Consider the following 179,302-nt stretch of genomic DNA (forward strand, 5'->3'; position numbering starts at 1 on the left):
GGCGTATGTGACGCTGAGCCTGGCGGCGGAGTCGGAGACGGAGGGGCGTACGCCGGCACCATCGCCCTCGGCGTCCTCCACTCCCCCTGCCGGCTCAAGTCCTCCGGCGAGTACCGGGCCCACGCCTTCCCGTCAGCCCCCGTCGACGGCGCCGCCCAGCTCCGTGCCGCCTTCGTCGAGCGCCGCGCCCAGGAGCAGTGCACCGCCAACGGCGACCAGCTCACCGCCGCAGGTCACCAACCCCCCTCCCCGGGCCACCAGCTCGCCCTCCACCGGCGAACCGGTCACGAGCAGCGCGGCGCCGCCCGTGAGCAGCCCGCCCGCGTCCAGCGCCCCCGCGACGACCACCCCCGTGTCCACCCCTGCGACAACCACCCCCGTGTCCACCACTCCGGCGACCACCCCACCCACCACACCCACCCCGAGCGCCACCGTCTAGCACCGCACCGCCGCGAACCCGGGAGTCACGGATGTCCCCAGGATCACCGACGTCGGGAGTGGGCCGGGTCGTCGCCGGCCGTTACCTGCTGCTGCGCCGGCTCGGCGGCGGCGGCATGGGGCACGTCTGGCTCGCCCACGACCAGAGACTCGCCTGCGAGGTCGCGCTGAAGGAGATCGTGTTCCGCGACCCGGCCGAGGCCGGGAACGAGCGGGAGGCGCGGGTCGCGCGGGCCCGTGCGGAGGCCCGGCACGCGGCCGGGCTGCGCGGGCACCCGCATGTGGTGACGGTGCACGACGTGCTGGAGCACGAGGGGCTGCCGTGGATCGTCATGGAGTACGTGACCGGGGCCGTGGACCTGCGGGAGCTGGTGGCCCGGCGCGGGCCGCTCGCCCCGGCCGAGTGCGCCCGCGTCGGTCTCGCCGTACTGGACGCGTTGACCGCTGGGCACGAGCGGGGCGTGATGCACCGGGACGTGAAGCCGGCCAACATCCTGCTCGCGCCGGACCGCGCGGGCTCGCCGTACGGTCGGGTCCTGCTCACCGACTACGGCATCTCCGTGCAGCCGGACGCCGGTGAGACGCGGTACACGATGGCGTCCGTGCTGGTCGGCACGGCGGGGTATCTGGCGCCGGAGCGGGCGTCCGGCGGCGCGCCGACGCCGGCCGCCGACCTGTTCTCGCTGGGCTGCACCCTGTACTTCGGCGTCGAGGGCCGCGGCCCCTTCGAGCGGGAGTCGCATCTGGCGACGCTCACCGCCGTGGTCATGGAGGAGCCGCTGCCGCCGGTACGGGCCGGGGCTCTGGAGCCCGTGCTGAGCGGGCTGCTCGCCAAGGATCCGGAGCTGCGGATGACCGCGCAGGAGGTGGAGGCCGGGCTGTCGGGGCTCGTCACGCCCCAGTCGGACGCGTACGAGCGGACCCGGACCGACCCCGGCTCGCCGTCCCCGTGGGAGACCCCGTCCGTGCCGCAGGCCGGGCCGGACGGTTTTGGACCCGTCGTCGCCGCGTCCGGGGCACGGCGACGGCAGCGCTCCCCCGCGCTCCGGGCCGTCGCCGCCTGCGGTCTCGGGCTGGTCCTCGCACTGGGCGGCGTCTGGTACGCGCTGGCCGACCGGGCGGGCGGTGGGACGGCGGCGCCCTACGGAGAGGCCGTCGGGCTGGGGAAGCCACTCGCGGACGGGGACTGTGTGCTCGCGGACTGGCCGGGCGGGACCCGGTTCGCCGGCACGCCCCGGCTCTCGCTGGACCCGACCTGCCGGGACAAGGCGCCCGACGGGCAGGTGGTGGCGTTCGTCGAGGCGGCCTCGGCGGACGAGGCACGGACACTGGGGCCGGCCCGGTGCGAGGAGCGGACCCGGGAGCTGCGGGACCGGCTCGCCGATGTCCGCAGCCACGCCGTCGTGCCGACCGGCACCGGGTTCGAGGCGGCGGGGCGGCGCACCGCCTGTCTGGTGCTGGGCGCGCACGGGCCGTTGTACGGGCCGCTCGGGGAGCGACGTAGGTTCGGTACGGCATTCGCCGACACCGCGACCATGCAGAAGCGTGACTGCTTGGACGTCCGTTCGAGCCGGGAGGCGCGGCTGGTGCCGTGCGGCGGACGGTACGACCAGCAGGTGCTCGGGTTCACCCGGCTGGGCGGCGGCGTGACGCTCGCCGAGGCGCGGACCTCGTCGGACACGGCATGCGCCCGGAACCTGGCGCCGCGCGACTACGGCTTCGACCCGTCCGTCTACGAAGCCGCTTCGTGGACCAGCGACGGACCCTGGAAAACCGGTACTCATGTCGTCGTCTGCACCGTCAGGAGGCAGAACGGGGGCACCATGGAGGGGACAGAACCATGAGGAGGGTGTTGCGATGCCCGGTTCCACGAACGGTTCGAACGCGACGAAGACCATGGGAGTCGTCACCGTCGGCGGCCTCGTCCTGGTGACGGCCTACACGGTGGCGCTCGGCAGCAACGGCTGGCTGTGGTTCGGCTGGGTCGTCCTGGGCCTGATCACCCTCGGGATGGTGGTCACCACGAAGAGCACCTGAGAGCTCACTCCGGGATCAGCCGTCCGGCCGAATGCACGCCCGGCTGGTACTTGGGGAGCCGGACGGTGATCTTCATACCCGCGCCGGTGGCGGTCTCGATGACGAGGCCGTGGTCGTCGCCGTAGACCTGGCGGAGCCGGTCGTCGACGTTGGAGAGCCCTATGCCGCCGGAGGGGCTGACCTCGCGGGCGAGGATACGGCGGAGCAGGCCGGGGTCCATGCCCGCGCCGTCGTCCTCGATGACGACCAGGGCCTCGGCGCCCGCGTCCTGGGCGGTGATCTGGATGTGGCACTTGTCGGCCTTGCCCTCCAGGCCGTGCTTGACAGCGTTCTCGACGAGCGGCTGGAGGCACAGGAAGGGCAGGGCGACGGGCAGCACCTCCGGGGCGATCTGGAGGGTGACGGAGAGGCGGTCGCCGAAGCGTGCCCGCACGAGTGCCAGGTAGTGGTCGATGGCGTGGAGTTCGTCGGCGAGGGTGGTGAAGTCGCCGTGCCGACGGAACGAGTAGCGGGTGAAGTCGGCGAATTCCAGGAGCAGTTCGCGGGCGCGCTCGGGGTCGGTGCGGACGAACGAGGCGATCACCGCGAGCGAGTTGAAGATGAAGTGCGGGGATATCTGGGCCCGCAACGCCTTGATCTCGGCCTCGATGAGTCGGGTGCGGGACTGGTCCAGGTCCGCCAGCTCCAGCTGTACGGACACCCAGCGGGCCACTTCTCCGGCCGCCCGGACGAGGACCGCGGACTCGCGAGGCGCGCAGGCGACGAGGGCGCCGTGCACGCGGTCGTCGACGGTGAGCGGGGCGACGACCGCCCAGCGCACGGGGCAGTCGAGGAGGTCGCAGGTCAGCTGGAAGGCCTCGCCGCGGCCGGTGTCCAGAGGGCCGGCGAGGCGTTCCATGATCTCGGTGCGGTGGTGGGCGCCGTCGCCGTCCCAGACCAGGACCTGTTTGCGGTCGGTCAGGCAGAGGGCGTCCGTGCCGAGCAGGGAGCGCAGTTTGCGGGCGGACCTGCGGGCGGTCTCCTCCGTCAGCCCGGCCCGTAGCGGGGGCGCGGCGAGGGAGGCGGTGTGCAGGGTTTCGAAGGTGGCGTGTTCGACGGGGGTGCCCAGGCCGCCGAGGCTCTGGGGGCGTGCCGTGCGTCGGCCGAGCCAGACCCCCACGGCCAGCACCGGGAGCACGGCCACGCACAGGCCGGCCAGGAATCCGCTCATGCGGTCACCTCCGTGCGCAGTTCCTCGGGCAGATGGAACCGGGCCAGGACCGCGGCCGTGCCCGGCGGCACCCGGCCGGGGGTGGCCAGGGACACCAGGATCATGGTGAGGAAGCCCAGCGGCACCGACCAGAGCGCGGGCCAGGCGAGCAGGGCGTGCAGCGCGCCCTTGCCCGGGTAGCCCGCCATGGTCGCGGCGACGGCGAGCAGGGCCGAGCCGCCGCCGACCAGCATGCCGGCGGCCGCGCCGGGCGGGGTGAGCCGCCGCCACCAGATGCCGAGGACGAGCAGCGGGCAGAACGAGGACGCGGACACGGCGAAGGCGAGCCCCACCGCGTCGGCGACCGGGAGCCCGCCGACCAGGACGCTCGCCGTGAGGGGCATGGCCATGGCGAGGACGGTCCCGAGCCGGAAGTGCCGTACGCCCCGCGCGGGCAGGACGTCCTGGGTGAGCACGCCCGCGACGGCCATGGTGAGCCCCGAGGCCGTGGACAGGAACGCGGCGAAGGCACCGCCCGCCACCAGCGCGCCCAGCAGGTCGCCGCCCACTCCCCCGATGATGCGGTCCGGCAGGAGCAGGACGGCGGCGTCCGTGTCGCCGGTGAGGGTGAGTTCGGGGGCGTAGAGGCGGCCGAGGGCGCCGTAGACGGGCGGCAGGAGGTAGAAGGCCCCGATCAGGCCGAGGACCGCGACGGTGGTGCGGCGCGCGGCGACACCGTGCGGGCTGGTGTAGAAGCGGACCACGACGTGCGGCAGGCCCATGGTGCCGAAGAACGTGGCGAGGATCAGCCCGTACGTGGCGTACAGCGGGCGTTCCTCACGGCTCTCGGCCTGTGCGGGCGACAGATCGCCGCCGCTGCGCTGCGCCTCGGGGACGGCCGCTCCCTCGGCGAAGGTGAGCCGGGCGCCGCGTTCGACGCGGTGGGTGCCGACGGGGAGTTCGAGGCGGGTGCCGGTGTGCGTACGGCCGTCCACGGTGCCGGTCACCGTGACGGTGAGGGGCCGGTCCAGTTTCAGGTCGATGCTGTCGCCGACGCGGACGACACGCTGCTCGCGGAAGGTGGCCGGTTCGTCGAAGGCGTGGTGGGGGGCTCCGTCGCTCTGCCAGGCGAGGACCAGGAACAGGGCGGGGACGAGCAGGGCGGTGAGTTTCAGCCAGTACTGGAAGGCCTGGACGAAGGTGATGCTGCGCATGCCGCCGGCGGCGACGGTGGCGGTCACGACGACGGCGACGATCACTCCGCCGAGCCAGTCGGGCGCCCCGGTCAGCACCGTCAGGGTCAGTCCCGCGCCCTGGAGCTGGGGCAGCAGGTACAGCCAGCCGACGCCGACGACGAAGGCACCGGCCAGCCGTCGTACGGCCTGCGAGGCGAGGCGGGCCTCGGCGAAGTCGGGGAGCGTGTAGGCGCCGGAGCGGCGCAGCGGGGCGGCGACGAAGAGGAGCAGGACCAGGTAGCCGGCGGTGTAGCCGACCGGGTACCAGAGCATGTCGGGGCCCTGGACCAGGACCAGGCCCGCTATGCCCAGGAAGGAGGCGGCGGAGAGGTACTCGCCGCTGATGGCGGCGGCGTTGAGGCGGGGGCCGACGGTGCGGGAGGCGACGTAGAAGTCGGAGGTGGTGCGGGAGATGCGCAGGCCGAAGGCGCCCACGAGGACCGTCGCGACGACGACGAGGGCGACGGCGGGGACGGCGTAGCTGGAGTTCATCGGCGTGGATCAGCGGTCTTCGACGAGGCGTACGAAGTCGCGCTCGTTGCGCTCGGCGCGGCGGACGTACCAGCGGGCGAGCAGGACCAGCGGGGCGTAGAGGCCGAAGCCGAGGAAGGCCCACTCCAGGCGGCGGGCGTCGGGCATCGCCGCGAACAGCAGCGGCAGCGGTCCGACGAGCAGGCCGAGGACCGCGAAGACGGTGAGGGCGGCGCGCAGCTGGGTGCGCATCAGGGAGCGGACGTAGGTGTGGCCGAGGGTGGTCTGTTCGTCGATCTCGGTGCGCGGGCGGTAGTAGCCGGAGGCGTGGGGGTACCGCCCGCGCGAGCGAAGCCGAGCGTGGGGGAGGGTGCGGCGGGGCGGGCCGGTGACGACGACGCGGCGTTCGGTGTGGTCCTGGGGCATCGTCACGGCCTCCTCATGAGCAGGTCGCGCAGTTCGCGCGTGTGGCGTCGGCTGACCTGGAGTTCCTCTGCGCCGACGAGGACGCTGACGGTGCCCGCGTCGAGGCGGAGTTCGCCGATGTGGCGCAGGGCGACGAGGTGGCGGCGGTGGATGCGGACGAAGCCGCGGGTGCGCCAGCGCTCCTCCAGGGTGGACAGCGGGATGCGCACCAGGTGGCTGCCCTTGTCGGTGTGCAGGCGGGCGTAGTCGCCCTGGGCCTCGACGTGGGTGATGTCGTCGACGGCGACGAAGCGGGTCACGCCGCCGAGCTCGACGGGTATGTGGTCGGGGTCGGGCTCGCTCACGGGTATGCGGGGCGCCGCACCGCGCAGCTCGGCGGCCCGGCGGACGGCCTCGGCGAGGCGCTCCTTGCGCACGGGTTTGAGGACGTAGTCGACGGCCTTGAGGTCGAAGGCCTGCACGGCGAAGTCCTCGTGGGCGGTGACGAACACGACGAGCGGCGGCCGGGCGAACCCGGTGAGCAGCCGGGCCAGGTCCAGCCCGTCGAGGCCGGGCATCTGGATGTCGAGAAAGACGACGTCGATCGCCTCGGGCCCGCCCGGACCGGACTCCAGGGCGCGGTTGATGCGGCGCAGTGCCTCGGTCGCGTCGCCGGCGCCCTCCGCACTGCCGACGCGGGGGTCCGCTTGCAGCAGGTAGAGCAGTTCCTCCAGCGAGGGGCGTTCGTCGTCGACAGCCAGGGCGCGCAGCATGAACCCGGAGTGTAGGGGCGATCCGTACGTCTGGACATGTGCCGGGGGTGGACGTTCGCGCTGGACGAGGCGTCCGCGCCGGGCCGGGCGCGGGCTGGGGTGCCGTGGATACAGTGCCCGCATGAACAGCAGGTCCACGCCGTTCGACGAACTCGACCGGAAGATCATCACCGCGTTGATGGCGAACGCCCGGACGTCGTTCGCCGAGATCGGCACGGCGATCGGACTGTCCGCCACGGCGGTCAAACGCCGGGTCGACCGGCTGCGGGAGACGGGCGTGATCACCGGGTTCACGGCCACGGTGAAGCCCTCGGCGCTGGGCTGGCGCACCGAGGCCTATGTCGAGGTGTACTGCGAGGGTGCGGCCCCGCCGCGGCGGCTGGCGGAGGTCGTGCGCGACTACCCGGAGATCACCGCCGCGATGACCGTGACGGGCGGTGCGGACGCGCTGCTGCACGTGCGGGCGCGGGACGTGGAGCACTTCGAGGAGGTGCTGGAGCGGATCCGCCAGGAGCCGTTCATCCGGAAGACGATCAGCGTGATGGTGCTGTCCCATCTGCTTCCGGAGAGTCCGGAGGCGGGTGCCAGCCATCCGGCGCCGGAGGAGGTCCCGGGCGGCGCAGCGGACGTGCGCTGACCGGCCTCAAGACGCAGCGTTCCTGCGTGAACGCGCAACCTTTGTTTCTTGTCGGCCACCACCGCCAGTTCCTACCGTTGTGTCAATACCTAGTCACACACCGTGAGGAAGCGGAGGGACCCCTCTGTGCCCGACTCCCGTGTGCCGCGCCGGCGGCGCTACCTCGTCTGCGAACCCAGACACTTCGCCGTGCAGTACGCGATCAACCCGTGGATGCATCCCGACGAACCCGTCGACGTCATCCGCGCCCTGGACCAGTGGCAGGCGCTGGTGGACACCTATCGTGCCCACGGCCATACCGTGGACACTGTGAAACCCGTTCCCGGTCTGCCCGACATGGTCTTCGCCGCGAACGCGGCGGTCGTCGTCGACGGCCGCGTCTTCGGCTCGCTCTTCCACGCGCCCGAGCGCCGTCCCGAGTCCGTGCCGTACGAGGCGTGGTTCAAGTCGGAGGGCTACGAGGTCTATCACCCCGAGTCGGTGTGCGAGGGCGAGGGCGACCTGGTGCCGGCCGGCCGCTGGATCCTGGCCGGGACGGGCTTCCGCACGACCCGGGAGGCGCACAGCGAGGTGCAGGAGCACTTCGGGGTGCCGGTGATCAGCCTGACGCTGGTGGATCCGTACTTCTACCACCTGGACACGGCGCTGTTCGTCCTGGACGAGGAGAACATCGCCTACTACCCCGAGGCGTTCTCGCCGGGCAGCCGCGAGGTGCTGGCCCGCCTCTACCCGGACGCGGTGCTCGCCACCCGCGAGGACGCGCTGGCGTTCGGGCTCAACTCCGTCTCCGACGGGCGGCATGTGTTCATCTCACCGGAAGCGACGGCCCTGGCCGGCCGGCTCGCCGGCCGTGGCTACGTCCCCGTCTCCGTCGACCTGTCCGAGTTCCGCAAGGCCGGTGGCGGCATCAAGTGCTGCACCCAGGAGATCCGGGAGATCCGCTCATGACCGCACCCGTCCGTACCCGTGGCTCGGAGGAGCTCATCCGCGCGGAGGAGCCGGTCCTCGCGCACAACTACCATCCGCTGCCCGTGGTCGTCGCCCGTGCCGAGGGCACCTGGGTGGAGGACGTGGAGGGGCGGCGCTATCTCGACATGCTGGCCGGCTACTCGGCGCTCAACTTCGGGCACCGGCATCCGGCGCTGATCGAGGCGGCCCATCGCCAGCTCGACCGGCTGACTCTCACCTCGCGTGCCTTCCACAACGACCGGCTCGCCGAGTTCGCGGAGCGGCTGGCGGCGCTGACCGGTATGGACATGGTGCTGCCCATGAACACCGGCGCGGAGGCGGTGGAGAGCGGGGTGAAGGTGGCCCGCAAGTGGGCGTACGACGTCAAGGGCGTCCCGGCCGACCGGGCGACGATCGTGGTCGCGGCGGACAACTTCCACGGCCGTACGACGACGATCGTCAGCTTCTCCACGGACGAGACGGCGCGGCAGGGGTTCGGCCCCTTCACGCCGGGCTTCCGGGTCGTGCCGTACAACGACCTGGCCGCGCTGGAGGCGGCGGTCGACGAGACGACGGCGGCCGTGCTGATCGAGCCGATCCAGGGCGAGGCCGGGGTGATCATTCCGGACGACGGCTATCTGGCCGGCGTGCGCGAGCTGACCCGCCGCAAGGGGTGTCTGTTCGTCGCGGACGAGATCCAGTCCGGGCTTGGCCGTACGGGCGGCACGCTGGCGATCGAGCACGAGTCGGTCGTGCCGGACGTGGTGCTGCTGGGCAAGGCGCTGGGCGGCGGCATCGTGCCGGTGTCCGCGGTGGTCGCCCGCCGGGAGGTACTCGGGGTGCTGCACCCCGGGGAGCACGGGTCGACGTTCGGCGGCAACCCGCTGGCGGCCGCGGTCGGCACGGCGGTGGTCGAGCTGCTGGAGACGGGTGAGTTCCAGCGCCGCGCGACCGAGCTGGGGGCGGTCCTGCGGGACGGTCTGACCGAGCTGGTCGGCAAGGGCGTCGTCGGCTTCCGCTCTCGGGGCCTGTGGGCGGGCGTCGACATCGACCCCGCGCTCGGCACCGGCCGCGAGATCAGCGAACGCCTCATGCGGGAGGGAGTCCTGGCCAAGGACACCCACGGCTCCACGATCCGCCTGGCCCCACCGCTCACCATCACGGGCGAGGAGCTGGAGGGGGCGCTCAGTTCACTGGAGAAGGTGCTGCGATAAGAGACGGAGGGGCTGCGGCGGGGGCCACCCTGGCAAAGGGCTGAGGGCTTGTGGCGGAGGCCGCCTGCCGAGCGGCGATGCCGGAGGCCCCCTGGCAGCCGGCAGGGCGAAGGGGCGCCGGCGAAGCCGCCCGGCACACCGTCGACGTCGCAGACCGCCGGGCGGCCGGTTGGTGGCGAGGGCCACCCCTCGGGCGCTTGATGACGGAGGCCGCCGTGATGGAGCGCCGATGCCGGAGTCGGCCCCGGCAGAAGGCTGAGGGCGGAGGCCGTCCCGGCAGCGGGGTGGCCTCCGCCGGGCCGAGCGCCGTCACGAGCCGCCCGGCCGACGCGCCACGAGCCGTCCCGAGCCGGCACGCTGGCGCCGCCCCGGCCCAGCACACCACAAGGCGCCCCGACCGGCCCCGCACAAACCACCCCCACATGCTGAAAGGGTGAAGATTGAGGCAATAGGTGGTAGACCACTCTCAGCGACAGAGAGGTCGGCCGTGGGCGCACACGAGGAGTACGGCGTTGCCCGGCAGCGGTTCGACGTGGCCGACGCCGCGCCCCTGTTGCTCGATCCGCAGGGCGTGGTGACGGGCTGGACCAGCGAGGCCCGGCGGCTGCTGGCGTTTCCGGCTGCCGAGGCGGTCGGCAGGAAGCTGGCGGACCTGCTGACGGCCGAGGACGCACAGCGCGTGCCGGACCTGGTCGAGCGGTGCCGCAGGGACGGCGGCTGGACGGGGCTGCTGACGGCCCGCCGCAGGGACGGACAGCCGGTGCGGGTCGCGGCCCGGATCACCTCGGCCGATGAGGCACACGGCACCTCGCGCTGGCTGGTGCTGCTGTCGGAGCTGGCCGACGCGCCCGGCTGGGCCATGAGCCGTACGGTGCTGGAACGGATGGTGGCCGACGCCCCGGTCGGTATCGCGATCGTGGACACGGACCTGCGTTTCGTGTGGTCGAACGCCGCCCTGGAGCAGTTCGGCGGCGGACCACCACCCCGGCGGCTCGGCCTGCGCTTCGCGGACGTCCAGCCGGGCCTGGACGCCCAGGCGGTCGAGGCGCAGATGCGCCACGTACTGGAGACCGGCGAGGCCGTGGTCGGGTACGAGCACGTGGGCCATGTGCTGTCGGCGCCGCTGCGCGAGACGGCGCACATGCTGTCGTTCACCCGGCTCGACGACGACCGGGGCCGCCCGATGGGTGTGTACTACACGGTCGTCGACATGACCGAGCGGCACCGCGCCCGGCAGCGGCTTGCCCTCCTCGACCGCGCCAACGAGAGCATCGGCCGCAGCCTGGACCTCACGCGCACCGCGCAGGAACTGGCCGACGTGGCCGTGCCGGGACTGGCCGACCTCGTCACCGTGGACCTGCTGGAGACGGTGCTGCGGGGCGCCGAGCTGACACCCGGGCCGCTCGCGGACACCGATCCGGTGGCACTGCGCCGGGCTGGCCATCGGGCCACGGAGGAGGGCGTCCCGGAGGCCGTCGTCGGGATCGGCGAGGTCGCGACGTACCCGGCCGGGTCGCCCCCGATCCGCTGCCTGGCCACGGGACGGCCCTGGCACGCGGAGCGGCTCGATCCCCTGGCCCGGGTGTGGGTGACGGACGTCCCGGGCGGCCGGCGGTCCACGTTTTCGGAGCTGGGCCTGCACAGCGTGATGGTCGTGCCGGTCCGGGCGCGCGGCACCACCCTGGGCATCACCACCTTCTTCCGGCTCCACGGTCGGGAACCCTTCGACGAGGAGGACCTGCGTCTGGCCGAGGACCTCGTCTCCCGCGCGGCCGTCTGCGTGGACAACGCCCGGCGCTACACGCGCGAGCGCGACGCCGCGCTCGTCCTCCAGCGCAGTCTGCTCCCCCACCGGCTTCCCGAGCAGGACGCGGTCGAGGCGGCCGCGTGCTACCGGCCGGCCGACGAGCTGACCGGCCTGGGCGGCGACTGGTACGACCTCATCCCGCTGTCCGGGGCGCGCGTCGCACTCGTCGTGGGCGAGGTGCCCGGGCACGGCATCGACGCAGCCGCGGCCATGGGGCAGTTGCGGACCGCCGTACGGACCCTGGCCGCCCAGGATCTGCCGCCCGAGGAAGTGCTGGCGCACCTCGACGACCTGGTGGCGCGGTCGGCCCGGGAAGACGGTGCCGAACCGGGCACGGCGGGCTCCGCGGGCACGCGGTGCGTGGGCTCCGGGTGTGTGTACGTCGTCTACGACCCGGTCGACGGCAGGTGCGCGATGGCCGCCGCGGGCCACCCCGTGCCGGCCGTGGTCCTGCCCGACGGCTCGGTCACGTTCGTCGATCTCCCGCAGGGTCCGCCGCTCGGCGTGGGCGGTCCGCCCTTCGAGGCGGTCGAGATGTCCCTCGTGGAGGGCAGCACCCTCGCCCTGCACACGGACGGGCTGCTGGCCCGGGCCGAGACCTGGGCCGTCGACGCCGGCCGGGAGCGGCTGCGCGGGGCGCTGGAAGGGGCGGGCCCGCTGGAGGCGCACTGCCGGAACGTCGTCGACGCGCTGGTCCCGGCGCGCCCGTACGACGACGTGGCCCTGCTGATGGCCCGGACGAAACGCCTCGGCACGGAGCAGGTCGCGGCCTGGGATCTGGAACCCGACCCGGCCCTCGTCGCCGACGCCCGCCGCAGGGCCACCCGGCAGCTGGCCCGCTGGGGGCTGGAGGAGCTGGCGTTCACCACGGAACTGGTGGTGAGCGAGCTGGTCACCAACGCCATCCGGCACGCCCCCGGGCCCATCCGGCTCCGTCTGATCCGGGAGCGCGCCCTGGTCTGCGAGGTCTTCGACAGCGGCGCCACGGCGCCCCATCTGCGCCATCCCCGTACGACGGACGAGGGCGGGCGCGGTCTGCTGCTGGTCTCCCAGCTGACCCAGCGGTGGGGCACGCGGTTCGTCCCCGACGGGAAGATCATCTGGGCGGAGCAGTCCCTGACGGAGCTCGCCGAGCTGCCCGTGGCGGCGCTCCTGGAGTGAAGCCGGGGCCGGGCCCCCCATACCGTGGGAAACTGGTCTGATCCCGACAGTGGTGAGGCGGCAGCCATGACGGATTCGGCGATCGACTACACGGCGGTGTTCCATGCCTTGCCCGGCATGGTGGCGCTGCTGACGCCCGAGCTGGTGTACGCGGACGTCAACGAGGAGTTCGTCCGGGTGTCCGGCCGCTCCCGCGAGCAGCTGGTCGGGTGCTACCTGTTCGACGTCTTCCCCGACAACCCCAACGACCCCGCCTCGACGGGCATGCGCAACCTGGAAGCCTCGCTCTACCGGGTCCTGGCGACCGGGGAGCGTGACGCCATGGCCCTCCAGCGCTACGACGTCGAGGATCCCGAGCGGCCCGGGGAGTGGCAGGAGCGATACTGGAGTCCGGTGAACGCGCCGCTGCTCGGCCCCGACGGCAAGGTGGCGCTGATCCTGCACCGCGTCGAGGAGGTCACGGAGCTGATCCGGGCCCGGGGCCGCCCGGGGGGAGGCCGGGGCGGCCGGTCCCGGGTCCTGGAGGCCGAGCTGTACACCCGCGCCCGTGAGCTCCAGGAGCTCAACGAGCGGCTGCGTCAGGCGCATTCCCGGGAGCGGGAGGTGGCGATGGCCCTCCAGGAGGCGATGCTGCCCGACCGTCGTCAGGTCAGCCACCACCACCGGGCCGCCGTCCGGTACCGGCCCGCCGTGGGCGCGCTCAACGTGTGCGGGGACTGGTACGACCTGGTCGACCTGGTCGGCGGCCACCGGGTCGGCGTGTCCGTGGGTGACGTGGTCGGGCACGGACTGGAGGCCGCCGGTGTCATGGGCCAGCTGCGCAGCGCGCTCAGCGCGGCCTCCCGGGTCGCCGAGGGCCCGGCCCAGGCCCTGGACGTGCTGGGGCGCTACGCCCACGTGGTCGACGGTGCCGAGTCGGCGACCGCGGTGACGACCTTCATCGACTTCGACCGGCACACCATCACCTACAGCAGTGCCGGCCATCTTCCGCCCGTGCTGGTCCACCCCGACGGCCGCGCGGAGTTCCTCGACGGTGCCACCGACACGCCGCTCGACGCCCGCCCCGACCCGATCCCGAGACCCCAGGCCGAGACGGCCTTCACGCCGGGCGCCACTCTCGTGCTCTACACCGACGGCCTGGTGGAGCGGCGTGCCGAGGACATCGACACCGGCCTGGCCCGACTCGCCGACGCGCTGTACCGGAACCGGAACCAGGATCCCGAGCGCCTCGCCGACACCGTCCTGCTCGAACTGCTGCCGCCCGGCGGCGCCACCGACGACACCGCACTGATCATCGTGCGGCTGTGAGACAGGCCCCAGGGTGTCCGCCCCTAGCGGCGGGTGTTGCCGTGGTCGAGCAGTCTGACGCGGTCCACGTTCTGCCGGTCCTCGGCGTCCGCGCTGGGCTCGCCGGCGAACCATGCGTCGAGGATCTCCTTCAGCAGCGGCTCGGACGTGAGCCGCAGGCTGAGCGCGAGGACGTTGGCGTCGTTCCAGCGGCGCGCGCCGTCGGCCGTGTAGGCGTCCGTGCACAGGGCGGCCCGGACGCCCGGCACCTTATTCGCGGCGATCGAGGCGCCCGTGCCGGTCCAGCAGCACACCACGGCCTGGTCGGCCGTACCGTCGGCGACCTCACGGGCCGCGGCCTCCGAGCACACCGCCCACTGGGGGTCGTCCCCGGGACGCAGCGCGCCGTGCGGGCGCACCTCGTGCCCTCGGTCGCGCAGCGCGGCCACGAGGGAGCGGGCGACGGGCTCGTCCATGTCCGAGGAAACAGAGATCCGCATACTTCGCAGACTACTCGGCGGGGCCGCAAGCACCAGCGGTTGGCCAGGCACCCCTCCTGTTCCGCCACGCCACCCGTTCGGCTTGCCGGTCACCCGCGTGGACCAGCACCTCCCTGACTGACCATCAGTCAATCGGCAAGGATCGGCACCGTCCGGTCGCACGAGGTGCCCGGTGGCCACGCCTGCACCTACACTGGCACCCCACGACATGCCGGTTGACCTGCTGGAACGCGGCGGTTGAGGCCACCGCGAGAGTCGAGGAGCGCCCGCTTTGTTCTACTATCTGCTGAAATACGTGCTGATCGGACCGCTGCTGAGAGTGGTCTTCCGGCCTCGGATAGAAGGCCTGGAGCACGTTCCGTCGGAGGGCGCCGCCATCATCGCCGGCAACCACCTGTCGTTCTCGGACCACTTCCTGCTGCCCGCGGTCCTCAAGCGGCGTATCACCTTCCTCGCGAAGGCCGAGTACTTCACGGGTCCGGGCCTCAAGGGCCGGCTGACGGCGTCGTTCTTCCGCAGCGCCGGGCAGATCCCCGTCGACCGCTCGGGCAAGAACGCCGGGCAGGCCGCGATCCGCGAGGGCCTCGGCGTGCTGAGCGAGGACGAGTTGCTCGGCATCTACCCGGAGGGCACGCGCTCGCACGACGGCCGGCTCTACAAGGGCAAGGTGGGCGTCGCGGTCATGGCCCTCAAGGCCGGTGTCCCGGTCATCCCCTGCGCGATGATCGGCACCTTCGAGGCCCAGCCGCCCGGCAAGGTCATCCCCAACATCCACCCCGTCGTGATCCGCTTCGGGAAGCCCCTCGACTTCTCGCGGTACGAGGGCATGGAGAACGAGAAGGCCATCCTGCGCGCCGTCACCGACGAGATCATGTACGCGATCCTCTCGCTGTCCGAGCAGGAGTACGTCGACCAGTACGCGGCCGTCGTGAAGGCCGAGGAGGCCGCCGCCGCGAAGGAGCGGAAGTTCCCGCGCATGCCACTCAGTTGAGGGGTCTTCTGTCGGCAGAAGCCGTATCCCCGCCGGCCTCGGCGATCTACGGTCGCGGCATGAGACGTGACGTGGGGCGGGGGCCTGGACGAGAGCCGGCCCGGCGCGGTACGGACGCGGCGGACGGACCGCGAGGACGACACGGCGCTGGGCGCGCTGATCGGTGACCGCTGTGGCCTCGTGGTCGACATCGTCGGCTACGGGGCCCGGCCCGCACGGCAGTGGACCGGGCTGGCCGACCGCATCGGCTCGGCCGTGGTCGTGTCGACGGTGACGGTGCACGTGGACGGCACGGGCCGCGGCTTCGACACGATGAGCGAGCCGGGCGGTCTCCCGTAGTACCCCGTGCCCGTACGGCGAGATCGGGGCGGCGGTGGACGTGGTGATGGGAGTGGAGACGGAGACCGTTCTGGCGGACGGGGTGGCAGCCTCGCCGTCCGTGGGCAGCTCCCCCTGGTCGGTGGAGCTGCCGGTGGTCTTCGACATGACCGCGGCGGAACGGGAGCTGGGCTACCGGCCGGACGCGGCGGAGTGCGCCTCGTTCGAGGCCTGAGCGGACGTCTACGTCTCCATGAGAGACGCCAGCGCCTCGTCCAGCAGCCGTCGCAGCCGCAGCGCGTCCGGCGCCACGGCGGTCACCAGGGCGGCGGGACCGGCGAGCGGGACGATCGAGGCCCCTTCCCCGAGTGCCCGGGCCGGCACCGGCTCGGTGGCGAACTCCGGCCGTACGACGATCAGTTGCCCGACCGCCCGATGCCCCGCAAGCACCGCGGGGCCGTCCCAGCCGCCCGGCGCGCCGGGCCCGCAGGCCAGTTCCTGGTCGAGCACGACCTGCCCGGCGATCCGCACGGTCAGCCGGCTCGTCAGCCGCCCGGGTTCCTCTCCGGCCCGCCCGAGCACCTGCTCCTCGCGCAGCACGAGCCGGGCCGTGGCGGCGAGTTCGACGCGGGTCGTGACGTACAGGTCGCTGCCCTGGGCGGAGATCAACTGCTCGGGCAGCCAGTGCAGTTCGGCCCGTTCGGCGGCGTCGAGCCGGACATCGTAACGGGCCTCTCCCTTGGCCTGCCCCGGCAGGGCGATGGTGGCTGCGGCCGACCCGACGGACAGCCGCCCACCCTCCTCCACCCGGGCCTGCACGGTGAAGTGGTCGCCGCCGAGCGGCCCGCTCATCGCTCCGACCAGCATGACCCGCGCCTCGGCGCCGCTTCCCCGGGTGCGCCGCAGTGCCAGCGGTCCGTCGCTCTCCAGCACGGGCAGGGCGGTCCCGCCCCGGCCGTCGTCCCGGGCGACGATCCTCGCGACGGACCGCACGCCGGAGCTGTTCACGCTCGTGCCGCCCACGCGGCAAGCTGCCCGCGCACCCACGCGGCGACATCCGTCACTCCGGGTTCGCTCCGCAGAGACTGGAAGACGACCGGCAGTTCGGCCCGCTGCGCCTTGGCGTCGGCCGCCATCCGCGCGAGGTCGGAGCCGACGTACGGTGCGAGGTCGGTCTTGTTGACGACGAGCAGGTCGGCGGTGGTCACGCCCGGCCCGCCCTTGCGCGGAATGTCGTCGCCGCCGGCCACGTCGATCACGAAGATCTGCGCGTCGACGAGCCCCCTGGAGAAGGTCGCGGTGAGGTTGTCCCCACCGGACTCCACGAGGACCAGGTCCAGCGGCCCGACGGCGTCCTCCAGGTCCTCCACCGCTTCCAGGTTGGCGGAGATGTCGTCCCGGATCGCGGTGTGCGGGCAGGCTCCCGTCTCCACCGCGGTGATCCGCTCGGGCGGCAGCACAGCCTCCCGCAGCAGGAACTCGGCGTCCTCGCGGGTGTAGATGTCGTTGGTGACGACCGCGAGGGACAACTCGTCCCGCAACGCGCGGCACAGCGCGGCGACGGTGGCGGTCTTCCCGGACCCTACGGGCCCGCCGAGCCCGATACGCAGGGCACGGCGGCTGCCGTCGGGCCTGAGGGCGTCGGCGCTCACGGCGCCGGGGCCGTCGTGGGTGTGGTCGTGGTCGAGGTGCATGGAGCGGCTCCTGCGTTCTTGTCCGACTGATTCGAGTGGTGGGGGGGTGATCGACTGCCTGATCGACTGTCTATGAGGCGAACAGCCGCACGGGCCAGCCCGCGTGTACCTCCGCCCCGATCTCCAGCAACGGCGCCGACCCCGCCGGCAACGCGTCGACCCCCTCGTCGACCACCCTTCGCGCCGCCTCCACCGCCCGGTCCACGACGCGGTCCACTTCCGGTGCCAGCCGAGCCAGCGCCCCCGTCGCGTCGAAGGGATCCAGACTCAGCAACCGCACCGTCGCCGTGGCCGGCCCGCTCACGCTCTCGTACGCCGCGCAGTACGCCGCGTCGACCGGCCCCAGCCCGGCCGCCCGCGCCGCCAGCCCGAGCACCACCGGCTGATGGGCCCCCCTGGGGAACTCCCGGGCCAGCGCGTCCAGTTCGGCGGACGGCCAGGTCGCCCGGGCGGCCCGCATCAGCTGCCGTCCCAGCTTGCGCGCGGCGACCCGCAGCGCGGGCGAGGGCGTACGGGCGTCCGCGGCACGGTCCAGCGTGACGGGGTCGATCCCCAGCGCGGCAGCCGCCGAAAGGGCCGCTGCCACCGACCCGGCCGTGTGCAGCCGCCCCCGGCAGAAGTCCGCCAGGCTCGCCGCTCCCCTGATCCGCCCGGCCTTGACCGCCGCCTCCGCCCCGCCGGAGTGAGCGTGGCCGCCGGCGGGAAAGCGGCCGTCGGCCAGGACGAGAAGTGCCGCACGTGACATCAGGACGTCCTCAGAACAGGAAGTACCGCTGGGCCATGGGCAGTTCGGCCGCCGGCGCCGCCTCGACCAGCTCTCCGTCGATGTGCACGGCGAAGCTGTCGGGATCGACCCGTACCTCGGGCCGGGCGTCGTTCTCCCGCATGTCGGCCTTGGTGACCCCGCGCGTCGACTCGATCGCCACGAACCGCTTCCCGAGGCCCAGCCGCTCCGGCAGCCCGTCCTCGACGGCCAGGGGGGCGACGAAGTTCAGGGAGTTGGCGGCGGGTGCCCGCCCGATCGCCCCGAACATCGGGCGCGGCAGGACCGGCTGCGGCGTGGGGATCGAGGCGTTGGCGTCGCCCATCTGCGCGTAGGCGATCTGCCCGCCCTTGAGGACGAGCTGCGGCTTGACGCCGAAGAACGCCGGCTCCCACAGCACCAGGTCGGCCAGCTTGCCGCTCTCGACGGAGCCGATCTCCCGGGCCAGGCCCTGGGCGAGTGCCGGGTTGATCGTGTACTTGGCGACGTACCGGCGCGCCCGGCGGTTGTCGGCGCGGCCGTCCCCGGGCAGCGCACCCCGGCGCCGCTTCATCGCGTGGGCGGTCTGCCAGGTCCGCATGATGACCTCGCCCACGCGCCCCATGGCCTGCGAGTCGGAGGAGATGATCGAGATCGCGCCCAGGTCGTGCAGCACGTCCTCGGCGCCGATCGTGGAGGGCCGGATCCGGGACTCGGCGAAGGCCAGGTCCTCCGGCACGGCCGGGTTGAGGTGGTGGCACACCATCAGCATGTCGAGGTGTTCCTCGGCGGTGTTGACGGTGAACGGCCGGGTCGGATTCGTGGAGCTCGGCAGCACGTGCGGCTCGGAGACCACGGTCATGATGTCCGGCGCGTGCCCGCCGCCCGCGCCCTCGGTGTGGTACGCGTGGATGCCCCGCCCGGCGATCGCGGCGAGCGTGTCGCCGACGAACCCGGCCTCGTTGAGCGTGTCCGTGTGGATGGCGACCTGGATGCCGGTCTGTCCGGCCACGGTCAGCGAGGCGTCGATGACGGCCGGGGTCGACCCCCAGTCCTCGTGCAGCTTCAGTCCGAGTGCGCCGCCCCGGATCTGCGACAGCATCGCCTCGTGGGAGACGGTGTTGCCCTTGCCGAGCAGGCCGATGTTGAGCGGGTAGGCCTCCATGGCCTCCAGCATCCGCGCGAGGTGCCAGGGCCCGGGGGTCACGGTGGTGGCCTTGGAACCCTCGGCGGGGCCCGTGCCGCCGCCGACCAGGGTCGTGATGCCCGAGGACAGCGCCTCGTCGGCGATCTGCGGGCAGATGAAGTGCACGTGGGCGTCGATCGCGCCCGCCGTGAGGATCCGTCCGTTGCCGGCGATGACCTCGGTCTCGGGGCCGATGACCAGGTCCGGGTGGACGCCGTCCATCGTGTCGGGGTTGCCGGCCTTGCCGATCCCGGTGATCCGCCCGTCGCGGATGCCGACGTCGGCCTTGACGATGCCCCAGTGGTCGATGATCACCGCGCCGGTGATGACGGTGTCCGGCGTGCCTTCCGCACGGGTGGCACGCGCCTGGCCCATGGACTCGCGGATGACCTTGCCACCGCCGAACACGGCCTCGTCACCGGCGAGCCCGGGCCCGCCGGAACGATCCTCCTCGATCTCGACCAGCAGATCGGTGTCGGCGAGCCGGATCCGGTCGCCAGTCGTCGGGCCGAACAGGTCGGCGTACGCGGCACGCGAGATCTCAGGCATCGAGGGCACCTCCGGTCTCCCCGCGCAGACCGGGCACGACACGGGCGCCGGTCAGCGGAACGAGTGCGACGTCGACGGGGATCCCGGGTTCGAAGCGCACGGCCGTACCGGCGGCGACGTTCAGCCGCTTGCCGCGCGCGGCGTCGCGGTCGAACTCCAGACCGGGGTTGGCCTCGGCGAAGTGGTAGTGGGAGCCGACCTGGACGGGCCGGTCGGCGGCGTTGAGGACGGTGAGCCGGGTGACCTCGCGGCCCTCGTTGTAGGCAATCGGGTCGTCGGCGAAGAGGATCTCTCCGGGAATCATCGAGACCTCTCTCAGACGATGGGCTCGTGGACGGTGACGAGCTTGGTGCCGTCCGGGAAGGTGGCCTCGACCTGGACGTCGTGGATCATCTCCGGGACGCCTTCCATGACGTCGTCCCGGGTGAGCAGTTGACGTCCGGAGGACATGAGTTCGGCGACGGTACGGCCGTCACGGGCACCTTCGAGGATGTGCGACGTGATGAGGGCGACCGCCTCGGGGTGGTTGAGCCTCAGCCCACGGGCCCGGCGCTTCTCGGCCACGTCGGCCGCCACGTGTATCAGCAGTCTCTCTTGCTCGTGCGGGGTCAGTTGCACGTCCCACCTCACAGTCCTCGCTCCGGACCGTGCGGGGCCCGGTTGCCGCAGCCCCGGGGAGAAAAGCCCTGGTGGCGTGGCGGCAGGCTAGTGGGATCGGGTTTCAGGCACGTTAACCGAGCTGTGATCCTTCAGGCCGGTGAGCCGGGGCCCCGCATGCTCACCATCGCCCGCAGTCCGTTTCTCTGATCTCCGGTGCACCACTCAGGGCCTGACTTCCGTCAGGGTCGCGAGGAGCCTGGGGATCATCTCGTCGGACAGCCGCAGCCCGGGACGCCGGCACCGTCGCCCAGTACCTCCAGGGACGCCGCCACGCTCGGGCTGTAGGCGCTGGCCGTCAGCGGTGCCGCCGCCGGGCTCGGCGCCCTGGTCACAGAGAAAGCGACCGTTCAGAAGAAGCCGGCGCACGGAACGACCTGCAGAAAACGACCGTGCACCCCCGCCGCAGCGGACGGGGGCGCACGGTTTCCGTCTGCCCGGACTCCGGACTCCGGGCTACGCCGGGTCGGCCCCCCGGTGCTCCGCCGCGATCCCGAACCGCTGCCGTTCGCGAGGAGCGGACGCGACCTCGCGGACCGTGGAGACCGCACTGATCACCTGCTCCTCCGCGGGCTCCGCGAGCTCCTGCGTCTCGTCGAGTCGCCGCAGGTCATCGGCTGAGACGAGGGCGACGAGGGGCTTGCCGTGCCGGGTGACGACGACGCGTTCACCGCCGTACACCACGCGGTTGATCAGGTCGGCGAGCTCAGCCCTGGCTTGCGTCACCGGAATCTCGTAGGCCATGCCCCCATCATAACGTCACGTACATCCTGTACATTTTTTACAGAGACAGCTGTCACCGGAGACGGCTCTGCCCGCGAGGAGGGGTTCACCATGACCCGACCGTCCGCCCGTTACGTGCTGCCCGAGTTCACCGAACGCACCGCGTCCGGGCAACGGACGATGGATCCGTACTCGAAGCTGCTGGAGGGGCGGATCGTCTTCCTCGGGGCGCCGGTGGACGAGACCTCGGCGAACGACGTGATGGCCCAGTTCATGTACCTCGAACACCAGGCCCCCGAGCGCGACATCTCGCTCTACATCAACTCCCCCGGCGGCACCTTCCACGCCTTGACGGCCATCTACGACACGATGCGGTACGTCTCCTGTGACGTGGAGACGATCTGCCTGGGCCAGGCCGGCGCGGCGGCCTCGGTGCTGCTGGCGGCGGGCACGCCCGGTAAGCGATCCGCGCTGCCGGACGCGCGTCTGGTGATCCATCAGCCCGCGCTGCCCGAGCCGGTCCGGGGACAGGCCAGCGATCTGGCGATCCAGGCCGACGAGTTGACGCGCATCCGGACCCGCATGGAGGAGATGCTCGCGCGGCACACCGGCCGCACCCGGGAGCAGGTCAGCGAGGACATCGAGCGCGACAAGGTCCTCACCGCCCAGGAGGCGGTGGAATACGGCCTAGTGGACCGGATCGTCCCCAACCGCAAGGCCACCCTGGCCCCGCCGACCGGAGAGTGAGCGCCGGTGCTGCCGCCCGAACTGCCGCCGCTGCCCGCACTGACCCACGCCGAGGCGGAGTTGCTCGATCGCTACCTCGAGGTCGTCGACCTGCTCGGCCGGATCAACCCGGCGCTGCCCGGCGACACCTATCGCGGACTGCGCGCCGCCCAGGCCCTGGTCGGCAAGGCGACCGCGCTGCGAGACGCGTTGACCCTGATGCACCAGCGGGGCGAGACGGAACTGCACGCCGGCACACTCGGCCGGGCGCTGCGGGTGTTGGACGGCGAGCGGCGCACGGCCCGGGTCACCCTGCCCCCGGAGTCCGTCAGTTGACGTAGATCCGTCATTCCGGACACCCGCCCTGTCAACGGAGCGTCCGGGCCTGAGTCGAAACGGACCAAACGACGTACCCCTGTTCGGAGTAGACGGTGAGTCCTTTTTTTGGGCCCTCACAGTTGCGCAACGCGCGTAGCCGAGGGGCGGAATGGGACATTCCATCGCTGGTCCGGCGGCCTATGGCACCGTGAAGGGTGGCTCGAACACAGACGTGTCCACCCGAACGGGTGAGTGGTGAGTAACAACACAAATCCCCGGTTCCGTTGGGATTTCCGGACAAGCATGAGCCAAGATCCCTGTCTGACGACAAGCCCCCGCCACAGCGGCGGGGCGGTCCGGGCGGACGCCGAGTCCTGCCGCCGCCCGGATGACCGGTCGACAGGAAGTGGATCGGCAGGAGTGGAGGACCCAAGCACGACGGGTCGCCGGGACGGTCACGCCACGACCGGACCCGAGCAGCCCTTGGGGTGAAGCCGCGTCAGCGGCCGGGCAACTTCGCCAGCCCGAATCCGACAGGTCATCCTTCACAGGCGGCTGACGAAGGGTTGCGCATGACTGCGCTCAATCGTGTCCCGTCGCTCATGGTCCGGGCCGGTACGGCCTCGGCCCTCACCATCGCCGCGGTGGGCGGCTCGATCGTGGCCCCCGGCGCCTCCTCCGAGGCGGCGGCAGCCACACCAGCGACCAAGGCACTCCAGATCGCGGCCTCGAAGAAGGGTTCGCCCTACAGGTACGGGGCCACCGGCCCGCGCCGGTTCGACTGCTCCGGCCTCACGCTGTACTCGTTCAAGAAGGCGGGCAAGAAGCTCCCCCGCACGGCCGCCCAGCAGTACAACAAGACACGCCACATCTCCTCAAAGAACCGCAAGGCGGGAGACCTGGTGTTCTTCCACTCGGGCAGCAACGTGTACCACGTCGGTATCTACGCGGGTAAAAACAAGCTCTGGCACGCCCCGAAGAGCGGGGACGTGGTGCGGTTGCAGAAGCTCTGGACCAAGAGCGTCTGGTACGGGCGCGTGAAGTGATCCGCCCGGCGTGCGGCGGCGTCCCTGATGCGCCGCCGCACGCCGGAGCGTGACACGATCCAAAGTGGTTACCCGTCACCCCATGGCCGAGCACCGCCCCTGCACCGCACGCGGCGAGACCCCGCTGCAACGCGCCGACCGGAACTTCGTCGAGCTGCTCCAGGAGCTCCGGGTCACCCAGACGGGCGTACAGATCCTGTTCGCGTTCCTGTTGTCGCTCGCGTTCACCTCGCGCTTCACGTCTCTCGACACGGCCCAGCGCGTCACCTACGTCATCACGCTGCTGCTGGCAGTCCTGGCCGCGGCACTGTTCACCGCGCCTGCCGCACTGCACCGCTCGCTCTTCCAGCAGGGCGCCAAGCCGCGCATCGTGCAGGTCTCCTCACGACTGGCCACCACCGGCCTGATCGTGCTGGTCTTCGCGTTCAGCGGTTCCGTGCTGCTGGTGGTGGATGTGACGACCAGTCGGACCGGCGGCATCGCCGCGGGCGCGGCGACGTTCCTGGTCTGCGTCGGCCTGTGGGGGCTGCTCCCCCGGCTGGTGCGGCGGGCGGGGCTGCGCGACGAGACGCACGGCAGCTCCGGGCGACCGGAAGCCACCGTAGAGGAGCCGGCTCCCCAGGACACCGTCCGGATCCCCGCACCCCCGCGCGGCACCATCAGGCAGCCCTCAGGGGTTCGAGAAGGAGCAGCACGCCGAGAAGCGTCAGCGCGGCGCCGGTGACCCCCTCGACGGCCCGCGCGGCACGTGGCTCCCGCAGCCACCGGCCGAGCCGGTCCACCAGCAGCGCCACGGCCGGGAACCACAGCAGGGCGAGGACCACAACGATCAGCGCCAGCAGCAGCGTCCGGGGCAGCGCGGGACTGCCCGCGGGCACGAACTGCGGCAGCAGGCTGAGGAAGGTGATCGGCGCTTTCGGGTTCAGGGCGTTCGTGACGAAGCCCTGCCGCAAGGGACGCGCGGCGGACGAGACGGTCCCGGTGGCTTCGGCCGCCACGGCACGGGGCCGGCGCGACGACCACAGCGTCCGCACTCCCAGGTACAGGAGATAGCCGCCGCCCAGCAACTGGAGCGCGCGGAACAGCGCGGGCACGGCGGCCAGGACCGCGGCGACCCCCGCCACGGCCAGCACGGTGTGCAGAAGCAGCCCGCCCGCGATGCCGAGCGCGCAGGCGATGCCGGCCCTGCGGGAGACCAGGGCGTTGCGCACGACGACGGTGAAGTCGGCGCCCGGCATGGCGACCATGCCCGCCGCCACCCCGGTGAAGGCCATGAGTTGTGCGTCCATACGGCCACCCTGCCGGGCGGGAGCCTTCAGCAGGTATGTCGAATATCCTGGGTAGCCCTTAAGCATCGCTTTGGTCTGCGGAGGTCAGCGGCATGTACGACCCGACCCGGCTCGCGGCGCTGGTCGCCGTCGCGGAGGCCGGGTCCATCACCCGGGCCGCCGAGCGCCTCGGCTACACCCCGCCCGCGCTCTCCCAGCAACTGGCCAAGTTGGAGCGGGAGGCGGGCTCGGCGCTGCTGGTCCGGCATCACCGCGGGGCGAGGCTGACGGGCGCGGGCGAACTGCTGGTGGCACGGGCTCGGCGCGTGCTCGACGAGTTGGAGCTGGCCCGCCACGAACTGGCCCGGCTGGCCGGTCTGTCGGGGGGTGTCCTGCGGCTCGGGACGTTCCAGACGGCGGGTATCCATCTGCTGCCGCCGGTGCTCAGCGCGTTCCGCCGGGCTCACCCGGATGTGGAGCTGTCCGTCGCCGACCACGAACCGCCGACCGGTGTCACGGCCGTGGCCGCCGGTGAGATCGACCTGGCCCTGACGCACACGTACGAGCCCGCCGACACCCCGGCGCTCCCCGCCTCCGTCCGCGTGGAGCCGGTCCTGGTCGAGGAACTGGTGCTGGTGACCGCCCCGGGGCATGCCCTCGCCGACGGCACGTCCAGGCTCTCCTTGACGGAACTGGCGGGTCAGCCCCTGATCAGCATGGCGCCGGACCATCCGTCCCGGCAGGGGGTGGAGGCGGCACTGGCCGGGGCCGGGGCCAGCCCGTCGGTCCTGGTGGCGACGCCCGGGTATGCGCTGGTGTGCGCGCTGGTCAGCGCGGGACTCGGGGTGGGAGTCGTACCGGAGATGGTGGCGCGGACCTCGGTCACGCCGGTCGGGGTGCGCCCGCTCGGGGCGGGCGAGCTGCGCCGTACGATCTCGGTCGCCTACCGGGGCGACGAGGCGGCGCCGGCCGTGGAGGCCTTCAGGGCCTTGCTGCGCGGGGCGTTCGGCCGCGCGCGGCACACGTCAGAGACGCGGTGAGCTCACGGCTCCTGCTTTCCCGCCGTCGGCACGGGCTGGGCCGGGACGGTCCACGGGAGTTCGATCGAGATGGTCTTGCCGCCCTCACGAGTGGGGCGGATCCTGAGCCTGCCGCCGCATTCCGCGGTCAGCCAGCGGATGATGACGAGGCCGCGGCCGTTGTCCTGCTGGACGGCGGCAGGGAGGCGTCTGGGGAAGCGTGGGTGGCTGTCCGTGACGCCGATGCGCAGTCGTTCGTCGCGGTCGAGTGCGACGTCCACCGTGAACGTGGGTGACTGCCCGAAGGTGTGTTGGACGGCGTTGGTGGCGAGTTCGGAGATGATGAGCCGGATGGTGTCGGACACTTCCGTGTCCGCCGGCAGGCCCCACTCCGCCAGCGTGCCCACCACGTAGGAGCGCGCTGCGGAGACCGAGGCGGGATCGCTCGGCAGAGTGACGGATGCTTCCAAATGGTCTGCCATGGCGAGGTCGTCCCTTTCCCGCGGGACCGCAGTCCGACACGGAGCGGAAGGTTCGAGTACGGTCCCGGACTGGTGCTTCGTCGCCAGAGTGCCACCAGAACACCCCTGAAGGGCGGCGATCCACCAAGATATGCATATATCTGTCGCTCAAAGCGGTGAACTCTACGACGCGAGACCGTATTTGGGTGGCTCGGAAGGAGTAAGGAGTAGCCCATGCAGCACGGTCCCGCGGTGCGCCGCCGGAAACTGGGCGCCGAACTTCGCGCGCTGCGCACCTCGGCGGGGCTCACCAGTGGTGAGGCGGCCCGGCTGGTGGGCTGGCACCAGTCGAAGGTCAGCCGTATCGAGACGGGCACGAGCGGGGTGAAACCGGCCGATGTTCGGTTACTTCTCGACGCGTACGCCGTGGCGGAAACGCAACTGCGCGAACTGCTCATGGTGTTGGCGGGGTCCGACGACAGCGGCGGCCGGCACCACTGGTGGCACGCCTACCGCGGGGTGCTGCCGCCGACCTACCGGGACTTCATCAGCCTGGAGTCCCAGGCCGGCGCGATGCGCACGCTGGAGACCACCGTCGTCCCGGGGCTGCTCCAGACGCCCGAGTACGCCCGCGCGGTGACGAAGGCCGCGGTGGAGGGCCTGCCGGAGGACCGGCTCGACACGCTGGTCGAGGTGCGCCTGGCCCGGCAGGACGTGCTGCGCGCGGATCCGCCGCTGGAGCTGAGCGCCGTCCTGGACGAGGCGGTGCTGCGGCGGGAGGTGGGCGGGCCCGGAGTCATGGCCCGGCAGCTGGAACGCCTGGTCGAGGCGGCGCGGCTGCCCCATGTGCGGCTCCAAGTGCTGCCGTTCGCCGCCGGGGCGCACATCGGCGTCACCGGCCCTTTCGTTATCTTCTCATTTTCGAGCACATCTGATCTGGATGTGGTTGTTCTCGACCACTTGACGAGTAGCCTCTACCTCGAACGGAAAGAAGACCTCCAGGCCTACACGGAGGCCTTCAACGCCCTTCAGATCCACGCCCTTTCGCCCGAGGACTCGTTGGATTTCATCGCCGGGACAGCCGCCGGCGCGTAAGGAGGCACCATGCGTGCACTGCCTCGTCACGTCACCTCAAGCATCGAACTGCACGGTGTGCGGTGGTTGCGCAGCAGCTACAGCACCGGCGCGAACAACTGCGTCGAGACCGCGTGCCCGGACGCCCCGCCCTGGGCGGGGCTGCTCGCCGTGCGCGACTCCAAGGACCCGGCCGGGCCCGCGCTGCTCTTCTCTCCGAGGAGCTGGGCGGAGTTCACTGCCTCCGTCGACCGCATCTGAGCCGAATCCGAACCACTCCCGATCAGTCCGTGATCGAGCGGCGCACGACCGTGTCACGCCGACTCATGGCCGCGTCTCGCCGATCAGTCGTACAGCGCGTTCGATCTGTTCCCCGGTCAGGTCCGCGCGGGCGGTCAGCCTGAGCCGTGAGATGCCGTCGGGCACGGAAGGAGGACGGAAGCAGCCCACGGCCAGGCCCGCCGCGCGGCACTCGGCCGCCCAGCGCACGGCGTCCTCCGGGGAAGGCGCCCGCACCGAGACCACCGCGGCGTCCGGACGTACCGCTTCCAGGCCCAGGGCGGTCAGGCGTGCGTACAACTCGCCCGCCACCGCACGGGCCCGCGCCGCGCGCTCCGGCTCGCGGCGCAGCAGCCGCAGTGCCGACAGGGCCGCCCCCGCCGCCGCGGGGGCGAGACCCGTGTCGAAGATGAACGTCCGTGCCGCGTTGACCAGGTGGTCGATCACCCGGGCGGGACCGAGGACGGCTCCGCCCTGGCTGCCGAGCGATTTGGACAGCGTGACCGTCACGACCACGTCGTCGGCGCCCGCGAGCCCGGCCGCGTGCGGGGCGCCGCGGCCACCGTCGCCGAGGACGCCCAGGCCGTGGGCGTCGTCGAGCACCAGTCCTGCGCCGTGCTCCCGGCACGCCGCGGCGAGCGCGGCGAGCGGGGCCGCGTCGCCGTCGACCGAGAAGACCGTGTCGGACACGGTGATCGCCGTGCCCTCGTGCGTGTGCAGCGCCTTGCGCACGGCCTCCGGCTCGGCGTGTGCCACCACCTGTGTCGTGCCGCGGGCCAGCCGGCAGCCGTCGATGAGCGAGGCGTGGTTGCCCGCGTCGGAGACGATGAGGGAGCCGTGCGGGGCCAGCGCGGTGACCGCCGCGAGGTTGGCCGCGTAGCCGGAGGAGAAGACGAGGGCCGCCTCGGAACCGCAGAAATCGGCTAGTTCCTGTTCCAGTTCGGCGTGCAGTTCGGTGCTGCCGGTGACGAGCCGGGAGCCGGTCGAGCCACCGCCCCAGGCGCGCGCGGCACAGGCCGCGCCCTCGGTGACCTCGGGGTGGTGGGCCAGTCCCAGGTAGTCGTTGCTCGCCAGGTCGAGGAGAGGTGAAACGGCCGGACGGGGGCGCAGAGTCCGTACGAGTCCGGCACGGCGGCGCAGCCGCGCCTGCTCGTCGATCCAGCCGAACGCCATGGGTGGTCCTCCGGGGAAATTTGTAGGCAGCGCACAGACACTAGCGGGACCTCCAGCAGGTCAGTGTGTGGCAATACCCACACCTCGAAGCGACTCTGTTGTACGAACTCTCCTTGGCCGCGGGCGGCTCCGTACGACAGGATCGGCTCCCATGGACCTGCTGAACACGCTGGTGGACAAGGGGCTTCGGCGCGAGCTGCCGACCCGAGACGAGGCACTGGCCGTCCTCGCGACGTCCGACGACGACCTGCTCGATGTGGTGGCTGCGGCCGGGAAGGTGCGCCGGCACTGGTTCGGCCGACGGGTGAAACTCAACTATCTCGTCAACCTCAAGTCCGGCCTGTGTCCCGAGGACTGCTCCTACTGTTCGCAGCGGCTCGGTTCCCAGGCCGGGATCCTGAAGTACACGTGGCTCAAACCGGACCAGGCCTCCGACGCGGCGGCGGCCGGTGTGGCCGGGGGCGCCAAGCGGGTGTGCCTGGTGGCCAGCGGGCGCGGTCCGACCGACCGGGACGTGGACCGGGTCTCCGAGACGATCAGGACGATCAAGGAGAAGAACGAGGGCGTCGAGGTGTGCGCCTGCCTCGGGCTGCTCTCCGACGGACAGGCCGAGCGGCTGCGCGACGCGGGCGCCGACGCCTACAACCACAACCTCAACACGTCCGAGGCGACGTACGGGGAGATCACGACCACGCACACGTACGCCGACCGCGTGGACACCGTCGAGAAGGCCCACGCGGCAGGGCTGTCCGCCTGCTCCGGGCTGATCGCCGGTATGGGCGAGTCCGACGAGGACCTAGTCGACGTCGTCTTCTCGCTGCGTGACCTGGACCCGGACTCGGTTCCGGTCAACTTCCTGATCCCGGTCGAGGGCACCCCGCTCGCCAAGGAATGGAACCTCACCCCGCAGCGCTGCCTGAGGATCCTGGCCATGGTGCGCTTCGTGTGCCCGGACGTCGAGGTGCGCCTCGCGGGCGGGCGCGAGGTCCATCTGCGCACGATGCAGCCGCTCGCCCTGCACCTGGCCAACTCGATCTTCCTCGGCGACTACCTCACCACCGAGGGCCAGGCGGGCAAGGCCGACCTGGAGATGATCGCGGACGCCGGGTTCGAGGTGGAGGGCACCGACCAGGTGACGCTGCCGGAGCACCGCGCGACCGGAGGCTGTCACGACGGCGGCGGAGTGTGCGGTTCCGCTGTCGCTCCGGAGGCCGCCGAGCCTCGTACAGCCCCCGACCCCCGTGCCGCCGAGGAGCCCCGTACCGACCTGGTCGCCGTCCGCCGCCGGGGCGCCGGAACGGACCTCGCGCCCAATGCCTGAGCTGACGGTGGCCGAGCTGCTGGAATTCGACCGGCGGCATGTGTGGCATCCGTACGGCCCGATGCCCGGCCGGCAGGAACCGCTCGTCGTGGAGTCGGCGAGCGGGGTGCGGCTGCGGCTCGCCGACGGCTCGGGAGAGCTGGTCGACGGCATGGCGTCCTGGTGGTCGGCGATCCACGGCTACAACCATCCGGTGCTCAACGAGGCGGCGCGCGGGCAACTGGAGCGGATGAGCCACGTGATGTTCGGCGGGCTCACCCACGAGCCCGCCGTACGGCTGGCGAAGCTCCTTGTCGACATGTCGCCCGACGGGCTGGAGCATGTGTTCCTCGCCGACTCCGGCTCCGTGTCGGTCGAGGTCGCGGTCAAGATGTGCCTCCAGTACTGGCGCTCGCTGGGCCGCCCCCGCAAGCAGCGGCTGCTGACCTGGCGCGGCGGCTACCACGGCGACACCTGGCAGCCGATGTCGGTGTGCGATCCCGAGGGCGGGATGCACGAGCTGTGGACCGGGGTGCTGCCGCGTCAGGTGTTCGTCGATCCGCCCCCGGCCGAGTACGAGGAGTCGTACGCCGAGCAGTTGCGCGCGTCGATCGAGCGGCATGCCGACGAGCTGGCCGCGGTGGTCGTGGAGCCGGTGGTGCAGGGCGCGGGCGGGATGCGGTTCCACTCCCCCGCCTATCTGCGGGTGCTGCGCGAGGCGTGCGACGCGCACGACGTGCTGCTGGTGTTCGACGAGATCGCGACCGGCTTCGGCCGTACGGGCGCGCTGTTCGCGGCGGAGCACGCGGCCGTGACGCCGGACGTGATGTGCGTGGGCAAGGCGCTGACCGGCGGTTACCTGACCATGGCGGCGACGCTGTGCACCCCGCGGGTGGCCGACGGCATCTCGCGGGGCGAGGTGCCGGTGCTCGCGCACGGCCCGACCTTCATGGGCAATCCGCTGGCGGCGGCGGTGGCCTGTGCCTCGATCGAGCTGCTGCTCGGCCAGGAGTGGCGCACGGAGGTCAAGCGGATCGAGACGGGGCTGCGGGACGGGCTCGCGGCGGCCTCGGAGCTTCCGGGCGTCGAGGACGTGCGGGTGCTCGGCGCCATCGGGGTCGTGCAGCTGGATCACGCGGTGGACATGAAGGCTGCCACGGAGGCGGCCGTACGCGAGGGCGTGTGGCTGCGGCCGTTCCGCGATCTGATCTACACCATGCCGCCGTACGTGACCGGCGACGCGGATGTGGCGCGCATCGCGCGGGCGGTGTGCGCGGCGGCGCGGGAGGGATGACATGTCGGTACTGGTGATCACGGGCACGGGCACGGAGGTCGGCAAGACGGTCGTGACCGCCGCGGTGGCGGCGACGGCGCTGGCGGCCGGCCGTTCGGTGGCCGTGCTGAAGGCCGCGCAGACGGGCGTACGGCCGGACGAGCCGGGGGACGCCGCGGATGTGGCGCGGCTCGCGGGTGCCGTGACGACGGCGGAACTCGCCCGTTTTCCCGAGCCGTTGGCGCCCGCCACGGCCGCCCGCCGGGCCGGTCGCGCCCCCGTGCACCCGCACGAGGTCGCGGAGGCCGCCGCCAAGCTGGCCACCGAGCACGACCTGGTGCTGGTCGAGGGCGCGGGCGGACTGCTCGTACGGTTCGACCCGGCCGGCGGCACCCTGGCGGACGCGGCCCGGCTGCTGTCGGCGCCGGTGCTGGTCGTGGCGTCGGCGGGGCTCGGCACCCTGAACACGACGGAACTGACGGCGCGTGAGCTGCGTTCCCGGCAGCTGGACCTGGCGGGGATCGTGATCGGGAGCTGGCCCGCCGCGCCGGACCTCGCCTCGCGCTGCAATCTCGCGGACCTGCCGGACGTGGCCGGAGCGCCGCTGCTGGGCTCCGTTCCCGCCGGGTCGGGGGCCCTGTCCCCCGCCGCCTTCCGGGCGGCCGCGCCGCACTGGCTGGCGCCGTGCCTGGACGGTATGTGGGACGCGGATGCCTTCCAGGTGCGGGAGGCGCCCCCGGCGTTCTGAGAGTTTCGGCGGGCGCGCGGTGAAACCGGCCCGGACGTGATCGCGTGTTGGACTACGTACGTGATCACGTCCGAAGGGAACATCGTGCACGCCACACACCCACGCCCGTCCCGCCGCACGGCCCTCGCGCTGGGCGCCGCCGCCGCTCTCTCGCTGGGCGGCGGCACGGCCCACGCCTTACCCGGTACAGGCGGCGTCACCGCACGGCTGAGGGAACTGGAGCGGGAGCACACCGCCCGGCTGGGCGTGTACGCCCGCAATCTGCGCACGGGCCGGACGGTGGCGTACCGGGCCGACGAACGCTTCCCGATGGCCTCGGTGTTCAAGACGCTCGCCGCCGCGGCCGTCCTGCGCGATCTCGACCGCGATGGCGAGTTCCTGGCCCGGCGCATCCGCTACACCCAGGACTACGTCACGAAGTCGGGGTACTCCCCCGTCACCCAGGAGAACCTCACGACCGGCATGACCGTCGGCGAACTGTGCGACGCGACCATCCGCTTCAGCGACAACGCCGCGGGCAACCTGCTGCTGAAGGAGTTGGGCGGACCGACCGCCGTCACGCGCTTCGCCCGCTCGATCGGTGACGGTGTCACCCGGCTCGACCGGTGGGAGCCGGAGCTCAACAGCGCGGAGCCGTGGCGCGTGACCGACACGACGTCTCCCCGCGCGATCGGCCTGTCCTACGCCCGTCTGGTGCTCGGCGACGCGCTGGCGCCCCGGGACCGGGCACGGCTCACGGACTGGCTGCTGCGCAACACCACCAGTACCGAGAAGTTCCGCAAGGGCCTTCCGCCGGAATGGCTTCTCGCCGACAAGACCGGCCAGCCGGAGTACGGCGGCGCCCACGACGTGGGCATCACCTGGCCGCCGGACGGCATGCCGATCGTGCTGTCCGTTCTGACGACCCAGCCCGAGCAGGACGCCCCGGCCGACAACGCGCTGGTGGCCAAGACGGCCGCGCTGCTGGCCGCGAAGCTCGCCTAGCGTGGTCGTCAACGGCAGGCCGTCGTGGGACGCCTGGCTCGTCGGGGGCGGCCTCGGTGCCGCCGGTCTGTCGGCCCTGTACTCCGCCGTGCCCAACGGTGTCGGGCGTCTCGGGAGCCTCCTGGAGACGTTCCTGCCGTGGCTGGGCGTGGCCGTGCCTCTCCTCGGCTGCCTCGCCGCGCTCAGGCGGTCGGTGGCGGGGCTGCTCGCCTGCCTGGTGCCCGCGGCGGTCTGGCTCTGGATGTTCGGCGGGCTGTGGCTCTCCTCGCGGCCGGAGTCGTACGACCTGACCGTCGTCCAGCACAACGTGGCCGACGACAACGCCGACCCGGCGGGCACCGCGCGGGCGCTGCTCGCCACCCGCGCGAGTCTGGTGGCCGTGCAGGAGCTGACGCCCGCGCGGCGGCCCGTGTTCGCGGATGTCCTGGGCACTTCCCATCCGCACCGGGCTGTCCACGGCACGATCGGGCTCTGGTCGGCCTGGCCCCTGTCGGACGTGCGGCCCGTGGACATCCGGCCCGAGGGCTTCCCGGAGAGCTGGCGGCGGGCTCTGCGGGCCACGGTGGCCGCGCCCGGCGGGGAGGTCGCGGTGTACGTGGTCCACCTGCCGTCCGTCCGGCTGGGTCCGACGGGGTTCGCCTCGGCGGCCCGTGACGAGAGCGCGGCTCTGCTGGGGGCCCGGATCGCCGACGACCCGGCCGGCCGGCTCCTGGTCGTGGGCGACCTCAACGGCACCGTGCAGGACCGCGGGCTCGGTCCGCTCACCTCCCGGCTCGACGCTCCGGCCTCGGGGTTCGCGTTCAGCTGGCCGGCCGCCCTGCCGGTGGCGAGGATCGACCAGGTGCTGGGGCGGGGCGTCGAAGTGACCGAGGTGTCGGCACTGGACGCGACGGGGAGTGACCATCGGCCGGTACTGGGCCGCGTACTCCTGCGGTAGGCGGCAGGGGTGCGCCGGGCTCGTCCGAGGGACAATCGCGGTAAGGCCCGCCTCGTCAGGGAGGTCTCCATGCCGCTCCGGTCCGCCCGCTCCGGCAAGGTGCCACGGGATGCCGTGCACCATCCCCTGTTCGCCCGTTGCTACGCCCGGATCAGTGTCACCGCCGAAACCCGGATGGGCATGGGCAGAGTCCGCGAGAGGCTGCTCGGCGGGCTGTCCGGGCGGGTGATCGAGATCGGCGCGGGCAACGGACTGAACTTCGCGCACTACCCGGGCACCGTCTCGGAGGTCGTGGCCATCGAGCCGGAGCGTCGCCTGCGGCAGCTGGCCGTGGAGGCCGCCCTGCGCGCGGAGGTACCCGTGGACGTGGTGCCGGGCGCGGCCGAGGCGCTGCCGGTCAAGAGCGAGGGCTTCGACGCGGCCGTGGTGTCGCTGGTGCTCTGCAGTGTGCGGGACGTGCCCCGGGCGCTCGGGGAGCTGCGGCGGGTGCTGCGGCCGGGCGGTGAGGTGCGGTTCTTCGAGCACGGCCGGGGCGGCGGCCGGGTGATGACCTTCAGCCAGCGCGCGCTGGACCGGACGGTGTGGCCGGTGGTGAGCGGGGGCTGCCACCTGGCGCGAGAGCCGGTGCGGGCGCTGCGGGACGCCGGGTTCGAACTCGGCCCGTACCGGCAGGTGCTGATGCCGGAGGAGGGGCCGACGCTGCCCACCTCGTACTGCGTGCTGGGCACCGCGTGGCGTCCGGTCAGTACGTAGTCACCGGGTCACAGGCTCCACTGGCGCAGCTCCTGCTCGATGTCCCGCACGGACGCCTCGCCGCTCTTGACCAGCCGGGCGAGGTCGCGTACCTGCTCGGGTGAGGTGACGACCTTGGCGCCGCTGGCGACGAGGTACGCGTAGGCGACGGCTGAGGCGAACAGGGCGTTGGAGCGCTCCAGCGCGGGGACGTGGATCAGAAGCTGGAGCAGCGCGGCGGCGCGGGCGTGCGGGCTGTCGTAGACGGGGACGTCGAATATGGCGGCCTGGTGGCGGGCGACGGCGGCGACGAGGGCTCCCCAGTCGGTGACCTGGGGGTCTCCGGGGGTCTTCTGCTCGGCGAGCATCAGCAGCCAGGCGAGGTCGATCTCGAGGTTGTTCAAGGGTTCAGTGGCGACCTTCGCGCGTGCCCTCACGGTCTGCGCCGAACTCCTCGGCGAAGACGGACTCGTACTGCTTCATGAAGTCGGCGGCGGCCTCCACGAACGTGTGGCCCGCCTCGCCGGTGTCCTGTCTGACCAGCTCCTCGATGTAGCGGTTGACGCTCATGCCGCGGGCCAGGGCCCGTTCGCGGGCGGCTCGGGCGGTGCCCTCGTCGACTCGCACGTTCAGCTGGGTCTTCGCCATACCATGAAGCTAGCGCGGAGGTGCTAGCACCGGCAAGGGCGGACTCCGACCCGAGGAGGATATCGAGTGTGGGCCGCGTCACATTACCCTCGGCAAGGTGACGAAATCCGACGTCCACCCCGAGGAGGCGGCCTTGTCCACACCTGCTGCGGAGCGCGCCCCCGGCCTCGCGTCGGCCGACGGGACCGTGGCCCGGGCCCGCGGTCTGACCAAGGCGTACGGATCGGGCGAGACGACCGTGCTCGCGCTCGACTCGGTGGACGTCGACATCGTCCGCGGCCGGTTCACCGCGGTGATGGGGCCGTCGGGATCCGGGAAGTCCACGCTGATGCACTGCCTGGCGGGGCTCGACACCGTCTCGGCCGGCCAGGTGTGGCTCGGCGAGACGGAGATCACGGGCCTTAAGGAGCGCGAGCTGACGCGGCTGCGCCGCGACCGGATCGGGTTCATGTTCCAGTCGTTCAACCTCATCCCGACCCTGAACGCGCTGGAGAACATCACCCTGCCCATGGACATCGCCGGCAAGAAGCCCGACGAGAAGTGGCTGGACCAGGTGATCGACACCCTCGGGCTGCGGGACCGGCTCCGGCACCGGCCGTCGCAGCTTTCCGGCGGCCAGCAGCAGCGGGTGGCCTGTGCGCGGGCGCTGGCCTCCCGGCCCGAGCTGATCTTCGCGGACGAGCCGACCGGCAATCTCGACTCGCGTGCCGGCCTGGAGGTGCTCGGCTTCCTGCGCGAGGCGGTGGACCAGCTCGGGCAGACCGTCGTCATGGTCACCCACGACCCGGGCGCCGCCGCCCACTCCGACCTGGTGCTCTTCCTCGGGGACGGCCGGATCGTCGACGAGATGCGGCGTCCGACGGCGGAGACCGTGCTGGAGCGCATGAAGCGTTTCGACGTGATCCGGACCCGTTTCGACGACGCCCCGGCGGCGTCCGAGGAGAACTGATCCCGTGCTCAAGGCGACCCTGAGGAGCTTCCTGGCGCACAAGGGGCGGCTGCTGCTCTCGGCGCTCGCCGTCCTGCTGTCCGTCGCGTTCGTCACGGGCAGCCTGATCTTCTCGGACACCGTCAGCCGTACGTTCGACCGGCTGTTCGCCTCCACCGCGGCCGATGTCACCGTCAGCCCGAAGGAGGACCTCGACGAGGCCGTGCCCTCCGGCCGGACGGCCACCCTGCCGGCCGCGCTCGCCGAACGCGTGCGGCGGGTCGACGGGGTCGCGGCGGCCCGCGCCGAGGTGGACGTGGACGGCCTCACCGTCGTCGACGAGGAGAACGAGCCGGTCGGCCCGACCACCGGGGCTCCCACCCTCGGCACCGCCTGGAACCCGACCGAGCGCAGCCCCGTGGAACTGACCTCCGGACACGCCCCACGCGGCGACGGGCAGGCGCTGCTCGACTCGGAGACCGCCGACCGCAAGGACGTGCGCATCGGCGACACCCTCACCGTGGTCGCGCCGCCCGGGTCGTTCGAGGTCCGGGTCGTCGGCATCGCCACGTTCACCACCACCAACCCGGGCGCCGCACTGGTCTTCCTCGACACCCCCACCGCGCAGACGAAGCTGCTCGGCAGCCCGCGGGCCGCCACCAGCATCTCGGTCGCCGCCGCCGACGGCGTCAGCGACGAGCAGCTCAAGCAGCGCGTGGCCGCCGCGCTCGACGCGCACACCTACGACTTCAGAACCGCCGACGAACAGGCCGAGTCGGACGTCGAGCAGCTGGGCGGATTCCTCGACGTCATCAAGTACGTCATGGTCGGCTTCGCCGGGATCGCCGTGCTGGTGGGCGTGTTCCTGATCGTCAACACCTTCTCCATGCTCATCGCCCAGCGCACCCGCGAGCTGGGGCTGCTGCGCGCGCTCGGCGCCGACCGCCGCCAGGTCCGCCGCTCGGTGCTCACCGAGGCCCTCCTGCTCGGTCTGGTCGGCTCCACCCTGGGACTCGCCGCCGGCGTCGGGCTCGCGGCCGGGCTCATCGAGCTGATGGGCCTGCTCGGCATGAACATCGCCGTCGGCGAGATGGTCATCGGCTGGGTGACGCCCGTGACGGCGTACGTCGTCGGTCTCGGCGTCACCTTCGTCGCCGCGTACCTCCCGGCGCGGCGGGCCGCCGGTGTCTCGCCGATGGCCGCGCTCTCGGACGCCGAGGTCGCCGGGGTGGGCCGGCCGCTGCGGGTGCGTGCGGTGGCGGGCGCGGTCGTCGGGGCGGCCGGTGCGGCGGCGCTCGTGGGGTGCGTGGTGTCGGAGCGGACGTCGTCGGCGGCGTCCCTGCTGGGGCTCGGTGTCGTGCTCACCCTGATCGCGACCGTGATCGCCGGGCCGCTGCTGGTGCGCCCGGTGATCCGCGTGCTCGGTGCGGCCTTCCCCGCGCTGTTCGGGTCGATCGGCCGGATGAGCCAGCGCAACGCCCTGCGCAATCCCCGCCGTACCGGAGCCACCGCGGCCGCCCTCATGGTGGGCCTCGCCCTGGTCGGCGGGATGTCGGTGGCGAGCGCCTCCATGACCCGGTCGTTCGACCAGCAGATCGACAAGACGCTGGGCGCCGACTTCGTGATCCAGAACACCAACTTCCTGCCGTTCCCGAAGGAGGTCACCGACGAGGTGCGCGGCACCGAGGGCGCGGGCCTCGTCGTGCGCGGGCGGTTCACGCCCGTCGCGGTGCGGCTCCCGGACGGCGACCGCGTGGAGACGACCGCCGCGGGCTACGATCCGCGGCTCGACGAGGTCGCCAACATCACGTACGTGCAAGGGGACTCGGCGGCCGCCCTCGCCGACGGGCGCCTCGCCATGGACCGGGACTTCGCGCGCGACCACGACGTACGGGTGGGCAGCACGGTCCCGGTGGAGTTCCCGGGCGGGCGCAGGGCCGGGCTGACGGTCGGCGCCCTCACCGACCAGGACTCCGCCGAGGGGTTCGGCACGCAGGGCGGGCTCTACTTCGGTCTCGCCACCCTGGAGCGGTACGCGCCGGGCGGGCAGGACTCCGCGCTGTACGTCAACGCCGCCACCGGCACGAGCGACGACGACCTGCGCGCGCACCTGGAGCGGACCCTGGACCCCTATCCCCAGGTGCAGGTTCGGGACCTGGCCGACTACAAGCAACTGGTGCACGACCAGATCGCCGTCCTGCTGTACCTCGTGTACGCGCTGCTGGGGCTGGCGATCATCATCGCGGTGCTCGGCGTGGTCAACACCCTCGCGTTGTCGGTCGTCGAGCGCACCAGGGAGATCGGGCTGCTGCGGGCGATCGGGCTGGCGCGGCGGCAGCTGCGGCGGATGATCCGGCTGGAGTCGGTGGTGATCGCGGTGTTCGGGGCCGTCCTGGGGCTTGCGCTGGGGCTGGTGTGGGGCGTGTGCACCCACGAGGTGCTGGCCCTCCAGGGCATGACGGCCCTCGCGATCCCGTGGTTCACGATCGTCGCGGTGGTGATCGGCTCGGCGGTGGTGGGGGTCGTGGCGGCGCTGCTTCCGGCGTTGCGTGCATCCCGCATGAACGTACTGGCGGCCATCGCGCACGAGTGATGGAATCGCGGCGGGTAATCAAGTCGCTCCCGTGTGAGGAGAGTTCATGTCGCGTCCGTTCCGCTTCGGGGTCAACCTGCTCGAACCCGCGTCCGCCGAGGAGTGGCGCGCCAAGTGCCGCCGGGCCGAGGAACTCGGGTACGACGTGATCCTCGTTCCCGACCATCTGGGCATGCCGGCGCCCTTCCCTGCGCGGTGGCGGCGGCCGAGGCCACCGAGCGCCCGAGGCTCGGCACGTTCACGCTCAACGCGGGCTTCTGGAACCCGACACTGCTCGCCCGCGAGGTGGCCACGACGGACGCGCTGACGGGCGGCCGTCTGGAGCTCGGGCTCGGCACCGGCTACGTACGGGCGGAGCACGAGACGGCCAGGCTGCCGTTCGGCTCGCCGGGTGAGCGGGTGGACCATCTGCGGCGCACGGTCGAGGAGTTGAAGCGGCTGCTGGGCTCGGACGAGCACCAGCCGCAGACGGCGCAGCGGCCCCGGGTGCCGCTGCTGATCGGCGGAAACGGCGACCGGATGCTGCGGCTGAGCGCCGAGCACGCCGACATCGCGGCGTTCACCGGGGCGCGTACGGTGCCGGGCAGCACCACCGGTCAGCTGTCGCCGATCACCGCGGACGAGCTCGATGAACGCGTGGCGCGGTATCTGAAGTTCACGGAGGACCACCGCGAGGAGCCGCCCGAGCTGAACCTGCTCCTCCAGATGGTGATCGGCACCGAGGACCGCGAGGCCGCGGTTCAGCCGTTCCTCGAATACTTCCCCGACTTGACGGTGGACCAGGTCCTGGAGCTCCCCGTCTCTCTGGTGGGCACCCTGGACGAGCTCACGGAGCAGGTGCTGGCCCGGCGCGAGCGCTACGGCTTCACGTATCTGACCGTCCTGGAGCCCTACATGGAGGCGTTCGCGCCGGTCATGGAGCGGGTGCGCGGGGCCTGACGTCCGCATGCTGAAATCATGCGCTGGGCGGGACCGTGCGTGATGTGATCACCGCATGAACGAGCTGCGTATCCGGGCCGCGACGCCCGAGGACCTCGACACCGTGCTGGCCTTCTGGAAGGTGGCCGCCGAGGGCACGAGCATCAGCGACGACCGCGGTGGCGTGGAGCGGCTGGTCGCGCGTGACCCCGAGGCCTTGATCCTGGCGGAGCGGGACGGCGAGCTGGCCGGCACGGTGATCGCGGGGTTCGACGGCTGGCGCTGCCACCTCTACCGGCTGGCCGTGCATCCGGACCAACGCCGCCAGGGCATCGGCTCCGCGCTGCTCGCCGCGGCCGAGGAGCGGTTCGTACGGCTCGGCGGGCGGCGCGCGGACGCGATGGTGCTCACGCGCAACGAGACCGCGCACCACGCGTGGGGAGCCGCCGGGTACGCCCCCGAGGAGCAGTGGCGACGCTGGGTGAAGCCCCTCATCGACTGAGGACCCCTGCCACGAGCCGGTGGGCGTAGGCGGCGTCGAGTCCGTCCGGGCGGAACAGGATGCGGTACATCATGGGCGCGACGACCTGGTCGACGACCGTCTCGAGACCGGGTGCCGGCTCCCCCCGCTCGGACGCACGGCGGAGGATGACGTCGATCTGCTCGGCGGCGTAGGCGGAGCACTGGCCGGCGTTGCCGCCGTCCGGGTCGCCGAGGAGGGCGTCGCGGATGTAGGCGCGGGCGGCGGGCGAGGACATCTCGTCGAGGAACTGCTCGGCCCAGGCCGTCAGGTCGGACGCCAGGGTGCCGAGGTCATCGGGTTCGGTCTCGGGCCGCAGCCGCTCGACCGCCACGTCCGACAGCAGCACCTGCAGGTCTCCCCAGCGGCGGTAGATCGTGGACGGCGTCACACCCGCGCGCTGGGCGACCATCGGCACGGTCAGGGCGTCCCGGCCGAACTCCGAAGCGAGTTCGCGCACGGCCGTGTGCACCGCCGCCTGGACCCGCGCACTGCGCCCGCCGGGGCGCACCATCTGCCTGCTCACGGAATCCACCTTAAAGCGAACCCATTGCTTCTAGCACAGCGCTGCTCGGGTAGCGGGCCCGGGATCGTGTGCGGGCCGGGTCTGTTCGCTGGCGTGCCCGACCCACAGCAGCAGGCTCTCCCCGAGCGGCGGCCCGAGGAGTTGCATGCCGATCGGCAGGCCCGCCGTGTCGTGGCCGACCGGGACGGAAAGGGAGGGCAGGCCGGTGATGTTGGCAGGGGCCGAGAGCCGCACATAGGCGTCGGAGACGGCCTCGACGGTGCCGTCGGCCCAGGTGACCGTCTCCTGACCGGCCGGGACGGCGGTCATCGGCACGCTGGGGGCGGCGATCAGGTCGACCTCCCGCAGCAGCTGCGTCCATTCCTGCCGCATGAGGGTGCGCGAGCGCTGGGCACGCAGGTAGTCCCCGGCGGACATCAGTTCACCGGCTTCCAGGAGGATCCGGACGTCGGCCTGGTAGAGCTCGGGGACCGCGCGCAGGCTGTTCTCGTGGTAGGCGGTGGCCTCGGGCACCATCAGGCCCCACTGGGTGGCCTGGATGTAGCCGGGTCATGGGGATCTCGACGTCGACGAGGCGGGCACCGAGCGCCTGGAGCCGGCCGATCGCGCTGCGAACGGCGGCTTCCACCTCCGGGTCGACGTGGTCGAAGTAGTAGGTGCGCGGCACACCGATCCGCAGTCCGGTCAGATCCGTGTCCGGGCCCGGCCGGTAGTGAGCCGGGGGTGCGGTCAGGGACGCGGGGTCGCGGGGGTCGTGGCCGGCCAGGGCCGCGAGGACCAGGGCCGCGTCCTCGGCGGTGCGGGTGATGGGGCCGACGTGGTCCAGCGACCAGGACAGGGACGTGACGCCGTGGCGCGGGACGAGGCCGTAGGTCGGCTTGAGGCCGACGACCCCGTTCAGCGCGGCGGGCACCCGGATGGATCCGCCGGTGTCGGTGCCCAGGGCGAACGTGGCGGTGCCGGCGGCGACGGCGACGGCCGATCCACCGCTGGAGCCGCCCGCGACCCGGCCGGAGTCCCAGGCGTTGTGGGTCTGCGGGGTGGTCAGCCCGTAGGCGAACTCGTGCGTGTGGGTCTTGCCGACCAGGACCGCTCCGGCCGCCGACAGGCGTGCGGCGACGGTGCTGTCGGTCTGCGCGCGGTGGTCGGACCGCACGCGGGAACTGGCCGACGTGGTCGTACCGGCGACATCGATCAGGTCCTTCAGGCCCATCGGGATGCCGTGCAGCGGACCGCGGTGGCGGCCGGCCGCGATGTCGTTGTCGGCTCGGCGCGCGGCCCGGCGCGCACCCTCGGCATCGACGGTGACGTAGGCCCGGAGGTGCGGCTCCACCTGCTCGATGCGCTCCAGTACGGAGTCGGCCAGCTCGACGGGGGACAGCCGACGTGCCCCGATCGCGTCGGCGGCGGCAGCGAGCGTCAGTTCATGCGGCTGCATCGTGCGTCTCCCTCACGGCCGCGACGCGGTAGGCCGGGGCGGGCGGGGTGTCCCCGAAGTCCAGCTCCCTCAGGACCGCCACGACGGAGTGGATGTGGTCTGCGGTGGCCGCGACCGCCGCGTGACGGTCGGCGGGCAGCACGAGCCCGGCGCGGTGGGCCCAGCGGGCGGCTTCGGGTGGCATGAGTGCGAGGTGGGACATGAGGGCTCCTATAAAAGCTAATCATTTGCGTTAGTGGAGTCTAGGACCTATCGTCTCCTTAACGCAAACGGATTGCGTTAAGCGAACGAGGAGGACCCATGACCACACCCGCTTCCTGGGCCGTGGGCGGCATCACCGTCCACCGCATCGACGAAGTCCCCCTGCCACCCGCCATCGGAGCGTGGCTCCTGCCCGACGCCACCCCTGACGTCGTCGCCGCGCAGGAGTGGCTGCGCCCCCACTTCGCCGACGACGTGGGTGTCCTGCGCGCCGACAGCCACAGCTTCGCGTTCACCGTCGGCGGACTGCGCGTCCTGGTGGACACCGGCATCGGCAACGGCAAGAAGCGGGCCGATCCCGCCTGGCACAACCTCGACACCGACTACCTTCAGCACCTCACCACCGCCGGATTCCCCCCGGACTCCGTCGACCTGGTGATCCTCACCCACCTGCACGCCGACCACGTCGGCTGGAACACCCGGGAGGCGAACGGCGCGTGGGTCCCCACCTTCCCGAACGCCCGCTACCTGACCTCCCGCACCGAGCGGGAGTTCTGGGCCGGGTACGACATGGACGAGGCGCGCCGGCAGATGTTCCGCGACTCAGTGATCCCGGTGGAGGAGGCGGGGCTGCTCGACCTCCTCGACGTCCCCGCCGAGGGTCTCGAAGTCGTCCCGGGACTGCGCCTGATCCCGACCCCCGGGCACACCCCCGGCCATGTCGCCGTCGAACTGACCAGCCGCGGACGGACGGCACTGATCACCGGCGACTGCGTCCACCACCCCGTCCAGCTCGCCCACCCCGGTATCGGCGCCTGCGTCGACATCGACCCCGGACGGTCGGAGGCCTCGCGCCGCGAGCTGCTCGGCGCGCTCGTCGGCACGGACACTCTCCTCCTGGGCACCCACTTCGCACCGCCCACCGCCGGACGCGTCATCGCACACGAGGGCGCGTACCGGCTGGCCCCCGTGTCCGCCGACTCCCCCTGAGCACCCCCCACCGCAGGACTTTGCCCATCCTTTACCCTTGGATGGCCACTCGGTTCTGCATGAAAGGTTGTGAGCGTCCGCCCATGGGCGAGCCTCCCAGTACGCGACACCGCGCGTTCCGCCCCGTCCTGGAGAACCATGGAACGGGGGTGAACCGATGACCGAAGTGCTCCTCCTTCTGGCGGCGATCCTGCTCTCGCTCGCCTGCGGCGCCTTCGTGGCGGCCGAGTTCTCCCTCACCACGGTCGAGCGCGCCGAGCTGGAACAGGCGGTGGCGCGCGGCGAGCGGGGCGCGCAGGGCGCGCTGAAGGCTGTACGGAACCTGACGTTCCAGCTCTCCGGGGCGCAACTCGGCATCACCGTCACGAACCTGGTCGTCGGCATGCTCGCCGAGCCGTCGATCGCCGCGCTGATCGCCGGACCGCTGGAGGACGTCGGTGTCTCCCGGTCGGCCTCGCACAGCCTGGCGCTGGTGCTGGGCACGGCTCTGTCGACGGTGTTCCTGATGGTCGTCGGCGAGCTGGTGCCCAAGAACTGGGCGATCTCGTCGCCGCTGGCGGTCGCCAAGACCGTGGGCAACGCCCAGCGCTGGTTCAGCGCCGCGTTCCGGCCCTTCATCAGGCACCTCAACAACACGGCGAACCGTGTCGTGCGCCGGATCGGTGTGGAGCCCGCCGAGGAGCTGGCGTCGGCGCGCGGGCCTCAGGAGCTGGCGGCGCTCGCCCGGCACTCCGCCAAGGAAGGCGTCCTGGAGGCCGACACCGCCGAGCTGTTCGTACGGACGCTGAACCTCGCCGACCTGACCGCGGAGAACGTGATGACACCCCGGGTGCAGGTCGTCGCCCTGGATGTGCAGGCGACCCTGGAGGACGTGGCGAACGCGACCCGGGCGACCGGCCTGTCCCGGTTCCCCGTCTACCGCGGCACCCTCGACTCGGTCGTCGGGACGGCTCACGTCAAGGACGTACTGGCGGTACCGGCGGAGCGCCGGACCCGGATCTTCGTCTCCGAGCTGATGCGCGAGCCCCTGCTGGTCCCGGAGACGCTCACCGTCGACCGGCTCCTGGACCGGCTCTCCGGCAAGCGCACGATGGCCGTCGTGATCGACGAGTACGGCGGCACGGCGGGCGTGGCCACCCTGGAGGACATCGTCGAGGAGGTCGTCGGCGAGGTGCGCGACGAGCACGACCCGCACGAGCTGCCCGACCTCGCGCCGGCCGGCACGGACGAGGCCGGCCGCCCCCTGTACTCGGCCGACGGCTCCGCGCGCGTGGACCACCTCGAACGCGTCGGGCTGCGCGCCCCGGAGGGACCGTACGAGACGCTCGCCGGGCTGGTGGCCACGGTGCTCGGCCGGATACCGGCCGTGGGTGACACCCTCGAGGTCGCCGGCTGGCGGATGGAGGTCCTTGACGCCGCGGGACGCCGGGCCGCCCGCGTCCGGCTGCGAGCGCCCCTCGACGACGAGAAGCCCGACGAGAAGGGAGTGGAGCTGTGACCGCCGTCCAGCTGCTGATCGGTCTGGCGACGCTCGTCGTCAACGCCTTCTTCGTCGGCGCCGAGTTCGCGCTGATCTCGGTGCGCCGCAGCCAGATCGAGCCCTACGTCGACCGGGGCGACCGGCGCGCCAAGAGCGTGCTGTGGGGACTGGAGCACGTGTCCGCGCTGATGGCGGCCGCGCAGCTCGGCATCACGCTGTGCACGCTGGTGCTGGGTGTGGTGGCCGAGCCGGCGATCGCGCACCTGCTGGAGCCGGTGTTCCACGCCATGGGCGTGCCCGAGGGCGCGGGGCACGCGGTGTCCTTCGTGATCGCGCTGGCCCTGGCCACGTATCTGCACATGCTGCTCGGCGAGATGGTGCCGAAGAACATCGCCCTCGCCGAACCGGTGCGCAGCGCGTTGACGCTCGGCCCGCCCCTGGTGACGCTGTCCCGGGCGCTGCGCCCGGTGATCTTCACGGTGAACACCTTCGCCAACACCCTGCTGAAGCTGCTGCGCGTGGAGGCGCGGGAGGAGGTCGCCGCCTCCTACTCGGACGCCGAGATCGCGCAGATCGTGAAGGACTCCAGCGAGGCCGGCCTCATCGACGACCGCGCCCAGGAGCGGCTGCACGACGCGCTGGAACTGGGCCGCCGTCCGGTGCGCGACGTGGTGCTGCCGCTGGAACGCGTGGTGTACGCGCGCGTGGGCGTCACTCCGGACGAGCTGGAGCGGCTGTCGGCGGAGTCCGGGTTCTCCCGCTTCCCGGTGGTGGACGAGGGGCGGCGGATCGTCGGCTATCTGCATGTGAAGGACGCACTGGACGCCGCCGGACGTGACGTGCCGTTCCGGCTGCGGGACATGCGGCCCATCGCGCGCGTGCGGGAGCACACGCCGCTGGACGACGTCCTCACGGCGATGCGGGGCAGCCGTACGCACCTCGCGGCCGCCCTCGGGGCGGACGGCCGGCTGGCCGGACTCGTGACCATGGAGGACGTGCTGCGGGAGCTGTTCGGCCAGCGGGCATGAGGGACCGGTTGCCGATGCTCCCGGGTGGGTGACCGACTGCTGGGTATGTGCACGGGATACTATTTCCGCCGCCATGGACACGAATCCCACCTACAGCAGCCTCGTCGCGGTCGGCGACTCCTTCACCGAGGGCATGTCGGACCTGTTGCCCGACGGCACCTACCGGGGCTGGGCCGACCTCCTCGCCGCGCGGATGGCGGCCCGCACGCCCGACTTCCGCTACGCCAACCTCGCGGTCCGCGGCAAGCTGATCCGGCAGATCGTCGACGAGCAGGTGGACGTGGCGGCGGCCATGGAGGCCGACGTCGTCACCCTGGTGGGCGGGCTCAACGACACGCTGCGGCCGAAGTGCGACATGGGCCGGGTGCGCGGACTCCTGGAGGAGGCCGTGGAGCGGCTGGCCCCGTCGTGCAAGCAGCTCGTGCTGATGCGCAGCCCGGGCCGCCGTGGTCCTGTCCTGGAGCGGTTCCGGCCGCGCATGGAGGAGCTGTTCGCCTGCGTCGACGAGCTCGCCGCACGGCACGGCGCGATCGTCGTCGACCTGTACGGCGCCCCCTCGCTCGCCGACCCGCGGATGTGGGACGTGGACCGCCTGCACCTGACGGGCGAGGGCCACCGCCGGGTCGCGGAGGCGGTGTGGCAGGCGCTCGGCCACGAGCCCGAGGACACCGAGTGGCGCACCCCGATGCCGACGACGCTGCCGCCCGGCTGGGTCATGCGCCGCGCGGCGGACCTGCGGTTCGCCCGGCAGCACCTGCTGCCCTGGATCGGCCGCCGCCTGACGGGCCGCTCCTCGGGTGACGGCCTGCCGCCGAAGCGGCCCGAGCTGATGCCGTACGAGGATCTGGCGTAGGCGGTTCCCCCGGCGGCGGGGTGACCCGAGGGCTCGTGGCAGGGGCGCCGAAACGCTCTTGTAGGTTCCCACGAACGCACCCGTTGCGCTGGCCTGCACGAATCGCCAGTAGAATCCGTCCACGTGACTTCCGCTCCCGCCAAGCCCCGCATCCCGAACGTCCTCGCCGGACGGTACGCCTCCGCCGAGCTCGCCACGCTCTGGTCGCCCGAGCAGAAGGTGAAGCTGGAGCGGCAGCTCTGGCTCGCCGTGCTGCGGGCCCAGAAGGACCTCGGGATCGAGGTGCCGGACGCGGCGCTCGCCGACTACGAACGTGTGCTCGACACCGTCGACCTGGCCTCCATCGCCGAGCGTGAGAAGGTCACGCGGCACGACGTGAAGGCGCGGATCGAGGAGTTCAACGACCTTGCCGGGCACGAGCACGTGCACAAGGGCATGACCTCCCGCGACCTCACCGAGAACGTCGAGCAGCTCCAGATCCGCCTCTCGTTGGAACTGGTGCGCGACCGCACGGTGGCCGTCCTGGCCCGTCTGGGCAAGCTGGCCGGCGAGTACGGAGAGCTGGTCGTGGCCGGCCGCTCGCACAACGTCGCCGCGCAGGCCACCACCCTCGGCAAGCGCTTCGCGACCGCCACCGACGAGCTGCTCGTCGCCTACGGCCGGATCGAGGAGCTGCTGGGCCGCTACCCGCTGCGCGGCATCAAGGGCCCGGTCGGCACCGCGCAGGACATGCTGGACCTGCTGGGCGGGGACGCCGCGAAGCTCGCGGACCTGGAGCAGCGGATCGCCACGCACCTGGGCTTCTCGCAGGCGTTCACGTCGGTCGGCCAGGTCTACCCGCGCTCGCTCGACTACGAGGTCGTGACGGCGCTGGTGCAGCTGGCGGCCGCGCCGTCGTCGCTGGCCAAGACGATCCGGCTGATGGCCGGGCACGAGCTGGTCACCGAGGGCTTCAAGCCGGGCCAGGTCGGCTCCTCGGCGATGCCGCACAAGATGAACACCCGCTCCTGCGAGCGCGTCAACGGCCTGATGGTGATCCTGCGCGGCTACGCCTCGATGACCGGCGAGCTGGCGGGCGACCAGTGGAACGAGGGCGACGTGTCCTGCTCGGTGGTGCGCCGGGTCGCGCTGCCGGACGCGTTCTTCGCGCTGGACGGTCTGCTGGAGACGTTCATGACGGTGCTCGACGAGTTCGGCGCGTTCCCGGCGGTCGTGGCGCGTGAGCTGGACCGCTACCTGCCGTTCCTCGCGACCACCAAGGTGCTGATGGGTGCCGTGCGCGCGGGCGTGGGCCGGGAGCTCGCGCACGAGGCGATCAAGGAGAACGCCGTCGCCTCCGCGCTCGCCATGCGCGAGCAGGGCGCCGAGCGCAACGAACTGCTCGACAAGCTGGCCGCCGATACGCGCATTCCGCTCGACCGCGACGAGCTGGACGCGCTGATGGCCGACAAGCTGTCCTTCACGGGTGCCGCCGGCGACCAGGTCGCCGCCGTCGTCGCCCGGGTCGAGGAGATCGTGAAGCAGCACCCCCAGGCCGCGGGCTACACGCCCGGCGCGATCCTCTGACGCGCCGCACACGGTGCCCCGTTTCACGCCCGAGGAGCTGGAGGCCGCCCGCGACCGCATCGTGCCGGACGTGGTCGCGGACGGTCTGCGGGTGCTGTTCTGCGGCATAAATCCCGGTCTGATGACAGCCGCCACGGGCCATCACTTCGCCCGCCCGGGCAACCGCTTCTGGCCGGTGCTGCACCGCTCCGGGTTCACGCCGCGGCTGCTGAAGCCGTCCGAGCAGCAGGAGTTGCTGTCGTACGGACTCGGCATCACCAATGTCGCGGCGCGGCCGACCGCTCGCGCCGACGAGCTGAGCGCCGAGGAGTACCGGGAGGGCGGGCGGCTGCTCGCGCGGAAAGTGGCGCGGCTGCGGCCGCGCTGGCTGGCCGTGGTCGGAGTGACCGCCTACCGCGCCGCGTTCGACGACCGGAAGGCCCGGGTCGGGCCGCAGTCGCGGATGATCGGGGACACGCGCGTGTGGGTGCTGCCCAATCCGAGCGGGCTGAACGCGCACTGGACGGCCGAGACGATGGCGGAGGAGTTCGCGCGGCTGCGGGAAGCCGCCGAGAGCTGATCTCCTACGGCGGGTCCGTCTCCGTGACCAGGGCCAGCAGTTGGACCTCCTGCGACGTGTCGCGGTCGGTCACCGCCACGGCGACCCAGCGGCCCGTGCCGTCCACCTCCCACACGTACGCGACGCTCGCGCGCTCGCTCAACTCGGCCCACGGACGGGGTATCTCCTCCTGCTCGGTGCGCAGCAGGACGGTCTGCAGGTTGTACGGGGGCGTGTCGCCCCAGCGTGAGGCGAGAAGTTCGTAGACGGCGTCCCGGCCCTTCTCGTACTGGTCGATCGTCACCGCGCGGAGTGCCGGGTCGTCGTCGCCCGCGGCGTCTAACACCGCAGTGTGATGACCGGGTCCGGAAACGCCGACGTCCGACGGGCCGTGCTCCGCCGGAAAGGGGCGGTAGCACAGCTCGTCGATGAGGGCGATGTGCTGTGCGATGTTCATGGGTCCAGTAAACCCGCCGCCACTGACACTTGGCGGGGCGTCAAGCCTGTTCCGGCCGTTCTCCGCTCAGGCGTCCCGGCGGCGCAGGCTCCACGCTCCCGCCGGCAGGGCGGCCGCCGCCCAGAGCGCGGTCACCGCGAGCCCCGACCACGGCCCGAGGGTGCCGTCGTACGTCTCCCTCAGGACCAGCTGTCCCGCCTTGTCGGGCAGGAAGTCCGCGACGGTGCCCGTCGCGTCGCCGATCACGAACGACACGACGAGGATGAACGGGATCAGCAGGGACAGCGTGGCCACGCCGCTGCGCAGCAGGGCGGCGAGTCCGGCGGCGAACAGGGCCATCAGCATGAGGTGGACGCCGCAGCCCACGACGCCGCGCACCTGCTCACCGGTGCCGAGCCCGTCGGCCGCCGGGCCGAGCCCCGCCCGTGCCACGGGGAGGGCGGCGAGGGCGGTCACCAGTCCCACCAGCAGGGCCGGTACGGCGATGACGGCCGCCTTGGCCGCGAACCACCGGCCGCGCCGCGGAACCGCGGCCAGCGAGAGCCGGAGCGCGCCCGACCGGAACTCCGACGACACGGCCATGGCCCCGAAGGAGACGGCCACGATCTGCCCCGGCACGACACCGGACAAGGCCGTGAACAGGGGGTCGAAGCCGGGGTCCGACGTTTTGGAGACACCGGCGATCGCGGAGAAGGCCGTGGTCGTGGCGAACAGGGCCAGGAGCGCTCCCGGGAGCGAGCGGAGCGTACGGATCTTCAGCCACTCGGAGCGGAGGACGGGGTGAGTTCCATGGTCAGGCCTCCTGGGGCTGTGCGGTGAACTCGGCTTCGGCCGACGTGAGGTCGAAATAGGCCTGCTCCAACGTGCCTTCCTCGGCGGCGAGCTCGAGGACCGGCACACCCGCGACGGAGGCGATGCGGCCGATGTCGTCCACGCGTGCGTGGTGCACGGTCCAGTGACCGTCCACGTGTTCCACGGCGTCGTGACCGTGCCGGGCGAGAGCGCTGAGGAGGGCGGCGGGGTCGGATGTGCGGATGCGTACGCTGGGCTGCACGCGCGCGTCGATGAAGTCCCGCATCGGGGTGTCGGCCAGCAGCCCGCCCCGGCCGAGGACGACGAGGTGGTCCGCGAAGGACGCGGTCTCGTTCATCAGATGGCTGGAGACCAGGACCGTGCGGCCCTCCCCCGCGAGCCGGCGCAGCAACTGCCGGATCCACACGATGCCTTCGGGGTCGAGACCGTTGGACGGCTCGTCCAGCATGACCACCTCGAGATCGCCCAGCAGGGCGGCGGCGATACCCAGGCGCTGGCGCATGCCGAGGGAGTACGTCCGCACGCGGCGCCGGGCCACCGACGCCAGGCCGGTTTCCTCCAGCACCTCGTCGACCCACCGGTCGGGGATGCGGTTGCTGCTCGCCAGGACTCGGAGATGGTCGCGGGCGGTGCGGGAGCCGTGCGCGGCCTGCGCGTCGAGCAGGGCGCCCACCTGGCGCAGGGGTTCGCGCAGCGTCGGGGTAGGCGCGGCCGCCGAGTGTGGCGGAGCCGGCGTTCGGCCGGTCGAGGCCGAGCACCAGCCGCATGGTGGTGGACTTCCCGGCGCCGTTGGGGCCGAGGAAGCCGGTGACGCGGCCGGGCAGGACGCGGAAGGTGAGGCCGTCCACGGCTCGTTTGGTGCCGTACTCCTTGGTGAGGTCATGGACTTCGATGCTGGTCATGGCTGCAGCGTGGCCGATCGTCCGGGGTGCGGGCCTCCCCCGGCGGTGGAGATCGTCTCCCCCGTGCGGGGGAGGCTCTCTGTCAGTGGCGGCTGGCACGATGGCGCAATGGTCCGCATGCTGCGCCCGTTGACGCGGGCGGTGACGTACAAGCGGTGGCTGCACATCGTGGTGGCCATCGTGTGGCCGTCGCTGTGGATTTCATCCAGGAGGCGTGGTGGACTCAGGTCACGGCCGCCGTGCTGCTCGGACTCGCGGGACTCCTGCCCATCACACGGGTCGTGGAGGGGTTTCAGGCCAGGCTGTTGCTGATCGACCGTCGGCAGGACGGTGAGACCGAGGAGATCGTGACCACTCCGTCCGTCACGTGGCGGGACCGCGGGCGGACGGTGGTGTGGCTGGAGGCGCGGCTGTGCCTCGGCTGGACCGTGGCTCACCTCTCTCTCCAGTTGCCCTTCCTCGCGATCGACTTGCTGACGACGGGGCTCGGTCTTGGGCCCTTGGCTGATGGATTTGTGTCCGTCGAGGAGAACCGCTGGTGGCACGCCGTGCTCGCACCCGTGCCGTTGATTCTGTGCCCCGTGGTCGTGGTGTGGTCGGGGCACCTCGTCACCGCCTTGGCCAAGCGGCTCCTCGGACCGTCGCCCACCGAGCGGATGGCGGCGCTGGAGGAGCGCACCGAACAACTGCTGGAACGCACGCGTATCGCCCGCGAGTTGCACGACTCCATCGGGCTGCGGCTGATGGCACGGGGCCTGTCGAACGCGGAGATCGCCGTCCGGCTGGTCGTGGGCACCGAGACGGTGAAGTCGCTTGTGAGCGCCGTACTGGCGAAGCTGGGAGCGAGGGACCGCACGCAGGCGGTGATCGCGGCGTACGTGTCGGGGTTCGTCGCGCCGGGGTGATCGGCGGGGGCCTGAGCCTGCCCCTCGCCGGGGTCCGCCGCGCCGAGTACGATCCGGCCAACACGCGCACGAGCTGGAAGGACGGACGGTGGGGCGGCTGACCGGCGGGGATCCCTCGCTGCTGCGAAGGATCAACTCCGCGGTGGTGCTGCACGCGCTGCGTGCCACGGACTGCGCGACGCTGACCGAGATCACCCGGGTGACGGCGTTGTCCCGGCCGACCGTCGAGGGCGTCGTCGAAGGGCTCATCGAGGCCGGTCTCGTCGTCGAGAAGGCGGCTGAGGAGGGTGCCGCCCGGCGGCAGGGGCGGCCGGCGCGGCGGTTCCGGTTCCGGGCGGAGGCGGGGCATCTGCTGGGGCTTGAGATCGGCGCGCACCGGGTGGCCGCGCTGCTGGCCGACCTGGACGGCCGGGTGATCGGCTCCCAGGCCAAGGACGTACCCGAGACGGCGGGGGCCGACGAGCGGCTGGAGCGGCTGCGGGGGGCCGTCGCCGAGTTGCTGCGCCGGGCCGGTGTCGCACGCGGCTCGCTGCGGGCCGTGGGCGTGGCGACGCCCGGGATCGTCGAGGCGGACGGCAGGGTACGGCTGGGCACCGCGCTGCCCGGGTGGACGGGGCTGCGGCTGGGCGAGCGGCTGGGCCGGTCGTTCAAGTGCCCGGTCCTGGTCGAGAACGACGCCAACGCGGCGGCCGTCGCCGAGCACTGGAAAGGCGCGGCCACCGAGTCGGACGACGTGGTGTTCGTGCTGGCGGGGCTGAGCCCGGGCGCCGGTTCGCTGATCGGGGGACGGCTGCACCGGGGCTACGGCGGGGCGGCCGGTGAGATCGGCGCGCTGCATCTCCTCGGCCGGGAGGTGACGCCGGAGACGCTGCTGTCCACCACGGACGAACCGCTGCACCCGCTCGACGAACAGGCCGTCGCCGAGGTCTTCGCACGGGCCCGCGAGGGCGACCAGCGGGCTCGCGCGGCCGTCGACCGTTTCCTCCAGCGTCTGGTCCACGACGTGGCGGCCCTGGTCCTCGCTCTCGACCCGGAACTGGTCGTGATCGGCGGCTGGGCGGCAGGCCTGGACGGCGTCCTGGACCCCCTCCGCCAGGAACTGGCCCGCTACTGCCTGCGCCCCCCGCAGGTGACCTTGTCCCGCCTGGGAGACGCGGCAGTGGCGACGGGCGCCCTGCGCCTGGCCCTGGACCACGTGGAGGAACAGCTGTTCACGGTGGAGCGCCGCTGAACGACGACGCCCTTCCCGGGGGCGCGGGGCCGTATCGATGTGCGGCTCCGCCGCGTGGGCGCGACCAGCCACGACCCACCCGCAGCCCGTCGCTCACCGCACCCCCCGAAACGCGACGGTCAGGAAGCCTGCCGCTGCGGCCCGGCGTGGATCTCCACACCCCCCGCGTCACCGAAGGTCAACCGACACGTGTCAGCGCGGTACGTCGCGACCGAGAGCGCACCCGTACGGCCCGCGGCCACGAACCGCGTCGTCACCACCAGGACGGGCGCCCCGGGCAGCCGGTCCAGTTCCTTCGCGTCGTCGGCCCCGGCGGAGCCGAGCTCCACCGCGTTCTCCTGCCGCTCCAGCTCCAGCCGCTGGAGCTCCCGCAGCACCGCACGCGCGCGTGCCGATCCGGACGGTGCGTCGATGCCGGAGAGGTCGGGCACCGAGGACTGCGGGATGTACAGCAGCTCGGCGGCCACTGGCCGGCCGTGCGAGACGCGGGAGCGGCGCACGATGTGCACGGGCTCGTCGCGGCCCGTCTCCAGCGCGTCGGCGACGGCCGGGGGCGGCACGGCCGCCGTGCAGTCGACGGGCTGCCAGGCGTCCTCGGGACCGCCCGGCCAGGTGTGCGGGCCGGAGCCGAGGGAGACGCCCATGCGGGGCGGCGCGACGGTCGTGCCGACACCGCGGCGGCGCTGGAGCCTGCCCTCCAGTTCGAGCTGCTCCAGGGCCTGGCGGAGCGTGGCGCGAGCGACGCCGAAGCGGGCTGCGAGGTCGCGCTCGTTGGGCAGGATCTCCCCCACGGAGAACTCCGAGTCGAGCGCTTCACTGAGCACGGTCTTGAGATGCCAGTACTTCGGTTCCGGCACCGATTCCAGCTGCGTGGTCCCCACCCTGTCCTCCGCAATCGCCGTGGTCGGCTGCTTTTCAGCGCCCTTGTTTTTTAAAGGTTGTTTCACTTCTCTGCGACCATAGGGCGGCCCTGATCCTTGGTCAAGACCAATGGCCGGGAACGTTCACGGGGCGTTCGTGCGAGGCCGCGGCGGGGCGTGAGCGGCGCCGTCTAGACGGCGGCCAGCGAGCGCAGCTTGTCGGGGTTGCGGACGATGTAGACCGCTTGGACGCGGCCGTCGGCGACGTCGAGCTGGAAGACGGAGTCGGGCTTGTCGCCGGACAGGAACAGCACGGCCGGGCCGCCGTTGAGCTCCAGGAAACGCAGGGAGAAGTCGGGGACGCTCTTCTGCGCGGCGCCGACGAGGAAGCGGCCCACCTTGTCCGCGGACTGCAGGACCCGCAGCGGCGCCCGCGCCTTGCCGCCGCTGTCGCCGACGAGCCGGACGTCCGGGGCGAGCAGGGCCATCAGCCCTTCGAGGTCGCCGTCCGCCGCGGCGGCGAGGAACCGCTCGGTGAGCTCGCGCCGCTGGGCGGGGTCGACCTCGTAGCGCGGCCGCCGCTCCTCGACGTGCTTGCGCGCCCGTCCGGCCAGCTGACGGACCGCCGGTTCGCCGCGGTCGAGCATGGCGGCGATGTCGGCGTACGGGAAGCCGAAGGCCTCACGCAGCACGAACACCGCCCGCTCCAGCGGCGACAGCGACTCCAGCACGACGAGGACGGCGAGCGAGACGGAGTCGGCGAGCACGGCCCGCTCGGCGGTGTCCGGCACGGTGTCGCCGAAGTCGGTGACGTACGGCTCTGGCAGCCACGGACCTACGTACGTCTCCCCACGGGCCTTGATCTGGCGCAGCCGGTCGATGGCGAGGCGGGTGGTGATCCGCACGAGGTAGCCGCGCGGTTCGCGCACGTCGCCGCGGTCGCTGCCCGACCAGCGCAGCCAGGCCTCCTGGACCACGTCCTCCGCGTCGGCGACGCGGCCCAGCATGCGGTAGGCGACGCCCAGCAGGACGGGGCGGTGTGCTTCGAAGACGTCGGTCGCGGTCTCGGTGGTCACGGGCTCCATCCCAGCCCACCGGTGCGGCCCTGTCCAGGCGGAATCGCCCCGTCCCGGACAGCCGCGGCCGTGGAGGTGGCGGCACCTCGGGGCTACCCGCCGGTAGTAATTGCTGACAAGCTGTCTACGGCGTCCGTCAGCGAGTACATCCGAGGAGCACCGCATGTCCGTCACCGTCTCCTTCAAAGTCGCCTCCGCACAGGGCGAGCAGAACGTGACCCTGGCCTACACGCGTCAGGGCAGCGGCGAACCGTTGCTCCTGCTGCACGGCATCGGTCACCACCGGCAGGTGTGGGACCCGGTGATACCCGCGCTGGCGGCCGAGCGGGACGTGATCGCCGTGGACCTGCCCGGGTGCGGCGAGTCGCCGGCGCTCCCGGACGGCATGGCGCACGACCTGCCGACCATGAACGCCGTCCTCGCGGCGCTGTGCGAGGCGCTGGAGATCGAACGGCCGCACGTGGCGGGCAACTCGCTGGGCGGCCTGCTGGCCCTGGACCTGGCCCGGGCGCAGCTCGTCCGCTCCGTCACCGCCCTGTCCCCGGCGGGGTTCTGGAACGCGGTCGAGCGCCGCTACGCCTTCACGGTGCTCATGACGATGCGGCAGATAGCCCAGCGGATGCCGCTGCCCGTCGTCGAACGGCTGGCCCGCCCGGCCATCGGCCGCACGCTGCTGACGAGCACCATCTACGCCCGCCCGGGCCGTCGTTCGCCCGAGGCCGTGATCGCCGAGACGCTCGCGCTGGCCCGGGCGCAGGGGTTCTCCGAGACCCTCCGCTCCGGCAGGTCCGTGCAGTTCACCGACGACATCGTGGGCACGCCGGTCACCGTGGCGTGGGGCAACCGGGACCGGCTGCTGATCCCCCGCCAGGGCGTGCGGGCCAAGAGCGTCATCCCCGCCGCACGGCTGGTGCGGCTGCCCGGCTGCGGCCACGTCCCGATGAACGACGACCCGGCGCTGGTCGCCCGGGTCGTCCTCGACGGCAGCCGCTGAGGGGATCTGCCGGAACGCCGCATCGCGCAGGGGGCCGCTCTCCCGGCACGTGGTGACTCACCTCGTACCGCACCGGACCATGACCGCCCGACACGCCGACGGCCAATGGCCCGTCGAAACGCACGGGCAACTCACGGTCGTGGACGTTCAGCACAGTGATCACGGCGGCGGCCGCCCTGTCCTCGGGCACGGCAGTCCCCGGTCGGGGAACCGCACGGCACGCCGGGTCGCGTCCGTGGCCGACCGCACACCGGCGCGCGCCCGGGCGCCGGTGGCCGATAACCGCTGTCCGATGCGGGGCGGTTGGCGAAAGGACCGCCCACGGATCCGGCAGACTGACCGCATGGACCGCAACGATCCCGCGTCGCCCGCCTGGGAGCTGCTGCTCCCGGCCGCTTCGGCACCGGCACGCACGCGTGGTCGTTCCCTTCAGGCGGCGCTGCGCGAGGCGGTCCGCTCGGGCCGGCTCGCGCCGGGTACGCGGCTGCCGTCGAGCCGGGATCTCGCGGCGGATCTGGGGGTGTCGCGCGGGCTGATCACGGAGGCGTACGAGCAGCTGACGGCGGAGGGCTATCTGCGCAGCGGCCGGGGCGCCGGGACGTGGGTGGGCTCGGCCGTACGGGCCGCCCGGCCTCGGGCGCACGACCTCGCTCCGCGCTCCCCCGGGGCCGGGGCCGACTTCGTGCCCGGGACGCCGGATCTGTCGCTGTTCCCGCGCTCGGCGTGGGCCGCCGCGCAGCGCGGTGTGCTGGCGGAGCTGCCGCACCAGGAGCTGGGGTACCCCGATCCGCGCGGGCTGCCCCGGCTGCGTACCGCGCTGGCCGAACTGCTCGCCCGGCGGCGGGGTGTGGTGGCCGACCCGGAGCGGCTCGTGGTGGTCTCCGGGGTGGCTCAGGCGACGACGCTGCTGGGTTTCGCGCTGCACGCGCGCGGGGTGCGCACGGTGGGTGTGGAGGACCCGGGCAGTCCCCAGCACGACGCGCTGTACGCCTCGGCCGGGGTCACCGCCGTACCGGTGCCCGTGGACGGCGAGGGCGTCGCCCTGGAGCCGCTGCGGGCGTCGGGCGTACGGGCCGTGGTGACGACGCCTGCCCACCAGTTCCCCACCGGCATCGCCTACTCGGCCCGCCGCCGCGCCGAGCTGCTGGACTGGGCGCGGTCCGTGGACGGCATCGTCCTGGAGGACGACTACGACGGCGACTTCCGCTACGACCGCGCCCCCGTCGGCGCGCTCCAGGGACTCGACCCGGACCACGTCGCCTACGCGGGCTCGGTCAGCAAGTCACTCGCCCCCGGGCTGCGGCTGGGCTGGCTGCTGGTGCCGGAGTCCTGGGCGGAGGAGATCGTCGAACGCAAGCGCACCATGGACCTGGGTCACCCGGCCCTCGACCAGGCACTCTTCGCCCGCTTCCTGGAGCGCGGCGACTACGACCGCCAGTTGCGCCGCTGCCAGCGCGCCTACCGCGAGCGCCGTGACGCCCTGACCGCCGCCCTCGACGAACACTTCCCCGGCTCCAGGGTCTCCGGCATCGCCGCCGGCCTGCACGTGATCGCCACGCTGCCGGAGCGCTACGGCCCCGAGGAGCGTTTCCTCACCCGCGTGACGGCGGCCGGGGTGGCGGTACGCCCCCTGTCGGCCTACACACACCCGCGTCCCGCGCAGGAGGAGACCGACGGGCCGAAGCGGACACAGCTCGTCCTCGGCTACGCGCACGTACCGGCCGCCCGGATCCACGAGGGCATACGCCTGATGGCGGAGGCGGCCACGCGGTGACTCCGGCGGAGCTCGCGGGTTCCCGCCGGTTCCCCTCCTGTCGCGGTCAGTTGTTCACTTGGGGTTCGTGTGTGCGCTGCGGCGTGCCAGTAGTTGTGGCTGTGCACACTGGCCGGATCCCGTCCCTGGAGGCGCATCCATGTCACACCGTCCGTTCCCCGCGCGCCGTAGCGTCCTGCGTGGCTCCCTCGCCGCGTCGGCGGCCCTCACCCTGCCCACCGCTCTCGGCGCGGCGCCGGCCTTCGCGCGGTCGGGGCGTCCGAAGGCGGGGTGGGGTGTGCAGGCGGGAGACGTGACCCGCGACTCCGGGCTGGTGTGGGTGCGGTCCGACCGGCCGGCCCGGATGATCGTCGAGACGTCGGCGACCGAGTCGTTCCGCAACCCGCGCAGATGGCACGGCCCGCTGCTGGGCCCGGGTACCGACTTCACCGGCACGACCCGGCTGCGCGGCCTGCCGTCCGGCGAGCGGATCCACTACCGGGTGCTGCTCGCCGACCCGGACGACCCGCGCCGCACCGGCGAGCCGGTCACCGGCAGCTTCCGCACGGCGTCCGACAAGCGGCGTGACGGCGTGCGGTTCGTCTGGTCCGGCGACCTGGCCGGTCAGGGCTGGGGCATCAACCCGGAGCTCGGTGGCTACCGTATCTACGAGGCGATGGCCGCCCTCGACCCGGACTTCTTCATCTGCAGCGGCGACAACATCTACGCCGACGGCCCCCTCACCGAGACCGTGGCCCTGCCCGACGGGCGCACCTGGCGGAACATCACCACCGAGGAGAAGGCGAAGGTCGCCGAGACCCTGGCGGAGTTCCGCGGCAACTTCCGCTACAACCTGCTGGACGAGAACCTGCGTGCCTTCAACGCCCAGGTCCCGTCCATCGTCCAGTGGGACGACCACGAGGTCACCAACAACTGGTACCCGGGCGAGATCCTCGGCGACGCCCGGTACACCGAGAAGAACGTCGACGTGCTCGCCGCCCGCGCCCGCCGCGCGTTCTCGGAGTACTTCCCGATCTCCACGCTGCGCCGCCCCGACGGCCGCGTCTACCGGGTGCAGCACCACGGCCCGCTGCTGGACGTCTTCGTGCTGGACATGCGCACCTACCGCAACGCCAACTCGCCGGACGACCAGCCCACCGACCCGCAGGGCATCCTCGGCCGCGAGCAACTGGAATGGCTCAAGCGCGAGCTGTCACGCTCCCGCGCGGTGTGGAAGGTGATCGCCTCCGACATGCCGATCGGCCTGGTCGTCCCGGACACCGGCGACGGCAGGCCGAACATCGAGGCCGTCGCCCAGGGGGACCCCGGCGCCCCGCTGGGCCGTGAGCTCCAGATCGCCGAGCTGCTTCGGTTCATCAAGCACCGCCGGATCACGGGCACGGTGTGGCTCACGGCCGACGTCCACTACACCTCGGCGCAGCACTACCAGCCGTCGCGGGCCGCGTTCACCGACTTCGAGCCGTTCTGGGAGTTCGTGTCGGGCCCGCTCAACGCCGGTGCGTTCCCGGCGAACACGCTCGACGGCACCTTCGGTCCCGACCGGGTGTTCCTGAAGGCACCGACGACCGCCAACGTCTCCCCCGCCGGCGGCTACCAGTTCTTCGGCGAGGTCGACATCGACGGCGGCAGCGGCGAGCTGACGGTGCGTCTGCGCGAGCAGGACGGCACCGTGCTGTTCACCAAGGTGCTTCAGGCGGGCCTGGTCGGCCAGTGAGGTACGGCGCAAGGTACGGTGCTCAACGTTTGAAGGGTCGATAAAGAGGGCAAGCCATCTCTTTTACCCGCCAGTCACAATGCGTTCGTGATCACGCAACACCGTTCGGTCACAGTGGGTGCATGACGCGAAAAGTGACTGATGTGACGCAACTGAACGACTGCCGCCCCGCCAACCCGTGGCAGCGGGTCACGGCGGCGCTCCACACCTGGCGAACACGACGCCACGAAAACGCGCCGCCGGCGGACGATACCGAGTCCCCGGCACCGGAGCCGGTGCCGGGGGCGAACACGCTGTGGCGGATGCGGACCACGGTGCAGGACGAACCGGGATCGCTGGCAGCCCTGTGCACGGCCCTGGCCGCGCACCGGGTCGACATCCTCAGCCTCCAGACGCACCCCTTGGCCGAGGGCACGGTGGACGAGTTCCTGCTGCGCGCCCCGGGCGAGCTGCCGGCCTCCGGGATCGCCACGGCGGTCCGGACGGCCGGCGGCACCGACACCTGGATCGAGCGGGCCGACGCCCACGACCTGGTGGACGCGCCGACCCGGATCCTGGGACTCGCGGCCCGCACCGCCCTGGACGCCGCGGAACTCCCCCTGGCGTTGCGCCAGTTGCTGGGCCGGTGCACGATCCGTTCCCAGCCCGCCCCGGCCGGCGGCGGCCGGGCGTCCGACGGAGTCCCCGTGGAGGGAGCCCTCGACGACACGGTGATGCGCCTGCGCGCCCCCGAAGGCGGAGTGATCACCGTGGAGCGGCCGTACCTGCCCTTCACACCGACGGAGTTCGCCCGGGCCAGGGCCCTGGTGGAACTGGACGCCCGGCTCGGGCCGCGCGTCCCGCACGGCCGGGACGAGCTCACGCTGGCCGAGGGCAGCGACATCACCGTGCGCCGGGCCGACACCCGTGATCTGGAGGCGGCCAGGGCGATGCACGAGCGGTGCTCGGACCGCACGCTCAAGCTGCGCTACCACGGGCCGGTCGGTGACGCCGACCGCTATCTCAACCACCTGCTCAGTCCGCGCTTCGGCCGTACCCTCGCCGTGCAGACGGCCTCCGGGCGGCTGGTCGGGCTCGGGCATCTGTTGTGGGACGGGGACGAGACGGAGGTCGCGCTGATCGTCGAGGACGCGTGGCAGCGGCGGGGCATCGGCGGAGAGCTGCTGGGGCGGCTGGTCGCGATGGCCGCGGAGGGGGGTTGCAGGAGTGTGTACGCCGTGACGCAGGCGTCCAACACGGGGATGGTTGCCGCGATGCGGGGGCTGGGGCTTCCTCTTGACTATCAGGTCGAGGAGGGGACCCTGGTCATCACTGCGCGGCTGGGTGAGCCCGTTTCGACAGGAGCGGGCGAGCTGGGGAGCACCTCAGCGTCGTAGGGGCAGTTGTGAGTCGGTGGGTGCGGGTGCGCTGTGGTTGTTCGCGCAGTTCCCCGCGCCCCTGATCCTCAGCGCCTGGTCGAGATCGGACCACAGGTCCTCCACGTCCTCCAAGCCCACCGACATGCGCAGCAGGCGATCGCTCACCCCGGCACTCCTGCGATCGTCCGCGTCCACGATGCGGTGGCTGATGGAGGCCGGGTGCTGGATCAGGGTGTCCACACTGCCGAGGCTCACCGCCGGGGTGATGAGGCGGACGCCGGCGATGACCTCGTGGGGGTCGCCGGGTATCTCGAAGGAGACCATCGCGCCGCCGATGCGCGGGTAGTGCACGTGGGCTACGCGCGGGTCGGCGGCGAGGCGGTGGGCGAGTTCGGCGGCGTTGGCGGAGGCGGCCCGTACCCGGACGGGGAGCGTGGACAGGCCGCGCAGCAGCAGATAGCCGGCCAGCGGGTGAAGGACACCGCCCGTGGCGAAGCGGACCTGCCGCAGCCGGCCCGCGAACTCCTCGTCGCAGGCGACGACGCCCGCCAGCACGTCGCCGTGTCCGCCGAGGTACTTGGTGGCACTGTGCAGGACCAGTCGTGCGCCCTGTTCGGCAGGTCGCTGGAGCACCGGCGTGGCGAACGTGTTGTCCACGAGCAGCGGCACCGAGCCGCAGGCGTGTGCGACGGCCCGGAGGTCGACCTCGGCGAGCGTGGGGTTGGCCGGGGACTCCACCATCACCAGGCCGGTGTCCGGACGCAGGGCCTCCGCGATTCCGGCCGGGTCGGTCCAGGTCACCTCCGAGCCCAGCAGCCCGGCGGTCAGCAGATGGTCGCTGCACCCGTAGAGGGGACGTACGGCCACCACGTGCCGCAGCCCCATGGAGGCGCGTACGAGCAGGACGGCGCTCAGGGCGGCCATACCGCTGGCGAACGCGACCGCCGCCTCGGTGCCCTCCAGACGGGCCAGCGCGGTCTCGAACCGGGCGACGGTCGGGTTGCCCAGCCGCCCGTACACGGGCGGGCCGTCCGGGTCCGCGCCGGTGGCGGCGAACGCGTCGATCCGGGCCGCCTCGCCGCGGCTGTCGTACGACGGGTAGGTGGTGGACAGGTCGATCGGCGGGGCGTGCAACCCCTGCCGGGCGAGGTCGTCCCGCCCGGCGTGGACGGCCTCGGTGGCGAGTGCTCTCGGTGCGGTGCGTACCTCGTCGTGGGCGCCCATGCTCGCTGTGCGCATGTCCGTGTCCGTGTCCGTGTCCATGGGGGAAGGGTGAACACCGGACGGTTCTTCGCGGGGCGAACCCGTGTTACGTTCGGCCGATGGCCGAATCCGTCGTACTGGACCCGGTGGATCTCCACCTGCTGCGGCTGTTGCAGAACGACGCCCGGACGACGTACCGGGATCTCGCCGCCCAGGTCGGGGTGGCGCCGTCGACCTGTCTGGACCGGGTGGCCCGGCTGCGCCGCTCGGGCGTGATTCTCGGGCACCGACTGGAGCTGGATCCGGCCAAGCTGGGGCGCGGGCTGGAGGCCTTGCTGTCGGTACAGGTCAGGCCGCATCGGCGGGAGCTGGTGGGGCCGTTCGTGGAGCGGATCCGCGCCCTGCCGGAGTCGCGGACGGTCTTCCACCTGACCGGACCGGACGACTACCTCGTCCATGTCGCGGTCGCCGACATGGCGGACCTTCAGCGGCTCGTGCTGGACGAGTTCACCTCACGGCGGGAGGTGGCGCGCGTGGAGACCCGGCTGATCTTCCAGCAGTGGGAATGCGGGCCGCTGCTGCCGCCTTCGCCCTCGGCTCAATCCGGATGACGTGCGCTGTTCCGCGTACCAGGATGGTCCGCATGTCTGAGATCAAGAGCCCGCTGCCCCGCGAGGTCGCCGACGCGTACGTCGACGAACTCATCGCCCTCGACCCGATCACCGGCACGTTCCTCGGCGTGCGGGAGAGTTCGAGCAGGCTGCCCGACACCTCGCCCGCGGGCCAGGAGGAGCTCGCCGAGCTGGCGCGCCGGACGCTGGCCCGGCTGGACGAGGCGGAGCGGCTGCCCGGCGCGGACAGCGACGTCGAGCGCCGCTGCGGGCGACTGCTGCGCGAGCGGCTCATCGCGGACCTCGCCGTGCACGAGGCCGAGGAGAGTCTGCGGTCCGTCAGCAATCTGAGCTCCCTGCCGCATGCGGTGCGGCAGGTGTTCACCGTGACGCCGGCGCAGTCGGAGGAGGACTGGACGGCGATCGCCGAGCGGCTGCGCGCGGTCCCCGCCGCGCTGGAGGGGTACCGGGAGTCCCTGGCGCTCGGCCTGGAGCGGAAGCTGTACGGCGGGCCGCGTGCCACGGCCACGTTCGTGGAGCAGCTCGGCGAGTGGGCGGCCGACGGCGAGGGCCGCGGCTGGTTCGAGACCTTCGCGGCCGCCGGCCCCGAGACGCTGCGGTCCGAGCTGGACACGGCGGCCCGCTCGGCCACCGAGGCGGTCGTACGGCTGCGCGACTGGATGCGGGACGTGTACGCACCGGCGATCGAGGGCGCGCCGGACGTCGTGGGCCGGGAGCGGTACGCGCGCTGGGTGCGCTACTACAACGGCACGGACCTCGACCTGGACGAGGCCTACGCGTACGGCTGGTCCGAGTACCACCGCCTCCTCGGCGAGATGAAGGCGGAGGCCGAGAAGATCCTGCCGGGTGCCGCCACGCCGTGGGTGGCGCTGGCGCACCTGGACGAGCACGGCACGCACATCGAGGGCGTCGACGAGGTGCGGCAGTGGCTCCAGTCCCTGATGGACGACGCGATCGACGCGCTCGACGGCACCCACTTCGACCTGGCCGAGCGGGTGCGCCGGGTGGAGTCGCGCATCGCCCCTCCGGGCAGCGCCGCGGCGCCGTACTACACGGAGCCGTCGGACGACTTCTCGCGCCCGGGCTGCACCTGGCTGCCGACCATGGGCAAGACGCGCTTCCCGGTCTACGACCTGGTGTCGACCTGGTACCACGAGGGCGTGCCCGGCCACCACCTCCAGCTGGCCCAGTGGAAGCACGTGGCGGAGAACCTCTCCCGCTACCAGGCGAGTGTCGGCATGGTGAGCGCCAACGCCGAGGGCTGGGCCCTGTACGCCGAGCGGCTGATGGACGAACTGGGCTTCCTGACGGACCCGGAGCGCCGGCTCGGTTACCTGGACGCGCAGATGATGCGTGCCGTGCGCGTCATCATCGACATCGGCATGCACCTGGAGCTGACGATCCCGGACGACTCCCCCTTCCACCCGGGCGAGCGCTGGACGCCCGAGCTGGCACAGGAGTTCTTCGGCTCGCACAGCAGCCGGCCCGCGGACTTCGTGGAGAGCGAGCTGACCCGCTACCTGTCCATGCCGGGCCAGGCCATCGGCTACAAGCTCGGCGAGCGGGCCTGGCTGCTGGGCCGCGAGAAGGCCCGCGCCCGGCGCGGTGACGCCTTCGACCCCAAGGCATGGCACATGGCGGCCCTCTCTCAGGGCTCGCTGGGCCTGGACGACCTGGTGGACGAACTGTCCCAGCTTTAGGGGAGGTCAGCGGCGAAAGCCGCCCTCGGAGTCGATGACCTGCCCGGTGACCCATGCCGCCTCGTCCGTGGCGAGCCACGCGATGAGGCGGGCCGGGTCGTCGGGCACGCCCCACCGCCCGGCCGGGAAGCGCTCCGCGATGGCCTCGTAGTCCTCGCCGGTCATGTAGTCCGTGTCGACGGGCCCGGGGTTGACGGTGTTCACGGTCACCGCGTGGTCGGCGAGCGCCGTCGCAAGGGAGCGGGTGACGGAGGCGAGGGCGCCCTTCTGGAGGGCGTAGGCGAGTTCCCAGGGCATGCCGCCCCCGATGTCCTGGCCGGAGGTCATCATCATCACGCGTCCGCCCGGGCTGCGCGGCGGCAGTGCGGAACGCAGCCGCGCATAGGCCTGGACGAGCAGGATCACGGAGCGGGCGTCCACCGCCCAGTGCCTGTCGAGCATCGCCGTGTCGATCTCGTCCAGGGAGCCGTCGAACCCGCTCTGCGCGTGGTTGGCGACGAGGATGTCGAGACGCCCGCCGAGCGCCTCGGCGGCCCTGCCGACGAGTTCACCGGGCACGTCCGGATCGGCCAGATCACCGGGCCCGGCGACGACCCGGGCTTCGGGATCCCCGAGCGCCCCACGCACGGACGCGACAACGTCCTCGGGACGGTCCGCGCCCCACGGCTTCTCGGCATCGTGCGGCACATGGTGATGCAGACAGACACTCGCCCCGTAGGCGGCAAGACGGCGGGCGACGGCGTGCCCGATGCCACCACGGCGGCTGGCCCCGGTCACGAGGGCGGTGCGCCCCCGCAGGGGCAGGGGGTCGCGGCGCAGTTCTTCCGGAGTGGGGTGAGGAAGTCGAGGCATACGATCATCGTGGCCGGGCCGTACGAGCGCCGCACGCGAATTTCACCCCCTCAGGGGCGCGGGGCTGTGCCGATATGCGGCTCCCGCGCGTGGGCGCGATCAACCACAGGGGACCCGCACACGCCGGACAACCAACACCCCGGTCATCTGGGCGCAACCAACCGCAACTGGACCAAACTCAGCCACGTTTCGGGCCCCGGCTGAACCCGAGCCGCCCGAACCGCGTAGCGCCCGGGCTCCAGAACCACCCGAACACCCTCGCTCCCCGAAGGATCCACCCCAGGCCACGCCGCGTCGAAGAGAAGCACGGCCCCGGGCACCTCCCAGTGAACCTCCGGCTCCCACTCCGCCGTATCGACAGCCAACGGCACGCTCGCCAGCAACTCGTCCTCGGAATTACCCGCGCACCACCGGACGAACGTCCCGTGGTCGGGCAGATAGGCCGTCGAGGCGGGCTCGTCGCCCAGAACCAGAGCCGTGCAGTCGCCGACCGGCAGGAGCCCGACGTGCCCGTCCACCTCACAGGCCCGGTCATAATCCGAGGCCGTCTCCTCGCCGTCGGCACCCGCCCAGAACGGCAGAACCGTCTCGGGCACCGCTATCAGCGGCCCGCCGCCCGACTCCACCCATTCCACGACGCCCGGCTCCGCGTATCGCACCATGGCGCAAGAACCTACATGGTCAACTCCCTTCGAAGTTTCGGGGGTCAGCAGCCGCAGTCGCCGGTGCCCGCGGGAGCCGTCAGGGGATCCGGGACACGGCGTTCGCGGCCCTGCGAGGTCTCGAACCAGAAGCCCTCGCGCACCCGGTGCTCGAAGCCGCCGAGCATCTCCGGTGCGAGGCACACGCACCGGCCGCACCGAAGCCCACGAGTCCTGTATCCCTGAGATACGGACACCGCGCCCGGCGTGCTGCGGCTCTCGCGCTCCGCCTGCCGCTTTCGCTGCCCGTACGGAGTGACGCCCCGCGGCTTGTACACCGCGAGGATCATGGCCAGCAGCACGACCAGTGCGAGCACGGAGTGCAGCACGGGAGAGACGTTGCACACCGAGGACAGCTCGGCCTCCGGGTCGGCGGCCGTGTGCGCCATGGACCTGAACGTCCCCATGTAGATCAGCAGCACCCCGGTGGCGACCACGTTGATCAGGAGTTTGAACAGCACCCAGTAGTGCCGCAAGAGACCCCAGGGCATACCCAGGGACTGGACGATGCCGGTGAGCAGCGCGGCGAAGGCTGACGGTCGCCGTCGACTGCGGAACACGCATGCGGCCACACCTGTTTGCCGCACTCGACGTGCAGCGGGCCCCCACGCTCCGAGACTCGCAGCGGAAAACCTCGTACCGATGACCCTGAACGTCCCGCGCTCAGAAAAGGACTCCAGTGCCCCCCGAGGAACCAGCTGCGGCTGCCGACCCCACGATTCTTGGAAACTACTTGGCAGAGTTGCCTCAGCATCCGCACCACCACGGACCCCTGACCAGCATCCGCGAAGACGAAATCCAGGGCCACCGCGTCGTCATCCAGACGACCTACGAGATCACCGTGGACGGTACGCCCATCACCGCTCCCCTCATCGTGTCGAACGACGGTCAAGTCCACAGCCACGCCCTGCCCACCTACGAGTTCACCTACGACATCGTCCCCTGAGGCCGTGTATCCGCAGGCCGACGAGCCGCTGCTCAGCGGCGGCCAGGGCGGTCAGGGCGCGAGCGGACCGCCCAGCACGTCGAGGGCGGCCCCGCCGAGCAGCCCGAGGACGACGGATCCGGTGGCCGCCCCGTAGGCGATCACGGAGGCCGTCCGTGATGTCGTACGGGAGTCACCCACGGGTCCGCGGGCGAGGAAAGCCGGGGCGATCCAGCGCAGGTAGTAGAAGAGGGAGGCCACGGTGTTGACGGCTGCGACGACAGCCAGCCACGCGTAGCCGCCGTCGAAGGCCGCGCTGAAGGCCTCCAGTTTGCCGAGGAAGACTGCGGTCGGGGGCGTCCCCACCAGGCCCAGGAGGCAGACGACGAGCGAGGCCAGCAGGGCCGGGTGCGCCCGTGCCAGGCCCCGGTAGTCGTCGATGGCGTGGGCTCCGGGGAGTGCACAGACGACAGCGAAGGCGCCGAGGTTGGTGAGCGCGTACCCGGCCAGGTAGTACAGCAGCGCCTCCTGGTCGAGGCCGGTGCGTCCGGCGACGGCCACCGGGAGCAGGAGGTAGCCGACCTGGCTGATGGTGGAGTACGCGAGCAGCCGTTTGACGTTCTGCTGGAAGAAGGCCGCCAGGTTGCCCAGGGTCATCGAGGCGACCGAGAGCACCGCCACCAGGTCGGCCCAGGGCAGGTCGGCGTCCGCGAGCGGCACGGCTGCGAGCCGGTAGAGGGCCGCAATGGCACCGACCTTGGGGATGGTGGTGAGGAAGGCGGCGACCGGAGCCGGGCTGCCCTGGACGGCGTCCGGCACCCAGAAGTGGCCGGGCACGCCTCCGGCCTTGAACAGGACACCGGCGAGCAGGGCGAGCGTGCCGACCGCCACCAGTCCGGCTGGTGCCTCGGCGAGTTCGGAGCGCAGCATGGGGTACGCGGTCGCCCGGCCGGCGGCGAGCAGGACGGTGATGCCGGTGAGCATCAGGACGCCGAGAAGCGCGCCGACGACGTAGAACTTCAAGGCCGCCTCGGTGCCGGGGCCGTCCTTGCGGAATCCGGCGAGCGCGTAGGCGGGCACGCTGGCCAGCAGGTAGCCGGCGGCGAGGAGCAGCAGGTCCTGGGCCCCGGCCAGTACGAGGGCACCCGTGGCGGCGAGCTGGAGCAGGACGTAGAACTCGGTCTCGCGCGGGTCGGCGTACAGGCGCGGCATGGCGAGCGCGAGGACGAGCAGGGTGCCGCCCAGGATGACGATCCTGCTGGTGGCCGTGAGCGGATCGATGGCGAAGGAATCACCGAAGGCCGTCTCCACCGGCCCGGCCGCGGCGATCGCGGCAGCCACGATTCCCCCGGTGCAGGCTGCTCCCGCCAGGGCCCCGGTCAGCCACTGACGGCGGCGCGGAAGCCACGCTCCGAGCAGCAGCCCGAGCACGGCCGAGGCGGCCAGGAGCACCTCGGGCAGGAGGTCGAGGGGATTCTCGTTCATCCCGGTCATCTCGTTCATCGCGCGAGCAGCTCCAGCACGGCTCGGGAGGCCGGTTCGATGACGTCGAGGACGAACCGGGGTGCGAGGCCGAGGACGACTCCCAGGGCCAGGAGGGGGACGATCGCGAGTCCTTCGTGGAGGCGGATGTCGGCGAATGGCCGGTCGGCACCGGGCGCGACGGCGGGCAGCCGCAGCGGTCCGAGGAAGACCTGTTGCAGGGCGCGCAGGAACAGCCCCGCGGTGAGCAGGATCCCGAGGACGGCCAGGCCGGTGGCGACCGGCTCGGGCCCGAGGCTCCCGGTGAGGATCTGGAACTCGGCGATGAAGCCGGAGAAGCCCGGCAGCCCGAGCGAGGCGAAGGCGGCGACGCCGGTCAGCGCGGCGAAGACGGGCGCCCGTTCGGCGACGCCCGAGTACGCGGACATCTCGTACGTACGCCCGCGCTCGTACAGGACGCCGGACAGCAGGAACAGCGCGCCGGTCAGCAGGCCGTGGCTGACCATCTGGAAGACCGAGCCGGTGACGGCAAGGCGGCGGGCCTCCTCCTGGCCGGCGCCGACGGCCCCTGCCGCGCCGATCGCCAGGACGATGTAGCCCATGTGGTTCACGGATGTGTAGGCCACCATCCGCTTGAAGTCGGTCTGGTCGAGGGCGACCAGCGCTCCGTACAACACGGAGACCACGCCGACGACGACGAAGACGAGCGCGTGGTCGCGCCAGGCGTCGGGCAGCACGGGCATGGCGATGCGCAGGAAACCGTACGTGCCCATTTTCAGCAGCACGCCGGCGAGGATCGCCGACCCGGCGGCGGGGGCGTCGGTGTGGGCGGGCGGCAGCCAGGTGTGGAAGGGCACGGTCGGGGTCTTCACCGCCAGCCCGACGGCGATGGCGAGGAGGACCAGGGCGCCGTAAGTGGCGCGTCCGGCCAGGGGGTTGGCACGGGTCAGGTCGACGATGTCGAAGGTGTGCGGGTCGGCGGCCAGGTAGAGGCCGATGAAGCCGAGCAGCAGGGCGAGGGAGCCGATGAAGGTGTAGAGGAAGAACTTCAGCGCGGCGCGCGCGGCGCCCTCGTGTCCCCACCCGGCGATGATGAAGTACATCGCCACGATGGACAGGTCGAAGAAGACGAAGAACAGGATCAGGTCGAGTGCCACGAACAAGCCGAGGCACGTCGTCTGCAGAAAGAGGAACAGCGCCGCGAACTCCCTGACCCGCCGCGTCTCGCGCCACGCGTACAGCGCACAGGCGAGGAACAGTACGCAGGTAAGGGCCACCAGGGGCAGGGACAGGCCGTCGACGCCGACGTGGTAGCTGATGCCGGCGCTGGGGATCCAGCGGGCCCGGGTCTCGTACTGCATCCCGCCGTCGGCCCGGTAGCCCGCCCAGACGATCACGGTCAGGACCAGCTCGGCGGCTGCGGTCGCCGCCCACACCGAGAGGAACAGGACGCGGGGCGCGGTGCGCGGCACGCACAGCAGGAGGGCCGCGATGGCGGTCGGGAGCAGGACGATGGCCGTGAGCACGGCGGTCACCTCACGAGGACGAGGACGACGGCGAGGACGGTGAAGGCGGCGACCGCCTGGGCGAGGTACTGGTGCACCTGCCCGGTCTGCGGCCTGCGCGCCCAGCGGCCGAAAGTCCGGGCGCCGCCCGCCACGCCTTCCACAGTGCCGTCGACGAGCCGCTCCGCCTGGGCGTTGGTCCATCGGGCCAGCCGGACCGAGCCGCGGGCGGAGCCCTCGACGGCGCGGTCCAGCACGCGGTCGTCGAAGTCCGCGAGCACGTTGGCAAGGCGCAGGACCGGGCGCACGAGGAAGGTTCGTGCCGCGTTCTCCAGGCGGAGCCAGTCCAGTGCCCAGGCGGTGATCCAGCCGGGCAGGGTGAGGAGTTGGGGGCCGCGCATCCACATCACGGCCGAGACGGCGACCGCGAGCGCACCGGACAGCACAAACTCCCACAGGTGCGGGGTTGGTTCCGTCTCACCGCCGACCACCCGCTCGACGGCGTCCCCTACAGGCGGGAAGGACATGACGGTCAGAGCCGCGCAGGCGACGGCCAGAGTCACCAGCGGCAGTCGCGTCGCATTCGGCAGCAGCTCCTGCGTACGGTCCTCCGTCGTGGAAGCCGGCTGCCAGACGAACCACAGCGCCTTGGCGCTGTAGACCGCGGAGATGACGGCAGCGGCCACACCGGTGACGTACAGCGCCGGGTTGTCTTCCAGAGCGCCGGCGAGGAGTACGTCCTTGGCCGCCCACAGAGCCAGTGGCGGGACTCCGGCGAGGGTCAGCGCCGCGACGCTGAAGGTGATCCCGGCCGTGCGGTGCCGCCGGGCCGCGCCGCGCAGGGCGGCAAGCGCCTTGGTGCCGAGGGTCGTCAGCCAAGCGCCCGCGACGAGGAACGCCAGGCTCTTGGCGGCGGCGTGCGCGATGAGCTGGAGAGTTCCGCCGGTGACCCCGCCAGTCCCGGCGGCGAGCACCATGAAGCCGATCTGCGCGCAGGTGGAGGCGGCCAGCAGCTGCTTGAGGTCGGTCTGCGCCACGGCGACCAGGCCGAGCGCGACCGCTGTCACCGCACCTGTCCATGCGACGACGGGCCCGCCCCACCCGGACGCGGACAGCAACGGCTCCAGACGAAGCACGAGATACGCCCCGGCCACGACCATGGTCGCCGAGTGCAGCAGGGCGGAGACCGGGCTCGGGCCCTGCATGGCCCTGGACAGCCAGAAGCTGAAGGGCAGTTGGGCCGACTTGCCGAACGCTGCCGCGATGACGCCGGCGGTGATGAGGGTGGACCACGCGCCGGTCGTGTCCGGGAGTTCGTCGAGGGCGAGGGAACCGGCCTGTCCGCTCGCCAGCGCCGCACCGGCGGCCAGATAGAGGCCGAGGTCGGCGGCGCGGGTGGTGAGGAAGGCCGTGTTGGCGTCATCGCCGCGCTCGGGGTCACGCCACCAGTAGCCGATGAGCGCCCAGGAGGTGGCCCCCATGACCTCCCACGCCATCAGCAGGACCGGGAGCGTGGTCGCGGTGACCGTGGTCAGCATCGCACCGCTGAACAGCAGCATCAGGCCGAAGAAACGGGCACGGGCCTGGCCCGGTCCGATGTCCGCGACGCTGAAGAGGAGGACGGCAGTGGTCACCGCTGTGACGGTGACGACCATGAGACCCGACAGCCCGTCGACGGCGAGCCCGGCGGGGAGCCCTTCGAGCAGCGGAGCTTCGGCCCGCGGGTGCTCGAACGCCACCGAGACGGCGAGGCCGAACGCGGCGACCGCCGTGCCGACGGCGATACCGGGGGCGTATCGGTCCGCGGTGCGGCCGGCGACCGCCAGCAGCGTCCCCACCGTCAGCGGCAGCGCGAGCAGCGCCCACAGCAGCGCGCTCACTCCTTCAACTCCGCCGCCATGTCGGTCATGTCGACCTCACGAGCCCGGAAGAGCGCGGTGACCACGGCGAACCCGATGGCCATCTCCACCGCCATGACGGTGACCGCGAGGACGACCAGCACCTGTCCGTCGGCGGCGGCAGGGGCGACGAAGTGCCATACGGCCGCCGCACCGACGATGACGCCGCCCAGCATCAGCTCCAGGCCCATCATCAGCATCACGATCGACTGCTGGGTGAGCGCGCCGAACAGCCCGATGCTGAACAGAGCCGCGGCGAGCAGCAGGAAGAGTTCGAAGCTCACCGGCCCAGCCCTCCCCGCACGGGGTCATCGGCGGTACGTGCCTTCAGGTCGTCGCCGAACCGGTCGTAGCGGCCTCGGCGGGTGGCCAGGACGACGGTGGCGACGATGGTGGCGAAGAGGGCGAGGCCCAGGGTCATCATGGTGAGCATCTGCGGCCCCATCAGCGACAGGCCCAGATCCATGGTGGGATCGGCCGACGGCCCGCCGCGCCGGGACGGCCACGGGGCGAGCAGGATCCCGGCGGCGAGTAGGGCGAAGACCGCCGCGCAGATGACGGCCGCGCCCTTCTTGTTGTGGACCATGGTCATCGGCATGAGCCCGGCCGGGTTCATCATGTACATCACCATGAACACGGCCATGATGGCCATCTCGATGGTCATCATCAGCACGATCACGACACCGAGGTAGTCCAGTCCGAGCAGCAGCACTTCACCGCCCACGCACAGCAGCGAAGTCAGCAGGGCGTACGTCGCCCGTGCCATGGAGTCGAACCGGAACACCATGACGCCGCCGGCCACCGCCGGCAGGGCCAGCACCCAGAAGATCACGTCGTCGAGCACGGCCGGCACCTCCTCATCGGTTCAGGACGACGACGGCCACGACCAGCGCCTGCAGCAGCGTCAGCGGCACCATCACCATCCACGCCGGCTCCATGTACCGCTCCATGCGCAAGGTGGGCAGCAACCGGCGCCCGGCCACCAGCAGCACCAGTACCGCCGCGGTCTTCAGCAACGTCCATGCCCAGCCCGGCAACAGCGGTCCGTGCCCTCCGCCGAGGAACAGCGGAACGCTGAACCCGGCGGTCACCACGAGCAGCAGCCACCGCCCGCCCAGGAACACCAGCCGGTCCACGCCCGCCAGTTCCGCGGTGGCGCCACCAGCCGTGTCCCGCGACAGCGGATGCTCGAACGGCCCCCAGAACGCCATCGCGAGCGCGCTCAGCAGATAGACGGCGAACGCCACAGGCATCCACACCGCGAACCACAGCCCGTCCTGAGCCGCGACCACGTCCCCGACCCGCAGGGACTCGGCGCCGAGAGCGGCGGTGGTGATCGCGAGCATGTGCGGAAGTTCGTACGCCAGTCCCTGCGCGAGGAACCGGTAGCCGCCGATCAGCGACAGCGCCGAGTTCGGCCCCCAGCCCGCCAGCCACACCGCGGCCCAGGCCAGCGCCTCCATGGCGTTGAACCACACGACACCGACCGACGGATCGCTCACGGAACGGAAGCCCCACGGCAGTACGGCACCCGCGAGCACCGCGGCCACCGGAACCAGCACCACGCCCATCCTTCCGAGCAGCCGGTCCGCGGCCGTCGTACGGCGCGGCTGCTGGACGAGCAGCCGCAGGGCTTCCCGCAACGGGGCCGCGGCACGCAGCCCGGCTTCCCGGACACTCCTTGCGGGACCGCGCTCGGCGGACCCGGACAACACCGCGTCGAACCCGGCCGTGACCACGGCGGCCACCGCCAGGGCGACGGGAAGGACGATGGCCGCCCACAAGGGCGCGGCATCAGACATGGGCCACCCCGGACACGGGTGTGAGCGCGAGTTCCTCGATGTCGGGGTCCAGGCTGGCGACGATGATCCGCGCGCAGGCGAACTCGGCGCCGGTCAGCAGCTCCGGAAGGATGTCGAGCAGGGCCTGTGACGGCGGCCTTTCCCCGGCGAGCCGTCCGCGTGGGCCGGTGAGTTCGTCCGGAGTCAACGGCCGTTCGTCGTCGAGTCCCTCGAGGCCGCGGCCGATCTCGCCCAGCCACATCAGCAGGCGGTCGTGCGCGTCCCCGTCCGCAGCGAGCGCCGGCCCGGTCACACCTGCCGCCCGCGCTCTGGACGACGGCAACTCCCCCAGTCCGGCGATGGACCAGCGCAGGGTGCGCGACCGCTCCACGCTGCGCAGTGCCCCGCGCAGGTCCGCGCTGATCCCCTCACGAGTCGTCCCCGACAGCAGCTCGTCCCGCAGCCGACGGCACCGCGCTGCGGCCTCGTCCCAGCCGACGACAGCCAGGAGCCGTCCCACACTGTCCAGATGCGAGGCACAGCGCCTGCGCGCCGCACTCCCCCTGTTGACCTCCTCACCCTGTGCGGCCCGCAGCCACGGCTCGTCCCAGAAGGGCAGTCGAAGGCCGGACGGAAGGGGGAGAGAGTCCACCTCGACGCCCCGCACGACGTCTCCTTGCAGGGTGAGGCGGAGAATGAGCCCCGTTGGCCAGTCGGGCAGGCCGGGGCCGATCGGCACGTGCAGCTGGTCGAGCCTCAACCCGTCGCGGTCATCGCCCCGTTCGGCCATCGGCAGGCCTGCGACCTCGTCCATGGCGTGCATGTCGTGACCCATGTGACCCATGTGACCCATAGGGCCTGAATGGCCTTCGTGATCCATGTGGTCCATGTGGGCCGCATGGTCGTCGGGCTGGTGATTCTCATGATGGCCGGGGTGAGCCGCGTGTTCGCCGTGGCCGTGGCCAACGGAGTGGTGGTGACGGCCTTGACCGTCGGGCCCTTGGGGCGGCGGGCTGCCGTGGTGCGCACCGTGATCGTTACCGGTCTCACCCGGAATGACCGCCCTGTCCGTCACATCGCTTCGCGCCATGTCGAGCGCGTGCGCGACCTGCCCGGTCTCCTGCACCGCGATCCGCACGGCCGGCTCCGGCATCGACCGCTGGATGCCGTCCAGCCACTCCGCGTTCTCCGACTCAGGGGTGCCACAGACGACCAAGAGGTCGGCGGCGGCAGGAGCGTCCGCCATCGGCCACCCCCGCCGACGCACCTCCGCCTCCACAACCATCCGGACGTCCGTCGCTCCGGGCAGCGCGACCACCAGCACCGCCGGGCGCCGCATCGCGGCACGCCGCAGGAGGCCCCTCAGGTCCACCTCAGGGCCCCCTCACGCCAGGCGTAGGCAACCGCCGCGAAAAGGATCCCCAGGAAGAGGAACATCTCCACGACGGCCGTGGTGCCCACCTCCGAGACGACCCTCACCCACGGGTACATGAACAGCATCTCCATGTCGAAGGCCAGAAAGATCATGGTGACCGCGTACCAGCGCACATGGAACCGGGACACGGCGTGCTCGCCCGGCTCGAGTCCCCCGGCGAAAGGGCCCGCTTCGAGGGGAGTCCGCGCAGCCGCCAGCCAAATCCCCAGTCCGTACAGAGCAGCCAGACCGGCCCCGACCACGCCAAGCAGGACCAGCATCGGCTGCCACGCGTTCATCCCGCCCCGGCCTCCGTTCTCGGCGTCGTACCGCTTATGTTGCGCGATCGGCCAGCTCGGGCCCTGCAGGCGCGGCCCATGGCACGGAAACACTCCCGACCCATCGACACGTTACCCCCCCGGGGGTATGCCGTGTCAGCTGCCGAACCCCACGGACGCCCCGGAGTCGAGGACGTCCAGGGTGGATCCGCCCGCCCCGCGAGGATTCAGGCCGCCGACACGGCGCGCAGGCCGTGTTCCTCCTCACCGTCGACTGCGCCCCGTGGCCGGGAGCTGCCGGCCGGTGGCGCCTCCGTGACAGCCGGCACCCCGGAGACCGCTCGGGGCCGGCTGCTCCTACACACCCTCGCCGAGCAAGGCCGACTCGAGATCCCCGACCTGCAAGTGGCGATCGTCCAGTTCTACGGGCTTCTGGTCTTCCCCCACATGGTCTTCAGCTCCTACGGCACGCACATCGAGGAAGACCTGACAGGCCGCCTCGTCACCAGCGGCGTCGACATGTTCCTGGACCACTACGGCCCGCAGGGCACGTAGCGGCACATCCGCGCCGAGGACACTTGGGCGGCGCTACGACATGCCCAGCACGCGGGTGGACTCCCGCACCGCGCCGGGCAGGTCGGGTACGGACCAGGCGTGGCGGAGCAGCAGGTGGTCGCTGACGGCAGCGGGGAGCACCGGGGCGGGGCACCGTGCGGTGCCCCGCCCCGGGCCTGAGGACCGGTGGGTCAGACGGTCGCGGCGAGCGGCTCGGAAGCGGGCCGCGCCGCCAATCGGCCGGTGCGATACAGCCCGTACAGGGCGGCCGCGCACGCCAGGCCTAGCGCGATCAGCGTGATCCACGGCAGCGCGGGCATCCCGGCCGCACGGGCGGCGTCGAGCGCGGCGCCCGTGCCCAGGTTCCCGACGGTGATACCGATGCCGCAGATCGTGTTGTACAGCCCGTAGTGGGTGGCGACGAGGCGGTCACCGGAGAGGCGGACGATGGTGTCCATCTCGAACGGGTAGGCGATCATGGTGCCGATGGCCAGCAGCAGCGCGGCGAGCGTCGGCGGCACGGCCGCGAGCAGCCACAGGCCGATCCCGGACTTCGGTACGGGCACGGCGGTGGCCGACAGCAGGGGAACGAAGGCGAGTCCCATCGCCGCCAGCCCACGCACGAGCGCCTGCCCGGGCTCGTACCGCGCCCTGCACCATGCCGTCACCCGCGTCTGGCAGAGGATCGTGCTCAGCCCGGAGACGGCGAAAAGCACCGCCACCGCCGCCGTGCCGGACTCCCCGTCACCGCCGAGCCGTCGCACCTCCAGGGGCAGCGCCAGGTAGACCTGGAAGGACAGGACGTACGAACCGATCATGGCGACGGAGAAGAGCAGGAACGGCCGGTTGGCGAGGATGCCGCGCCACTGGGCGAGCACCCCCTGACCGCCGCCGTCCTGCCGCTCGGTGTCCTCGGCCCGCCGGGCGGGCAGCGCGCGGATCTGTACGACGCTCAGCAGCGCGAAGATTCCAGCCGCCACCAGGCAGGTGATGCGGAAGTCCACTCCGGTCAGCACCATGCCCACCAGCGGGCCCAGCAGGATGCCGGCCTGGTAGAACACGTTGAACAGCGCGAACGCCTCGATCCTGCGCTCCCCCGCGTCGGCCGCGAGGTACGCCCGTACGGCGGGGTTGAACAGCGCCCCGGCCAGCCCGGTGGCCGCGGAGGCGGCGATCAGCGCGGCCAGTGAGTCCACCAGCCCGAGCGTCGCGAAGCCGAGGGTGCGCAGCACACACCCGGCGACGATCATCGGCTTGTAGCCGAGCCGGTCGGCGAGCGTGCCACCGACCAGGAACATGCCCTGCTGGCTGAAGTTCCGTACGCCGAGGACGAGTCCGACGATCCAGCCGGCCAGCCCGAGCGTCCCGGACAGGTGGGCGGCCAGATAGGGCATCAGCATGTAGAAGCCGAGGTTGATGGTGAACTGGTTCACCATCAACAGCTGGACGCTGCGTTCGTACGACCGTACCTGGGTGAGCAGCCCCTTCACCGGTCCGCCTCCGCAGAGTCGGACTCGACGGCGGGAACGTCCTCGGCGACGCCCTGCTCCCTGCCTTGCAGGGTGAGGGGATCGACCACGGTGGTGCACCGGGTCCAGCGGGTGACCTCCTTCTCGTCCAGGCGGCCGATCAGCTCCGGTTCGGGCGCCGGTGGGGAGTCCAGAAGGCCGTGGGCGGCGCAGTAGTCGTCGTCGTAGACCGTTCCCAGGTAACGCTGCGGGCCATCAGGGAAGATCGCGACGATCCGTGCGTCCGCGGGCATCGTCCGGGCCAGCCAGCCTGCCACCAACGCGACCGCGCCGACACTCCACCCGCCGGTGGCGTAGTGGGAGGCGGCCAGCTGGCGGCACGTCCACACCGACTCGTGCGGGGCGACCCAGTGCACCTCGGAGAAGTTCTCGTAGGCGACGTTGCGGGGGTAGATGCTGGAGCCGAGTCCGCGCATCAGCCGGGGCCGCGCGGGCTGGCCGAAGATCGTCGAACCGGTCGTGTCCACGCCGACGACGGTCAGCTCCGGGTAGAGCTGGCGCAGGACCCGTGAGACGCCGGCCGAGTGGCCGCCGGTGCCGACGCTGCACACCAGTACGTCGATGTGGCCCATCGCGGAGGCGAGTTCGAGAGCCAGTGGGGTGTAGGCGGCGACGTTGTCGGGGTTGTTGTACTGGTCCGGGCACCAGGAGCCGGGGTGCTGCTCCAGCAGCCGTTGGACACGCTCGCGGCGGGCCTGCTGCCAGCCGCCCGTCGGATGCGGCTCGGAGACGACGTTGACCTGGGCGCCGTACGCGGTCAGCAGCCGGGTCATGGACAGCTCAAGACCCGGGTCGGTGACCAGGGTGACCGGGTGGCCGTACACCATTCCGGCCAGAGCCAGCCCCAGGCCCAGGGTGCCGCTCGTGGACTCGATGATCCGTCCGCCGGGCCGCAGGTCGCCACGGGCCCGGGCCCGCTCCACCATGTGCAGGCCCGGACGGTCCTTGATACCTCCGGGGTTGAAGCCCTCGAGCTTCCCCCAGAAGCCACGCCCGGCCGGTGCCAGCGGCTCCGACACCCGTAGCAGCGGGGTGTTGCCCACCAGCCCGGTCAGGGCCGGCTGGCCCGGGTTGACCGCGGCCTTGGTCAATGACTGCATGTCTGTGTTTTCACTCTCGCTCGATGAATGCACGGTGAGGGTTCATCTCGCGCGCCACGTCGACAGGACGGACCGTGGGTCCGCGCTCATGGCATGGGCGCGCGGCAGCCGACGGGGCCGGTCGGCTGCGAGCGAGTGGTCTAGATCCGCCACCGCGACGTACGGACGAGCGCCGCGCGGCCGGTGCGTGCGCCGCGACGTCTGCGAGATTCATGCCGTACGAGAGGGCTCGCCATCACCACGGACACGGTGATGAGTACGACCGCGACCATCGCGCCGAGGGGAAGGTCGTCCACCGGCTGGGCCCGGGTACGGACGATCACGTCTGCCGCACAGTCCTCGGCCCGGTGAGGAGCGTGGGGCTCATGAGGCTCCCCGCCTGCGGCCGTCGCCGACGAGACGGCGGGCACGGACACCTGCCCGTGCGTCTCCTCGTTCAGGCCGTGGATGACGGCGCACAGCATGAGCGCCATCAGCAGGGTGCCGCGGATCGCTGAGACGATTCGGCGCCACCTTGATGAGCCGCGTGGGGCCCATGGGGCATGCGTAGGCATACGGGAATGTGTCGGCACAGGTCCTCCGTGCTGCTGCCACGTCTCCGGCGAGTCCGGAGCAAGGCGCAGGCATGGGTGGGGCAGGACGGCATCGACGGACGTGACGACCCATCATGAGCACGGGACACGACGCTCGTCGCGCGGTATCAGCCGAACCGGTGACTACCGGCAGGCCGGTTGGAGGACTCCGTGCTCCTAGACCTGCCGCACCACGGAGGCTGCTCTGAGCGCCGCGGGTGAGGCACCGTCCATGGGCCCACCGGGGACAGGCGCTCGCACGACAGAGTCGTCGTGGGCACTGGTTGATTCGCGAACCGACGCTGCACCGCAGGGCGCTGCCGGGCCGGAGCTCTGCTGAGGCTGCCCGGATGCGCACTGTTCGCCAGGATGAGACGGCTCGTGACCGCCGTGGTGATCGTCCGGTTCCGCGGCGAACAGCGGCGTGGGCCCGACGGCTGGACGGCGAACGTCATCGCCCGAGAAAGCCGCAGGTGCCATTGCACTGGCGGAGAGGTGTCCTTGGACACTCTCGACATGCACGCCGTGTGTCACGAGGACCCCGAACAGAAGCACGGCCAAGGCCAGCACGCGCGGCAGCGGACCCGCACCGCAGCGGGCCCTCACCGTGCGCCAAGGCGACCAAGCCGTAACCATGCCGTGATCCTAGCGGCTCCTCGGCAGTGCTCGACCACCACTCCTGAGACACCGGGTCAACTCGTCAGGCGAATGGCTGGTTCGCTGCGGCGAGTTGTGCGGGCCATCCCCTCGGCCGCTGACCTCAGCCCACGCCACGCTGCCGCAGCACCGACCCGGACCTGCCCTTGACGACCTCCAGTTGCGCGTGGATCCGCCGCCGCAGGTCGGGCACGTGGCTGACGATGCCGACGCTGCGGTCGCGTTCGCGCAGGGAGTCGAGGACGTCGAGGACCTCGTCGAGGGTCTGGTCGTCGAGGCTGCCGAAGCCCTCGTCGATGAAGAGGGTGTCCAGCCGCACCCCACCCGCCTCGTCCGTGACGACGTCCGCGAGCCCGAGGGCGAGGGCGAGCGAGGCGAAGAACGTCTCGCCGCCAGACAGCGTCGCCGTGTCCCGCTCGCGGCCGGTCCAGGCGTCGACGACGTGCAGTCCGAGTCCGCTGCGGCCGCGTCCGGTGCGGTCGTCGGAGTGGACGAGGGTGTAGCGGCCGGACGACATGCGCCGCAGCCGTACGGTCGCGGCTGCGGCGACCTGTTCCAGGCGGGCCGCCAGCACGTACGACTCCAGGCGCATCCGGCGTTCGTTGTCCGCCGAGGTGCCTGCGGTGAGGCCGGCCATGCGGGCGACCCGGTCGTACTCCTCGCGCAGCGGCGCCAGCCGGCGGACGGAGGCGGTCGCCCGGACGGAGAGCCGGTCGAGTTCGGCGCAGCGCCGGGCGGCGGCGTCGTGTGCGGAGGCGGCGTCGCGCAACCGGCGGGCCGCGGCGTCGGCGGCGAGTTGCGCCGCCGTGAGGTCGGCGGGCGGCTGCCGGGCGGCGGCCGCGGTGTCGGCCTCGGCGAGGACGGCCCGTACGGCGGCTTCCTCGGTCTGCCAGGCGTCCAGCCGCCGTTGCAGCTCCTGGTGGGCGTCGTCGTCGAGGAGGGCGGCGGCCGCGTCCCGCGGGGTGTCGAAGCCGGCGCGGAAGGCGGCGTCGGCGAGCCGGGCGTCGGCGTCCTTGAGCCGCTGGGCGGTGTCCTCGGCGGCGCGGGCGGCGTCGGCGGCGTCCGTGAGCAGCGCGGTCCGGCGCTCCAGTTGCTCGGCCCGGGCGGCGACGCTGTCCAGGGCGCCCCTCGCCCGGTCCAGCTCCTCCTCCAGGGCGGCGCGTTCGCGGTCGAGCCGCTCCCGGTGGCCGACCCGGGCGGCGCTGCGCACGGCGACCTCCTGCCGGGTGGCGACGCGCCGCTGGTGCTCGTGCCCGGCCTGCCGCAGCCGCTCCTGTGCGGAGTGCAGCTCGGCGGCGGCCCGGCGGGCCTGCGCGTACTGCTCCTCCAACTCCTCGAACTCGCGGGTGAGTTGCTCGGTGGATGGGGCACCGGCCTCGGCAGTGGCGGCGGCCAGCGCCTCCCGGACGACGCCGAGGTTCCGCTCGTTCTCGGCGCGCTGTTCGTCGGCGCGCTGGTAGGCGGCCAGGGCATGTTCCTCGGCCTCGCGGTCGACGTGCCCGGCGACCTTGCGGGCCGGGGCGGGGTGTTCGGTGGCACCGCAGACGGCGCAGGGCTCGCCGTCGGCGAGGTTCGCGGCCAGTTCGGCGGCGATGCCGGTCAGGCGCTGTTCCTTGAGGTCGAGCCAGTGCTGCTTGGCGCGCAGCGCCTCCTCCTGTGCGGTGCGGACCTGCTCGACGGCCTGGTTCGTGTCCTCGGCGAGCCGGTCGCACAGCCGGGCCGCCTTCAGCCGCTGCCGCGCGGGCTCGCGCCGTACGGCGAGCTGTTCGGCGAGGGAGGCGGCCTGCTGCGCGGAGTCGACGCGGGACTGGAGAGCGGTGTGCGTCTCCTCCCAGCCGTCGAGCCAGGTCTCCGCCTCCTGAAGGACGTCGGCGTCGGCGCGTTCCTGGCGGTCCAGGCCGGCGCGTTCGTCGAGGAGTTCGGCCAGCCGCCGCTCGGCGCGGCGGGCCGCGTCCAGTCCGCCCAGCTCCTCGGCGGCGCGGCGGGCGGCGGCCGCGAGTCCGGCCGCGCCCGCGTCGGCGAAGGTCTCGGGCAGCAGGACACGCGCGCGTGTCTCGGCGGCGGCCGCCCGCCGGTGCTCGGCGTCGGCGGTCTCCCGCAGGTCCAGGGCGGGGGCGACCGCCTCGGCCTTGCGGGCGCGTTCCATGCGCGTCTGCGCCTGCCGGTACGCCTCGGCCCGCTCCTCCAGGAGCGCCGCCCGTTCCCGTGCCTCCGCGAACCGCCGCTGGAGCCGGGCGACTTCGCGTACGTCGTCGAGGGCGCGGCCGGCGGCGGCCTGCGCGGACTCGGCGGCGGCGAGGGTGCACTCGGCGACGGTGAGCTGTTCGCGGGCGGTGCTGCGGGCGACGGCTGCGGCGCCCAGCACGGCCTCGGCGAGTCCTGGTTCGCCGGGGGCCAGGTCCGGCAGTCGCATGGCGTCGCCCGCGGCCTGCTGCATGCGGTGGGCGTCGGCCAGCAGCGCGGCGTCTCCGTCCCGCACCTGGGCCTCGGTGGCGCGACGGCGCTCGGCGAGGCGCTTCTCGACGTCGGCGAAACGGCGGGTGTCGAACAGGCGGCCCAGCAGCTTGCCGCGGGCCTCGGCGTCGGCGCGCAGGAACCGTGCGAAGTCGCCCTGCGGCAACAGCACGACCTGGCAGAACTGCTCCCGGCTCATGCCGAGCAGCTGGGTGATCTCCTCGCCGATCTCCTGGTGGGAGCGGCTGAGGTCCTTCCAGGACCCGGCCGTGGTGTCGTACTCGCGGAGCCAGGTCTGGGCCTTGTCCAGTGTCGTGCCGGTGCCGCGTTTCTTGGGGCGTTCCCAGGGCGGCTGCCGGGTGATCTCCAAGCGGCGTCCGGCCACGGTGAGTTCGAGGGTGACCTCCGTGCGGGTCGCCGGCGCGGCGTGGTCGCTGCGCAGGGCCGTGCCCTGTCCGCTGCCCTGCCGGGCGCCCGGCACCGAGCCGTACAGGGCGTAGCACACGGCGTCGAGGACGGACGTCTTGCCCGCGCCGGTGGGTCCGTGCAGCAGGAACAGCCCGGCCGCCGACAGCTCGTCGAAGTCGACGGTCTGGGTGCCTCCGAAGGGTCCGAAGGCGGTGACCGTCAGCCGGTGGAGCCTCACCGGGCCACCTCCCGTACGGTCTCGTCGGCCCGCACCGCGTCGAACGCCTCCCGCAGCACGCCCTGTTCGTGGGCATCGGGACCGGCGCCGCGCACATGGGCGACGAAGTCCTCCGCGATCTGCTGGTCGCTGCGGCCGGCGAGGCGCCGGGCGTACGACACCTCGGGGTCGTCCTCGGACCGGTCGGGGTCGAAGACGAGGCTGAGGGTGTGCGGGAAGCGCTCGGTGAGCCGGGCCATCGGGTCGGCCGGGCGGACCGGGTCGGTGAGCGTCGCCTCGACCCATGCCTCCTCGTGCCGCGCCAGCTCCTGGTCGGCGAGCAGGTCCTCCAGCGTGCCCCGGATGCGGGCCAGGGCGCGCGGCACCGGGCAGTCGACGCGCTCGGCGTCGAGGGAGCCGTCGGCGGCCAGGTCGACGAGCCACATGCTCTTGCGGTGCCCGGCCTCCGAGAAGGAGTAGGGCAGCGGGGAGCCGGAGTAGCGGACGCGGTCGATGAGGGTCTGGCAGCCGTGCAGATGCCCGAGCGCCACGTAGTCGACGCCGTCGAAGACGCCGGCGGGCACCGCGGCCACGCCGCCGACGGTGATGTCCCGTTCGCTGTCGCTGGGTTCGCCGCCGGTGACGAAGGCGTGCGCGAGGACGACGGAGCGGGTGCCGGGCGCTCGCGTGGCGAGGTCGGCGCGGACCCGGTCCATGGCGGCGGCGAGCACGGCCTCGTGCCCGGCCTTCTCCACGCCGAACTCGTCCTTGACCAGGGCCGGTTCGAGGTAGGGCAGCCCGTAGAAGGCGACGTCCCCGTGGGCGTCGGCCAGTACCACCGGGGTACCGGCCGCCGACGGCTCGGTCCGCAGATGGATGCCGGCCCGCCCGATGAGGCCCGCGCCGACGCCCAGACGGCGGGCCGAGTCGTGGTTCCCGGAGATCATCACCGTCGGCACGCCGAGGTCGGCGAGGCGGTGCAGGGCGTCGTCGAACAGCTCGACCGCGGCGAGTGGCGGCACGGCCCGGTCGTACACGTCCCCGGACACGACCACCGCGTCCACGGCCCGCTCCCGCACGGTCGTGACGAGGTGGCCGATGAACTCGGCCTGGGCGCCGAGCATGTTCACTCGGTGGAACGACCGGCCGAGGTGCCAGTCGGACGTGTGCAGCAGTCTCACGACGCCGCTCCGACCCGCATGTCTCCCCCTGCTACCGCTCCACGACCCGCACGAGCCGGCACGGCTCGCTGTCAGCACCCACCACGCTAACCCGTGCGGTCACCTGATCCATCACGAACCTCGGGATGCCCCACCCATCGGGCGTCAATTCGGTTGAAATGTCCGTACACATGCCGTGGAACAGGTCACGTTGCGGTGCGGCCGCGGGTGAGAGTGGCCCTGCGGGAGGTCGAGCACGCGGACGCGTACTCGACCGGCCGGTGGCCGCAGAAGGGCACGCGGACCTCCGGCCAGGCAGCCGTGCCGACGACGGTCCGGCTCAGCCCTGCCCCGTGGGGTCGAGATCCCCGTGCCCGACATGGGAAACACCCCGCACGTTCAGCTCGTCCTGCACGTCGTCGAGCAGCTCGCGCAGCAACTCGGCGAGCGCTTCGCGCCGCTCCGGGCCCAGGCGTTCCAGCAGCTGTGCCTCGCGGGCGAGTACCCGGTCCACCGTGCGCTCCACCAACTCGTGCCCGGCCGGGGTCAGTTCGACCAGAACCGCGCGACTGCGGCCGGGGGCGGGGCGACGTGTGACCAGGTTGTCGCGCTCGGCGCGTGCGACCCGCTGGGAGATGGCGCCCGCGGTCACCAGGGAGTGCGCGGCGAGGTCCCGGGTGCTCAGGGTGTAGGGCGGCCCGCTGCGGCGCAGCACGCTGAGCAGGTCCAGGGTGGCCGGGTCGATCCCCGCCTCGGCGAGGACCCGCCGGCGGTCGTCGCCGAAGTGCTTGGCGAGCTGCCAAATCCTCGTGACCACGCCGATGGAGCTCACCGGGGTCTGGGGCCGTTCGCGGCTCCAGGCAGCCGCGATGGCGTCCGCCGGGTCCTCCCCCGTCGGCCGGCGATCGCTTTCCTCTGATGCCGTCATGAGCTCACCCTTCACACCGACCTGCTACATTTAGATCTGAATTTAGCACTAAACAAGCGCCCTTCAGCGCACGTTCGAAACCGAGTGGTGATATGCGCACAAAGACACGGAAGGCGAGCCCGACGGCAGAAGCCGATGCCGGGGCCGCCGGCGCGACCGGCCCTCCCCGGGCCACCGGGCGGGACTGGGCGGGACTCACCGTGGTCCTGCTCGCGATGTTCATGAGCCAGATCGACATGTTCATCGTGAACGTCGCGGCCCCGGGGATCCAGGCGGACCTGAACGCCGGGTTCGGCCAACTCCAGTTCGTGATCGACGGTTATGTGATCGCCTACGCAGCGGGCATGGTGACCGGCGGCCGGCTCGGCGACCGGATCGGCCGCAAGCGCACCTTCCAGTACGGCGTGGCCACCTTCACCCTGACGTCCCTGCTGTGCGCGCTCGCGCCCGGCCCGGCCACCCTGATCGCGGCCCGGGTGCTCCAGGGACTGTCGGCCGCGGTGATGACACCGCAGGTGCTCTCGCTCATCCGGGCCGTCTTCGTGCACGAACGCGACCGCGCTCGTGCCGTCGGCGCCTACGGTGCCTCCATCGGCGCGGGTGTCATCGCCGGCCTGGTCGGCGGTGGTCTGCTGCTCGACCTCGACGTGGCCGGTCTCGGCTGGCGCATGATCTTCCTGATCAACGTGCCGATCGGCGCGGCGATCCTGTGCGCGGCCGTGCCCGCCATCGCCGAGAGCCACAGCGCCGATCTGCCGCGACTCGACATCGCCGGCGCCGTCTTCACCGCCGTGCTGCTGCCTCTCGTGCTCATCCCGCTGATCCTCGGCGGTGAACACGGCTGGCCCTGGTGGACATACGTCTGCTTCGCCCTCAGCGCGGTAGGCACCATGGCCTTCCTGCGGTGGGAGCGCCGGGCGGAGTCCCGGGGCAACGACCCACTGCTGCCGAGCCGGCTGCTGCGGGCCAAGGGCTTCCCGCTCAGCATGGGCACCGTGCTGCTGTTCTTCTCCGGCAACGCCGGGCTGTTCCTGGTTCTCACCTACCACCTCCAGTCGGGCCTCCGGCTGACGCCCCTGGCCGCGAGCATGGTCTTCGTTCCGCTCGGCCTCGGGTTCATCGCCGCCTCCGCGGCCTGCCGCAGGCTCGCCGCGCGGTTCGGTATCGGGGTGTCGGTGGCGGGCGGCCTGGTCATGGCGGCCGGTCTCGCCGCGGTGCCCGCCGTGACCGGCCTGGAGAACACGAACCAGGCGATCGGGCTCGCGGCGGTGATGGGGGTCTCCGGCTTCGGGCAGGGCCTGGTCGTCGCGCCCCTGGTGGACACCGTCCTCTCCCGGGTCCACCCGGACGACGCGGGCGCCGGATCGGGTGTGCTGAACACCGTCACGCAGGCGGGCATGGCCTTCGGGGTAGCCGTCATCGGGGCCCTGTACCGCGGCTTCCTGGGTACCAATCCCCAGGCGCCGGGTCCGGACACCGGCTTGGCCGACTTCGCGGAGGCCTTCGACCTCACCGCCTACGTCCTCGCGGCACTCGCCGTCGGCACGGCACTGCTCGCCGTCCGGCTGGGCCGCGTCCCCGCGAGCGAGGAAGTCTCGGGGGGTGCGCATGCCGAGGGCGGCCAAGGCCCCACCGACCGCGCCGAACACATGGAGGAGCCCTCCGGCACCGACACCGGCCGATAGCCACCGTCCGCGGCAGACGGTCCGGCGTCCACCGCTCCGCCCCTTCGCCTGTTCGGCCGAGGGGGCGGAGCGCGTTCGAGTGCGCAACGGCCTCGGAGGTGCGCTGCGGGCCGCCGCCCCGCTCCACCGGCACTGCCGCCCGACGGGCCGGCTCCCGGGCGCCGCGCACGTGGCTGACCGCACGTCAGGCGTCGCCGTACGCCTCCCCGCCCGGTTCGAAGCCGGCCGTTCCGGCGGTCGCGTCGGCGAGCCACGCCCGGAAGGCGTCCACGTCGGCGTCCGGCAGTGCGATGTCGATCGTGACCGCCTCCCCGTAGCGCACGTCGCGCACCTCGCGCCCGCTGGTACGCAAGTCGTTCTCCAGCTTGCCGGCCCGCTGGTGGTCGACGGTGACCGTGACCAGCCGGAACCGGCGGCGGGTGCGCGTGCCGAGGGTGTCCAGGGCCTCGCCGACCGCTCCGCCGTACGCCCGGATGAGCCCGCCCGCGCCGAGCTTGACCCCGCCGAAGTAGCGGGTGACGACGGCGACGACGTACCGCATGTCGCGGCGCAGCAGCATCTGGAGCATGGGGACACCGGCGGTGCCGCCGGGTTCGCCGTCGTCGCTCGCCTTCTGGACGGAGGCGTCGGCGCCGATGACGTAGGCCCAGCAGTTGTGGCTCGCGTCGGCGTGCTCCTTGCGGACCGTGGCGATGAAGTCCTGCGCCTCCTGCTCGGTGGCCGCCGGGGCGAGGGCGCACAGGAAGCGGGAGCGGTTGACCTCGGTCTCGTGCACGCCGGCGCGGGCGACCGTGCGGTATTCGTCCTGCATCCGGCCAGCCTATGCGCGGGCCCGGGGCTACTTCTTCGCGCCCCGGGGCACGGTCATGGAGGTGAGCAGCGCGGTGCCGGGGTTGAGGGCCCGCCAGGTCGCGCCGTACCAGGACAGTACGGCGATGGCCGACGTCGGGAACTTGGTGCGGACCCGCTCCAGGGTGTCGTCGAGGCCGTCACCGGCGAGCGCCAGGACCAGTTCCTCCAGGCCCGGGTTGTGCCCGATCAGCAGCAGCGTCTCCACCTCGGCGGACACCTCGTGCACGACGGCCAGCAGACCGGCGGGGCTCGCGGCGTACAGGCGCCGGTCGTACCGGACCGGCGGGGGCGTGCCCCACTCGGCGGCGGCCAGCTCCCAGGTCCGGCGGGCGCGTTCGGCGGTGGAGCACAGCGCGAGGTCCGGCAGGCAGTCGGCCTCCGCCAGGGCATGCCCGGCCGCGGGGGCGTCCCGGCGGCCGCGCGGGGCGAGCGGGCGCTCGTGGTCGGCGACGTCCAGGGGCCATGCGGACTTGGCGTGCCGCAGCACGACCAGGCGGCGCAGCGGGCCCGCTCCGGCGCGCTCGATCATGACGGGGCTCCCAGGTCGCGGGTGAGCTCCAGGCCGAGGAGCCGGTCGGCGTAGGCGTACGTCTCGAAACGGGCGCCGTCCGGCAGGTCCGGCTCGTTCTCCACGCGCCGCAGCTCGTCCAGTACCCGGGGCACGTCCAGATCGTCCTCCCAGGCTTCGCGCAACCGCCCGCGCACGTCGTCGGGAACGGGCCGCGAAGGCCGCCGGGCCCAACGGGCGACCGCACCGCGCCAGCGGGCGAGAGTGGCGCGGGCCTCGTCGAGGACGCCCGCATCCAGCCGGACGGGAGCGTTGTGGTGCCGGGTGAGCAGGGCGAGGCGCAGGACCGTGGGATCCACGCCGCTCAGCCGGCCGGAGCCCTCCGACGTCCCGGCTTCCCGCCGCTCTCCACCCGACGCGTCCGGCCCCGTCGCCTCCACAGGCGCGACAGCGATCCGCACTCCGTCGGGCGCCGCCGCACCTTCGGCGGCGACATGGACGACCTGGGCCTCGCCCAGTCCGGCGCTGACGTCGGGGCTGTCCTCGAAGGGGCGGATGCCGAGGGCCGCGGCGTCCGCTCGCAGCTCCGCCTGCCGGCGTCCGCCGGTCAGCAGCGCCCACACCGGTGTGCCGCCGAGCTCCAGCGCCCGCACGAGCAGGTCCGCCACGAGCAGCACCCGCAGATTCGTCGTGTCGGAGCCGGGCGCGTGCACCTCGACACGGGTCAGGCCCCGGCGGGCCGGGGCGGCGTCGACCGGCTCGCCGGCACGGGCGTCGATGATGCGCAGCACGAGGCGAGCGTAGGACGGGTGGGCGCGCCCACGCAGGCATGTGCGGCTTTTTCCGGCCACCGTGGCGGGAACACCCCACCAATGGCGTGCCGGACGGACCAAGCCACCGCGGCGGGAATCACCCCGACAACGGCGCGCCGGTCGGTCAGGCCACCCTGCCGGAGGCACCCCACCGACGACACGCCCGTCGGGCCAGGCCACCATGGCGGGAACCGCCCGGCCAATGACACTCCGGTCGGTCAGGCCACCCTGCCGGAGGCACCCCACCGACGACACGCCCGTCGGGCCAGGCCACCATGGCGGGAATACCCCCACCCACGACACATCAGCCGCTCAGACCACCCTGGCGCGAATCGCCCACCGCGCGCTCAGCCCAACGTCCCCAGGAAGCGCACATGAGGCCGCTGCCCGGAGCCCTCACGGCTGACGGCGGCCCGCACCCCGTACACCTCGGCGATGAGTTCCTCCGTCAGGACATCTCCCGGAGTGCCACCCGCCACCACCCTCCCCGCGCTCAGGACGACGACCCGGTCGCAGTACATCGCCGCGAGGTTGAGGTCGTGCAGGGCGATGACGGTGGTGACCGGCAGGCCGGTGACCAGGGCGAGCAGATCGAGCTGGTGGTGGATGTCGAGGTGGTTGGTGGGCTCGTCCAGAAGGAGCTCGCGGGGTTCCTGGGCCAGCGCGCGGGCGATCTGCACCCGCTGGCGTTCGCCGCCCGAGAGGGTGTTCCAGGGCTGGTCGGCACGGTCGGCGAGGCCGGTGCGCTCCAGGGCGCCGCGCACCGCACGCTCGTCGTCCGGCGACGTCGGCGTCCAGGCCCGGCGGTGCGGCACGCGGCCGAGCCGCACGACGTCCGCGACCGTCAACTCGACCTGCGTGTCGGCCTGTTGCTCGACCACGGCGAGACGGCGGGCGACCGTACGCCGAGGCAGGTCGCCCAGCGGCGTGCCGTCGAGGGTGACGACTCCGGCGGTCGGCGTGAGCAACCCGGCCAGCAGCCGCAGCAACGTGGACTTGCCGGAGCCGTTGGGGCCGAGGACGCCGACGGTGGAGCCGGGCTCCGGCGCGAGGACGACACCGTCGAGGATGAGGCGCCCGCCGGCCCGGCGACCGACCCGCTCGGCCCGCAGCCCGGCACCGCTCCCCGCCGCCCCCACCTCGCTCACCGCACGCTCCGTGTCCGGTACAGCACCGCCACGAACGCCGGCACCCCGATCAGCGACGTCACGACTCCCACCGGCACCTCCTGCGGATCCAGGACCGTCCGGGCGAGCGTGTCCACCCACACCAGGAACACCGCACCGGCGAGCGCGGTGACCGGCAGCAGCCGGACATGCCCGGGACCGGCCAGGGCCCGCGCGGCGTGCGGCAGGACCAGCCCGACGAAGCCGATCGCCCCGGCCGAGCTGACCAGCGCCGCCGTGAGCAGGGCCGTGACGCACAGCAGCACCAGGCGGGTGCGGGCCACGGACACCCCGAGCGCGGCCGCCGCGTCCTGCCCGAAGGCGAAGGCGTCGAGGGTACGGGCGTACGACAGGCACACCACCAGCGTCACGGCCAGGACGGCCAGGCACAGCCACACGTCGGTCCAGCCCGCGCCGGCGAGCGAGCCGAGGAGCCAGAACAGCACGCCCCGGGTCGTCTCCGCGTCGGCTGCGGTCATCACGACGAAGGAGGTGAGCGCGGAGAAGAGCTGCATGGCGGCGACGCCCGCGAGGACGACCCGGTCGGTGGTGCCGCCGAGGGTGTGGCTGAGCAGCAGCACCAGCGCAAAGGAGACCAGGGCGCCGAGGAAGGCACCCGCGGACACCGAGACGGCACCGCCGCCCACCCCCAGGACGACGACCACGACCGCGCCGGTGGAGGCGCCGGAGGACACCCCGAGCACGAACGGGTCGGCGAGCGGGTTGCGCAGCAGCGACTGCATCACCGCCCCGCACACGGCCAGTCCGGCCCCGCACACGGCCGCGAGCAGGGTGCGCGGCAGCCGCAGCTGCCAGACGATCCCGTCGCGGATCGGCGTCAGGTCCGAGCTGCCGAGCCCGAGGTGGGCCGCGACGGCGGACCAGACGTCCGCGACCCGGATGTCGGCCGGGCCGACGGTGATGGCCAGGGCCAGGGAGACGGCCAGCAGCAGGGCGCCCGCAACACCGAGCGCGGGCCCGCGGACGGTCACTTCACGAGTCCGAACTCGCGCAGCCCGGCGGCGACCTGTTCCACGCCCTCGACCGTGCGGATGGTCGGATTCATGGCCTGCCCGCTGAGCAGCACGTACCGCTTGTGCTTGACCGCGTCCATGTTCCTGGTGGCCGGGTTGGACTCCAGGAAGGCGATCTTCTTCGCGGCCGACTCGGCGGTCTGCGACTTGCGGGTCAGGTCGCCGATGACGAGGACGTCGGGGTCGCGGTCGGCGACCGTCTCCCAGTTGATCTGCGGCCACTCCTCGTGCGTGTCGTCGAAGACGTTCTTCGCGCCGAGGGCCCGGGTGATGATGCCGGGCGCTCCGCAACAGCCCGCCATGTAGGGGGACTCCGAGTTGGCGAACCAGTACAGGAGGGTGACGTCGGAGGCGTCGATGCCCTGCGTGGCCTTCGCCGTGCGCCGCTGGAGGGAGGCCACCAGCCTGTCGCCCCGTTCCTTCACCCCGAACACGGTCGCCAGGTCGCGTACTTCGCCATAGACCGTGTCGATGCCCAGCGCCTTGTCACGCGCGCCGTCGCCGCCCCCGGAGTTGTCCTTGCCGGCGCAGTCCGACGGGGAGACGTACGTGGGCACGCCGAGCTTCTCGAACTGCTCGCGGGTGGCGACGCCGCCCTTGCCGAGGGTGGAGACGAAGGACGCCGCGACGAAGTCGGGGTCGGCGTCCAGGACCCGTTCGAAGGACGGGTTGTTGTCGGCGATGCGCGGCACTTTGGCGTTGGCCTTCGCCAGCCCCTTCATCACGGGGTCGGTCCAGGTGGCCGTGCCCGCGAGGCGGTCGGCGAGGCCGAGGGAGAGCAGGATCTCGGTGGTGCCCTGGTTGAGGGAGACGGCCCGCTTCGGCGGGGCGTCGACCCGTACGGTGCTGCCGCAGTTGTCGAGGCTGACGGCGGCAGCCTTCACACCCGTGGGCCCGGTGTCGCCGCAGCCGGTCAGGAGCAGGGAGCCGGCCGCGAGCAGGACGGCGGCACGGGCAGGTCGGGCGAGGGGCACGGAAACCAGTCCTCAGTCGTCGAGGGCTCGATCGCGGAGCCCGGTCGTACGGTGCTCCCCCGCCGCGAACGGCCGCGGGGGCCGCCAGCAGGTCTTCGGACTCGGGTTCACCCGGGTCGGAGCGCCTTCCCGGACGGCAGCAAAACCGTCCAGTGGCCGAGGCCCCGCCCGTCCCCCTCACCGCTGCGCGTCAGTTCCGGATTCGCACCGGATTCCCTGACCCACGTACATGGGTTCGACTGGCCTCGGCAAGCTATCACGGAGGGCGCGGGGGAATCACCGCGCACCGTACGTCGTTGTGCGGACAACAGTTCTTCCGCGACCCTCCAGGAGGCCACCGGTGTACGGCGACGAGGCAACGGTCCGCAGGATTCTCACCGAGCTCGGCGACACCTGGGCCGTGGTGGGCCTGTCGTCGAACCAGCGGCGCGCGGCCTACGGCGTGGCCGAGGTGCTCCAGCGCTACGGCAAGCGCGTCGTGCCCGTGCACCCCAAGGCGGAGACGGTGCATGGCGAGCAGGGGTACGCGACGCTGGCGGACATTCCCTTCGACGTGGACGTCGTCGACGTGTTCGTGAACAGCGACCTCGCGGGAGCGGTCGCGGACGAGGCGGTCGCCAAGGGCGCCAAGGGCGTCTGGTTCCAGCTCGGGGTCCTGGACGAGGCGGCGTACGACCGGACCCGCGCCGCGGGTCTGGAGATGGTGATGGACCGCTGCCCGGCGATCGAGATTCCGCGACTGGGCTAGGACCTCAACGAATCCCCCATTGCCGGGTACAGAATTCCTGAACTCCTTTCCAGGAAATCCCCGCGTCCGGTCAAATGCCTGGCAACAGCCTTCTGCCCGACGCCAATTGATTCCTAGCCTGACGGCCTCTTGCTCACTGAACGCTTGTGTTCATTTTATGAGAGGCCCCTAAGAATATGGTAAGCGTCGACCAGGCAGTACCGGGGGTGAAGGGCAACCCGAGCGGTTTGCGGCGGGACGTCGGGCTGATCGGGCTCATGTGGGCGTCGGTCGGTTCCATCATCGGCTCCGGTTGGCTGTACGGAGCCGAGAAAGCTGCCGTGGCCGCCGGTCCCGCGGCAATTCTCTCGTGGATCATCGGCGCGGTGGCGATCGTGCTGCTGGCTCTGGTGCACGCGGAACTCGGGGGCATGTTCCCGGTCGCGGGCGGCACGGCTCGCTATCCGCACTACGCGTTCGGCGGGCTGGCCGGCATGTCCTTCGGCTGGTTCTCCTGGCTCCAGGCGGCGACGGTGGCGCCGATCGAGGTCGAGGCCATGATCGGCTACGCGGGGCACTGGCACTGGGCGCAGGGTTTCCAGCATGCCAAGGACGGGACGCTGACGACGAGCGGGTTCGTCGTCGCCGTGGTCCTCATGGCCGTGTTCGTCGTGATCAACTTCCTCGGCGTGCGGGTCCTGGCGCACACCAACAGCGCCGCCACCTGGTGGAAGGTGGCCGTCCCCCTGGTCGCGATCTTCGTCATCGCGGCCGGGAACTTCCACCCGGGCAACCTCACCGAGCACGGCTTCGCCCCGTTCGGCGCCAAGGGCGTGCTGAGCGCCGTCAGTTCCAGCGGCATCATCTTCGCCCTGCTGGGCTTCGAGCAGGCGATCCAGCTGGCCGGCGAGAGCCGCGACCCGAGGCGTGACCTGCCGCGGGCGACGATCGGCTCGGTCGCCATCGGCGCGGTCATCTACGTCCTGCTCCAGGTGGTCTTCATCGGCGCGCTGCCGCTGAGCTCCTTCGCGCACGGCTGGGCCAAGCTGGACTACGCGGGGATCAGCGGACCCTGGGCGGGGCTGGCCACGCTGGTGGGTCTCGGCTGGCTGAGTGTGGTGCTGTACCTGGACGCGGTGGTCTCCCCGGGCGGCACCGGCCTGATCTACACCACGGCCACCTCGCGTGTCTCCTACGGCCTGGCCAGGAACGGCTACGCGCCGAAGGTCTTCGCCCGCACCGACGCCCGCGGCGTGCCGTGGTTCGGTCTGGTCGTCGCCTTCGTGACCGGCGTGATCTGCTTCCTGCCGTTCCCGAGCTGGCAGCAGCTGGTCAGCTTCATCACCTCGGCGAGCGTCCTGATGTACGCGGGCGCCCCGCTGGCGTACGGCGTCTTCGCCGACCGGCTGCCGCACCACGAGCGCCCCTACCGCCTGCCCGGCGGGAAGGTTCTCTCGCCGCTGTCGTTCGTCGTGGCCAACCTGATCATCTACTGGTCCACCTGGGACACCCTGTGGCGGCTCGGCGTGGCGATCGTCCTCGGCTACGTCCTGCTCGGCGGCTACGCCTGGTACGCCACGCGCAAGGGTCTGCCCGACGCGCCCCGGCTGGACTGGAAGGCCGCGCGGTGGCTGCCCGTCTACCTGCTGGGCATGGGCGTCATCTCCTGGCAGGGCGGTTTCGGCGGGCAGGGCCACATCGCACTGTGGTGGGACATCGTGGTCGTCGCCGTCTTCTCCCTGGCGATCTACTACTGGGCCCGGGCCTGCGCGTCCCGGCCCGAGGACATCGAGCGGAGCATCGAGGAGGTGGCCGTCATCGAGGCGCCCGCACACTGATCGCCTCTCCCGGTCAGTCGCCGAGGGCCGTACGGACACCGTCGATCGACGGCACGTCCGTGCGGCCCCGCGCCGACACGCAGGCCACGGCACGCCGCAGGGCCCGGTGGAGCAGCAGCGGAGCGTCCGGTCCCAGGGCCTCGAGGAGCGGGGCGACGGCGTTCTCCAGCATCGCCGTCACCATGGCCCAGCCGTCCGCGGTCCGGTCGTACAGCAGCCGCAGCGCGGTCCCGGGAGACCCGCCCAAGAGGATGGCGAACAGCTCGCGCAGCGCCTCGTCACGCTCCACGCGTTCCCAGGGATCGTCGGAGAGGGCGAGCGTCCGCTCCAGCAGGTCCTCCGCGTCGACCAGGCCGGCCGTGGCCGGGGACCGGGCCAGTTGCAGCAACGTCACCACGTGCTGGGCGGGTTCGGACCGCTCGGCCGCGGCCACGACGTCGGCGCACAGCTCGGCCGCGACCGGGTGGCCCGCACCGTGGATCTCGGCCGCGCGGGCCACCAGCGCCGCCACGGCCGGAAGCCTCGGCGAGTCCAGCAGCGGCCGCACCCGTGCGGCGCCCGCCTGCGGGCCGAGGAGAGCCATGTCCACGTAGGCCGCGTACAGCTCGTCCTCCAGGACCGGCGGGGACTCGACGGCCGGGGGCGCGCCGGACGCGGTCGCGAGGTGCTCGTTGACGATGGCCGGGGCAAGCATCACGCCGGTGAGCAGCGGCCCGTGGACGTCCGGCGGCATCCCGAGCAGGGAGCGGTGCGTGTGGGCGAACGGCGGGTAGGGCTGCCGGCCGTCCATCACGTCGAACGCGTAGCGGCGGGAGGCGTCGGCGCCGAAGGCGAAGTGGAACATGGACAGCAGGTACGGGGTGCCGTCGGCGCCGAGGAAGGCCATGGCCGGGTCGGCCTCCCACGGCAGGAGCCGCACCGCGGCCTCGAATCTGCTGCGGTGGTCGGGGCGCACATAGGCCAGGGGCCCGTCCTGCTGCCGCGGCAGGTTCCACTCGTACCGGGGTATCACGGCGTACGCCTGTCCGAACTCGGCCCACAGCCGGTCGGCCGCCGTCCGGTCCGCTCCGGCGGCGGCGATCCCGAAGAGTCCGGCGAGTCCCACGACCCGCTCGCCGGGATCGGTCAGGGCGTGCACGAGCGTCCGGGCGCGGTCCAGGTCCCGTACGGCGACGGCCTCGGCGAAGCAGCGGATCGTACGGGCCCAGGAGTACGGGTGGCCGACCGACCAGGTGCTGGGCGTCATGGCGCGCAGGACGTCCGACGGGTCGCTGTAGAAACGCTGTTCGACGAGCCGCTGCCAGTCGTTGGTGTGGTTCATCACTATCGGGATCTCGGCCACGGGGTCGCTGACGGCGTTCCCCCGGGCCACGCCACCGCCTTCTCCCGCCAGGTGGTAGAAGCCCCACAGCGGCGGGTCGGCCACGGGCGGTACCTCCTCGGCGGCGTGCAGCGCCTCGTCCAGGATCGAGCGGGCCATGGCCAGGTCGCCTGCGTCGGCGCGCCGGTGGGCGACGAGCGCGAGGGCCGAGTAGCGGTCCTTGAAGGGCGGCTGCCACTCGGTGCCGGCGATCGCGCGGGCGTAGGCCACGGCTTGCTCCGGGGCGCGGCCGGCCAGGGCCTCGGCGAGAGTCTTCAGGTCCCCCTCGTGTTGAAGCCGGCTGAGCATGTCCCGCGACGACGGCTCGGGGGGAACCCGGGCGCAGGCGGCGTCGATCACCGCCGTCGCCGCCTCGCCGTCGAAGGCGGCGAGTACCTTCGCGGCCTTGTTCGCGTACCAGACGCCGTTACTGAAGCCCAGGACCCGGTCGATCAGCCGGTGCGCGGCGCGGATGTCGCCGAGGGCCGCCCGGACGCGTGCGGCGTGTAAGAAGGCGTCGTCGACCAGGCCCGTCACCTCCACGGTGTCCAGACGGCGCAGCAGTTCTCGCGACAGCGCCGGGTACGCTCCCGCGGCGTGTTCGGCCGCCTCGGCCACCGCCTGGGTGAGCGCGGCGTCCTCCCCGGTCCAGACTGTGGCCAGTTCGCGCAGGGCCTGCTCGGCGAGGCGGTCGGCGTGCTCGGGTCGGGTGGCCCGCAGGGTGCCGGCGAGGCGTACGAGGGACGTCAGCCGTTCCGCGGGAGCGGCGTGGCGCAGGGCGCGCCCGGTCCACGCCAGCAGTTCTTCCCGGTCACCGCCGTGGGCCCGGTCCGCGAGGTCGAGGTAGGCGCCGGAACGCCCGGAGCTCATCCCCGCCACGAGTTCGATGGCGTCGCCGTGGTCGGCCTCGTCGGCCGCGGCACGCAGCACGTCGTCGGGCGGAGCCGGTTTCCAGGCCTCGCGCTGGGCCCGCTCCCAGAGATGAAGGGCCAGCCGCAGGTCATGGGGAGCGATCCTGCGTGCCGCCTCCTCCACGGAACCCCGCGCCAAGCCGTGAGGGTCGAGCGGCGCCACGGACGCGGCCTCGCCCAGCAGTTCGCGCACGGCCGCCCGACGCACCGGATGCGCGGTGTGGCGGTGCACCTCGAGCAGGGCGGCCACCTGCTGCCCGGACGGCGCCAGCGCGCCGAGCCGCGTCATGGCCTCGTCGACCCGGCCGAGCCGGGCCAGCAGGCCGTACACGGCGGGCGCCGCCATGGAGGTCGCCCGCCGTAACTGGCGCCGTACGGTGGCCAGGAAGAGCACCGTGGGGGTGTCCGACGGTGTGAGAGCGCCGTCGAGCAGGTGGCCGGCGGCCGTCTCGACGACCCTGGTGAAGTACCGGTCGGAGCCGAACGCGGCCCGGCCGGCCAGGCGCAGCCCCGGGCACACCAGGTCCGGCACCTCGGCGGCGACCGCGGGCCGGCACTGTACGAGGTGGTGGGCGAGGTGGGCCAGGCCGTACCGGTCCACCGCCGGCCAGTCGACGTCCGTCCAGGACGGTGCCCCGGCGCGGTAGTGGCGCACGATGCGCTCGTGCCACTCCTGTTCGGCGACGCCCCAGTCGGGGTGCTCGCGGGCGACCTGTGGGTCCGTGAGGAACTGGGCGACGGACGGGTGGTAGAAGGCGTACCGGCCGTCCCGGACGGATAACAGCCAGCGGATCCGGCCCAGCACCGAGCGAACGGCACGCGGCCAGACCCGGATCCCGGCCAGCGTGCGCAACTGTTCGGGGGTCAGTGGCTCGCGCGCGACGATCAGGACGCCGAGGAGGGGCTGGGCGGCTCCCTCCCAGGCGGGAGTGACCAGGTCGGTGGGGGTCAGGGGGTCGCTGATGTCGAGCATGCCGAGGCGTTCGAGGTCCGTGCGCGCGGTTTCGACGAAGAACGCGTAGAGGCCGTGGAGTCCGTCCGGAACGGCGTCGGCGTTGGTCAGGCGGGCGGTGAGCGGTGCGTCGTCCTCGTCGATCGCCTGGCGCAGGGCCCGCAGATACATCGCCACGTACAGGAAGTTGCCGCTCGCCTGCCGCACGAGTGCCCGGGCGAACTCCACCGGGTCGCGTCCGTTCGCGCGCAGCGCCTTCGCGGCCGTCTCCGAGGCCAGTTCCTGGTCGGCGTAGGTGAGCAGGTCGTCCCGCACCTGCGGCGACAGCGGGTCGATGGTGATCTCGGCGAGGCTCCCGCCGCGGGCGGAGCGGAGCCGGTCGAGCGCGGCGTGCGGGCGCGAGGTGACGACGACCCGTACGTTCGCCGGGAGTTGCGGGCCCGTGGCGAGCCAGTCCAGCAGGGTCGCGCCGGGTTCGTGGGCGCCCTCGTCGAGGGCGTCGACGAGGAGCACGATCCGCTCGTCCGGCGCGTCGGACAGCAGCACCTGCGCCGGACCGATCAGCGCCAGGTGGGCGAGGACCCCCGGTTCGAGCAGTCGCGGCTCCACGGTCGCGGTCCCGATCTCGACGCCCACGGCGCTGCCCGACACCCGGAGGATGTCCTGCTCGACGCGCAGGGACGCGGCCCGGTGGAACGGGGAGGCACGCAGGTCGTCGATGCGGATGCCGACCGCCCTGGCTCCCGCCTCCACCGTCCCGATGCGCTGGTCGACGGTGACCTCCAGCCGCTGCGGCTCGAACAACTCCGGCCGGTCACGTGCCAGTTGGTGACCGATGGTGAGCAGGAACGACTGGAGGTCGCTGCCGGCGAGCGCGGTCCGGCTGTCCTTGCGGATGAAGTAGTGCTGCCACTCGGGGTGAGCGCGGGCCAGGCCGGCGAGCAGGCTGGTCTTGCCCGCCCCCGGTTCGCCCGTGACGAGCACGATGCGTGTGGTGGCTTCCGACAGGCACCGCTCGATGTCGCCGGCCAGCCAGGGGCGCGGTACGAACGCCGTGGCGCGGTCCGTGATCAGGTCCTGGAAGAGCAGCCCGGGACCGTTGCCGCCGGTGCCCGTGGCCGGGGCCGTCACCGCTGGTCGCGGAGGTCGACGCCGATCGCCTCGCCGCCCGCCTCGACCCGCCCGGCCCGGACGTCGCCCCTGATCCACCCGGAGGGCCGGTCGGCCCGGACCGCCGCGACGTAGCCGGCGACGGCGTCGACGTCGATCCGCCCGTGGGTGCGCGGTGCGTCCTGCGCTCCTGTCTCTCCGTCGAACGTCACGGCGATGCCGTACACGGCCTCGAGGACGCGGCGCAGGGCGTCGACGCGCCGGACCAGCGCTTCGTCCGACGGGTCGATCGCGTCGACTCCGGAGGCGACTTCGTGCAGATCGGCGCGCAGCGCGCGCAGTTCCCCGGAGAACCGCTCCACAGCGGCGGGGTCGGCCGCGGGCAGGACGGCCGGTTCGGCGACGACGGCCGGGGTGTCCGCGGCGGACTGCTCCGCGCGGCGTTCACGGCGGGCTCTGAGCAGCTCGCCCGCCTGGTCGTAGAGGAATCTGACGCCCTCGGTGAGGGCCGCGGCGGACAGCGCCGCCAGGGGGAGCAGATCCGTCATGGCGGCAACCGATCCTCGCTGTCGTCAGGGCCGTCCACACTACCGCTGCGGCACTCTCCTCGTTCAGGGCGCGGGTCGACATAATGCGCGAGTGACTTCGACAGCCCCCCTCACCGAATCGTCGCCCCCGCACCGCGTTCGGGTCGTCGTCGTGGGCGCCGGGCCCGCGGGGCTGACCGTCGGCAACATCCTGCGGGCCGCGTCCGTGGACTGCCTGGTCCTGGAGACCGAGACCCGGGAGTTCATCGAACAGCGACCCAGGGCCGGAGTCATCGAGGAATGGGCCGTACGCGGCCTGGAGAAGCGGGGCCTCGCGCGGAACCTGCTGGACCGGGCGCAGTTGCACACCGCGTGCGAGTTCCGCTTCGGCGGGGAGCGGTACCGGTTCCCGTACGGCGAACTCACGGGATGTCATCACTTCGTCTACCCGCAGCCGTTGCTGGTGACGGATCTGGTGCGTGAGTACGCCGACGTGCGCGGCGGCGAGATCCGCTTCGGTGTCCGGGACGTGCGGGTGCACGACATCGACTCCGACCGGCCGTCGGTGTCGTACACCTGCCCCGAGACGGGCCGGCGTCAGCTGGTGCGGTGCGACTTCGTCGCCGGCTGCGACGGGGCGCGCGGGGCGACGCGGGCCTCGCTGCCGCCACAGCGGGCGCGCCTCGCGCGGCACGACTACGGCATCGGCTGGCTGGCGCTGCTCGCCGAGGCGCCGCCGTCCTCCGACTGCGTGCTGTTCGGCTGCCACCCGGACGGGTTCGCCGGGCACATGGCCCGCGGCCCCGAGGTGACGCGCTACTACCTCCAGTGCCCACCGGGCGACGATCCGGAGAACTGGCCGCACGAGCGTGTCTGGGCGGAACTCCAGCGGCGGCTCGGCGGGGCGGGTGTGCCGCCGCTGACGGAGGGGCCGCTGATCGAGAAGCGCGTGCTGGACATGCACGACTACGTCGTCGAGCCGATGGTGTTCGGGCGGCTCTTCCTGGCCGGTGACGCGGCCCACCTCGTCGCCCCGATCGCCGCCAAGGGCATGAACCTGGCCCTGCACGACGCCTTCCTGCTCGGTGACGCGCTGGTCGCCCACCTCCGCACGGGCGACGGCAGCGGGCTGAACGGCTACTCGGAGGCGTGCCTGCGGCGCGTGTGGGACTACCAGGAGTTCTCGCAGTGGCTGTCCGAGCTGTACCACGGCTCGGCGGCGGGCGACCCGTTCCGCGCGGGCACCACGCTCGCCCGGCTGCGCCGCCTGTTCACCTCGCCCTCGGCGGCCGCCGCCTTCGCGGAGCAGTACCTGGGGACGGGCGCCCAGTACTGACTCAGTCGTGCGGGGGCCGGTCACTCAGCCGGTGATCGGCCACGTTCAGCGCCTCGTCCACGAGGCGGCGCAGATGGCCGTCCCGCAGTGAGTAGATCACCCGGCGGCCCTCCTTGCGCGTGGTCACCAGACCCGCCAGGCGCAGCCGCGCCAGGTGCTGGCTGACGGCCGGGCGCGCCGCCCCGCACGCCTGCGTGAGGGTGGTGACGTCGGCCTCTTGCCCGGCCAGCTCGTGCAGCAGGACGAGGCGGGTGCGGTCGCCGAGCAGGGCGAGGAGTTCGGCGGCGAGCGCGAACTGTTCCTCGCCCGGGGTGCGCGGGTGCGCATCGTGCGCAGGTGACAGGTGCATGCGTGCGCTCATACGCACATAATGGCGTCGTGGGCGTCCACGCGTCCACTCCCGCGCACACCGGAAGGGGAACCACGTGAGCGACCGGCACGACCACGGGCACAGGCACGAGCATCCGCACCCCCACGCCCCCACCGGCCTGCGCCATCGCCTCACCCCGCACTCCCACGAGACGGGCGACAAGGTCGACTCCGCCCTGGAGTCCTCGGCCCGTGGCATGCGGGCGCTGTGGGTCTCGCTCGCGGTGCTCGGCGTGACGGCGCTGGCGCAGGCGGTCGTGGTGGTCGCCTCCGGCTCGGTGGCGCTGCTCGGGGACACCGTGCACAACGCCGCGGACGCGCTGACCGCCGTGCCGCTCGGCATCGCCTTCGTGCTGGGCCGGCGCGCGGCCACCCGGCGCTTCACCTACGGCTACGGGCGGGCCGAGGACCTGGCGGGCCTGGTGATCGTGCTGACGATCGCCGCGTCGGCGGTCTTCGCCGGATGGACGGCGATCGACCGTCTCCTCGACCCGCGCCCGGTCCAGCACGTCCCGGCGGTCGCCGTGGCAGCCCTCGTCGGTTTCGCGGGCAACGAGTGGGTGGCCCGCTACCGCATCCGCGTCGGCCGCGCGATCGGCTCGGCCGCGCTGGTCGCCGACGGACTGCACGCCCGCACCGACGGCTTCACCTCACTGGCCGTGCTGCTGGGCGCCGGCGGATCGGCCCTGGGCTGGCAACTGGCCGACCCGATCGTCGGGCTGGCGATCACGGCGGCGATCGCGCTGGTACTGCGGGACGCCGCGCGGGAGGTGTTCCGCCGGGTGATGGACGCGGTCGACCCGGCCCTGGTGGACCGGGCCGAGCGAGCGCTGACCGAGGTCGCCGGGGTGCGCGGGGTCGGCGAGCTGCGACTGCGCTGGATCGGTCACCGGCTGCGCGCCGAGGTCGCGGTCGTGGTGGACGGTGACGTGACGGTACGCCAGGCCCACCGCATCGCCGTCGACGCCGAGCACGCCCTGCTGCACGCCGTGCCCCGCCTCACCGCGGCCCTGGTCCACGCCGACCCGGAACCGGCCCCGGGCGAGGCCGACCCACACCTGCCGCTGGCCCACCACGCGGTGGCGTAGGACCTGCCCTCAGGCGACCCCCAGCCCCTCCAGCACCACCGCGCCCGGCAGTTCCGCGAACGCCTTGCCCGGCACCAGCAGCTTGCCGCGCCGCCGGCCGCTGCCGACCAGCACGTACGACAGGTCGACGACGGCCGCGTCCACCAGCACGGGCCAGCCGCCGGGCAGTCCGAGCGGGGTGATGCCGCCGTACTCCATGCCGGTCTCCCCGGTCGCCGTGTCCATCGCGGCGAACGAGGCCTTGCGGGCGCCGAGTTGGCGGCGTACGACGCCGTTGACGTCGACCCGGGTGGTGGACAGCACCACACACGCGGCGAGCGCGGACTCGCCACCACGCTTGCCCGCGACGACCACGCAGTTCGCGGACCGCTCCAGCAGGTCACGGCCGTAGTGCTCCACGAAGGTGGCGGTGTCGGCCCACTGCGGGTCGGTGTCGACGTAGAGGATCTGGTCGGCGGGGACGCTGCCGTGCCAGTGGCGTACGGCGTCGGCGACCGGGCCGGTGAGCTCGTCGAGGCAGGCGGGGGCCGGACGGGCGTCGTCGAAGTGTCCGATGGGTGCGCGCATGGCGGCACGCTAACAACACCGGGCCGCTCTCGGACCGGGCGTCTCAGGTCACGGGCGGCACCGAGACGGCCATCATCATCTCCAGCGGCACGTCACCGGTGTTGCCGTACGTGTGCGGGAGGTTGGCCTCGAAGGACACACTCGCGCCGGCGGGGACGCGGTGCTCCACGCCGTCGACGGTGAGCGTCAGCTCCCCGGCCGTGACGTGCAGCAGCTCCATGGTGCCGGCGGGGTGTGGGTCGGACGCGCTGCTCTCGCCGGGCATGAGCCGCCAGTCCCACATCTCCAGCGGGCCGGGCGCCTCGGTGCCCGCGAGCAGCCGGTTGTAGCTGCCGGCCTCGGTGTGCCACAGCCGCACGGCCTGCTCGGCGGGGACGATGCGGACCTTCGGGCCCTGCTCGTAGTCGAGGAGGGTGGTGATGCTGACGCCGAGCGCGTCGCCGATCTTGACGACGGTGCCGAGACTGGGGTTGGTGCGGGCCTGCTCGATCTGGATGAGCATGCCGCGGCTGACGCCTGCCCGGGCGGCGAGCACGTCCAGGGTGAAGCCGCGCACCGCGCGCCAGTGCTTGACGCTGCGCGCCAGGGACTGGGTCAGCAGGTCGAGGTCCGACACATTCCGTCCAATATTCTGTATGACATAGTGCAACAGGCTGCACTACGGTGTGGTTGACCTGATCGTTCACCGAACTGTACTGCGAGGCATCCGACCCATGACAGCGCTCTTCGCCCTGGCCACCAGCCTGCTGTGGGGACTGGCCGACTTCGGCGGCGGACTGCTGACCCGGCGCACGCCCGCGCTGACAGTGGTCGTGATCTCGCAGTCGATCGCGGTGGCCGTGCTGGGCGTGGTCGTGGTGGCGACCGGCGGCTGGAGCGAGGCGGGGCCGCAGCTGTGGTTCGCCGTGGCCGCCGGTCTGGTCGGGCCGGTGGCGATGCTCGCCTTCTACAAGGCGCTCGCGCTGGGCCCGATGGGGGTGGTCTCGCCGCTGGGATCGATCGGGGTGGCCGTGCCGGTCGGTGTGGGCCTGGTGCTGGGCGAGCGCCCCGGCCTGCTTCAGTTCCTCGGCATCCTGGTCGCCGTCGCCGGTGTCTGTCTGGCCGGCGGTCCCCAGTTCCGCGGCGCGCCCGTCCAGCGCCAGGCCATCGCCCTGACCCTCCTCGCGGCCTTCGGCTTCGGCGCGGTGATGGCCCTGATCGCCGAGGCGTCGACCACGCTGACCGGGCTGTTCCTCGCCCTGTTCGTGCAGCGGGTGACGAATGTCGCCGCCGGCGGACTGGCTCTGCACGTGTCGGTGCGCCGCGGGGCGCCCGCCCTTCCGGCGGACGGCTTCCCGTGGCGCTCCCTGCCGGCACTGGCCTTCGTCGGCCTCGCGGACGTCGCCGCGAACGGCACGTACTCGATCGCCGCGCAGCACGGCCCGGTCACCGTCGCCGCCGTGCTCGCCTCGCTCTACCCGATGGTGACCGCCGTGGCCGCGCGCGGTGTACTCCGCGAACGGCTGCGGGCGGTGCAGGCCGCGGGTGCGGGGCTGGCCCTGGTGGGCACGGTTCTGCTGGCGTCGGGCTGAGCCGGCCGGGGCAGTTCAGGATCCCGGCTCCAGCTCGGCCACTCCGGCCGCCGTCTCGTCCAGCTCGGCGAGCCGGGCCGCCGTCTCCTCGTCCAGGTCCGACAGGGCGCGCAGCTGCTCGGGCGTGACGCCCTCCGGGATCGGCACCGGCGGCGGGGTACGCAGCGGCGGCTGCCAGCCGTCGGCCGGTGTCCAGCGCCGTACGACGCGCGCCGGCGCGCCCGCCACCACGGCGTGGTCGGGCACCGAGCCCCGGACGACCGCGCCCGCGGCCACCACCACGTTCCGCCCGATCCGGGCACCCGGCAGGATCACCGCGCCCGTGCCGATCCAGCAGCCGGGCCCGATCTCCACCGGCTCCATCCGCGGCCACTGCTTGCCGATGGGCTCGTGCGGATCGTCGTAGGAGTGATTCGTGGACGTGACGTAGACGTACGGACCGAAGTAGCAGTCGCTGCCGATGGTGACCGTCGTGTCCGCGATGACGTGACTGCCGCGGCCCAGGACGACGCCGTCGCCGATACGCAGGATCGCGTCGGGGCCGAGGTCGAGGTCGGGCATCAGGCCCGCGGTGAGGGTGACCTGCTCGCCGATGATGCAGTGGGCGCCGAGGTGGATCCAGGCTTCACCGAAGACCGTGCCGAGCGGGAAGGCGAGTCTGGTACCTGTTCCCATCGCGCCGAACCGGTAGCGCCCGGGATGTTCGGCGGTCACGGAGCCCGTGCGTTGCACCCAGGCCCAACCCGCGTGGACGGCGCGCTGCGCGAGGCCGCGCCGCCAGGATGAGAACGTGTTCTTGCGCTTCGGCACGAGGTCACGGTACTCAGCGGTAGCTCACCCCGCGGCGTCGGAGGCCTGTGATCTTCGCCCTACCAGGTGGCGTACGGTGCGGGTTGTCTACGACGTTTTCGGGAGGCTGGCATGGGACAGCGGGCGATGATCACGGGGATGGGGGCAGGGAGCCGGAGATCGACGAGACGGCGTTCGTGGCGCCGACGGCGTCGGTGATCGGGAGTGTGACGCTGGGGGCGGGGGCGAGTGTCTGGTACGGGGCCGTGCTGCGCGGTGACGTCGAGGCGATCTCGGTCGGTGCGAGCAGCAATGTCCAGGACAACTGCACCCTTCATGCCGACCCGGGGTTTCCTGTGACGGTGGGTGAGCGGGTCAGCATCGGTCACAACGCCGTGGTGCACGGGGCGACCGTCGAGGACGACTGCCTGATCGGGATGGGGGCGACGGTGCTGAACGGGGCGGTGATCGGGGCCGGGTCCCTTGTTGCCGCCCAGGCGCTGGTACCGCAGGGCATGGTCGTGCCGCCCGGGTCGCTGGTGGCGGGAGTGCCTGCCAGGGTTCGGCGGGAGCTGTCGGAGGAGGAGCGGCAGGGGGTCACCCTCAACGGCACGATGTATGCCGAGTCGGCCAAGGCGCATCGCGAGGTGCATGCGTAGGTTGTTCGGCGGGTGCGGGGCCGTGGGGCCTCGTCGCGCGGTTCCCCGCGCCCCTAGAACGCCTGCTGTTCTGCCGCTTCCCGGTTCTCGCCCGCCTTCTTCGCCTTGCGCTTGAGGACCAGCATCGACGTCAGGCCGATGAGGACCGCCGCTACCAGGCCCAGCCACGAGAAGCGCTTCAGCCAGGCCTCGGCGACGATGCCTACGTAGTAGATGACCGCTGTCGTGCCGCCTGCCCAGAGGATGCCGCCGAGGACGTTGGCGATGAGGAACTTCCAGTACGGCATGTGGAGCACACCGGCGAGGGGGCCCGCGAAGATGCGGAGGAGGGCGACGAAGCGGCCGAAGAAGACGGCCCACATGCCCCACTTCTCGAAGGAGCGCTCGGCCGTGGCGATATGGCCCTCGCTGAAGTGCTTGGGGAACTTCTTGCCCAGCCAGGCCAGCAGGGGGCGGCCGCCCTTGCGACCGATGGCATAGCCGATCGAGTCGCCGATGATCGCGCCGGCCGTGGCGCTGGCGCCGAGGACGACGGGGTCGATGTGGCCGTGCTGGGAGGCCAGCAGCGCGGAGGAGACCAGGATGATCTCGCCCGGCAGCGGGATGCCCAGGCTTTCCAGGCCGATGACCAGTCCCACCAGTGCGTAGACGGCCACCGCGGGTACGGTTTCGAGCCACTCCTGGACGTGCAACGCCGGATCCTTTCCCTGTGCTTCCCTGCGAGCACGGGAAGCCTACCGGGTGGCAAGACGTCCCCCGCGGCTCAGGCGTTCCAGTTCCACTCGGCGACCTCGGGCAGGTCGGTGCCGTGCTCACGGATCCAGGCGTGGTGACGGGTGCGGGCGTCGGCCATGCGCTGGCGTACGGCCGTGGCGCGCACCGCGAGACCCGGGACGCGGTCGATGACGTCCATGACGAGGCGGTAGCGGTCGAGGTCGTTGCGGACGACCATGTCGAAGGGCGTGGTGGTGGTGCCGGCCTCCTTGTAGCCGCGCACGTGCAGGTGCTGGTGGCCGGCGCGGCGGTAGGCCAGGCGGTGGATCAGCCACGGGTAGCCGTGGTAGGCGAAGATCACCGGCTTGTCCACGGTGAAGAGGCCGTCGTACTCGAAGTCGTTCATGCCGTGCGGGTGTTCCTCCCGGGGCAGCAGCCGGGCGAGGTCGACGACGTTCACCACGCGGACCGACAGCTCGGGCAGGTGCCGGCGCAGCAGGTGCGCGGCGGCCAGGATCTCCTGGGTGGGGACGTCACCGGCGCAGGCCAGCACCACGTCGGGTTCGCGGGAGCCGTCCTCGGTGCCGGCCCATTCCCAGATACCGGCGCCACGGGCGCAGTGGACGCGGGCCTCGTCCATCGACAGCCAGTCGAAGCAGGGCTGCTTGCCGGCCACGACCACGTTGACGTAGTCGCGGCTGCGCAGGACGTGGTCCGCGACGGACAGCAGGGTGTTGGCGTCCGGCGGAAGGTAGACCCGGACGACCTCGGGGCTCTTGTTGAGGACGTGGTCGACGAAGCCGGGATCCTGGTGGGAGAAGCCGTTGTGGTCCTGTCGCCACACGTGGGAGGTCAGCAGGTAGTTGAGGGAGGCGATGGGGGCGCGCCACGGCAGTCGCCGGGAGGTGCGCAGCCATTTGATGTGCTGGTTGACCATCGAGTCGACGATGTGCACGAACGCCTCGTAGCAGGAGAACAGGCCGTGCCGGCCGGTGAGCAGATAGCCCTCCAGCCAGCCCTGGCAGAGGTGCTCGGAGAGGACCTCCATCACCCGGCCGTGCCGGTCGAGGTGCTCGTCGACGTCGAGGGTCTCGGCCTGCCAGGCCTTGCCGCTGGCGTCGTAGACGGCCTGGAGCCGGTTGGAGGCGGTCTCGTCCGGGCCGACCAGTCGGAAGTCACGACGGCCGGCGGTGTCCCGCATGACCTGGGCCAGGAGGTCGCCGAGGACCCGCGTGGGCTCGTGCAGGGTGGTGCCCGGCTTGTCGACGGGGACGGCGAAGTCGTCCAGGGACGGGACCGGCAGATCGCGGACGAGCAGCCCCCCGTTGGCGTACGGGGTGGCGCCCAGTCGCCTGCTGCCCTCGGGCACGCAGGCGAGGACGTCCGCGACCGGCCGGCCCTCGGTGTCGAACAGTTCCTCGGGCCGGTAGGAGCGCAGCCAGGCCTCCAGTTGCCGCAGGTGATCCGGGTTGTCACGGACGCCGGCCAGCGGCACCTGGTGAGAGCGCCAGGTCCCCTCGACCGGTTCGCCGTCCACCTCGGCCGGGCCGGTCCAGCCCTTCGGGGTGCGCAGCACGATCACCGGCCAGTGCGGGCGCTCGGTCACGCCCTCCTCGCGGGCGGCGCGCTGGGCCTCGGCGATGCGGTCGAGCGCGGTGTCCATCGCCTGGGCCATCGAGCGGTGGACGGCGGCCGGGTCGTCGCCGCTGACGTGGATCGGCTCGTGGCCGTAGCCACGCAGGAGCGCGTCGAGCTCGGACTCGGGGAGGCGGGCGAGCACGGTCGGGTTGGCGATCTTGTAGCCGTTGAGGTGCAGGATCGGCAGGACGGCACCGTCGTGGACGGGGTCGAGGAACTTGTTGGCGTGCCAGGATCCGGCCAGCGGGCCGGTCTCCGCCTCGCCGTCGCCGATCACGCAGGCGACCAGCAGGCCGGGGTGGTCGAGAGCGGCGCCGTAGGCATGGGCGAGGGAGTAGCCGAGTTCGCCGCCCTCGTGGATCGAGCCGGGCACCTCCGGGGCGACGTGGCTGGGCACGCCACCGGGGAACGAGAACTGCCGCAGCAGCAGCTCCATGCCCTGCGCGTCCCGCGTCACGTCCGGGTACTTCTCGCTGTAGCTGCCCTCCAGCCAGGAGTTGGCCAGCACCGACGGGCCGCCGTGGCCCGGGCCCCAGATGCACAGCGCGTCCAGCGCGCGGTTCTTGATCACCCGGTTGAGGTGCGTGTGGACGAGGTTGAGCCCGGGCGAGGTGCCCCAGTGGCCCAGCAGCCGCGGCTTGATGTGCTCGGGCCGCAGCGGCTCCGTCAGCAGGGGGTTCGCCAGCAAGTAGATCTGACCGGCCGCCAGGTAGTTGGCGGCCCGCCAGTGGGCGTCCAGCGTGCGCAGTTCCTCGTCGGTCGGTTGCGTGCTGCTGTCCTGGCGCGGGGCCTGGGGCATGAGTGACTCCCTGGGTTCTGCGACGGCCTCAGGAGGAGTACCAGTTTGTTCCGGTTCGATGCCAGGCGCCTCCCGGCCCGTGTCACCCGCTGTTCCGTACGCACCGTGTCAGCCGCCCATCCGTACGCACGTCCGCAGCCGCGGATCCCGTGACGACGCCCCGATCCACAGGGTGCGCGGGCCGGTCCCGAGCACCCGGTCGTGATCCTTCGGGTCCCAGGAGGACAGGGCCCGCGTCTCGACGCGCACGGCGACCCGCCGCTGTTCCCCGGCCCGCAGGGTGAGCGACCGGTACCCGGCCGGCACGCGGACCGGCTGGTCGAGCAGCAGGTCCGGGGAGGGTCCCGCGTACACCTGCGGGCCGGGGAACAGCGGCGCGCGGGCCGGTGTCGCGGACCGTGAAGGCGACGTCGAGGCCGTCGGCCGTCCAGCGGGCGTCCGGGTCCGTGGGCACCCCCGCGGGTGCCACCGGCACGAGGGGTGACACCGGAGGCCGGACCCGCCCCGGGAACAGCCCCGGACGACCGGCCGCTGACGCCGGAAACCCGACCCCCGGAGACGGGTCCGGGCACCCCCGCGGGTGCCACCGGACCCACGCCCTCGGGGCCGGTGCGGCGTGACCCGACGAAGGCCCGGCCCGCCCTCGGGCGGCGTGACCCTGCGGAGGCGGCCCGAAGGGCCGGTCTACGGAAGCGTGGCGGGGTGAACCGTCGTCACGGCCGTGTTCACGGTGGCTGTCGCGGAACCGAGTACGTCGCTGTCGGGCGCCGGACCGGGCACGTCGGTGCCGGGCGTGCCGCTGTCGTCGGGGGCCGGTCCCGGTTCGGCTGCGTCGCAGCAGTCCGCCTGGGCGAACCGCGTCTCGTACCGCTCCTGCGGCGGTTCCCCGGAGTTGATCCGCGGGGGTTCGGGCCGATGCCCGGGCGGGGCGCCGTCGTACGGCTCTTTCTCCGGGCCGCTCTCCTTCCGGCCGCTCTCCCGAGGCGCGTCCTGACCCCGCCGCTCCCCCGGCTTTCCCGGCTCCCCCGCGTCGCCCCCGGCAGCCACCTCCGGCTCCAGCGCCCATCGCTGCGCCTCGGATCCGTCGCGCCCGGCGACGATCACGTTTCGGCCCTTGCCGTGGGTGACGGCCAGCCCCTTGCCGCCGCGCGGCAGGAGTTCGCCGCGCACGGTCAGGTCGTAACGCACCACTCCGGCGTGCACGAGGCAGCCGGCCAGGACGACCGGGCCCTCGACGGTGTCGGAGCTCAGGCAGAGGGTGGGGTCGGCGGCGCTGCGCAGCATGCCGTCGTCCTGGTACGACCACTGGAGGGGGCCGGCGGTGGAGCAGGAGGTCAGCACGGCGCGGGCGCCGGCCCGGGCCCGGCCGCCCCGGACGTCGAGGCAGAGGCCGGCGTCGAGATTGCGCAGCCGCCCACGGGCCACTTCGGCGGGGTGGCCCGCGGACGCGGCCGACGGGAGTCCGGCCGAGGAGGTTCCCGCGGAATCCGGGTCGACGCTGTGGCCGCTGACCGCCCCCCAGGTGGCCTGGGGAGCGACGGTGCCGCCCTCCTCCGTCCAGCCCCTGGCGGCGAGCAGCGTCGCGAGCAGTACGAGGGAGGTCACCCCGATCGCGGCGGCCAGCGACTTCGTGTGTCTCCTCGAAGGCACGGGCCGGCCACCCGCCGGCAGGCCACGGGCGCGGAGCCGGTGACGGCCGCCGGCCGGGACCGCGGGCAGGACGCTCCGGCCCCCGTCGCGGCCCGGCCGTGATTCGAGGTAGCGGCGGGCCCCCCAGCCGAGCACGGTCTCGACGAGCAGGTCTTCCAACCCGCCCTCGAAATGGCTGAGTTGCTCGGCGGCGTGCCGGCAGTAGCGGCAGGCCATCAGATGCCTTTGCACATCCGGCAGCAGGGCCCCGCCGCGGCGCATCGGAACGTCCAGCAGACGGTTGTAGAAGCGGCATTCCTGCGTCGGCGCGAGTTCCCGGTGGGCCCGGACGCAACCCGCCCGGAATTGCTCGCGCGCCTGCTCCAGCGCGGGCGACGCGGTACGGACGTCCACTCCCAGCAGACCGGCAGGTACGGATATGGGTTCGGCCTCGACCTCCGTGTGCCAGAGCAGACATTGGGAAGCCCCCGGAAGGGCCCGGAAAGCGCGTTCGGCGAGCCGCCGCCTTTCAGGCGTCGTGGACCGTGCGGCACGCAGACCACGAGCGCCGACGGTTTTGCGGAGTTCCGGCAGTACTCCGGAAATGCCGTCGTCGGCGGCCCACTCCCCGACCGTGTCCCGCACGGCCGCGAGCAGCCGCGGGCGCAGGGCGCCACCGCCCGGCCGGGCGAGTTCCCGGCGGAACGCGGCGGCGGCCGCCATCGACGCCGAATCCGCCGAGGAGGCCAGGCAGATCACGGCGTACTCGTACGCAGCCCGCCAGTGCCTGGCCAGCAACAGCGCGGCGGCGCGCGGTCCTTCGCCGGGATCACCGACCCGGGCGAGAAGATTGCGATCGGAATCCGCGGGGCCCGTTCCGGGGCGCGGCGGGTACGGCGGGCGTGGGGGGTAAGGGGATTGCACTGAACCATTTCCTTCCAGCCGCAGGACGGCATGCGAATTGCGCGTCCGTCGGAAAGCAGGTGCGTGATTGGTGCATACCTGTGCCGCGTCAGCTGCGGACTCGGCTGTGAGGCGGCTCACTTTCGCACATACGACTCACAGGTAACAAGGAGTTCGGATGACCCAAGTTCAAAACGAGGCGAATTCAGAAATGTTACCGGCGGTATCCGCACCCGCTTTCGAAAACACCGCCGCACTGAGCCTCAAGTTGTGTGCACGCAAAGGCGGTTGGTCCACTGAATCTCCAACTCCACAGCCCGCTCCCATGTGGTTCTCGGCGCGCTCTCATCTCCGCCCGCCGGCATGGACCGCATGAGCGCCCCCACCCTTCCACCCCGTTCACCCCCGCCCGCACCGTGCGCAAGGCGGTCGTCCCGGCCGCCGGTCTCGGCACCCGCTTCCTGCCCGCCACGAAGGCGACGCCCAAGGAGATGCTGCCGGTCGTCGACAAGCCGGTCATCCAGTACGTCGTCGAGGAGGCGGCAGCGGCGGGACTGGACGACGTCCTGATGGTCACCGGCCGGCACAAGCGCGCCATCGAGGACCACTTCGACCACGCCTTCGAGCTGGAGCAGACCCTCGCGGCCAAGGGCGACACCGTGCGGCTGGACGCGGTGCGCGACCCGGCGCGGCTGGCGAGCATCCACCACATCCGGCAGGGCGAGCCGCTCGGCCTCGGCCACGCCGTGCTGTGCGCCCGCCGGCACGTCGGCGACCAGCCCTTCGCGGTCCTGCTCGGCGACGACCTGATCGACCCGCGCGAGACCCTGCTCAGCCGGATGCTCGACGTCCGCGACCGCCGGCTCGGCAGCGTGGTCACCCTGATGGAGGTCCCGCCGGAGCAGATCCACCTCTACGGCTGCGCGGCCGTGGAGCCGACCGGCGAGGAGAACGTCGTCCGCGTCACCGGTCTGGTCGAGAAGCCGGCCCGGCAGGACGCGCCGAGCCGTTACGCCGTCATCGGGCGCTACATCCTCGACCCGGCCGTCTTCGGCATCCTTGAGCGCACCCCGCCGGGCCGGGGCGGCGAGATCCAGCTGACCGACGCCCTCCAGGAACTGGCCACGAACGGCACCGTGCACGGAGTCGTCTTCGAGGGCCTGCGCTACGACACCGGCGACAAGGCCGACCACCTGCGCACCGTGGTCCGGCTGGCCTGCGACCGGCCCGACCTGGGGCCGGAGTTCGTGGCCTCGCTCAAGGGGTTCGTCGCGGACCTCGACGGCGCACGTCCCGCGCGGCGGGACATCGCGGCCTGACATGCGAGAACCCCGGCACTCGGCCGGGGTCCCGCACACACGACAGCCGGATCAGCCATTGGGACGCAGCGTCCACACGACGGTCATCTCGCCGGTCACGGCACCGTCGGCCCGCTGGATGGCGATGACCACCGGGAACTCGGGGCGCTCACCGGCGTCCAGCTCCGCGACGACCTCGGCGGCCGGGCGGCCGAGGGTCGCGGTCGCGGTGACCGCACCCATCGCCAGCTTCTTGTAGGAGATCTCGGCGCTGACGGCCAGCGGCACGGCGCGCGAGAGCTGGTCCCCGAACGCGGCCAGCACGATGGCCCCGCTCGCGGACTCGCCGAGCGTGAACATCGCCCCGGCGTGCGGCCCGCCCACGTGGTTGTGGTACTCGCCCTGGTCCGGCAGGGACACCACCGCCCGCTCCGGCGTCGTCTCGAGGAACTCGAGGTTGAGGGTCCGGGCCATGGGCACCGTGGCGGCGAGCATCTCGCCGATGGACATCTGGTCTGCGCTCATGGCCGCATGTTACTCACGAGTAGAGACGCCTGACCAGGCCCGTGTGACGACCGCCGCACCGGTCCTCACCCCCAACCGTCCACGTCGGCCCGTTCCGGGTTGCTACGTCTCCGTCCACGGGCAGTGACCGAATCGTGTCCGGAGCGCGGCTAGGGTTGCTGCCCATGTGGCCAGGACAGCAGCCGCCCGGGGGCGAGCAGAACCCGCAAGCGAACAACCCGTACCAGCAGCCGGGGTACCAGCAGCCGAATCCGTACCAGCAGCCGGGCTATCAGCAGCAGCCCAACCCCTATGGACAGCAGCCGCAGTGGGGTGCCCCCGGGCCGGCCGGCGCGCCGCAGCCGCCGCAGGGCGGTGGCGGCGGCAACCGGACGAAGCTGGTCGCGATCATCGCTGCCACGGCGGTCGTCGTGGCAGCCGGCGTCACGGGCTTCCTGGTGCTGGGCGGCGACAAGGACGACACGGCGGACGGCGGCAAGGGCGAAAGCAAGAAGAACACGGCGCCGGCGAGCCCGTCCGCGGAGCCGAGCGCGCCCGCCACGGGCGACAACCCCCGCGGCGGCGAGGAGGAGAAGCCCACGGTCAAGGGCTGGAAGGTCGTCATCAACCCCAAGTGGGGCACGGCCTTCGACGTCCCCGCGGACTGGGAGGTGGCGGCCCCGACGTCGTCCGTCTTCTTCGAGGACGAGAAGTCCGATGACGGCAAGCCGCTCATCACCATGTCGGCGCCGGCGTTCTACAAGTCCGAGTGGTGCACGAGCGACGACGACAAGGACGGCAGGACCGAGAGCGAGTCCTTGGCCGGAGCGGGCACCAAGGGTGCGGACGGCGCCAAGAACACCGACGAGGTCGCGGTCAACCAGGTGGCCTGGTGGGTGTACGGCGGATACACGCAGCCGGACAAGAAGAGTGTCAGAACCGAGGAGAAGGCCAAGCCCTACACCACCGCCGCGGGCGTCAAGGGCAGCGTCGCCTGGGCGTGGTCGGAGAACACACCCGACAAGGGCAAGTGCGCGAGCGACGGCAAGGCGGTCACGTTCGGCTTCAAGAACTCGGCCGGCGACTTCGTCGCGTGGAGTTTCTTCGGGGCCAAGGGCGTCAAGGGCGAGGTGCCCAAGGAGACCATCGTGAAGATCCTCAGCACGGTCCGGTTGCACGGCGAGCCGACCGGAGGCTGACCCGGAAGCCGAACGGGTCCGCCCCGGCCGGAGGCGGCCCCGGCTCAGCGGAACCTCGGGACACCGTGCAAAACCGTTTGGCAGGACGGGCTCAAGGCGGCGATAGTCGGCCGGTGACATCCCCCACCACCCCGACCGCCTCCGCCCGGAGTCCCCGTCGGCCCGCCTGGGCGGGGCGCAACTACTCCCTGCTGACCGCCTCCGCGGTCGTCACCAACCTGGGCAGCCAGGGCGCCTTGGTCGCCGCGGCGTTCGCCGTCCTCGAAACGGGCGGCGACGGCGGTGACGTCGGCCTGGTCGCGGCGGCCCGGACGCTCCCCCTGGTGCTGTTCCTGCTGATCGGCGGAGCCGTCGCGGACCGGCTGCCCCGGCACCGCGTGATGGTGGCGGCCAACGCCCTGAACTGCCTCTCCCAGGCCGCCTTCGCCGCCCTCGTGCTGACCGGGGACCCCCGGCTGTGGCAGATGATGCTGCTCGCCGCCCTCGGCGGCACCGGTCAGGCATTCTTCGGCCCGGCCGCCGAGGGCATGCTGATGTCTTCGGTCTCGGGCGAGCAGGCGGGCCGTGCGTTCGCGGTGTTCCGGATGGCGATGCAGGGCGCGGCCCTGGGCGGTGCCGCGGTCGGCGGTGCGATGGTCGCCGCGATCGGGCCCGGCTGGGTGCTCGCGGCGGACGCGGCGGCCTTCGCCGTCGCCGGTGCGCTGCGGGCCTTCCTCGACGTCGGCCACATCCCGCCGCGCGCACCGGGTGGCGGTCTGCTCGCCGATCTGCGGGAGGGCTGGCGGGAGTTCTCCGGCCGGGCCTGGCTGTGGGCCGTCGTCGTCCAGTTCTCGATCGCCAACGCGGTCGTCTCCGCCGCCGACGCGGTGTACGGCCCGCTGGTCGCCCGCGACCACCTCGGCGGCGCGGGCCCCTGGGGCCTCGCCCTGGGCGCGTTCGGGGCGGGCACCGTCGCCGGGGCCGTGCTGATGACCCGCTGGAAACCCCGCCGTCTGCTCCTCGCCGGCACCCTCTGCGTGTTCCCCCTGGCCCTGCCCTCGGCCGCGCTCGCCGTACCGGTGCCGATCGGCGTCCTCTACGTGGTGATGTTCGTCGCCGGCGCCACGGTGGAGGTGTTCGGCGTGTCCTGGATGACGGCCCTGCACCAGGAGATCCCCGAGGACAAGCTCTCCCGCGTCTCGGCGTACGACTGGTTCGGCTCGGTCGCGCTGGTACCGCTCGCCACGGCCTCGGCGGGCCCCGCCGAGGAGGCGTTCGGCCGTACGGCCGCGCTGTGGGGCTGCGCCGGCCTGGTCGTCCTGGTCACGGCCGCCGCTCTGTGCGTACCGGACGTACGCAACCTGCGGCGCAGGACCACACCGGTGGCCCAGGGGGGCACGGAGCACGCGTCAGCCGATACCGAACGCCCCGTCGGGGGGCTCGGGTGACGGCACGGCGTCCTCGTCCCGCACCGCCCGCGCGGCCCCGGTGAACTCCCGCAGGGCGGCGCCGTGTTCGACCCGGGCCGGGAAGGCGTCGGCGGCCATGAGCCGGGCCAGGGCGGCGACGTCGACCGGCTCGTGCCCGGCCACGAGCACCGCGTTCCCGAACCGCCGCCCACGCAGCACCCCAGGCTCGGCGATCAGCACGAGCTCCTCGAACACCGTGCCCAGCGTGGCGAGTTGGGACCGCAGAAAAGCGAACGGCGCGGCGTCGGGAAGGTTCGCGAGATAGACCCCGCCGTCCCGCAGCACCCGCGCGGCCTCACGGACGTACGCGACCGACGTCAGGTGCGCCGGCACCCGTGAACCGCCGAACACGTCGGCCACGATCGCGTCCGCCGAGTCCGCGGGGCCGGTTTCCAGCCAGGCACGGGCGTCCGCCGCGTGCAGCGCGACCCGCGCGTCCTCCGGCAGCGGCAGATGCTCGGTCACCAGCTCCAGCAGCCCCCGATCGGCCTCGACGACGTCCTGCCGGGACCCCGGCCGGGTCGCGGCCACGTACCGCGGCAGCGTGAGCGCGCCCCCACCGAGATGCAGCACGTCCAGCGCACACCCCGGCTCCGCGACCACGTCCAGCACATGCCCGAGCCGCCGCGCGTACTCGAACTCCAGATGCGTCGGCTCGTCCAGATCGACATACGACTGCGGCGCCCCGTCGACGGTCAGCAACCAGGCCCGCTCCCGGTCGACGTCGGGCATGAGCTTGGCGAACCCGTGATCGACGGATCGGGCGACGGGAATGGCGTCCTTCACCCCTCCATTGTGCGTGGAGCCACCGCAGAGAAGGGGCGCGGGGAACTGCGCGACCGGTCCAGGACGGCCCGCAGTTCCCCACAACCTCAGTCGACCGCTGTCACGGTCCCCGCCCCCACAGTCCGCCCACCCTCACGAATGGCGAACCCGAGCCCCGGCTCCAACGGCACCTCCCGCCCCAGCTCCACGTTCATCACCACCGTGTCCCCGGGCCGCGCCACAGCCACCTCACCGAGGTCGACGTCCCCCACCACATCCGCCGTACGGATGTAGAACTGCGGCCGGTACCCGCTGGAGACAGCCGTCGCACGCCCACCCTCACGCGCGGACAACACATACACCCGCGCCGTGAAACGGCGACTCGGCACCACACTCCCCGGCGCGGCCACCACGTGCCCCCGCCGGACGGCGTCCCGGGGAACCCCCCTCAGCAGCAGCGCCACGTTGTCCCCGGCCTGCGCCTCCTCCATCGGCTTGCCGAAGGTCTCCAGCCCCGTGACCACGGTCTCGACGGAAGCCCCGAGCACCTCGACCTTGTCCCCGACCCGCACCGTGCCCCGCTCCACCGCACCGGTCACCACGGTCCCCCGACCGGTGATAGTCAGCACGTTCTCCACGGACAGCAGAAACGGCGCGTCCAGATACCGCTCCGGCATCGGCACATACGTGTCCACCGCGTCGAGCAGCGCCTCGATCGAGGCCGTCCAGCGGGGGTCCCCCTCCAGCGCCTTCAGTCCCGAGACGCGCACGACGGGTACGGAGTCACCGCCGTAGCCGTGCGCGGTGAGCAGGTCGCGTACCTCCAGCTCGACCAGGTCGGTCAGCTCCTCGTCCCCCGCGTCGGCCTTGTTGAGGGCGACCACGATGTGGTCGACGCCCACCTGCCGGGCGAGCAGCACGTGTTCGGCGGTCTGCGGCATGATCCCGTCGAGCGCCGAGACGACGAGGATCGCCCCGTCGAGCTGCGCGGCGCCGGTGACCATGTTCTTGACGTAGTCGGCGTGGCCCGGCATGTCGACGTGCGCGTAGTGCCGCGTGTCGGTCTCGTACTCGACGTGCGCGATGTTGATGGTGATGCCGCGCGCCGCCTCCTCGGGCGCCCGGTCGATCCGGTCGAAGGGCACGAACGTGCCGGTGCCGCGCTCGGCGAGGACCTTGGTGATGGCGGCCGTGAGGGTGGTCTTGCCGTGGTCGACATGACCCATCGTGCCGATGTTGAGATGCGGTTTCGTGCGGACGTAGGCCGTCTTGGACATGGCTGTACCTCGAAGCGTCTAGTCATGGAGTGGGACCCCGAGGACCTGCCCGACCCTCCCCTTGCGGGGCCGCCGGACGAACCGGAGAGGGTCAGCTTCGGGCGCCGTCGGCAACGGCCGTGAGAACGGCGACGGCAGCCTTCGGGGCATCCGTGACCACGGATGCTGCGAGGGTGAAGGCGTGCCGGAACATGAGTCAGATCATTGCCGACGCTTTACCGCACGTCGAATGGTTTTCGTCCGGTCCGCGCAGGCGGTTGCGCCCGGGCACCTGTGACGCTCGTGAGACGAACCATACGGCGATCACACACATTTGTCGGTTAGTGTCACCGGATGCTCGATGCCACCACCCGCTCTGGGGGCACCGCCACGGCCTCTCCCCGGGCCAGCACCGCGGAGCTCGCCGTCGCCGTCCCCTCGGCAACGACCGCCTCGCCCGTCCCGTCCACCGGTTTCGCCGCTCGCTGCACGAGAGTTCTGCTCTCCCCGTGGTCGCGGCTGTCCCTGCTCGTCGCGCTGCTCGCCGCCGGTGCGTGCGGGGTGCTCCTGTTCGAGCCGCAGCGGTTGCTGACGCAGGGCTGGCCACCGCAGCTCGGCGGAGCCATGGCGGCGGTGGTGTTCGCGGTGGCATACGGCGTGTGCACCGTGGCGTTCGTGCCGAGGCCGCTGCTGAACCTCGCGGCGGGGGCGCTGTTCGGTTCGCAGCTGGGCACCGGCGTGGCGCTGGCGGGCACGGTGCTCGGTGCCGGGGTCGCCTTCTGCCTGGGCCGGGCGCTGGGCCAGGACGCCCTGCGGCCGCTGCTGCGGGGGCGCTGGCTGAAGGCCGCGGACGGCCAGCTCAGCCGGCACGGTTTCCGCTCGATGCTGGCGGTGCGGCTCTTCCCCGGCGTGCCGTTCTGGGCCGCGAACTACTGCGCTTCCGTCTCCCGCATGGGCCTGCTGCCGTTCCTGCTGGCGACGGGCCTCGGCTCGATCCCGAACACCGCCGCGTACGCCGTCGCCGGCGCCCGCGCCTCCGCCCCGACGTCCCCCGCCTTCCTGATCGCCCTGGCCTGCATCGCCCTGCCCGCTCTGGCGGGCGTGGTGATGGCCTGGCGCAAGCGACACCGCCTGCGCCAGCTCTGACGAACCGTTAAACCCGCCCGGCTCACACCCGTTCCAGCACCATGGCGTTGGCGAGTCCGCCCGCCTCGCACATGGTCTGGAGCGCGTACCGGGCGCCCCGCTCCCGCATCGCGTGCACCAGCGTCGTCGTCAGCCGGGTGCCGCTCGCGCCGAGGGGATGGCCCAGCGCGATGGCGCCGCCGTGCACATTGACCCGGGCGAGGTCGGCGCCTGTCTCCTGCTGCCAGGCCAGTACCACGCTGGAGAAGGCCTCGTTGACCTCGAACAGGTCGATGTCGTCGAGGGTCAGCGACGCCCTGCGCAGCACCTTCTCGGTCGCCGGCACGACGCCCGTGAGCATCAGCAGCGGATCGGAGCCGGTGACGGCGAAGCTGTGCAGCCGGGCGAGCGGGCGCAGGCCGAGCCGGGCAGCGGTCTCGCTGGAGGTGATGAGCACCGCCGAGGCGCCGTCGTTGACCGGGCTCGCGTTGCCCGCCGTGACGTTCCACTCGATCTGCGGGAAGCGTTCGGCGAATCCGGGGTCGTAGTAGGCGGGCTTGAGGCCGGCGAGGACCTCGGTGGTGCTGCCGGGCCGTACGCACTCGTCGCGTGTGACGCCCTCCAGGGGCGCGACCTCGGCGTCGAAGAGCCCGCTGCCCCAGGCCGCCGCGGCCTTCCGGTGCGACGAGACGGCGAAGTCGTCCATCCGCTCGCGGCCGATCGACCACTTGGCGGCGATGAGCTCGGCGCTGATGCCCTGCGGGACGAGCCCCTCGGCGTAGCGCTCGGCGATCCCGGGTCCGAAGGGGTCCTTGCCCGCGGGCACGTTCGACCACATCGGCACCCGGCTCATGGACTCGACCCCGCAGGCCACGACGAGGTCGTACGCGCCCGAGAGGACGCCCTGCGCCGCGAAGTGCACGGCTTGCTGGGAGGAGCCGCACTGGCGGTCCACGGTGGTCGCCGGCACCGACTCCGGGAAGCCCGCGGACAGGGCGGCGTAGCGGGTGGTGTTCATGGCCTGCTCGCCGACCTGGTCGACGGTGCCGCCGATGACGTCGTCGATCAGCGCCGGGTCGACGCCGGAGCGTTCGACGAGGGTGCGCAGGGTGTGGGCGAGGAGTTCCACCGGGTGGACGTGTGCGAGGGTGCCGTTCGGCTTGCCCTTGCCGATCGGGGTGCGTACGGCTTCGACGATGACTGCGTCACGCATGGTGCGGCCCTCCACGACTACCAGTGAGTAGGAAATCCAAACTCACCGTAGCCCCGCCAGGTTGGAAAATCCAACCCTCTCCTAGACTGGGCTTCATGGCCGCCAGCAAAGACCCGCGCCCCTGCTCGATCGCCGACACCCTGGTCCTGGTCGGCGAGAAGTACTCCCTGCTCGTGCTGCGGGAGGTGTGCCTCGGCAACGGCCGTTTCGACCAGCTGGTACGCAACATCGGCGCACCGCGCGACATCCTCGCCACGCGGCTGCGCCGGCTCGTCGACGCCGGGATCCTGGTCAAGCACCCCTACAGCGAGCGCCCGCAGCGCTTCGAGTACCGGCCCACCCGGGCCGGGCTGGAACTGGAGCCGGTGCTGATGACCCTCATGGCCTGGGGCGACCGCCATCTGCGGGCGGACGGCGACCGTCCGATGGTCCTGGAGCACTCCTGCGGCCGGGCACTCGCCCCGGTCGTCACCTGCCGGGCCTGCGGCGACGAGGTGCGCCACGAGGACCTCACGGCCCACCCCCAGGCGCCCGGCTGGACGGTGACCGGACCGACGGCGGCTTGATCCCTCCTGCCGCGGGGTATCTGTCAAACCCCTGTGTCGGATCGGCCATCCGGGGACGCTACGCTTCCCCCTCGGCACACCTGATCCCCCGGTCATCGCACTGGCCGGCCCGGCGTGCCCCGTCGTCCGTTCCACGATCGGCACTTGGACTCCGCTACCTCATGTCTTGGTTCGAATCACTCATCCTCGGACTCGTCCAGGGGCTGACCGAGTTCCTCCCCGTCTCCTCCAGCGCACACCTGCGGCTGACGGCGGCCTTCTTGGACTGGAAGGACCCGGGCGCGGCCTTCACGGCGATCACCCAGATCGGCACGGAGGCCGCCGTGCTGATCTACTTCCGCAAGGACATCGGGCGGATCATCTCGGCGTGGACGCGCTCACTCACCAACAAGGCGCTGCGCAGCGACCCCGACGCGCGCATGGGCTGGCTGGTCATCGTCGGCTCGATCCCGATCGGTGTGCTCGGCGTGACGCTGAAGGACCAGATCGAGGGACCGTTCCGCGACCTGCGGATCACCGCGACGATGCTGATCGGCATGGGCATCGTCCTGGGCGTCGCCGACCGGCTCGCCGCCCGGGACGAGAAAAGCGGCCGGCACCGCGCGCCCAAGCAGCGCAAAGCCCTGGAGGACCTGGGCGTACGGGACGGCCTGATCTACGGCGTCTGCCAGGCCATGGCGCTCATCCCGGGCGTCTCCCGCTCCGGCGCCACCATCAGCGGCGGCCTGTTCATGGGCTACAAGCGCGAGGCCGCGGCCCGCTACTCCTTCCTGCTCGCGATCCCCGCGGTACTCGCCTCCGGCCTGTTCGAGCTCAAGGACGCGACGGAGGGCGGGCATGTCTCGTGGGGGCCGACGGTCTTCGCGACGATCATCGCCTTCGCGGTCGGCTACGCGGTGATCGCCTGGTTCATGAAGTTCATCTCGACCAAGAGCTTCATGCCGTTCGTCTACTACCGCATCGCGCTGGGCATCGTCATCATCGTCCTGGTGACGATGGGTGTGCTGAGCCCGCACGCCGCCGAGTCGGCGGGCTGACCGGGCGGTCTGTGACCCGCGTCTCGTGACCAACCGCATAGGGCTGGGGTAGCCGTCCGGTGGCGGCCTGTCAGTGGCTGCCCCTAGGCTTGTCCGCATGTCCCCCGATTTCGTGACCCCTGGTTCCGTGCGGTCCGCCGCCGAGGTCAACGAGGAGATCCGTGCGCTCTGGCGGCGCACGGGCGGCACCCTGTCGGCCGAGGAGCGCGCGGAGTACGAGCTGCTGGTCGTCGAGTGGGCGGCCGCGATCCACAGCGCCGTCGTCAAGGCAGCCTGACCCGCCCCTCCCCCCACTCCCTAGGCGCGCAGACGCGCAAGCACCTCGTCCTCGACGAGGTACGGCCGCTCCTCGGGCAACAGCCCTGCGGCCGAATCGAGTTCACCGGCCCGCACCAGCGCATGGACCTCCGTGGCGAGCGGCGTGACGTCCTCGATGCCCACGATCCACTCGTCGGCGTACCGCGCCGCCGCCTCCCCCGCGAGCCCCAGCTGGAGCGACCGGTGCGGCAGCGGGTTGAGACGCAGATCCCGCTCCGGATCCCATTGCACCCGCGCCGGCGCCTGCCTCAATTGCCGCTTCCACTCGGCCCGATCGCCGTGCAGGGCGGGGACGTGATGGGACAGGCAGGCATTGCGCAGCGCCCAGTCGAACCCCGCACGGCTGATCTCGACCGCCAGGACCGTCTCCTGGCCCTCCTTGGTGCCCCAGCCGCAGCGGTACATCATCCACAGGAACGACGGCTTGATCCATGTCATGCGGTCGCGCTTCCAGGACGACGGGAACCGGCCATGGCGAGCGGCGGGGCCGCCGATCTCCGGTCGGTAGGCCTGGTAGACGGTGATCGTGGACTCGGTGTGGCGGGCACGTATCCGGAATCTCGGTTCGTTCTGATCGTTCACGAAGGACAGGCTGGGCCCCGGCGCCCCTCCCCGGCCACCGAATATCACGCACACCCCTTGGCTCCGCACCTCCCATGCCCAACACTGATCCGATGACGCAGCGTGTGGAGCTCGCCACCGTGAGGGACCGGCTGGCCGTCGACGAAGTGATCACCGACTACGCGGTGGCGGTCGACGACGGTGACTGGGAGGCGTACCGGGGACTGTTCGCCCCTCAGGGGCGGGCGGACTACCGCTCGGCCGGCGGCATCGAGGGGGAGGCCACGGCGGTCGCTGCGTGGCTCGCCGAGAACATGCGGCTGTTCCCTGTGCGACAGCACCTGATCGTCAACCGGCGGGTGCGCTTCGATGTCTGGGAGCAGGACAGCGGCGACACGGCCCGGGTCCAGGCCGACTACGTCAACCCCATGGCCGCCGAAGGTCCCGCGCCCGACTTCGTGTGCGGCGGCCGGTACGCCTTCGCGCTGCGGCGCACGATCGACGGCTGGCGGCTGAGCGAGGTGGTCGTACGGGAGAAGTGGCGGCGCCTTCCCGAGCGGCGGACGGCACCTGTGGTCAACTGACCCGGCGTCCTCTGTCCTAGATCGTCCGCAGGGCGCACACTGGAGGCACCACGGGGTAGGAGGCGCCTATGAAGACGCTCGGCCACTGGCTCGCCTCCTCTTGGCGGCGCTCGGCCGCCGCCGTGATCGCGGGCGCCCTTCCCGTACTCGCCTATCCCGCCCCGTCCCTGTGGTGGTGCGCCTACGCCGCCCTGGTCCCCTGGATCCTGCTGGTGCGCAACGCGCCGACCGCGAAACGGGCGGCGTACGACGGCTGGTGCGGCGGGTTCGGCTTCATGCTGGCCATGCACCACTGGCTGCTGCCGTTCCTGCACGTGTTCACGTTCGTCCTCGCCGCGCTGCTCGGCGCCCTGTGGGCCCTGTGGGGATGGCTCGTACACCGGCTGCTGGCAGGCGTGCCCTCGCGGCGGCGGATCGCGGCCGCTCTCGTCGTCCTGCCGTCCGGCTGGCTGGCCGCCGAGCTGGTCCGCTCCTGGCAGGGCCTGGGCGGCCCCTGGGGCATGCTCGGCTCCAGTCAGTGGCAGGTCGAGCCGGCGCTGCGGCTGGCCTCGGTCGGCGGGGTGTGGCTGCTGAGCTTCCTGGTCGTGGCCGTCAACGTCGCTGTCGCCGTCCTCGTCGCGGTCCGGCAGGCCCGCGTGCCCGCCGTGGCCGGCCTCGTCGCCACGGCCGCCGCCACCTCTGCCGCCTGGACCCTCTCGCCCCGGCCCGCCGTCGACGGCCAGGTCAGGATCGCCGTGGTCCAGCCGGGCATCGTCGGCGGCCCGGACAGCGGGGAACGCCGGTTCGCACGCGAGGAACAGCTCACCCGTCGGCTCGCCGGACAGGACGCCGACCTGATCGTCTGGGGCGAGAGCAGCGTCGGCTACGACCTCGGGGACCGGCCCGACCTCGCCCGGCGGCTCGCCGGCCTGTCCCGCGCGACGGGCGCCGACATCCTGGTCAACGTGGACGCCCGGCGCTCCGACCAGCCCGGCATCTACAAGAGCTCCATCCTGGTCGGGCCCGACGGTCTCACCGGCGAGCGCTACGACAAGATGCGGCTCGTCCCCTTCGGCGAGTACGTCCCGGCCCGCTCCCTGCTCGGCTGGGCCACCTCCGTCGGCAAGGCCGCGGGCGAGGACCGCATGCGCGGCTCCCAGCCGGTCGTGATGAACGTGGGGGACAACCTGCGCGTCGGCCCGATGGTGTGCTTCGAGACGGCATTCCCCGACATGACCCGCCACCTCACCCGGGAGGGCGTCGACGTGCTGATCGGCCAGTCGTCGACGTCCACGTTCCAGAACAGCTGGGCGCCCGAGCAGCACGCCTCACTCGCCGCGCTGCGCGCCGCCGAGACCGGTCGCCCGATGGTGCACGCGACGTTGACGGGTGTCTCCGCCGTCTACGGCCCGGGCGGGCAGCGCGTCGGCTCATGGCTCGGGACGGACGCGTCCGCCACGCAGAGCTACGAGATCCCCCTCGCACACGGCACCACGCCGTACGTCCGCCTCGGCGACTGGACCGTGCACGCGGCCATGCTGACCCTCGCTGCCTGGGCCGCCGGCGAGGGCCTGCGGACGCTGCGGCTCAGGCGGTCTCCTCCTGAACCGCGCGTACCACCCGCTCACACAGTTCATGGGTCTCCAGCGCGTCCCGGGCGCTGAGCACCTTGCCCGCCCGCACCGCGTCCAGGAACGCCAGCACCGCCTGCTCGATCCCGCGCTGCCGGGCCACCGGCACCCAGTCGCCGCGCCGCCGCACGGTCGGCTGCCCCTTGTGGTCGACGACCTCGGCGAGGTTGATGACCTGCCGCTTGGTGTCCTGCCCGGACACCTCCAGGATCTCCTCGGCCGAACCGCTGAGCCGGTTCATCACACCGAGCGCGGTGAAGCCGTCCCCGGCGAGCTGAAGCACGATGTGGTGCAGCAGGCCGTCCCTCACGCGGGCGCGCACGGTGACGTCGTCGACCTCGCCGGGCACCAGGAACCGCAGGGTGTCCACGACGTGGATGAAGTCGTCGAGGATCATCGTGCGCGGCTCCTCCGGGAGCCCGATGCGGTTCTTCTGCATGAGGATCAGCTCGCGCGGATGGTCGGCGCACTGCGTGTAGCCGGGGGCGTGACGCCGGTTGAAGCCGACGGCGAGGCTCGTGTTCCTTTCCTCGGCGAGCGCCACCAGCCGTGCGGACGCGTCGAGTCGGTAGGCGAGCGGCTTGTCGACGTACGTCGGCACGCCCGCCTCCAGCAGCCGGGTCACGAGCTCCGGGTGCACGATCGTGGGCGCGTGCACGAAGGCGGCGTCGAGGCCTGCCGCGAGGAGGGAGTCGAGGGTGGTGTGCCGCCGCTCCGGCGGGACGTGGAGGCCGTCGGCGACCCGGTCGAGCGTGGCGGGCGTGCGCGTCTGGAGGTGCAGCTCCACCACTGGCTGGAAGGCGAGGACCGGAAGGTAGGCCTTCTGCGCGATGTCGCCGAGTCCGATGCAGCCGACCTTCACGGGGTGGTCTCCTCTAACGGTTGCCTGCCGGCGGGGTCTGCTCGGAGCATACGGCCTCCCCCAGCGGCGGCCGCCAGTCGGCGATGCCGTCGAAGCCCCCGCACGAACAGCGCGGGCCCGGCCTTCGGCAGCGCGGCCACGGCCGTGTCGCGTACGACTGTCCCGACGCGGCTGGTCATGAGGTCGATGCGGGCGACCTTCACGGCTCGGCGTGCGATGACGGTCGTACGGGGCAGCCGGCCGGCGGTGTAGGCGGGGAGGTCGTCGCAAGGGTGAGCCAGGACGATCGCGTCCTCGATGGCCTGGTTGCCGCCCTGGCCGAGGGTCGGGGGCATGGCGTGCGCGGCGTCGCCGCCACCCACCGCACCCTGACCCGCAACCGCGAACTGATCCTCGCCCGGTACGAACCGGCCTTGGAGGCCACGCGCCGCCCGGAGCTGCGGGCCTGCTTCGACGCGACGGGCGCCCGCTTCCGTGAGCAGCCGGCCGCCCTCGTCACCGGGATGGACTCGACGGATCCGGCCAGGCACACGCTGTCGCTCGTCGGCTGGGCCGACGGCTGATGTTCAGTTGCGTGGCGGGGTCGTTCGGTGCCGCGGCGCCGAGCCTGGAGGAGGGCCGGGCCGGCCTGCGGGAGCTGCTCGACGGGATGCTCGGGCCCCGAAAAAGCCGTGGTGCGGCACGGCGCGTTGGGAAAGGATGCGGGCATGACGACCGAACGCCGTATGCCTGCCACGACCGCCGACGAACGCACCATGCTGGAGGGCTGGCTGGAGTTCCACCGGCAGACCCTCGCGTGGAAGTGCGAGGGCCTGAGCGCCGAGCAGCTCAGGTCCGCCGCCGTGGAGCCCTCCGACCTGTCCCTGCTGGGGCTGGTGCGGCACATGGCGGACGTGGAGCGGAGCTGGTTCCGCCGGGTGCTGACGAACGAGGCCGTGGCGCCGCTCTACTGGAGCGACGAGGACCCGGACGGCGAGTTCCGTCTGACCGAGGCGGACACCTACGAGGAGGCACACGCCGCCTGGCAGGCCGAGATCGAGACCGCCCGGAGCAACGCCGCCCGCTTCGGCCTGGACGACCTCTCCGAGGGCAAGCACCGCCGCACCGGCGAGCGGTTCAACCTGCGGTGGATCTACACCCACATGATCGAGGAGTACGCGCGGCACAACGGCCACGCCGACCTGATCCGCGAGCGCATCGACGGTTCGACCGGCGACTGACGTCACCCCGGACAGGCCGACTGCCTCCGTGCGGGGTGGGAGATCACCCGTGCGGGGCATCCTCCGCCTGTCCGCCGCCCTGCCACGGGCCGGACGCACCAGAGTGGCGCGGGTGCATCGAACGACGACCACAGCGACGCTCCTGGTGACCGTGGCCGTCTCGGCCCTCTCCGGCTGTACGACGGTCCAGCATGCGCCCGTACCGGGGCCCTCGGCGGCACCGCCCCGGCCGTCGGCGCCGCAGTCGGAAGGACGGACGGAGACACAGATCGTGCAGGCACCGCCCCGCGAGGCCCTGCAACTCATCGAGGATCCCCGCCGCCCGGAGCCGACAGCGTCCGCGTCCCGCCCGGCCACGCCCCCGGCGGCCTCGCCGGAGCGGATGCAGCCGCCGGCCGGCACCCGCGACGTCCGCCCGCGCCCCGTCCGCCCGGAACGCCCCGCCCCGGCCCCGCCCAGCCCACGACGTCCGCACGCCGACCTGCCCGACGTCCCGGAGTCGGTACGCCAGGACCTTCACGAGAACGTCCCGAGCAACACGGACGTGTGCGCGCTGGGCAGGCGCTACGGGGGGTGGCGGGCGGACAGCCCGGAGGCGACCATCTGCCGCGACACCTACGGGCGTTGAACCGCGCCCGGGTCGGTGCAACCTGGGCGCCGCCCCGGGGGGGGGTGACCTGCCCGCACGGCGGTCCTCACACCAGGGCCTTGCCGCGCTGCCGGCGCTCGGCCGCTGCCCCGCGCAGCGGCCCCGCTCCCGGCACTACAGCCGGCATGGCGGACCTGGGGATGAACGCGCTGGGCGTCGGGGTCGAGCCCCGCCTCGGCCGGCCCATCGTGGCCGCCGAGGCCCCCCGGCCCCGGCGCCCTTGTTCCGAGTGACCCCCGCCCCGTCCCGGCGCTACGGCCGCTGCCTCGGCGGTGGCCACGTCCCCCCGCCGTCCTCGCCCAGCCGGGACTCCAGTCGTCTGATGGCCGCCCGGACGCCCTCGCCGTAGGGGTCGTCGGTGAGGGCGGTGGCCGCTCCCCGGGCCCGCCGCAGGTGTGCGCGGGCGGCGTCGCGGTGGCCGAGTCTGTCGTAGTCGGCGGCCAGGTTCAGGTGCAGGGAGGGGTAGAACGCGCGTACCGCGAGCACCTCCTCCTCCGAGGTGGACCCGGCGTCGGTGATCTCGTCCGCCGCCGTCAACGCGCGCAGGTCCCAGGCCAGTTCGTCACCGGGATCGTCCTGCGTGTCGGCCAGGTAGTGGGCGAGGGTGCAGCGGTGCAGCGGGTCGCCGTGTTCCCCGATCTCGGCCCACAGGTCAAGGAACCGCTGCCGGGCCTCCTCCCGGTCGCCGGCGTGGTACAGCATGACGACCTGCCCGATCCGCGTCGGCACGGCATCCGGCGCCGCCTGTCCCTGTCGCTCCACGGCCACGCCCTCCGCACCACTCGCCCGCTGTTCCTCCCGACGCTAACCGCAGGCCGGGAGGAACCAGCTGAGGCCGCTCCGTACGTCGCCGGGGCGTCGGCTACCGTCAGCCCAGGTTCGGAATCGTCCAGTCGATCGGCTCGTGCCCCTGCGCCGCCACCGCCGCGTTGATCTGCGTGAACGGACGCGAGCCGAAGAACTTCTTCGCCGACAGCGGCGACGGATGCGCGCCCTTGACCACCACATGCCGCGACTCGTCGATCAGCGGGAGCTTCTTCTGCGCGTAGTTCCCCCACAGCACGAACACCGCCGGGTCGGGCCGGCCGGCCACCGCGCGGATGACCGCGTCGGTGAACCTCTCCCAGCCCCGGCCCTTGTGCGAGTTGGCCTCGCCGCCGCGGACCGTGAGCACCGCGTTGAGCAGCAGGACGCCCTGCTCGGCCCACGGCATCAGATAGCCGTTGTCCGGGACCGGGGTGCCCAGTTCCTCGTGCATCTCCTTGTAGATGTTCCGCAGGGACGGCGGGATCCGCACACCGGGCCGGACCGAGAAGCACAGCCCGTGCCCCTGCCCCTCGCCGTGGTACGGGTCCTGCCCGAGGATCAGGACCTTCACCCCCTCGTACGGCGTGGCGTCCAGCGCGGCGAAGACCTCCTCGCGCGGCGGATGGACGGGACCCTTCGCCCGCTCCTCCTCGACGAACTCCGTCAGCTCCTTGAAGTAGGGCTGCTGCAGTTCGTCGCCCAGAACCCCGCGCCAGGACTCGGGCAGCATGGCGATGTCGGTCACGTCAACGTCCTCACGATGTGCGGTCACTTCCAGGCCACAGAACCTACAGGCGACCACTGACAACGTGCCCGGGACCGGGAACGCTCCCTCCGCCTACCAGGCGGTCTTGCGGTGCAGCTCCCACAGCATCATGATCGTCGACGGGTCCAGGGCGCGCTCCGCGCCCGAGACGTCCCGGCTCGCCGCCACGTACTGCCTGCCCTGCCACAGCGGCAGCAGCCGCGCGTCGTCCACGAGGATCCGCTGGGCCTCCTCGAACTCCTTCTCCACGTTCGCTCGGTCGCTCTCGCGACGCGAGCGGGGCAGCAGGTCGCCGGTGATCTCGGGAGCCGGGTACGGCGTACCGAGGGCGTTCTGCTCGCCGACGAACGGCGCGATGAAGTTCTCGGCGTCGGGGAAGTCGGGGAACCAGCCACGCCCGAACACCGGGTACTGGCCCTTCTGGTAGCCCTCGACGTACGTCTTCCAGGGGCGGCTCTTGAGGGTGATCGAGAACAGGCCGGAGCCCTCGAGCTGGCGCTTCAGCTCCTTGAACTCCGCGGCGGTCTCGGAGCCGTAGCGGTCGCTCGTGTACCAGAAGGTGAGCGGGACCCGCTGGTCGATGCCCGCGCCGGTGAGGATCTTGCGGGCCTTGGCGACGTCCGGGTCGCCGTAGTCGTCGAAGAAGCCCGTCGTGTGACCGGTGAGGCCCTTGGGGACCATGGAGTACAGCGGGTCGACGGTGTCCTTGTAGACCTTGTGGGCGATCGCCGCCCGGTCGACGACCTGCGCGATGGCCTGGCGCACGGCCTTCTTGTTCGCCCAGGAGTCCTTCGGGTTGAACACCAGGTAGTTGATGTCGGTGCCGGTGCCCTCGACGAGCTGGATCTCCTCCTCCTTGGAGGACTTGCTCTGGAGGTCGACCACGTCACCGGCGCCCAGACCGCGGTAGGTCACGTCGATCTGCTCGTCCCGCAGGGCCTTGACCATGGTGCCGGAGTCCTGGAAGTAGCGGATGGTCACGGCGTCGTTCCGGCGCTCCGCGTAGCCCTTGTAGCCGTCGTTGCGGACGAGGACGGCCTCCTTGCCCTCGTCGTACGAGTCGAGGGCGTACGGCCCGGAGCCGACAACGCCGCTGCCCTTGCGCAGGGAGTTCCTCGGGTAGGCGTCCGGGGAGACGATCGACATGGCGGGCGTGGCGAGCACGAACGGGAAGGTCGCGTCGGGCTTGTTGAGGTGGAAGATCACCTCGCGGTCGTTCGGCGCCTGGACGCGTTCGAGGCTGCCGAGCAGACCGGCGGGGCCACCGTTGACGTTGATCTTGCGGATCCGGTCGAACGAGTACTTCACGGCCTGGGCGTCGAGGGCGTCGCCGTTGGAGAACTTCAGGCCCTCGCGCAGCTCGCAGCGGTACACCTGGTTCGAGGAGTCGCTGAAGCCGCACTGCTCGGCGGCGTCCGGCTGGGGCTCGCTCGTGCCGGTCGGATAGCTCAGGAGTGTCTGGTAGATGTTGCGGAACAGCTCCCAGGAGCTGTCCCAGGAGGCGGCAGGGTCCAGCGTGCTGGGGGCACTGGTGGTGCCCACGACGATCGGCCCCTCGTCCTCCGGAGTGTCGGACGACAGCACGCCGCATCCGGCGACCAGGGACGATATGGACGCGATGGCCGCCACCCGCCGCAGGCATCGGTTCCGGTTGAACACGCGCACGCTCCTCGATCTGCCATACCAAGGTCGGCAGACCATACCGCAGTGCCGTGCCCGCTGACCCACCCCGGGACATGACTCCTTGATCGTTAAACCTTTGACGACGTTGTCATCGCCCTTTGCCATGCCTTTACGCCGCACGGGCGCCGCCTGTCCGAAGGGGCGCCCGTGCCGAGCCGCGTACGCGTCGGCGTCAGCCCGTGCCGGCGTTGAGGAAGATGCCGCCGTCCACGACGAGCGTCTGGCCGGTGACCCAGTCGGACTGCTCGGAGGTGAGGAACGCGGCCGCGCCGCCGATGTCGGAGGGCACGCCGAGCCGACCGAGCGGGTAGGCCGCGGCAGCCTCCTCCTCCCGGCCCTCGTACAGGGCCTGGGCGAACTTCGTCTTCACCACGGCCGGAGCGATCGCGTTGACCCGCACCTTGGGCGCGTACTCGTGCGCGAGCTGCAAGGTCAGGTTGATCATCGCCGCCTTGCTGATGCCGTACGCGCCGATGAAGGGCGAGGGCGAGAGGCCGGCGACGGAGGCGATGTTGACGATTGCGCCGCCGTTGTCCTTCTGCCAGGCGTGCCAGGTCTTCTGGGCGAAGCCCAGCGCCGAGACGACGTTGGTCTCGAAGACCTTGCGGGCGACGTTCAGGTCGAGGTCGGCGATCGGCCCGAACACGGGGTTCGTGCCGGCGTTGTTGACCAGGAAGTCGAGGCGGCCGAAGGCCTCCATCGCGCGTTCGACGGCGACGGCCTGGTGGGCCTCGTCGTGCGCCTTGCCCGCCACGTAGATCACGCGGTCTGCGCCGAGCTGTTCGACGGCCTCCTTGAGGGCGTCCTCGTTGCGGCCGGTGATGCACACACGGTCGCCGCGTGCGACGAGCGCCTCGGCGACGCCGTAGCCGATGCCGCGACTGGCGCCCGTGACGAGTGCGGCCTTGCCGGAGAGTTCCACGGAAGTCATGTCTGCCGTCCCTTAGTCGAGCGGTCCGCCGGCCACGTACAGCACCTGGCCGGAGACGAACCCGGCCGCCTCGCCCGTGAAGAAGGCGATGGCGTTGGCGATGTCCTCCGGCTCACCGACGCGCGCCACCGGGATCTGGGTGGCGGCGGCGGCCTTGAAGTCCTCGAAGCCCATGCCGACGCGGTCGGCGGTGGCCTTGGTCATCTCGGTGGCGATGAAGCCGGGGGCGACGGCGTTGGCGGTGACGCCGAACTTGCCGAGCTCCTTGGCGAGGGTCTTGGTGAAGCCCTGGAGCCCGGCCTTGGCGGCCGAGTAGTTGACCTGCCCGCGGTTGCCCAGCGCCGAGGACGACGACAGGTTGACGATCCGGCCGAATCCCGCGTCCACCATGTGCTTCTGGCAGGCCTTGGACATCAGGAAGGCGCCGCGCAGGTGCACGTTCATGACGGTGTCCCAGTCGGAGACGCTCATCTTGAACAGCAGGTTGTCGCGCAGCACGCCGGCGTTGTTGACCAGGATCGTCGGCGCGCCGAGCTCCTCGACGATCCGGGCGACGGCCGCCTCGACCTGCGCCTCGTCCGAGACGTCACAGCCGACCGCGACGGCCTTGCCGCCGGCGGCGGTGATCTTCTCGACGGTGTCCTTGCAGGCCGCCTCGTCGAGGTCGATCACGGCGACCGCGCGGCCCTCGGCGGCCAGTCGTACGGCGGTGGCGGCGCCGATCCCGCGCGCGGCACCGGTGACGACGGCGACCCGCTGCTCAGTGGTGGACATGACTGCTTCTCCTCAGGTGAGCGACCGCTTAGTACCTTCAGTGGATGTGACGCTAGAAGCCCTGGCACGCGGTGTCAACGGCCGGGCTCGGCATGTGATCCATTACCCGCGGCCCACGATGCGCGCCGGGACACGCTCGCCCCTCGCCCTGGCCCCGACGCCCCCTGTCCGGCCACCCGATCGGCCTACGGCTGCGCGCCGCATCCGAGGACACCTGGCGTCGAAGCGCGAACCACCCGGAACCGGAAAGCAGGCGCTCCATGCGCCGTCGGGGCGGTCATCGCACCAGCAGGTCCAGCAGCCGCTCCGTCTCCGACGCCGGGTCCGTGGTCAGGCCGGTGTGGACGGGGCCGGGCTGGACGATCGTCGAGCGAGGGGCGACGAGCCAGCGGAAGCGGCGGCCGGGGGTGTCGTCCGCTGCCTGGCCGGCCGCGGGGCCGCCTGCGCACATGTCCTCCACGGCCCGGAGCGCGGCGCGGACGCCGGCCACGTCGGCCTGGGGGTCGAGGGCCAGCAGGCGGGCCTCGTCGAGGTGGGTGCGGGCGCCGACGTAGGACTCGGCGCGGCAGTAGACGAGCACCCCGGCGTTGATGCACTCGCCGCGCTCGACGCGCGGGACGACGCGCAGGACGGCGTACTCGTAGATCTGGCGGTCCCGCGTCCCACCCTTGATGATGTGCCGGTCGCTCACTTGATCCCCTGGATGCGGTCGTGGATGACGGCGGCCCGTGCGAGCAGCGGCCGCGCGTAGGCCCGCCTCAGGTCGTCGGGCGTATCGAAGCCGGGCTCACCCGTCAGCCAGGCGTCCGGGATCTGCGCGGTGACGTCGGCGAGCAGTTCCTCGGTGACCCGGGGCGCCAACTCGGCCGCGGCGGCGGCGACATCGGGCGCGAAGGGCGCCAGGGCATGGTCGGAGGCGTCGTACGGGCGGGCCGCGGAGGCCTCCGCGCCGGGCCAGTTGTGGTGCCAGATCATGGTCGCCCCGTGGTCGACGAGCCACAGCTCACCCCGCCACATCAGCAGGTTGGGGTTGCGCCAGGACCGGTCGACGTTGTTGACCAGCGCGTCGAACCAGACGATCCGCCCGGCCTCCTCGGGACTCACCGAGAAGGCGAGCGGGTCGAAGCCGAGCGCGCCGGAGAGGAAGTCCATGCCGAGGTTGGTGCCGCCGCTGGACCTGAGCAGGCTCTGCACCTCCTGGTCGGGTTCGCCGAGCCCCAGTTCCGCGTCGAGCTCGACCGTGACCAGGCGTGGCATCCGCAGCTGCAGCCGGCGGGCGAGTTCTCCGCAGACCACCTCGGCGACGAGCGTCTTGCGCCCCTGTCCCGCGCCGGTGAACTTCAGGACATAGGTCCCGAAGTCGTCGGCCTCGACGAGTCCCGGCAGCGAACCGCCCTCGCGCAGCGGCGCGATGAAACGGGTCGCGATCACTTCCTTGAGCATCGCCCCAGGTTACTGACGCACACGGGACCACCGGCGACGGCCTCGCGGCGGCGGCCCGGAACCCGACAGCGAACCGACAGCTCCGCTTTACCCATGTCCTTCCGCGAACCAGTCAGGATTTCGGCATTGTCTGAACAGCCGGTCCCCAGGGGCCGTACCTCTCGGCAGATCACGAATCCCCGGAAGGACCTCAGCATGACCAGCGAATCAGTTCAGCCGAAGTCGGGACCGAGCCGCCGCACGCTCGTGGCGGCGGCGGGCGCGGCAGGGCTCACCGTGGCGCTGACGGCGTGCGGATCGGAGGACAAGGCGTCCGGCTCGTCCACCGAACAGGGCACCGGGGGCAGCGGCGCGACGAACGAGGGAGCCGGTGGTGCGGCGCTCGCCAAGACCTCCGACATCCCGGAGGGCAGCGGCAAGATCTTCAAGGACGAGAAGGTCGTGGTCTCCCAGCCGGCGGCGGGCGATTACAAGGCGTTCTCGACGATCTGCACCCACCGCGACTGTCCGATGGTGGACCTCAAGGACGACATCATCTCCTGCACCTGCCACGGCAGTCAGTTCTCCGTCCTCGACGGCAGCGTGAAGAAGGGGCCGGCGGTGGAACCGCTGGAGGCGAAGCAGATCAGCGTGAACGGCGACTCCATCACGCTCGCCTGATCCCACGCGGGCGCTCCAGACACGCCAGCACCTCGTCCGTGGTCGCGACCGTGGCGACCAACGCGAGGGTGTGGCGGATCACCGCGGGGGTGTAGTCGGAGGGCACCCCCGCGATGGCGTCCGCCGGGACGACGGCGGTGTAGCCGCGGTTCACGGCGTCGAACACGGCGTTGGGTATCGCCACGTTGGCCGAGACCCCGGTGACGATCAGCGTGCGGCAGCCCAGGTTGCGCAGCAGCGGATCGACGTCGGTGCCCTGCAGGGGCGACAGCCCGTGCAGCCGCCGTACGACGAGGTCCTGCTCGGCGACCTCGATCGGGGCGGCCACCCGCACCGCCGGAGTGCCGGACAGTTGCTGGACGGGCAGGCGTTCGGCGGCGCGGAAGAGGCGGGCGTTGCGGCTCGCGCCGCGGCCGTCGGGACGGCGCTCGGCGACGGCGTGGACGACCTGGACACCGCCCGCGTGGGCGGCGGCCACCAGGCGGGCGACGTTGGCGAGCATCCCGCCGGCGCGTGCTTCTTCGGCCAGTTCGGGCAGGGCGCTCTCCTCACCGACGACGCCCTCCTGGCACTCGACGGTGAGCAGCACGGTGGCCGCCGGATCGAGGAGTTCGCTGAGCGCTTCGTACGAGGGCACGGTTCCCCCTGTCGCCGGCGGCTGGGCGGGCGAGCGTAGCCACCGTTGCGCACGGACGGAAGAGCACTCATCCTTTTCTGACGTGATGTCAGAGGATCTCCTCTGGCACGACGTGGGAGAAAGAGGGGGAGCATGACCGCCACGCAGCAGCGCCGGGGCCGGAAGATCATGATGACGCCGGGCGAGCTGGACGACTTCCTGAGCACGCAGCGCACCTGCCGGGTCGCCACGGTGTCGGCGGACGGCGCTCCGCACGTGAGCACGCTGTGGTTCGCCTGGGACGGCACCTCGATGTGGCTGTACTCGGTCGTCCGCAGCAAGCGGTGGACCGACCTGCGGCGCGACCCGCGCGTGGCGATCGTGGTCGACACCGGCGAGGAGTACGACGAGCTGCGCGGCGCCGAGTTGTCGGGCGCCGTCGAGTTCGTGGGCGAGATCCCGCGCACGGGCGAGCTGCGCGCCGAACTCGACGTCCCTGAGACGCTGTTCGCGCGGAAGAACTTCGGACTGGAGGAGATGCCGCACGACGGCCGGCACGCCTGGCTGCGGCTGACGCCGCAGAAGATCGTCTCGTGGGACTTCCGCAAGCTGGGGGCGCGGTAGGCCCGCGAAGGGCTCAGCCGACGCTCTCCCCCGCCGCCCGCAGGGCCTTCACCGCTGCCCGGATCGACGGGCGGCGGTCGGCGTCCGCGCGCCAGACGACGTAGACATGCCGCCGGACCCGCTGCTTGAGGGGGACGGTCACGACCCCGGCGGGCACGGGGTGGCGGCCGAGCAGCGGGGCGACGCACACCCCGAGGCCCGCGGCGACCAGCGCGAGCTGCGTGTGGTTCTCGGCGGCGCGGTGGCCGACGATCGGCTCGACCCCCTTGGAGCGGAGCGTGAACATCAGCCACTCGTGGCAGAACTCGCCCTCGCCCCAGGTGATCCACTCGTCGTCGGCGAACTCGGTGAGGTCCACTTCGTCGCGCCCGGCGAGCCGGTGGTCCACGGGCATGGCGACCTCGGCCGGGTCGTCCAGGATCGACGCCTTGACCAGGCCGTCGGGCAGCGCCATCGGTTTGTTGTACCAGTCGAGCACCACGGCGAGGTCGAGGTCACCGCGCACGACTCCGGCGATGCCGTGCTCCGGTTCGAGCTCGCAGGAGCGCAGCCGGAGTGCGGGGTGTTCCTCGCGCAGCGCGGACAGCGCGTGCGGGAACAGGCCGCGCGCGGCCGTCGGGAACGCCGACAGTCTGAGCTCGCCGACGACCCGCCCGCGCTGCGCCTCCAGATCGGACTGGGCGAGTTCGACCTGGGACAGGATGCGGGCGGCGTGCTCGGCGAGCAGCCGGCCCGCGTCGGTGAGCCGCACACCCCGGCCGTTCTTGGCGAGGAGCTGCTGGCCGACCTCCCGCTCCAGCTTGGACATCTGCTGGGAGACGGCGGACGTCGTGATGTGCAGCCCCTCGGCCGCGCCGCTGACCGAGCCGTGCCGGGCGAGGGCATCGAGGGCACGCAGCCGCTCCAGATTCAACATGTAAGCAATGCTACGCAATACAGCGTGCGAAATCTCGGTTGTGCTACGAGGTTCTTGCCCGGCATCGTGGTTTTCCATGAGCACCGTCACCACGCCCAGCCGGGTCACCACCCCCTCGGGCGACCGGCCCGGGCCCCGCCTCGACTGGCGCCTCCGCTTCGCCGCCCTGTCCCTGATCTGGGGCTTCAGCTTCCTCCTCATCAAGGTGGGCACCGAGGGATACGCGCCGTTCCAAGTCACGCTCGGACGGCTGGTGTTCGGTACGGCGGTGCTGGCCGCGGCCATGGCGGTGCGCCGCGAGCGACTGCCGCGCGGGGCCCGCACCTGGGGGCATCTGACGGTCGTCGCACTCCTGCTCAACGCCCTGCCGTTCTCGCTGTTCGCGTACGCCGAACTGACCATCCCGTCCACGCTGGCGGGCATCTGCAACGCGACCTCGCCGCTGTGGGGCATGGCGCTGTCGCTGGTCGCCCTGTCGGAGGACCGCCCGACGCGGGTGCGGATCGCCGGGCTCGGGCTCGGCTTCCTCGGGGTGCTCACGGTGCTGGGCGCCTGGCAGGGCTTCCACGGCCTGGACGTCACCGGGACGGCGCTGGCCCTGCTGGCCTCCCTCAGCTACCCGATCGGCTGGATCTACGTCCGCCGCACCCTGGCCGGCACCAGCCACTCGCATCTGTCGATGACCGGCGCGCAGCTGCTGCTCGCGACGGCCCAACTGGCCGTCGTCACCCCGCTGTTCACGACCCTGCCCACGAGCCTGCCCGTCGGGCCGCTGCTGGCGGTCGCCGCCCTGGGCGCACTGGGCACGGGCCTCGCCGTCCTCCTCCAGTACGGCTTGGTCGCCGAGGTCGGTCCGACGACCGCCCAGATGGTCACGTACTTCATTCCGGTCATCGCCACGGCCGCGGGCGTCGCGCTCCTCGGCGAGTCGCTCACCTGGTCGACGCCGGTCGGAGCGGTGATCGTCCTGATCGGCGCGGCGCTTACGCAGGTCCGGCCGAAGGCTCGGGCGTAGAGGCAGGGCAAGGGCATCTGGCGTAGGAATCCGCCAGGGCACGGTCTGGCCCGGCCAGGGCCTCGGACGGTGCGGGGCGGCCGACACCTCGGACCTGGCGGGTCCGGCGGCATCCTCGGTCGAGGGGTGAACGCCTCGGACATGGCGAGGTCCGGCCGATCCCTCGGAGGTCCGGCGAACACCTCGCACATAGCGGCTCCGGCCGCCCCCTCAGACCCGGAGGTCCGGCGAACGCATCGGGCACAGCGGCTCCGCCGACCCATCGGACGTGGCCGGTTCGCGGACGCCGCAGACGTAGTGGCTGCGGGCGCCACGGCCAGGGGCCGGGAAGCCTCAGACGTAACTCCGCGCCGGCGCCGGTCCCAGGGCCGAGGCGATCGCGTCGGCCAGCGCCTCGGTCTCGTCCTCGGCGAGCGTCGAGACGGTGACCCGGATGCCGGGCGGTGCGCTCAGCCGGAAGCGTGCGCCGGGGGCGACGGCCCAGCCGGCGTGCAGCAGTCGGGCGACGGCGCCGGTCTCGTCCGGCACGGGCACCCACACGTTCATACCGCTGCGCCCCCGCGCCACCACACCGCGCCGGCCGAGGGCGCCGATCAGCGCGTCCCGGCGCCTGCCGTACGCCGCCGTCACCGCACGCGTGTCCACCGCCCCGTCGGCCAACAGCCGCACCAACGCCCGCTGCATCAGCCGGCTCACCCAGCCGGGCCCGAGCCGCTGCCGACCGCGGACCCGGTCGACGGTGACGGCGTCCCCGGTGAGCAGGGCGAGGCGCAGATCGGGTCCGTAGGCCTTGGCGGCCGAACGCACGAACGCCCAGTGCCGGGTGGCTCCGGCCAGCGGACGGAGAGGCACGTCGACGATGCCGTGCCCGTGGTCGTCCTCGATGAGCAGGGTCTCCGGGTACTCCTGGAGCACGGATCGCAGGGCACGCGCGCGTGCGGCGCTCACCGCGGCGCCGGTCGGGTTGTGCGCCCGGTCCGTGACGATCAGCGCACGCGCCCCGGCCTCCAGCGCCCGCCGCACGTCGTCGACATACGGCCCCTCGTCGTCGAGGCCGACGGGGACGGTCCGCAGTCCGAGCGCCGGAACGAGGTCGAGGATCCTGCTCCAGCCGGGGTCCTCGACGGCGACGGTGTCGCCGGGCTTGAGGTGGGCCGCCAGGACCCGCTCCACGGCGTCGAGCGCTCCGGAGACCACGGCGAGCGGCCCTTCCGGCACCCCGTCGGCGTCGAACCCGTCCCGGGCGATCCGGGCCAGCTCGGGGTCCACCGGCACCTCGCCGTACAGGACCGGAGCGCGGTCGGCCTCGGCGGCCGCCGCTGCGAACGCCTGCGCGAGAGCCGGCAGCAGAGCCGGATCCGGATTGCCGCTGGACACGTCGCGCACGCCTTCGGGGACGTCGACCCTGATGTGGTCCCGCCCGGTCGTGGCCGGCGCGGGCCGCACCCGGCTGCCGCGCCGGCCCGCGGTCTCGATGACCCCGCGCTCGCGCAGGGTCCGGTACGCGGCCGCGACCGTGTTGGGATTCACTCCCAGTCGCTCCGCCAATTCCCTCATGGGCGGAAGCAGTTCGCCCGGCCGCAGCTCACCGCTCCCCACCGCCCGTTCGATGCTCGCGGAGATGTCCGCTGCGCGACGCCCGCTGATCCGATACTCTCCTAGCACAAAAGTGATTATGCACTAGTACAACGGAGATCGCCATGCAGGGGACCCCGCAGCCGCCGTCGCAACCCGCCGCCTACGCCCCCACCGACCGCACCGTCCCCACCCGCGCGCCGGACCGGGCCTCGTACGACAGGGAACTGGTGCACTCGATACTCGACGAGGCCTACGTCTGCCATTTGGGCTTCGTCCGCGACGGCGCCCCGGTCGTGCTGCCCACGCTGTACGCCCGGGTCGGCGAGCGGCTCTATGTGCACGGTTCGACAGGCTCGCGCCCGCTGCGGGCGGCCGGCCAGGCCGACCCGGGTCTCCCGGTCTGCCTGACCGTCACGCACGTCGACGGACTGGTCCTGGCCCGCTCGGCCTTCCACCACTCGATCAACTACCGCTCCGTGGTGGTGCACGGCGTCGCCCACGACGTGACGGACCCCGAGGAGAAGCGGCAGGCCCTGGACGCCCTGGTCGAGCACGTCGTGCCGGGCCGTTCCGCCGACTCCCGGCCCGCCAACAAGAAGGAGCTGGCCGCCACCGCCGTGATCCGCCTGGACCTGAACGAGGTCTCCGCCAAGCTCCGCACCGGCGGCGTCAACGACGACCCGGAGGACCTCGACCTGCCGCACTGGGCGGGTGTGGTCCCGGTCCGGCGGACCTACGGCACGCCGATCCCCGACGTCGACCTGACGCCCGGCACCGACATGCCGAAGTACCTGAAGTCCCTGTGAAGCCACGGCCCTCAGGAGGGCGGGGGCTGCGCTGATATGCGGCTCCGCCGCGATGGTGGTCCCCCGAGTTCGAGCGAAGCCGAGAACTCGGGGGAGCGAGCAGCCACGGACGGCCCGCAGCCGCCGGCGATCGGCAGCTCCCCGTCCGTCGTCACACGAGCATCACCGACTCCTCGGACGCCCTCGCACCCCGCGCCTCCCCCACCGCGAGCCCCGCGACCGAGCCCAGCATCAGCAACGTGCCGGCCAGCGTCGCCGCCGTGAGGTGCTCGCCGAGCAGGACGACGGCGAGCACCGCCGCGCTCACCGGCTCCAGCAGCATGATCACCGAGACGGTGGCCGACCGTACGACGGCCGCGCCCGCGAAGTAGAGGCCGTAGGCGAGGGCGGTGGGAACGGCGGCGACATACGCCAGCAGGACCAGGACCCGGCCGGGTTCCTCGGTGTGCGGCAGCAGCCCCTCGGCCAGGGCGAACGGCAACAGGCACAGGCTCGTGACGGCGAAGGCCCCGACGGTCGTCCGGGAGGCGTCGGCCTCGCCGTCGCGGCCCCACCGTCGGATGAGCAGCGTCATCACGCTGTACCCGGCCGCGGACAGCAAGGCGAGCAGCACACCCCACGGGCGCACGGTCGTGCCCCCGCCGCCGAGGACCAGGACCGCGAGCCCGGTGAGGGCGCCCGCGACAGCGGCGGTTCCGCCCCAGCCGAGGCGCTCGGCGAGCGTCAGCCGGGCGCCGAGCGCGATGAGCACGGGCCCGGCGCCCAGGGTGACGACCGTGGCGACGGCGAGGCCGGTGGCGGAGACGGCCGCGAAGTAGGCCGTCTGGAACACCGCGAGCCCGATTCCGGTGATCCCGGCTCGCAGCGCCCGGCGGCCCAGTGGCTCCCGCACGGCGGTCCCGGCGCGCGGCCGGACGAGGCGAACCGCGAGCAGCAGCACGAGTCCGGCGGCGCAGCGCCAGAAGGAGAGGGCGACGGGACCCATGTCACTGGCCTGGTAGACCAGTGAGGCGGCCGCGCCCGCGGTGCCCCAGGCGGCACCGGCGACGATCAGGTAGAGGAGGCCTCGCCCTACGGGCAGGCCGGAGGCAGCGTTCGACACGTGTTCTCTCCGCAGACGCGCACGGCGCGCCGCGCGGAATCGGCGGCCGCTGGTGCGCGGAAGTTCGGGAAGGGCCCCGGATCAGAATCGGATCAGCGGGGTCCGCGGACTTCGTCTGCGGGCAGCACCGTTCGGCCCGGCAGTGACACGCCGGGCGCGGTTTCCGGAGTGGCCCGCCTCAGGCGGCCGGAGGCGGAAGAACGAGTGCGTTCGAAGGCATGATCGGCACCCTATGCGGCCCTGCCGGGCCGGGACAATTTCCTTTCCGGGCCGCCGCTCGCCACCGGCTGTTCGGAGCCCTTCGAGGGCGTCGAGGACTGTGCGATGAACGCGCCCACCAGCACGATCGCGCCACCGGCGAGTTGCGGCGCCGACAGGTGCTCGCCCAGCAGGATCCAGGCCAGGACGGTGGCGATGACCGCTTCGAGACAGGCCACGACACCGGCGACCTGCGGGGAGAGCCGGCGCACGGCGAGCACACCGGTGACGTACGCGACGACCGTGGCGACGAGGACGATCCAGGCCAGCAGAGCGATCGCGGCGACGGGCGTGCCGTCCATGCGCGCCGTGCCCGTGAGCACGGACCAGTCCATGTTCCAGGGCCGGGCGATGACCGTCAGCACGGCCGCGCCGACAAGCAGTCCGTAGGCGATGACGCCGAGCGGGTCGGGTGCCTCGTCCCCGGCCTCGCTGCCCTGGTCGGAAAGGACGAAGTAGCCGACCTGGCAGCAAGCCGCGCCGAGTGCAAGCAGCAGCCCCAGGGCGTCGAAGCCGAGCCCCGACCACACCTCGACGACGCACGCGAGCCCGCCGACCGCGAGGACGACACCGACCGCTGCCGCGCGCGTCACGGGCCGCCGCTGCACGAACCGCACCCAGCCCAGCACCAGGGCGGGCGCCAGGTACTCGATGAGCAGCGCCACCCCGACGGGGATACGGGAGAGCGCCGCGAAGTAGCAGGCCTGGACACCGGCGACGGCCAGCAGCCCGAACCCGGCGAGCAGTCCGGGGCGGCGGCGCAACAGCGCGCGGTGGCGCACGGCGAGCGGCAGCATCACCAGGGCCGCCCCGGCCACGCGCAGCCACACCACGTGCAGCGGCTCCAGGCCCGCCTCGATCAGCGGCTTGGCCGCGACACCGGATCCGCCGAAGGCGACCGCGGACAGGAGCGCGAGGCCGAGACCCAAGCCCTTGCCGTGCCTACTGGGGCTGCTGGGGCTGCTGGGGCTGCTGTCAGACGTACGCACCGGCACATGATGACAGGCCATGACAGGAGCGTCACCCCCTATGGCACCTGTCCCACTGCCTGGACGCGAGAAAGCGGCTCCGCAAAGGACAGCTCAGTAAGCGCCTTCGCTGCCTCTGACGCACCCCTGAGACCGGTCGACGCCCTCCTGAGAGCAGGCGGCGCTTCCCCTAGGGCGCTCGGCCCAGCCGTCGAGCCGGGCGAGCACGTCGCGCGGGTCGATCCCGGCGCGGTGGAGCACCTCGACCGCGCGCGCCTGCGAGTCGACGACGATCGCCGCGAGCAGGTCGACGCCGCGGGCTGGTCCGCCGTGCCGCGCGGCGCGGGCGCGGGCGTACTCCATCGAGGCCGCGGCCAGCGGCGAGAAGCCCGCGATCTCCGTCACGACGGGGACGGCGCCGGAGTCCTCGACGCCGCTCTGCCAGCGCAGTCCGTAACCGATGCTGCGCTGGACGAGGTAGGCGAGCAGTCGCGCGATCTGCGGCCCGTCGCCGAAGACGGCACGCGCCTCGGGGTCGGACTCCAGCAGCGAGTGGAGCAGATGGGCCGTGTCGATCTGCCGGTCCGCGTCCCTGACCGCCCTCCGGCGGGCACCGGTGATCACCGATGCCAGCTCGTCACTGAGCCTGGCATCGTTCTCCGCGCGGTGGATGCCGTGCTCATGGGCCGACTGGCGGTGGATACGGGGTTGCACATCCCCTACCCCATCAGTCCCGAGGGGCCGGGTCATCCTCGGAGGGAACCATTTTCGCGTCCCACAGGAAGTGGACATCGCGGACCGGAATCTCCTCCTTACGGAGGACATCAGGCTGTTTCACCGGGCGGCTCCAACGCGCCTGACGGTTCATCAGTATTGAACATTGCGGCCGCCGCGGCTACGTTCCGCGACACCCAGCCCGACGTGAAGAGGTGGTCGCATGGCCGAAGTCAGCGCGGAAGCACGCATCGGGGCGCCGGCCGAGAAGGCGTGGGCCAGGCTCACGGACTGGTCCGCGTACGGCGAGTGGAACGCGACCCACACGAACTTCCCGGCGGGCGGCCCCGACCCCCTCGAAGTGGGCGCGACCTTCCACGAGAACATGCGGCTCATGAACTTCCCGGCCGAGGTGGAGTGGACCGTCGAGGCACTGGAACCGGCCCGGGTGCTCGCCATCCGCGGCAAGGGCCCGATGGGCGTGACCGTCGCGACGCGCTACACCCTCACGCCCGACGGCGACGCGACGACGGTCCGCATCGACGGTGAGTTCACGGGCGCGACGGTGTCGCTGATGGCGGGCAAGCTCAAGGACTCGGCCACGGCCGCCCTGAACGAGTCGCTGCGCAAGCTGGACGGCCTGATGACCTGAATCCCCGGGCACCGGGGTCACATCCGGAACAAGCCGAGGCGCCCGTGGATCACTCCACGGGCGCCTGCTCAGCGCCGTACCCGGACGACGCTCGATCCTCGGTCCTCGTCGGTCCTCGTCAGTCCTCGTCGGCGAGAATCAGGTACAGCTTCTTGCGGGCTTCGTTGATGACTCCGAGCGCCTTCTCCCGCTGCTCCTTGCTGCCGGTCTTCCAGACCTGACCGAAGGCCTCCATGAGGCCGAAGCCGGCCTGGCGGATCTCGCCGAGAGCCTCCCAGTCGACCCCGCGGGAGGCCTCCTCCCAGGGTGCCTCGGGCCCCTCTTCGGCCGCGGTGCGGCCCGCCTCGGTGAGCGAGAACAGCTTCTTGCCCCCCTCGGACTCACTCGCGATCAGCCCCTCGTCCTCCAGCAGTTGGAGGGTGGGGTACACCGAGCCGGGACTGGGCTTCCATGCCCCGCCGCTGCGTTCGGCGATCTCCTGGATCATCTCGTAGCCGTGCATCGGCCGGTCCTTCAGCAGGGCCAGGATCGAGGCGCGTACGTCACCGCGCCGCGCCCTCCCCCTCGGTCCGCCGCGCCCTCGTCCGCCCCAGGGTCCGGGACCGAAACCCGGACCACCGGGCCCGCCCCAGCCGGGGCCGCCCGGCCCGAAGGGCCCGAAGGCCGCACGCAGCCCCTCGAAACCGCCCCGGCCGCCCTGACGCGGTCCACCGTGGCCATGCCCGTGCTCGAATCCGTGAGTACGCATCGCAAACACTCTCCATTCCATCGTTGATCTGTCGCGATGTTTCAACGATATATCGGTACTGTTCGCATGGCAAGACCAGGATCGGGCGAGCAGGGCGTCGTCATGGACCTTCACAGGTCCGAGGCCAGATCACTCGAGACGGGACAACACGGTGAGCCCTATCGGATCTTCTGCACGTGGGTGGTGTCTGCACCGAGGAGGGTGCCGTCGGCGCCGGTCGGCACGATCTCCGGCACAGGGGTGCCGTGCTGGTCGACAAGGGCGGAGTGAGCCTCGCCGGGGGCGAAGGCATGCCGTTCCCCCCACTGCCGCAGGGTGACGATGACCGGGAAGAGGTCGCGACCGGCGCCGGTGAGTACGTATTCCCGACGGCGGCCCGAAGGCGCGGTGCGCTGGACGAGAAGCCCGTGGGCGGTGAGCTTGCGGAGGCGGTCCGTGAGGATGTTGCGGGCGATGCCGGTCCGTCGCTGGAACTCGGTGAACGATCGCGCCCCGTCCATCGCGTCGCGGATGACGAGAAGGCTCCACCTGTCGCCGACGAGGTCGAGCGTTCGGGCGACGGGGCAGTCGGGGTCCGTCCAGTCAGGGCCCGGGCCACCCGTGGCCGTGCGCGACATGGCGCCTCCCAATGAGTTGCGGATTGAAACCATCCTGCCGTACGTTCAAATCGGTTGCAAAATGCTACTGATCAGGATGGGGGCGCGATGGACGTGTGGCGGCGGTTACTGCTCGCGGTGGTGTGCGGTGTCGCTGTAGCGAGCATCTATGCCGCGCAGCCGGTTCTGGAGCCGATGGGACGCGATCTCGGTGTGTCGGCAGAACTCACCGGGTGGATCGTCGCGACCGGCCAGTTCGGCTATCTGGCAGGGCTGGTGCTGCTGGTGCCGCTCGGCGATGTGGTCGACAGGCGCCGACTCATCGCCGCGCACCTGGCGATCACCGCAGCGGGCATGATCCTCACGGCCTCGGCGTCAGCCGCGTGGGTGGCGCTCGTGGGGCTCGCGGCGGCTGGGGTGTTCGCGGTCGTGGTGCAGACCACGGTGGCCTACGCCGCGTCGCTCTCGCCGCCTGGCGAACGCGGGCGGAGCATCGGCGCCGTGACCTCGGGCGTCGTGGTCGGCATCCTGGGCGCGCGGGTCGTCACCGGCACCCTCGCCGAGGTGTGGGGCTGGCGGAGCGTCTATGCCGTGCTCGCGGTGGTGTCACTCGGGCTCGCAGCCCTCGTCCTCGTGACACTGCCGTCAGAGGAGCGCCTCGACCCACCCGCTGGATACAGGCAGGTAGTCGTTTCGCTCGGCGGACTGTTCGGGCAGCGTACGTTCCTGACGCGCGGGCTCATCGCGTTCTTCGTGTTCGCATCGTTCGGCACCCTGTGGAGCGGACTGTCCCTGCCACTGGCGGACACGCCGTGGCAGCTGAGCGAGAGCCAGATCGGACTGTTCGGCATCGCCGGACTCGCCGGCGCACTCGGCGCGGCACGCGCGGGACGGTGGGCGGACGCGGGGCGGGCGGCCCCGGTCACCGGTCTCGCGCTCGCCCTGCTCATCCTCTCGTGGGCGGCGATCACGCAGCTGCCGTGGTCACTGTGGCTCCTCACCGCCGGAATCGTGGTTCTCGACTTCGCGGTCCAGGCGGCGCACGTGAGCAACCAGCACCTGCTCACCGCCGCGTATCCGGAGCGCGTCAGCAGCGTCATCGGCGGCTACATGGTCTTCTACTCACTCGGCTCCGCCCTCGGCGCGGCCGCGACCACCGCCCTCTTCACCGCCCACGGCTGGGCGGGCTCCGGTCTCCTCGGTGCCGGATTCGCGGCCTGCGCGCTGGCCGTCTGGGCGACCGACAGGCGACTACCCGGCCTCCAGGCCTCACCCCGCTCCGGCCGCGTCCGCACGGAGCTGCGCGGTGACCACCCCTGCCGACCGGCAGGGCGGTCACCGTCATCGAGGGCGAGCTGCCGGCCTGACGCGACCCCTCCCCCGGGTCTCACGCCGTCGGCAGCCACCCGACCTTGCCCGCCAGCAGGGCGTATCCCACGAAGGCACCGATGTCGAGCAGCGAGTGGGCCACCACCAGCGGGCCCACCCGACCCCAGCGGCGGTACAGGTAGACGAAGACCACGCCCATGACCATGTTGCCGATGAAGCCGCCGATGCCCTGGTAGAGGTGGTACGAGCCGCGCAGGACCGAGCTGCCCGCCAGCGCGGCCATCGGCGTCCAGCCCAGCCGGCCGAGGCGGCGCAGCAGGTAGCCGACGACGATCACTTCCTCGAGCACCGCGTTCTGGATCGCCGAGAGGATCAGCACGGGGTACTTCCACCACACATCGGGCAGCGCCTCGGGCACCACGGTGAGGTTGAAGCCGAGGCCGCGGGCTGCCAGGTAGAAGGCGATCCCGGTGCTGCCGATGACCGCCGCGATCGCCGCCCCGCGGCCGAGGTCGGGCCAGGGCCGGGTGCGGTCGAAGCCGAGGGCGCGCAGGCCCGCACCCTCGCGCAGCAGGAAGTGCGCGACGAGTACGACGGGCACGAGCGCGGTGGTGATCCCGAAGAGCTGCCAGGCCAGGTCGAGCCAGGGACGGCCGGGCGCGGCCGAGGCGTTCATCGTGGCCGCCTGGTCCCTCAGCCCGCCGGGCTTGGTGACCGAGCCGACGAAGCTGATCAGGGCGGAGACTCCGCTCGCCCCCAGCGAGAGTGCCAGCACGAGCAGCGTCTCGTCGCGGAGCATCCGCCGCGAGAGCCGCTGCTGGGGAAGGGAATCGTCGGCCACCGGGCTCGCCTCCGCCTGCACACCTGCCTCCACTTCACCGACCTGTCGGATCAGTATGAAGCCAGCAGGATGTCAGCCCCGCGGCGCCTCAACCCAACGGCACCCGCTACGGCAGCCCCACGGGCCAGGTGTGCACCGGCTCCCCCTTGTGCATCAGCTCGCGATAGCGCCGGGTCGTGGCGGCCAGCGCGGCCTCCCTCGGGTGGCCCGCGTCCAGCGCCTTGTGGAAGGTCGCCACCTGCCAGCTCGCGCCGTTCACCCTCCGCCGGCACCGCTCCTCGATCACACCCAGGTACAGATCGCGGTCGGCCGGCTCCACGCCCCACGCCTCCAGCCCGGCCTCGGCGAGCGGCAGCAGTTCGTCGCGGACCAGGCTCACCGCGTCGACCTGCGTGGTGCCGCCGTAGCGGCCGCGCCGGGGCCAGGTGAAGCGGGCGTCGATGCCGTCCTTGCACGCGGCGTCGAAGTTGGCGGCGGCCGCCTCGAACGGCAGCCGGGCCCACACCGGCCGGGCCTCCTCGGCGAGGGCCCGGATGAGGCCGTAGTAGAACGCGGCGTTGGCGACGACGTCGATGACGGTGGGCCCGGCGGGCAGGACGCGGTTCTCCACGCGCAGGTGGGGGACGCCGTCGGCGATGCCGTAGACCGGACGGTTCCAGCGGTAGACCGTGCCGTTGTGCAGGACTAGCTCGGCGAGGGTCGGTACGCCGCCCTGGTCGAGCACCTCCAGCGGGTCCTCGTCGTCGCAGATCGGCAGCAGCGCCGGGTAGTAGCGCAGGTTCTCCTCGAACAGGTCGTGCGCCGAGGTGATCCAGCGCTCCCCGAACCAGGTGCGCGGCCGGACGCCCTGGGCCTGGAGTTCGGGCGGCCGGGTGTCGGTGGACTGCTGGAACAGCGGGGGCCGCGACTCGCGCCACAGCTCACGGCCGAAGAGGAAGGGCGAGTTGGCGCCGACGGCGATCTGCGCGGCGGCGACCGCCTGGGCCGCGTTCCACACGTCGGCGAAGCGCGCCGGGGTGACCTGGAGGTGCAGCTGCACGGAGGTACAGGCGGCCTCCGGCGCGATGGACTTGGACGTGCAGCTGAGGTGCTCCACGCCGGCGATGTCGAGGGTGAACTCCTCGCCCCGGGCGGCCACGATCTGATCGTTGAGGAGGGTGTAGCGGTCGACGTCGGAGAGGTTCGACGACACCAGGTCGTCCCGGTCGAGGGTCGGCAGAATGCCGATCATCACGATTCCCGCGTCGACCTCACCGGCTTTCCGGTCGGCATATGCCAGTGACGTACGGAGTTCCTCCGCGAGCCGGTCGAATACCCGGCCACCCAGACGGTGTGGGGGAATGTTGACTTCCAGGTTAAACATGGCGAGTTCTGTTTGGAAATCACGGCTCGCGATACGTTCCAGGACTTGCGCGTTCAACATTTTCGGCATGCCGTCGGCGCCCGCTAGATTCAACTCGATCTCCAGCCCCATGAGGTTCTTGGGGCGATCGAACCGCTTCTCCGCCAGGAGTCGCTCCAAGCCCGTCAGACACCGACGAAGCTTGTCGCGGTAGCGCTGGCGATCGGACAGGTCGAACCGGCCTGCCACGACCTTCTCCCCCATCGAAGCGTCCCTCCTCGGATGGTGCGGGGCCGAAGATCCGGCCGCCGGGGTCCCGGTCAGGTGGAGGATGCCCCGCGAAAGCGATCGATAACGTCCCGGACGGACCCGCTGACCGCTACGCTGGTCACGTATGACCGGTGGCACATTCACTCGGCATGACGCAGAGGCCAGGGTTTCGGGTAGCGCGAACTCGTAAAAAACGCCGACGAGAATGGGCCGACCGCCGCGCGGGCATTCGCCGAGGTCATCGCCGCACACCTCCGCGCGGAATCGGGATAATTCTCGCGTATCGCCGACCGAATGTACCCTTGTTCTACTCACCGGAAACGGCTAGACGAAACACAGTCTGAGCCCGTGTCGTATAAACTCCGCGAACAAGGCAGAAGGTTGGCGCCCACGGTCGATGGGTCATGCCGTCGAGGCGATGTTCGGCGGACCCACCCCCCTCTCGTTCTTGAGACCCCGGCCCCTGCCTGTCTGACCCCCGTGAGCTGACAGCGCCGTCCGCCCTCGCCCCGCCCTCGTGCCACCGTGCCTTTGAAATGAGAGGCGACCCACCATGCCGCTGCATGTCCCCCCGGCTCCCGCGCCCGCGCTCCGTTCCGTCCTGACTGCGCTCTCCTCCCCCACCGCGGTCCGCGAGGCCCGAACTCCCTCGCTGCTCCGCGCCCAGGGACCCGCCACCCCCGAGCTCCCCCTGCCCGTCCACGTCCTCGACCGGGTCACGGCCGAGGGCGTCTCGGCCACCCGGCTGGCCGGGTGGCGCTTCCTGATCCGCTGCGGCGACCGTGCGGTGGCCGCTGCGGAGACCATGCTGACTCCCGACGGCTGGGCCTTCTCGCGCTTCTTCGAAGGCCCGTACATCGCCTCCACCGAGCGCGCCCTGCGCCAGGCCGAGACGATGCCGCAGCCGTACCAGCCCCGCCTGCTGTCCGTGCCCGGCCTGTACATGCTGACGCTCTGGCTGCACGAGGACTGCACCGCCGACGGGGCCGCCGGCCATCCCGCCGCCACCGACCTGCTTGTCCCACTGGCCCCCGCCCCTCCCGGCATCGCGGCCCATCGCCCGCACCGCGTCGCCGAACTGCTCCCGGTGCTGACCCACCGGGTGACTCCCACGCGACTGCTCGGCTCGCCCGCCTGAAGCGCCGCACCCCGAAGCTCTCCGCGCCCCGTCGTCGAATTCCTCGACGACGGGGTTGCCGCCTTTCCGCTCGGACGAGCACCTATTAGTTCGCTCGTACGAGCATCCAATAGCTCGCACGAGCTATTGGATGCTCGTACGAGCCGGAATCGACCGCCCGCCCGACCGGACTAGCCCCATTCGGCCACCGCGAACCATCCGAAGTGACAGTGCAGTTGGGATGAACCGTCCGCGCGGGTGATGCGTCATGAACCTGTGAGAAGCGGTGCCGCGAAATCCCTGCGGATCGACGCCCGTAGGGCAACACTGGGTTCCGACGACCTATCACCACGGGGGGGCGGCCATGAACGACACTTCAAGCCGCGGAACAGACATCACAGCAGACTCAGCCGACTCACTCATCTCATCCACCACGACACAGCGAGAGATCCCACCCATGTGCCAGCACCAGACTCCGTGCCCGTCAGCCGAATCCGCCGACCGGGAATCCGCCCGTCTCGTGGCGCACCACCCGGAGCAGGGTTGGAGCCTGCTGTGCAACGGCGTGGTGCTCTTCGAGGACACCGGCGAGCTCCTGCCGGACGGCAGGGTCATCGCCCCGCACCGTCCGCTGGCGTCCAGCCAGGTGATGACGGCCGCCTGAGGCCGCCGGGCGGCGTGACGTATCGCCCGCAGACATGAGGGGCCGGCTGCAGGACATCCTGCGAACCGGCCCCGACGCGTGTCCGGGTGCCGTCACTCCCCGTCACCTCCTGCGATGTCCCGTTCATGGCCGGTACGCCTTCCCACGGATGCCCGTTTTCCGGAAGACTCCTGGAAGTTTCGGGGTAACCCGTCGACGGAGGTGGGGCAAGTGGCAGCAGGTGAGGCCGAGGCCGGGAGCAAGGTCACGATCACGGAGATCGCCCGGCAGGCCGGTGTGTCCGTACCGACCGTGTCCCGGGTCGTCAACGGCCGGTCCGACGTGTCGCCTCGGACCCGGGCCCGCGTGGAGGACCTGCTGCGCCGGCACGGCTACCGCAAGCGCCCCGCGGCCCCGGGCACCCGCGCGGCCCTGCTCGACCTTGTCTTCAACAACCTCGACAGCCCCTGGGCCGTGGAGATCATCCGCGGCGTCGAGGAAGTCGCGCACGCGGCCGGGGTCGGCACGGTGGTGTCGGCCATCCACGGGCGCTCGGGCGACGCCCGCGAGTGGATGCGCAACCTCCGGGCCCGAGCCTCCGACGGCGTCATCCTCGTCACCTCGGCCCTGGAGCCGACGCTCCACGAGGAGTTGCGCATTCTCGGCGTCCCGCTGGTCGTCGTCGACCCTGCGGGCTCGCCCGCCCTGGACGCACCCACCATCGGTGCCGCCAACTGGTCGGGCGGCATGGCGGCCACCGAGCACCTGCTGTCCCTCGGCCACCGCCGGATCGGCCTGATCGCCGGGCCGCCGCGGCTGCTGTGCTCCCGGGCCCGGCTGGACGGCTACCGCGCGGCTCTGGAAGACGCCGGCATCGCGATGGACGCGTCCCTCGTCGTCCCCGGCGACTTCCGCCCCGAGTCCGGCTTCACCGCCTGCGGCACCCTGCTCGGCCTGCCCGAGCCGCCGACCGCCGTGTTCGCGGCCAGCGACCAGATGGCACTCGGCGCGATCGAGGCCCTGCGCCGACGCGGGCTGCGGGTGCCGCAGGACATGAGCGTGGTCGGTTTCGACGACCTTCCGGAGGTCCGCTGGTCGGCTCCGCCGCTGACCACCGTCCGCCAGCCCCTGGCCGACATGGGCAAACTGGCCGTCCGCACGGTCCTCCGACTCACCCGCGACGAGCAGCCCGACTCACCGCGAGTGGAACTGGGCACGGACCTGGTGATCCGGGCCAGCACGGCGCCTCCGGCGGGGCGAACCTGACGAACTCCCCCGACCGACTGAGCGGAAGCCGACCGGAGGCGCCGCGGGCCCGGCACCGACGAGGGCGATGCCCAGCGTCGGTGGGAGCGCCGATCCAGCGCCGCGGGCAGGCGCCCGACGCGGTGCCGGCGAGGGCACGGCCTCAGCGCCGCGGCCAGACCACCGCCCCAACACCGAGACCAGACGCCCGACCCCGCACCAGCGAGGGCACCGCCCCCACACCCACGAAAGGCCCAACCCCACCCGCCCGCCAAGGCCGATTCCCCCCGGCGCACCCCGCACAGCGCCCCGTACGGCAGGTCAGTCCCCCGCCCCCGCTACCTCGCCCCGAGCGCCTCACGGAGCGCGAAGTACGCCGGTTTCGGGGCCAGCTGCTCGTCCCACGGCAGGGCCGCGCCCTCGCCCGGGAAGAACGCCGGGATCCACGAGTACTTGTCCGTGTAGTCCCAGAGGGTGATGCCGACGCAGCGGCGCACCACCAGGCAGGCCTCGGTCAGATCCCGGTACCACTCGGCCTGCTGGGCCAGCTTCTCCTCGGTCGCGGGCAGCTGCATCCGTATGTCGACCTCGGTGAGCGATGTGTCGAGGCCGAGCCGGGAGAAGCGACGGAGGTTGTCCTCCAGGGTCGTCGGATAGCCGTACTGGAGGGCCAGATGGGCCTGGAGGCCGATGCCGTGCAGCGGGACGCCCTCGGCCTTCAGTTCCTTGGCCAGCTTGTAGTACGCGTCGCTCTTCGGGCCGATCGCTTCGATGTTGTAGTCGTTGAGGTACAGCTTGACGCGCGGATCGGCCTGGTGCGCCCAGCGCAGCGCGTCGGCGATGTAACCGGGCCCGAGCGTCTTGTAGAAGACCGACTCGCGGTACGTACCGTCCTCGTTGAACGCTTCGTTGACGACGTCCCAGGCGAACACCTTGCCCCGGTAGTGCCGTACCTCGGCCTGGATGTGCTTCTTCAGCACGGCCCGCAGCTCCGGGGCCGTCCACTCCCGCTCCGTGAGCCACCCGGGCAGCTGGCTGTGCCAGACGAGGGTGTGGCCCCGAACCTTCTGCCGGTTGGCGCGGGCGAGGCTCACGATCTCGTCGCCCTTGGAGAAGTCGAACACGCCCTGCTGGGGCTCGGTCGCGTACCACTTCATGCCGTTGCCGGGGGTGATCTGGTCGAACTCGCTGCCCAGCAGTGCCTTGTACGGTTCGTCGACGAGCTCGGGGTTGTCGGTGGCGCTGCCGAAGTAGCGGCCGTGCCGCTGGGCGAGGTCGGCGAGCGTCCGTTCCTTGCCGTGCCGCTCGTCCGCCTGCGCCGTCGGCCCGGTGGCGATGCCGCCGAGCATCAGCGCGGCGGCGAGCGCCCCGGCGAGTCTGAGCCGTGTAGCGGTCTTGCGCATGGTGCGACTCCTCACGATTGACGTTGGGTGAGCCGTACGTCCGCGGTGCGCGTCAGCCCTTCGTGGCGCCCGCGGTGAGGCCGCCGACGAGCTGGCGCTCGGCGACCGAGTAGAAGACGAGGGCGGGGATCATGGCCAGCACCAGATAGGCGAAGACCTTGGCGTACTCCGCGGAGTACTGCCCCTGGAACTGCTGCACACCGATCGGCAGCGTCCACCACTGCGCGTCGGTGAAGACCAGCAGCGGCAGGAAGAAGTTGTTCCAGCTGGTGACGACGGCCAGCACCGAGACCGTGCCGAGCGCGGGCCGTGCCATGGGCAGCAGCACCCGCCAGAAGAAGCCGAGCGAGCTGCATCCGTCGAGCGTGGCCGCCTCTTCCAGCTCGCCGGGAATCTGCCGGAAGAAGCCCCGCAGGATGATGATGGTCATCGGCAGTCCGAAAGCCGCCTGCGGGAGGATCACGCCGAGGGGATTGTCCAGCAGGCCCAGGGAGCGCAGCAGCAGGAAGAGCGGCAGGGCCGCCACTGCGAACGGGAACATCAGCCCCATCGTGAACAGCGTGAACAGCACCTCCCGGCCCCGGAAGGCGAACCGCGCGAAGGAGAAGGCCGACAGCGCGGAGACCGCGACGACCAGGACGGTCGTGCCCACCGCGATCAGCGTGCTGTTGCCGATCAGCCGCCAGAAGTCCCCCGAGCCGAGGATCTGGGTGTAGTTGGAGGTCACCCACGACTCGGGCAGGCCGACCGGGTTGCGGGAGAGCTCGTCGGTGGACTTGAAGCCGGAGAGCACGGCGTAGAGCAGGGGGACGGCCATGACCGCGCCGACGAGGACCAGGACGAGGTGCAGAGGGAGGCTCCGGCGCCTGCGGGATGTCCGACTGTGCGTCATTTTCCGTCTCCCCGCATGGTCGTGGTGGCCCCTTCCAGGTCGCGCCGGAGCACGAACCGCTGGTAGGCGAGGGCGAAGACGAGACTGATGCCGAACATGACCACACTGATCGCGCTGGCGTAGCCGACCTGGTAGCGCTTGAACCCGTACTGGAACATGGTCACGGCCATGGTCTCGGAGTGGTGGTCCGGTCCGCCCGCGGTGGTCACCCACACCAGGTCGAAGAGCTGGATGGCTCCGATGACCGACAGGAAGACGCTGATGCGCAGGGTGGGCGCGAGCAGCGGCAGCGTCACGTTGCGGAAGCGCTGCCAGGGTCCGGCCCCGTCGATGAGCGCCGCCTCGGTCAGCTCCCTGGGGACCGCCTGGAGGCCGGCCAGGTACAGCATCATGTGGAAGCCGAAGTACTTCCAGGTCATGACGAGGAACAGGGTCGCCATGACGGTGGACGGATCGGCGAACCACTCCCCGCCCAGCCCGTCCAGTCCGACCTTGCCGAGGACCTGGTCGGCGAAACCGTCGTCCGGGGCGAAGATCATGCCGAAGAGGATTCCGGTGATGGCCTCGGACAGGACGTACGGAGCGAAGAACAGCATCCGGTAGACCGCCCGGCCGCGCATCCGCTGGTTGAGCAGGACGGCCATGGCGAGCGCGAACGGCAGCTGGACGACGAGCGACAGCACCACCAGGACCAGGCAGCGCCACAGGTCGCCCAGGAAGACCTCGTCCTGGAAGAGCCGGGTGAAGTTCTCGCCGCCGATGTAGTCGGAGGGCATGCCGAAGCCGCCCCAGCGGAAGAACGCGGCGTACAGGGCGAACAGCATCGGCAGCAGCACGAGCCCCATGAACAGCACCAGGGCGGGCAGTTGGAAGCCGGCCGCGGTCAGCCAGTTCAGCGTTCGTCGCCGGGCCCGGCTCCGGGCCCGGTCCGTGGCCGGGGGCGGCGGGCCGGCGTCGCGGCCGGCCCGTTTGTCCGGCAGGAACGTGGAGGTCATCGCCGGTTACTGCTCTTCCTTCGCGGTCTTCGTGATCGACTGGGCGACCTGCTCGGGCGACTTGGACCCGGCGATGAGCGCGGCGACGCTGTCGTTGACCTCCTGGCCGACGGCGGGCGCGTACGCCTGGTCGAGGTAGAGCTGGAAGCCGGTGGCCTTCTTCAACTGCTCCTGTACGGCCTTGATGTTGGGGTCGGCGATGGCGCTCTCCGCCGCCGGGACCACCGGCAGGACGCCGGTCTTCTTGACCAGTTCCAGGTCGGTGGCCTCGGACGCGAAGAACTTCAGGAAGTCGACGGCCTCCTGCGGGGCGCCCCGGCGCAGGGCGTGCCCGCCGCCTCCGCCGAACACCTCCGTGATGGTGCCCTTGCCGCCCTCGACCGCCGGGAACGGGAAGAACCCGACGTCCTTGCCCAGGCCCTTGCCCTGGTCGGCCTGCACCACGGGCGCCCACTGGCCCATGAGTTCCATGGCCGCCTTGCCGTTGCCGACGGTGGCGGCCTGGCCGGTGGGGGTGGAGTAGGCGGCGCCGAGGAAGCCCTTCTGGAACGGCTGGAGAGCGACGAGTTCCTCCAGGTGCTGTCCCGCCTCGACGAAGGGTGCGCCGGTGAAGTCCTTGTCGTCGTAGGCCTTCTGCAGCGCCTCGGCGCCGGCGGTGCGCATCGCCAGGTAGGCCCAGTAGTACATGCCGGGCCACTTCTCCTTGCCGGCCAGGGCGAGGGGGGTGATGCTCTCGGCCTTCAGCTTGCGCACGGCGTCGAGGAAGCCGCTCCAGGTGGTCGGGGGCTCGGAGATGCCGGCCCGGTCGAAGAGCGCCTTGTTGTACCAGAAGCCGATCATGCCGATGTCGAACGGGATGCCGTAGGCCCTGTCGTCGATCAGGTACGGCTCTCTGGCGACCGGCAGCAGGGCGTCGCCCCACGGCTTGGTGCGGTCCGTGAGGTCCTCGACGAGTCCGGCGTCGACCTGCTGCTTGAGTACGCCGCCGCCCCAGGTGTGGAAGATGTCGGGCAGCTTCCCGGAGGAGGTCAGCGCCGTCATCTTCGACTTGAAGGCCTCGTTCTCCAGCTGGACGATCTTTATCTTGACCTTGGGGTTCTGGGCCTCGAACTTCCGGGCGAGGGCGGCCCAGACGCCCTTGGCCGGTTCGGTGGTGGAGATGTTCCACCATTCGATCGTGGTCGTCCCCGACGACCCTCCGTCCGAGTCCCCGCCGCATGCGGTCAGTGCCGTCATCCCCAGACCGGCCGCGGCGGAGGCCGCCAGGAAGCCGCGGCGGGACAGTGCCGGGTCGCCCATCATGCGCTCCTTGGGTACGGGACGGCGCTCCCGCGTCCGTCCACTGGATCGAAAGTTTCGGAACAGATCCAGAAAGCTTCGTTGTTGCCGCACCCTAGAGACAGCCGCCAAACGGTGGCAACCCCTTGTGCGTGGTGAATCTGCCGCTGACGCACGGGACTTGAGGGGCGCTCGGCCGAGCCGTAGGTTTCCGCCGTCCTCCGGAAGGAGCGGTCAGATGGAGGCGGGGACGTACTCGAACCAGTCGAAGGCCGCGCTGCCCTCGGTGACGTACATGCCGATCACCCGGCCGGTGAAGCCTCCGGCGACCTCAGTGGACAGGTAACGGCCGTCGAGTTCGGCGAGCGGACCGCCGTCGCCGCCTTCGCCGAGCGAGAAGACGAGAGTGTCGGGGCCGCCGGCCCGGACGCCGGGTGCCTCCTGGCCAGCGGAGGTGACGGTGGGCGGCACGACGGGCTCCGTGCGGACCTCGACGGCCAGGGTGACCGGTCCCGGCGGCACGGGGCGCCGGGCGAGGCACTGCCGCACCGGACCGATCCGGGCGATCACGCTCGCCTCTCCCCCGGCGACCTCCAGGTCGTAGTGGTGGGCCTCGTCGACGCGCACCGAGAGTCCGGCGCGTGCCGTTCCGGGGTACAAGCGGGCCGCGACCCGGCAGTCCGGGTGCTGCTGGCGTCGCCCGACGAAGGTGTGCCCCGGCCTGTCGAGGCTGTCACCCGTCGCGGTCAGCGTGAGCCGGCCGGGCCGGTCGGTCAGCGACCAGGAGCGCTCCGGCCTGCGGTGCGGGGAGATCCAGTGCGGGGCGAGGCGCACGGCGTCGAAGTCGTCGCGCACCGGCTCGGGTTCGAAGGGATGCCAGGCCGCCGGGGCCGGGTGCCGTTCCAGCACGGGACCGACCCGCGGCCAGCCGCTCACCCACTCCACGGGAGTCAGGAACGTCTCCCGGCCCAGGACGTGGAACTGCGGGAAGTAGCCCCGGGGACGCGTGCCGAGCAGCAGCATCCACCAGGTCCCGTCGGCCGCTTCCACCAGGTCGGCGTGGCCGGTGCACTGGATCGGCAGGTCGGTGCCGCGGTGGGACAGGACGGGGTTGTGCGGCGCCGGCCGGAACGGCCCGCGCGGGGATCGGGCCCGCGCGATCGACACGCTGTGGCCGTGTGCGGTACCGCCTTCGGACAGCATCAGGTACCACCAGTCGCCGATCCGGTACAGATGCGGCGCCTCGGGATGCTGCATGCCCGTGCCCGACCACACCGGCAGCGGCCCTTCCAGCACCTCGCCCGTCGCCGGGTCGATGCGCGCCACCCGCACCCCGGAGACGGCACACCAGCAGGAGCCGTCCTCGTCCCAGGCGAGGTCGGGATCGATCCCGGGCAGGTCGATCCACACCGGATCGGACCAGGGCCCCTCGGGCCGTTCGCTGCTGACGAGGAAGTTGCCCCCGGCGCCGACATTGGTGGTGATCATGTAGAAGCGGCCGTCGTGGTGGCGCAGCGTGGGGGCGTAGATCCCGGCCGAGGCCGGCACGTCGTCCGGCAGCTCCAACTGCCCCGGCCGGTCCAGGACGTTGCCGATCTGCCGCCAGTGCACGAGGTCGCGGCTGTGGAAGAGGGGTACGCCGGGGACGTACTCGAAGCTGGAGCAGACGAGGTAGTGGTCCTCCCCGACCCGGCAGACGCTGGGGTCGGGGTGGAAGCCGCCGATCACGGGGTTGTCGAACGTCCGCATGCGCGTCAGTCCCTTCGAACAGAGCCGGGCGGGCGAAACTTTCGGATGACCTGGCGAACGTTACGAAGGTGCACTGTAGGTGTCACCGGCTCCGGCGACAAGAAGGCCGAGCCCGGCCGCCGAAGCGGGCGCGATCACGGAGGGTGCTCACCTCTCGGCCGACACACGACCGTTGCTCCGCACGCGGGGAGGCGCGACTCGGCGGTACCCAACGGGCTCTCAACTCTCGTTTTGCCGCAGCACGCCTCCCTTCCACGGCCCCGCGCTCAGTCTTGGCGGAAGCTTGACGCACTCAGCACCCTCATCCACAGGCCACCGCATTACGCTCCGCTTACGCTGATCCCGGCCGTCCGGTGATGGCCGGAATCACGCTGAACCGCACATCGGGAGCACGTCGATGGCCACCACTGAGCACGCGCCACCGAGCCGTACGGAGCCCGCTCCATCCAGTCGCCTGCGCGCCTGGATGCTGGAGGGCCTGTCCGACATGGGCAAGGGCGGCGGCCACACCGGGCCCCACGCCGAACCGGAACCCCCGCACCAGGGCCAGTCCTGGTGGCGCGTGATGTGCCTGACCGGCGTCGACTACTTCTCCACTCTCGGCTACCAGCCGGGCATCGCTGCTCTCGCCGCCGGACTGCTGTCACCGATCGCGACCATCGTGCTGGTGATCGTCACCCTGGCGGGCGCCCTGCCGGTCTACCGCCGGGTGGCCGAGGAGAGCCCGCACGGCGAGGGCTCGATCGCGATGCTGGAGCGGCTGCTCTCCTTCTGGCAGGGCAAGCTGTTCGTGCTGACCCTGCTGGGCTTCGCCGCCACCGACTTCCTGATCACCATCACCCTGTCGGCCGCCGACGCCTCCACCCACCTCGTGGAGAACCCGCATCTGACCGGCGTCCTGCACGACAAGCAGATGCTGATCACGCTCGTCCTCGTGGCGCTGCTCGGCGCGGTGTTCCTCAAGGGCTTCCTGGAGGCGATCGGCGTCGCGGTCGCCCTGGTGGGCGCCTACCTCGCGCTCAACGTGGTCGTGGTGGTCGTCGGCCTCTACCACGTGGCCACCGCGGGCCACGTGGTCACCGACTGGGCCGGCGCCCTCACCACCCAGCACGGCAACGTCTTCGTCATGATCGGCGTGGCCCTGCTCGTCTTCCCGAAGCTGGCACTCGGCCTCTCCGGATTCGAGACCGGCGTGGCCGTGATGCCGCACGTCAAGGGCGACCCGGAGGACACGGAGGAACGGCCGGCCGGCCGCATCCGCGACACGAAGAAGCTGCTCACCACGGCCGCCCTCATCATGAGTGGCTTCCTGATCACCACCAGCTTCATCACCACCCTCCTCATCCCCGAGAAGGAGTTCGAGGCGGGCGGCCAGGCCAACGGGCGCGCGCTGGCCTATCTGGCGCACGATTACCTGGGCAACACCTTCGGCACCGTCTACGACGTCTCGACGATCGCCATCCTGTGGTTCGCCGGTGCCTCCGCGATGGCCGGCCTGCTCAATCTGATGCCGCGCTACCTCCCCCGCTACGGCATGGCCCCGCACTGGGCCAGGGCCGTCCGCCCCATGGTCATCGTCTTCACTCTGATCGCCTTCCTGGTCACCTGGATCTTCGACGCCGACGTCAACGCGCAGGGCGGCGCCTATGCCACCGGTGTGCTGGTCCTGATCAGCTCCGCCGCGATCGCGGTGACCATCGCCTCCCGCAAGGCCCGGCAGGGGAACTGGACCATCGCCTTCGCGGTCATCTCTGCGGTGTTCCTCTACACCACCGTCGCGAACGTCTTCGAGCGCCCGGACGGCGTGAAGATCGGCGCCTGCTTCATCGCCGGCATCATCCTGGTCTCCCTGCTGTCGCGACTGGCCCGGTCGTTCGAGCTCCGCGTGACCAGCGTGACGCTGGACCCCATGGCGGAACGCTTCATCCGGGACATGGCCAGCCGCCGGACGCGGTTCATCGCCAACGAGCCCGACCGGCGCGACATCGCCGAGTACCGCGACAAGATCGAGCAGATCCGGCAGGACAACGACGTACCCGGACAGGAGGACTTCGTCTTCGTCGAGGTGACGGTCACCGACCCGTCCGAGTTCGAGGCGGGCCTGACCGTGCGCGGCGAGGTGCTCCACGGCCGCTACCGCGTCCTGACCCTGGAGTCCTCTTCCGTCCCCAACGCCCTGGCCGCACTCCTCCTGTACGTCCGCGACATGACCGGCAGTACCCCGCACATCTACTTCGAGTGGACGGAAGGGGGCCCCTTCGCCAACCTGCTGCGCTTCTTCCTGTTCGGCCAGGGCGAGGTCGCCCCGGTGACCCGCGAGGTCCTGCGCGAGGCGGAACCGGACCGGCAGCGGAGGCCGAGGGTGCACGTGGGCTGAGTCAGGCCGTCGGTCTCCGCCGGCCGAAGCCCCTCCGGGGCGGACGCACCACGATCTGCCCGTAGTTGATCTCGCCGGTGATCCGTACGCGCAGCACGACCGGGGCGTCGGCCGCTCCACGCGCCTTGATCTGGGAGTAGTTCGTCACCAGCCCGCCGGTGTCCACCACGACCCCCGGCCGGGTCAGCAGCTTCAGGGCGCCGGCCCGCATGTCCAAGTCGATGTGCAGCGTGTCCCGCGTGATCACCGCGTCGGTGAAGTCGAGCGTCACCTCGCCCCACGCCGACCGGATCTCCAGCCGCCGCGGCACCACCCAGCCGTCACCACGCCGGGTAGAGGACCCCTCCTGCTCGATCCGGACGAGGTCCTCGGCCTCGACACCGGTCCCGCCCACCACCTCGGGCAGATCCGCGGTCAGCGCGGCGAGCTCACCCACCGTACGGGCGGACAGCGCGTCCTCCAGCCGCTCGCCGAGCTCCTCCAAGGTCAGCCGGCCGTCGCCCGCGGCGACGCGCAGCACGTCCACGATCCGGTCCCGGTCCGCGTGCGAGACCCTCGTCTCGGGCGATCCACCGGTACGCGAGAGGTCCCCCGCCATCACATCTCCCCGATCTCCCGGGCACGGCACCGGGCCCGCCCACTCGACGACTGACGCTATATCGCGTTATACCCAACGGCCAACCCCGCATCCGCAGTTCCCCTCCCACGCCCCTATCGTGACCGGCATGCAGTCCTACACGATCGGCCAGGCAGCACGACTGCTCGGCGTGAGCCCGGACACCGCCCGGCGCTGGGCGGACGCGGGCCGCATCACCACCCACCGCGACGAGGCCGGGCGGCGGCTCGTCGACGGACGGGACCTGGCCGCCTTCTCCGTCGAACTCGCCAGGTCCGGTGCCGCCGAGGAAGACGCCCCGTACACCTCGGCCCGCAACGCCTTCGCCGGCATCGTCACCGCGATCAAGCTCGGTGACGTCGCCGCCCAAGTGGAGATCCAGGCCGGCCCGCACCGCCTGGTCTCCCTGCTCACCCGCGAGGCCGTCGAGGAACTGGGCCTGGAGGTCGGCATGGAGGCGACGGCCCGCGTGAAGTCGACGAACGTCCACATCGACCGGGTCTGAGTCCGTAGGAACGCACATACCCACCCGTGAGTCCGTTTCCTGTCGCCCATGCGATGCCACAGCTGATTATCGCCTCGCAGATGCGTCAGTATGATCGGCGTATCGGAGGAGTCCTGCGGACTCTTCCACCCGCACGCAGAGGGAGTGGCCCCGAGATGACCCGTTCCGCGCACCGGACAAGCCGGATCCTCCAGGTCACCGGTGCGTCCGCAGCCGCGCTGCTGACTCTGAGCGCCTGCTCCGCGTCCGACCCGGACGCGGACGCGGGCTCCTCCTCGGCGAAACCCTCCGGGACGGTCACCGTCTTCGCCGCCGCCTCCCTCGAGGAGAGCTTCAAGACCCTGGGCAAGACGTTCGAGAAGGAGCACCCGGGCACGAAGGTCATCTTCAACTTCGGCGGCAGCGACACCCTCGCCGCCAGCATCACCAGCGGCGCCCCGGCCGACGTCTTCGCCGCCGCCAGTACCAAGACCATGGCGACCGTGACGGGCCGGCAGGACGCGGCGGGCACGCCGGCCACCTTGGTCCGCAACCAGCTGGAGATCGCCACGCTGCCGGGCAACCCCGACCGGATCTCCTCCCTGAAGGACCTCGCCAGGCCCGGCCTGAAGGTCGTCCTGTGCGACAAGACGGTGCCGTGCGGTGCCGCCGCCCAGAAGGCGCTGGACACCGGCGGCCTGAAGCTCACCCCCGTCTCGTACGAACAGGACGTCAAGAGCGCACTGACGAAGGTCGAGCTGAAGGAGGCCGACGCCGCCGTCGTCTACAAGACCGACGTGCGGGCTGCGGGTGACAAGGTGCAGGGCGTGGACTTCCCCGAGTCGGCCGAGGCCGTCAACGACTATCCGATCGCCCTGCTCAAGAACGCCCCCAACCCCGATACGGCGAAGGCGTTCGTCGCGCTGGTGCGGTCCGCCGAGGGCCAGAAGGTGCTCTCCGAGGCCGGGTTCCTCAAGCCGTGACGGGCACCGACACCGTGGCGAGCCGGCCCCGCCGCGACCGCGCCGTCCGGCGGAGCCGCGTGGTGCCGGTGCCCCTGCTGGTGCCCGCCCTGGTCGGTCTGGCGTTCCTGCTGCTGCCCCTGGTCGCCCTGCTCGTACGGGCGCCCTGGCACAGCCTCCCCGAGCAGCTGACGAGCGCCGAAGTGTGGGAGGCACTCCGGCTGTCGCTCCTGTGTGCCACGGCGGCGACGGGCCTGAGCCTGGTCGTCGGCGTGCCCCTGGCCTGGCTGCTGGCCCGTACGCGGTTCCCCGGCCGGGGCTTCGTACGGGCCCTGGTGACGCTGCCGTTGGTGCTGCCGCCGGTGGTGGGCGGTGTGGCCCTGCTGCTCGCCTTCGGGCGCAACGGCGTCATCGGGCAGTGGCTCGACTCCTGGTTCGGGATCACCCTGCCCTTCACCACGACGGGTGTCGTCCTCGCCGAGACGTTCGTGGCGATGCCGTTCCTCGTCATCAGCGTGGAGGGCACCCTGCGGGCCGCCGACCCGCGTTACGAGGAGGCGGCCACCACCCTGGGCGCCTCCCGCTTCACCGCGTTCCGTCGGGTCACCCTGCCGCTGATCGCGCCGGGCATCGCGGCCGGTGCCGTACTGGCCTGGGCCCGGGCCCTGGGCGAGTTCGGCGCGACGATCACCTTCGCGGGCAACTTCCCGGGCCGCACCCAGACCATGCCACTGGCGGTCTACCTGGCCCTCCAGAACGACCCGGCGGCGGCGATCGCCCTCAGCCTGGTTCTGCTGGCGGTGTCCATCGCGGTACTGGCGGCCCTGCGCGACCGCTGGATGACGGCGTCGTGATGTCCGGGACCGACCGCCGGAAGAGGGGCTACCGGCACCGCCCGGATCCGGATGACGGCCCTCGGAACCCCCTGACCCCCTGGACGCGATCCTCATGACCGAGACGACCGAACGCGACGGCGCGACACCCGGCCTCCTCCCCGAGGGCCTCGGCGCCCACCTCGTCGTCGACCGCGGCTCCTTCCGCCTCGATGTCACGCTCACCGCCGCCCCCGGCGACGTCGTCGCGCTGCTCGGCCCGAACGGCGCCGGCAAGACCACCGCCCTGCGTGCCCTCGCGGGCCTCGCCCCGCTCACCTCGGGTCATCTGATGCTGGACGGTACGCGGTTGGACCGTACGCCGCCCGAGTCCCGCCCGGTCGGCGTCGTCTTCCAGGACTACCTGCTCTTCCCGCATCTGACGGCCCTGGACAACGTCGCCTTCGGCCCGCGCTGCCGGGGCGCGAGCAAGGCCGAGGCCCGTGCCCAGGCCGCCGAGTGGCTGGACCGTATGGGCCTGGCCGACCAGGCCGGCGCCAAGCCCCGCCGTCTCTCCGGCGGCCAGGCCCAGCGCGTGGCCGTGGCCCGGGCCCTGGCCACCCGGCCCCGGCTGCTGCTCCTGGACGAACCCCTCGCCGCACTCGACGCCCGCACCCGTCTGGAGGTGCGCGCCCAGCTCCGGCGCCACCTAGCCGAGTTCGAGGCCGTGGCCGTACTCGTCACGCACGACCCGCTGGACGCCATGGTGCTGGCCGACCGTCTCGTCGTCGTCGAGCACGGCCACGTCGTCCAGGAGGGCACGCCCTCCCACATCGCCCGCCACCCCCGCACGGACTACATCGCCCGGCTCGTCGGCCTCAACCTCTACCGGGGACGGGCCGAGGGCCACACCGTCCGGCTCGACGCGGGCCCGGCCATCACGACCACGGAAGAGCTCTCCGGCCCGGCCTTCGTCGCCTTCCCGCCCGGCGCCGTGACGCTGTACCGCGAGCCCCCCACCGGCTCCAGCGCCCGCAACCTGTGGCGCTGCGAGGTCGCCGGACTGGAGACGCACGGCGACCAGATCCGCGCGGACCTCACGGGCGAACTGCCCCTGACCGCCGACCTCACCACGGTCGCCGCCGCCGAACTCGACCTGCATCCCGGCGCCCCGGTCTGGGCGGCGGTCAAGGCGACGCAAACACACGCATACCCGGCATAGGGAACAGATCGGGCTACCGTGCCCCCATGAGCCTGAGCATCCGCAACCAGTTCCCCGGCACCGTCACCGCCGTCACATCGGGCGAGGCCATGGCGACGGTCAGCGTCCGCCTCACCGGCGGCCAGGCCCTCACCGCGGCGATCACCCGCGAGGCGGCGGACGACCTCGGTCTCGCGCCGGGCACCGCCGTGCGCGCCCTGGTGAAGTCGACGGAGGTCTCGCTGGCCACCGTCCCCGTCGAGGGCCTGTCCATCCGCAACCGGCTCCCCGGCACGGTCACGGACATCACGACCGGCGACGCGATGGCGTCCGTCCGGGTCACCGTCGAGGGCGGCGAACTGACCGCCGCGATCACCAGGGACGCCGCGGACGACCTCGCCCTGTCGGCCGGAACCCCCGTTGTCGCCCTGATCAAGTCGACCGAGGTGTCCCTCGCCGCCGAATGACGGGAGGGGCCCCGCACCGCGGAGCCCCTCCCTTACGACCGGTCGGGCCGATCAGTCCTCGTACGCGTCCAGCGGCGGGCAGGAGCAGACCAGGTTACGGTCGCCGAAGGCCTGGTCGATGCGGCGCACCGGCGGCCAGTACTTGTCTGCGGGCGAGACCCCGGCCGGGAAGACGGCCTCCTCACGGCTGTAGGCGTGCTCCCACTCCCCGGCGAGCGTCCCGGCGGTGTGCGGGGCGCCCCGGAGCGGGTTGTCGTCCGCGGGCCACTCGCCGGAGCCGACCTTCTCGATCTCCGCACGGATGGCGATCATCGCCTCGCAGAACCGGTCCAGCTCGGCCAGGTCCTCCGACTCGGTCGGCTCGATCATCAGCGTCCCGGCCACCGGGAAGGACATCGTCGGCGCGTGGAAGCCGTAGTCGATCAGCCGCTTGGCGACGTCGTCGACGCTCACCCCGGTCGCCTTGGTCAGCGGCCGCAGGTCGATGATGCACTCGTGCGCCACGAGCCCGCCGGGGCCGGTGTAGAGCACCGGGTAGTGCGGCTCCAGCCGCCTGGCGATGTAGTTGGCGCTGAGCACCGCGACCTGCGTGGCCCGCTTCAGCCCCTCGCCGCCCATGAGCCGGACGTACGCCCAGGAGATCGGCAGGATGCCGGCGGAACCCCACGGGGCCGCGGAGATGGGACCGACCCCCGTCTCCGGGCCCGCCTCGGGCTGGAGCGGGTGGTTCGGCAGGTACGGCGCGAGGTGTTCACGCACCGCGACCGGACCGACGCCGGGACCGCCGCCGCCGTGCGGGATGCAGAAGGTCTTGTGCAGGTTCAGGTGCGAGACGTCACCGCCGAAGTGTCCCGGCTTGGCGAGTCCCACGAGGGCGTTGAGGTTGGCCCCGTCGACGTAGACCTGCCCGCCCGCCTCGTGCACCTGGGCGCAGATGTCGGCGACATGCTCCTCGAACACGCCGTGCGTGGACGGGTACGTGATCATCAGCACCGCCAGCTCGTCGCGGTACTGCTCGATCTTCGCCCGCAGGTCCTCGACGTCGATCTCGCCGTCCTCGGCGGTCTTCACGACGACGACCTTCATGCCCGCCATCACCGCGCTCGCCGCATTGGTGCCGTGCGCGGACGACGGGATCAGGCACACGGTGCGCTGCTCGTCCCCGTTGGCCCGGTGGTATCCGCGTACGGCGAGCAGACCGGCCAGCTCGCCCTGCGACCCGGCGTTCGGCTGGAGGGACACCTTGTCGTACCCGGTGACCTCGGCGAGACGGTCCTCCAGCTCGCGGATGAGCGTCCGGTAGCCCCCCGCCTGCTCGGCGGGCGCGAAGGGGTGCAGCTGCCCGAACTCGGGCCAGGTGACCGGCTCCATCTCCGTGGTCGCGTTGAGCTTCATGGTGCAGGAGCCCAGCGGGATCATGCCCCGGTCGAGCGCGTAGTCGCGGTCGGCCAGCCGGCGCAGGTAGCGCAGCATGGCGGTCTCGGAGCGGTGCTGGTGGAAGACGGGGTGCGTCAGGTACTCGTCGGTCCGCAGCAGCGCGTCCGGAAGCCCGTCCTCGGTGGCCGCGTCCAGCGCCTCGATGACGCCTTCGAGACCGAAGGCGGCCCACACGGCTCGCAGCTGGGCCCGCGTGGTGGTCTCGTCGCAGGCGATCGAGACGTGGTCGGCGTCGACGAGACGGAGATTGACCCCGTTCTCCTGCGCGGCGGCCACGACGTCGGCGGCCCGGCCCTCGACGCGCACGGTGAGCGTGTCGAAGTAGGAACCGTGCACGACCTCGACACCGCCGCTCGCGAGCCCGGCGGCGAGGACGGTGGCGTACCGGTGGGTGCGCCGCGCGATGCCCTTCAGGCCCTCCGGCCCGTGGTAGACGGCGTACATGCCGGCCATGACGGCGAGCAGCACCTGCGCGGTGCAGATGTTGCTGGTGGCCTTCTCGCGGCGGATGTGCTGCTCACGCGTCTGGAGCGCCAGCCGGTAGGCCCTGTTACCGTCCGCGTCGACGGACACGCCGACGAGCCGCCCGGGCAGGCTGCGCGCCATCTTCTCCTGGACCGCCATGTAACCGGCGTGCGGACCGCCGAAGCCCATCGGCACACCGAAGCGCTGCGTCGTCCCGACGGCGATGTCCGCGCCGAGCTCACCGGGCGACTTCAGCAGCGTCAGCGCGAGCAGATCGGCCGCGACGGTGACGAGCGCCCCGAGCTCGTGCGCCTGGTCGATGACCGGCTTGATGTCCCGTACGGCTCCGGAGGCGCCCGGGTACTGGATCAGCACGCCGTTGATCTCGCGCTCGGCGATCTCGGCGGGAATGCCCTCGCTGAGATCGGCGACGACGACCTCGACGCCGGTCGGCTCGGCCCGGGTCTGGATCACGGCGATGGTCTGCGGCAACGCGTCCGCGTCGACCAGGAACAGGCCCTTCTTGTTCTTGCCGAGGCGCCGCGACAGCGCAAGGGCCTCGGCGGCCGCGGTGCCCTCGTCGAGCAGGGAGGCACCGGAGGTCGGCAGTCCGGTGAGGTCGGCGACCATGGTCTGGAAGTTGAGCAGCGCCTCGAGCCGCCCCTGCGAGATCTCCGGCTGGTACGGCGTGTAGGCCGTGTACCAGGCCGGGTTCTCCATGACGTTGCGCATGATCACCGGCGGCGTGAACGTGCCGTGGTACCCGAGTCCGATCATGGAGCCGAGGACCTGGTTGCGGTCGGCGAGGGAGCGCAGTTCGGCGATCACCTCGGCCTCGCTGCGGGCGCCCGGCAGGTCCAGCGCCTCGGCGCTCTTGATCACGGCCGGGACCGCGGCGGCCGTGAGCTCGTCCAGCGAGCCGTAGCCGACCTGCGCCAGCATCTTGGCGCGGGCCTCGTGGTCGGGGCCGATGTGGCGCTGCTCGAAGGGAACTGCCTCTTCGAGCTCGGAGAGCGGAATGCGATGGGCGGTCATTTGCGGAGGCCTCCTGGTCTGACACGACCTTCGAGGGGCACCACGGGACGGGTACCCGAACGGCCTCCCCCTCTGTCATCTCAACCTGAGAGCTTCACCGGATCGCCCGAAGGCCTCCGGCTTTCACCGTCGGTGAGAGCGGAAGCCGTCGACACCCGCCCTGCTTTCCAGAGTGACCTCGTCCGTGCGGTACGTGAGCCTGAGAGATTCCGGGGAGGATTTGCTCCTTCGGCGCCTCCGATGGTGTCTGGAGGACTCTCCCGCACGGGGTCAGCAGCCGCTGTCAGCGTACCAGCGAGGTCAACGCACGAACCTTCGAGTGGCCGCCTCACCGATTGTGCCGTTTTGTTGTGCTTACGGATGAGTTGCGACCATGTGGAGGGCCCGTGCGAACCGATATCGATCCGCGCAACCTGATCGGCCGCAAGGCGTTCGACCGCAACGGAACCAGGATCGGCACGATCGACGAGATCTACCTCGACGACGCCACCGGCGAGCCGGAGTGGGCTGCCATACGGACCGGCCTGTTCAGCAGGGACGCTTTCGTCCCGCTCGAGCCCAGTGAACTGATCGACGGCGCCCTCCACGTGCCTTTCGACCGTGCCCTGATCAAGGACGCCCCCGACTTCGGCGTGGGCCGCCACCTCTCCCCGGAACAGGAACTCCAGCTCTACCACCACTACGGCCTCGACGTCGCCGCATCTCCCCCGCTCGCGGACCACGACTTCGGCAAGCTGGCAGGCACGGACGAGACGGCCTGAAGCCCCGGCAAGCCGTCCAGCCCTCTAAGGGACAGCGGACCGCAGTCCCACAGCTCCGGACCCACCCTCCGGCCCGCGGCTCTCCTCCGGTCTCGGTAACACCAGCGGCAGCGGATCCGCCGGCTCCAGATCCGGATCGTCGACCCGGAAGGTCCGCACCCGCCCGGGCTCCGAGCCGGGCGTCTCGAACCGCACGGTGACCCGCCCCAGACCGCTGCCCTGCACCCACCCGTGCCCGAACACGGCGTGCCGTACGTCGTGCCCGGCGGGCCACCGCCGCTCGGCGAGCGCCGGCTGCTCCTCGACCGGCGCCACGGCAGGCTCCTCGACCGGCCCCTGCGCCTCCGCCCGCTCCCCCGCCGCCTGCGCGAAGAGATCCTCCTGCGTGTAGTCGGCGAGCCCGCTGACGCCCACCCCGAGCAGCCGCACACCGCCCGTCGTGTCGACCGAGTCCAGCAACCTGGCCGCCGCCTCGCGGATCACCCCGGGATCGTCCGTCGGCCCGCGCAGCGTCTCGGACCGGGTGAGCGTCGAGAAGTCGTACCGCCGCACCTTCAGCACGATCGTCCGCCCGGACAGCCCGGCCCCGCGCAGCCGCCGCACGCACCGGTCGGCGAGTCGCTGCACCTCGAGCCCGACCCGCACCCGGTCGTGGATGTCCACGTCGTAGGTGTCCTCGACCGACACCGACTTCGTCTCCCGCTCCGCCACGACAGGCCGGTCGTCCCGCGCCAGCGCCATGGCGTAGAGCCCGTGTCCGTGCGCCTTCCCCAGCAGCCGGACCAACTCGTCCTCCCCCGCCTCGACGATCTCCTCGACCGTGGTGATCCCGGCCCGCCGCAGATGGTCGCCCGTCGCCGGCCCGACCCCCGGCAGAATCCGCACCGACATCGGCCCGAGCATCGCCCGCTCGGTCCCCGGCGCGATCACCACCAGCCCGTCCGGCTTGGCCTGCTCCGACGCGATCTTCGCGAGCATCTTGGAGGCGGCGAGCCCCACCGACCCCGTGAGCCCGGTGACGGCCCGTATGTCCGCGCGCAACTGCGCCCCGACCAGCCGCGCCGACTGCTCGTCCCAGGCCGCTCCCCCGGCCTCCAGGTCCACGAAGGCCTCGTCCAGACTCAGCGGCTCCACCAGGGGCGACAACGCCCGCAGCAGCTCCATCACCCGCTCGCTGATCGTCCGGTAGAGCTCGAAGCGCGGCACGAGATACGCGGCGTTGGGCGCGAGCCGCCGCGCCTGCCCCATCGGCATCGCCGAATGCACCCCGAAGACCCGGGCCTCGTACGACGCCGTGGCCACGACGCCCCGCGGCCCGAGCCCGCCCACGACGACGGCCTTCCCGCGCAGACTCGGCTTGGACACCTGCTCCACCGAGGCGAAGAAGGCGTCCATGTCGAGATGCAGGATCGTGGGCGCGGTTCTCACAACTCCGATGCTGCCCTACGCCACTGACAACGCCCCGGACAACCGCCCTGACGCCCTGGGAGAAACCGCTTGCATCCCGACGCGGAAACGTCGCGCCTGTAGCGGCCGCGGGGGCACCGCACTGCCGGACGGCTCAAACGGCCCGGTTCCGCCGCCGCGCCAGCTCGTCCGCCGGGTTGGGCCCGACCAGGGTCTCGCCGGTGTCGATCCGCTCCCCGTGCAGCTGGGACAACGCGCTCTCGACATCCCGCCACACCACGCCCACGGCAATCCCGAAGACACCCTGGCCCCCCTGGAGCAGGGCGTGGACCTCATCCGGCGAGGTGCACTCGTAGACCGTCGCTCCGTCGCTCATCAGCGTCATCCGCTCCAGGTCGCGGAAACCGCGTTCTCTCAGGTGCTGGACGGCCGTGCGGATGTTCTGGAGCGACACCCCGGTGTCGAGGAACCGCTTGACGATCTTCAGGACGACGACGTCCCGGAAGCTGTACAGCCGCTGCGTCCCCGACCCGTAGGCGGGCCGCACACTCGGCTCGACGAGGCCCGTGCGGGCCCAGTAGTCCAGCTGCCGGTAGGTGATACCGGCGGCCGCGCAGGCCGTGGGGCCGCGATAGCCGATCTGCTCGGACGCCATGGACGTCGTCCCTCCGCTGCTCGGCACGGCCGTCGGTCGCTGCGGAGCGTGATCAGCCACCCCGCCGGGCTGGGGGCACCCCCCGCTCGGGCGGAGCCGTGAGCCCGGGGGAGGGTACGGACCGCTCGCCCTGAGACTGCGCTCGGGGCCACCCCCAGCCGTACCGTCGCCGCTGCTTCTCACGCCGACCTCCGTCCTTGACCTGCCTTCTCGACGGTAGGCAGTCACCCGGGGTGCGTCAACGATCGCCACACTCGCCACGCCGAGTGATAATCACCCTAGGAGTGGTTTCCCGTGCCCCACCGCGGGGAAAGGCTAGCCGAATGCCTCCGAAACAGGCCGTGTGACGCTCTCACTCGCCTCCGGCACAGCGGGCAATTCCCCCGTCACACATGCGGCGGGCGACCCTGCCGCGGACCACATCGTCCGCCGGGCCGCCCACACGTCTCACTGACCGCTGATACTCCGCGCCATCCGGCTCTTACCGGAATCCGGAGCTCACTGACTGCTGCTACCGAAGTCCTCCGGGGAGATCTGGTCGAGGAACTCGCGGAACTTCTCCACTTCGTCCTCCTGCTCGTCCGGGATCGCGATACCGGCGTCGTCGAGCACCGTGTCACTGCCGTAGATCGGCGTACCGGTGCGCAGGGCCAGCGCTATGGCGTCGGACGGGCGGGCGCTCACCTCGACGCCGCTGGCGAAGACCAGCTCCGCGTAGAAGACGCCCTCCCGCAGGTCCGTGATGCGCACTTCCGTGAGCTCCTGGCCGACGGCTTCCAGCACGTCCTTGAACAGGTCGTGGGTCAGCGGCCGCGCAGGAGCCATGCCCTGCTGGGCGAAGGCGATCGCCGTCGCCTCCCCCGGTCCGATCCAGATGGGGAGGTAACGGTCGCCTCCCACTTCACGCAGCAGCACGATCGGTTGGTTGGAGGGCATTTCCACCCGGACACCTACGACATCGAGCTCGTTCACACAGCAACCCTAGGCCGTGCTCGGGATGTTTGGGTAGTCGGGCCGGGAACAGGCGCCTGTTCCGGCCCTCCGCGACCGGCCGTCTCAGGGCAGCCGCACCCCGAGCGCCGTCTGCACCAGCGCGGCGTGCAGCTTCACCGTGAGCCCCGCCAGCTCCTTGGTGCGGTCCTCCGCATGAGCCCTGGTCTGCGGGTTCCGGTGCCGCTTCAGCGGGGCCACCACCTGGTCCACGAGCCCGGCCTCGCGGTCTGCGGCGGCCTTCATCACCCGCAAGTGCCGCGGCTCGATCCCGAACCGCCCCAGCTCGGCGATGAGCGAGGCCACCGTGGCCGCCTCCGCGTCGTACACGCCGTCCTCCAGTGGGGTGACGAGCCCGTACGACTCCCACTCCCCGAGCTCCTCCTCACCGACACCGGCGGCGGCGAGCAGCTCCTCGCGCCCGATCCTGGCCGCCGTGGGCGCCTCGGGGAACTCGGGCGCGGTGTCGCCGTCGCGCTGACGCCCCAGCGCCGGCAGCTGGACGGCCTCACCGCGCTCCATTGCCTCCAGGTGCTCGCGGATCACCTTCAGGGGCAGATAGTGGTCCCGCTGCATCCTCAGGACATGACCGAGACGCTCGACGTCGTGAGCGCTGAACTTGCGATACCCCGACGGGGTCCGCTGCGGCTCGATGAGCCCCTCCGCCTCCAGGAAACGGATCTTGGAGATGGTGACTTCGGGAAACTCGTCGCGCAGCACGTTCAGCACCGTGCCGATGCTCATCAGCCTGTCCGTGGCGGCGGCGCCGTGCCCGGCACCGCCGCTCGGTGTTTGAAGCATGGACCTTCCCTGACGGACGGACCCTCGCGGGGTTCCCCGGACGGAATCCCGTCAGTAGCCCCGCTGGCTGGCGTAGAAGACCAGCCGGTACTTGCCGATCTGCACCTCGTCGCCGTTGTTGACCGCGACCTGGTCGATCCGCTCGCGATTCACGTACGTGCCGTTCAGGCTGCCCACGTCGGCCACTGTGAACGAACCGTCCTGGCCACGGCGGAACTCCACATGACGCCGGGAGACCGTCACGTCGTCCAGGAAGATGTCGCTCTGCGGATGACGCCCGGCCGTGGTCAGATCGCCGTCCAGCAGGAAGCGGCTGCCCGAGTTCGGCCCGCGGCGCACGACCAGGAGCGCGGAGCCCAGCGGCAGCGCGTCGACGGCCGCCTGCGCCTCGGGGGACAGCGTCGGCATCGGCGTCTGGCCGGTGGTCTCGCTGTCGTAGGCCTCGATACCGGAGATGGAGATCGTGGAGGTCGTCTCGGACGGACGCTCCGCCGCCGCCCCGGCCCGCAGCGGCGCGCCGCAGTTGGAGCAGAAGCGGCTGTTCTCCGCGTTGCGGTTACCGCACCTCGTACACACCAGGGCCGACATCGGATCCTCCTGCCGCGGCTGCCCATCGGGGGCATTGGACGCATACGGGTCGGAAAACCCTCCACCCGCACCTGAGGTTGACGGTTGCCCGAAACCTATGCCGCCGGGCTGCGCAGGGTCAACCGACGGCGCGCCCTGACCTCCGGAAATGTCACCGCCCGGGCCACCGACCTGGTCCCGGAACAGCGGCCGCTGGCCCTCCGCGTCAGGCTGTGCGCGATGGCGAGCGGTCGCGTTGTCGCTGCCCTCTCGCGCGCTCTTGCCGAACAACTTCGCAAACAACTTCACGGGCGATTCCCCTTGACCGAAACAGACCCGCCCGTGGGGCAGGACGAACCCTGACTGAACACTCTGGCCGACCCGGACATCCTGACAACGTCCGTCTGCACCAGACAGTTTCCACCACGCACCACCCATTCGGTGCGCCGACCCCCCGCAACCTCATGCCCTCGCCGAAGGTCGCCCATGCACCCCCGGCTCACTGGGAGGACGACCGAGCGTAGTCAGGCCGCTTCACCGCCCGCAAGGCGTCCACGACGATCTTGGTCGACCGCTCGATGGTGACCGTGGCCTGTTCCTTCTCGAGAGTCTGCACCACGCCTCCGGGGATGTTGAGCGCCGGCTCGAGGTCCTGCGGTTTGCCGATGACCTTGAAACGATAGGGCGCGTTGATCTTGTTCCCGTCGACGCTCACACCCTTGCCGGAGTCCGTCAGATACGTGCCCGCGACGACCCGCACGCCGTTCACCTGGATCGCCTCGGCACCCGCCGCGCGCAGCTCCTGGATCGCGTCGAGCAGCATGTCCGCCTCGACCGTCCCCTTCGTGTCCTCGATGGTCATGGTGATGCCGGGCCCCTGCGCGGCCACCGTGCCCGCCAGGATGCCGAGTTGCCTCTCCTTCTCGATGGTCTGCTTCCGGGCCTCCTCGGCCTGGTCCGAGCTGTTCTCCAGCTCGTCGCGCTGCTTCTCGAGGCCCTGCTTCTCGTCCTCAAGACGCTGCGTACGGTCGTCCAGTTCATCGAGGATGCGGACAAGATCTTCCTGACGGGCACCGCGCAGCGCGCTGTCACTGTCGCTGTTCGAGGCCACCTGCACGGCCAGCCCGAATCCGAGGCCGAACAGCAGCACCGCGACGATGAGTTGGGCCCGTGAGACCCGCGGCGGCCACAGCCCCTTCACCAACCGCTGCCGACCGGTCAGCTGCGGCTCGGGCTCGGCGGCCGCCTGCGGTTCAGGCTCAGGAGCCGCCTGCGGTTCGGGTTCCGGTTCCGAAGTGTCCTGGGCAGCAGGCGCCGACGCGGACACCTCTTGGGGCAGTTCCTCGCGCAGCCTGTTCCCCGACTCGCCGTTCCCGTCACGCTGGTCCGCGCGCGTGGCGCCGGTCTCCTCGGGGCCCTTGTCGTCGCGCTCGCTCATCGGCCTCACGCCCGGAACACGTGCCGACGGATCGCCGCGGCATTGGAGAAGATTCGGATACCGAGGACGACCACCACACCGGTGGACAGCTGGGCACCCACGCCCAGCTTGTCCCCCAGGAACACGATCAACGCGGCCACCACCACGTTCGACAGGAACGACACCACGAAGACCTTGTCGTCGAAGATGCCGTCGAGCATGGCCCGCAGGCCGCCGAAGACGGCGTCGAGCGCCGCCACGACAGCGATCGGCAGATAAGGCTCGACCACCGCCGGAACCTCAGGCCGGACCAAAAGGCCGGCCACGACTCCCACGACGAGGCCCAGTACGGCGATCACGATGTGCCCTTCTCGCTCTTCTCAGTGCTCGGCTGTGCTGTACGTACGATCACACTCGGCGCGGCAGGCAGCCGGAGGTCGTCCTCCACGGAGATGGCTGTCCTGACGCCGTAGCTCTCCTGGAGCGCGTCGAGGTACAGCCCGTCCGCGCTGTTCTGGAACCGAGTGCTCAGCCGCTGCCCGTCCCCCACCGCGAGCACCGTGTACGGCGGCACCAGCGGCTTGTTGTCGACCAGTATCGCGTCCCCCGCGGCCCTGATCGCGGACAGCGCGGTCAGCCGCTGCCCGTTGATGGAGACGGCCTCGGCGCCCGACTCCCACAGCCCGTTGACCACGCGCTGCATGTCCCGGTCCCGCACCCGGCCGGTGTCGGAGAACCCCGTGGTCTCGCGCGGGTCGCCGTCACCGCCCGCGCCGGCGTCCTTGGCGTCGTTCACCACCAGCTTCACGCCGGGGCCGTGCACGGCTGTGGCGCCCGACTGGATGCCCACGATCTCGGACTCGGCGCTGCCACCACTGTGCTTCAGCGCTTCCCGTTGGCGCGCGCTCACATCCTCGCGCAGCCGGTCGACGGAGTCCTCCAGCTTGTCCGCCGCCTCGGCCTCCCGGTCGATCCGGTCGACCAGCTCCTCGCGCTCCTTGGCGACGACCGGAGCGGCGACCCGCGCCTGCGCCGCTCCCACGGTCACGACGAGGGCCGCGAGCACCAGGCCGGCGGCGAATCCCAGCTTCGCCCTGAGCGTCCTCGGCATGCCACCGTCGCCCGCGGCCTTCTTCCGCGCGGCGGCCTCGGCGTATCCGTCGTCGAGGCTGTGGTCCATGACGTTGGTGATCAACGACATGGACGCGTCCGGGCGCCTGGGCCGCGTCGGTGTGCTCCGAATGGGGGGTTGCTGCGGCATGCCGCACATCGTCGCACGTCGCGGCCACTACCTCCGAACGGCCCCACCGGCGTGCCGGACAGGCCCCCTTGGGGACACTTGTCCGGCACGCACGCGTGCAGGCCGTTCTACCGGCCAGCGCTGTCCACGACCGCCGACCACTCGTCCAGCAGGGCCTGCGCTGAGGCGTCGTCCGGCCCCTCGGCCCACAGGTGGGTGACCGCCTCGGCCGGGTCGGGCAGCACCATCACCCAACGGCCGTCCGTCTCCACCACGCGCACGCCGTCCGTGGTGTCCACGAACCGGTCTCCGGCAGCCTCGACGACTCGCCGCATCACGAGCCCCTTGACGGCCCACGGAGTCGCCAGATCCCGCTTCAGGACGTGCGCCCGCGGAATCCGCGCGTCGATCTGGCTGAGCGTGAGCTGCGTCCGCGCCACGAGCCCGATGAGCCGCACGAAGGCCGCGGTGGCGTCGTAGACGCTGCTGAAGTCGGGGACGATGAAGCCGCCCTTGCCGTCGCCGCCGAAGATCGTCCCTTCCTCACCGCCCACGCGCGTGAGGTCGTCTGGAGACGTGGTCGTCCACTCGACCTGGGTCCCGTGGTACGCCGCCACCTGCTCGGCGATCCGGGTCGTGGTCACCGGCAGGGCGACCCTGCCGCTGCGCCGCTCGGCGGCGACTAGGTCCAGCATCACGAGCAGCGCCCGGTCGTCCTCGATGATGCGCCCCTTCTCGTCGACGAGGGACAACCGCTCACCGACGGGATCGAACCGCACCCCGAACGCGGCCCCCGAGGACGCAACGATCTCACCGAGACGCACCATCCCCGACCGCCGCATGTCCGCGGTCTCCGTCGGCCTGGACTCATCGAGACCGGGATTGATGGTCAGCGAGTCGACACCGAGCTTCCCGAGCAGACTCGGCAGCACGAGTCCCGCACTGCCGTTGGACGCGTCGACGACGACCTTCAGCCCGGACTCGGAAATACCCGTCGTGTCGACATTCCGCAGCAACGACCCGGTGTACGAGTCGAAGACGCTGGCCGGGAAGTGCAGATCCCCGATCTCACCCGGGAACGCCCGACGGTATTCCTGCCGCGCGAACACCCGGTCCAGCTTCCGCTGGCTGCCCTGCGACAGGTCGGCACCGTTCCCGTCGAAGAACATGATGTCCACGGAGTCCGGTACCCCGGGCGTCGTACGGATCATGATCCCGCCGGCACTGCCACGCGCCGTCTGCTGCCGGGCCACAGGCAGCGGCACGTTCTCCAGGTCCCGTACGTCGATGGCACTGGCCTGCAACGCGGAGATCACCGCTCGCTTCAGCGCGCGGGCACCACGCGAGTGGTCGCGGGCCGTGGTGACGGTCGAGCCCTTTTTCAGGGTCGTCGCATAGGCACCGGCAAGCCGTACCGCCAGCTCCGGCGTGATCTCCACGTTCAGGATTCCGGACACGCCACGGGCGCCGAAGAGGTGCGCCTGTCCCCTGGATTCCCAGATGACCGAGGTGTTGACGAAGGCACCGGCTTCGATGGTCTTGAACGGATAGACCCGCACATTGCCTTGAACGATCGATTCTTCACCGATCAGGCACTCATCACCGATGACCGCCCCGTCCTCGATCCGCGCGGCGCGCATGATGTCGGTGTTCTTTCCGACCACGCAGCCGCGAAGATTGCTGTGCGGCCCTACGTAGACGTTGTCGTGAACGACGGCCTTGTGCAGAAATGCGCCGCTCTTGACGACCACATTGGAGCCCACGACGGTGTGCTCACGGATTTCGGCGCCGGCCTCGACCTTGGCGTAGTCGCCGATGTAGAGCGGCCCGCGGAGCTCGGCGTCGGGATGGACCTCGGCCCCCTCCGCGACCCACACTCCGGCGGAGATCTCGAACCCGTCGATGTCGACGTCGACCTTGCCCTCCAGGACGTCGGCCTGCGCCTTCACATAGCTCTCGTGCGTGCCGACGTCCTCCCAGTACCCCTCGGCGATGTAGCCGTAGACCGGCTTGCCTTCCTTCATCAACTGCGGGAAGACATCGCCGGACCAGTCGACGGGCACATCGGGCTCGACATAGTCGAAGACCTCGGGCTCCATCACGTAGATGCCGGTGTTCACGGTGTCGGAGAAGACCTGGCCCCAGGTGGGCTTCTCAAGGAAGCGCTCCACCTTGCCTTCCTCGTCGACAATGGTGATGCCGAACTCCAGCGGATTGGGCACACGCGTCAGGCAGACCGTGACCAGGGCGCCCTTCTCCTTGTGGAAATTGATGAGCTCGGTGAGGTCGAAATCCGTCAGAGCATCGCCGGAGATGACGAGGAAGGCATCGTCCTTCAACGCCTCTTCGGCATTCTTGACGCTTCCGGCGGTACCGAGTGGCTTCTCCTCATTGGCATAGGTGAGCTCCATACCGAGCTCTTCGCCGTCACCGAAGTAGTTCTTGACGAGCGAGGCCAGGAACTGGACAGTTACGACTGTTTCGTTGAGCCCATGCCTTTTGAGCAGCCGCAGCACATGCTCCATGATCGGGCGGTTGGCCACGGGCAGGAGCGGCTTGGGCATGCTTGAGGTCATGGGGCGAAGGCGCGTGCCTTCGCCTCCGGCCATCACGACGGCCTTCATGTCGGAAGCGTCCTCCTCAAAGAGACGACGGTCTAGCCGACTTCCCCCGCGAGGATTGTCCCGCACTTTTGCACCACGGGCCAACGCACCGCTTCGGTGGGAGCAATCCGCGAGTTCAATCGGGCATGGCGTCCGCACGGACCAGGCGGCGGACTTGTACCACGTAGAGGACTCCTGCCCACCAGTACAGCGTTGTACCCCATCCGGCGAACGCCCATCCGAAAATAGCAGCCAGTGACGAGATCCAACCACTTCCGTCACTGAGCAGGAGCAGCGGGAAGGCATACATCAAGTTGAAGGTGGCGGCCTTGCCCAGGAAGTTCACCTGGGGCGGCGGATAGCCGTGCCGACGGAGGATGCCCACCATCACCAGCAGAACCAGCTCCCGCGCCAGAAGTGCAGCGGTCAACCAGAGGGGCAGAATCTCGCGCCAGGTGAGGCCGACCAAAGTCGAAAGAATGTAGAGCCGGTCGGCCGCGGGATCGAGGAGCCGGCCAAGGCTGCTGATCTGGTTCCAGCGCCGCGCGAGCTTGCCGTCCAGGTAGTCACTGACGCCGCTCAGCGCCAGTACCAGAAGGGCCCAGCCGTCACTCTGGGGCCCACCGAACTCAGGCCGCAGAATCAACCACAGGAAGAGGGGCACGCCGACGAGGCGCGCCATGCTGAGGATGTTCGGGATGGTGAGCACACGGTCCGTCTGGACGCGAGTCTCCTGAACCTCCACCCGGGGGCCTCCTGTGGGAAACGTACCAACGATGCTCCCTGACCTTACCTCAACGCAAAAAAGCTCTGGCTCTCGGGCTGTGTGCCCAAGAGCCAGAGCTCTAAAAGGAGTTCGGCGGCGTCCTACTCTCCCACAGGGTCCCCCCTGCAGTACCATCGGCGCTGTAAGGCTTAGCTTCCGGGTTCGGAATGTAACCGGGCGTTT

172 protein-coding genes, 1 rRNA gene, 7 pseudogenes and 2 riboswitches (1 of these 182 running past the window's edge) are annotated in these 179,302 nt (G+C 71.8%); of the genes and pseudogenes, 79 read left to right on the plus strand and 101 right to left on the minus strand.

Annotated features, from left to right (window positions below; all coding sequences use genetic code 11):
* The 3 genes in view from ACZ6TU_RS26820 to ACZ6TU_RS26830 are tightly spaced (at most 31 nt apart) and all read left to right on the plus strand, a layout consistent with a single transcriptional unit that may run on beyond the window.
* On the plus strand, window positions 1-439 hold the final stretch of the coding sequence (locus ACZ6TU_RS26820; protein ID WP_469551621.1) for a DUF6777 domain-containing protein. It extends 887 nt beyond the left edge of the window; only the last 439 of its 1,326 coding nucleotides appear in the window; its start codon lies beyond the left edge, outside the window; it ends in the stop codon at window positions 437-439.
* Window positions 440-470: 31 nt separating this feature from the next.
* Window positions 471-2,282, plus strand: a complete 1,812-nt coding sequence (locus ACZ6TU_RS26825) for a serine/threonine-protein kinase (protein ID WP_469551624.1) — start codon at window positions 471-473, stop codon at window positions 2,280-2,282.
* 13 nt (window positions 2,283-2,295) lie between these two features.
* Window positions 2,296-2,475, plus strand: a complete 180-nt coding sequence (locus ACZ6TU_RS26830) for a hypothetical protein (RefSeq protein ID WP_010041043.1) — start codon at window positions 2,296-2,298, stop codon at window positions 2,473-2,475.
* 4 nt (window positions 2,476-2,479) lie between these two features.
* Here ACZ6TU_RS26830 and ACZ6TU_RS26835 read toward each other — a convergent pair whose 3' ends face one another.
* From ACZ6TU_RS26835 to ACZ6TU_RS26850, 4 genes are read right to left on the minus strand one after another with little or no spacing between them, the layout of a single operon-like run.
* The gene (locus tag ACZ6TU_RS26835; RefSeq protein WP_467676171.1) at window positions 2,480-3,685 is read right to left on the minus strand and encodes a sensor histidine kinase; all 1,206 of its coding nucleotides are present in this window, start codon (window positions 3,683-3,685) and stop codon (window positions 2,480-2,482) included.
* A complete protein-coding gene (locus tag ACZ6TU_RS26840; protein WP_467676173.1) occupies window positions 3,682-5,391 on the minus strand; it encodes a sodium/solute symporter in 1,710 nt (569 codons plus the stop codon). Before ACZ6TU_RS26840 ends, ACZ6TU_RS26835 begins: the two co-directional genes overlap by 4 nt.
* Window positions 5,392-5,400: 9 nt before the next feature.
* Window positions 5,401-5,796, minus strand: a complete 396-nt coding sequence (locus ACZ6TU_RS26845; RefSeq protein ID WP_467676682.1) for a hypothetical protein — start codon at window positions 5,794-5,796, stop codon at window positions 5,401-5,403.
* A gap of 2 nt (window positions 5,797-5,798) precedes the next feature.
* Window positions 5,799-6,548 (minus strand): LytR/AlgR family response regulator transcription factor, encoded by a 750-nt coding sequence (locus tag ACZ6TU_RS26850; protein WP_467676175.1) that lies wholly within the window; start codon window positions 6,546-6,548, stop codon window positions 5,799-5,801.
* 121 nt (window positions 6,549-6,669) lie between these two features.
* Here ACZ6TU_RS26850 and ACZ6TU_RS26855 point away from each other — a divergent pair, with 121 nt between their 5' ends.
* The 5 genes from ACZ6TU_RS26855 to ACZ6TU_RS26875 all read left to right on the plus strand — a co-directional run bounded on the left by ACZ6TU_RS26855 (window position 6,670) and on the right by ACZ6TU_RS26875 (window position 13,623).
* On the plus strand, window positions 6,670-7,185 hold the full coding sequence (locus tag ACZ6TU_RS26855) for an Lrp/AsnC family transcriptional regulator (protein WP_467676177.1): 516 nt from the start codon (window positions 6,670-6,672) through the stop codon (window positions 7,183-7,185).
* A gap of 126 nt (window positions 7,186-7,311) precedes the next feature.
* Window positions 7,312-8,133 (plus strand): dimethylargininase, encoded by an 822-nt coding sequence (ddaH, locus tag ACZ6TU_RS26860; protein WP_469551631.1) that lies wholly within the window; start codon window positions 7,312-7,314, stop codon window positions 8,131-8,133.
* The gene (rocD, locus tag ACZ6TU_RS26865; protein ID WP_467676181.1) at window positions 8,130-9,347 is read left to right on the plus strand and encodes an ornithine--oxo-acid transaminase; all 1,218 of its coding nucleotides are present in this window, start codon (window positions 8,130-8,132) and stop codon (window positions 9,345-9,347) included. The genes ddaH and rocD overlap by 4 nt, the downstream gene beginning before the upstream one ends.
* 487 nt (window positions 9,348-9,834) lie before the next feature.
* Window positions 9,835-12,315 (plus strand): SpoIIE family protein phosphatase, encoded by a 2,481-nt coding sequence (locus ACZ6TU_RS26870; RefSeq protein ID WP_467676183.1) that lies wholly within the window; start codon window positions 9,835-9,837, stop codon window positions 12,313-12,315.
* 66 nt (window positions 12,316-12,381) lie between these two features.
* A complete protein-coding gene (locus ACZ6TU_RS26875) occupies window positions 12,382-13,623 on the plus strand; it encodes a PP2C family protein-serine/threonine phosphatase (RefSeq protein WP_467676185.1) in 1,242 nt (413 codons plus the stop codon).
* A gap of 23 nt (window positions 13,624-13,646) precedes the next feature.
* On the opposite strand, the gene ACZ6TU_RS26880 is transcribed toward ACZ6TU_RS26875, so the two are convergent.
* Window positions 13,647-14,102: an RpiB/LacA/LacB family sugar-phosphate isomerase gene (locus ACZ6TU_RS26880; RefSeq protein WP_086599478.1), complete on the minus strand. Its 456-nt coding sequence runs from the start codon at window positions 14,100-14,102 to the stop codon at window positions 13,647-13,649.
* Between the two features lie 271 nt (window positions 14,103-14,373).
* Between ACZ6TU_RS26880 and ACZ6TU_RS26885 the strand changes: the two genes are divergently transcribed.
* The 3 genes from ACZ6TU_RS26885 (at window position 14,374) to ACZ6TU_RS26895 (ending at window position 15,646) form a co-directional block, all read left to right on the plus strand.
* A complete protein-coding gene (locus tag ACZ6TU_RS26885; RefSeq protein WP_467676187.1) occupies window positions 14,374-15,093 on the plus strand; it encodes a lysophospholipid acyltransferase family protein in 720 nt (239 codons plus the stop codon).
* A gap of 66 nt (window positions 15,094-15,159) precedes the next feature.
* Window positions 15,160-15,432, plus strand: a complete 273-nt coding sequence (locus ACZ6TU_RS26890) for a hypothetical protein (protein ID WP_467676189.1) — start codon at window positions 15,160-15,162, stop codon at window positions 15,430-15,432.
* Between the two features lie 46 nt (window positions 15,433-15,478).
* A complete protein-coding gene (locus ACZ6TU_RS26895; protein ID WP_467676191.1) occupies window positions 15,479-15,646 on the plus strand; it encodes a hypothetical protein in 168 nt (55 codons plus the stop codon).
* Between the two features lie 8 nt (window positions 15,647-15,654).
* On the opposite strand, the gene ACZ6TU_RS26900 is transcribed toward ACZ6TU_RS26895, so the two are convergent.
* The 7 genes from ACZ6TU_RS26900 to ACZ6TU_RS26930 all read right to left on the minus strand — a co-directional run bounded on the left by ACZ6TU_RS26900 (window position 15,655) and on the right by ACZ6TU_RS26930 (window position 20,983).
* Complete coding sequence (locus ACZ6TU_RS26900) at window positions 15,655-16,434, minus strand: urease accessory protein UreD (RefSeq protein ID WP_467676193.1); 780 nt, start codon at window positions 16,432-16,434, stop codon at window positions 15,655-15,657.
* Window positions 16,416-17,105, minus strand: coding sequence for an urease accessory protein UreG (gene ureG, locus ACZ6TU_RS26905; protein WP_467676194.1), 690 nt, complete (start codon window positions 17,103-17,105; stop codon window positions 16,416-16,418). Before ureG ends, ACZ6TU_RS26900 begins: the two co-directional genes overlap by 19 nt.
* A 70-nt stretch (window positions 17,106-17,175) precedes the next feature.
* Window positions 17,176-17,850 carry an urease accessory protein UreF gene (locus ACZ6TU_RS26910; protein ID WP_467676196.1) on the minus strand — a complete coding sequence of 225 codons (675 nt, stop codon included), beginning with the start codon at window positions 17,848-17,850 and terminating at the stop codon, window positions 17,176-17,178.
* A 10-nt stretch (window positions 17,851-17,860) separates the two neighbouring features.
* Entirely contained in the window at window positions 17,861-19,582 is a 1,722-nt protein-coding gene (locus ACZ6TU_RS26915) for an urease subunit alpha (RefSeq protein ID WP_469551641.1), read from the minus strand.
* Complete coding sequence (locus ACZ6TU_RS26920; protein ID WP_467676200.1) at window positions 19,575-19,886, minus strand: urease subunit beta; 312 nt, start codon at window positions 19,884-19,886, stop codon at window positions 19,575-19,577. Before ACZ6TU_RS26920 ends, ACZ6TU_RS26915 begins: the two co-directional genes overlap by 8 nt.
* Window positions 19,887-19,897: 11 nt before the next feature.
* A complete protein-coding gene (locus ACZ6TU_RS26925; protein ID WP_399168314.1) occupies window positions 19,898-20,200 on the minus strand; it encodes an urease subunit gamma in 303 nt (100 codons plus the stop codon).
* Between the two features lie 495 nt (window positions 20,201-20,695).
* On the minus strand, window positions 20,696-20,983 hold the full coding sequence (locus tag ACZ6TU_RS26930; RefSeq protein WP_466097050.1) for a type II toxin-antitoxin system Phd/YefM family antitoxin: 288 nt from the start codon (window positions 20,981-20,983) through the stop codon (window positions 20,696-20,698).
* Between the two features lie 90 nt (window positions 20,984-21,073).
* On the opposite strand from ACZ6TU_RS26930, the gene ACZ6TU_RS26935 reads away from it, so the two are divergent.
* From ACZ6TU_RS26935 to ACZ6TU_RS26950, 4 genes are all read left to right on the plus strand, one after another.
* Complete coding sequence (locus tag ACZ6TU_RS26935; RefSeq protein WP_469551645.1) at window positions 21,074-21,709, plus strand: ATP-dependent Clp protease proteolytic subunit; 636 nt, start codon at window positions 21,074-21,076, stop codon at window positions 21,707-21,709.
* Between the two features lie 6 nt (window positions 21,710-21,715).
* The gene (locus ACZ6TU_RS26940; RefSeq protein WP_469551647.1) at window positions 21,716-22,024 is read left to right on the plus strand and encodes a hypothetical protein; all 309 of its coding nucleotides are present in this window, start codon (window positions 21,716-21,718) and stop codon (window positions 22,022-22,024) included.
* Window positions 22,025-22,578: 554 nt separating this feature from the next.
* Entirely contained in the window at window positions 22,579-23,052 is a 474-nt protein-coding gene (locus tag ACZ6TU_RS26945; protein WP_467676206.1) for a C40 family peptidase, read from the plus strand.
* An 82-nt stretch (window positions 23,053-23,134) separates the two neighbouring features.
* A complete protein-coding gene (locus ACZ6TU_RS26950; RefSeq protein ID WP_467676208.1) occupies window positions 23,135-23,776 on the plus strand; it encodes a DUF6328 family protein in 642 nt (213 codons plus the stop codon).
* On the opposite strand, the gene ACZ6TU_RS26955 is transcribed toward ACZ6TU_RS26950, so the two are convergent.
* Window positions 23,712-24,341 carry a LysE family translocator gene (locus ACZ6TU_RS26955; protein ID WP_469551653.1) on the minus strand — a complete coding sequence of 210 codons (630 nt, stop codon included), beginning with the start codon at window positions 24,339-24,341 and terminating at the stop codon, window positions 23,712-23,714. The two genes, ACZ6TU_RS26950 and ACZ6TU_RS26955, sit on opposite strands and share 65 nt — an antisense overlap.
* Before the next feature lie 92 nt (window positions 24,342-24,433).
* Here ACZ6TU_RS26955 and ACZ6TU_RS26960 point away from each other — a divergent pair, with 92 nt between their 5' ends.
* Window positions 24,434-25,360, plus strand: a complete 927-nt coding sequence (locus tag ACZ6TU_RS26960; RefSeq protein WP_467676212.1) for a LysR family transcriptional regulator — start codon at window positions 24,434-24,436, stop codon at window positions 25,358-25,360.
* A 2-nt stretch (window positions 25,361-25,362) separates the two neighbouring features.
* Here the strand turns inward: ACZ6TU_RS26960 and ACZ6TU_RS26965 are convergent, their stop codons facing one another.
* Window positions 25,363-25,821 (minus strand): ATP-binding protein, encoded by a 459-nt coding sequence (locus ACZ6TU_RS26965; RefSeq protein WP_469551657.1) that lies wholly within the window; start codon window positions 25,819-25,821, stop codon window positions 25,363-25,365.
* A gap of 213 nt (window positions 25,822-26,034) precedes the next feature.
* On the opposite strand from ACZ6TU_RS26965, the gene ACZ6TU_RS26970 reads away from it, so the two are divergent.
* A complete protein-coding gene (locus tag ACZ6TU_RS26970) occupies window positions 26,035-26,895 on the plus strand; it encodes a helix-turn-helix domain-containing protein (RefSeq protein ID WP_467676216.1) in 861 nt (286 codons plus the stop codon).
* A 9-nt stretch (window positions 26,896-26,904) separates the two neighbouring features.
* Window positions 26,905-27,135 carry a DUF397 domain-containing protein gene (locus ACZ6TU_RS26975; protein WP_467676218.1) on the plus strand — a complete coding sequence of 77 codons (231 nt, stop codon included), beginning with the start codon at window positions 26,905-26,907 and terminating at the stop codon, window positions 27,133-27,135.
* A 63-nt stretch (window positions 27,136-27,198) separates the two neighbouring features.
* Here ACZ6TU_RS26975 and ACZ6TU_RS26980 read toward each other — a convergent pair whose 3' ends face one another.
* Window positions 27,199-28,326 carry an 8-amino-7-oxononanoate synthase gene (locus ACZ6TU_RS26980; protein ID WP_467676220.1) on the minus strand — a complete coding sequence of 376 codons (1,128 nt, stop codon included), beginning with the start codon at window positions 28,324-28,326 and terminating at the stop codon, window positions 27,199-27,201.
* Window positions 28,327-28,477: 151 nt separating this feature from the next.
* On the opposite strand from ACZ6TU_RS26980, the gene bioB reads away from it, so the two are divergent.
* The 6 genes from bioB (at window position 28,478) to ACZ6TU_RS27010 (ending at window position 34,321) form a co-directional block, all read left to right on the plus strand.
* Window positions 28,478-29,647, plus strand: a complete 1,170-nt coding sequence (gene bioB, locus ACZ6TU_RS26985; protein WP_469551663.1) for a biotin synthase BioB — start codon at window positions 28,478-28,480, stop codon at window positions 29,645-29,647.
* Window positions 29,640-30,920, plus strand: a complete 1,281-nt coding sequence (locus ACZ6TU_RS26990; RefSeq protein WP_469551666.1) for an adenosylmethionine--8-amino-7-oxononanoate transaminase — start codon at window positions 29,640-29,642, stop codon at window positions 30,918-30,920. Before bioB ends, ACZ6TU_RS26990 begins: the two co-directional genes overlap by 8 nt.
* Before the next feature lies 1 nt (window position 30,921).
* Window positions 30,922-31,647 (plus strand): dethiobiotin synthase, encoded by a 726-nt coding sequence (gene bioD, locus ACZ6TU_RS26995; RefSeq protein WP_467676225.1) that lies wholly within the window; start codon window positions 30,922-30,924, stop codon window positions 31,645-31,647.
* 60 nt (window positions 31,648-31,707) lie between these two features.
* Window positions 31,708-32,631, plus strand: a complete 924-nt coding sequence (gene bla, locus ACZ6TU_RS27000) for a class A beta-lactamase (RefSeq protein WP_469551669.1) — start codon at window positions 31,708-31,710, stop codon at window positions 32,629-32,631.
* A 1-nt stretch (window position 32,632) separates the two neighbouring features.
* Window positions 32,633-33,568, plus strand: a complete 936-nt coding sequence (locus ACZ6TU_RS27005; RefSeq protein ID WP_469551672.1) for an endonuclease/exonuclease/phosphatase family protein — start codon at window positions 32,633-32,635, stop codon at window positions 33,566-33,568.
* A 69-nt stretch (window positions 33,569-33,637) separates the two neighbouring features.
* Window positions 33,638-34,321, plus strand: coding sequence for a class I SAM-dependent methyltransferase (locus ACZ6TU_RS27010; protein ID WP_467676231.1), 684 nt, complete (start codon window positions 33,638-33,640; stop codon window positions 34,319-34,321).
* An 8-nt stretch (window positions 34,322-34,329) separates the two neighbouring features.
* Here the strand turns inward: ACZ6TU_RS27010 and ACZ6TU_RS27015 are convergent, their stop codons facing one another.
* Together ACZ6TU_RS27015 and ACZ6TU_RS27020 are read right to left on the minus strand one after the other, a co-directional pair.
* Window positions 34,330-34,704 carry a hypothetical protein gene (locus ACZ6TU_RS27015; RefSeq protein WP_010041116.1) on the minus strand — a complete coding sequence of 125 codons (375 nt, stop codon included), beginning with the start codon at window positions 34,702-34,704 and terminating at the stop codon, window positions 34,330-34,332.
* Window positions 34,705-34,708: 4 nt separating this feature from the next.
* The gene (locus tag ACZ6TU_RS27020; protein WP_433037152.1) at window positions 34,709-34,948 is read right to left on the minus strand and encodes a toxin-antitoxin system HicB family antitoxin; all 240 of its coding nucleotides are present in this window, start codon (window positions 34,946-34,948) and stop codon (window positions 34,709-34,711) included.
* Between the two features lie 133 nt (window positions 34,949-35,081).
* Between ACZ6TU_RS27020 and ACZ6TU_RS27025 the strand changes: the two genes are divergently transcribed.
* From ACZ6TU_RS27025 to ACZ6TU_RS27040, 4 genes and pseudogenes are all read left to right on the plus strand, one after another.
* Complete coding sequence (locus ACZ6TU_RS27025) at window positions 35,082-35,897, plus strand: ABC transporter ATP-binding protein (RefSeq protein ID WP_467676684.1); 816 nt, start codon at window positions 35,082-35,084, stop codon at window positions 35,895-35,897.
* 4 nt (window positions 35,898-35,901) lie between these two features.
* Window positions 35,902-38,469: an ABC transporter permease gene (locus ACZ6TU_RS27030; protein WP_467676233.1), complete on the plus strand. Its 2,568-nt coding sequence runs from the start codon at window positions 35,902-35,904 to the stop codon at window positions 38,467-38,469.
* Between the two features lie 46 nt (window positions 38,470-38,515).
* Window positions 38,516-39,408: pseudogene (locus tag ACZ6TU_RS27035) on the plus strand (LLM class F420-dependent oxidoreductase).
* A gap of 55 nt (window positions 39,409-39,463) precedes the next feature.
* Complete coding sequence (locus ACZ6TU_RS27040; RefSeq protein WP_467676237.1) at window positions 39,464-39,889, plus strand: GNAT family N-acetyltransferase; 426 nt, start codon at window positions 39,464-39,466, stop codon at window positions 39,887-39,889.
* Here ACZ6TU_RS27040 and ACZ6TU_RS27045 read toward each other — a convergent pair.
* From ACZ6TU_RS27045 to ACZ6TU_RS27055, 3 genes and pseudogenes are all read right to left on the minus strand, one after another.
* Window positions 39,879-40,421 (minus strand): TetR/AcrR family transcriptional regulator, encoded by a 543-nt coding sequence (locus tag ACZ6TU_RS27045; protein ID WP_467676686.1) that lies wholly within the window; start codon window positions 40,419-40,421, stop codon window positions 39,879-39,881. The two genes, ACZ6TU_RS27040 and ACZ6TU_RS27045, sit on opposite strands and share 11 nt — an antisense overlap.
* Window positions 40,422-40,463: 42 nt before the next feature.
* Window positions 40,464-41,871: pseudogene (locus ACZ6TU_RS27050) on the minus strand (amidase).
* Complete coding sequence (locus ACZ6TU_RS27055) at window positions 41,858-42,073, minus strand: hypothetical protein (protein ID WP_469551677.1); 216 nt, start codon at window positions 42,071-42,073, stop codon at window positions 41,858-41,860. Before ACZ6TU_RS27055 ends, ACZ6TU_RS27050 begins: the two are co-directional and overlap by 14 nt.
* 98 nt (window positions 42,074-42,171) lie before the next feature.
* Here ACZ6TU_RS27055 and ACZ6TU_RS27060 point away from each other — a divergent pair, with 98 nt between their 5' ends.
* From ACZ6TU_RS27060 to mug, 6 genes are all read left to right on the plus strand, one after another.
* Window positions 42,172-43,062: an MBL fold metallo-hydrolase gene (locus ACZ6TU_RS27060; protein WP_469551680.1), complete on the plus strand. Its 891-nt coding sequence runs from the start codon at window positions 42,172-42,174 to the stop codon at window positions 43,060-43,062.
* 157 nt (window positions 43,063-43,219) lie between these two features.
* Window positions 43,220-44,560: a hemolysin family protein gene (locus ACZ6TU_RS27065; RefSeq protein ID WP_467676245.1), complete on the plus strand. Its 1,341-nt coding sequence runs from the start codon at window positions 43,220-43,222 to the stop codon at window positions 44,558-44,560.
* Complete coding sequence (locus tag ACZ6TU_RS27070) at window positions 44,557-45,570, plus strand: hemolysin family protein (protein ID WP_467676247.1); 1,014 nt, start codon at window positions 44,557-44,559, stop codon at window positions 45,568-45,570. The genes ACZ6TU_RS27065 and ACZ6TU_RS27070 overlap by 4 nt, the downstream gene beginning before the upstream one ends.
* Window positions 45,571-45,643: 73 nt before the next feature.
* Window positions 45,644-46,423: an SGNH/GDSL hydrolase family protein gene (locus ACZ6TU_RS27075; protein WP_467676249.1), complete on the plus strand. Its 780-nt coding sequence runs from the start codon at window positions 45,644-45,646 to the stop codon at window positions 46,421-46,423.
* A 123-nt stretch (window positions 46,424-46,546) separates the two neighbouring features.
* Window positions 46,547-47,989 carry an adenylosuccinate lyase gene (gene purB, locus ACZ6TU_RS27080; protein ID WP_467676251.1) on the plus strand — a complete coding sequence of 481 codons (1,443 nt, stop codon included), beginning with the start codon at window positions 46,547-46,549 and terminating at the stop codon, window positions 47,987-47,989.
* A gap of 13 nt (window positions 47,990-48,002) precedes the next feature.
* Window positions 48,003-48,548, plus strand: coding sequence for a G/U mismatch-specific DNA glycosylase (gene mug, locus ACZ6TU_RS27085; RefSeq protein WP_467676252.1), 546 nt, complete (start codon window positions 48,003-48,005; stop codon window positions 48,546-48,548).
* 4 nt (window positions 48,549-48,552) lie between these two features.
* Here mug and ACZ6TU_RS27090 read toward each other — a convergent pair whose 3' ends face one another.
* The 3 genes and pseudogenes from ACZ6TU_RS27090 to ACZ6TU_RS27100 all read right to left on the minus strand — a co-directional run bounded on the left by ACZ6TU_RS27090 (window position 48,553) and on the right by ACZ6TU_RS27100 (window position 50,699).
* Window positions 48,553-48,984 (minus strand): hypothetical protein, encoded by a 432-nt coding sequence (locus ACZ6TU_RS27090; RefSeq protein ID WP_467676254.1) that lies wholly within the window; start codon window positions 48,982-48,984, stop codon window positions 48,553-48,555.
* A 66-nt stretch (window positions 48,985-49,050) separates the two neighbouring features.
* A complete protein-coding gene (locus ACZ6TU_RS27095; protein WP_467676688.1) occupies window positions 49,051-49,743 on the minus strand; it encodes an ABC transporter permease in 693 nt (230 codons plus the stop codon).
* Between the two features lie 34 nt (window positions 49,744-49,777).
* A pseudogene (locus ACZ6TU_RS27100) lies at window positions 49,778-50,699 on the minus strand (ATP-binding cassette domain-containing protein).
* Between the two features lie 182 nt (window positions 50,700-50,881).
* Here ACZ6TU_RS27100 and ACZ6TU_RS27105 point away from each other — a divergent pair.
* Window positions 50,882-51,604 (plus strand): helix-turn-helix transcriptional regulator, encoded by a 723-nt coding sequence (locus tag ACZ6TU_RS27105; protein WP_467676256.1) that lies wholly within the window; start codon window positions 50,882-50,884, stop codon window positions 51,602-51,604.
* Window positions 51,605-51,692: 88 nt separating this feature from the next.
* The gene (locus ACZ6TU_RS27110; RefSeq protein ID WP_467676258.1) at window positions 51,693-52,835 is read left to right on the plus strand and encodes an ROK family transcriptional regulator; all 1,143 of its coding nucleotides are present in this window, start codon (window positions 51,693-51,695) and stop codon (window positions 52,833-52,835) included.
* A 119-nt stretch (window positions 52,836-52,954) separates the two neighbouring features.
* Here the strand turns inward: ACZ6TU_RS27110 and ACZ6TU_RS27115 are convergent, their stop codons facing one another.
* The gene (locus ACZ6TU_RS27115; protein ID WP_467676260.1) at window positions 52,955-53,716 is read right to left on the minus strand and encodes a GntR family transcriptional regulator; all 762 of its coding nucleotides are present in this window, start codon (window positions 53,714-53,716) and stop codon (window positions 52,955-52,957) included.
* Window positions 53,717-53,886: 170 nt separating this feature from the next.
* A complete protein-coding gene (locus ACZ6TU_RS27120; protein WP_467676262.1) occupies window positions 53,887-54,771 on the minus strand; it encodes an RNA polymerase sigma-70 factor in 885 nt (294 codons plus the stop codon).
* Between the two features lie 163 nt (window positions 54,772-54,934).
* Between ACZ6TU_RS27120 and ACZ6TU_RS27125 the strand changes: the two genes are divergently transcribed.
* The 4 genes from ACZ6TU_RS27125 (at window position 54,935) to ACZ6TU_RS27140 (ending at window position 60,629) form a co-directional block, all read left to right on the plus strand.
* The gene (locus ACZ6TU_RS27125) at window positions 54,935-55,765 is read left to right on the plus strand and encodes an alpha/beta fold hydrolase (RefSeq protein WP_467676264.1); all 831 of its coding nucleotides are present in this window, start codon (window positions 54,935-54,937) and stop codon (window positions 55,763-55,765) included.
* A 343-nt stretch (window positions 55,766-56,108) separates the two neighbouring features.
* The gene (gene pdxR, locus ACZ6TU_RS27130) at window positions 56,109-57,539 is read left to right on the plus strand and encodes a MocR-like pyridoxine biosynthesis transcription factor PdxR (protein ID WP_467676266.1); all 1,431 of its coding nucleotides are present in this window, start codon (window positions 56,109-56,111) and stop codon (window positions 57,537-57,539) included.
* Window positions 57,540-57,678: 139 nt separating this feature from the next.
* Window positions 57,679-59,253, plus strand: a complete 1,575-nt coding sequence (locus ACZ6TU_RS27135) for an alkaline phosphatase D family protein (RefSeq protein ID WP_467676268.1) — start codon at window positions 57,679-57,681, stop codon at window positions 59,251-59,253.
* A 122-nt stretch (window positions 59,254-59,375) separates the two neighbouring features.
* Window positions 59,376-60,629, plus strand: coding sequence for a GNAT family N-acetyltransferase (locus tag ACZ6TU_RS27140; RefSeq protein ID WP_467676270.1), 1,254 nt, complete (start codon window positions 59,376-59,378; stop codon window positions 60,627-60,629).
* Here ACZ6TU_RS27140 and ACZ6TU_RS27145 read toward each other — a convergent pair.
* The gene (locus ACZ6TU_RS27145; RefSeq protein ID WP_467676690.1) at window positions 60,618-61,850 is read right to left on the minus strand and encodes a trans-sulfuration enzyme family protein; all 1,233 of its coding nucleotides are present in this window, start codon (window positions 61,848-61,850) and stop codon (window positions 60,618-60,620) included. The genes ACZ6TU_RS27140 and ACZ6TU_RS27145 overlap by 12 nt on opposite strands.
* Before the next feature lie 83 nt (window positions 61,851-61,933).
* On the opposite strand from ACZ6TU_RS27145, the gene ACZ6TU_RS27150 reads away from it, so the two are divergent.
* Together ACZ6TU_RS27150 and ACZ6TU_RS27155 are read left to right on the plus strand one after the other, a co-directional pair.
* Window positions 61,934-62,425 carry an Lrp/AsnC family transcriptional regulator gene (locus tag ACZ6TU_RS27150; protein ID WP_467676272.1) on the plus strand — a complete coding sequence of 164 codons (492 nt, stop codon included), beginning with the start codon at window positions 61,934-61,936 and terminating at the stop codon, window positions 62,423-62,425.
* Window positions 62,426-62,457: 32 nt separating this feature from the next.
* The gene (locus ACZ6TU_RS27155; protein WP_467676274.1) at window positions 62,458-64,146 is read left to right on the plus strand and encodes a DUF885 domain-containing protein; all 1,689 of its coding nucleotides are present in this window, start codon (window positions 62,458-62,460) and stop codon (window positions 64,144-64,146) included.
* A 6-nt stretch (window positions 64,147-64,152) separates the two neighbouring features.
* Here ACZ6TU_RS27155 and ACZ6TU_RS27160 read toward each other — a convergent pair whose 3' ends face one another.
* From ACZ6TU_RS27160 to ACZ6TU_RS27170, 3 genes are all read right to left on the minus strand, one after another.
* Window positions 64,153-64,998 (minus strand): SDR family oxidoreductase, encoded by an 846-nt coding sequence (locus ACZ6TU_RS27160; RefSeq protein WP_467676276.1) that lies wholly within the window; start codon window positions 64,996-64,998, stop codon window positions 64,153-64,155.
* 143 nt (window positions 64,999-65,141) lie between these two features.
* Window positions 65,142-65,660 carry an immunity 21 family protein gene (locus tag ACZ6TU_RS27165; RefSeq protein ID WP_467676278.1) on the minus strand — a complete coding sequence of 173 codons (519 nt, stop codon included), beginning with the start codon at window positions 65,658-65,660 and terminating at the stop codon, window positions 65,142-65,144.
* 44 nt (window positions 65,661-65,704) lie between these two features.
* Entirely contained in the window at window positions 65,705-66,259 is a 555-nt protein-coding gene (locus ACZ6TU_RS27170; protein WP_467676280.1) for a hypothetical protein, read from the minus strand.
* Window positions 66,260-66,432: 173 nt separating this feature from the next.
* Here ACZ6TU_RS27170 and ACZ6TU_RS27175 point away from each other — a divergent pair, with 173 nt between their 5' ends.
* Window positions 66,433-66,645: a hypothetical protein gene (locus ACZ6TU_RS27175; protein ID WP_467676282.1), complete on the plus strand. Its 213-nt coding sequence runs from the start codon at window positions 66,433-66,435 to the stop codon at window positions 66,643-66,645.
* A 51-nt stretch (window positions 66,646-66,696) separates the two neighbouring features.
* Here the strand turns inward: ACZ6TU_RS27175 and ACZ6TU_RS27180 are convergent, their stop codons facing one another.
* Genes ACZ6TU_RS27180 through ACZ6TU_RS27215 form a run of 8 tightly spaced genes read right to left on the minus strand, consistent with a single transcriptional unit; the run spans window position 66,697 to window position 75,003 of the window.
* Entirely contained in the window at window positions 66,697-68,118 is a 1,422-nt protein-coding gene (locus tag ACZ6TU_RS27180; protein WP_467676692.1) for an NADH-quinone oxidoreductase subunit N, read from the minus strand.
* 5 nt (window positions 68,119-68,123) lie between these two features.
* Entirely contained in the window at window positions 68,124-69,632 is a 1,509-nt protein-coding gene (locus ACZ6TU_RS27185; protein WP_467676284.1) for a complex I subunit 4 family protein, read from the minus strand.
* 5 nt (window positions 69,633-69,637) lie between these two features.
* Window positions 69,638-71,491 carry an NADH-quinone oxidoreductase subunit 5 family protein gene (locus tag ACZ6TU_RS27190; RefSeq protein WP_467676286.1) on the minus strand — a complete coding sequence of 618 codons (1,854 nt, stop codon included), beginning with the start codon at window positions 71,489-71,491 and terminating at the stop codon, window positions 69,638-69,640.
* Window positions 71,488-71,793: an NADH-quinone oxidoreductase subunit NuoK gene (nuoK, locus tag ACZ6TU_RS27195; protein WP_467676288.1), complete on the minus strand. Its 306-nt coding sequence runs from the start codon at window positions 71,791-71,793 to the stop codon at window positions 71,488-71,490. The genes ACZ6TU_RS27190 and nuoK overlap by 4 nt, the downstream gene beginning before the upstream one ends.
* Entirely contained in the window at window positions 71,790-72,353 is a 564-nt protein-coding gene (locus ACZ6TU_RS27200; RefSeq protein WP_467676290.1) for an NADH-quinone oxidoreductase subunit J, read from the minus strand. The genes nuoK and ACZ6TU_RS27200 overlap by 4 nt, the downstream gene beginning before the upstream one ends.
* A gap of 13 nt (window positions 72,354-72,366) precedes the next feature.
* Window positions 72,367-73,311: an NADH-quinone oxidoreductase subunit H gene (locus ACZ6TU_RS27205; protein WP_467676292.1), complete on the minus strand. Its 945-nt coding sequence runs from the start codon at window positions 73,309-73,311 to the stop codon at window positions 72,367-72,369.
* Entirely contained in the window at window positions 73,304-74,662 is a 1,359-nt protein-coding gene (locus ACZ6TU_RS27210) for a hypothetical protein (protein ID WP_469551697.1), read from the minus strand. Before ACZ6TU_RS27210 ends, ACZ6TU_RS27205 begins: the two co-directional genes overlap by 8 nt.
* Window positions 74,653-75,003 carry an NADH-quinone oxidoreductase subunit A gene (locus ACZ6TU_RS27215; protein WP_467676296.1) on the minus strand — a complete coding sequence of 117 codons (351 nt, stop codon included), beginning with the start codon at window positions 75,001-75,003 and terminating at the stop codon, window positions 74,653-74,655. The genes ACZ6TU_RS27210 and ACZ6TU_RS27215 overlap by 10 nt, the downstream gene beginning before the upstream one ends.
* A 294-nt stretch (window positions 75,004-75,297) precedes the next feature.
* Between ACZ6TU_RS27215 and ACZ6TU_RS27220 the strand changes: the two genes are divergently transcribed.
* Window positions 75,298-75,537, plus strand: a complete 240-nt coding sequence (locus ACZ6TU_RS27220; protein WP_469551700.1) for a TetR/AcrR family transcriptional regulator C-terminal domain-containing protein — start codon at window positions 75,298-75,300, stop codon at window positions 75,535-75,537.
* Between the two features lie 191 nt (window positions 75,538-75,728).
* Here the strand turns inward: ACZ6TU_RS27220 and ACZ6TU_RS27225 are convergent, their stop codons facing one another.
* From ACZ6TU_RS27225 to ACZ6TU_RS27250, 6 genes are all read right to left on the minus strand, one after another.
* On the minus strand, window positions 75,729-77,027 hold the full coding sequence (locus tag ACZ6TU_RS27225; RefSeq protein WP_467676300.1) for an MFS transporter: 1,299 nt from the start codon (window positions 77,025-77,027) through the stop codon (window positions 75,729-75,731).
* Entirely contained in the window at window positions 77,024-78,166 is a 1,143-nt protein-coding gene (locus tag ACZ6TU_RS27230) for a PLP-dependent cysteine synthase family protein (RefSeq protein ID WP_469551703.1), read from the minus strand. Before ACZ6TU_RS27230 ends, ACZ6TU_RS27225 begins: the two co-directional genes overlap by 4 nt.
* A 140-nt stretch (window positions 78,167-78,306) precedes the next feature.
* The gene (locus ACZ6TU_RS27235; RefSeq protein ID WP_467676304.1) at window positions 78,307-78,639 is read right to left on the minus strand and encodes a hypothetical protein; all 333 of its coding nucleotides are present in this window, start codon (window positions 78,637-78,639) and stop codon (window positions 78,307-78,309) included.
* A gap of 859 nt (window positions 78,640-79,498) precedes the next feature.
* Complete coding sequence (locus ACZ6TU_RS27240) at window positions 79,499-82,495, minus strand: AAA family ATPase (RefSeq protein WP_469551707.1); 2,997 nt, start codon at window positions 82,493-82,495, stop codon at window positions 79,499-79,501.
* On the minus strand, window positions 82,492-83,655 hold the full coding sequence (locus tag ACZ6TU_RS27245) for an exonuclease SbcCD subunit D (RefSeq protein ID WP_467676308.1): 1,164 nt from the start codon (window positions 83,653-83,655) through the stop codon (window positions 82,492-82,494). The genes ACZ6TU_RS27240 and ACZ6TU_RS27245 overlap by 4 nt, the downstream gene beginning before the upstream one ends.
* 319 nt (window positions 83,656-83,974) lie before the next feature.
* Complete coding sequence (locus ACZ6TU_RS27250; protein WP_467676310.1) at window positions 83,975-84,562, minus strand: MarR family winged helix-turn-helix transcriptional regulator; 588 nt, start codon at window positions 84,560-84,562, stop codon at window positions 83,975-83,977.
* 92 nt (window positions 84,563-84,654) lie between these two features.
* Here ACZ6TU_RS27250 and ACZ6TU_RS27255 point away from each other — a divergent pair, with 92 nt between their 5' ends.
* Complete coding sequence (locus ACZ6TU_RS27255; RefSeq protein WP_469551711.1) at window positions 84,655-86,247, plus strand: MFS transporter; 1,593 nt, start codon at window positions 84,655-84,657, stop codon at window positions 86,245-86,247.
* Between the two features lie 184 nt (window positions 86,248-86,431).
* Here the strand turns inward: ACZ6TU_RS27255 and ACZ6TU_RS27260 are convergent, their stop codons facing one another.
* The 6 genes from ACZ6TU_RS27260 to ACZ6TU_RS27285 form a co-directional block, all read right to left on the minus strand.
* Window positions 86,432-87,058 carry a YigZ family protein gene (locus ACZ6TU_RS27260; protein WP_467676314.1) on the minus strand — a complete coding sequence of 209 codons (627 nt, stop codon included), beginning with the start codon at window positions 87,056-87,058 and terminating at the stop codon, window positions 86,432-86,434.
* Between the two features lie 27 nt (window positions 87,059-87,085).
* Entirely contained in the window at window positions 87,086-87,628 is a 543-nt protein-coding gene (locus tag ACZ6TU_RS27265; protein WP_469551716.1) for a SixA phosphatase family protein, read from the minus strand.
* A complete protein-coding gene (locus ACZ6TU_RS27270; RefSeq protein ID WP_467676318.1) occupies window positions 87,625-88,398 on the minus strand; it encodes a hypothetical protein in 774 nt (257 codons plus the stop codon). The genes ACZ6TU_RS27265 and ACZ6TU_RS27270 overlap by 4 nt, the downstream gene beginning before the upstream one ends.
* 368 nt (window positions 88,399-88,766) lie before the next feature.
* Window positions 88,767-89,567: an ABC transporter ATP-binding protein gene (locus ACZ6TU_RS27275; RefSeq protein ID WP_467676320.1), complete on the minus strand. Its 801-nt coding sequence runs from the start codon at window positions 89,565-89,567 to the stop codon at window positions 88,767-88,769.
* The gene (locus tag ACZ6TU_RS27280) at window positions 89,564-90,577 is read right to left on the minus strand and encodes a FecCD family ABC transporter permease (protein ID WP_467676322.1); all 1,014 of its coding nucleotides are present in this window, start codon (window positions 90,575-90,577) and stop codon (window positions 89,564-89,566) included. The genes ACZ6TU_RS27275 and ACZ6TU_RS27280 overlap by 4 nt, the downstream gene beginning before the upstream one ends.
* Complete coding sequence (locus tag ACZ6TU_RS27285) at window positions 90,574-91,593, minus strand: ABC transporter substrate-binding protein (RefSeq protein ID WP_467676324.1); 1,020 nt, start codon at window positions 91,591-91,593, stop codon at window positions 90,574-90,576. The genes ACZ6TU_RS27280 and ACZ6TU_RS27285 overlap by 4 nt, the downstream gene beginning before the upstream one ends.
* A 69-nt stretch (window positions 91,594-91,662) precedes the next feature.
* A riboswitch (cobalamin riboswitch) is annotated at window positions 91,663-91,852 on the minus strand.
* Between the two features lie 81 nt (window positions 91,853-91,933).
* On the opposite strand from ACZ6TU_RS27285, the gene ACZ6TU_RS27290 reads away from it, so the two are divergent.
* Both ACZ6TU_RS27290 and ACZ6TU_RS27295 read left to right on the plus strand, forming a co-directional pair.
* Window positions 91,934-92,341, plus strand: coding sequence for a CoA-binding protein (locus ACZ6TU_RS27290; protein ID WP_467676326.1), 408 nt, complete (start codon window positions 91,934-91,936; stop codon window positions 92,339-92,341).
* A 176-nt stretch (window positions 92,342-92,517) separates the two neighbouring features.
* A complete protein-coding gene (locus tag ACZ6TU_RS27295) occupies window positions 92,518-94,158 on the plus strand; it encodes an APC family permease (RefSeq protein ID WP_467676327.1) in 1,641 nt (546 codons plus the stop codon).
* A gap of 13 nt (window positions 94,159-94,171) precedes the next feature.
* On the opposite strand, the gene ACZ6TU_RS27300 is transcribed toward ACZ6TU_RS27295, so the two are convergent.
* Together ACZ6TU_RS27300 and ACZ6TU_RS27305 are read right to left on the minus strand one after the other, a co-directional pair.
* Window positions 94,172-98,512 carry a hypothetical protein gene (locus ACZ6TU_RS27300; RefSeq protein WP_469551723.1) on the minus strand — a complete coding sequence of 1,447 codons (4,341 nt, stop codon included), beginning with the start codon at window positions 98,510-98,512 and terminating at the stop codon, window positions 94,172-94,174.
* Window positions 98,509-99,039: a hypothetical protein gene (locus ACZ6TU_RS27305; RefSeq protein ID WP_467676331.1), complete on the minus strand. Its 531-nt coding sequence runs from the start codon at window positions 99,037-99,039 to the stop codon at window positions 98,509-98,511. Before ACZ6TU_RS27305 ends, ACZ6TU_RS27300 begins: the two co-directional genes overlap by 4 nt.
* Window positions 99,040-99,130: 91 nt before the next feature.
* Between ACZ6TU_RS27305 and ACZ6TU_RS27310 the strand changes: the two genes are divergently transcribed.
* Window positions 99,131-100,354 carry a 4-hydroxybenzoate 3-monooxygenase gene (locus ACZ6TU_RS27310; protein WP_467676333.1) on the plus strand — a complete coding sequence of 408 codons (1,224 nt, stop codon included), beginning with the start codon at window positions 99,131-99,133 and terminating at the stop codon, window positions 100,352-100,354.
* A gap of 1 nt (window position 100,355) precedes the next feature.
* Here the strand turns inward: ACZ6TU_RS27310 and ACZ6TU_RS27315 are convergent, their stop codons facing one another.
* Window positions 100,356-100,715 carry an ArsR/SmtB family transcription factor gene (locus tag ACZ6TU_RS27315; protein WP_467676335.1) on the minus strand — a complete coding sequence of 120 codons (360 nt, stop codon included), beginning with the start codon at window positions 100,713-100,715 and terminating at the stop codon, window positions 100,356-100,358.
* 64 nt (window positions 100,716-100,779) lie between these two features.
* Here ACZ6TU_RS27315 and ACZ6TU_RS27320 point away from each other — a divergent pair, with 64 nt between their 5' ends.
* On the plus strand, window positions 100,780-101,811 hold the full coding sequence (locus ACZ6TU_RS27320) for a cation diffusion facilitator family transporter (RefSeq protein ID WP_469551727.1): 1,032 nt from the start codon (window positions 100,780-100,782) through the stop codon (window positions 101,809-101,811).
* 9 nt (window positions 101,812-101,820) lie between these two features.
* On the opposite strand, the gene ACZ6TU_RS27325 is transcribed toward ACZ6TU_RS27320, so the two are convergent.
* Both ACZ6TU_RS27325 and ACZ6TU_RS27330 read right to left on the minus strand, forming a co-directional pair.
* The gene (locus ACZ6TU_RS27325; RefSeq protein ID WP_467676339.1) at window positions 101,821-102,378 is read right to left on the minus strand and encodes a YbaK/EbsC family protein; all 558 of its coding nucleotides are present in this window, start codon (window positions 102,376-102,378) and stop codon (window positions 101,821-101,823) included.
* Window positions 102,379-102,421: 43 nt separating this feature from the next.
* The gene (locus ACZ6TU_RS27330; protein WP_020276045.1) at window positions 102,422-102,994 is read right to left on the minus strand and encodes an XRE family transcriptional regulator; all 573 of its coding nucleotides are present in this window, start codon (window positions 102,992-102,994) and stop codon (window positions 102,422-102,424) included.
* A 97-nt stretch (window positions 102,995-103,091) separates the two neighbouring features.
* On the opposite strand from ACZ6TU_RS27330, the gene ACZ6TU_RS27335 reads away from it, so the two are divergent.
* Window positions 103,092-103,949, plus strand: a complete 858-nt coding sequence (locus ACZ6TU_RS27335; protein ID WP_469551731.1) for an EamA family transporter — start codon at window positions 103,092-103,094, stop codon at window positions 103,947-103,949.
* A gap of 15 nt (window positions 103,950-103,964) precedes the next feature.
* Here ACZ6TU_RS27335 and ACZ6TU_RS27340 read toward each other — a convergent pair whose 3' ends face one another.
* Window positions 103,965-104,759: an acyltransferase gene (locus tag ACZ6TU_RS27340; protein WP_469551733.1), complete on the minus strand. Its 795-nt coding sequence runs from the start codon at window positions 104,757-104,759 to the stop codon at window positions 103,965-103,967.
* 111 nt (window positions 104,760-104,870) lie between these two features.
* Here ACZ6TU_RS27340 and ACZ6TU_RS27345 point away from each other — a divergent pair.
* Window positions 104,871-105,397, plus strand: a pseudogene (locus tag ACZ6TU_RS27345) (gamma carbonic anhydrase family protein).
* 53 nt (window positions 105,398-105,450) lie between these two features.
* On the opposite strand, the gene ACZ6TU_RS27350 reads toward ACZ6TU_RS27345, so the two are convergent.
* From ACZ6TU_RS27350 to ACZ6TU_RS27365, 4 genes are all read right to left on the minus strand, one after another.
* Entirely contained in the window at window positions 105,451-106,089 is a 639-nt protein-coding gene (locus ACZ6TU_RS27350; RefSeq protein ID WP_467676345.1) for a DedA family protein, read from the minus strand.
* A gap of 71 nt (window positions 106,090-106,160) precedes the next feature.
* Window positions 106,161-108,548 carry a phosphoketolase family protein gene (locus ACZ6TU_RS27355; RefSeq protein WP_467676347.1) on the minus strand — a complete coding sequence of 796 codons (2,388 nt, stop codon included), beginning with the start codon at window positions 108,546-108,548 and terminating at the stop codon, window positions 106,161-106,163.
* 108 nt (window positions 108,549-108,656) lie between these two features.
* Window positions 108,657-108,902 carry a fibronectin type III-like domain-contianing protein gene (locus ACZ6TU_RS27360; RefSeq protein ID WP_467676349.1) on the minus strand — a complete coding sequence of 82 codons (246 nt, stop codon included), beginning with the start codon at window positions 108,900-108,902 and terminating at the stop codon, window positions 108,657-108,659.
* A gap of 330 nt (window positions 108,903-109,232) precedes the next feature.
* Window positions 109,233-111,101 (minus strand): RICIN domain-containing protein, encoded by a 1,869-nt coding sequence (locus ACZ6TU_RS27365; RefSeq protein WP_467676351.1) that lies wholly within the window; start codon window positions 111,099-111,101, stop codon window positions 109,233-109,235.
* A 395-nt stretch (window positions 111,102-111,496) separates the two neighbouring features.
* On the opposite strand from ACZ6TU_RS27365, the gene galU reads away from it, so the two are divergent.
* Window positions 111,497-112,399, plus strand: a complete 903-nt coding sequence (gene galU, locus ACZ6TU_RS27370) for a UTP--glucose-1-phosphate uridylyltransferase GalU (protein WP_467676353.1) — start codon at window positions 111,497-111,499, stop codon at window positions 112,397-112,399.
* A 51-nt stretch (window positions 112,400-112,450) separates the two neighbouring features.
* On the opposite strand, the gene ACZ6TU_RS27375 is transcribed toward galU, so the two are convergent.
* The gene (locus ACZ6TU_RS27375) at window positions 112,451-112,903 is read right to left on the minus strand and encodes a DUF4442 domain-containing protein (protein WP_467676355.1); all 453 of its coding nucleotides are present in this window, start codon (window positions 112,901-112,903) and stop codon (window positions 112,451-112,453) included.
* Between the two features lie 164 nt (window positions 112,904-113,067).
* Between ACZ6TU_RS27375 and ACZ6TU_RS27380 the strand changes: the two genes are divergently transcribed.
* Window positions 113,068-114,081 (plus strand): DUF8017 domain-containing protein, encoded by a 1,014-nt coding sequence (locus ACZ6TU_RS27380; protein WP_467676357.1) that lies wholly within the window; start codon window positions 113,068-113,070, stop codon window positions 114,079-114,081.
* Between the two features lie 113 nt (window positions 114,082-114,194).
* The gene (locus ACZ6TU_RS27385; RefSeq protein ID WP_467676359.1) at window positions 114,195-115,508 is read left to right on the plus strand and encodes an MFS transporter; all 1,314 of its coding nucleotides are present in this window, start codon (window positions 114,195-114,197) and stop codon (window positions 115,506-115,508) included.
* On the opposite strand, the gene ACZ6TU_RS27390 is transcribed toward ACZ6TU_RS27385, so the two are convergent.
* Window positions 115,470-116,315, minus strand: coding sequence for a spermidine synthase (locus ACZ6TU_RS27390; protein WP_467676361.1), 846 nt, complete (start codon window positions 116,313-116,315; stop codon window positions 115,470-115,472). The genes ACZ6TU_RS27385 and ACZ6TU_RS27390 overlap by 39 nt on opposite strands.
* A gap of 86 nt (window positions 116,316-116,401) precedes the next feature.
* Complete coding sequence (tuf, locus tag ACZ6TU_RS27395) at window positions 116,402-117,571, minus strand: elongation factor Tu (RefSeq protein ID WP_467676362.1); 1,170 nt, start codon at window positions 117,569-117,571, stop codon at window positions 116,402-116,404.
* A 333-nt stretch (window positions 117,572-117,904) separates the two neighbouring features.
* On the opposite strand from tuf, the gene ACZ6TU_RS27400 reads away from it, so the two are divergent.
* Window positions 117,905-118,696, plus strand: coding sequence for a TVP38/TMEM64 family protein (locus tag ACZ6TU_RS27400; RefSeq protein ID WP_467676364.1), 792 nt, complete (start codon window positions 117,905-117,907; stop codon window positions 118,694-118,696).
* Between the two features lie 22 nt (window positions 118,697-118,718).
* On the opposite strand, the gene ACZ6TU_RS27405 is transcribed toward ACZ6TU_RS27400, so the two are convergent.
* Window positions 118,719-119,888, minus strand: a complete 1,170-nt coding sequence (locus ACZ6TU_RS27405; protein ID WP_469551744.1) for a thiolase family protein — start codon at window positions 119,886-119,888, stop codon at window positions 118,719-118,721.
* Window positions 119,889-119,983: 95 nt separating this feature from the next.
* Between ACZ6TU_RS27405 and ACZ6TU_RS27410 the strand changes: the two genes are divergently transcribed.
* From ACZ6TU_RS27410 to ACZ6TU_RS27420, 3 genes are all read left to right on the plus strand, one after another.
* Window positions 119,984-120,454: a winged helix-turn-helix transcriptional regulator gene (locus tag ACZ6TU_RS27410; protein ID WP_467676368.1), complete on the plus strand. Its 471-nt coding sequence runs from the start codon at window positions 119,984-119,986 to the stop codon at window positions 120,452-120,454.
* Between the two features lie 161 nt (window positions 120,455-120,615).
* Window positions 120,616-121,491 carry an undecaprenyl-diphosphate phosphatase gene (locus ACZ6TU_RS27415; protein ID WP_469551748.1) on the plus strand — a complete coding sequence of 292 codons (876 nt, stop codon included), beginning with the start codon at window positions 120,616-120,618 and terminating at the stop codon, window positions 121,489-121,491.
* A gap of 97 nt (window positions 121,492-121,588) precedes the next feature.
* Window positions 121,589-121,768 carry a hypothetical protein gene (locus ACZ6TU_RS27420; RefSeq protein WP_467676580.1) on the plus strand — a complete coding sequence of 60 codons (180 nt, stop codon included), beginning with the start codon at window positions 121,589-121,591 and terminating at the stop codon, window positions 121,766-121,768.
* A gap of 20 nt (window positions 121,769-121,788) precedes the next feature.
* On the opposite strand, the gene ACZ6TU_RS27425 is transcribed toward ACZ6TU_RS27420, so the two are convergent.
* Entirely contained in the window at window positions 121,789-122,391 is a 603-nt protein-coding gene (locus ACZ6TU_RS27425) for a DUF4291 domain-containing protein (RefSeq protein ID WP_467676582.1), read from the minus strand.
* Between the two features lie 92 nt (window positions 122,392-122,483).
* Here ACZ6TU_RS27425 and ACZ6TU_RS27430 point away from each other — a divergent pair, with 92 nt between their 5' ends.
* Together ACZ6TU_RS27430 and lnt are read left to right on the plus strand one after the other, a co-directional pair.
* Window positions 122,484-122,954, plus strand: coding sequence for a nuclear transport factor 2 family protein (locus ACZ6TU_RS27430; protein ID WP_467676584.1), 471 nt, complete (start codon window positions 122,484-122,486; stop codon window positions 122,952-122,954).
* Window positions 122,955-123,022: 68 nt separating this feature from the next.
* A complete protein-coding gene (lnt, locus tag ACZ6TU_RS27435; protein WP_469551754.1) occupies window positions 123,023-124,597 on the plus strand; it encodes an apolipoprotein N-acyltransferase in 1,575 nt (524 codons plus the stop codon).
* On the opposite strand, the gene ACZ6TU_RS27440 is transcribed toward lnt, so the two are convergent.
* Together ACZ6TU_RS27440 and ACZ6TU_RS27445 are read right to left on the minus strand one after the other, a co-directional pair.
* Window positions 124,521-125,426: a Gfo/Idh/MocA family protein gene (locus tag ACZ6TU_RS27440; protein WP_467676588.1), complete on the minus strand. Its 906-nt coding sequence runs from the start codon at window positions 125,424-125,426 to the stop codon at window positions 124,521-124,523. The two genes, lnt and ACZ6TU_RS27440, sit on opposite strands and share 77 nt — an antisense overlap.
* 13 nt (window positions 125,427-125,439) lie before the next feature.
* Window positions 125,440-125,779, minus strand: a pseudogene (locus ACZ6TU_RS27445) (FAD-dependent monooxygenase); the annotation flags it as partial.
* Between ACZ6TU_RS27445 and ACZ6TU_RS27450 the strand changes: the two are divergent.
* The 3 genes and pseudogenes from ACZ6TU_RS27450 to ACZ6TU_RS27460 all read left to right on the plus strand — a co-directional run.
* A pseudogene (locus tag ACZ6TU_RS27450) lies at window positions 125,720-126,084 on the plus strand (TetR/AcrR family transcriptional regulator); the annotation flags it as partial. The pseudogenes ACZ6TU_RS27445 and ACZ6TU_RS27450 overlap by 60 nt on opposite strands.
* 49 nt (window positions 126,085-126,133) lie before the next feature.
* Complete coding sequence (locus ACZ6TU_RS27455; RefSeq protein WP_467676590.1) at window positions 126,134-126,646, plus strand: DinB family protein; 513 nt, start codon at window positions 126,134-126,136, stop codon at window positions 126,644-126,646.
* A gap of 112 nt (window positions 126,647-126,758) precedes the next feature.
* Complete coding sequence (locus tag ACZ6TU_RS27460) at window positions 126,759-127,274, plus strand: hypothetical protein (RefSeq protein ID WP_467676592.1); 516 nt, start codon at window positions 126,759-126,761, stop codon at window positions 127,272-127,274.
* 273 nt (window positions 127,275-127,547) lie between these two features.
* Here ACZ6TU_RS27460 and ACZ6TU_RS27465 read toward each other — a convergent pair whose 3' ends face one another.
* From ACZ6TU_RS27465 to ACZ6TU_RS27495, 7 genes are all read right to left on the minus strand, one after another.
* Window positions 127,548-128,063: a hypothetical protein gene (locus ACZ6TU_RS27465; RefSeq protein ID WP_469551760.1), complete on the minus strand. Its 516-nt coding sequence runs from the start codon at window positions 128,061-128,063 to the stop codon at window positions 127,548-127,550.
* Between the two features lie 100 nt (window positions 128,064-128,163).
* Entirely contained in the window at window positions 128,164-128,847 is a 684-nt protein-coding gene (locus tag ACZ6TU_RS27470) for a uracil-DNA glycosylase (protein WP_467676596.1), read from the minus strand.
* Between the two features lie 93 nt (window positions 128,848-128,940).
* On the minus strand, window positions 128,941-130,527 hold the full coding sequence (locus ACZ6TU_RS27475; RefSeq protein ID WP_469551763.1) for an ABC transporter substrate-binding protein: 1,587 nt from the start codon (window positions 130,525-130,527) through the stop codon (window positions 128,941-128,943).
* Window positions 130,528-130,723: 196 nt separating this feature from the next.
* A complete protein-coding gene (locus tag ACZ6TU_RS27480; RefSeq protein ID WP_467676600.1) occupies window positions 130,724-131,482 on the minus strand; it encodes an SDR family oxidoreductase in 759 nt (252 codons plus the stop codon).
* A gap of 12 nt (window positions 131,483-131,494) precedes the next feature.
* On the minus strand, window positions 131,495-132,256 hold the full coding sequence (gene fabG, locus ACZ6TU_RS27485; protein WP_469551767.1) for a 3-oxoacyl-ACP reductase FabG: 762 nt from the start codon (window positions 132,254-132,256) through the stop codon (window positions 131,495-131,497).
* Window positions 132,257-132,533: 277 nt separating this feature from the next.
* Window positions 132,534-132,947 carry a DUF3037 domain-containing protein gene (locus ACZ6TU_RS27490; RefSeq protein WP_469551770.1) on the minus strand — a complete coding sequence of 138 codons (414 nt, stop codon included), beginning with the start codon at window positions 132,945-132,947 and terminating at the stop codon, window positions 132,534-132,536.
* Window positions 132,944-133,699 carry a HipA family kinase gene (locus ACZ6TU_RS27495; protein ID WP_467676605.1) on the minus strand — a complete coding sequence of 252 codons (756 nt, stop codon included), beginning with the start codon at window positions 133,697-133,699 and terminating at the stop codon, window positions 132,944-132,946. Before ACZ6TU_RS27495 ends, ACZ6TU_RS27490 begins: the two co-directional genes overlap by 4 nt.
* Before the next feature lie 195 nt (window positions 133,700-133,894).
* Here ACZ6TU_RS27495 and ACZ6TU_RS27500 point away from each other — a divergent pair, with 195 nt between their 5' ends.
* Window positions 133,895-134,359, plus strand: coding sequence for a Rieske (2Fe-2S) protein (locus ACZ6TU_RS27500; protein WP_467676607.1), 465 nt, complete (start codon window positions 133,895-133,897; stop codon window positions 134,357-134,359).
* On the opposite strand, the gene ACZ6TU_RS27505 is transcribed toward ACZ6TU_RS27500, so the two are convergent.
* On the minus strand, window positions 134,346-134,996 hold the full coding sequence (locus ACZ6TU_RS27505) for a cysteine hydrolase family protein (protein WP_469551774.1): 651 nt from the start codon (window positions 134,994-134,996) through the stop codon (window positions 134,346-134,348). The two genes, ACZ6TU_RS27500 and ACZ6TU_RS27505, sit on opposite strands and share 14 nt — an antisense overlap.
* A 132-nt stretch (window positions 134,997-135,128) precedes the next feature.
* On the opposite strand from ACZ6TU_RS27505, the gene ACZ6TU_RS27510 reads away from it, so the two are divergent.
* The gene (locus tag ACZ6TU_RS27510; RefSeq protein ID WP_467676610.1) at window positions 135,129-135,599 is read left to right on the plus strand and encodes a pyridoxamine 5'-phosphate oxidase family protein; all 471 of its coding nucleotides are present in this window, start codon (window positions 135,129-135,131) and stop codon (window positions 135,597-135,599) included.
* A 13-nt stretch (window positions 135,600-135,612) separates the two neighbouring features.
* On the opposite strand, the gene ACZ6TU_RS27515 is transcribed toward ACZ6TU_RS27510, so the two are convergent.
* Entirely contained in the window at window positions 135,613-136,515 is a 903-nt protein-coding gene (locus tag ACZ6TU_RS27515) for a LysR family transcriptional regulator (protein WP_467676612.1), read from the minus strand.
* Window positions 136,516-136,591: 76 nt separating this feature from the next.
* Between ACZ6TU_RS27515 and ACZ6TU_RS27520 the strand changes: the two genes are divergently transcribed.
* Window positions 136,592-137,530 carry a DMT family transporter gene (locus ACZ6TU_RS27520; protein WP_469551777.1) on the plus strand — a complete coding sequence of 313 codons (939 nt, stop codon included), beginning with the start codon at window positions 136,592-136,594 and terminating at the stop codon, window positions 137,528-137,530.
* Between the two features lie 333 nt (window positions 137,531-137,863).
* Here ACZ6TU_RS27520 and ACZ6TU_RS27525 read toward each other — a convergent pair whose 3' ends face one another.
* Window positions 137,864-139,195 (minus strand): aminotransferase class I/II-fold pyridoxal phosphate-dependent enzyme, encoded by a 1,332-nt coding sequence (locus ACZ6TU_RS27525; RefSeq protein WP_469551781.1) that lies wholly within the window; start codon window positions 139,193-139,195, stop codon window positions 137,864-137,866.
* A gap of 35 nt (window positions 139,196-139,230) precedes the next feature.
* Here ACZ6TU_RS27525 and ACZ6TU_RS27530 point away from each other — a divergent pair, with 35 nt between their 5' ends.
* Window positions 139,231-139,914, plus strand: coding sequence for a pyridoxamine 5'-phosphate oxidase family protein (locus ACZ6TU_RS27530; protein ID WP_469551784.1), 684 nt, complete (start codon window positions 139,231-139,233; stop codon window positions 139,912-139,914).
* Window positions 139,915-140,065: 151 nt separating this feature from the next.
* On the opposite strand, the gene ACZ6TU_RS27535 is transcribed toward ACZ6TU_RS27530, so the two are convergent.
* The 3 genes from ACZ6TU_RS27535 to ACZ6TU_RS27545 form a co-directional block, all read right to left on the minus strand.
* Window positions 140,066-141,016: a DMT family transporter gene (locus tag ACZ6TU_RS27535; RefSeq protein ID WP_467676618.1), complete on the minus strand. Its 951-nt coding sequence runs from the start codon at window positions 141,014-141,016 to the stop codon at window positions 140,066-140,068.
* A 230-nt stretch (window positions 141,017-141,246) separates the two neighbouring features.
* On the minus strand, window positions 141,247-142,269 hold the full coding sequence (locus tag ACZ6TU_RS27540) for an EamA family transporter (protein ID WP_469551824.1): 1,023 nt from the start codon (window positions 142,267-142,269) through the stop codon (window positions 141,247-141,249).
* A gap of 87 nt (window positions 142,270-142,356) precedes the next feature.
* Window positions 142,357-142,956 (minus strand): Clp protease N-terminal domain-containing protein, encoded by a 600-nt coding sequence (locus ACZ6TU_RS27545; RefSeq protein ID WP_467676619.1) that lies wholly within the window; start codon window positions 142,954-142,956, stop codon window positions 142,357-142,359.
* Window positions 142,957-143,179: 223 nt separating this feature from the next.
* On the opposite strand from ACZ6TU_RS27545, the gene ACZ6TU_RS27550 reads away from it, so the two are divergent.
* Window positions 143,180-143,608 carry a type II toxin-antitoxin system Rv0910 family toxin gene (locus tag ACZ6TU_RS27550; RefSeq protein ID WP_467676621.1) on the plus strand — a complete coding sequence of 143 codons (429 nt, stop codon included), beginning with the start codon at window positions 143,180-143,182 and terminating at the stop codon, window positions 143,606-143,608.
* A 118-nt stretch (window positions 143,609-143,726) separates the two neighbouring features.
* Here ACZ6TU_RS27550 and ACZ6TU_RS27555 read toward each other — a convergent pair whose 3' ends face one another.
* Together ACZ6TU_RS27555 and ACZ6TU_RS27560 are read right to left on the minus strand one after the other, a co-directional pair.
* Window positions 143,727-144,356: a PadR family transcriptional regulator gene (locus ACZ6TU_RS27555; RefSeq protein ID WP_467676623.1), complete on the minus strand. Its 630-nt coding sequence runs from the start codon at window positions 144,354-144,356 to the stop codon at window positions 143,727-143,729.
* Between the two features lie 158 nt (window positions 144,357-144,514).
* Entirely contained in the window at window positions 144,515-144,973 is a 459-nt protein-coding gene (locus ACZ6TU_RS27560; RefSeq protein ID WP_467676625.1) for a winged helix-turn-helix transcriptional regulator, read from the minus strand.
* An 87-nt stretch (window positions 144,974-145,060) separates the two neighbouring features.
* Here ACZ6TU_RS27560 and ACZ6TU_RS27565 point away from each other — a divergent pair.
* Window positions 145,061-146,209 (plus strand): annotated as a pseudogene (locus ACZ6TU_RS27565) (MFS transporter); the annotation flags it as partial.
* 130 nt (window positions 146,210-146,339) lie between these two features.
* Here the strand turns inward: ACZ6TU_RS27565 and ACZ6TU_RS27570 are convergent.
* Both ACZ6TU_RS27570 and ACZ6TU_RS27575 read right to left on the minus strand, forming a co-directional pair.
* Window positions 146,340-147,143, minus strand: a complete 804-nt coding sequence (locus ACZ6TU_RS27570) for a CPBP family intramembrane glutamic endopeptidase (protein ID WP_467676696.1) — start codon at window positions 147,141-147,143, stop codon at window positions 146,340-146,342.
* An 85-nt stretch (window positions 147,144-147,228) separates the two neighbouring features.
* Window positions 147,229-148,728 (minus strand): glutamate-cysteine ligase family protein, encoded by a 1,500-nt coding sequence (locus ACZ6TU_RS27575; protein WP_469551792.1) that lies wholly within the window; start codon window positions 148,726-148,728, stop codon window positions 147,229-147,231.
* Between the two features lie 559 nt (window positions 148,729-149,287).
* Here ACZ6TU_RS27575 and ACZ6TU_RS27580 point away from each other — a divergent pair.
* The 3 genes from ACZ6TU_RS27580 (at window position 149,288) to ACZ6TU_RS27590 (ending at window position 151,760) form a co-directional block, all read left to right on the plus strand.
* Window positions 149,288-149,872 carry a hypothetical protein gene (locus tag ACZ6TU_RS27580; RefSeq protein ID WP_467676630.1) on the plus strand — a complete coding sequence of 195 codons (585 nt, stop codon included), beginning with the start codon at window positions 149,288-149,290 and terminating at the stop codon, window positions 149,870-149,872.
* A 436-nt stretch (window positions 149,873-150,308) separates the two neighbouring features.
* A complete protein-coding gene (locus tag ACZ6TU_RS27585) occupies window positions 150,309-150,515 on the plus strand; it encodes a DUF5999 family protein (protein WP_059416771.1) in 207 nt (68 codons plus the stop codon).
* Between the two features lie 210 nt (window positions 150,516-150,725).
* Window positions 150,726-151,760 (plus strand): LacI family DNA-binding transcriptional regulator, encoded by a 1,035-nt coding sequence (locus tag ACZ6TU_RS27590; protein WP_467676632.1) that lies wholly within the window; start codon window positions 150,726-150,728, stop codon window positions 151,758-151,760.
* Window positions 151,761-152,077: 317 nt separating this feature from the next.
* Here the strand turns inward: ACZ6TU_RS27590 and ACZ6TU_RS27595 are convergent, their stop codons facing one another.
* The 5 genes from ACZ6TU_RS27595 to ACZ6TU_RS27615 form a co-directional block, all read right to left on the minus strand.
* Window positions 152,078-153,142, minus strand: coding sequence for an endo-1,4-beta-xylanase (locus tag ACZ6TU_RS27595; protein ID WP_467676634.1), 1,065 nt, complete (start codon window positions 153,140-153,142; stop codon window positions 152,078-152,080).
* Window positions 153,143-153,194: 52 nt separating this feature from the next.
* The gene (locus ACZ6TU_RS27600; protein WP_469551797.1) at window positions 153,195-154,034 is read right to left on the minus strand and encodes a carbohydrate ABC transporter permease; all 840 of its coding nucleotides are present in this window, start codon (window positions 154,032-154,034) and stop codon (window positions 153,195-153,197) included.
* Window positions 154,031-155,029 carry a carbohydrate ABC transporter permease gene (locus ACZ6TU_RS27605; protein ID WP_467676638.1) on the minus strand — a complete coding sequence of 333 codons (999 nt, stop codon included), beginning with the start codon at window positions 155,027-155,029 and terminating at the stop codon, window positions 154,031-154,033. The genes ACZ6TU_RS27600 and ACZ6TU_RS27605 overlap by 4 nt, the downstream gene beginning before the upstream one ends.
* Window positions 155,030-155,035: 6 nt before the next feature.
* Window positions 155,036-156,328, minus strand: a complete 1,293-nt coding sequence (locus tag ACZ6TU_RS27610; protein WP_467676640.1) for an extracellular solute-binding protein — start codon at window positions 156,326-156,328, stop codon at window positions 155,036-155,038.
* Between the two features lie 213 nt (window positions 156,329-156,541).
* Window positions 156,542-158,056: a glycoside hydrolase family 43 protein gene (locus ACZ6TU_RS27615; RefSeq protein ID WP_469551799.1), complete on the minus strand. Its 1,515-nt coding sequence runs from the start codon at window positions 158,054-158,056 to the stop codon at window positions 156,542-156,544.
* Window positions 158,057-158,453: 397 nt separating this feature from the next.
* Between ACZ6TU_RS27615 and ACZ6TU_RS27620 the strand changes: the two genes are divergently transcribed.
* The gene (locus ACZ6TU_RS27620) at window positions 158,454-160,433 is read left to right on the plus strand and encodes an APC family permease (protein ID WP_469551802.1); all 1,980 of its coding nucleotides are present in this window, start codon (window positions 158,454-158,456) and stop codon (window positions 160,431-160,433) included.
* 1 nt (window position 160,434) lies between these two features.
* Here ACZ6TU_RS27620 and ACZ6TU_RS27625 read toward each other — a convergent pair whose 3' ends face one another.
* Window positions 160,435-161,031: a DUF1707 SHOCT-like domain-containing protein gene (locus ACZ6TU_RS27625; RefSeq protein WP_469551804.1), complete on the minus strand. Its 597-nt coding sequence runs from the start codon at window positions 161,029-161,031 to the stop codon at window positions 160,435-160,437.
* Window positions 161,032-161,158: 127 nt separating this feature from the next.
* Here ACZ6TU_RS27625 and ACZ6TU_RS27630 point away from each other — a divergent pair, with 127 nt between their 5' ends.
* From ACZ6TU_RS27630 to ACZ6TU_RS27650, 5 genes are all read left to right on the plus strand, one after another.
* Window positions 161,159-161,554, plus strand: coding sequence for a TOBE domain-containing protein (locus ACZ6TU_RS27630; RefSeq protein WP_467676648.1), 396 nt, complete (start codon window positions 161,159-161,161; stop codon window positions 161,552-161,554).
* A 155-nt stretch (window positions 161,555-161,709) separates the two neighbouring features.
* Window positions 161,710-162,516 (plus strand): molybdate ABC transporter substrate-binding protein, encoded by an 807-nt coding sequence (gene modA / locus ACZ6TU_RS27635; RefSeq protein WP_469551807.1) that lies wholly within the window; start codon window positions 161,710-161,712, stop codon window positions 162,514-162,516.
* On the plus strand, window positions 162,513-163,349 hold the full coding sequence (locus tag ACZ6TU_RS27640; protein ID WP_467676652.1) for an ABC transporter permease: 837 nt from the start codon (window positions 162,513-162,515) through the stop codon (window positions 163,347-163,349). Before modA ends, ACZ6TU_RS27640 begins: the two co-directional genes overlap by 4 nt.
* Window positions 163,350-163,443: 94 nt before the next feature.
* Window positions 163,444-164,529 (plus strand): ABC transporter ATP-binding protein, encoded by a 1,086-nt coding sequence (locus ACZ6TU_RS27645; protein WP_469551810.1) that lies wholly within the window; start codon window positions 163,444-163,446, stop codon window positions 164,527-164,529.
* A 26-nt stretch (window positions 164,530-164,555) separates the two neighbouring features.
* Complete coding sequence (locus ACZ6TU_RS27650) at window positions 164,556-164,975, plus strand: TOBE domain-containing protein (RefSeq protein WP_469551812.1); 420 nt, start codon at window positions 164,556-164,558, stop codon at window positions 164,973-164,975.
* Window positions 164,976-165,026: 51 nt separating this feature from the next.
* Here ACZ6TU_RS27650 and gcvP read toward each other — a convergent pair whose 3' ends face one another.
* Complete coding sequence (gcvP, locus tag ACZ6TU_RS27655; RefSeq protein ID WP_467676658.1) at window positions 165,027-167,912, minus strand: aminomethyl-transferring glycine dehydrogenase; 2,886 nt, start codon at window positions 167,910-167,912, stop codon at window positions 165,027-165,029.
* A 177-nt stretch (window positions 167,913-168,089) separates the two neighbouring features.
* A riboswitch (glycine riboswitch) is annotated at window positions 168,090-168,185 on the minus strand.
* 113 nt (window positions 168,186-168,298) lie between these two features.
* On the opposite strand from gcvP, the gene ACZ6TU_RS27660 reads away from it, so the two are divergent.
* Window positions 168,299-168,673 (plus strand): PRC-barrel domain-containing protein, encoded by a 375-nt coding sequence (locus ACZ6TU_RS27660; RefSeq protein ID WP_467676660.1) that lies wholly within the window; start codon window positions 168,299-168,301, stop codon window positions 168,671-168,673.
* A gap of 24 nt (window positions 168,674-168,697) precedes the next feature.
* Here the strand turns inward: ACZ6TU_RS27660 and ACZ6TU_RS27665 are convergent, their stop codons facing one another.
* The 11 genes from ACZ6TU_RS27665 to rrf form a co-directional block, all read right to left on the minus strand.
* A complete protein-coding gene (locus ACZ6TU_RS27665; RefSeq protein ID WP_469551815.1) occupies window positions 168,698-170,101 on the minus strand; it encodes a DNA polymerase IV in 1,404 nt (467 codons plus the stop codon).
* Between the two features lie 133 nt (window positions 170,102-170,234).
* Entirely contained in the window at window positions 170,235-170,918 is a 684-nt protein-coding gene (locus ACZ6TU_RS27670; RefSeq protein ID WP_467676664.1) for a MerR family transcriptional regulator, read from the minus strand.
* Window positions 170,919-171,233: 315 nt separating this feature from the next.
* Window positions 171,234-171,707 carry a bifunctional nuclease family protein gene (locus ACZ6TU_RS27675; RefSeq protein ID WP_003988851.1) on the minus strand — a complete coding sequence of 158 codons (474 nt, stop codon included), beginning with the start codon at window positions 171,705-171,707 and terminating at the stop codon, window positions 171,234-171,236.
* Window positions 171,708-171,791: 84 nt separating this feature from the next.
* Complete coding sequence (gene ftsR, locus ACZ6TU_RS27680) at window positions 171,792-172,526, minus strand: transcriptional regulator FtsR (RefSeq protein ID WP_467676666.1); 735 nt, start codon at window positions 172,524-172,526, stop codon at window positions 171,792-171,794.
* Between the two features lie 51 nt (window positions 172,527-172,577).
* Window positions 172,578-173,531, minus strand: coding sequence for an FHA domain-containing protein (locus tag ACZ6TU_RS27685; RefSeq protein ID WP_467676668.1), 954 nt, complete (start codon window positions 173,529-173,531; stop codon window positions 172,578-172,580).
* Window positions 173,532-173,592: 61 nt separating this feature from the next.
* Window positions 173,593-174,531, minus strand: coding sequence for a DUF881 domain-containing protein (locus tag ACZ6TU_RS27690; protein ID WP_469551817.1), 939 nt, complete (start codon window positions 174,529-174,531; stop codon window positions 173,593-173,595).
* 5 nt (window positions 174,532-174,536) lie between these two features.
* Window positions 174,537-174,869 (minus strand): small basic family protein, encoded by a 333-nt coding sequence (locus ACZ6TU_RS27695; protein WP_003988855.1) that lies wholly within the window; start codon window positions 174,867-174,869, stop codon window positions 174,537-174,539.
* Window positions 174,866-175,780, minus strand: a complete 915-nt coding sequence (locus ACZ6TU_RS27700) for a DUF881 domain-containing protein (RefSeq protein WP_469551820.1) — start codon at window positions 175,778-175,780, stop codon at window positions 174,866-174,868. The genes ACZ6TU_RS27695 and ACZ6TU_RS27700 overlap by 4 nt, the downstream gene beginning before the upstream one ends.
* A gap of 98 nt (window positions 175,781-175,878) precedes the next feature.
* Window positions 175,879-178,374 (minus strand): sugar phosphate nucleotidyltransferase, encoded by a 2,496-nt coding sequence (locus tag ACZ6TU_RS27705; RefSeq protein ID WP_467676698.1) that lies wholly within the window; start codon window positions 178,372-178,374, stop codon window positions 175,879-175,881.
* A gap of 115 nt (window positions 178,375-178,489) precedes the next feature.
* Window positions 178,490-179,098 (minus strand): CDP-alcohol phosphatidyltransferase family protein, encoded by a 609-nt coding sequence (locus tag ACZ6TU_RS27710; protein ID WP_059416752.1) that lies wholly within the window; start codon window positions 179,096-179,098, stop codon window positions 178,490-178,492.
* 109 nt (window positions 179,099-179,207) lie between these two features.
* Window positions 179,208-179,302 (minus strand): 5S ribosomal RNA (gene rrf, locus ACZ6TU_RS27715); the annotation flags it as partial.

The sequence above is a fragment of the Streptomyces sp. NPDC052064 genome (assembly GCF_055585925.1).

What these genes read in the sequence shown, in the direction of transcription:
- ACZ6TU_RS27260 (WP_467676314.1), bottom strand. Translation starts at nt 87,058, where the DNA reads ATGCAGGACGAATACCGCACGGTCGCCCGCGCCGGCGTGCACGAGACC.
- modA (WP_469551807.1), top strand. Translation starts at nt 161,710, where the DNA reads ATGACCCGTTCCGCGCACCGGACAAGCCGGATCCTCCAGGTCACCGGT.
- ACZ6TU_RS27685 (WP_467676668.1), bottom strand. Translation starts at nt 173,531, where the DNA reads ATGGGTGGTGCGTGGTGGAAACTGTCTGGTGCAGACGGACGTTGTCAG.
- ACZ6TU_RS26830 (WP_010041043.1), top strand. Translation starts at nt 2,296, where the DNA reads ATGCCCGGTTCCACGAACGGTTCGAACGCGACGAAGACCATGGGAGTC.
- ureG (WP_467676194.1), bottom strand. Translation starts at nt 17,105, where the DNA reads ATGCACCTCGACCACGACCACACCCACGACGGCCCCGGCGCCGTGAGC.
- ACZ6TU_RS27700 (WP_469551820.1), bottom strand. Translation starts at nt 175,780, where the DNA reads ATGTGCGGCATGCCGCAGCAACCCCCCATTCGGAGCACACCGACGCGG.
- ACZ6TU_RS26980 (WP_467676220.1), bottom strand. Translation starts at nt 28,326, where the DNA reads ATGGCGTTCGGCTGGATCGACGAGCAGGCGCGGCTGCGCCGCCGTGCC.
- ACZ6TU_RS27335 (WP_469551731.1), top strand. Translation starts at nt 103,092, where the DNA reads ATGACAGCGCTCTTCGCCCTGGCCACCAGCCTGCTGTGGGGACTGGCC.
- rocD (WP_467676181.1), top strand. Translation starts at nt 8,130, where the DNA reads ATGACCGCACCCGTCCGTACCCGTGGCTCGGAGGAGCTCATCCGCGCG.
- ACZ6TU_RS27705 (WP_467676698.1), bottom strand. Translation starts at nt 178,374, where the DNA reads ATGAAGGCCGTCGTGATGGCCGGAGGCGAAGGCACGCGCCTTCGCCCC.
- tuf (WP_467676362.1), bottom strand. Translation starts at nt 117,571, where the DNA reads ATGTCCAAGACGGCCTACGTCCGCACGAAACCGCATCTCAACATCGGC.
- ACZ6TU_RS27010 (WP_467676231.1), top strand. Translation starts at nt 33,638, where the DNA reads ATGCCGCTCCGGTCCGCCCGCTCCGGCAAGGTGCCACGGGATGCCGTG.
- ACZ6TU_RS27355 (WP_467676347.1), bottom strand. Translation starts at nt 108,548, where the DNA reads ATGCCCCAGGCCCCGCGCCAGGACAGCAGCACGCAACCGACCGACGAG.
- ACZ6TU_RS27230 (WP_469551703.1), bottom strand. Translation starts at nt 78,166, where the DNA reads ATGCAGTCATTGACCAAGGCCGCGGTCAACCCGGGCCAGCCGGCCCTG.
- ACZ6TU_RS27605 (WP_467676638.1), bottom strand. Translation starts at nt 155,029, where the DNA reads ATGACCTCCACGTTCCTGCCGGACAAACGGGCCGGCCGCGACGCCGGC.
- ACZ6TU_RS27585 (WP_059416771.1), top strand. Translation starts at nt 150,309, where the DNA reads ATGTGCCAGCACCAGACTCCGTGCCCGTCAGCCGAATCCGCCGACCGG.
- ACZ6TU_RS27140 (WP_467676270.1), top strand. Translation starts at nt 59,376, where the DNA reads ATGACGCGAAAAGTGACTGATGTGACGCAACTGAACGACTGCCGCCCC.
- ACZ6TU_RS27265 (WP_469551716.1), bottom strand. Translation starts at nt 87,628, where the DNA reads ATGATCGAGCGCGCCGGAGCGGGCCCGCTGCGCCGCCTGGTCGTGCTG.
- ACZ6TU_RS26945 (WP_467676206.1), top strand. Translation starts at nt 22,579, where the DNA reads ATGACTGCGCTCAATCGTGTCCCGTCGCTCATGGTCCGGGCCGGTACG.
- ACZ6TU_RS27065 (WP_467676245.1), top strand. Translation starts at nt 43,220, where the DNA reads ATGACCGAAGTGCTCCTCCTTCTGGCGGCGATCCTGCTCTCGCTCGCC.
- ACZ6TU_RS26960 (WP_467676212.1), top strand. Translation starts at nt 24,434, where the DNA reads ATGTACGACCCGACCCGGCTCGCGGCGCTGGTCGCCGTCGCGGAGGCC.
- ACZ6TU_RS26990 (WP_469551666.1), top strand. Translation starts at nt 29,640, where the DNA reads ATGCCTGAGCTGACGGTGGCCGAGCTGCTGGAATTCGACCGGCGGCAT.
- ACZ6TU_RS27135 (WP_467676268.1), top strand. Translation starts at nt 57,679, where the DNA reads ATGTCACACCGTCCGTTCCCCGCGCGCCGTAGCGTCCTGCGTGGCTCC.
- ACZ6TU_RS27255 (WP_469551711.1), top strand. Translation starts at nt 84,655, where the DNA reads ATGCGCACAAAGACACGGAAGGCGAGCCCGACGGCAGAAGCCGATGCC.
- ACZ6TU_RS27410 (WP_467676368.1), top strand. Translation starts at nt 119,984, where the DNA reads ATGGCCGCCAGCAAAGACCCGCGCCCCTGCTCGATCGCCGACACCCTG.
- ACZ6TU_RS26895 (WP_467676191.1), top strand. Translation starts at nt 15,479, where the DNA reads ATGGGAGTGGAGACGGAGACCGTTCTGGCGGACGGGGTGGCAGCCTCG.
- ACZ6TU_RS27400 (WP_467676364.1), top strand. Translation starts at nt 117,905, where the DNA reads ATGCTCGATGCCACCACCCGCTCTGGGGGCACCGCCACGGCCTCTCCC.
- ACZ6TU_RS27315 (WP_467676335.1), bottom strand. Translation starts at nt 100,715, where the DNA reads ATGAGCGCACGCATGCACCTGTCACCTGCGCACGATGCGCACCCGCGC.
- ACZ6TU_RS27325 (WP_467676339.1), bottom strand. Translation starts at nt 102,378, where the DNA reads ATGCGCGCACCCATCGGACACTTCGACGACGCCCGTCCGGCCCCCGCC.
- ACZ6TU_RS27295 (WP_467676327.1), top strand. Translation starts at nt 92,518, where the DNA reads ATGGTAAGCGTCGACCAGGCAGTACCGGGGGTGAAGGGCAACCCGAGC.
- ACZ6TU_RS26915 (WP_469551641.1), bottom strand. Translation starts at nt 19,582, where the DNA reads ATGCCTGAGATCTCGCGTGCCGCGTACGCCGACCTGTTCGGCCCGACG.
- ACZ6TU_RS27375 (WP_467676355.1), bottom strand. Translation starts at nt 112,903, where the DNA reads ATGAGCGCAGACCAGATGTCCATCGGCGAGATGCTCGCCGCCACGGTG.
- ACZ6TU_RS27690 (WP_469551817.1), bottom strand. Translation starts at nt 174,531, where the DNA reads ATGAGCGAGCGCGACGACAAGGGCCCCGAGGAGACCGGCGCCACGCGC.
- ACZ6TU_RS26955 (WP_469551653.1), bottom strand. Translation starts at nt 24,341, where the DNA reads ATGGACGCACAACTCATGGCCTTCACCGGGGTGGCGGCGGGCATGGTC.
- ACZ6TU_RS26920 (WP_467676200.1), bottom strand. Translation starts at nt 19,886, where the DNA reads ATGATTCCCGGAGAGATCCTCTTCGCCGACGACCCGATTGCCTACAAC.
- ACZ6TU_RS27205 (WP_467676292.1), bottom strand. Translation starts at nt 73,311, where the DNA reads ATGTCTGATGCCGCGCCCTTGTGGGCGGCCATCGTCCTTCCCGTCGCC.
- ACZ6TU_RS27630 (WP_467676648.1), top strand. Translation starts at nt 161,159, where the DNA reads ATGCAGTCCTACACGATCGGCCAGGCAGCACGACTGCTCGGCGTGAGC.
- ACZ6TU_RS27215 (WP_467676296.1), bottom strand. Translation starts at nt 75,003, where the DNA reads ATGAACGCGTGGCAGCCGATGCTGGTCCTGCTTGGCGTGGTCGGGGCC.
- ACZ6TU_RS27415 (WP_469551748.1), top strand. Translation starts at nt 120,616, where the DNA reads ATGTCTTGGTTCGAATCACTCATCCTCGGACTCGTCCAGGGGCTGACC.
- ACZ6TU_RS26975 (WP_467676218.1), top strand. Translation starts at nt 26,905, where the DNA reads ATGCGTGCACTGCCTCGTCACGTCACCTCAAGCATCGAACTGCACGGT.
- ACZ6TU_RS27165 (WP_467676278.1), bottom strand. Translation starts at nt 65,660, where the DNA reads ATGGTGCGATACGCGGAGCCGGGCGTCGTGGAATGGGTGGAGTCGGGC.
- ACZ6TU_RS27600 (WP_469551797.1), bottom strand. Translation starts at nt 154,034, where the DNA reads ATGACGCACAGTCGGACATCCCGCAGGCGCCGGAGCCTCCCTCTGCAC.
- ACZ6TU_RS26875 (WP_467676185.1), top strand. Translation starts at nt 12,382, where the DNA reads ATGACGGATTCGGCGATCGACTACACGGCGGTGTTCCATGCCTTGCCC.
- ACZ6TU_RS27235 (WP_467676304.1), bottom strand. Translation starts at nt 78,639, where the DNA reads ATGGCGCTCATGCTGTGCGCCGTCATCCACGGCCTGAACGAGGAGACG.
- ACZ6TU_RS27250 (WP_467676310.1), bottom strand. Translation starts at nt 84,562, where the DNA reads ATGACGGCATCAGAGGAAAGCGATCGCCGGCCGACGGGGGAGGACCCG.
- ACZ6TU_RS26935 (WP_469551645.1), top strand. Translation starts at nt 21,074, where the DNA reads ATGACCCGACCGTCCGCCCGTTACGTGCTGCCCGAGTTCACCGAACGC.
- ACZ6TU_RS27515 (WP_467676612.1), bottom strand. Translation starts at nt 136,515, where the DNA reads ATGTTGAATCTGGAGCGGCTGCGTGCCCTCGATGCCCTCGCCCGGCAC.
- ACZ6TU_RS27555 (WP_467676623.1), bottom strand. Translation starts at nt 144,356, where the DNA reads ATGCGTACTCACGGATTCGAGCACGGGCATGGCCACGGTGGACCGCGT.
- ACZ6TU_RS27580 (WP_467676630.1), top strand. Translation starts at nt 149,288, where the DNA reads ATGCCGCTGCATGTCCCCCCGGCTCCCGCGCCCGCGCTCCGTTCCGTC.
- ACZ6TU_RS27145 (WP_467676690.1), bottom strand. Translation starts at nt 61,850, where the DNA reads ATGCGCACAGCGAGCATGGGCGCCCACGACGAGGTACGCACCGCACCG.
- ACZ6TU_RS26910 (WP_467676196.1), bottom strand. Translation starts at nt 17,850, where the DNA reads ATGTCACGTGCGGCACTTCTCGTCCTGGCCGACGGCCGCTTTCCCGCC.
- ACZ6TU_RS27180 (WP_467676692.1), bottom strand. Translation starts at nt 68,118, where the DNA reads ATGACCGGGATGAACGAGAATCCCCTCGACCTCCTGCCCGAGGTGCTC.
- ACZ6TU_RS26840 (WP_467676173.1), bottom strand. Translation starts at nt 5,391, where the DNA reads ATGAACTCCAGCTACGCCGTCCCCGCCGTCGCCCTCGTCGTCGTCGCG.
- bioD (WP_467676225.1), top strand. Translation starts at nt 30,922, where the DNA reads ATGTCGGTACTGGTGATCACGGGCACGGGCACGGAGGTCGGCAAGACG.
- ACZ6TU_RS27090 (WP_467676254.1), bottom strand. Translation starts at nt 48,984, where the DNA reads ATGAACATCGCACAGCACATCGCCCTCATCGACGAGCTGTGCTACCGC.
- ACZ6TU_RS27455 (WP_467676590.1), top strand. Translation starts at nt 126,134, where the DNA reads ATGACGACCGAACGCCGTATGCCTGCCACGACCGCCGACGAACGCACC.
- ACZ6TU_RS27625 (WP_469551804.1), bottom strand. Translation starts at nt 161,031, where the DNA reads ATGGCGGGGGACCTCTCGCGTACCGGTGGATCGCCCGAGACGAGGGTC.
- ACZ6TU_RS26855 (WP_467676177.1), top strand. Translation starts at nt 6,670, where the DNA reads ATGAACAGCAGGTCCACGCCGTTCGACGAACTCGACCGGAAGATCATC.
- ACZ6TU_RS27530 (WP_469551784.1), top strand. Translation starts at nt 139,231, where the DNA reads ATGCAGGGGACCCCGCAGCCGCCGTCGCAACCCGCCGCCTACGCCCCC.
- ACZ6TU_RS27405 (WP_469551744.1), bottom strand. Translation starts at nt 119,888, where the DNA reads ATGCGTGACGCAGTCATCGTCGAAGCCGTACGCACCCCGATCGGCAAG.
- ACZ6TU_RS26835 (WP_467676171.1), bottom strand. Translation starts at nt 3,685, where the DNA reads ATGAGCGGATTCCTGGCCGGCCTGTGCGTGGCCGTGCTCCCGGTGCTG.
- ACZ6TU_RS27560 (WP_467676625.1), bottom strand. Translation starts at nt 144,973, where the DNA reads ATGTCGCGCACGGCCACGGGTGGCCCGGGCCCTGACTGGACGGACCCC.
- ACZ6TU_RS26965 (WP_469551657.1), bottom strand. Translation starts at nt 25,821, where the DNA reads ATGGCAGACCATTTGGAAGCATCCGTCACTCTGCCGAGCGATCCCGCC.
- ACZ6TU_RS27615 (WP_469551799.1), bottom strand. Translation starts at nt 158,056, where the DNA reads ATGCGGACGTTCGACAACCCCGTGATCGGCGGCTTCCACCCCGACCCC.
- ACZ6TU_RS27055 (WP_469551677.1), bottom strand. Translation starts at nt 42,073, where the DNA reads ATGTCCCACCTCGCACTCATGCCACCCGAAGCCGCCCGCTGGGCCCAC.
- ACZ6TU_RS26850 (WP_467676175.1), bottom strand. Translation starts at nt 6,548, where the DNA reads ATGCTGCGCGCCCTGGCTGTCGACGACGAACGCCCCTCGCTGGAGGAA.
- ACZ6TU_RS27060 (WP_469551680.1), top strand. Translation starts at nt 42,172, where the DNA reads ATGACCACACCCGCTTCCTGGGCCGTGGGCGGCATCACCGTCCACCGC.
- ACZ6TU_RS26950 (WP_467676208.1), top strand. Translation starts at nt 23,135, where the DNA reads ATGGCCGAGCACCGCCCCTGCACCGCACGCGGCGAGACCCCGCTGCAA.
- bioB (WP_469551663.1), top strand. Translation starts at nt 28,478, where the DNA reads ATGGACCTGCTGAACACGCTGGTGGACAAGGGGCTTCGGCGCGAGCTG.
- fabG (WP_469551767.1), bottom strand. Translation starts at nt 132,256, where the DNA reads ATGTCCACCACTGAGCAGCGGGTCGCCGTCGTCACCGGTGCCGCGCGC.
- ACZ6TU_RS26825 (WP_469551624.1), top strand. Translation starts at nt 471, where the DNA reads ATGTCCCCAGGATCACCGACGTCGGGAGTGGGCCGGGTCGTCGCCGGC.
- ACZ6TU_RS26970 (WP_467676216.1), top strand. Translation starts at nt 26,035, where the DNA reads ATGCAGCACGGTCCCGCGGTGCGCCGCCGGAAACTGGGCGCCGAACTT.
- ACZ6TU_RS27075 (WP_467676249.1), top strand. Translation starts at nt 45,644, where the DNA reads ATGGACACGAATCCCACCTACAGCAGCCTCGTCGCGGTCGGCGACTCC.
- ACZ6TU_RS27610 (WP_467676640.1), bottom strand. Translation starts at nt 156,328, where the DNA reads ATGGGCGACCCGGCACTGTCCCGCCGCGGCTTCCTGGCGGCCTCCGCC.
- pdxR (WP_467676266.1), top strand. Translation starts at nt 56,109, where the DNA reads ATGGACCGCAACGATCCCGCGTCGCCCGCCTGGGAGCTGCTGCTCCCG.
- ACZ6TU_RS27150 (WP_467676272.1), top strand. Translation starts at nt 61,934, where the DNA reads ATGGCCGAATCCGTCGTACTGGACCCGGTGGATCTCCACCTGCTGCGG.
- ACZ6TU_RS26845 (WP_467676682.1), bottom strand. Translation starts at nt 5,796, where the DNA reads ATGCCCCAGGACCACACCGAACGCCGCGTCGTCGTCACCGGCCCGCCC.
- ACZ6TU_RS27495 (WP_467676605.1), bottom strand. Translation starts at nt 133,699, where the DNA reads ATGCTCAAGGAAGTGATCGCGACCCGTTTCATCGCGCCGCTGCGCGAG.
- ACZ6TU_RS27650 (WP_469551812.1), top strand. Translation starts at nt 164,556, where the DNA reads ATGAGCCTGAGCATCCGCAACCAGTTCCCCGGCACCGTCACCGCCGTC.
- ACZ6TU_RS27500 (WP_467676607.1), top strand. Translation starts at nt 133,895, where the DNA reads ATGACCAGCGAATCAGTTCAGCCGAAGTCGGGACCGAGCCGCCGCACG.
- gcvP (WP_467676658.1), bottom strand. Translation starts at nt 167,912, where the DNA reads ATGACCGCCCATCGCATTCCGCTCTCCGAGCTCGAAGAGGCAGTTCCC.
- ACZ6TU_RS27595 (WP_467676634.1), bottom strand. Translation starts at nt 153,142, where the DNA reads ATGCGCAAGACCGCTACACGGCTCAGACTCGCCGGGGCGCTCGCCGCC.
- ACZ6TU_RS26880 (WP_086599478.1), bottom strand. Translation starts at nt 14,102, where the DNA reads ATGCGGATCTCTGTTTCCTCGGACATGGACGAGCCCGTCGCCCGCTCC.
- ACZ6TU_RS27160 (WP_467676276.1), bottom strand. Translation starts at nt 64,998, where the DNA reads ATGCCTCGACTTCCTCACCCCACTCCGGAAGAACTGCGCCGCGACCCC.
- ftsR (WP_467676666.1), bottom strand. Translation starts at nt 172,526, where the DNA reads ATGCTTCAAACACCGAGCGGCGGTGCCGGGCACGGCGCCGCCGCCACG.
- ACZ6TU_RS27510 (WP_467676610.1), top strand. Translation starts at nt 135,129, where the DNA reads ATGACCGCCACGCAGCAGCGCCGGGGCCGGAAGATCATGATGACGCCG.
- ACZ6TU_RS27575 (WP_469551792.1), bottom strand. Translation starts at nt 148,728, where the DNA reads ATGGGGGAGAAGGTCGTGGCAGGCCGGTTCGACCTGTCCGATCGCCAG.
- ACZ6TU_RS27045 (WP_467676686.1), bottom strand. Translation starts at nt 40,421, where the DNA reads ATGGTGCGCCCCGGCGGGCGCAGTGCGCGGGTCCAGGCGGCGGTGCAC.
- ACZ6TU_RS27380 (WP_467676357.1), top strand. Translation starts at nt 113,068, where the DNA reads ATGTGGCCAGGACAGCAGCCGCCCGGGGGCGAGCAGAACCCGCAAGCG.
- lnt (WP_469551754.1), top strand. Translation starts at nt 123,023, where the DNA reads ATGAAGACGCTCGGCCACTGGCTCGCCTCCTCTTGGCGGCGCTCGGCC.
- ACZ6TU_RS26930 (WP_466097050.1), bottom strand. Translation starts at nt 20,983, where the DNA reads ATGGCCTACGAGATTCCGGTGACGCAAGCCAGGGCTGAGCTCGCCGAC.
- ACZ6TU_RS27125 (WP_467676264.1), top strand. Translation starts at nt 54,935, where the DNA reads ATGTCCGTCACCGTCTCCTTCAAAGTCGCCTCCGCACAGGGCGAGCAG.
- ACZ6TU_RS27305 (WP_467676331.1), bottom strand. Translation starts at nt 99,039, where the DNA reads ATGACGGATCTGCTCCCCCTGGCGGCGCTGTCCGCCGCGGCCCTCACC.
- ACZ6TU_RS27155 (WP_467676274.1), top strand. Translation starts at nt 62,458, where the DNA reads ATGTCTGAGATCAAGAGCCCGCTGCCCCGCGAGGTCGCCGACGCGTAC.
- ACZ6TU_RS27040 (WP_467676237.1), top strand. Translation starts at nt 39,464, where the DNA reads ATGAACGAGCTGCGTATCCGGGCCGCGACGCCCGAGGACCTCGACACC.
- ACZ6TU_RS27520 (WP_469551777.1), top strand. Translation starts at nt 136,592, where the DNA reads ATGAGCACCGTCACCACGCCCAGCCGGGTCACCACCCCCTCGGGCGAC.
- ACZ6TU_RS27480 (WP_467676600.1), bottom strand. Translation starts at nt 131,482, where the DNA reads ATGACTTCCGTGGAACTCTCCGGCAAGGCCGCACTCGTCACGGGCGCC.
- ACZ6TU_RS27620 (WP_469551802.1), top strand. Translation starts at nt 158,454, where the DNA reads ATGGCCACCACTGAGCACGCGCCACCGAGCCGTACGGAGCCCGCTCCA.
- ACZ6TU_RS27020 (WP_433037152.1), bottom strand. Translation starts at nt 34,948, where the DNA reads ATGGCGAAGACCCAGCTGAACGTGCGAGTCGACGAGGGCACCGCCCGA.
- ACZ6TU_RS27430 (WP_467676584.1), top strand. Translation starts at nt 122,484, where the DNA reads ATGACGCAGCGTGTGGAGCTCGCCACCGTGAGGGACCGGCTGGCCGTC.
- ACZ6TU_RS27645 (WP_469551810.1), top strand. Translation starts at nt 163,444, where the DNA reads ATGACCGAGACGACCGAACGCGACGGCGCGACACCCGGCCTCCTCCCC.
- ACZ6TU_RS27550 (WP_467676621.1), top strand. Translation starts at nt 143,180, where the DNA reads ATGGCCGAAGTCAGCGCGGAAGCACGCATCGGGGCGCCGGCCGAGAAG.
- ACZ6TU_RS27420 (WP_467676580.1), top strand. Translation starts at nt 121,589, where the DNA reads ATGTCCCCCGATTTCGTGACCCCTGGTTCCGTGCGGTCCGCCGCCGAG.